The organism is Cupriavidus sp. LA-1 (assembly GCF_055385985.1).
The window spans coordinates 561,141-786,323 of the sequence record NZ_AP031388.1 but is presented as its reverse complement, the minus strand read 5'-3'; the positions used below and the strand labels follow the sequence as shown (position 1 = coordinate 786,323).

The 225,183-nt window shown below is 68.0% G+C and carries 193 protein-coding genes, 2 tRNA genes, 3 rRNA genes and 2 pseudogenes (2 of these 200 running past the window's edge); 118 read left to right on the top strand and 82 right to left on the bottom strand.

What is annotated here, in order from left to right; all coding sequences use genetic code 11:
- The 8 genes from ACZ5MJ_RS22675 to ACZ5MJ_RS22640 form a co-directional block, all read left to right on the top strand.
- Positions 1-1,118, top strand: partial view of an acyl-CoA dehydrogenase family protein gene (locus ACZ5MJ_RS22675; RefSeq protein WP_464225897.1) — the 3' portion only. The gene continues 40 nt to the left of window position 1, outside the view; only the last 1,118 of its 1,158 coding nucleotides appear in the window; the start codon falls outside the window, past its left edge; it ends in the stop codon at positions 1,116-1,118.
- 316 nt (positions 1,119-1,434) lie between these two features.
- Complete coding sequence (locus tag ACZ5MJ_RS22670) at positions 1,435-2,778, top strand: TolC family protein (protein ID WP_464225896.1); 1,344 nt, start codon at positions 1,435-1,437, stop codon at positions 2,776-2,778.
- On the top strand, positions 2,762-3,979 hold the full coding sequence (locus tag ACZ5MJ_RS22665; protein WP_464225895.1) for an efflux RND transporter periplasmic adaptor subunit: 1,218 nt from the start codon (positions 2,762-2,764) through the stop codon (positions 3,977-3,979). Before ACZ5MJ_RS22670 ends, ACZ5MJ_RS22665 begins: the two co-directional genes overlap by 17 nt.
- Positions 3,980-3,992: 13 nt before the next feature.
- Entirely contained in the window at positions 3,993-7,115 is a 3,123-nt protein-coding gene (locus ACZ5MJ_RS22660) for an efflux RND transporter permease subunit (RefSeq protein WP_464225894.1), read from the top strand.
- Between the two features lie 315 nt (positions 7,116-7,430).
- Positions 7,431-8,009, top strand: coding sequence for a hypothetical protein (locus ACZ5MJ_RS22655; RefSeq protein WP_464225892.1), 579 nt, complete (start codon positions 7,431-7,433; stop codon positions 8,007-8,009).
- 95 nt (positions 8,010-8,104) lie between these two features.
- The gene (locus ACZ5MJ_RS22650) at positions 8,105-8,308 is read left to right on the top strand and encodes a CsbD family protein (protein WP_464225891.1); all 204 of its coding nucleotides are present in this window, start codon (positions 8,105-8,107) and stop codon (positions 8,306-8,308) included.
- Between the two features lie 180 nt (positions 8,309-8,488).
- The gene (locus tag ACZ5MJ_RS22645) at positions 8,489-9,265 is read left to right on the top strand and encodes a GntR family transcriptional regulator (protein ID WP_464225890.1); all 777 of its coding nucleotides are present in this window, start codon (positions 8,489-8,491) and stop codon (positions 9,263-9,265) included.
- 64 nt (positions 9,266-9,329) lie between these two features.
- Positions 9,330-10,874: an acetolactate synthase large subunit gene (locus ACZ5MJ_RS22640; protein ID WP_464226574.1), complete on the top strand. Its 1,545-nt coding sequence runs from the start codon at positions 9,330-9,332 to the stop codon at positions 10,872-10,874.
- A 162-nt stretch (positions 10,875-11,036) separates the two neighbouring features.
- Here the strand turns inward: ACZ5MJ_RS22640 and ACZ5MJ_RS22635 are convergent, their stop codons facing one another.
- Positions 11,037-11,447, bottom strand: coding sequence for a hypothetical protein (locus tag ACZ5MJ_RS22635; protein ID WP_464225889.1), 411 nt, complete (start codon positions 11,445-11,447; stop codon positions 11,037-11,039).
- Between the two features lie 13 nt (positions 11,448-11,460).
- Positions 11,461-11,868: a cellulose biosynthesis protein BcsG gene (gene bcsG, locus ACZ5MJ_RS22630; protein ID WP_464225888.1), complete on the bottom strand. Its 408-nt coding sequence runs from the start codon at positions 11,866-11,868 to the stop codon at positions 11,461-11,463.
- 181 nt (positions 11,869-12,049) lie between these two features.
- Between bcsG and ACZ5MJ_RS22625 the strand changes: the two genes are divergently transcribed.
- On the top strand, positions 12,050-13,621 hold the full coding sequence (locus ACZ5MJ_RS22625; RefSeq protein ID WP_464225887.1) for a glycosyltransferase family 39 protein: 1,572 nt from the start codon (positions 12,050-12,052) through the stop codon (positions 13,619-13,621).
- Between the two features lie 80 nt (positions 13,622-13,701).
- Here ACZ5MJ_RS22625 and ACZ5MJ_RS22620 read toward each other — a convergent pair whose 3' ends face one another.
- From ACZ5MJ_RS22620 to ACZ5MJ_RS22590, 7 genes are all read right to left on the bottom strand, one after another.
- Positions 13,702-14,274: a hypothetical protein gene (locus ACZ5MJ_RS22620; RefSeq protein WP_464225886.1), complete on the bottom strand. Its 573-nt coding sequence runs from the start codon at positions 14,272-14,274 to the stop codon at positions 13,702-13,704.
- Between the two features lie 101 nt (positions 14,275-14,375).
- On the bottom strand, positions 14,376-15,368 hold the full coding sequence (gene surE / locus ACZ5MJ_RS22615) for a 5'/3'-nucleotidase SurE (RefSeq protein WP_464225885.1): 993 nt from the start codon (positions 15,366-15,368) through the stop codon (positions 14,376-14,378).
- A 103-nt stretch (positions 15,369-15,471) separates the two neighbouring features.
- A complete protein-coding gene (gene dmpG / locus ACZ5MJ_RS22610; protein WP_464225884.1) occupies positions 15,472-16,497 on the bottom strand; it encodes a 4-hydroxy-2-oxovalerate aldolase in 1,026 nt (341 codons plus the stop codon).
- Positions 16,498-16,507: 10 nt separating this feature from the next.
- Positions 16,508-17,422, bottom strand: a complete 915-nt coding sequence (locus ACZ5MJ_RS22605; protein ID WP_464225883.1) for an acetaldehyde dehydrogenase (acetylating) — start codon at positions 17,420-17,422, stop codon at positions 16,508-16,510.
- 44 nt (positions 17,423-17,466) lie between these two features.
- Entirely contained in the window at positions 17,467-18,249 is a 783-nt protein-coding gene (dmpE, locus tag ACZ5MJ_RS22600; RefSeq protein WP_464225882.1) for a 2-oxopent-4-enoate hydratase, read from the bottom strand.
- A 67-nt stretch (positions 18,250-18,316) separates the two neighbouring features.
- Positions 18,317-19,879, bottom strand: a complete 1,563-nt coding sequence (locus ACZ5MJ_RS22595; RefSeq protein WP_464225881.1) for a DUF1302 domain-containing protein — start codon at positions 19,877-19,879, stop codon at positions 18,317-18,319.
- Positions 19,880-20,029: 150 nt separating this feature from the next.
- Positions 20,030-20,818: an SDR family oxidoreductase gene (locus ACZ5MJ_RS22590; protein WP_464225880.1), complete on the bottom strand. Its 789-nt coding sequence runs from the start codon at positions 20,816-20,818 to the stop codon at positions 20,030-20,032.
- A gap of 127 nt (positions 20,819-20,945) precedes the next feature.
- Between ACZ5MJ_RS22590 and ACZ5MJ_RS22585 the strand changes: the two genes are divergently transcribed.
- The 5 genes from ACZ5MJ_RS22585 to ACZ5MJ_RS22565 all read left to right on the top strand — a co-directional run bounded on the left by ACZ5MJ_RS22585 (position 20,946) and on the right by ACZ5MJ_RS22565 (position 24,041).
- Positions 20,946-21,827 carry an alpha/beta fold hydrolase gene (locus tag ACZ5MJ_RS22585; protein ID WP_464225879.1) on the top strand — a complete coding sequence of 294 codons (882 nt, stop codon included), beginning with the start codon at positions 20,946-20,948 and terminating at the stop codon, positions 21,825-21,827.
- Between the two features lie 39 nt (positions 21,828-21,866).
- Positions 21,867-22,652, top strand: coding sequence for an SDR family NAD(P)-dependent oxidoreductase (locus ACZ5MJ_RS22580; RefSeq protein WP_464225878.1), 786 nt, complete (start codon positions 21,867-21,869; stop codon positions 22,650-22,652).
- Positions 22,653-22,674: 22 nt separating this feature from the next.
- Positions 22,675-23,061 carry a nuclear transport factor 2 family protein gene (locus ACZ5MJ_RS22575; RefSeq protein ID WP_464225877.1) on the top strand — a complete coding sequence of 129 codons (387 nt, stop codon included), beginning with the start codon at positions 22,675-22,677 and terminating at the stop codon, positions 23,059-23,061.
- 13 nt (positions 23,062-23,074) lie between these two features.
- Complete coding sequence (locus tag ACZ5MJ_RS22570) at positions 23,075-23,728, top strand: TetR/AcrR family transcriptional regulator (RefSeq protein ID WP_464225876.1); 654 nt, start codon at positions 23,075-23,077, stop codon at positions 23,726-23,728.
- Positions 23,729-23,816: 88 nt separating this feature from the next.
- Positions 23,817-24,041: a hypothetical protein gene (locus ACZ5MJ_RS22565; protein WP_464225875.1), complete on the top strand. Its 225-nt coding sequence runs from the start codon at positions 23,817-23,819 to the stop codon at positions 24,039-24,041.
- A gap of 51 nt (positions 24,042-24,092) precedes the next feature.
- On the opposite strand, the gene ACZ5MJ_RS22560 is transcribed toward ACZ5MJ_RS22565, so the two are convergent.
- From ACZ5MJ_RS22560 to cysD, 6 genes are all read right to left on the bottom strand, one after another.
- Complete coding sequence (locus tag ACZ5MJ_RS22560; RefSeq protein ID WP_464225874.1) at positions 24,093-24,572, bottom strand: SRPBCC domain-containing protein; 480 nt, start codon at positions 24,570-24,572, stop codon at positions 24,093-24,095.
- A gap of 145 nt (positions 24,573-24,717) precedes the next feature.
- Positions 24,718-25,164: a nuclear transport factor 2 family protein gene (locus ACZ5MJ_RS22555; protein ID WP_464225873.1), complete on the bottom strand. Its 447-nt coding sequence runs from the start codon at positions 25,162-25,164 to the stop codon at positions 24,718-24,720.
- A gap of 86 nt (positions 25,165-25,250) precedes the next feature.
- Positions 25,251-26,657, bottom strand: coding sequence for a DUF1329 domain-containing protein (locus tag ACZ5MJ_RS22550; RefSeq protein ID WP_464225872.1), 1,407 nt, complete (start codon positions 26,655-26,657; stop codon positions 25,251-25,253).
- A gap of 113 nt (positions 26,658-26,770) precedes the next feature.
- The gene (locus tag ACZ5MJ_RS22545; protein WP_464225871.1) at positions 26,771-27,910 is read right to left on the bottom strand and encodes a helix-turn-helix transcriptional regulator; all 1,140 of its coding nucleotides are present in this window, start codon (positions 27,908-27,910) and stop codon (positions 26,771-26,773) included.
- A gap of 94 nt (positions 27,911-28,004) precedes the next feature.
- A complete protein-coding gene (gene cysN, locus ACZ5MJ_RS22540; protein WP_464225870.1) occupies positions 28,005-29,927 on the bottom strand; it encodes a sulfate adenylyltransferase subunit CysN in 1,923 nt (640 codons plus the stop codon).
- Complete coding sequence (cysD, locus tag ACZ5MJ_RS22535) at positions 29,927-30,823, bottom strand: sulfate adenylyltransferase subunit CysD (protein WP_464225868.1); 897 nt, start codon at positions 30,821-30,823, stop codon at positions 29,927-29,929. The genes cysN and cysD overlap by 1 nt, the downstream gene beginning before the upstream one ends.
- A 214-nt stretch (positions 30,824-31,037) precedes the next feature.
- On the opposite strand from cysD, the gene ACZ5MJ_RS22530 reads away from it, so the two are divergent.
- The 4 genes from ACZ5MJ_RS22530 to ACZ5MJ_RS22515 are packed head-to-tail and all read left to right on the top strand — an operon-like array spanning position 31,038 to position 35,171.
- The gene (locus ACZ5MJ_RS22530) at positions 31,038-32,159 is read left to right on the top strand and encodes a DUF1214 domain-containing protein (protein ID WP_464225867.1); all 1,122 of its coding nucleotides are present in this window, start codon (positions 31,038-31,040) and stop codon (positions 32,157-32,159) included.
- Entirely contained in the window at positions 32,156-33,349 is a 1,194-nt protein-coding gene (locus tag ACZ5MJ_RS22525; RefSeq protein WP_464225866.1) for a sulfotransferase family protein, read from the top strand. The genes ACZ5MJ_RS22530 and ACZ5MJ_RS22525 overlap by 4 nt, the downstream gene beginning before the upstream one ends.
- Positions 33,350-33,381: 32 nt before the next feature.
- Positions 33,382-34,173, top strand: a complete 792-nt coding sequence (locus ACZ5MJ_RS22520; protein WP_464225865.1) for an SDR family oxidoreductase — start codon at positions 33,382-33,384, stop codon at positions 34,171-34,173.
- A 32-nt stretch (positions 34,174-34,205) separates the two neighbouring features.
- Entirely contained in the window at positions 34,206-35,171 is a 966-nt protein-coding gene (locus ACZ5MJ_RS22515) for an acetyltransferase (protein WP_464225864.1), read from the top strand.
- A gap of 4 nt (positions 35,172-35,175) precedes the next feature.
- Here the strand turns inward: ACZ5MJ_RS22515 and ACZ5MJ_RS22510 are convergent, their stop codons facing one another.
- The 3 genes from ACZ5MJ_RS22510 to ACZ5MJ_RS22500 are packed head-to-tail and all read right to left on the bottom strand — an operon-like array spanning position 35,176 to position 38,078.
- Positions 35,176-36,276 carry a 3,4-dihydroxy-2-butanone-4-phosphate synthase gene (locus ACZ5MJ_RS22510; RefSeq protein WP_464225862.1) on the bottom strand — a complete coding sequence of 367 codons (1,101 nt, stop codon included), beginning with the start codon at positions 36,274-36,276 and terminating at the stop codon, positions 35,176-35,178.
- Complete coding sequence (locus ACZ5MJ_RS22505) at positions 36,273-37,235, bottom strand: alpha/beta hydrolase (RefSeq protein ID WP_464225861.1); 963 nt, start codon at positions 37,233-37,235, stop codon at positions 36,273-36,275. The genes ACZ5MJ_RS22510 and ACZ5MJ_RS22505 overlap by 4 nt, the downstream gene beginning before the upstream one ends.
- A gap of 33 nt (positions 37,236-37,268) precedes the next feature.
- Entirely contained in the window at positions 37,269-38,078 is an 810-nt protein-coding gene (locus tag ACZ5MJ_RS22500) for an SDR family NAD(P)-dependent oxidoreductase (RefSeq protein WP_464225860.1), read from the bottom strand.
- A 400-nt stretch (positions 38,079-38,478) separates the two neighbouring features.
- On the opposite strand from ACZ5MJ_RS22500, the gene ACZ5MJ_RS22495 reads away from it, so the two are divergent.
- Complete coding sequence (locus tag ACZ5MJ_RS22495; protein ID WP_464225859.1) at positions 38,479-39,663, top strand: helix-turn-helix transcriptional regulator; 1,185 nt, start codon at positions 38,479-38,481, stop codon at positions 39,661-39,663.
- Positions 39,664-39,678: 15 nt separating this feature from the next.
- Here the strand turns inward: ACZ5MJ_RS22495 and ACZ5MJ_RS22490 are convergent, their stop codons facing one another.
- Positions 39,679-40,023, bottom strand: coding sequence for a VOC family protein (locus ACZ5MJ_RS22490; RefSeq protein ID WP_464225858.1), 345 nt, complete (start codon positions 40,021-40,023; stop codon positions 39,679-39,681).
- A 211-nt stretch (positions 40,024-40,234) separates the two neighbouring features.
- Here ACZ5MJ_RS22490 and ACZ5MJ_RS22485 point away from each other — a divergent pair, with 211 nt between their 5' ends.
- From ACZ5MJ_RS22485 to ACZ5MJ_RS22445, 9 genes are all read left to right on the top strand, one after another.
- Positions 40,235-41,386: an LLM class flavin-dependent oxidoreductase gene (locus ACZ5MJ_RS22485; RefSeq protein ID WP_464225856.1), complete on the top strand. Its 1,152-nt coding sequence runs from the start codon at positions 40,235-40,237 to the stop codon at positions 41,384-41,386.
- A gap of 293 nt (positions 41,387-41,679) precedes the next feature.
- Positions 41,680-42,873, top strand: coding sequence for an acyl-CoA dehydrogenase family protein (locus tag ACZ5MJ_RS22480; protein WP_464225855.1), 1,194 nt, complete (start codon positions 41,680-41,682; stop codon positions 42,871-42,873).
- A 24-nt stretch (positions 42,874-42,897) separates the two neighbouring features.
- Positions 42,898-44,652 carry an FAD-dependent oxidoreductase gene (locus tag ACZ5MJ_RS22475; protein WP_464225854.1) on the top strand — a complete coding sequence of 585 codons (1,755 nt, stop codon included), beginning with the start codon at positions 42,898-42,900 and terminating at the stop codon, positions 44,650-44,652.
- Positions 44,649-45,185, top strand: coding sequence for a flavin reductase family protein (locus ACZ5MJ_RS22470; protein WP_115215225.1), 537 nt, complete (start codon positions 44,649-44,651; stop codon positions 45,183-45,185). The genes ACZ5MJ_RS22475 and ACZ5MJ_RS22470 overlap by 4 nt, the downstream gene beginning before the upstream one ends.
- Before the next feature lie 19 nt (positions 45,186-45,204).
- Entirely contained in the window at positions 45,205-46,911 is a 1,707-nt protein-coding gene (locus ACZ5MJ_RS22465) for an FAD-binding protein (RefSeq protein WP_464225853.1), read from the top strand.
- Positions 46,895-47,659, top strand: coding sequence for an SDR family oxidoreductase (locus ACZ5MJ_RS22460; RefSeq protein ID WP_464225851.1), 765 nt, complete (start codon positions 46,895-46,897; stop codon positions 47,657-47,659). Before ACZ5MJ_RS22465 ends, ACZ5MJ_RS22460 begins: the two co-directional genes overlap by 17 nt.
- A gap of 27 nt (positions 47,660-47,686) precedes the next feature.
- Positions 47,687-48,754 carry a 2Fe-2S iron-sulfur cluster-binding protein gene (locus ACZ5MJ_RS22455; protein WP_464225850.1) on the top strand — a complete coding sequence of 356 codons (1,068 nt, stop codon included), beginning with the start codon at positions 47,687-47,689 and terminating at the stop codon, positions 48,752-48,754.
- A 1-nt stretch (position 48,755) separates the two neighbouring features.
- Complete coding sequence (locus ACZ5MJ_RS22450; protein WP_464225849.1) at positions 48,756-50,387, top strand: FadD3 family acyl-CoA ligase; 1,632 nt, start codon at positions 48,756-48,758, stop codon at positions 50,385-50,387.
- Positions 50,388-50,404: 17 nt separating this feature from the next.
- A complete protein-coding gene (locus ACZ5MJ_RS22445) occupies positions 50,405-50,851 on the top strand; it encodes a nuclear transport factor 2 family protein (RefSeq protein ID WP_464225847.1) in 447 nt (148 codons plus the stop codon).
- Between the two features lie 77 nt (positions 50,852-50,928).
- Here the strand turns inward: ACZ5MJ_RS22445 and ACZ5MJ_RS22440 are convergent, their stop codons facing one another.
- Positions 50,929-51,795, bottom strand: coding sequence for an SDR family NAD(P)-dependent oxidoreductase (locus ACZ5MJ_RS22440; protein WP_464225846.1), 867 nt, complete (start codon positions 51,793-51,795; stop codon positions 50,929-50,931).
- Between the two features lie 235 nt (positions 51,796-52,030).
- Between ACZ5MJ_RS22440 and ACZ5MJ_RS22435 the strand changes: the two genes are divergently transcribed.
- From ACZ5MJ_RS22435 to ACZ5MJ_RS22425, 3 genes are read left to right on the top strand one after another with little or no spacing between them, the layout of a single operon-like run.
- A complete protein-coding gene (locus ACZ5MJ_RS22435; protein ID WP_464225845.1) occupies positions 52,031-52,450 on the top strand; it encodes a nuclear transport factor 2 family protein in 420 nt (139 codons plus the stop codon).
- The gene (locus tag ACZ5MJ_RS22430; RefSeq protein WP_464225844.1) at positions 52,447-53,304 is read left to right on the top strand and encodes an SDR family NAD(P)-dependent oxidoreductase; all 858 of its coding nucleotides are present in this window, start codon (positions 52,447-52,449) and stop codon (positions 53,302-53,304) included. Before ACZ5MJ_RS22435 ends, ACZ5MJ_RS22430 begins: the two co-directional genes overlap by 4 nt.
- Before the next feature lie 26 nt (positions 53,305-53,330).
- Complete coding sequence (locus tag ACZ5MJ_RS22425; RefSeq protein ID WP_464225843.1) at positions 53,331-54,089, top strand: SDR family oxidoreductase; 759 nt, start codon at positions 53,331-53,333, stop codon at positions 54,087-54,089.
- Between the two features lie 45 nt (positions 54,090-54,134).
- Here the strand turns inward: ACZ5MJ_RS22425 and ACZ5MJ_RS22420 are convergent, their stop codons facing one another.
- Together ACZ5MJ_RS22420 and ACZ5MJ_RS22415 are read right to left on the bottom strand one after the other, a co-directional pair.
- On the bottom strand, positions 54,135-55,034 hold the full coding sequence (locus ACZ5MJ_RS22420) for an NAD-dependent epimerase/dehydratase family protein (RefSeq protein WP_464225842.1): 900 nt from the start codon (positions 55,032-55,034) through the stop codon (positions 54,135-54,137).
- Between the two features lie 43 nt (positions 55,035-55,077).
- A complete protein-coding gene (locus ACZ5MJ_RS22415; protein WP_464225841.1) occupies positions 55,078-55,908 on the bottom strand; it encodes an SDR family NAD(P)-dependent oxidoreductase in 831 nt (276 codons plus the stop codon).
- 200 nt (positions 55,909-56,108) lie between these two features.
- Between ACZ5MJ_RS22415 and ACZ5MJ_RS22410 the strand changes: the two genes are divergently transcribed.
- The 22 genes and pseudogenes from ACZ5MJ_RS22410 (at position 56,109) to ACZ5MJ_RS22305 (ending at position 79,097) form a co-directional block, all read left to right on the top strand.
- The gene (locus ACZ5MJ_RS22410; protein WP_464225840.1) at positions 56,109-57,296 is read left to right on the top strand and encodes a helix-turn-helix transcriptional regulator; all 1,188 of its coding nucleotides are present in this window, start codon (positions 56,109-56,111) and stop codon (positions 57,294-57,296) included.
- Positions 57,297-57,410: 114 nt separating this feature from the next.
- Positions 57,411-57,590, top strand: a pseudogene (locus ACZ5MJ_RS22405) (EthD domain-containing protein); the annotation flags it as partial.
- A 106-nt stretch (positions 57,591-57,696) separates the two neighbouring features.
- Entirely contained in the window at positions 57,697-58,593 is an 897-nt protein-coding gene (locus ACZ5MJ_RS22400; protein ID WP_464225839.1) for a VOC family protein, read from the top strand.
- 7 nt (positions 58,594-58,600) lie between these two features.
- Complete coding sequence (locus ACZ5MJ_RS22395; protein WP_464225838.1) at positions 58,601-59,491, top strand: CoA transferase subunit A; 891 nt, start codon at positions 58,601-58,603, stop codon at positions 59,489-59,491.
- Positions 59,492-59,526: 35 nt separating this feature from the next.
- The gene (locus ACZ5MJ_RS22390) at positions 59,527-60,327 is read left to right on the top strand and encodes a CoA-transferase subunit beta (protein WP_464225836.1); all 801 of its coding nucleotides are present in this window, start codon (positions 59,527-59,529) and stop codon (positions 60,325-60,327) included.
- 7 nt (positions 60,328-60,334) lie between these two features.
- Positions 60,335-61,225 (top strand): enoyl-CoA hydratase, encoded by an 891-nt coding sequence (locus ACZ5MJ_RS22385; RefSeq protein WP_432262072.1) that lies wholly within the window; start codon positions 60,335-60,337, stop codon positions 61,223-61,225.
- The gene (locus ACZ5MJ_RS22380; RefSeq protein ID WP_432262073.1) at positions 61,222-62,304 is read left to right on the top strand and encodes an NAD(P)H-dependent flavin oxidoreductase; all 1,083 of its coding nucleotides are present in this window, start codon (positions 61,222-61,224) and stop codon (positions 62,302-62,304) included. The genes ACZ5MJ_RS22385 and ACZ5MJ_RS22380 overlap by 4 nt, the downstream gene beginning before the upstream one ends.
- A gap of 19 nt (positions 62,305-62,323) precedes the next feature.
- Positions 62,324-63,115 carry an enoyl-CoA hydratase family protein gene (locus ACZ5MJ_RS22375; protein WP_464225834.1) on the top strand — a complete coding sequence of 264 codons (792 nt, stop codon included), beginning with the start codon at positions 62,324-62,326 and terminating at the stop codon, positions 63,113-63,115.
- Entirely contained in the window at positions 63,105-64,271 is a 1,167-nt protein-coding gene (locus ACZ5MJ_RS22370; protein WP_432262075.1) for an acyl-CoA dehydrogenase family protein, read from the top strand. The genes ACZ5MJ_RS22375 and ACZ5MJ_RS22370 overlap by 11 nt, the downstream gene beginning before the upstream one ends.
- A 20-nt stretch (positions 64,272-64,291) precedes the next feature.
- Positions 64,292-65,359 (top strand): acyl-CoA dehydrogenase family protein, encoded by a 1,068-nt coding sequence (locus tag ACZ5MJ_RS22365; RefSeq protein ID WP_432262076.1) that lies wholly within the window; start codon positions 64,292-64,294, stop codon positions 65,357-65,359.
- A 20-nt stretch (positions 65,360-65,379) separates the two neighbouring features.
- Positions 65,380-66,531, top strand: a complete 1,152-nt coding sequence (locus ACZ5MJ_RS22360) for an acetyl-CoA C-acetyltransferase (protein ID WP_432262077.1) — start codon at positions 65,380-65,382, stop codon at positions 66,529-66,531.
- Positions 66,532-66,541: 10 nt separating this feature from the next.
- Entirely contained in the window at positions 66,542-67,417 is an 876-nt protein-coding gene (locus tag ACZ5MJ_RS22355; protein ID WP_432262078.1) for an SDR family oxidoreductase, read from the top strand.
- 11 nt (positions 67,418-67,428) lie between these two features.
- Entirely contained in the window at positions 67,429-68,592 is a 1,164-nt protein-coding gene (locus ACZ5MJ_RS22350; RefSeq protein ID WP_464225833.1) for an acyl-CoA dehydrogenase family protein, read from the top strand.
- On the top strand, positions 68,589-69,800 hold the full coding sequence (locus tag ACZ5MJ_RS22345) for an acyl-CoA dehydrogenase family protein (RefSeq protein ID WP_432262080.1): 1,212 nt from the start codon (positions 68,589-68,591) through the stop codon (positions 69,798-69,800). Before ACZ5MJ_RS22350 ends, ACZ5MJ_RS22345 begins: the two co-directional genes overlap by 4 nt.
- Positions 69,797-70,600, top strand: coding sequence for an SDR family oxidoreductase (locus ACZ5MJ_RS22340; protein WP_432262081.1), 804 nt, complete (start codon positions 69,797-69,799; stop codon positions 70,598-70,600). Before ACZ5MJ_RS22345 ends, ACZ5MJ_RS22340 begins: the two co-directional genes overlap by 4 nt.
- A gap of 40 nt (positions 70,601-70,640) precedes the next feature.
- Positions 70,641-71,096 carry a MaoC family dehydratase gene (locus tag ACZ5MJ_RS22335; RefSeq protein WP_115212628.1) on the top strand — a complete coding sequence of 152 codons (456 nt, stop codon included), beginning with the start codon at positions 70,641-70,643 and terminating at the stop codon, positions 71,094-71,096.
- A 13-nt stretch (positions 71,097-71,109) separates the two neighbouring features.
- A complete protein-coding gene (locus ACZ5MJ_RS22330; RefSeq protein ID WP_432262082.1) occupies positions 71,110-72,312 on the top strand; it encodes an acetyl-CoA C-acyltransferase in 1,203 nt (400 codons plus the stop codon).
- Between the two features lie 71 nt (positions 72,313-72,383).
- Positions 72,384-73,349, top strand: a complete 966-nt coding sequence (locus tag ACZ5MJ_RS22325) for a WD40/YVTN/BNR-like repeat-containing protein (protein WP_464225832.1) — start codon at positions 72,384-72,386, stop codon at positions 73,347-73,349.
- Between the two features lie 38 nt (positions 73,350-73,387).
- The gene (locus tag ACZ5MJ_RS22320; RefSeq protein ID WP_464225831.1) at positions 73,388-75,838 is read left to right on the top strand and encodes an efflux RND transporter permease subunit; all 2,451 of its coding nucleotides are present in this window, start codon (positions 73,388-73,390) and stop codon (positions 75,836-75,838) included.
- Between the two features lie 71 nt (positions 75,839-75,909).
- Positions 75,910-77,103, top strand: coding sequence for an NADH:flavin oxidoreductase (locus ACZ5MJ_RS22315; protein WP_464226573.1), 1,194 nt, complete (start codon positions 75,910-75,912; stop codon positions 77,101-77,103).
- A 75-nt stretch (positions 77,104-77,178) separates the two neighbouring features.
- Complete coding sequence (locus tag ACZ5MJ_RS22310; RefSeq protein WP_464225830.1) at positions 77,179-78,279, top strand: Rieske 2Fe-2S domain-containing protein; 1,101 nt, start codon at positions 77,179-77,181, stop codon at positions 78,277-78,279.
- Between the two features lie 26 nt (positions 78,280-78,305).
- A complete protein-coding gene (locus ACZ5MJ_RS22305; RefSeq protein ID WP_464225829.1) occupies positions 78,306-79,097 on the top strand; it encodes an SDR family oxidoreductase in 792 nt (263 codons plus the stop codon).
- Between the two features lie 127 nt (positions 79,098-79,224).
- Here the strand turns inward: ACZ5MJ_RS22305 and ACZ5MJ_RS22300 are convergent, their stop codons facing one another.
- Both ACZ5MJ_RS22300 and ACZ5MJ_RS22295 read right to left on the bottom strand, forming a co-directional pair.
- Positions 79,225-80,352 carry an acyl-CoA dehydrogenase family protein gene (locus ACZ5MJ_RS22300; RefSeq protein WP_464225828.1) on the bottom strand — a complete coding sequence of 376 codons (1,128 nt, stop codon included), beginning with the start codon at positions 80,350-80,352 and terminating at the stop codon, positions 79,225-79,227.
- Positions 80,353-80,365: 13 nt separating this feature from the next.
- Positions 80,366-81,559 carry an acyl-CoA dehydrogenase family protein gene (locus ACZ5MJ_RS22295; RefSeq protein ID WP_464225827.1) on the bottom strand — a complete coding sequence of 398 codons (1,194 nt, stop codon included), beginning with the start codon at positions 81,557-81,559 and terminating at the stop codon, positions 80,366-80,368.
- Positions 81,560-81,903: 344 nt separating this feature from the next.
- Between ACZ5MJ_RS22295 and ACZ5MJ_RS22290 the strand changes: the two genes are divergently transcribed.
- The 3 genes and pseudogenes from ACZ5MJ_RS22290 to ACZ5MJ_RS22280 form a co-directional block, all read left to right on the top strand.
- On the top strand, positions 81,904-83,424 hold the full coding sequence (locus ACZ5MJ_RS22290; protein WP_464225826.1) for a class I adenylate-forming enzyme family protein: 1,521 nt from the start codon (positions 81,904-81,906) through the stop codon (positions 83,422-83,424).
- A gap of 57 nt (positions 83,425-83,481) precedes the next feature.
- On the top strand, positions 83,482-84,453 hold the full coding sequence (locus tag ACZ5MJ_RS22285; protein ID WP_464225825.1) for a Bug family tripartite tricarboxylate transporter substrate binding protein: 972 nt from the start codon (positions 83,482-83,484) through the stop codon (positions 84,451-84,453).
- An 865-nt stretch (positions 84,454-85,318) separates the two neighbouring features.
- Positions 85,319-85,507: pseudogene (locus ACZ5MJ_RS22280) on the top strand (helix-turn-helix domain-containing protein); the annotation flags it as partial.
- Positions 85,508-85,569: 62 nt separating this feature from the next.
- Here ACZ5MJ_RS22280 and ACZ5MJ_RS22275 read toward each other — a convergent pair.
- From ACZ5MJ_RS22275 to ACZ5MJ_RS22255, 5 genes are all read right to left on the bottom strand, one after another.
- A complete protein-coding gene (locus tag ACZ5MJ_RS22275; protein WP_464225824.1) occupies positions 85,570-86,436 on the bottom strand; it encodes an HTD2 family dehydratase in 867 nt (288 codons plus the stop codon).
- Positions 86,437-86,478: 42 nt separating this feature from the next.
- Positions 86,479-87,303 (bottom strand): HpcH/HpaI aldolase/citrate lyase family protein, encoded by an 825-nt coding sequence (locus tag ACZ5MJ_RS22270; RefSeq protein ID WP_464225823.1) that lies wholly within the window; start codon positions 87,301-87,303, stop codon positions 86,479-86,481.
- A gap of 10 nt (positions 87,304-87,313) precedes the next feature.
- On the bottom strand, positions 87,314-88,696 hold the full coding sequence (locus tag ACZ5MJ_RS22265; RefSeq protein ID WP_464225822.1) for an MmgE/PrpD family protein: 1,383 nt from the start codon (positions 88,694-88,696) through the stop codon (positions 87,314-87,316).
- Positions 88,697-88,769: 73 nt separating this feature from the next.
- Positions 88,770-89,969, bottom strand: a complete 1,200-nt coding sequence (locus ACZ5MJ_RS22260) for a CaiB/BaiF CoA transferase family protein (RefSeq protein WP_464225821.1) — start codon at positions 89,967-89,969, stop codon at positions 88,770-88,772.
- A 9-nt stretch (positions 89,970-89,978) separates the two neighbouring features.
- Complete coding sequence (locus ACZ5MJ_RS22255) at positions 89,979-91,148, bottom strand: acyl-CoA dehydrogenase family protein (protein WP_464225820.1); 1,170 nt, start codon at positions 91,146-91,148, stop codon at positions 89,979-89,981.
- A 271-nt stretch (positions 91,149-91,419) separates the two neighbouring features.
- Between ACZ5MJ_RS22255 and ACZ5MJ_RS22250 the strand changes: the two genes are divergently transcribed.
- Entirely contained in the window at positions 91,420-91,926 is a 507-nt protein-coding gene (locus ACZ5MJ_RS22250) for a DUF2628 domain-containing protein (RefSeq protein WP_464225819.1), read from the top strand.
- A 34-nt stretch (positions 91,927-91,960) separates the two neighbouring features.
- On the opposite strand, the gene ACZ5MJ_RS22245 is transcribed toward ACZ5MJ_RS22250, so the two are convergent.
- The gene (locus ACZ5MJ_RS22245; protein WP_432262098.1) at positions 91,961-92,863 is read right to left on the bottom strand and encodes a LysR substrate-binding domain-containing protein; all 903 of its coding nucleotides are present in this window, start codon (positions 92,861-92,863) and stop codon (positions 91,961-91,963) included.
- Positions 92,864-93,053: 190 nt separating this feature from the next.
- On the opposite strand from ACZ5MJ_RS22245, the gene ACZ5MJ_RS22240 reads away from it, so the two are divergent.
- The 3 genes from ACZ5MJ_RS22240 to ACZ5MJ_RS22230 all read left to right on the top strand — a co-directional run bounded on the left by ACZ5MJ_RS22240 (position 93,054) and on the right by ACZ5MJ_RS22230 (position 95,555).
- Positions 93,054-93,968: an SDR family NAD(P)-dependent oxidoreductase gene (locus ACZ5MJ_RS22240; protein ID WP_464225818.1), complete on the top strand. Its 915-nt coding sequence runs from the start codon at positions 93,054-93,056 to the stop codon at positions 93,966-93,968.
- On the top strand, positions 93,968-95,212 hold the full coding sequence (locus tag ACZ5MJ_RS22235) for a CaiB/BaiF CoA transferase family protein (protein ID WP_464225817.1): 1,245 nt from the start codon (positions 93,968-93,970) through the stop codon (positions 95,210-95,212). Before ACZ5MJ_RS22240 ends, ACZ5MJ_RS22235 begins: the two co-directional genes overlap by 1 nt.
- A gap of 136 nt (positions 95,213-95,348) precedes the next feature.
- Positions 95,349-95,555, top strand: coding sequence for a DUF6494 family protein (locus tag ACZ5MJ_RS22230; RefSeq protein WP_464225816.1), 207 nt, complete (start codon positions 95,349-95,351; stop codon positions 95,553-95,555).
- Between the two features lie 8 nt (positions 95,556-95,563).
- On the opposite strand, the gene ACZ5MJ_RS22225 is transcribed toward ACZ5MJ_RS22230, so the two are convergent.
- On the bottom strand, positions 95,564-96,727 hold the full coding sequence (locus ACZ5MJ_RS22225; protein ID WP_464225815.1) for an AraC family transcriptional regulator: 1,164 nt from the start codon (positions 96,725-96,727) through the stop codon (positions 95,564-95,566).
- Between the two features lie 321 nt (positions 96,728-97,048).
- Between ACZ5MJ_RS22225 and ACZ5MJ_RS22220 the strand changes: the two genes are divergently transcribed.
- The 8 genes from ACZ5MJ_RS22220 (at position 97,049) to ACZ5MJ_RS22185 (ending at position 108,284) form a co-directional block, all read left to right on the top strand.
- On the top strand, positions 97,049-98,041 hold the full coding sequence (locus tag ACZ5MJ_RS22220; RefSeq protein ID WP_464225813.1) for a Bug family tripartite tricarboxylate transporter substrate binding protein: 993 nt from the start codon (positions 97,049-97,051) through the stop codon (positions 98,039-98,041).
- A 35-nt stretch (positions 98,042-98,076) separates the two neighbouring features.
- On the top strand, positions 98,077-99,789 hold the full coding sequence (locus tag ACZ5MJ_RS22215; protein WP_464225812.1) for a long-chain fatty acid--CoA ligase: 1,713 nt from the start codon (positions 98,077-98,079) through the stop codon (positions 99,787-99,789).
- Positions 99,790-99,823: 34 nt separating this feature from the next.
- A complete protein-coding gene (locus ACZ5MJ_RS22210; protein ID WP_464225811.1) occupies positions 99,824-100,807 on the top strand; it encodes a Bug family tripartite tricarboxylate transporter substrate binding protein in 984 nt (327 codons plus the stop codon).
- Between the two features lie 22 nt (positions 100,808-100,829).
- Complete coding sequence (locus tag ACZ5MJ_RS22205; RefSeq protein WP_464225810.1) at positions 100,830-101,609, top strand: enoyl-CoA hydratase/isomerase family protein; 780 nt, start codon at positions 100,830-100,832, stop codon at positions 101,607-101,609.
- A 134-nt stretch (positions 101,610-101,743) separates the two neighbouring features.
- Positions 101,744-102,931, top strand: a complete 1,188-nt coding sequence (locus tag ACZ5MJ_RS22200) for an acyl-CoA dehydrogenase family protein (RefSeq protein ID WP_464225809.1) — start codon at positions 101,744-101,746, stop codon at positions 102,929-102,931.
- Positions 102,932-103,375: 444 nt separating this feature from the next.
- Entirely contained in the window at positions 103,376-105,298 is a 1,923-nt protein-coding gene (locus tag ACZ5MJ_RS22195) for a PrkA family serine protein kinase (protein ID WP_464225808.1), read from the top strand.
- Between the two features lie 37 nt (positions 105,299-105,335).
- Positions 105,336-106,598: a YeaH/YhbH family protein gene (locus ACZ5MJ_RS22190; protein ID WP_464225807.1), complete on the top strand. Its 1,263-nt coding sequence runs from the start codon at positions 105,336-105,338 to the stop codon at positions 106,596-106,598.
- Between the two features lie 132 nt (positions 106,599-106,730).
- Positions 106,731-108,284, top strand: coding sequence for a SpoVR family protein (locus ACZ5MJ_RS22185; RefSeq protein ID WP_464225805.1), 1,554 nt, complete (start codon positions 106,731-106,733; stop codon positions 108,282-108,284).
- A 30-nt stretch (positions 108,285-108,314) separates the two neighbouring features.
- On the opposite strand, the gene ACZ5MJ_RS22180 is transcribed toward ACZ5MJ_RS22185, so the two are convergent.
- Together ACZ5MJ_RS22180 and ACZ5MJ_RS22175 are read right to left on the bottom strand one after the other, a co-directional pair.
- On the bottom strand, positions 108,315-109,313 hold the full coding sequence (locus ACZ5MJ_RS22180; RefSeq protein WP_464225804.1) for an acyl-CoA dehydrogenase family protein: 999 nt from the start codon (positions 109,311-109,313) through the stop codon (positions 108,315-108,317).
- A gap of 35 nt (positions 109,314-109,348) precedes the next feature.
- The gene (locus ACZ5MJ_RS22175) at positions 109,349-110,509 is read right to left on the bottom strand and encodes an acyl-CoA dehydrogenase family protein (protein ID WP_464225803.1); all 1,161 of its coding nucleotides are present in this window, start codon (positions 110,507-110,509) and stop codon (positions 109,349-109,351) included.
- Between the two features lie 207 nt (positions 110,510-110,716).
- On the opposite strand from ACZ5MJ_RS22175, the gene ACZ5MJ_RS22170 reads away from it, so the two are divergent.
- A complete protein-coding gene (locus ACZ5MJ_RS22170) occupies positions 110,717-111,607 on the top strand; it encodes a LysR family transcriptional regulator (RefSeq protein WP_464225802.1) in 891 nt (296 codons plus the stop codon).
- Between the two features lie 21 nt (positions 111,608-111,628).
- Here ACZ5MJ_RS22170 and ACZ5MJ_RS22165 read toward each other — a convergent pair whose 3' ends face one another.
- Entirely contained in the window at positions 111,629-112,828 is a 1,200-nt protein-coding gene (locus tag ACZ5MJ_RS22165) for a helix-turn-helix transcriptional regulator (RefSeq protein WP_464225801.1), read from the bottom strand.
- Between the two features lie 369 nt (positions 112,829-113,197).
- Positions 113,198-115,519, bottom strand: a complete 2,322-nt coding sequence (locus ACZ5MJ_RS22160; protein ID WP_464225800.1) for a mechanosensitive ion channel domain-containing protein — start codon at positions 115,517-115,519, stop codon at positions 113,198-113,200.
- A gap of 275 nt (positions 115,520-115,794) precedes the next feature.
- On the opposite strand from ACZ5MJ_RS22160, the gene ACZ5MJ_RS22155 reads away from it, so the two are divergent.
- Positions 115,795-116,577, top strand: a complete 783-nt coding sequence (locus ACZ5MJ_RS22155; RefSeq protein WP_018311842.1) for an SDR family NAD(P)-dependent oxidoreductase — start codon at positions 115,795-115,797, stop codon at positions 116,575-116,577.
- A gap of 75 nt (positions 116,578-116,652) precedes the next feature.
- Entirely contained in the window at positions 116,653-118,236 is a 1,584-nt protein-coding gene (locus ACZ5MJ_RS22150; RefSeq protein WP_464225799.1) for a fatty acid--CoA ligase, read from the top strand.
- Between the two features lie 77 nt (positions 118,237-118,313).
- Here the strand turns inward: ACZ5MJ_RS22150 and ACZ5MJ_RS22145 are convergent, their stop codons facing one another.
- Both ACZ5MJ_RS22145 and ACZ5MJ_RS22140 read right to left on the bottom strand, forming a co-directional pair.
- Positions 118,314-119,306, bottom strand: a complete 993-nt coding sequence (locus tag ACZ5MJ_RS22145; protein ID WP_464225798.1) for a Bug family tripartite tricarboxylate transporter substrate binding protein — start codon at positions 119,304-119,306, stop codon at positions 118,314-118,316.
- 113 nt (positions 119,307-119,419) lie between these two features.
- Positions 119,420-120,514, bottom strand: coding sequence for a porin (locus ACZ5MJ_RS22140; RefSeq protein ID WP_464225797.1), 1,095 nt, complete (start codon positions 120,512-120,514; stop codon positions 119,420-119,422).
- A gap of 314 nt (positions 120,515-120,828) precedes the next feature.
- Here ACZ5MJ_RS22140 and ACZ5MJ_RS22135 point away from each other — a divergent pair, with 314 nt between their 5' ends.
- The 13 genes from ACZ5MJ_RS22135 to ACZ5MJ_RS22075 all read left to right on the top strand — a co-directional run bounded on the left by ACZ5MJ_RS22135 (position 120,829) and on the right by ACZ5MJ_RS22075 (position 134,114).
- Positions 120,829-121,713 (top strand): alpha/beta fold hydrolase, encoded by an 885-nt coding sequence (locus ACZ5MJ_RS22135; protein WP_464225796.1) that lies wholly within the window; start codon positions 120,829-120,831, stop codon positions 121,711-121,713.
- Positions 121,714-121,962: 249 nt separating this feature from the next.
- Positions 121,963-122,268 (top strand): recombinase-like helix-turn-helix domain-containing protein, encoded by a 306-nt coding sequence (locus ACZ5MJ_RS22130; RefSeq protein ID WP_422696054.1) that lies wholly within the window; start codon positions 121,963-121,965, stop codon positions 122,266-122,268.
- Positions 122,269-122,308: 40 nt separating this feature from the next.
- Entirely contained in the window at positions 122,309-123,370 is a 1,062-nt protein-coding gene (locus ACZ5MJ_RS22125; protein WP_464225795.1) for an aromatic ring-hydroxylating dioxygenase subunit alpha, read from the top strand.
- Positions 123,363-124,136: an SDR family oxidoreductase gene (locus ACZ5MJ_RS22120; RefSeq protein WP_464225793.1), complete on the top strand. Its 774-nt coding sequence runs from the start codon at positions 123,363-123,365 to the stop codon at positions 124,134-124,136. Before ACZ5MJ_RS22125 ends, ACZ5MJ_RS22120 begins: the two co-directional genes overlap by 8 nt.
- Before the next feature lie 33 nt (positions 124,137-124,169).
- On the top strand, positions 124,170-124,706 hold the full coding sequence (locus ACZ5MJ_RS22115) for a cupin domain-containing protein (protein WP_464225792.1): 537 nt from the start codon (positions 124,170-124,172) through the stop codon (positions 124,704-124,706).
- A gap of 37 nt (positions 124,707-124,743) precedes the next feature.
- The gene (locus tag ACZ5MJ_RS22110; RefSeq protein ID WP_464225791.1) at positions 124,744-125,598 is read left to right on the top strand and encodes an IclR family transcriptional regulator; all 855 of its coding nucleotides are present in this window, start codon (positions 124,744-124,746) and stop codon (positions 125,596-125,598) included.
- 5 nt (positions 125,599-125,603) lie between these two features.
- Positions 125,604-126,407 carry an SDR family oxidoreductase gene (locus ACZ5MJ_RS22105; protein ID WP_464225789.1) on the top strand — a complete coding sequence of 268 codons (804 nt, stop codon included), beginning with the start codon at positions 125,604-125,606 and terminating at the stop codon, positions 126,405-126,407.
- Positions 126,400-128,115, top strand: a complete 1,716-nt coding sequence (locus ACZ5MJ_RS22100; RefSeq protein WP_464225788.1) for a thiamine pyrophosphate-binding protein — start codon at positions 126,400-126,402, stop codon at positions 128,113-128,115. Before ACZ5MJ_RS22105 ends, ACZ5MJ_RS22100 begins: the two co-directional genes overlap by 8 nt.
- Positions 128,116-128,127: 12 nt before the next feature.
- Positions 128,128-128,928: an aspartate dehydrogenase gene (locus ACZ5MJ_RS22095; protein ID WP_464225787.1), complete on the top strand. Its 801-nt coding sequence runs from the start codon at positions 128,128-128,130 to the stop codon at positions 128,926-128,928.
- Positions 128,929-128,968: 40 nt separating this feature from the next.
- Positions 128,969-130,447, top strand: a complete 1,479-nt coding sequence (locus ACZ5MJ_RS22090; protein WP_464225786.1) for an aldehyde dehydrogenase — start codon at positions 128,969-128,971, stop codon at positions 130,445-130,447.
- Between the two features lie 23 nt (positions 130,448-130,470).
- Positions 130,471-131,445, top strand: coding sequence for a VOC family protein (locus ACZ5MJ_RS22085; RefSeq protein ID WP_464225785.1), 975 nt, complete (start codon positions 130,471-130,473; stop codon positions 131,443-131,445).
- Positions 131,446-131,478: 33 nt separating this feature from the next.
- Positions 131,479-132,435, top strand: a complete 957-nt coding sequence (locus tag ACZ5MJ_RS22080) for a PDR/VanB family oxidoreductase (protein WP_464225783.1) — start codon at positions 131,479-131,481, stop codon at positions 132,433-132,435.
- 263 nt (positions 132,436-132,698) lie between these two features.
- Positions 132,699-134,114, top strand: a complete 1,416-nt coding sequence (locus ACZ5MJ_RS22075) for an MFS transporter (protein ID WP_464226572.1) — start codon at positions 132,699-132,701, stop codon at positions 134,112-134,114.
- Positions 134,115-135,054: 940 nt separating this feature from the next.
- On the opposite strand, the gene ACZ5MJ_RS22070 is transcribed toward ACZ5MJ_RS22075, so the two are convergent.
- The gene (locus tag ACZ5MJ_RS22070; RefSeq protein WP_464220378.1) at positions 135,055-136,080 is read right to left on the bottom strand and encodes an IS110 family RNA-guided transposase; all 1,026 of its coding nucleotides are present in this window, start codon (positions 136,078-136,080) and stop codon (positions 135,055-135,057) included.
- A 358-nt stretch (positions 136,081-136,438) separates the two neighbouring features.
- Positions 136,439-136,948, bottom strand: a complete 510-nt coding sequence (locus ACZ5MJ_RS22065; protein ID WP_464225781.1) for a MarR family winged helix-turn-helix transcriptional regulator — start codon at positions 136,946-136,948, stop codon at positions 136,439-136,441.
- A 320-nt stretch (positions 136,949-137,268) separates the two neighbouring features.
- On the opposite strand from ACZ5MJ_RS22065, the gene ACZ5MJ_RS22060 reads away from it, so the two are divergent.
- The 7 genes from ACZ5MJ_RS22060 (at position 137,269) to ACZ5MJ_RS22030 (ending at position 144,670) form a co-directional block, all read left to right on the top strand.
- Positions 137,269-138,261: a Bug family tripartite tricarboxylate transporter substrate binding protein gene (locus tag ACZ5MJ_RS22060; RefSeq protein WP_464225779.1), complete on the top strand. Its 993-nt coding sequence runs from the start codon at positions 137,269-137,271 to the stop codon at positions 138,259-138,261.
- Between the two features lie 49 nt (positions 138,262-138,310).
- On the top strand, positions 138,311-140,602 hold the full coding sequence (locus ACZ5MJ_RS22055) for a xanthine dehydrogenase family protein molybdopterin-binding subunit (protein ID WP_464225778.1): 2,292 nt from the start codon (positions 138,311-138,313) through the stop codon (positions 140,600-140,602).
- Positions 140,595-141,461: an FAD binding domain-containing protein gene (locus ACZ5MJ_RS22050; protein ID WP_464225777.1), complete on the top strand. Its 867-nt coding sequence runs from the start codon at positions 140,595-140,597 to the stop codon at positions 141,459-141,461. The genes ACZ5MJ_RS22055 and ACZ5MJ_RS22050 overlap by 8 nt, the downstream gene beginning before the upstream one ends.
- 9 nt (positions 141,462-141,470) lie before the next feature.
- Entirely contained in the window at positions 141,471-141,947 is a 477-nt protein-coding gene (locus ACZ5MJ_RS22045) for a (2Fe-2S)-binding protein (RefSeq protein WP_464225776.1), read from the top strand.
- Positions 141,937-142,683 (top strand): CoxG family protein, encoded by a 747-nt coding sequence (locus ACZ5MJ_RS22040; protein ID WP_464225775.1) that lies wholly within the window; start codon positions 141,937-141,939, stop codon positions 142,681-142,683. Before ACZ5MJ_RS22045 ends, ACZ5MJ_RS22040 begins: the two co-directional genes overlap by 11 nt.
- Before the next feature lie 104 nt (positions 142,684-142,787).
- The gene (locus tag ACZ5MJ_RS22035) at positions 142,788-143,615 is read left to right on the top strand and encodes an IclR family transcriptional regulator (protein WP_464225774.1); all 828 of its coding nucleotides are present in this window, start codon (positions 142,788-142,790) and stop codon (positions 143,613-143,615) included.
- Between the two features lie 38 nt (positions 143,616-143,653).
- Positions 143,654-144,670, top strand: coding sequence for a tripartite tricarboxylate transporter substrate binding protein (locus tag ACZ5MJ_RS22030; RefSeq protein ID WP_464225773.1), 1,017 nt, complete (start codon positions 143,654-143,656; stop codon positions 144,668-144,670).
- Here the strand turns inward: ACZ5MJ_RS22030 and ACZ5MJ_RS22025 are convergent.
- From ACZ5MJ_RS22025 to ACZ5MJ_RS22000, 6 genes are all read right to left on the bottom strand, one after another.
- On the bottom strand, positions 144,657-145,502 hold the full coding sequence (locus ACZ5MJ_RS22025) for an IclR family transcriptional regulator (RefSeq protein WP_464225772.1): 846 nt from the start codon (positions 145,500-145,502) through the stop codon (positions 144,657-144,659). The two genes, ACZ5MJ_RS22030 and ACZ5MJ_RS22025, sit on opposite strands and share 14 nt — an antisense overlap.
- Before the next feature lie 69 nt (positions 145,503-145,571).
- Positions 145,572-146,708 carry an FAD-dependent monooxygenase gene (locus tag ACZ5MJ_RS22020; RefSeq protein WP_464225771.1) on the bottom strand — a complete coding sequence of 379 codons (1,137 nt, stop codon included), beginning with the start codon at positions 146,706-146,708 and terminating at the stop codon, positions 145,572-145,574.
- A gap of 215 nt (positions 146,709-146,923) precedes the next feature.
- On the bottom strand, positions 146,924-148,279 hold the full coding sequence (locus tag ACZ5MJ_RS22015; protein ID WP_464219218.1) for an IS1182 family transposase: 1,356 nt from the start codon (positions 148,277-148,279) through the stop codon (positions 146,924-146,926).
- Positions 148,280-148,651: 372 nt separating this feature from the next.
- Complete coding sequence (locus tag ACZ5MJ_RS22010; protein WP_464225770.1) at positions 148,652-149,746, bottom strand: Leu/Phe/Val dehydrogenase; 1,095 nt, start codon at positions 149,744-149,746, stop codon at positions 148,652-148,654.
- 383 nt (positions 149,747-150,129) lie between these two features.
- Positions 150,130-151,365, bottom strand: coding sequence for an acyl-CoA dehydrogenase family protein (locus tag ACZ5MJ_RS22005; protein WP_464225768.1), 1,236 nt, complete (start codon positions 151,363-151,365; stop codon positions 150,130-150,132).
- A 43-nt stretch (positions 151,366-151,408) separates the two neighbouring features.
- On the bottom strand, positions 151,409-152,554 hold the full coding sequence (locus ACZ5MJ_RS22000; protein WP_464225767.1) for an acyl-CoA dehydrogenase family protein: 1,146 nt from the start codon (positions 152,552-152,554) through the stop codon (positions 151,409-151,411).
- A gap of 253 nt (positions 152,555-152,807) precedes the next feature.
- Here ACZ5MJ_RS22000 and ACZ5MJ_RS21995 point away from each other — a divergent pair, with 253 nt between their 5' ends.
- The gene (locus tag ACZ5MJ_RS21995) at positions 152,808-154,355 is read left to right on the top strand and encodes an AMP-binding protein (protein WP_464225766.1); all 1,548 of its coding nucleotides are present in this window, start codon (positions 152,808-152,810) and stop codon (positions 154,353-154,355) included.
- Between the two features lie 157 nt (positions 154,356-154,512).
- Complete coding sequence (locus ACZ5MJ_RS21990; RefSeq protein ID WP_464225765.1) at positions 154,513-157,272, top strand: LuxR C-terminal-related transcriptional regulator; 2,760 nt, start codon at positions 154,513-154,515, stop codon at positions 157,270-157,272.
- 40 nt (positions 157,273-157,312) lie between these two features.
- On the opposite strand, the gene ACZ5MJ_RS21985 is transcribed toward ACZ5MJ_RS21990, so the two are convergent.
- Both ACZ5MJ_RS21985 and ACZ5MJ_RS21980 read right to left on the bottom strand, forming a co-directional pair.
- Positions 157,313-157,984, bottom strand: coding sequence for a nitroreductase (locus ACZ5MJ_RS21985; RefSeq protein ID WP_464225764.1), 672 nt, complete (start codon positions 157,982-157,984; stop codon positions 157,313-157,315).
- A gap of 34 nt (positions 157,985-158,018) precedes the next feature.
- Positions 158,019-158,894, bottom strand: a complete 876-nt coding sequence (locus tag ACZ5MJ_RS21980; RefSeq protein ID WP_464225762.1) for a crotonase/enoyl-CoA hydratase family protein — start codon at positions 158,892-158,894, stop codon at positions 158,019-158,021.
- A gap of 219 nt (positions 158,895-159,113) precedes the next feature.
- On the opposite strand from ACZ5MJ_RS21980, the gene ACZ5MJ_RS21975 reads away from it, so the two are divergent.
- From ACZ5MJ_RS21975 to ACZ5MJ_RS21965, 3 genes are all read left to right on the top strand, one after another.
- Positions 159,114-160,085, top strand: coding sequence for an NAD(P)H-dependent flavin oxidoreductase (locus tag ACZ5MJ_RS21975; protein ID WP_464225761.1), 972 nt, complete (start codon positions 159,114-159,116; stop codon positions 160,083-160,085).
- A gap of 4 nt (positions 160,086-160,089) precedes the next feature.
- Positions 160,090-160,560, top strand: a complete 471-nt coding sequence (locus ACZ5MJ_RS21970) for a PaaI family thioesterase (RefSeq protein WP_464225760.1) — start codon at positions 160,090-160,092, stop codon at positions 160,558-160,560.
- A gap of 144 nt (positions 160,561-160,704) precedes the next feature.
- Positions 160,705-161,880 (top strand): acetyl-CoA C-acetyltransferase, encoded by a 1,176-nt coding sequence (locus ACZ5MJ_RS21965; protein ID WP_464225759.1) that lies wholly within the window; start codon positions 160,705-160,707, stop codon positions 161,878-161,880.
- A 170-nt stretch (positions 161,881-162,050) separates the two neighbouring features.
- On the opposite strand, the gene ACZ5MJ_RS21960 is transcribed toward ACZ5MJ_RS21965, so the two are convergent.
- From ACZ5MJ_RS21960 to ACZ5MJ_RS21950, 3 genes are all read right to left on the bottom strand, one after another.
- Positions 162,051-162,725: a histidine phosphatase family protein gene (locus ACZ5MJ_RS21960; protein ID WP_464225758.1), complete on the bottom strand. Its 675-nt coding sequence runs from the start codon at positions 162,723-162,725 to the stop codon at positions 162,051-162,053.
- A gap of 165 nt (positions 162,726-162,890) precedes the next feature.
- Positions 162,891-163,577 (bottom strand): TetR/AcrR family transcriptional regulator, encoded by a 687-nt coding sequence (locus ACZ5MJ_RS21955; protein ID WP_464225756.1) that lies wholly within the window; start codon positions 163,575-163,577, stop codon positions 162,891-162,893.
- 169 nt (positions 163,578-163,746) lie between these two features.
- Positions 163,747-164,649 carry a LysR family transcriptional regulator gene (locus ACZ5MJ_RS21950; RefSeq protein WP_464225754.1) on the bottom strand — a complete coding sequence of 301 codons (903 nt, stop codon included), beginning with the start codon at positions 164,647-164,649 and terminating at the stop codon, positions 163,747-163,749.
- 98 nt (positions 164,650-164,747) lie between these two features.
- On the opposite strand from ACZ5MJ_RS21950, the gene ACZ5MJ_RS21945 reads away from it, so the two are divergent.
- Positions 164,748-165,398 (top strand): glutathione S-transferase family protein, encoded by a 651-nt coding sequence (locus ACZ5MJ_RS21945; protein ID WP_464225753.1) that lies wholly within the window; start codon positions 164,748-164,750, stop codon positions 165,396-165,398.
- 56 nt (positions 165,399-165,454) lie between these two features.
- Entirely contained in the window at positions 165,455-166,429 is a 975-nt protein-coding gene (locus tag ACZ5MJ_RS21940) for a pyridoxamine 5'-phosphate oxidase family protein (RefSeq protein ID WP_464225752.1), read from the top strand.
- Positions 166,430-166,476: 47 nt separating this feature from the next.
- Here ACZ5MJ_RS21940 and ACZ5MJ_RS21935 read toward each other — a convergent pair whose 3' ends face one another.
- Entirely contained in the window at positions 166,477-166,905 is a 429-nt protein-coding gene (locus ACZ5MJ_RS21935; RefSeq protein WP_464225751.1) for a hypothetical protein, read from the bottom strand.
- A gap of 115 nt (positions 166,906-167,020) precedes the next feature.
- Positions 167,021-168,616: an exonuclease domain-containing protein gene (locus tag ACZ5MJ_RS21930; RefSeq protein ID WP_464225750.1), complete on the bottom strand. Its 1,596-nt coding sequence runs from the start codon at positions 168,614-168,616 to the stop codon at positions 167,021-167,023.
- A gap of 490 nt (positions 168,617-169,106) precedes the next feature.
- On the opposite strand from ACZ5MJ_RS21930, the gene ACZ5MJ_RS21925 reads away from it, so the two are divergent.
- The 5 genes from ACZ5MJ_RS21925 (at position 169,107) to rrf (ending at position 174,285) form a co-directional block, all read left to right on the top strand.
- Positions 169,107-170,638, top strand: a 16S ribosomal RNA gene (locus ACZ5MJ_RS21925).
- Between the two features lie 62 nt (positions 170,639-170,700).
- Positions 170,701-170,777, top strand: a tRNA-Ile gene (locus tag ACZ5MJ_RS21920).
- 11 nt (positions 170,778-170,788) lie between these two features.
- Positions 170,789-170,864: transfer RNA gene (locus tag ACZ5MJ_RS21915), tRNA-Ala, on the top strand.
- A 298-nt stretch (positions 170,865-171,162) separates the two neighbouring features.
- Positions 171,163-174,043, top strand: a 23S ribosomal RNA gene (locus ACZ5MJ_RS21910).
- 128 nt (positions 174,044-174,171) lie between these two features.
- A 5S ribosomal RNA gene (rrf, locus tag ACZ5MJ_RS21905) occupies positions 174,172-174,285 on the top strand.
- The 16S, 23S and 5S rRNA genes sit together here with 2 tRNA genes alongside, the layout of an rRNA operon.
- A gap of 63 nt (positions 174,286-174,348) precedes the next feature.
- On the opposite strand, the gene ACZ5MJ_RS21900 is transcribed toward rrf, so the two are convergent.
- From ACZ5MJ_RS21900 to ACZ5MJ_RS21870, 7 genes are all read right to left on the bottom strand, one after another.
- The gene (locus ACZ5MJ_RS21900) at positions 174,349-175,356 is read right to left on the bottom strand and encodes a tripartite tricarboxylate transporter substrate-binding protein (RefSeq protein WP_464225749.1); all 1,008 of its coding nucleotides are present in this window, start codon (positions 175,354-175,356) and stop codon (positions 174,349-174,351) included.
- Between the two features lie 129 nt (positions 175,357-175,485).
- A complete protein-coding gene (locus tag ACZ5MJ_RS21895; RefSeq protein WP_464225748.1) occupies positions 175,486-178,209 on the bottom strand; it encodes a molybdopterin-dependent oxidoreductase in 2,724 nt (907 codons plus the stop codon).
- 40 nt (positions 178,210-178,249) lie between these two features.
- On the bottom strand, positions 178,250-179,491 hold the full coding sequence (locus ACZ5MJ_RS21890) for an NAD(P)/FAD-dependent oxidoreductase (protein ID WP_464225747.1): 1,242 nt from the start codon (positions 179,489-179,491) through the stop codon (positions 178,250-178,252).
- Positions 179,492-179,549: 58 nt separating this feature from the next.
- Positions 179,550-179,933 (bottom strand): nitrite reductase small subunit NirD, encoded by a 384-nt coding sequence (gene nirD, locus ACZ5MJ_RS21885; RefSeq protein ID WP_464225746.1) that lies wholly within the window; start codon positions 179,931-179,933, stop codon positions 179,550-179,552.
- 16 nt (positions 179,934-179,949) lie between these two features.
- The gene (nirB, locus tag ACZ5MJ_RS21880; RefSeq protein WP_464225744.1) at positions 179,950-182,511 is read right to left on the bottom strand and encodes a nitrite reductase large subunit NirB; all 2,562 of its coding nucleotides are present in this window, start codon (positions 182,509-182,511) and stop codon (positions 179,950-179,952) included.
- Between the two features lie 64 nt (positions 182,512-182,575).
- Positions 182,576-183,907, bottom strand: a complete 1,332-nt coding sequence (locus ACZ5MJ_RS21875; RefSeq protein ID WP_464225743.1) for an MFS transporter — start codon at positions 183,905-183,907, stop codon at positions 182,576-182,578.
- A gap of 318 nt (positions 183,908-184,225) precedes the next feature.
- Positions 184,226-184,711 carry a winged helix-turn-helix transcriptional regulator gene (locus ACZ5MJ_RS21870; RefSeq protein ID WP_464225742.1) on the bottom strand — a complete coding sequence of 162 codons (486 nt, stop codon included), beginning with the start codon at positions 184,709-184,711 and terminating at the stop codon, positions 184,226-184,228.
- A gap of 78 nt (positions 184,712-184,789) precedes the next feature.
- On the opposite strand from ACZ5MJ_RS21870, the gene ACZ5MJ_RS21865 reads away from it, so the two are divergent.
- Positions 184,790-185,371 (top strand): N-acetyltransferase family protein, encoded by a 582-nt coding sequence (locus ACZ5MJ_RS21865; RefSeq protein WP_464225741.1) that lies wholly within the window; start codon positions 184,790-184,792, stop codon positions 185,369-185,371.
- Positions 185,372-185,384: 13 nt separating this feature from the next.
- Here ACZ5MJ_RS21865 and ACZ5MJ_RS21860 read toward each other — a convergent pair whose 3' ends face one another.
- From ACZ5MJ_RS21860 to ACZ5MJ_RS21815, 10 genes are all read right to left on the bottom strand, one after another.
- Positions 185,385-186,260, bottom strand: a complete 876-nt coding sequence (locus tag ACZ5MJ_RS21860) for an EamA family transporter (RefSeq protein WP_464225740.1) — start codon at positions 186,258-186,260, stop codon at positions 185,385-185,387.
- A 158-nt stretch (positions 186,261-186,418) separates the two neighbouring features.
- The gene (locus ACZ5MJ_RS21855; RefSeq protein WP_464225739.1) at positions 186,419-188,155 is read right to left on the bottom strand and encodes an efflux transporter outer membrane subunit; all 1,737 of its coding nucleotides are present in this window, start codon (positions 188,153-188,155) and stop codon (positions 186,419-186,421) included.
- Positions 188,156-188,193: 38 nt separating this feature from the next.
- Positions 188,194-190,155, bottom strand: coding sequence for a glycosyltransferase (locus tag ACZ5MJ_RS21850; protein WP_464225738.1), 1,962 nt, complete (start codon positions 190,153-190,155; stop codon positions 188,194-188,196).
- 2 nt (positions 190,156-190,157) lie between these two features.
- Positions 190,158-191,507, bottom strand: a complete 1,350-nt coding sequence (locus tag ACZ5MJ_RS21845; protein WP_464225737.1) for a hypothetical protein — start codon at positions 191,505-191,507, stop codon at positions 190,158-190,160.
- Between the two features lie 27 nt (positions 191,508-191,534).
- Positions 191,535-192,917 carry an HlyD family secretion protein gene (locus ACZ5MJ_RS21840; protein WP_464225736.1) on the bottom strand — a complete coding sequence of 461 codons (1,383 nt, stop codon included), beginning with the start codon at positions 192,915-192,917 and terminating at the stop codon, positions 191,535-191,537.
- 532 nt (positions 192,918-193,449) lie between these two features.
- Entirely contained in the window at positions 193,450-194,916 is a 1,467-nt protein-coding gene (locus ACZ5MJ_RS21835; protein WP_464225735.1) for an MFS transporter, read from the bottom strand.
- Positions 194,917-194,986: 70 nt separating this feature from the next.
- Positions 194,987-195,688 carry an intradiol ring-cleavage dioxygenase gene (locus ACZ5MJ_RS21830; RefSeq protein WP_464225733.1) on the bottom strand — a complete coding sequence of 234 codons (702 nt, stop codon included), beginning with the start codon at positions 195,686-195,688 and terminating at the stop codon, positions 194,987-194,989.
- Between the two features lie 62 nt (positions 195,689-195,750).
- Positions 195,751-195,960: a hypothetical protein gene (locus tag ACZ5MJ_RS21825; RefSeq protein WP_464225732.1), complete on the bottom strand. Its 210-nt coding sequence runs from the start codon at positions 195,958-195,960 to the stop codon at positions 195,751-195,753.
- A gap of 342 nt (positions 195,961-196,302) precedes the next feature.
- Positions 196,303-196,770, bottom strand: a complete 468-nt coding sequence (locus tag ACZ5MJ_RS21820) for a nucleoside deaminase (protein ID WP_464225731.1) — start codon at positions 196,768-196,770, stop codon at positions 196,303-196,305.
- A 165-nt stretch (positions 196,771-196,935) separates the two neighbouring features.
- A complete protein-coding gene (locus ACZ5MJ_RS21815) occupies positions 196,936-197,532 on the bottom strand; it encodes a helix-turn-helix domain-containing protein (protein WP_464225730.1) in 597 nt (198 codons plus the stop codon).
- A 104-nt stretch (positions 197,533-197,636) separates the two neighbouring features.
- On the opposite strand from ACZ5MJ_RS21815, the gene kbl reads away from it, so the two are divergent.
- Together kbl and ACZ5MJ_RS21805 are read left to right on the top strand one after the other, a co-directional pair.
- Complete coding sequence (gene kbl, locus ACZ5MJ_RS21810; RefSeq protein ID WP_464225729.1) at positions 197,637-198,836, top strand: glycine C-acetyltransferase; 1,200 nt, start codon at positions 197,637-197,639, stop codon at positions 198,834-198,836.
- The gene (locus tag ACZ5MJ_RS21805; RefSeq protein ID WP_464225728.1) at positions 198,836-199,792 is read left to right on the top strand and encodes an L-threonine 3-dehydrogenase; all 957 of its coding nucleotides are present in this window, start codon (positions 198,836-198,838) and stop codon (positions 199,790-199,792) included. The genes kbl and ACZ5MJ_RS21805 overlap by 1 nt, the downstream gene beginning before the upstream one ends.
- 43 nt (positions 199,793-199,835) lie before the next feature.
- Here ACZ5MJ_RS21805 and ACZ5MJ_RS21800 read toward each other — a convergent pair whose 3' ends face one another.
- From ACZ5MJ_RS21800 to ACZ5MJ_RS21770, 7 genes are all read right to left on the bottom strand, one after another.
- A complete protein-coding gene (locus tag ACZ5MJ_RS21800) occupies positions 199,836-200,174 on the bottom strand; it encodes a hypothetical protein (RefSeq protein WP_464225727.1) in 339 nt (112 codons plus the stop codon).
- A gap of 183 nt (positions 200,175-200,357) precedes the next feature.
- Positions 200,358-201,584 carry a phosphoglycerate dehydrogenase gene (gene serA / locus ACZ5MJ_RS21795; protein WP_464226571.1) on the bottom strand — a complete coding sequence of 409 codons (1,227 nt, stop codon included), beginning with the start codon at positions 201,582-201,584 and terminating at the stop codon, positions 200,358-200,360.
- Between the two features lie 112 nt (positions 201,585-201,696).
- Positions 201,697-202,218 (bottom strand): hypothetical protein, encoded by a 522-nt coding sequence (locus ACZ5MJ_RS21790; protein WP_464226569.1) that lies wholly within the window; start codon positions 202,216-202,218, stop codon positions 201,697-201,699.
- Between the two features lie 106 nt (positions 202,219-202,324).
- The gene (locus tag ACZ5MJ_RS21785) at positions 202,325-202,522 is read right to left on the bottom strand and encodes a hypothetical protein (RefSeq protein ID WP_464225726.1); all 198 of its coding nucleotides are present in this window, start codon (positions 202,520-202,522) and stop codon (positions 202,325-202,327) included.
- Between the two features lie 131 nt (positions 202,523-202,653).
- Positions 202,654-203,301 carry a Vgb family protein gene (locus ACZ5MJ_RS21780; protein ID WP_464225725.1) on the bottom strand — a complete coding sequence of 216 codons (648 nt, stop codon included), beginning with the start codon at positions 203,299-203,301 and terminating at the stop codon, positions 202,654-202,656.
- A gap of 37 nt (positions 203,302-203,338) precedes the next feature.
- The gene (locus tag ACZ5MJ_RS21775; protein WP_464225724.1) at positions 203,339-204,559 is read right to left on the bottom strand and encodes a helix-turn-helix domain-containing protein; all 1,221 of its coding nucleotides are present in this window, start codon (positions 204,557-204,559) and stop codon (positions 203,339-203,341) included.
- A 149-nt stretch (positions 204,560-204,708) separates the two neighbouring features.
- Positions 204,709-207,150 (bottom strand): TonB-dependent receptor, encoded by a 2,442-nt coding sequence (locus ACZ5MJ_RS21770; protein ID WP_464225723.1) that lies wholly within the window; start codon positions 207,148-207,150, stop codon positions 204,709-204,711.
- Between the two features lie 382 nt (positions 207,151-207,532).
- On the opposite strand from ACZ5MJ_RS21770, the gene ACZ5MJ_RS21765 reads away from it, so the two are divergent.
- From ACZ5MJ_RS21765 to ACZ5MJ_RS21725, 9 genes are all read left to right on the top strand, one after another.
- On the top strand, positions 207,533-208,528 hold the full coding sequence (locus tag ACZ5MJ_RS21765) for a tripartite tricarboxylate transporter substrate binding protein (RefSeq protein ID WP_464225722.1): 996 nt from the start codon (positions 207,533-207,535) through the stop codon (positions 208,526-208,528).
- Positions 208,525-209,310, top strand: a complete 786-nt coding sequence (locus ACZ5MJ_RS21760) for an ABC transporter ATP-binding protein (protein WP_464225720.1) — start codon at positions 208,525-208,527, stop codon at positions 209,308-209,310. The genes ACZ5MJ_RS21765 and ACZ5MJ_RS21760 overlap by 4 nt, the downstream gene beginning before the upstream one ends.
- On the top strand, positions 209,307-210,335 hold the full coding sequence (locus tag ACZ5MJ_RS21755) for a PQQ-dependent catabolism-associated beta-propeller protein (protein WP_464225719.1): 1,029 nt from the start codon (positions 209,307-209,309) through the stop codon (positions 210,333-210,335). Before ACZ5MJ_RS21760 ends, ACZ5MJ_RS21755 begins: the two co-directional genes overlap by 4 nt.
- Positions 210,328-211,530 (top strand): type 1 periplasmic-binding domain-containing protein, encoded by a 1,203-nt coding sequence (locus tag ACZ5MJ_RS21750; protein WP_464225718.1) that lies wholly within the window; start codon positions 210,328-210,330, stop codon positions 211,528-211,530. Before ACZ5MJ_RS21755 ends, ACZ5MJ_RS21750 begins: the two co-directional genes overlap by 8 nt.
- A 10-nt stretch (positions 211,531-211,540) precedes the next feature.
- Complete coding sequence (locus ACZ5MJ_RS21745) at positions 211,541-212,353, top strand: ABC transporter permease (protein WP_464225717.1); 813 nt, start codon at positions 211,541-211,543, stop codon at positions 212,351-212,353.
- Positions 212,354-212,370: 17 nt separating this feature from the next.
- Positions 212,371-213,150, top strand: coding sequence for a quinoprotein dehydrogenase-associated SoxYZ-like carrier (locus tag ACZ5MJ_RS21740; protein WP_464225716.1), 780 nt, complete (start codon positions 212,371-212,373; stop codon positions 213,148-213,150).
- The gene (locus ACZ5MJ_RS21735; RefSeq protein ID WP_464225715.1) at positions 213,147-214,106 is read left to right on the top strand and encodes a quinoprotein relay system zinc metallohydrolase 1; all 960 of its coding nucleotides are present in this window, start codon (positions 213,147-213,149) and stop codon (positions 214,104-214,106) included. The genes ACZ5MJ_RS21740 and ACZ5MJ_RS21735 overlap by 4 nt, the downstream gene beginning before the upstream one ends.
- Before the next feature lie 189 nt (positions 214,107-214,295).
- A complete protein-coding gene (locus ACZ5MJ_RS21730; protein WP_464225714.1) occupies positions 214,296-216,038 on the top strand; it encodes a PQQ-dependent methanol/ethanol family dehydrogenase in 1,743 nt (580 codons plus the stop codon).
- 100 nt (positions 216,039-216,138) lie between these two features.
- Positions 216,139-216,462 (top strand): c-type cytochrome, encoded by a 324-nt coding sequence (locus tag ACZ5MJ_RS21725; RefSeq protein ID WP_464225713.1) that lies wholly within the window; start codon positions 216,139-216,141, stop codon positions 216,460-216,462.
- A gap of 873 nt (positions 216,463-217,335) precedes the next feature.
- Here the strand turns inward: ACZ5MJ_RS21725 and pqqE are convergent.
- From pqqE to pqqA, 5 genes are all read right to left on the bottom strand, one after another.
- Positions 217,336-218,496: a pyrroloquinoline quinone biosynthesis protein PqqE gene (gene pqqE, locus ACZ5MJ_RS21720; protein WP_464226568.1), complete on the bottom strand. Its 1,161-nt coding sequence runs from the start codon at positions 218,494-218,496 to the stop codon at positions 217,336-217,338.
- Positions 218,468-218,740: a pyrroloquinoline quinone biosynthesis peptide chaperone PqqD gene (gene pqqD / locus ACZ5MJ_RS21715; protein ID WP_464225712.1), complete on the bottom strand. Its 273-nt coding sequence runs from the start codon at positions 218,738-218,740 to the stop codon at positions 218,468-218,470. The genes pqqE and pqqD overlap by 29 nt, the downstream gene beginning before the upstream one ends.
- Complete coding sequence (gene pqqC / locus ACZ5MJ_RS21710) at positions 218,737-219,429, bottom strand: pyrroloquinoline-quinone synthase PqqC (RefSeq protein ID WP_464225711.1); 693 nt, start codon at positions 219,427-219,429, stop codon at positions 218,737-218,739. Before pqqC ends, pqqD begins: the two co-directional genes overlap by 4 nt.
- Entirely contained in the window at positions 219,426-220,343 is a 918-nt protein-coding gene (gene pqqB / locus ACZ5MJ_RS21705) for a pyrroloquinoline quinone biosynthesis protein PqqB (protein WP_464225710.1), read from the bottom strand. The genes pqqC and pqqB overlap by 4 nt, the downstream gene beginning before the upstream one ends.
- A 93-nt stretch (positions 220,344-220,436) precedes the next feature.
- Positions 220,437-220,511, bottom strand: a complete 75-nt coding sequence (pqqA, locus tag ACZ5MJ_RS21700; RefSeq protein WP_012355514.1) for a pyrroloquinoline quinone precursor peptide PqqA — start codon at positions 220,509-220,511, stop codon at positions 220,437-220,439.
- A gap of 84 nt (positions 220,512-220,595) precedes the next feature.
- Between pqqA and ACZ5MJ_RS21695 the strand changes: the two genes are divergently transcribed.
- Together ACZ5MJ_RS21695 and ACZ5MJ_RS21690 are read left to right on the top strand one after the other, a co-directional pair.
- Positions 220,596-221,534: an alpha/beta fold hydrolase gene (locus ACZ5MJ_RS21695; RefSeq protein WP_464225709.1), complete on the top strand. Its 939-nt coding sequence runs from the start codon at positions 220,596-220,598 to the stop codon at positions 221,532-221,534.
- On the top strand, positions 221,534-222,496 hold the full coding sequence (locus tag ACZ5MJ_RS21690) for an MBL fold metallo-hydrolase (RefSeq protein WP_464225707.1): 963 nt from the start codon (positions 221,534-221,536) through the stop codon (positions 222,494-222,496). Before ACZ5MJ_RS21695 ends, ACZ5MJ_RS21690 begins: the two co-directional genes overlap by 1 nt.
- A 27-nt stretch (positions 222,497-222,523) precedes the next feature.
- Here ACZ5MJ_RS21690 and ACZ5MJ_RS21685 read toward each other — a convergent pair whose 3' ends face one another.
- Positions 222,524-224,515, bottom strand: coding sequence for a sigma-54-dependent Fis family transcriptional regulator (locus ACZ5MJ_RS21685; protein ID WP_464225706.1), 1,992 nt, complete (start codon positions 224,513-224,515; stop codon positions 222,524-222,526).
- A gap of 267 nt (positions 224,516-224,782) precedes the next feature.
- Between ACZ5MJ_RS21685 and pedF the strand changes: the two genes are divergently transcribed.
- Positions 224,783-225,183, top strand: partial view of a cytochrome c-550 PedF gene (gene pedF, locus ACZ5MJ_RS21680; RefSeq protein ID WP_464225705.1) — the 5' portion only. Its footprint extends 79 nt past the window's final position; the window shows 401 of its 480 coding nt (coding positions 1-401); the start codon lies at positions 224,783-224,785; its stop codon lies beyond the right edge, outside the window.

Genomic DNA, 225,183 nt, shown 5'->3' with positions numbered 1-225,183 from the left:
GCGAATCCGCCAGCCGCTTCTACCAGCGCGAGGTCGGGCCGCACGGCGAGCGCTGGCGCGAACAGGGCTGCGTGGACCGCGAGGTGTTCCGCAAGGCCGGTGAGCAGGGCTACCTGCTGATGTGGGCCGACGAGAAATACGGCGGCGCCGGCGTGGAGGACTTCCGCTATGAGCAGATCCTGATCGAAGAAAACGCGCGTCACGGCGACTCGGGCTTCTTCGGCACGCTGCACTCGCGGCTGGTGGCGCCGTATATCGGCCGCATCGGCAACGAGGAGCAATGCCAGCGCCTGTTGCCGGCTGCGGCCCGTGGCGAGTCGATCTTCGCCATCGCCATGACCGAGCCGCAGGCGGGCTCGGACCTGGCCGGCATGCGCACGCGCGCCGAGGACCATGGCGATCATTGGGTGCTGAACGGCGCCAAGACCTATATCTCGAACGGCCAGCTGGCCGACTGCGTGGTGGTGGTCGCGCGCACCGATCCCGACCGCAGCCACGGCCTGGGCCTGTTTATCGTCGAGCGCGGCATGCCCGGCTTCGAGCGCGGGCGCAAGCTGCGCAAGATGGGCCTGCACTCGCAGGACACGTCCGAACTGTTCTTCGACAACGTCAGGGTGCCCAAGGCCAACGTGCTGGGCGAGCCCGGCCAGGGCTTCCGCTACCTGACGCGCCACCTGGCCGAAGAGCGGCTGATCGGCGCCTGCGGCTACATGGCGTCGGCGCAGGTGGCGTTCGACCTCACGCTGGACTACGTCAAGGAGCGCAAGGCCTTTGGCCGTGCCATCGGCACGTTCCAGAACTCGCGCTTCAAGCTGGCCGAGCTGCGCGCGCAGCTGGATGCGCTGCAGACCTTTGTCGACCAGTGTGTGCTGCAGCACAATGCCGGCACGCTGACGGTGGAGACTGCGGCCTCGGCCAAGCTGCTGACCTCTGAGCTGCAGGGGCGGATGGTCGACGAGGGCGTGCAGTTGCACGGCGGCGCCGGCTATATGGAGGAATACCGCATCTGCCGCATGTACGCCGACGCGCGTATTTCGCGGATCTATGCCGGCAGCAGCGAGATCATGAAAGAAATCATTGGCCGCGGGCTGGGGCTGGACGATCGCGCCAAGTCCTGACAGTGGTGCAAGCGTTGCGTGGACGCGACGCTTGAGGCACTTTCCAATATCGGGTTTTCCCGCGCTTTTTGGCAATTCGCCGCTTTTCCTTCATTTTGTTGGCAGGATGAAAGCAATTTGTAATGGAATTCGGTTTGAATGCGGGCGGGAGATCGTGCGGAGGTGCCGAATAGACGTAGTACAGATACTATCCGGGCCGGATCTGGCGTGAAAATTCGCCAATCTGGTGCACCATTCGGCAGGCACGGTCGTTTACCTCAGACCGTTTTCGAATCGAGCCTGACTGACCGTGCATTGTTCCTTTACCCGAGCCGCCATGGCGACCCTGCTCGCCGTTGTGGCGACCGCGGGGCGAGCCGCCTCCGCGCCGCTCCCGGCCGATGGCCCGTGCATCCCGCCGCCTGCGAAAGCCAGCCTGACGCTGGCCCAGGCGCGCCTTGACGCCATCCGCTGCAACCGCGACATCATCGCAGCCCGGCGCGGCGAGGAAGCCAGCCAGGCCGATATCCAGATTGCCTCGCAGCGCCCGAACCCGGTGCTGAGCCTGGGCGTGGCCAATATCAACCCGCATGCCGGCATCGGCTCGGGCAACCTGCGCAGCAAGACCGTGGACTCGACCGTGCGGGTCGACCAGCTGATCGAAACCGCCAACAAGGGCGGCCTGCGCCTGGATGCGGCGCGCAAGGCCAGCGTGGCCGCCGGCGAGGTGGTGCAGGCGGTGGTGACACAGCAGACCAGCGCCGTCGAGCAGTCCTTTTTCGATGCCGTGGTCAGCCAGGAGCGGGTCGAGGTGCTGACCGAGACGCTCGCGCTCTACCACCGCACGCAACAGGCCAATGAAGCCCGGCTCAAGGCGGGTGATGTTTCGCGTGCGGACGTGACCAAGCTCCAGCTTGACGGGCTGCGCGCGCAGAACGACCTGCGCCAGGCCATGGCCGACCATGCCCGCGACAAGGCGCAGCTTGCCCAGTCCATGGGCGTGCCGGGCACGCTGGCGGACAATCGGCTGGTCGCGGACTGGCCCGCACTGGAGGCACCTGCGCCGCAGGTCGACCCGGATACGCTGCAGCGCCGTCCCGATGTGACGGCTGCCGAAGCCCGTCTTGCCGCGGCCGCGTCCGCGCGCGACCTGGCCCGCGCCGGGCGCGTGCCCGATGTCACGGTGGGCGCGCAGGCCGAGCACTATCCAGTCTCGCCGACCAATACCAACGGCAGTGGCAACAGCTACGGCGTCTTTGTCTCGATTCCGCTGTTCGTGCGTCACAGCAACGGCGGCGAGGCGCGCCGCGCCGAAGTGGACTACTACGCCGCCCTGGACGACCGCAACCGGGTACTGCTGGAGGCCCAGAACGAGGTCGAGCGCCTGCGCAGCCAGCTCGAGGCCTCGCGCCTGTCCCTCAAGCAGATGCGCGAATCCGTCGTGCCTGCCGCCGAAAGCGTCGCCGGCAGCGCCGAGTTTGCCTACTCCAAGGGCGCCACCGGCGTGCTCGACCTGCTCGACGCGCGCCGCGCCCTGCGCCAGACCCGCCTCGATGCCGTCAATGCGCAGGGCGAGTACGCCAAGGCCGTGTCTGCCTATCGCGCCGCATTGCAGGCTTCCACCACTCCCGCCAGTTCCCTTCCGAATTCCCAGGTCCGTACCGATGCGCCGCGCCCCTAATCTGCTGTCCGAAGTGTTCCGTGTTTCCCGCGCCGGCGTGCCTGCGCGCGTTGCCGCGCTGTCCCTGTGCGCGCTGGCGCTGGCCGCCTGCGGCAAGTCCGAAGCCCCGAAGGCCGATGACGATCCCAAGGTCAGCGGCAATACCATCCAGTTCCCGGCCAGCGTGAAGGCGCTGCCGGGTATCGCCGGCGAGGCCGCCAGGACCGGCGGCGAACGCATGCTGACCCTGCCCGGCCGGCTGGTGTGGAACGAGGACAAGACCGTGCGCGTGTCGACGCCGTTTGCCGGGCGCGTCACCGAGGTCCTGGTGCAGCCCGGCACCACGGTCAAGGCCGGGCAGCCGCTGGCAAGCCTGACCTCGCCCGAGTTCGGCGTAGCCCAGGCCGATGCGCGCAAGGCCACCGCCGATAGCGCGGTCGCGGCCAAGGCGCTGGCGCGGCAGCGCGAGCTGTACGGTGCCGGCATCGTCGCGCAAAAGGAACTGGAGCAGGCGCAGGCCGATGCCGCGCGCGCCGCGGCCGACCTGCAGCGCACCCAGGCGGCGCTCAGCCAGTACGGCGCAGCCGCGGGCGGCGCCGGCGCCGTCAATCAGCGCTTTCCCCTGCGCAGCCCGATCGACGGCCTGGTGGTCGAGCGCAACATCAACCTCGGCATGGAGCTGCGCCCCGACCAGCCGCCCGCCGCACCGCTGTTCCTGGTGACCGATCCCACCACGCTGTGGGCGCAGGTCGACGCGGGCGAGGCTGACATGGGCCTGTTCAAGCCCGGCGTGACCGTGAAGCTGGTGAGTGCCGCCTATCCTGGTGAAACCTTTGATGGCACCGTCGTCAAGGTCGCCGATTACGTCGACCCGACCGCGCGCAGCATCAAGGTGCGCCTGAGCGTGCCCAATCCCGAGCGCCGCCTGAAGGCCGAGATGTTTGTCACCGCCAGGCTCAAGGCGGCCTCGTTCCCGGGCATCGCCGTGCCGTCCAAGGCTGTGTTCCTGGCCGAGAACCGCAACTACGTCTTTGTACGCACCGCTCCGAACACCTTCGTGCGCCGTGAAGTGAAGCTGGGCGTCACGCTGCCGGGCACCTCGGAAGTGCTCGATGGCCTCAAGGAAGGCGAGACGGTCATTACCGACGGCAACCTCTACCTGCAGGATATCCTGCGCGATGCCACCGCCGTCAATGCGGCGCGCGCGGGCGCCAAGCACTGAGGACGGCCGCCACATGATTTCGCGTATCGTCAGTTTTGCCCTGCATCAGAAGCTCTTTGTCTGGCTGGGCCTGCTCATCTTCGTCGGAGGCGGCCTGGCTGCCTTCAAGAACCTGCCGATCGAGGCCTTCCCCGATGTCTCGGACATCCAGGTCAACATCATCACGCTGTACCCGGGCCGCGCCGCGGAGGAAGTCGAGCGGCAGGTGACCATTCCGATCGAAACCGCCATGGCGGGGACGCCTAACTCGGTGCGGGTGTTCTCGCACACGCAGTTCGGCCTGTCCTTCATGATGGTGACCTTCAATGACCGCGCCACCGACGTGACGGCGCGCCAGCAGATCCTTGAGCGCCTGCGCAGTGTCGACCTGCCTGACGGTGTCCATCCGGACCTGGCGCCGCTGTCCACCGCCATCGGCGAGATCTTCCGCTTCCGCCTGACCGGCAAGGGCTACACGGCGCAGGAACTGCGCACCCTGCAGGACTGGGTGGTGGAGAAGAACATGCGCCAGGTGCCCGGCGTGGCCGACGTGGTCACCATCGGCGGCACCATCAAGCAGTACGAGGTGAACCCGAACCTCGGGCGCATGCGCGACGCCAAGATTTCGCTGTCGCAACTGTTCACCGCGCTGCAGCGCGCCAACTCCAACGCCGGCGGCGGCGCCGTGGCGCAGGGGCGCCAGCAGTTCCTGCTGCGCTCGCTGGGCAGCTTCCGTACCTCGGCCGACATTGCCAACGTGGTCGTGGCCGAGAACAACGGCACGCCGATCCTGGTCAAGGACATCGCGGAGGTGAGGATCGGCAGCGCGCCGCCGCAGGGTCTGATGGGCCAGGACCACGAGGACGACATCGTCTCGGGCATCGTGGTGATGCGCAAGGGCGAGAACCCGTCGCTGGTGCTGGAGGCGCTCAAGAAGAAGATCGACCTGCTGGACGACCAGATCCTGCCCAAGGGCGTGAAGATCGTGCCGTACTACGACCGATCCACGCTGATCGACAAGACCCTGCACACGGTGTTCGGCAACCTGGTCGAAGGCGCGCTGCTGGTGATGGCCGTGCTGTACCTGTTCCTGGCCAATGTGCGCGCCGCCGCCATCGTGGCGCTGATCATTCCGCTGGCACTGCTGTCGACCTTCATCGGACTGACGTGGGTGGGCATTCCGGCCAACCTGCTGTCTCTTGGCGCGATGGACTTCGGCATCATCGTCGACGGCGCGGTGATTGTGGTCGAGAACATCTTCAAGCGGCTGGGCGAGCTCAAGGAACAGCAGATCAAGGACAGCAAGGCGCGCCTGCATGCCATCCTGCAGGCCACCACGGAGGTGGGCCGCCCGACCGTGTTCTCGATGGTCATCATCATTGCGGCGCACATCCCGATCTTCACGCTGCAGCGGCACGAGGGCAAGATCTTCGCGCCGATGGCCTACACGGTGACCGGCGCGCTGATCGGTTCCCTGATCCTCTCGCTGACGCTGGTGCCGCTGCTGTGCCACCTGCTGCTCACGAAGAACATCGCGCACGACGACAACTTCCTTGTGCGCCACTGCAAGCGGCTCTATGAGCCGATGCTGGCCTGGGCGCTGGACCACAAGAAGATGGTGGTCGGCATCGCCCTGGGCATGCTGGTGGCGACGGTGGGCGTAGGCAAGTTCCTCGGCAGCGAGTTCCTGCCCGAACTGGACGAAGGCTCGATGTGGGTCAGCTTCGACCTGCCCGCGTCGGTGTCGACCGATGAAGCGCGCGACCAGGCGCGGCTGCTGCGCAGCGTGATCCGCAAGACCCCGGAGGTCAACACCACCATCTCCAAGGTGGGGCGCCCCGACGACGGCACCGACCCCAAGCTGATCAACACCGTCGAGATCCTGGTCGACCTGAAGCCCGAGAAGCAGTGGCGCGACGGCTTCAACAAGCGCAGCATCATCAACGAAATCAACGCCAACCTGCGCAAGCTGCCCGGCATCGAGCCCAATTTCTCGCAGCCGGTGCGCGACAACATCCTGGAGAGCATCTCGCAGATCAAGGGCCAGATCGTGATCAAGGTCCAGAGCGACAGCCTTGAGCACAACAAGCGGGTGGCCGACCAGATCCTGGCCAACGTGCAGTCGGTGCAGGGCGTGATGCGCGCCTTCATCGACCGCGACGGCGAGCTGCCGCAGTATGTGCTGGAGTTCGATCGCGCCCAGGCCGCGCGCTACGGCATCAATGTGGCCGATGTGCAGGACCTGATGGAAACCGCGCTGGCCGGCAAGGCCGCGACCGAGCTGTGGGAGGGCGAGAAGCACTTCAGCGTGGCCGTGCGCCTGAAGCCGCTGGAGCGCGAACTGCCGAGCCTGCCGAACATCTTCATGCAGACGGCTGACGGCGCGCAGGTGCCGCTGTCGCAGCTGGTGACCTTCCGTGCCGCTTCTGGTGCGATGAACATCAGCCGCGAGAACGGCCAGCGCACCACCTCGATCGGCATCTTCATCCACGACCGCGACATGGGCAGCGTGGTGAAGGACATGCAGGCGCTGGTGGCCAAGAACGTCAAGGCCGAGGACGTCAAGATCAGCTGGTCGGGCGAGTTCGAGAACCAGGAGCGCGCCATGGCGCGGCTGTCCATCGTGGTGCCGCTGTCGGTGCTGGTGATCTTCCTGCTGCTGTTCAATGCGTTCAAGTCGTTCAAGAGCGCCACGCTGATCATCTCGAACATCCCGTTCGCGCTGATCGGCGGCGTGTTCGCGCTGTTCCTGACCGGCATCCCGCTGTCGGTGTCGGCGGCGATCGGCTTTATCGCGCTGTTCGGCCAGGCGGTGCTTAACGGCGTGGTGATGGTGACCTACTTCAACCAGTTGCGCGATGAAGGCATGCCGGTGCGCCAGGCCGTGCTGACGGGCTCGATGGACCGGCTGCGCACGGTGCTGATGACCGCGCTGCTGGCCATGCTGGGCCTGTTCCCGATGGCCATCTCGCGCGCCATCGGCTCGGAAACGCAGCGTCCGCTGGCCATTGTCATCATCGGCGGGCTGATCACCGCCACCATGCTGACGCTGATCGTGCTGCCCACGCTGTACGAATGGATGGTGGGGCGCAACTGGCCGGACGAGGAGGGCGATGCGCCCGGCGAGAACCGCTTGACGCCGTCGATTGCAGAATGATCACGGGCGGCGGGGGCGTACCCCTCGCCGCCTGTCCGACATCGATCGCAGGCTTATCGCCTGATATGACGCCGCCCTTGCCGGGCGGCGTTTTCTTTCCTGCGGCGCATTTCACAAGCACCTGCGCGACCCGATGCATGCGCGTCGTGTGGCTCGCCCGAATCGTCATGTCGGAATCGTCCGACGCACCTTTCGGCGCCCCACGCCTGCTTCCCCAATCCTCCCGAGCCTACGCTGTACTTACGGCGTAGCCAGCAGCGCAGCCGCCGGCCTCGCATGCATACCCATACGCAATTCTTCGGAAAGGAGCTCGACATGATGAAGAAATGGCTGACCGCAGCAGCGTGTTCGATGATGATTGCCGCCCCGGCGGGTTTTGCCCTGGCACAGACGACTGCCGGATCCAAAGCGGACTATGAGGCCGCGCAGAAGCAGGCTGACGCGGACTACAAGGCTGCCTCCGCCAAGTGCGATGGCATGAAGGCCAATGCCAAGGATGTCTGCAAGGCCGAAGCCAAGCGCGACCGCGACGTCGCCAAGGCCCAGGCCGAAGCCCGCCGCGACGGCACGCAGAAGGCGATGGCCAAGGCCGAGAAGACCAAGGCCGACCGCGACTATGACGTCGCCAGGGAAATGTGCGAGGACAAGAAGGGCAACGACAAGGACGTCTGCAAGAAGGACGCCAAGGCCGCCCATGAAAAGGCCCTGACCGCTGCCAAGGTCGACAAGGCCGCGGCGACCGGTTCGCGTGCCGAGGTGGCGGAAGCCCGCGCCGATGCGAAGAAGGACACCATGGACGCCGCCTACAAGGCCGACAAGGAACGTTGCGACGCGATGTCCGGCGAGTCCAAAGAGAAGTGCCAGGCCGACGTGCGGGCCAAGTATGGCAAGTAAGCACCATCCCGCCGGCTGATGGCGGGTCATTCACCTTACCACCCGCAGGGGGTGCCGCTGATGGCCCCCCCTGCCACCGGATGAAGGAGCACGACATGAACTGGGATCAGATCGAAGGCAAGTGGGAACAAGCCAAGGGCAAGGTCAAGGAGAAGTGGGGCAAGCTGACCGACGACGACATCACGCGGATCAACGGCAAGCGTGACCAGCTCGCCGGCCGTATCCAGGAGCGCTATGGCTATACCAAGGAGCGCGCCGAGGAAGAAATGAAGGCGTGGGAACGGGATGCGCGGTGGTAGCAGAACAGCCGCTTTGAGGTCGCAGCGGGACACCTTCGGGTGTCCCGTTTTTCTTGCTGCACGCCTATGCCCTGAGGTTAACCCTAATAGTCTAGTTATGTAGACTTTTTATACTGTCCGCTACTGGACGCCGCCATGCCGGAGGCGCCTCGACGCGCCTCGGGACCGGGCGCCTTCCTCATGTCGGATCCTCTTTCCAGCGAACTCCTCGCGCGCAGCCGCCAGCCTGTCTACCTGCAACTGGCCACCATCTTCCGCCGCCAGATCGAAAGCGGCGCCTGGCGCCAGGGTGAGCGCATCCCGTCCCTGGACGAACTGTGCCGCCAGTACGGCGTGGCGCGCATGACCATGCACCATGCCTTGTCGATGCTCGATGAAGAAGGGCTGGTGGAGCGCTCGCGCGGGCGCGGCACCTTCGTCAAGGCGCCGTGCCAGGCGCGGCGGCAGGTGTCGCTGTCGACCAGCTGGGACGAGGCCGTGGCCGTGGGCGCGCAACTGGACACCGAAGCCATGGTCGAGTCGGCCGGCAACGTGCCGCTGCCCGACGACCTGGGCATGCCCTGCGCCGGCGAGCGCGCGGCCGATTACCACTTCCTGCGCCGGCTGCACGGAGTCGACGGACGGCCGTTCGCAGTGGGCGAGGTCTATATCGAGGCCAGCGTCTTTGCGCGCGACCCGGATGCCTTCCGCCAGGGCGCGTCGGTGCCGGTGCTGGACCGCTTTCCCGGCATGGCGGTCAGCACCGCGCGGCAGCGCCTGTCGATCGTCGCGGCCGGGGCCGAATCCGCCGCCGCGCTGGCGCTCGCCGTGGGCGCGCCGGTGGCTGAGTTGCGCCGCTTCGCCTGCGTCCCGGCCGGGAGCGGCGAGATGATCGTCTACTACGCCCGCATTGAATTCCCGACCGAGTTTGTCTGCCTCGATTTCGACCTGCTGGCGGCGCGCCCGCATCCGGCATGATGCTCCCGGCAACCCATCCCAACCCTGCAACCTCCGAACCGGACACATGGACAACTCCCAACCGATGAACGGCGCCGAGAGCCTGGTCAAGACCCTGCTCGCCAATGGCGTGGACACCTGCTTTGCCAACCCCGGGACCAGCGAGATGCACTTCGTCGCGGCGCTGGACCGCATCCCGGGCATGCACTGCGTGCTGGGCCTGTTCGAAGGCGTGGTCACCGGCGCGGCCGACGGCTATGCGCGCATGGCCGGCAAGCCCGCCGCCACGCTGCTGCATTGCGGCCCCGGCCTGGCCAACGGGCTGGCCAACCTGCACAATGCGCGCCGCGCGCAGACGCCGGTGGTCAACATCGTCGGCGACCAGGCCACTTACCACCGGCCGCTGGATGCGCCGCTCACCGCGGATACCGAAGGCTGGGCCCGGCCGGTCTCGGTATGGACGCGCACGGCCACGCAGGCCGCTTCCGTCGGTGCCGATGCCTCGGCCGCGGTGCAGGCCGCCTGCGCCGCGCCGGGCGGTGTCGCCAGCCTGATCCTGCCGTCCGACGTGTGCTGGGATGCGGGTGGCGTGGTGGCTGCGCCGCTGCCGCCGCTGGCGGTGCCCAAGGTCTCTCCCGATGCCGTGCAGCAGGCCGCGCGCGTGCTGCGCTCGGGCCAGCCGACACTGGTCGTACTGGGAGGCAGCGCGCTGCGCGAGGCGCCGCTGGCCGATGCGCACCGCATCGCCGCGGCGACCGGCGCCCGGCTGATCTCGCCCATGTCCAATGCGCGCGTGGCGCGCGGGCGCGGCCGCCTGGCGGTGGACCGCGTGCCATATTCGGGCGATGTCGCGCGCGACAAGCTGGCCGGCATCCGCAACGTAATCCTGGTCGGCGCGCCGCCGCCGGTGACGTTCTTCGCCTACCCGGGCAAGTCGCCGCGCCCGTATCCGGAAGATGCCGTGATCCATGTGCTGGCACGTCCGGAGGAAGACCTGGCCGAAGCGCTGGCGCGATTGGCCGACGAGCTGGGCGCACGCCAGGCGGCCCTGCCCGCGGCCGATGCCCATGCACCGGTGGAACCCGCGCGTGGCGCGGTCACCTCCGAAGCCGTGGCACGCACGCTGACCGCGCTGCTGCCCGAGCAGGCCATCGTGGTGGAAGAGAGCATCAGCTTCGGCCGCGCGTTCTATCCGGGCACGGTGCACGCGGCCCCGCACGACTGGCTGCAGCTGACCGGCGGCGCCATCGGCGAAGGGTTGCCACTGGCGGTTGGCGCGGCCGTCGCAGCGCCGGACCGGCGCGTGGTGGCGCTGCAGGCCGACGGCTCGGCCATGTACACGCTGCAGTCGCTATGGACCATGGCGCGCGAGCAGCTCGACGTCACCGTGGTGCTGCTGGCCAACCGCAAGTACGCCATCCTGCTGGGCGAACTGGCTGGCGTGGGCGCCAACCCGGGCAAGACCGCGCTGGACATGCTCGACATCGGCAACCCCGACCTGGATTGGGTCAAGCTGGCCAATGGCATGGGGGTGGAAGGGGCGCAGGCCCGCGACATGGAGCGTTTTGCCGACCTGTTCCGCTTGGCCAACGGGCGGAAGGGGCCGTTTTTGATTGAATTGGTGATTTGAGGGGAGGGGGGTGTTGGGGGATTTGGGGGCTGGTTCGATGTTGTCGTAGGTTTAACCGGCTGACCCGACCTACAAAACCAACCCAACAAGCAGGACCCCCCGCCAGCTAAACCAGCAAAACATCCAAGCCAGCCAACACCCCCAGCGACAACCCAATCCCCCTCAATCCATCAACCCCGGCCACCCCTGCTCCCCATCCTCCCCAGGCACCCGCTGCACCATATATTCATGCAGCCGCGACAGTTCCAGCGCAATGCCGTCCGGAAACCCCTGCCGCCCGCCGCGCTTGTCGATCAGCAGTTCGACCAGGAAAGCATGCAGCGCCCCGGGGTGGACGGAGAGCGCGGCCAGCTGGTTGCCGATGCGGGCATAGCGGCGGCACAGTTCCACGGGGCGCGCCTCGACCGGCAGCGACGCCAGCCACCGTATGGCGATGTCTGTAAGCACCATATCTTCCGGCGAGGGCGGGCGCCGCACGTCGCTCCAGTCAGGCTCGGCTTGCACCGGCGGCGCGCCGTCCAGTACCTTTTTTGCTTCCTCAACGGTGACGAATTCAAATGAGAGGGGTTCCATGCCGGCTCCGGGATCAGACCAACGCGCTGCGCTGCGCACTAACGCACATTCTAGCGATTACGGCGCCGCGCAGGCCAGCTTGATAGCCATGCCGTGATTGAGCCGGAAGTCCTGGCCTCTGGAAGGTTTCAGGACAGGTCGACGAGGGCAAGCCATGAAGCCGGCCAATACACGCGGGCTGCCGCTGGCGCGCAGCGAAATCGATCCAGATCCCGTCCGGTGTGCGCACGATATAGCCGTTGCCTTTGCGCATGGGGACGGCGGCTTTGTTCTCGTTGACCATCTCGGTCTGCGGCAGGTCGTTGGCGTATTGCGCTAACGGCGGCGCCTGCGCGGCGAACGGGTTGTCGGCCACCAGGTTCGGCAAAAGCTGCGACAAGCCCAGGCAGGCTCGTGCTTTTCCGGGCAACCCTTGCAGCACCTTATCTCTGCCCACTACTCATGTCGCTATGTGCTACCGGGCACATACCCCTAGCCGATTCTGCTTGTAATGTTTTGTAATATTTTGAGATTATTGTGGAAGAAAGTGCTTGTCGTTTCATCTCAGCGCGAGCGGCGGGTCCGGTACGCCCCGCGTTCGCGTCGCAAGATCCAGGAAAAGAGTGGAAAAAGTTTCGGGCCCTACCGCAGTTCGCCAGCCAGCCTGGCAGAAGTCAGTCATTCTCTGGACGCAATCCACAGCTTTTCAGACACCTTCTGCCGGCCGGGTCTTCGCCTTGGCCGTGCTTTGTCATGTGCTTCTATGGACGATCCTGCCAAGCGTGCTGCTGAAAAACGCGTCGCTCGACATTGTCGAGGCGCTGGCGTGGGGCCATGAGTGGCAGCTCGGCTACGAGAAGGATCCCCCGCTATGGCCCTGGATCACGGAGGCCGTCACGGCATGGTCCGGCAAGAGCCTGTGGACTTGCTATCTGGCCTCCCAGCTTTGCATCGGGATCGTATTCCTGGCGGTATGGCGGCTTGGGTGCCGCATTGCAAGCCGGCGCGAGGCACTGATCGGTGTCCTCCTGCTGGAGGGCATCTACTACTTCAACTATCCCACCCCCGAGTTCAACGATATCGTCCTGCAGATGCCGTTTGCCGCCGTATTTGGCTGGTTGCTGCATCGTGCGCTCACGGGGAATCGGCTTGTCGACTGGGGGTTGAGCGGATTGATTGCCGGACTGGGGCTATGGGCGCGTTACTCGATGGGCGCGTATATCGCTGCCATGGCCATCTTTGTGCTGTTGCACCCGCAGGCGCGCCGGCGGCTTGCCGGGCCGGGCCCCTGGCTGCTGGTGCTTGTCGCCTTTCTCGTCTTCCTGCCGCACCTGCACTGGATTGTCGAGAGCGGCTTTATTTCCATCGACTACGTGGGCAGGCGCGCGCCGGCAGCAGAGAGTGCGAGCTACTTTGCCAGGCTGCTTTCGTTCATCGGCGCGCAGATCGCAGCCTGGATTCCAATGCTGGCCCTGGCTGCCATGATCTGGCGCTGGCGCAGCGCCGAAGCCCCGGCGCCGTCGGATACTGGCAGATTTGATCAGGCCTACGTGGCTGCCCTGGCGTTCGGGCCCATTGCCTTTTCCGTGGCGTTGTCGGTCGTCACCCACCGGCCGCCGCGGGTCATGTGGGCGGCCCCGCTGATGTGTTTCGCGGGCCTCTTCATTGCCACCAGGATCCGGCCGGTCTGGACCGCCGCAAGGATGCGCGCGTTCGGCCGCGCCTGGCTGGCGGTCCTGCTGTTGCCCGCACTGATTTTTGTGCTGGAACAAGTCTGCAAGCCGATGATTACCGGCAACGAAGGCCGGGCGCATTTCCCCGGCGAGCAACTTGCCGCCGAGGTGACCAGCAGATGGCAGGCCGAGACCGGGCAGGCCCTGAAGTATGTGATCGGCGATACCTGGCATGCCGGCAATGCTGCGTTCTACTCTGATGACCGCCCGTCAGCCCTTTTCTCGCACGGCGGCTATCGCTTCAGCCCCTGGATCACTCACGAAAAGCTGAACGCGTCGGGCGCCGTGCTGATCTGGGATGCGCGGAAAGAGGGAGCCGGCATTCCGCAGAGCCTTGCCGCGCAATATCCGGATGCGGTACTACAGCCGGCGTTTGCACTAAGGCGGAACGTCTCGGTGTATCAGATCGGCGTAGCGTTCCTGTTCCCGGCCGGCGCGAGCGCGGCCGGGGCAGGCATTTAGAACCCATTTCATGATGAAACCGGTTCTTGGGCGCCTGGCCAGGAGAATTCCCCTGGTCAGGCGCCCCAGCCGCTGAACGTCTAGCCGCAGCTTGCGTCCGCCACGCATACGCCGCGCACTACCATCTCTCCCATGAAGTCCATCGCGGCCTGGTCCGCGATCGCTTCGCGCAGCGCTTCCAGTGCGGCGTCGTGGGGGTCGTTGGCGTTGCCGGCCTCCAGCGGCGTGTCATGCCAGCGCCGCGGCACGGCGGCGGGGTCGATGTCGACCCCGGCACCGGTTGCCAGCGCGTCCAGCACGGCGGACTCCGCCGCGGCCATGGCGTCGACGGTCAGGTCACTGGCACGCGACTGTCCGAAACTGTCGAACGCCTGGCTCGGCGGTCCGCCCAGGACTTTCCACAACGCCAGTTCGGTCAGCGGCGAGCAGTTCACGATGCGCCCGCCCAGTACCAGGCCGTGCAGCCGCTGGCGGTTCGGTTCGCCCTGCGCGAGCCCGCCCTCGCAGCGCACCATCAGCGCCCCGCCCGGCACGTCGGCCAGGCGGAATGCGCCTCTTGCATCGGTCGTTGCATTGCGCACTTGTCCTTGCGCATCGCGTAACTGCACGGTGGCGCCTGCCAGCGCGGCGCCAACGGCGGCCGTGCCGGTCACTTCCGGCGCATGGTCATTCCCGCATGCTGCAACCGCTGCGACCCCGCATGCGAGCACGAGGTGGCGCCAGGTTTGAGGGTGCTTGCCCATGGTGTCGGCGCTCAAGGGGCCAGCGTGGCCAGCTCGCGGTGCGAGCGGTTGAACAGGCCGCGCGCCAGCGGCGTCGGGCGGAAATCGACGTCAAGCGGCGAGATCGTGATGAACTTGGCCAGGAAGGCAGGTGTCTCTGCTATCCGCGCCAGCGCCGCCAGCTCGGTCTCTGGCGCACCCACGTCGATCGATACCGTGCTGTCGGCATTGCGCTTGTAGGCTGTCGTAAAGGAATCCACGGTGCCGGGCGTGGTCAGCCGCACTCCGGCAGGCGCTCCTCCCGCAACGATCGGGTAGTTGATGCTCAGCGGGTGGGCCACCGGCAGCAATGGCTGGCCGGCGGGGCGCGTGGCTTCCAGGCTGGCGATGACGCGGGCCAGGAAGGCACCGGCCTTGGGGAACGCTGCCAGGGTGCTGGCAAAGCCGGTGCGTGCTTCGGCAAAATCCACGCCCACGCTCAGCGCAATGCCCGGTACACCGCGGCGCGCGGCGAACAGCACGTTCATCACCGTGCCCGAGTGCGGGATCGAATCCGACAGGTTCTCGCCGAAATTGGCGCCGGAGACGACCAGGTCCGGCGTGAAGCTGCTCTCCGGTCCGACGATCTTCAGGCCCATGGCGGTGGCGTCCACCGGCGAGCCGCTGCCCAGGTAGTCCGCGTTGGTGGCGTTGAGCGCGCTGCCCGCGACAAAGGTGGTCTTGATCCGGTGCACGCAATAGGTGTCGTTGCTGCCGGCCAGCGGCTCCACGAACAGGCGGGTGCGGCCGTCGGGCACGGCATAGGCAGCGCCCGAGCCGCTCTGGTTGCTGGCCGGGCCTACCGTGATGACGCGGTGGCCGGCGTCCTGCAGGGCCTTGCGGACCGCGCTGATGCCGGGCGCGGCGCAGCCGTCGTCATTGGTCAGCAGGATATTGAGCGCGTGAGCGGGGCTGGCCACGGCGGCGAGTGCCGCGGCAGCGATAGCGAGGCTGGCGACCCGCGGGCGGGCACGAAGCTTAAGCATGGGACCTGTCTCCTTTCTTCTTTTTTGCGTGATAAAACCCGTGGCAAGCAGTGCCGGCCGCGCCGCGGCGCCGCCGGGCTGGATCGGACGCGGGGCGGCGCCCTCAAGGCACCAGCAGTCCCCGCTCGCGCGCCAGCGTGATCGCGGTATCCTCGATCATGTCCTCCTGGCCGCCCACCAGCCGCTGCCGGCCGAGTTCAACCAGGATCTCGCGCGCGGGGATGCGGTACTTGGCCTCGGCGCGCTTGGCGAACAGCAGGAAGGACGAATACACGCCGGCATAGCCCAGCGTGAGCGCGTCGCGGTCGATGCGGATGGGGTGGTCCATGATCGGCACCACCAGGTCCTCGGCCACGTCGGCAATGCGGAACACGTCGACGCCGGTCTCGATGCCCATGCGCTCGCACACGGCCACCAGCACTTCCATCGGCGTATTGCCGGCACCGGCGCCCAGTCCCGCGGCGGCGGCGTCGATGCGGCAGGCGCCGCAGGCGATCGCGGCGAGCGAGTTGGCCACGCCCATGGCGAGGTTGTGGTGGCCGTGGAAGCCCAGTTCGGTCTCGGGGCGCAGCGCCTGCCGCACCGCGGTCAGCTTCTCGGTGACATCGTGCGGCAGCATGTGGCCGGCGGAGTCGGTGATGTACAGGCAGTTGGCGCCGTAGCTTTCCATCAGCAGCGCCTGTTGCACCAGCGTCTGCACCGGTGCCATGTGCGCCATCATGAGAAAGCCCACGGTATCCATGCCGAGCTTGCGTGCCATGCCGATATGCTGTTCCGAGACATCGGCCTCGGTGCAGTGGGTGGCCACGCGGATGGTATGCACGCCGATCTCGTGCGCCATGCGCAGGTGATCGACGGTGCCGATGCCGGGCAGCAGCAGGGCGGAGACGCGCGCCTGCTTCAGTTCGCCCAGCACCGCGCGCAGGTATTCCTCGTCGCTGTGCGCGGGAAACCCGTAGTTGACCGAGGCGCCGCCCAGGCCATCGCCGTGGGTGACTTCGATCAGCGGCACGCCGGCGGCGTCAAGCCCCCGGGCGATGCCCTTCATCTGTTCCAGCGAGATCTGGTGGCGCTTCGGGTGCATGCCGTCGCGCAGGGTCATGTCGTGCAGGGTGATGCGTTGGACCATGGCTGGCTCCTCAGGCGGTGGCGTTGGCGATGGCCTGCGCGCTGTCGGCGCGCATGGCGGCGGCGATGCACTCGGCGGTGCGGGCCGCCGAGGCGGTCATGATGTCCAGGTTGCCGGCATATTTCGGCAGGTAGTCGCCCAGGCCCTCCACCTCCAGGAAGATCGAGACGCGCTTGCCGTCGAACACCGGGCCGTTCTTCAGCGTGTAGCCCGGCACGTACTTGCGCACCTCGGCAATCATGTCGTGCACCGACGCGGTAATCGCGGCCACATCGGGCGCATCGTCGGTCAGGCAGTGGATGGTGTCGCGCATGATCAGCGGCGGCTCGGCCGGGTTGATCACGATGATGGCCTTGCCCTGGCGCGCCCCGCCCACGGCCTCGATCGCGCCCGCCGTGGTGCGCGTGAACTCGTCGATATTGCGGCGCGTGCCGGGCCCGACCGAGCGCGACGACACCGTCGCCACGATCTCGCCATAGGCCACCGGCTGCACGCGCGACACGGCATACACCATGGGGATGGTGGCCTGCCCGCCGCACGTGACCATGTTGACGTTCATCTCGTTGCTGCCGATATGGGCTTCGAGGTTGACCGGCGGCACGCAGAACGGCCCGATCGCCGCCGGCGTGAGGTCGATCACGCGCACGCCGCGCGCGGTCAGCTTGGCCGAGTGTTCAGCGTGGACATAGGCCGATGTGGCATCGAAGGCGATGCGGATATCGTCGGCCTCCAGGTGAGGCAGCAGGCCGTCGATGCCGTCGCTGGTGGTTTTCAGCCCAAGCTCGCGCGCGCGCGCCAGGCCTTCGGAGGACGGCTCCACGCCGACCATCCAGACCGGTTCCAGGAGGTCGCTGCGGCGCAGCTTGTAGAGCAGGTCGGTGCCGATATTGCCGGGCCCGATCAGGGCACATCGGATCTTGTTCATGGTGTCTCGCGTCGCAAGGTCAGGAAGTCAGGAAAGTCGTGAAGTCAGCAGAACACGGCGGTGCACCCGCCGATGCCGGTGATGTGCATGGACAGCCGGTCGCCGGCCTGCACGGGAATCAGCGCCGCCAGCGAGCCCGACAGGATGGTCTCGCCGGCCAGCAGCGGAATGCCGAAGCTGCCGAGGGTGTTGGCCAGCCAGGCCACCGCGTCGGCGGGATGCCCCAGCGCGGCGCTGCCCAGGCCCGTGGCCACGCATTCACCGTTCTTCTCAAGCGTCATCGCGCACGCGCCGAGGTCCAGCGCGTGCGGGCTGACGCGTTCGTCGCCGAGCACATAGACGCCGCACGAGGCGTTGTCGGCAACGGTGTCCTCGATGCGGATGCGCCAGTCGCGGATGCGCGAATCCACGATCTCGAAGCAGGCCGCCACCGCTTCGGTGGCGTCGAGGACATCGTCGCGCGTGACGCCGGGGCCGCGCAGGTCGCGCCGCAGGAAGAAGGCAATCTCGCCCTCGGCGCGCGGCTGGATCAGCGACGCCGCGGGAATGGGCTGCCCGGCGGCGTAGTGCATGCTCTGCAGCAGGATGCCGAAGTCCGGCTGGTGCACGTCCAGCATCTGCTGCACGGCTTCGCTGGTCACGCCGATCTTCTTGCCGGTGACGCGGTCGCCGGCGGCAAGCCGGTGGGCAATGAAGCCCTGCTGGATGCGGTAGGCATCGCGCACATCCAGCTCCAGTCCGCGGCCGCTGAGCGGCGGCACCGGCGTGCGCGTGACGAGCGCGTGGTGGAGTTCGTTGCTGAGCGTGGTGATCAGGTCGGCATTCATGGCAGGGGGGCTTGTGCGGCACTGCCGCGGCGCCATCGCGCCGCGGCAGTCCGGGTCGGAACGAAGGTCAGAACGAGTACTTGGCGTTAAAGGCCACGTAGCTGCGGTCAGCCAGCGGACGGTTGGCGACGCTCGCCCCGCCGAGAAACGCGGCGTAGGTCAGGTTGAGCTCCAGGTTGTTCAGGTACTTGAAGGTCAGCCCCACGCTGGCGCGCTTGTCGCCATAGCCCATCAGCGTGCCGAAGGCGCCGGCCACCGCCGCCTGGCCGCTGAACTGCTGCGCATAGGTGAGCGGCACCGTCATGTCCCAGCCATCGAACACATTGTTGTAGGTCAGCGACCAGCCCACCTGGAACGCCGCCGAGTTGCGGGTGTTCGACAAGTTGCTGAAGCCCATTACCGGATCCACGCTCAGCACGTGCAGGTAGGCGACTTCGCCCAGCAGCGTCTGCGAGTTGGCCAGGAAGGTCGGGCCTACCGAGTAGATGGCGGAGAGCTGGCCCTGCAGCGCCTTGCCGCGCGTCGCGGTGGGCGAACCGGCCACGTCCACCAGCATCGGCACGCCGTCCTTGTAGCTGACTTCACCGGCGACGTTGGCACCCAGCACCTGCGTCGAGAAGCTGGCGCCGGTCAGGTTGATGCCGCCGAAGTACTTCTGCTGGTATTGCAGCGTGGGGAAGAGCGAGGTGACCACGCTCGGGTTCTTGTCGTGATAGCGCAGCTGGTAGAGCCCGACCTCGGTGCCGTCGAACACGCGGAAGCGGGTGCCAATGCCCCATTGCCCCCAGTCGGACGGGCGGATATCGGGGCCGCGCGGGATGCTGAAGCCGGGTCCGATGATGAACTGCGCGCCCGGCCCCACCACGTCGGTGGTGCTGAAATAGCTGCCAGGGGCGAAGATCTGGTTCGGCTTGTAGGTGAACTGGTAATAGCCCATCACGCTGAATGCCGGCGTGACCTGCAGCTGCAGCGACGCCTGCGGCACCGGCAGCAGGATGTCCTTGACCTCGGCACCCGGCACGAAGGCCTTGGTCGCATCGGCAGGCCCTTGCGCGCCGGCGATATTGGCGAAGAACAGGCTCTCGCCCCAGGCGACCACCTGGTTGCCCAGCTTGAAGCTCAGTTGCGAGTCGCCGATCGGCGTCGCGCCATAGACATAGGCATCGAGCAGCTGCGCGCGGTGCTCGTGATAGTCCCGCGCGGAACCGGTGAACTCGTTGAACTGGCCGCTGTGGTTGACCGTGAACGGCGCATTGTTCGAGTTGGTGCCGCTGTAGGCCCAGTCCTGGAACACGCTGCCGCGCACCAGTGCGCCAAATACATCGTGCTTGACATGGGCTTCGCCCAGCAGCGAGACGCGGTTGGCGATCATGTCGCCGCGCTTGAAGTTGCGGTTGCCGTCATCGCCGTTGATATTCACCGGGCTCAGCAGCGTGTTGCTCGGTTTGCCGGTGCGGACCGCCGCGCCGTAGCTGGCGGTAACGCTGTAGTCGAGCGTGGTGTCGTGGCCGAGGTCGATGGTGTCGCCGGCCCGGGCGGGCGGCGCGAGCAGCGCGGCCAGCGCTGCCGCGGCAGCGATTGGCCGCAGCCGGTTGCTGCGTTTCAGTGAGCCTGGTGTTGGTGTTTGCATGGTGGTCTCCCCGTGGTGTCGGTCTTGGTTCATTGCCTGGCACTTCGATTGGCGCTCGCCTGGCCGCAAGCGTAGAGAGGGGACGCCATGCACAAATCGGCAGAACGGACTAGGCGGTTTCCCTACTGCGGCCGTTCAGCCGGCGGCCGCTCAGCCGCGATTGACCGAGGCCGCGTCCAGGAAGGCCGGGCGCTCGCCGCCGCCATCGATCACGAGATTGGCGCCCGACACGTAAGACGCCTGCGGCGATGCCAGGAACAGGCACGCGCCGGCGATGTCGTCCGGGTGCGCGAGCCGGCCCAGCGGCACCGTTGCGGCCATGCTGCGCAATGCCTCCGGGTCGCCATAGTGCTGCTGCTGCGAGGAATCGGTCAGCACCATGCCCGGGCTGACCGCGGCGACGCGCACCTTGGGTGCCCACTCCACCGCGAGCGTGCGCACCGCGTTGAGGATGCCGGCCTTCGCGGCGCCGTAGGCCGCCGTGCCGGGCGAAGGACGCAGCGCGCTGACGCTGCCCACGAACAGCTGCGTGCCGCCGCCGGCCTGTTGCTGCATGCGGGCATTGGCGCGCTGCGCGAGCTGCAGTGGCGCGACCAGGTTGAGCCGGATCACCGATTCCAGCAGCCGCGGCGAGGCCTCGGCGACCAGCGCGAACGGCGAGCCGCCGGCGTTGTGCACCACCAGGTCAAGCGTGGGGCTGGCCTGCGCAATCCGGGCAAGCATGGCATCGACCTGCTCGATGTCGCGGATGTCCGCCGGGATGAAGCAGGCGCTGCGGCCTGCCGCGGCCGGCAGTTCGCTGTCGTCGGCGGGCGCGGTGCGTCCGCACACGAAGACCTGTGCGCCGGCGCGCAGGAAGGCCTTGCTGATGGCGCGGCCGATGCCGCGCATGCCGCCAGTCACCAGCACGGTCTGGCCGGTGTAGTCAAATCCTGTCATGGGCTCCCCCTGGATGCTTGGAGCGCCCATCGTAGGAGAAGTGGCCGTCCGGCTCGTAGTCCGAATGAACGATGCCCGGGGTGCCGGCGCTGCGCAATATGCTGGGCAAACCACGGGAGACGCCCTCATGTCCGCTACGTCACAGCACACGCCCTCCACGCCTTCATCACTGCACCCGAACCTGCCGGTGGGGCGCTTCACCACCACCTCCACGGGCCTGCGCCTGCACTGCCTGGACTCAGGCAGCGGCGAGCCGGTGGTCTTCATCCACGGCAGCGGTCCGGGCGCGAGCGGGCACAGCAACTTCCGCCATAACGTGCCGGCCTTCGCCGCGGCGGGCTTCCGTACCGTGGTGGTGGACCTGCCCGGCTATGGCCTGTCGTCCAAGCCGGACGATGTCGAATACACCCTGGACTTCTTTGTCGCCGCGCTGCGCGAGCAGCTGCTGGCACTGGAGCTGCCGCGCTGCGTGCTGGTGGGCAACTCGCTTGGCGGCGCCATCGCGCTGCAGTACGCGCTGGACTTCCCGGAGCATGTCAGCCGCCTGGTGATGATGGCGCCTGGCGGCGTGGAAGAGCGCGAGACCTACTTCCAGATGGCGGGCATCCAGCGCATGGTGTCGCTGTTTACCGGCGGCCATATGAACCCGGACACCATGCGGCAGCTGCTGCAACTGCTGGTGCACGACGCCAGCCTGGTGACCGACGCGCTGGTCGACGAGCGCATGGCGGTGTGCCGCGAGCAGCCGCGCGAGGTGCTGGCCACGATGAAGGTGCCGAACCTGACACCACGGCTGGGCGAGATCCGCTGCCCGGTGCTGGGCTTCTGGGGCACCGAGGACCAGTTCAATCCCGCGTCCGGCGCCGCGAAGTTCCTGAGCGGCTGCGCCGACGCGCGCTTTGTCATGATCAACCGCTGCGGCCACTGGGTGATGGTTGAGCACGCGGCCTACTTCAACCGCGAATGTCTCGGCTTCCTGGCGGATACCGCACAGGGCGGCGCGGCATAATTGGTGCCCACGCCTGCACAACAATATTTGGGAGACATCATGGAATACCCGTATAACCTGTTCGACCTGCGCGGCAAGGTGGCCGCCATCACCGGCGCGGCGCGCGGCATTGGCGCGGAAACCGCGCGCGTGCTGGCAGCCGCCGGCGCCAAGGTCGCCGTGCTCGACGTGCTGGAAGCCGACGGCAAGGCCACTGCCGAAGCCATCTGCGCCGAAGGCGGCGAGGCCGCGTTCTGGAAGCTCGACGTCACCAGCGAAAGCGAGGTGGCGCGCGTATTCGCGGAGATTGCCGCGCGCTTCGGCAGCCTCGGCATCGTGGTCAACAATGCCGGTATCGAAGGGCCCAACGCGCCGACCCACGAGCTGGCGCTGGAGCAATGGCAGCAGGTGATGGCGGTGAATGTGACCGGCACCTTCCTTTGCACCAAGCATGCGATCGCGCACATGGAGCGCGCCGGCGGCGGTGCCATCGTCAATGTGTCGTCGATGTACGGCATCGCGGGCGGGCCGGACGTGCCCCCGTATCACGCGTCCAAGGCCGCGGTGCGCATGATGGCCAAGACCGATGCGCTGCTCTACGCGGGCAAGGGCATCCGCGCCAATTCGATCCATCCCGGCTATATCCGCACGCCGATGCTCGAACACGTGGCCCAGGCCTCGGGGCAGGGCGAGGCACTGTTTGACTATCTGGGCGGACAGACGCCCGCGGGCAAGGTAGGCCAGCCGCGCGACATCGCGGCGGGCATCCTGTACCTCGTGTCCGACGCGGGGCGCTACGTCACGGGCGCCGAGCTGGTGATCGACGGCGGCTACACCGCACGCTGAATCGCAGGACAAGGAGACCCCCATGACCCAAGGTACCGATAGCGCCGCGATGAAGGCCACGCTGCTCGCCTATGTCGAGCGCTTCAATGCCGGCGACGCGCACGGCGTTGCCGCGCTCTATGCCGACGACGCCACTGTCGAGGACCCGGTCGGCGCGCAGCCGATCGCCGGCAAGCCCGCCATCCTGGCCTTCTACCAGCACACCACCGCGCTGGGCGCGCGCCTGGAAGTGGTGGCGCCGCCGCGCGGCTCGCACGGCGACGCCGCCGCGCTGACCTTCGCGGTGCACGCCCGCCTGGAAGGGCGGCCGGCCCGCATCGACGTGACCGACATCATGACGTTCGGCGCAGACGGCCGCATCCGCAGCATGCGCGCCCACTGGGGGCCGGACGACGTGCATTTCCTCTAAGCCCTTTGCGCCGATGGCCCGCCACACCCGCGAGGATGCCGCCGTCACGCGGGCGCGCATCCTGGCAAGCGCGCAGCAGCTGATCCGGCACCGCGGCCTGCATTGCGTCACGGTGGACGACGTGGCCCGCGCCATCGGCATGACGCGCGGGGCTGTCTACGGGCATTTCCGTTCCCGAACCGAACTGCTGGGCGCGCTGCTGTCATGCGCCGAGACCGACTTCGCCACGCGGCTCGCGCCGCTGGCACAGGGCCGCGCCGGCACCGGCCCGGGCGCGCTGGAGCATGCGCTCGCGGCCTTGCTCCACGGCGATGACCTCGCGCGCCATGTCAGCCTGCTGGCGGCGCTGCTGCAGCACAAGTGCGGCGACGCCTGCGAGCTCTGCCCTCTGCGCGCGCGCGTGCTGGTGGGCGTCGAGGCACTGCGCGGAACCCTGGCGGACCTGCTGCCGGCGCCCGGCCGGGCCAGCCTGCTGATGGCGCACCTGTGGGGCTTGCTGAGCGCGCATGCCATGCACCTGGCGCCATCTGGCCTGTCCGGCTGCGCCGCCGCGCTGGCCCGGCTGTATCAGGATCCTGATCTGCTGCCGCATCCGGTGCTGCCCGCTTCTCTCTCCTGTCGCCCTGACGCCACTTTCGATCCACCGCTGCTGCGGGATACCCCCTAGTCTGCTCGGACGAAGAGTTTCGTGCCGCTGTTGACTACGATGCTTTCAAAGGCATCAAAGCCCGGCACAGGGCACGGAGGAGACAGCGATGAAGCGGCTCGGATTTCGTTGGGCGGCAGGCCTGGTCGGGGCTGGCGCCGCAATGGGCGTGGCCTGGGCACTGGTTGTGGATGGCGGCCCTGCCGCGCTACGTGGCGAGGGCGCCGCTGACGGCATGGTCCCGGCCGCGGCGCAGGAGCACTGCGACGATGCCTGCGTGCGCAGCCGCGGCGTTGCCGCGCTGGTGGTGCTGAGCCAGCGTCCCCCGCAATGACCCGGCGATCGGCCGGTATGTCCGAGCCGATCGCTGGTCCACTATCTCGCGTCAGGGCCGGCCAGCCTGCCGCTGCGCATGCAGTGCTTCCGCGCGCGCCTTGACGTCGCGTGCCACCTGGTCGAATCCCTGCTTCACCCAGGCGCCGTGCTCGCGCATGATGGTCTCCGCATTCAGCCCCAGGAACAGGTCAGTGGTGAAGTAGCGGCTGCGCCCGGCACCGATGGCTTCCAAGTACTGGTCGCGCCGGGCGGCGTCCTTGTTCTCGTCAGTCGGGCGCTGCTCCCACGAGAGCAGGCGTTCCGGCTCCCACGCCACCAGGTACTCGTTGACCGGGATGACCTGGTCGGTGCCCGGGATGCGCACCTGCATGTACACCATGTCGCCGAGGCGACCGGTGGTCTCCAGACCCGGGCAGAACGTATTCCATTCCGCGTAGCGGGCAAAGTCGGTCAGCACTTCCCACACTAGCGATACGGGCGCGTCGATGTCCACGTGGATCGACGTCACGAGATTCTCGGCTTTGGCCATTGGTCCCTCCTTTATGAAAGTCATTGGGAAAGGACACACTAGGGCCGCGGACCGGGGGACGCATACCCCGATCGGACGAGTCCGGGTGGACGAAGGCGGTGCTGTCGAGGTGAGGAAAATTGATGCTCGCCCCGAGGGCGCGCTGTCAGGCTTGCTGGAACCCCAGGACTTCGCGAGTGCCCAGCTCCAGGCTCACGCGCAGGTCCCAGCGCTCTGCGCGCCAGCCAACCGTGGTACGGCGCCACTGGGCCCGGTACTCGCCGAGTGCTTCGTAGGTCAGGTCCGATCTCGCGCCGACGCCGCGGTGCGCAGCCCTCACGTAGATGCGGCTGCTTGCCTGGTTGCCCCGCACTTCGACGTCGGGGGTGCCAAGCAGGTGCTGGGTCGGGCCGCAGCCATCCAGGTGGGACCGGATCATCGCCACCAGGGCGGCGCGGCCGTCCGTGCGGAACTCGCCGCCACCGTAGTCGGCCTGCACACCCGCTGCGAAGATGGTGTCGAGCTGGTCCCAGTTGCGCTCGTCGAGCGCGCGCGCATAGCGGCTGTGCGCCGACTGGATCTCGCGGACCGCCAGAAGGATTTCAAGGTTCATGCAATGGCCCCGGGGTAGGTACTCCAATGGAAATGGGCCATGGCGGTGATTTGCCATGGCCCATGCCTTGCAGCGATCGCGGCGCCTTAGTTCCCCGCGCCGCGCAGCGCGTCAGGCGCGAAGTACGCTTCCACGAACTTGGGATCGCTGTTCAGCCGCGGCGGCTGGCCCTCGTTGGTCAGCCGGTCGGCCAGGTAGGCGCCGGAGTTCAGGTCATGGAAGAACACCACCGTCGGGTAGAAGCGGCGCGCATCGTAGGCATAGACATTGGCCTGGATGTTGGTGCGCCACAGCTGGCCGCGGCTGTCGTAGTTGTCGGCCAGCACGCCGTACCAGGAATCCTCGTCGATAAAGATCACGCGCTTGGCGTACTGGTGGCGGAACCCTTGCTTGAGCGTGGCTTCCAGCACCCAGACGCGATGCAGCTCGTAGCGCATCTGGGACGGATCGGCATGGCCCTTGGTCAGCATGTCCTTGTACTTGATCGACGGCGAACTGATGTGATAGTCGTTGTAGGGCACGTACAGTTCGCGCTTGCCGGCGATCTTCCAGTCGTAGCGCTCGGGCGAACCGTTGAAGAAGTGATCATCGTCCACGGTGCGGAAGCCGCCCGGGCCGAACGGCTGGTCGTAGCCGTACTCCGGCGCCTGGCGCACGCGGCGCGTGCCGGGGTTGTAGGACCAGGTCCGGTTGGTATCGGGCTCGCCGCTGTCGTACAGCGAGAACCCGGTGATGATCGAGCCGCGGTCGCGCAGCGGCAGCTCCGTGTACATCCGGAAGAACGTGCGGGAATTGAGCGCTGCCTTGACATCGAAATTCTGGTTGTCCTTGGGCGACCAGATCTCGTACTTGACCTTGCCCCACGCGATCTTGCCGTCGGCATAGACCACGGCCTGGTCATAGACTGCGCGCTCGCTCTCGATCGCCGACGAGAAACGCAGGTTCCACAGCAGCTCCAGGCCGGTCTTGGGAACCGGGTAAGGCAGCGTGGGCGGGCTGTTCTTGAGACCGTTGCCTTCGCCCAGCATCTCGATCTGCGGGGCGTAGGTGCGGATGGCCTTGTAGGTGGCGTCGTCGTAGCGGAAGTCGCGATGGGTCGGGTAGACCGGCATCTTGAAGGTGTCCGGGTACTTGCGGAACAGTGCCTTCAGGCCTTCGGTCAGGTGCTTCTCATACTGCGCCATGTTCTGCGCGGTGATGACAAAGAGCGGCTTCTCGTCGGCGTACGGGTCGGGGTAGCGCTCGCCCGCCTTGTAGGAGACGCCCGCCGGCGCGCCGAGCCACTTGCCGCTCCATGCCGGAATGGTACCGTCCTTGTTCGCCGCGCGCTCGGCGCCCAGCGGCGTGAGCGTACTGTCGAGTTGCTTGATGTCTTCCGGGCCGATCTTGGCCGTGGCCATGGTCACGGCCAGCATGCCGGCTGCCAGCACGCCGGCATGCTGCAGGATTTTAAGTGGTCGGGCTTGCACGTCTGTCTCCTGAATGGTTGTCATGCACGCTGCTGTTGCTCACCACGCCCGCAGCGTGGCTTCAATTTGCACTAACACGGCAGCGGGGGCCTCGTCTGGCCGGACTCGTCCGTTTGGAGTAGGTGACGGGCCGGGGCTCAGCCCATCCCCACCACGCTGGACAGCAGCATCTTCACCAGCACCGCCTGCCGCGTCGCGCCGGTCTTGGCAAAGATCCCGCGCAGGTGGGCGCGTGCCGTATTCTTCTTGACGCCAAGGCGCGCCGCGGCTTCATCCAGCGTCAGCCCGTCGACCATCAGCAGGGCCAGTTCGATCTCGGTCGGCGTCAGCTGGAACAGCTTGCGCAAGTTGGCGTGCGTGTTGCGCGGCGAGCCCGCCGGATCGCGGATAAAGACCGCCACGGCGGGCCGGCGCGCCTTGTCTTCGGTGCGGTAGCTGAGCGGGATGGGCCGCACCAGCACGCTCAGCGGCGTGGGCGCGGCGGGCCGGCTCAGCGTGGTGACTTCGCTGTGCGGCGCGGCCAGGGCGTGGGCCTGCGCGGCGCTTTCCAGGATCTTGCGGAACCTGCGGTTCTCCATCGGACAGTGCGCGTGCAGCGCGCCGTCTGCCAGGTAGAGGCCGTCGCGCGACTGCAGCAGGCGGCCGGCCACGTCGTTGGTCCTGATGGTCTTGCCGTGCTCGTCCAGGATCACGGTGCCGACTTGCAGCCGGTCCACGGCATCCGCGTAAAGGGACCGTTCAGAGGCAAGCACGTCGAGCGCGGCATGCAGGTCGACCGCGCGCTTCAGGTGTGGCAGCAGGCCATGCAGCAGTGCCTTGTCGGCGTCGCCGAAGTCCTGTCCCGCGTGGGCGCGGCTGATGAACAGTGCACATTCCACGCCGTCTGGCGTGACCAGGTTGGCCGCCAGGATATAGCGCAGGCCCAGCGGCGCCAGGTATTGCGTGTAGAAGGGGTGTGCCAGCCAGCCGGCTTCGCCGAACAGTTCGTCGGCGCTGAAGAGCCGGTCCGGATGCAGGTCCAGGAAGGGGCACAGCGCGTAGTACTGCTCGCTGTACGACGGCTCGCCGGGCAGGTGCGGGCCGTAGTCGGAGGCATTGACGATCAGGCCTGGCCGGTCGGTGGCCGGGTGGCGCAGCACCAGGGTGGCGAAGGCGGCGCGCAGGCGCTGGCGCACGCTTTCGAGGAAGCTGGCCCAGGGCACGGGTTCGGTCGGGCCCTGGTACAGCTGGGCGAGCAGGGCGCTCAGCTCGGCGGCCGGCAGGGGGTCTGGCAGCATGATGGCGGTCCGTCGATGCAGGGAAACAGGAAAGGCGGGCATCCCGCCTTTCCCATCGTACTGACCGGCGCTGCCGCCTCATCGTCCGTTTGGCCTAGGGTCTGTCCCGTAGCCACGCCACGATCCGCTCTGCCGCCTGCTCCGCGGCGTCGGCGGTGGTGTCGATGCGGATCTCAGGCCGCTCGGGTGGCTCGTACGGCGAATCGATGCCGGTGAAGTTCTTCAGCTCGCCGCGGCGCGCCTTGCGGTACAGGCCCTTGGGGTCACGTTGCTCGGCCACGGCCAGCGGCGTGTCGATGAAGACTTCGACGAAATCGCCGTCGCCGGTCAGCGCGCGGGCCATCTCGCGTTCCGAGCGGAAGGGCGAGATAAACGACACCAGCACGATCAGCCCCGCATCGAGCATCAGCCTTGCCACTTCGGCCACGCGCCGGATGTTCTCGACGCGGTCGGCCTCGGCGAAGCCCAGGTCCTTGTTCAGGCCGTGGCGCACGTTGTCGCCGTCGAGCAGGTAGGTGTGATGGCCCAGCGCGTGCAGGCGCTTTTCCACCAGGTTGGCGATGGTGGACTTGCCCGCGCCGGAGAGCCCGGTAAACCAGACGATGCGCGGCGACTGGTGCTTGAGCGCGGCATGGGCGTGGCGGTCCACGTCGATGGCCTGCCAGTGCACGTTTTGCGCCCGGCGCAGCGCAAAGTGCAGCATGCCGGCGCCGACGGTGTTGTTGCTGAGGCGGTCGATGATGACGAAGCCGCCCAGCTCGCGGTTGCGCGCGTAGGGATCGAAGGCCACCGGCTGGTCCAGGTGCAGGTTGCACACGCCGATCTCGTTCAGCTCCAGCGTGCGCGCCGCCAGGTGTTCGAGGGTGTTGACGTTGACCTTGTACTTGGGCTGCGCCATGGTCACGCCCACGGTGCGCGTGCCGAGCTTGAGCAGGTAGGGGCGCCCGGGCAGCATGGCGTCCTCGTTCATCCATACCAGCGTGGCCTCGAACTGGTCGGCTACCGCCGGCGGGTCTTCCGGGCACGCCAGCACGTCGCCGCGGCTGATATCGATCTCGTCCTCCAGCGTCAGTGTCACCGCCTGGCCGCGGATGGCGTGCGCGCATTCGCCGTTGGCGCCGACGATGCCGGCGACGCGGCTCTCGCGGCCCGAAGGCAGCGCGCGCACGCGGTCGCCGCGGCGGATTTCACCGGCACTGACGGTGCCGGCAAAGCCGCGGAAGTCCAGGTTGGGCCGGTTGACCCACTGCACCGGCAGCCGGAACGGTTCGCCTTGCACGGGCGTGTTGTCGATTGGCACGTTCTCCAGGTGGGCCATCAGCGTCGGGCCGTGGTACCACGGCGTATTCGCGCTGGGCTCGGTGATGTTGTCGCCGCGCAGCGCCGACATCGGGATGCAGGTGATATCGGTCAGGCCGATCTGCCGCGCAAACTCGCGGTACTCGGTCTCGATGCGCGTATGGACCTCGCGCGAGTAGCCGACCATGTCCAGCTTGTTGACGGCCAGCACCACGCGGCGGATGCCAAGCGTCGCCACCAGGTAGCTGTGGCGGCGCGTCTGGGTCTGCACGCCGCGGCGCGCATCCACCAGCAGGATGGCCAGGTCGGCGGTGGAGGCGCCGGTGACCATGTTGCGCGTGTATTGTTCATGGCCCGGCGTGTCGGCCACGATGAACTTGCGCTTGTCGGTGGCGAAGAAGCGGTACGCCACGTCGATGGTGATGCCCTGTTCGCGCTCGGCGGCCAGGCCATCAACGAGCAGGGCAAAGTCGAGGCCCTCGCCCTGCGTGCCCATCTTCTTCGAGTCGGCCTCGAGCTGGGCGAGCTGGTCTTCGAACAGCATCTTGGATTCGTAAAGCAGCCGCCCGATCAGCGTGCTCTTGCCGTCGTCGACGCTGCCGCAGGTGATGAAGCGCAGCAGGCTCTTGCTTTGCTGGGCGCGCAGATAGTGGGCGATCTCGCCTGGCGCGCCAGCGGATTGCGCCATGGCAGGCGCGTTTTCGATCAGGGTTTCCATCAGAAGTATCCCTCCTGCTTTTTCTTTTCCATCGAACCGGCCGAGTCGCTGTCGATCAGCCGTCCCTGGCGCTCAGACGTGGTCGCCAGCAGCATTTCCTGGATGATGCCGCCGAGGGTGTCGGCCTCGCTCTCGATCGCGCCGGTGAGCGGATAGCATCCCAGGGTACGGAAACGCACCTTGCGTAGTTGCGGCGTTTCTCCGGGGCGCAGCGGCAGGCGCTCGTCGTCGACCATGATCAGCGTGCCGTCGCGCTCGACCACCGGGCGCTCCCTGGCGTAGTAGAGCGGCACGATGGGGATGTTGTTGAGGTAGATGTATTGCCAGATGTCCAGCTCGGTCCAGTTGGACAGCGGGAACACGCGCAGGCTTTCGCCCTTGCGCTTGCGGGTGTTGTACTGGCGCCAGAGTTCGGGGCGCTGCATTTTCGGGTCCCAGCGGTGCTGCGCGGTGCGTACCGAGAACACACGCTCCTTGGCGCGCGACTTTTCCTCGTCGCGGCGCGCGCCGCCAAAGGCGGCGTCAAAGCCATAGTGGTCCAGCGCCTGCTTCAGGCCCTGGGTCTTCCACACGTCGGTATGGACGGCGGAGCCGTGCTCGTGCGGGCTGATGTTGCGCGCCAGCCCTTCGGGGTTGATATGCACGCGCAGGTCCAGCCCGAGCCGCGCGACGGTCTGGTCGCGGAACGCGATCATCTCGCGGAACTTCCAGGTGGTATCGACGTGCAGCAGCGGAAACGGCGGCCGCGCGGGATGGAAGGCCTTCATGGCAAGGTGCAGCATCACGGCGCTGTCCTTGCCGATGGAATAGAGCATGACGGGGTTTTCGCATTCCGCCACCACCTCCCGCATGATGTGGATGCTCTCCGCCTCCAGTTGCTCCAGGTGGGTCAACATCGGGATCTCCTCTCTTGGTTTGCCGGCGCCGTGCAGGGATGTCGCGGCGGTCTGGCATGGCTACAAGGTAGCGAGCCGGGGCCCTGCACCACTTCGTCCGGGCGGACTAAGAAATCGCGGGCCGCGGCGCGCATTTCCTAGTCCGCCTGGACGAGGAGGCGGTTGCCCCGCGCTGGGTATCGTTGCTTCGCCGACGAACCACGGGAGCAGGCAGATGGCGAACTCCGCCGAAGAACAATTGCTGGGCGGCCAGACCTGGGCCGAGTTTTGCGAGGTGCTCAAGCGCAGCGGACAGCAAATCCTGCGCCCGGAGGCCCCGTCGGACGCGCTCACGCGCGCCGAGGGCTTCCGCTACCTGAGCCGCTTGCTGCGCATTGCGCTGGAGATGCATGTGGAATTTGCCGATCCGGCGTTTCCCGGCTTTTTCTCGCCGTCGCACGAAACCGCGAAGATCGGCGCGGACAATCCGGACAACCTGTATCGCTATGCACGTCTCGACGGCAGTGCCGAGTACCGCATCCGCGGCCGGCGCGGCACCGTGGCCTACCTGAGCTTCGGCACGCAGAAGGGCGGCTATGAAACCGACGGGCGCATGGTCCAGACCGGCTTTCTCGACAGCAACGGGCTGGCAGTGCAAGCGGATGGCAGTTTCGAAATCGTCCTCAGCGCGCGCCGGCATGAAGGCAACTGGGTGCGCATGGAGCCGGGCACCAACGCGCTGGTGGTGCGGCAGACCTTTATGGACCGCAAGGCGGAGACCCCGGCCGAACTGCACATCGAGCGCCTCAACGGCGGCGACAAGCCGCCCGCGCTGGACGCCGAACGCCTGCATGGCGGGCTGCTGCGTGCCGCGGGCTTCGTCGAGAGCACCGCGCGCATCTTTGCCGACTGGGCCCGGGGCTATGGCGGCCATGTCAATGCATTGCCGCCCGCCGACCAGGCCGTCTGCCAGGCGGCCGGCGGCGACCCCAATATCTACTACTACCACTCGTGCTGGGCGCTGGCGGACGACGAAGCGCTGGTCGTTGAGGTGGATCAGGTGCCGCAGTGCGAGTTCTGGAACTTCCAGATCAACAACTACTGGATGGAATCGCTCGACTACCGCTACCACGACATCTGCCTGAACAAGCACGGCGCCCGGCTGGATGCCAACGGCGGCGTCACCGTCATCCTCAGCGCGCGCGATCCGGGCCTGCCCAACTGGCTGGAGACCGCCGGCCACCGCATCGGCACCATGTGCTGGCGTTGGGTAGGGGCGGCGCAGCCGGTGCATCCGCGCACGCGCGTGGTCAAGCTTGAATCGCTCAGGAAAGAGATCAGGGAGAACAACGCATGAACACCGTCGCATCCGACAACACCGCAGTGCTTGACGTGGAACGACTGCTGGCTCAGGCCAGCGAACAGGCCGGCGGACTGGCCGATTTCGGCCCGGGCGACTACCGCGAGGCACTGGAAGTGCTGTCCGACTCGCTCGCACGCGAAGCCGGGCTGTCGCCGCAGGGCGCACAGATGCTGCATGGCAAGCTGCAGGCGCAACTGGTGAACCGGCTGGTGATCCAGGACTACTGCCGGCGCCATCCCGAGATCCTGCAAGAGCGCGTCGACGACCCGCTGGTGATCGTCGGCCTGCCGCGCACCGGCACCACGCTGCTGCAGCGCATGCTGGCCACGGACGCGAGGTTTCACTCGGCGGCGTGGTGGGAAACGCGCTACCCGGCGCCGCTGCCCGGCGAGGACGTGCGCGACCCCGGCCGGCGCATCGCACTGGCGCGCGAGGAAGTCGCACAGATGATCCGCTTTATCCCGGACATCCTCGCCATCCATCCGCTCGACGCCATGGCGGCGGACGAGGAATTCATGCTGATGGAGCACTCGTTCCTGTGCGCGATGGATTCCTATGCCAATGTGCCGTCCTATACCGACTGGCTGGCGCGTCAGGACCGCACGCAGGTCTATGCCTACCTGAAGACCATGCTGCAGTTCCTGCAGTGGCAGAAGCGGCAGCGCGGCGAGGCACCGGCGCAGCGGTGGGTGCTGAAGACGCCGCAGCACCTGCATACGCTGGAAATCCTGTTCCGGGTCTTCCCCGGTGCGCAGGTCGTGCTGACCCATCGCGACCCCGCCCAGACCATTCCGTCCATGGCCAGCATGGCGCATACGCTGTGGAAGCTGTACGCCGATGCGCCTGATGCCGCGACGGTGGGGCGGCAATGGAGCGGCCAGATGCAGCGCGCCACCGCACATGCCATGGCGGTGCGCGACGGCCTGCCTGCCGATCGTTTCCTCGATGTGCGCTTCGAAGATACGGTGAGGGATCCCTTCGGCGTGGCGCAGGCGGTCTACCGCTTTGCCGGCATGCCGCTGACCGAATCCGCCCGTGCCGGCATGTGGGCATGGATGGAGGGCAACCCGCGCAACCAGCGCGCGGCGCACGCCTATACCCTGGAGCGGTTCGGCCTGAGCCAGGCACAGCTGGAACGCGATTTCGCCGGCTACCGCGCGCGGCACATCCTGCATCGCAACTAAGACAGCGCACCGCGCAACGAGGAGACCACACCATGCTGTTGAAGGACAAGATCGTCATCGTATCCGGTATCGGGCCCGGGCTGGGCGTCAAGCTCGCCGTGGAGGCCGCGCGCGAAGGCGCACGTGCCGTCGCCATTGCCGCGCGCACTGGGGCCAAGCTGGACGACGCCCAGGCCCGCATCGACGCACTGGGTGCCGACTGCGAGGTGCTCAAGGTGGTGACCGACATCACCGACCGGGCCCAGTCCCGGCACCTGGCCAGCGAGACCATGCGCCGCTTCGGCCGCATCGACGCGCTGGTCAACAGCGCCTTCCAGCACGGCAATTTCCCCGAACCGGTGGAAGCGGCCGACCTGGAGGTCTGGCGCCAGGTGTTCGACACCAATGTCTTCGGCACCATGACGCTGACGCAGGAAGTGGCGGCGCTGATGAAGCCGCAGGGCGGCGGCGCCATCGTCATGATCAACACCCAGGCCACGCGCAAGCCGATGCCCGGCGAATCGGGCTACGCGGCGTCCAAGGGCGCGCTGGCGGTGGCGGTCAAGTACCTGGCGCGCGAACTGGGCCCGCATGGCATCCGCGCCAACAGCATCTTCATGGGCTGGATGTGGGGCGAGCCGGTGCAGGGCTATGTGCGCCACGCCGCGGCCGAACATGGGGTGAGCGAGGACGCGGTGATCGCGCCGGTGGCCGCCCAGATTGCGCTGGGCCGCATGCCGACCGACGACGACTGCGCGCGCGCAGCGCTGTTTCTCGTGTCAGACTATGCCAGGGCCATCACCGGCGCCTCGCTCGACGCCAACGGCGGCGATTTCATGCCCTGAGTCAAGACCACCGTAAGCACCGCAAGCCTGCCATGACACGCTACTTTGCCTTCAACGGCGACGCCGACGGCCTGTGCGCCCTGCAGCAACTGCGCCTGGCGCATCCCGGCGACGCCACGCTGGTCACCGGCGTCAAGCGCGATATCCGCCTGCTCGAGCGCATCGACGCCGGGCCCGGCGACACCGTGACCGCGCTGGACATCTCGCTCGAGCAGAACCGCGACGGCCTGTTGCGGCTGCTCGGCGCCGGTGCGCGGGTGGACTACTTCGACCACCACCATGCCGGCGAACTCCCCGGGCATGCCGGCCTGCGTGCGCATATCGACGAAGGGCCCGAGGTCTGCACCAGCATCCTGGTCGACCGTTACCTGGACGGCTGCCACCGGCGCTGGGCAATCACCGCCGCGTTCGGCGACAACCTGGGTGGCGTGGCGCGTGCGCTTTGCGCGCAGGCGGGGCTGGGCGAGCGCGATACCGCGGTGCTGGAACAGCTGGGCACGTGCCTGAACTACAACGCCTATGGCGAGTGCGTGGCGGACCTGCATTTCGATCCCGCCGAGCTGGCGCGGCACATGCTGCCGTTTGCCGACCCGCTGGCCTTCGCGGCGCAATGCGGGGCCTATGCGGTGCTGTGCGACGGCTATGCGGACGACATGGCGCGCGCGCGCTGCCTGGCGCCCGCGCACGAAGTGCCCGGCGCCGCGCTGCTGGTGCTGCCTGACGCCCCGTGGGCGCGGCGCGCGATCGGCGTGCTGGCCAATGAACTGGTGCGCGGGCGGCCCGGCGACGCCATCGGCCTGCTGTCGCCGAAGTCGGGCGGCGGTTTTGCCGTCAGCGTACGCGTGCCCGCCGACAGCGCCACCGGTGCGGCCGACTTTTGCCGCGGCTTCGAGACCGGCGGCGGCCGGCGCCTGGCAGGCGGTATCAACCACCTGTCAGACGCCGATGTGGAGCGCTTTACGCGCAGCTTCGCCGACTGCTTCGGTCCCCGTTCCTGACCGGTCAGCAAGGCGGCACGAACTCGGTGACCTCCAGGTCGAAGCCGGTGACGGCGCGATACGGCACCGGGTGGCTGAGCAGGCGCAGCTTGTGCGCCCCCACATCGCGCAGGATCTGCGCCCCCACCCCCAGCGCGCGTTGCGCGAAGGCCGGCGCCGGCGTGGCGGCGGCCGGCGCTGCCAGCCGGTCCAGCCGCTGCTGCGGCGACTCGCGCTCATCCAGCAGCACCAGCACCCCGCAGCCTTCGGCGCCGATGCGCGCGAGCGAGCGCTCCAGGTTCCAGGCGGGCAGGGCCGGCGTGCCGAAGCCCAGCACGTCGCGCTGCATTTCCACCGCCTGCACCCGTGTCAGCACCGGCCGCTGCGGGTCGGGCTGGCCCAGCACCAGCGCCAGGTGGAGGGCGTCGACCGGCGCGTCGTGGTAGGCGTGCACGGTGAAGCAGCCGAAGGGCGTGGCCAGTTCGGTCGAGTGCGTGCGGCGTAGCGTGCCTTCGGTCAGCAGGCGGTGATGGATCAGCGCGCTGATCGAAACCGCCGGCAGGCCGTGGTGCCGCGCGAAGGCGAGCAGCGCGGGGCCGCGCAGCAGGTCGCCGTCGTCATCGAGCAGCATCGCATGGGCGCCGGCCGCGACGCGCCCGGCCAGCGCCGGCAGGTCGGAGCAGGCCTCGGCAAAGCCCGCGCGGCGCAGCACGCCATCGGGCTGTGCCACCACCGGGAAGATGTGGCCGGGCTGGACCAGGTCTTGCGGCTGCGCGCGTGCCGCTGCCGCCACGCGCAGCGTGAGCGCGCGGTCGGCGGCGGAGATGCCGGTGCTGACGCCGGTGGCCGCCTCGATCGACACCGTGTAGCGCTCGCGCTGGCGGTGGTTCGCGGCCATTGGCGGCAGCTGCAGCAGCGCGCGGCGCGCCTCGGTGATCGCCATGCAGACCAGGCCGCGCGCCTCGGCCGCCATGAAGTTGACATCGGCCTCGCTGGCGCGCTCGGCGGCAACCAGCACGCAGCCCGTGGCCTCGTCGGTCTCGTCCTCGATCACTACGACGCGCTGGCCCGCGGCCAGCGCCGCAAGCACGTCGGCCATCGGCGGCAGGGTGGTGGCGGGGCTCATGCTGCCTCCTGCCGGCTGGTACCACCGAAGGCCTGGCGCAGCGATGCGGCGGCCGCATCCAGCGCCTGGCTGGCGGCATCGATCATCCCTTGCATGCTGATAAAGCCGTGGAACTGGCCTGGCCAGCGGCGCACGGTGGCGCTGCCGCCCGCGCGCTGCAGGGCCTCGCCATAGGCCTCGCCCTGGTCGCGCAGCGGATCGAATTCGGCGGTGATGATGGTGGCCGGCGGCAGGCCATGCAGGTCGCGCTGGTGCAGCGGGCTGGCGCGCACATCGGTGGCGTCGGCGGGGCTGGGCAGGTACTGGGCGCGATACCAGTCGAGTTCCGCGGCGCCCAGGAAATAGCCCTGCGCGCATGCGCGGTAGCTGGCGCTGGCGGCCGCGGCGTCGCTGCAGTCCAGGTATGGGTAGAGCAGCAACTGGTGCCGCAGGGCGATGCCGCTGCCGCGCAGTTGCTGGCAGGCCACGGCGGCCAGGTTGCCGCCGGCACTGTCGCCGGCCACGGCCAGCCGGGCCGGGTCGGCGCCCAGTTGCGCCGCATGCGCGGCCGCCCAGCGCACCGCGGCGACGGCGTCGTCGGCGGCGGCCGGGAAGCGCGCCTCGGGCGCCAGCCGGTAATCGACGGACAGCACCAGCGCACCGCTGCGGCGCGCCAGGCTGCGGCAGATATTGTCGTGCGAATCGAGGCCGCAGAGCACAAAGCCGCCGCCGTGGAAATAGACCACGAGCGGCAATGCCGTGCTGTCGTCGGGGGCGGGCCGATAAAGGCGGGCCTTCAGCGGGCCTGCAGCGCCATCGATGGTGAGGTCTTGCTGCGCGGCGATGGTGTCGCCGGGCGCGAACGCGGGCATGGCCGCCAGCGCGGCACGGTAGTCGGCGGCGCGCAGGGTGGAAAAATCGGGGCTGGGCATCGCGGCCATGGCTTCAAGCACGGCGCGGGCCTGGGGATCGAGCGGCATGGGGTCTCCTGGATTGCGGTAGGGAAATCAGTGTCAGAGCGCGAACGCCGGCGGCGTGCCGGCGGCAATGCCTTGCGCGCGCGCCAGTGCCGCGTGCGCGGCCTGCTCGTGCGGCAGGATCCAGAACTGGCCGGCCGAGACGCCGTCCAGGATCACGCGCGCGGCTTCGTCCGGAGTCAGGCCGGAGGCAATGCCGGTGCGCAGCGCGCCGTTCATCTGGTTCACCTCGTGCGGCGCGGCGCCGTCCAGGCCCGCCGCGATGCCGGTGGCAACCGGGCCGGGGCAGACCACTGACACCTTGATCGGCATGCCCGCCGCCTGCAGTTCCAGCGCAAGTCCTTCGCTCAGCGCTACCACGCCCTGCTTGGACAGCGTGTAGGGCGCCAGCCACGGCCCGACGGCCAGGCCCGCCATCGACGCCACATTGACGATATGGCCTGAGCCTTGCGCCGCCATGCGCGGCACGAAGCAGCGCAGCGCGTGCAGCACGCTCCACAGGTTGACGCGCATGACGTGGTCGAACACCTCCGGCGGCAACTCCCAGCAGCGGCCGGTGGCCAGCACGCCGGCGTTGTTGACCAGCAGGTCGACGCGGCCAAGGTGCAGGAAGCTTTGCTCGCACAGGTGCGCGATCTGCCGCGCGTCGCTTACGTCGGTGGGTACGGCGACGACCGGCACTCCATCGGCGGCGAGCTCGGCGCGTGCCGCCTCGAGCGCATCCGCGTCGATATCGGCCAGCGCCAGGGCATAGCCTTGCGCTGCCAGTGCCTGCGCGAGCGCGCGGCCGATGCCGCCGGCCGCTCCGGTGATCACTGCGGCCTGCTGCCGCGGGTTTGCCGCCATGGTCTTGGTTCTCCGTGAAAGGAAGGCGGCGGGGATCGCCGCGCATGGCTGACTTGTAGCGGCAGCGCGGCGGCACGGCATCGTCTGTTTGGGTAGGACAGGGGCATCACATGGCGTCTAGGGGTTTGCCCTTGAACGGCCGGGAGGGGTCTGTCCTTAGTCTGTTTGGAGTATGTGTTCGGGCCGTCGGCGCGTGAGGATTCGCCTGTCCCGCAGGAGACTAGTCCGGCCAGTTTGAGCAGCCGGTCTTGCCTAGGGCAAACCATGAAGGCGGGGGCCAGCCGCGACCCCTTTGCCGTCCCTATAATCGGGGCACAAAAAAGGGCCATAGAGCCCGTAGCAGGCCCAGCCGCTTTGGCATGTCCGAAGCGCTGCGCACGCCACAATGGAGACAGAGGAAATGCTGATGGAGGTTAGCCAGAACCAGGCGGCCGCACACCTGTTCGCGCAGACGACGGTGTCGCTGTCGGAGTTCAGCACGTTGCTGGGCAACATCTACCAGGGCGCGATGGAGCAGGTACCCTGGGGCAAGGCGCTGGAACAGATCCGCCGGCAGCTGAACGCCAACTATGTCACGCTGATCCTGCGCTCGCCGGCCACGGACCGGCCCGGGCTGATGATCAATGCGTCGGAGCATGGCTCGACCCTGCCGGGCGAGACTTCCTACAACAACTACTACTACGCGCTCGACCCGTTCATCGGCCTGCCGTCGGACCGGGTGGTGACCATCGATGAGCACCTGGGGCCCGGTGTCTGGTGTCAGAGCGAGCTCTACCAGCAGTTCCTGAAGGACATCGGCATCCGCTATATCCTTGGCGCGGACCTGCGTACCGATGATGGCGTGGAATGCCGCTTCCGTGTTTGCCGCGAGCATGACGGACGCGATTTCTCGGCCGCGGACAAGGCGCTGTGCACGGCCTTGCTGCCGCACCTGAAGCGCGCGGTGGACCTGCATTCGCGCATCGACGTGGTCGAGTCGGAGCGCACCGTGTATGCCAGCGCCATCGACCGCATGCTGGTCGGCATGGTGATCCTGGATGAGTCCGGCACCATCATCAAGACCAATGCCGCCGCCGATGAAATCCTTGGCGCCAAGGATGGCATCCGTATCGCCAAGGGCGGGCTGGACGTGGAATACGGCCAGGAAAACCGCAAGTTCCAGCGCCTGCTGCGCCAGGCCATGATGGGCCACCTCGGCACCACGCCGGCGCTGATGGAAGCGATGTCGATCACGCGCCCGTCCGGCAGCGCCAGGCTGGGCGTGCTGATCCGCACCATCCCGCTCAGCGAGTGGTCCGAGGACAACCGCAAGCGCCCGGCCTGCGTGGTGTTCATCCGCGACCCGGAGCGGCGCTCGCAGGCCTCGCACGAGGTGGTGCGCCAGCTGTTCGACCTGACCCCGGCGGAGACGCAGCTGGCGCTGCAGCTGGCCAACGGCCTCACGCTCGATGAAGCCGCCGATGAACTCGGCATCAGCAAGAACACGGCGCGCGCGCACCTGCGCGCCATCTTCTCCAAGACCGGCGTGACCCGGCAGGCCACGCTGGTCCGCATGCTGCTGAGCAGCGTGATCTCGCTGGGCTGATTCAAGTCACGCAAGTCATGGCTTTGCGCTGAGCACCAGCGCAAAGCCTTCTGGCGTTTCCAGCACCGCGCGTGTCTCATGCGGCCCCTGCGCCGCGGGCACCGTCACGGCGGCACCGGCATCCACCAGCCGCGCAATCGCCGCGGCGATATCGCCACCCTCATCCACCCTGAAGGCCAGCGCGGGCTGGTCCACCAGGCGTTCCTCGCCGGCCACCAGCGCCAGCGTCAGCGCGCCCGCGTCGAGCGCGCAATAGCGGTCACCGTCGCGAAACCTGACGGGTAGTCCGAGTCCTTCCGTGAAAAACGGCAGCGCGGTGTCGATGTCCGCGACGGGGTAAAGCAGCAGCTTGGCTTGCATGGTGTCCTGGTCCTCTGTGTGAAAGCGGGCGTGATGCCCGTGGCCAATGATAGGGACGCTCCATGTCCTGCTCATAATCCAATCAGACGATGTTGCAACGCCTTGCGCCGACCACACTGCAATCACACAGGCCGCTTTGGGCCGGAGGCGCAGCAACGGGCGGCGCCCCGGCGGCGGTCCTGAACCATCAATGCTAGGGAAGGGGACTGCAATGCGTTTTTCACTGATCTATGAAGCCCAGACCGTCGATGCCTCGCGCGCCGGTGACCACAAGGTGTTCGATGAAATCATGGAACAGGTGGTGCTGGCCGAGGACATGGGCTTTGACGTGGTCTGGGCGGTCGAGCACACCGCGCTGACCAACTACGCCCACATGAGCGCACCGGAGACCTTCCTGGCCTTCGTCGCCGGGCGCACGCAGCGTATCGGCATCGGCCACGGCGTGGTCTGCCTGCCGCCGGCGATGAACCATCCGGTCAAGGTGGCCGAGCGCATCGCCACGCTGGACATCCTGTCCGGCGGCCGCGTGCACTTTGGCGTGGGCAAGGGCGGCACCCAGCAAGAGGCCGGCACCTTCGGCTACGACCTGAACAGCCTGCACCCGATGATCGACGAGTCGATGTACCTGATCCCGAAGATCCTCACGCAGGACGAGATCGAGCACGACGGCGAGTTCATCAAGATCCCGCGCCGTCCGATCCACCCCAAGCCGCGCCAGGACCCGCACCCGCTGATGTACCTGGCCTGCACCAATGCCGATACGCTGCAGCGCGCCGGCGCGCGCGGCATGGGGGCGCTGGTGCTGGGCTTCGGTGGCCCCGAGGATGTGGCCAAGAAGAACGAGATCTACCGCGCCGCGTGGGAAACGCGCAAGCCCGAGGACCAGGTGGGCTTCCGCCCGCACCAGCACCTGGCCGCGCTGTGCCCGACCATCGTGCTGGACGACGGCATGGCCGCGCGCAAGATCGGCATCAAGGGCCAGCGCTATTTCATGGAGTCGCTGTCGTACTGGTATGCCGGCGGCGAGCGCCCCGACCCGTCCACCTGGGACGACGAGCATGTCACCGCCACGGACGCGCAGGGCAAGGCCGTCATCAACACCAAGTTTGCCTCCGAGAAGGTCTCGGTGGACTTCAGCGACCCGTCGATGATGATGCTCAACCCCAACCATGCCTATGGCACGGTGCAGGACTGCATCGGCTATGTGCAGCGCCTGATCGATGCCGGCGCCGACGAGATCCTGTTCATCTGCCAGATGGGCACGGTGCCGCAGTGGGCGCAGCTGGAAACCATCCGCAATATCGGTGAGCACGTGATCCCGCATTTCCGCAAGCAGGGACGCAAGCTGCGCGCGCTGGCCTGACCAAGGCTACGCAAGCCCGCTGGTTTGCTCCCCTCTCCCGCCTGCGGGAGAGGGGCAGGGGGTGAGGGCAGGCGGTGGCATACCGCAGGCCTGACTTCGTAGGACACGCTGGCCCTCACCCCAACCCTCTCCCGCAAGCGGGAGAGGGAGCACACCGTCGGGAGTCGGGAGACGCGTCGCCAAAGTGTGGCGCGCCAGTTTCGGCAGGGCTAGTCCCAACAGACGATGGCACCCCGCACCACCGGTGCAAACATCGATGCCAGCCACAAAAACGAGGCAACAAGGAGACCGCGGTGCATCACGACAACAATCCCAAGGAACTGGCGGCACGGCTGATCGCGCGCGCCGAGCAGATGATCCCGGTACTGGCCGAGCGCGCAGAGCAGGCCGAGGCTGCAGGGCGCATTCCCGCCGAGACCATCGCCGAGATGCAGGCCGCGGGCTTCTTCAAGGTGCTGCAGCCCCGCCGCCACGGCGGCTACGAGCTGGATCCGCAGACCTTCTTCCGCATCCAGATGGCGCTGGCCAAAGGCTGCATGTCCACGGCCTGGGTCTACGGCGTGGTCGGCGTGCACAACTGGCAGCTGGCCCTGTTCGACGAGCGCGCGCAGCAGGAAGTGTGGGGCAGCAACCCCGCCACGCTGATCGCGTCGACCTATATGCCGGTGGGCAAGGTCACGCCGGTGGACGGCGGCTATCGCTTCTCCGGCCACTGGAAGTTCTCGAGCGGCAGCGAGCTGTGCGACTGGATCTTCCTGGGCGGGCTGGTGCCGCCGGCCGAGCCGGGCGGCGCCTACGACTACCGCACCTTCCTGCTGCCGCGCTCCGACTACAGGATCGTGCGCAACTGGGATGTGCTGGGCCTGCGCGCGACCGGCAGCCACGATATCGTGGTCGACGACGTGTTCGTGCCCGACTACCGCACCCACCGTGCCGTCGATGGCGCGATGGGCACCAGCCCGGGGCTGGCCGTCAATGACGCGCCGCTGTACCAGCTGCCGTTCGCGCAGATCTTCGTGCGCGCGGTGTGCACCGCCTGCATCGGCGCGCTCGAAGGCACGCTCGACGACTTTGTCGCGTACGCCGACGGCCGCGTCAGCAGCAATGGCGGCAGCAAGACCGCAGAAGACGGCGGCGCGCAGATGGCTTGCGCCAATGCACAGGTGGCCATCGACGAGATGCGGACCATCCTGGAGCGCAATTTCGACGAGCTGCTGGCCGTTGCGCGCGAGGGCGGCCAGGTGCCGACGCCGCGCCGCCTGCATTTCCGCTACCAGTCCGCGCAGGTGGCCGAGCGCTGCGCGCAGCTGGCCAACGGCCTGCTGCGCTATGCCGGCGGCAACGGCATCTACCGCAGCAACCCGATGGTGCGCCGCTTCCTCGACCTGCATGCGGCCCGCGCCCACTACGCCAACAACCTGGACCGCTTCGGCCAGAACCTGGGCGGCGTGATGATGGGGCGCGCCAACACTGACTTCTTCATCTGAGCCGCACCGGCACGGGGACCCAACATGAGCCAGAGCAGAGCGCGCATGCAGCCCAGCGAGTTTGACGTGGTGGTGGTTGGCTCGGGCGCCGGCGGCATGCTGGCCGCCTGCCGCGCCGCCGACCGCGGCCTGTCGGTGGTGGTGCTGGAGAAAAGCAGCCAGTACGGCGGCACCTCGGCGGTGTCCGGCGGCGGCATCTGGATTCCGCTGAACCACCATATCGCGCCGGCAGGCGGGCAGGACGACTACGCCACGGCCCTGGAATACGTGCTGGCCTGCACCGGCGAGCACGGCGATCCGCAGCGCGTGCGCGCCTACCTGGAGCAGGCGCCGCGCATGCTCCAGTACCTGGAGCAGCAGGCCGGCGTGCGGTACTACACGCTGCCGCGCTACGCGGACTACTTCCAGAAGCTTCCGGGGGCGATGCCCGGCTACCGCGCGCTCGACCCGATGCCGTTCGACGGCGCGCGCCTGCGCGAGGAATTCGCGCGGCTGCGGCCGCCCTCGCCGGGCACGCTGGTGGGCGGGCGCGTGGCCGTGACCTCGGCCGAGGCGCATGTGCTGCTGTGCCGCGGGCCCGGCTGGCTGGGCCTGGCGGTGCGCCAGTTCGCCCGCTACTGGCTCGATCTGGGCTGGCGCCGCAAGACCCGGCGCGACCGCCGGCTCACGCTCGGCAACAGCCTGGCCGGCGGGCTGCGGCGCGCCATGATGGACCGCGCGATTCCGCTGTGGCTCGATACCGCGCTGCAGGACCTGATTGTCGAAGACGGCACCGTCCGCGGCGTGCGCGCCGTGCAGGACGGGCGCGTGGTCGAGATCCGCGCGCTGCGCGGCGTGATCCTGGCCGCCGGCGGCTTCGAGCGCAACCAGGCGATGCGCGAACAATACCTGCCGCAACCGACCCGGGCCGCCTGGAGCGCGACGCCGCCCAACAACACCGGCGACGCCATCCGCGCCGCCCAGGCCGCAGGAGCCGGCGTGGCGCTGATGTCCCATGTCTGGGGCGCGCCCACCGTGCATGTGCAGGGTGAGGAAAAGCAGCGCGCGCTCTTTATCGAGCGCGCCATGCCGGGCTGCCTGGTGGTGAACGGGCAGGGCCGGCGCTTCGTCAACGAGGCCGCGCCGTATTCCGAGTTCGTGCCCGCCATGTACCGCGACCACGAAAAGACCGGCAACAGCGTGCCGGCGTGGATGGTGTTCGACGCCACCTTCCGCCACAAGTATCCGTGCGGGCCGATCCTGCCCGGTTCGGTCATGCCGGACCGCAGCATTCCCGCAAGCCTCGCCGGCATTCTGGTGCGCGCCGACACGCTGGCACAGCTGGCGCAGCAGATCGGTGTCGATGCCGCTGGCCTGGCCGAGAGCGTGGCGCGCATGAACGGCTACGCGGCCACCGGCGTGGACGAGGAGTTCGGCAAGGGCGACAACCTGTTCGATACCTACTACAGCGACCCTGCGGTGCGGCCCAATCCCTGCCTTGCGCCGATCGGCAAGGCGCCGTTCTACGCGGTGCGCATCGATGCCGGCGACATCGGTACCAAGGGCGGCCTCGCGACCGACGCCAGCGCGCGCGTGCTGCGCGACGACGGCTCAGCCATCGCCGGCCTCTTCGCCATCGGCAATACCAGTGCCTCGATGATGGGCACCAGCTATCCCGGCGCGGGCTCCACCCTGGGCCCGGCCATGACCTTCGGCTTTATCGCTGCCGACGTGCTCTCGCAGCACCCGCGCCAGCCTGCCGCCGCGCCCCACGCTCAAACTGTACAGGAGGCCCTATGAGCGCCAGTCCCGACACCAGCGCAGAAACCAGCACCGCGCTGCGCGAAGACATGCTGATGGCGATGCGCCGCATGGCGCGCTCGGTGGCGGTGATCAGCTGCCGCCATGGCGAGCGCCGCTATTCGATGTCCGTGACCGCGGTCGATTCGCTGTCCGCGGACCCGCCCTCGCTGCTGATCTGCATCAACCGGAATTCGTCGATCTACCCGCCGCTGGATGCCGGCGCGGACTTCTGCATCAACCTGCTCGCCGCGGACCACCGCGATATCGCGGTCGATTGCAGCGGCCGGCTCAAGGGAGAAGAGCGCTTCACCAGCGGCGAGTGGGAGGACGACCTGCTCGGCGTGCCGAGCCTGCGCAACGCCCAGGCCAACCTGTTCTGCCAGCAGGATGGCCGCTTCGACTATGGCACGCACGCGGTCTTCATCGGGCGGCTGCGCGAAGTGCGGCTGGCCGGCGAGGTGTCGCCGCTGGTCTATGTCGACGGTGCCTATACCACGTCCGCGCCGCTGGGTGCGCTGTGTTCGGCATAAACCCTGGAGCGCCGGCAGCATGCATCCCTTGCCCGATTCCGTCACGCCAGTCCACGCACCGCTGCGCCTGGACGATCCGGACGCGCACCCGTGGCAGACCACCTGCGACGCCGTGGTGGTGGGCTTCGGCGCCGCCGGGGCCTGTGCCGCGCTGGAAGCCGCGCACGGCGGCGCGCGCGTGATCATTGCGGAACGCTTCGAAGGCGGTGGTGCCAGTGCGAAGAGCGGCGGGGTGGTCTATGCCGGCGGCGGCACGGCCTACCAGTCCGCCGCTGGCTATGCCGATACGCCGCAGGCGATGGCCGGCTACCTGCGCCAGGAAACGGGCGGGGTCGTCAGCGAGGCCACGCTGCAGGACTTCTGCCAGCGCAGCCGCGAGATGATCGGATGGCTGGAAGGCCTGGGCGTGCAGTTTGCTGCCACCGTGCCGCCGCGCAAGACCTCGTATCCGGCGCAGCCCTACTACCTGTACTACTCCGGCAACGAAGCGGTGGCTGCGTATGCGCAGCATGCCGCGCCCGCGCCCCGTGGTCACCGCGTGAAAGGCCCCGGCATGTCCGGCCGCACGCTGTATGGCGTGATGCGCGCCGCCGTGCAGGCCCGGCCGGAAGTGACGGTGATGCGCCAGACCGCGGCGCGGCGGCTGATCCTTGACAAGAATGGGGCGGTCGTCGGTATCGAGCTGTGGCAAGTGCCACCGGGACGCCTCCAGAAGCGCCACGCCCGCCTCGCGCGCCTGGCCGAGCGCCTGCACAATGCCATGCCGGCGCTGGCCGACCTGCTGCGCGAGCGCGTGCTGCAGCTTGAACTGCGCCATGCGCGCCCGGTCGCGGTGCGCACCGGCGCGGTGGTGCTGGCCACCGGGGGCTTTATCTTCAACCGCGCCATGGTGGCGCGCCACGCGGGCAAGTACCTGCAGACCTGGCGCCTTGGCGCAACCGGCTGCGACGGCAGCGGCATCCGCCTCGGCGAGTCGGCCGGCGCGGCCACGCGGCACCTCGAGCGCGTGTCGGCCTGGCGCTTCATCAATCCGCCGTTCGACTGGGCACGCGGCTGCGTGGTCGATGCGCAGGGCGCGCGCATCGGCAACGAGGAAACCTATGGTGCCACCCTTGGCCACGCCATCTGCGAACGACACGGCGGGCGGGCCTGGCTGATCCTGAACCGCGAACTGGCGCGCACCGCCTTGCGCGAATGCCTGAGTGGCCGGCTGTGGGCCTTCCAGGCCTTGCCGGCGGCACTGCTGATGCTCGCGGGGGCGCGGCGCGCCGCCAGCCTCGAAGCGCTTGCCGGCAAGCTGGGCATGCCCGGCGCCGTGCTGCGGGCCACCGTCGATGCCTGTAACGCCGCGGCCCGCGGCGAGATTCCCGATCCGGCCGGCAAGTCGGCGGCCATGTGCGCGTCGCTTGAAACCGGACCCTGGCTTGCCATCGACATCTCGGCCAACAGCCGCGTTTTTCCGTGTCCGGCGATCACGCTGGGCGGCCTGTCGGTCGAAGAGTGCAGTGGCCGCGTGCTGGCCGCGGCCGGCGGGGCACCCATTCCAGGGCTCTATGCCGTAGGCCGCAATGCTGTCGGCATCGCATCCAATCATTACGTAAGCGGCCTGTCGCTTGCCGACTGCATCTGGTCGGGACGTAACGCAGGCCGCCATCTGACACGACAGCCCGCCGCTGACCGGGGGGCACACACCAACGAGGAGACAACGCATGAACCGACGTACTGAAGGAAAGATCGCCATTGTCACCGGGGCCGCCAGCGGCGTCGGCAAGGAAGACGCACTGCTGCTGGCGCGCGAAGGCGCGCGCGTGGTGCTGACCGACCTCAACGAGGAAGCCGGCCATGCGCTGGCGCGCGAGATCGGCGAGACCGCGCTGTTCGTGCCGCACGACATCGCCAGCGAAGCCGGCTGGCAGCAGGTGATGGCGCGCACTGAAAAGCAATTTGGCGCGCCCAGCGTGCTGGTCAACAATGCCGCCATCCTGATGCTGGGTTCGGTCGAGGACGCCACGCTGGAGCAATGGCAGCGTGTGATGCGCATCAACGCCGACGGCTACTTCCTCGGCTGCAAGTACGGCGTGGCCGCGATGAAGGCGGGCGGCGGCAGCATCGTCAATATGTCGTCGGTGGCGGCGCTGGGCGGCATGGGCGCGTTCTGCGCCTATAGCGCAAGCAAGGGCGCGGTGACCGCGCTGACGCGCGCGGTGGCGGGGCATTGCAAGCAGAGCGGCTACCGCATCCGCTGCAACTCCATCCACCCGGACGGCATCCTCACGCCGATGACCGCGGCCTTCCTGCCGGGCGGCGCCACGGCCCTGCCGGAAGAGGTGGGCGGCGCCGAGCCGATGCAGCGCATGTGCCACCCGCGCGACGTGGCCAATCTGGTGCTGTTCCTGGCCTCCGACGAATCGCGCTTTATCAACGGCGCGGAACTGCGCATCGACAACGCGCAGACCATCATGGGCGTGGCCTGAGCGCGCCCCAAGCAGAAGAAGGACATCATGGCGCCAGTGCAATTCCACCGGCTGCAGATCGCCGAAGTCGTCACGGAAACTGACCAGGCGCATTCGCTGGTATTCGCGCTGCCGGACGGCCTGCGCGACACGTTTTCCTACCGTCCGGGCCAGTTCCTGACCTTGCGCGTGCCTGTCGACGGCGTGCCGCTGCAGCGCTGCTATTCGCTGTCGAGCACGCCGGGTGTCGACGGCGCCTTGCGCGTGACGGTCAAGCGCGTGCAGAGCGGGCGCGTGTCCAACTGGATCTGCGACCACCTGGGCGCGGGCGATACGGTCGAGGTGATGCCGCCCGCCGGTGTCTTCACCCCGCCCGCGCTGCATGGCGATTTCCTGCTGCTGGCCGGCGGCAGCGGCATCACGCCGGTGCTGTCGATCGCCAAGGCGGCGCTGCGCCACGGGCGCGGCGCGGTCACGCTGGTCTATGCCAACCGCGACGAGCACTCCATCATCTTTCGCGAGGCGCTCGCGGAACTGGCGCGCAGCCATCCCGGACGGCTGCGCGTGATCCACTGGCTGGACAGCGTGCAGGGACCGCCCACGCAGCGCCAGATCGAGGAACTGGTGCGGCCGTGGAGCGTGGCGCAATGCTTTGTCTGCGGCCCCGGCCCGTTCATGGACGGCGCCCAGGCCGCGCTGCAGGCCCTGGGGGTACCGCGCGGGCAGCTGCATGTGGAGCGCTTCGTGTCCTTGCCCGATGCGCCGGCGATGAAGATGCCGGCAAGCGAGGCCGCCAGCGCGGGGGATCCCGCCCCGGCGTCTGCGGCGCCAGCGATGCGCGGTGCCGCGCTGACCGTGCAGCTGGACGGCGAGACCCACCACGTCGGCGTGGCGCCGGACGAAACCGTGCTCGATGCCCTTCAACGCGCCGGCGTGGCCGCGCCCAATTCCTGCCGTGCCGGGCTGTGCGGCGCCTGCATGTGCCAGGTGACGCAGGGCGACGTGACGCTCGGCGAGAACCATGTGCTCGACCGCGCCGACCTGGAGGCGGGCTGGACCCTGGCTTGCCAGGCCCGCCCGGCCAGCGGTGAAATCCACCTGAAGTTCCCGGATTGACATGACCCCATCTGACACCATCGACGCCCTTGTGGCACCGGCCGGCAACGAAGCCGCGGCAAACGACGACATTGCGGGGACCATTCCCGAACTGGTGCGGCGCGCCGCCAGGCGCCACGGCGAGCGTATCGCCATCCAGGAAGACGGGCTGCGCCTGACCTACGCCGCGCTCGATGCCAGCCGGATACAGGCGGCCCGGGCGCTGATGGCGCTGGGCGTGCAGCCGGGCGACCGCGTTGCCGTGTGGGCGCCGAACTACTCCGAATGGATCATCGCGGCGCTGGCCACGCACAGCGTGGGCGCTGCGCTGGTGCCGCTCAACACGCGCATGAAGGGGGCCGAAGCCGGTGCCGTGCTGGCCGACAGCGGCGCGCGCCTGCTGTTCTGCGTCGACGCCTTCCTCGGCGAAAGCTATCCGCTGATGCTGGCCCCGCACCGTCCCGCCACACTGGAGCGGCTGGTGATCCTGCGCCCCGGGCAGGGCAGGGTGCCCGGCCCCGACGAGCTGGCATGGGAAGCCTTCCTCGCGCTGGCGCCGCAGGCGGACATGGCGACGTTCGCAAAGCGCGAGGCCGGCGTGCGCGGCGACACGCTGATGGACATCATGTTCACCTCGGGCACGACCGGGCGGCCCAAGGGCGTGATGACCGCCCACGCGCAGAACCTGCGCGCCATCGACGGCTGGGCCGCCATCACGGGGGTGCGGCCGGGCGACCGCTACCTGATCGTCAATCCGTTCTTCCATACCTTCGGCTACAAGGCCGGATGGCTCGCCGCGCTGTCGCGCGGGGCCACGGTGCTGCCCCACCTGGTGTTCGACGCCGAGGCCGTGATGACGCGCGTGGAGAACGAAGGCATCACGGTGCTGCCCGGGCCGCCGACGCTGTACCAGACCCTGCTCAACGCGCCGCGCCTGCGCGAATTCGACCTGTCTTCGCTGCGCGTCGCGGTGACCGGCGCCTCGGCGATCGCGCCCGTTCTGATCCAGCGCATGCGCGACGAACTGGGCTTCGACACCATCATCACCGGTTACGGCCTGACCGAATCGTGCGGCTTTGCCACGCTGACCCGCGCCGGCGATGACGCCGAAACCGTCGCCGCCACGTCGGGCCGCGCCATGCCGGGCATCGAGATAGCTTGCGTCGACGCGCAGGGGCAGCCGGTCGCCACCGGCGAGCCGGGCGAGGTGCTGGTGCGCGGCTACAACGTGATGCGGGGCTACTTCGGCTTGCCCGAAGCCACGGCCGAGACCATCGACGGCGACGGCTGGCTGCATACCGGCGATGTCGGCACGCTCGATGCGCGCGGCTACCTGCGCATCACCGACCGCATCAAGGACATGTTTATCGTGGGCGGCTTCAACTGCTACCCGGCCGAGGTCGAAAAGCTGCTGGTGGCTCACCCGGCCGTGGCCCAGGTGGCCGTGGTGGGCATGCCGCACGAGCGGCTGGGCGAAGTGGGGCGCGCCTACGTGGTGCTGCGCCACGGCGCGCGCGTGGACGCCGACACCCTGATCGCCTGGGCGCGCCGGCACATGGCCAACTACAAGGTGCCGCGCGAGGTACTGTTCGTGACGTCGCTGCCGGTCAGCGCGGCAGGCAAGGTGCTGAAGTACCAGTTGCGCGAAGCCTGATGAGCGAGGCATCCACCATGACCGACATCGCCTCCATCGCCGGGCGCCTGGCGCGGCTGGAAGCCGCGGAGGCGATCCGCGCGCTCAAGCTGCGCTACCTGCGCGCGTGCGATGACAAGGATCCCGATGCCATGCGCGCCTGCTTCGTGCCGGACAGCGCGCATATCCACTATGACCGGATCGGCAGCTTCGCCGGGCGCGACGCGCTGGTGCAGTGCTTTGCCGAGCTGGCGTGCCGGCCCACGCTGCGGGAGATGCATTTCGCGGGGCAGGCGGATATCCGCGTGCTGGATGACAACACGGCGCGGGGTAGCTGGGACCTGGCGTACCTGGCGCTGGATGATGCCAGTGGTTCGCGTACGTTCCTGACGGGGCGCTATGCGGATGAGTATGCGCGGCTCGATGGGACGTGGCTGATCCGGTCGACGGTGTTTACGACGGGGTTGTTGTCGGAAGGCACGTAGGCAGACTCGCGGTTTGCTCCCCTCTCCCGCTTGCGGGAGAGGGGAGCGTATGCCAGAGGTGGCAGCCGGTTCGATCGCTATTCCACAATCGCCGGATGCACCGGCGGCGGCCCGCCCAGTGCCTGCCGGTACGACGGCGGCTGCACCCCTTCGGCATCGGCGATGCCATAGGCCAGCGCCGCCTCGGCGCCGATCAGCACCTGGCCGGATTTTTCCATCAACGCGGGATCGCGGTACAGCGCATCGATAATGCGGCCCGTGAATTCCGGCGTCTCCGCCACCGGCGCGAAGGCCGCGTACTTGTCCGGATGCTTCTCCCACACCCGCAGGGTGCGGGCCGTGCGCAGCGGGCCCATCCACAGCGATACCGCCGCCACGCCGTAGGGCCGCAGGTCCACCGCCATGTCGTGCGCGAACTTGTCGATGCCCGCCTTCTGGGCGCCGTAGGCCGGGCCGTGCATATAGCAGTTGGCGCCGAATGACGAAGTGAACACGATCAGCCCGCGGCCTTGCCCGGCCATGATGGGCGCGGCATGCCAGCTGGCCACATAGCCCGAGCGCAGGCCCACGTCGAGGATGCCGGCCATCTCCAGCGGCTTCTGCCAGAAGGGCCCCGGCATGATGAGCTCGTCGTGCAGGAAGGCCGCATTGTTCACCAGGATGTCGATCCGTCCGGATTCCTCGCGCACACGCCCGAACAGACGCGCCACCTGCGCATCGTCGCGATGGTCGCACGCGACCGCGATGCCGCGCCCGCCCAGGGCATCGATTTCGCGCGCCGTGGCGTGAATGGTGCCGGGCAGCGGCGCGCTGCCTTCCTGCTCCGTGCGTCCGGTCACGTACACCGTGGCGCCTGCCGCGCCGAGCGCCAGCGCGATGCCCTTGCCGGCACCGCGCGAGCCGCCCGTGACGACGGCGACGACGGCCTGTTCCGCCTGCTTCATGTCTGTCTCCTGTGTCAGTGATGCGCAGGCTCCGCCCGGGCCGCCCGCGTCCATCGAAGCTTGGGGCGGGCGCGGCGTCGCATCATCCTTCGTTCGGACTAAGCGGTACCCGCGGCGGCTACCCCACTCGGACGATGGCCCCCGGCGCAGCAAGGCCGACGATAGTCGCCATCCCAACGACCGCCCGCGCGGCGTAGCGCGGCACCGGCGGTCACAACAAGGAGTGAGACTGGCCATGTCCGAACTGGAGCACAAGCAAGCCATCCATGCCCTGACCTGCCGCTATGCGCAGGCGGTGGACCGGCGCGATTTTCCGAGCCTGGCGGAACTGTTTACACCGGATGCGCGGCTGACCGGGCCGGGCTTCCGCATGGACGGAGCGCAAGCCATCGCTGACGGCATGACAGCGCTCGGCCAGTACCGCGCCACGCAGCATCACGTGCACCAGCAGGTGGTCGAAGTCGACGGCGACACCGCGACCGGCGAGACCTATTGCGTGGCCAACCACCTGTACGAACAGGACGGCGTGCCGCGCAAGCTCGACTGGGGCATCCGCTACCAGGACCGCTTCGAGCGACGCGGCGGCCAGTGGCGCATTGCCGCGCGCGAGCTGCTGGTGGACTGGACGCAGGACCTGCCGCTGCGGGGGGCATGATGACGACCATTCGTGTACTCGGAGGCAAGACCGCGCTCGTTACCGGCGGCGCCGGCGGCATCGGTGCCGCCAGCGCGCTGGCGCTGCTGCGCGATGGCGCCGCCATCGTACTCATGGGACGGCGGCGCGAAGCGCTGGAAGCGGCACGGCGCAGGCTGTGCGCGGAGGTGGCTGGCGCCACCGTGGCAATCAGCGTCGGCGACGCGTGCCGCGAGGATGACGTCCAGGCTGCGCTGCAGCAGGCCTGGGAGCTGGAGCGACGCCTCGATATCGTCGTGGCGACGGTCGGCGGCGGCGGCTTCCGTCCCATGCTGATGCACGACACCGCATCGCTGATGGCGGAGCTGGAGTTGAACATCGCCAGCGCATTCCTGGCTGTGCGTCACGCGTCACCGCTGATGGCGCCGCATGGCGGCGCCATCGTCTGCATTTCGTCGAACGCGGCGCGCATGACCTGCCGCTGGCTGTCGGCGTACTGCGCCGCCAAGGCAGGCCTAGAGGCCTTCGTGCGCGCGGCGGCGGAGGAACTGGCCGGATGCGGCATCCGCGTCAATGCGGTGCGCCCGGGCCTCACCCGCTCCGGCGCGACCGGCCCGATGTTCGACAACCCGGCCATCCTCGACAAGTTCGTGGCGCAGATGCCGCTGGGCCGCGCCGGCGAGCCGAACGACATCGCCAGTGCGGTGCGTTACCTGGCCGGGCCGGAATCGGGCTGGGTGACGGGCCAGAGCATCGCCGTCGATGGCGGCAGCGAGCTGCGCGGTAATCCCATCCTCGATGAAACCGTGGCGGCGGTCTACGGCGAAGCCGCGTTGCGCGCGGTGCTGGCCGGCAGGATTCCCGACGCCGGCTGAAGCGGACCAACCAAGGAGAGAGAACAATGAATCAAGTCAAGGACAAGGTCGCGCTCATCACCGGCGCGGCCAGCGGGGTAGGCCGCGCCGACGCGCTGCTGCTGGCGGCCGAGGGCGCGCGCGTGGTGCTCAGCGATGTCAACGAGGAGGCCGGGCAGGCGCTGGCGCGCGAGATCGGCGATGCGGCGCTGTTCGTGCGCCACGACATTGCCAGCGAGGAGGACTGGCGCAAGGCCATGGCCGCCACGCAGGACCGCTTCGGCCGGCTCGACGTGCTGGTCAACAATGCGGCCATCTGTCCGCTGGGATCGATCGAGGAGACCTCGCTCGACACCTGGCGCCAGGTCATGCGGGTCAATGCCGACGGCTACTTCCTCGGCTGCAGGTTCGGCGTCGAGGCGATGAAGGGCAACCCGGCCGGCGGCTCCATCATCGTGATGTCGTCCGTGGCGGCCCTCGGCGGCCTGCCGATGATGTGCGCCTACAGCGGCGCCAAGGGTGCCGTGACCGCGCTGACCCGCAGCGTGGCCGTGCACTGCAAGCGCAACGGCTATCGCATCCGCTGCAATTCGATCCACCCCGATGGCATCTGGACGCCGATGACGCAGGCCTTGGTGCCGGACCTGGATGCGGCGGCGCTGGGCATCGGCACGGACCCGATGGCACGCATGTGCCAGCCGGAGGATGTGGCCAACCTGGTGCTGTTCCTGGCTTCGGACGCGTCGCGCTTCATCAACGGTGCGGAACTGCGCATCGACAACGCGCAACTGATCTCGGGGCTGTAGCACCTGCCGCGGCGGCCGGCTTGCGCGAGCCGCCGCGGTGGTGCCTTAGCTGTACTGCGCCACGATCTCGCTGACCGTGCGCAGGATGTCGCGGCGGCGATAGCCGAGCAGGGCGGTCTCGGCCGCATCGGGCTCATAGTAGAGCGTGTTGCCGCGGCCGAAGCAGATGGCCGAGTCCGGCAGCAACGGATGTTCCTGGTCAATCACAGGCGGCACCGGGCGGCCCGCATCGCGGAAGAACGCGCCAAAGTAGTCCTGGAAGGTCAGGTTCTCGTCGCCCACGAGGTAGGCCTTGCCGTTCTCGCCGCGCAGCAGTGCGCCTTCGATCGCTTCCGACAGCGACGTGGCCGAGATGAAATTGACGCCGCCGGGCGGCGCGAAATCCGGCATCGGGGCAAAGCCGCCGCGGGCGTAGTCGGTATAGGCCCTGAACATCGGCACCGTCAGGCCCGGCACCGTGCCCACGACGAACGGGGCATTGACGCTGCCGACGCGGAAGGCGTGCGTCGCCAGCGCGCGCACGCCTTCATCGGCCAGCTTGCGCGAGCGGATATACGCGTTGCCCTCGACCAGCGACGGCGCTGCCTGCGGATAGAAGCTGCCGACGTGGACGGCGACCCGGATGCCGGCATCGCGCGCCGCGCGGAAGAAGCGCGGCACGCCCTCGACGTTGGCGCGCTCCCAGTGTGCCGCCTCGTCGCCGCCAGGCGGCACGTGGCGCACATCGTTGCCGGCGGCGAAAACCAGCGCATCGAAGGCGCCGAGTTGCGCCGCGGGCAGGTCGTTGGCGATGTAGTCGCAGCGCAGGAAGTCCAGCCCGCCCAGCGGCGTGCCGGCGGCGGGGCGGTTGCGGCCCGCGATGGTGACATCGTGCCCGCGGCTGCGCAGGTGCAGGGCCGCGTGGCCCCCGATCATGCCAGTGCCACCGACGATCAGTATCTTCATGCTTGTCTCCTTGGTTGGGTGGTGTGGCCGCGTGGCGCGGCCATCAGAGGTTCATGCCGTTGCCGGCGACGACCGGCATGTTGGTCCACGCCCCGTTGGGGTCGCGGTACCAGCCGGCGGCGGCCAGGGCGCCGCCGTTGACATGCAGCGCGGTGCCGGTGATCCAGGCGGCGCGCGCGCTGGCCAGGAACAGGATGCCGTCGGCAATGTCCTGTGGCGTGCCGAAGCGGCCCAGCGGGATCCAGCGCGGGATATGGTGCTGGTGCTCCGGGGCAACCATCTGCGACACCGGCACCTGCGGCGTTTCGGTGGTCTCGGGAGCAATCAGGTTGACGCGGATGCCCGCCGGCGCCAGCTCCAGCGCCAGGCTCTGCGTGAAGCCTGTGAGGGCGGCCTTGAAGGCTCCGTAGACGCTGCAGTACGGAATGCCGCGGAAGCCTTCGATCGACGACACGCTGACGATGCTGCCGGCGGCGCTGTGCCGCAGCAGCGGCAGCATGGCGCGCGTGACGGTGAAGACGTGGCCGAGGTTGGCGGCGTAGAGGCCGGCGATCTCGTCGTCGGTGTAGTGCTCGAAGGGCTTGGCGATACGCAGGAAGTCGCCGACGTTGTTGACCAGCACGTCGAGCCGCCCGAACCGCTGTTCGGTCCGCGCGGCGAGTTCGCGTACGGTTCCGGCATCGGTAGCGTCACCCTGTACCACCAGCACATCGGCGCCGGACTTTGCCAGCAGCGTGTGGGCATGGTCGGCGCGCTGCGCGTCGATCTCGATGATCGCGACGCGCGCACCCTGTTGCAGGAAGGCTTGCGCGGTGGCGAGCCCGATGCCGGCGCCGCCGCCGGTGACCAGCACGGTCTTGTCGGTGAAATCCATCTGAGTTGCTCTCCTTGGGTTGCACTGCGGGGATGCCTGCATTGGATCGGCGCCAGACCGGACGGACATCGTCCGATTGCAGGTCAGGGAAAACACCGAGGGCCGCACGGCGGCGGGCGGTATCCCTATAATCGGCCCTGCCCCAGGGTGCCGCAGAGCGCCGGTGAGCACACATGTGGTGTGGAATCAGGAGACAGAGAATGTTGAAGGCGACCCTTGAGGCGCGGGAAATGGCGTCGCCTTTGCTCGCGCAGTCCGGCATGAGCGTGACGCAGTTCAGCGCGCTGCTGTCCGCGATCTATGAAGGGCCGATGGAACCCGTGCCCTGGGGGCACGCGCTGGAAATGCTGCGCCAGCAACTTGACGCCAGCTACGTGAGCCTGATCCTGCGCTCGCCCGCCAGCGACCGCAGCGGCCTGGCGGTGCATGCGTCGGAGCACGGCACCTCGCTGGAGGCGGAGGCGTCATACAACAGCTACTACTACGCCATCGATCCCTTCATCAACCTGCCCACCGACCGGGCCGTGACGGTAGACGAAGCGATGGGCGCCGGCAGCTGGTGCCGCAGCGAGATCTACCGGCAGTTCCTGCAGCCGCTCGGCGTCCGCTACCTGCTGGGCGCGGACATTCGCACGGACGACGGGGTCGAGTGCCGGCTGCGCGTTTGCCGCCAGCACGACGCGCAGGACTTCTCCGAGGTGGAGAAGGCGGCATGCGCCACCATCCTGCCGCACCTGAGGCGTGCGGTGCGGCTGCATTCCAGGCTGGATGTGGTCGAATCAGAGCGCAGCCTCTACGCGGGCGCGATCAACCGCATGCTGGTAGGCATGGTCATCCTTGACGCAGCCGGCACGATCCTGAAGAAGAATCCGGAAGCCGACGAGATCCTTGCGGAGAACGACGGCATCCGCCTCAACGGCGGCAACTTCGAGATCGCCTACGCACAGGAAAGCCGCAAGTTCCAGTACCTGCTGCGCCGCGCCCAGATGGGGCACCATGGCAGCGCGCCGGCGCTGGCCGAAGCCATGTCGATCACCCGCCCCTCGGGGCGCGGCAAGCTCGGCGTGCTGATCCGCACCATTCCGCTCAGCGAATGGTCGGAAGATCACCGGCATCGCCCGGCCTGCGCGGTCTTTATCCGCGATCCCGAGCGCAAGTCGCGCGCCTCGCACGAGGTGGTGCGCAAGCTGTTCGACCTTACGCCCGCCGAAACCGCGCTGGCGCTGGTGCTTGCCGACGGCATGACGCTTGACGAAGCCGCGGAGGCGCTGGGCACCAGCAAGAACACGGCGCGCGCCCACCTGCGCGCGATTTTCTCCAAGACCGGGGTCACGCGGCAGGCCACGCTGGTGCGCATGCTGCTGAGCAGTGTCGTGGCGCTCGGCTGAGCGCCAGGGCGTTATCCACGCGCGCGTGTTCCAAGGCACGCGTGGCTCCCTTCCCCATCGGTCCTCCTAGTCCGAATGGAGGATGAGACGCGCCATCCACTTCCCTATCCGACAGAGTGCTTCCCCGCCGCGGCTATGACCGACCCGCAGGCGTGCTTCGATGCCGCCGGCGACGAAGTCAAGTTCCGGCGCAGCCTGCAGGCCATGATCGGGAGCTGCCAGCGCTTCATTGACTTCGACAGGATCGACCTGGTCCCCGCCAGCCAGTACATCGTACGCCCGGCAGCGGCCTGACTATTGCGCCGGACCGGCTAGTCCCACTGGACGATGTGCCGGGCTGCAGCGCACGGAAGAATGGGCTCCATCAGCCAGCAGTGGCAACGAACCTGAGGAGACCGGCATGTTGGATATCCGTGCGCTTGGCTACATCGTGGTCGAGTCCACCGACGTGGGGCAATGGCGGCACTATGCCGAACAGGTGCTGGGCATGGCCTGTTCGGGCGCCCCCGGCGGTGCGCTGTACCTGAAGATGGATGAGCGCGACTACCGCTACCTGGTGGTGCCGGGTGCGCGCGACCGCTACCTGGCGTCGGGCTGGGAGCTGGCCGACGAGCCGGCCTACCGCCACGCGCTCGACACGCTGCGCCGGGCCAACGTGGAGGTCGTGCACGCCAGTGCCGCGGAGCTGACACAGCGCCGCGTGCAGGCCATGGCCTGGTTCGCCGATCCCTCGGGCAACCGCCATGAGATTTCCTGGGGCATGCGCTCGGACTTCCTGCGCTTTGTCTCGGCGGCCGGCGTGCCGCGCTTTATCACCGACCCGATGGGGGCGGGCCATGCCGTGCTGCCCGCGCCGGCCTTCGACCAGACCTATGCCTTCCTGTGCGAGGTGATGGGATTCGGCCTGTCCGACATCTTCCGCGTGCGCTTCACCAACGACCCGGCCGAGCCGGAGAAGCGCATCCACTTCCTGCATTGCGGCAACGGGCGTCACCACAGCCTGGCGATCTTCGAGATGCCGTCGGAAGCCGGCTGCATCCATGTGATGGCCGAGGTTCCCGACATGGCCGAGGTGGGCCGCGCGCTGGACCGCGTGCAGCAGCACGGCGTGAAGCTCTCCGCCACGCTGGGCCAGCACTGCAACGACCGCATGACTTCCTTCTACATGAAGACCCCCGGCGGCTTCGACCTGGAGTTCGGCCACGGCGGCCTGGTGGTGGACTGGAGCCACCACGCGGCCTACGAGGCCACGCGCGTCAGCCTGTGGGGACATGACTTCAGCATCGGATACCGCTAAACACACCATGACCAAGACAATCGACAAGACCATGAGCGCGGCCGACGTGGTCGGCCAGCTCGCCGATGGCATGACCATCGGCATCGGCGGCTGGGGCCCGCGCCGCAAGCCGATGGCGCTGGTGCGCGAGATCCTGCGCTCGCCATTGAAGGACCTGACCGTGGTGGCTTACGGCGGGCCCGAGGTAGGCATGCTGTGCGCCGCCGGCAAGGTGCGCCGGCTGGTGTTCGGCTTCGTCTCGCTCGATGTGATTCCGCTCGAGCCCTATTTCCGCCAGGCGCGCGAGCGCGGCTTGCTGGAGGTGACGGAGCTGGACGAGGGCATGCTGCAGCTGGGCCTGCGTGCGGCGGCTGCGCGGCTGCCGTTCCTGCCGACGCGCGCCGCGCTGGGCACCGACGTGCTGGATCGGAACCCCCAGCTCAAGACGGTGCGATCACCGTATGCCGACGGCGAAGTGCTGGTGGCGATGCCGGCCATCGAACTGGATGCCGCGCTGCTGCACGTGAATGAAAGCGATGTGCTCGGCAACACCCGCATCGACGGGCCCGATCCGTTCTTCGACGAATGGTTCGCGCGCGCCGCGCACCGCTGCTATGTGAGCTGCGAAACGCTGCACCCGCGCCTTGAAGACGAAGACCTGGCGCGCGCGCGCAACAACGCCTTCGAGCGCTCGCTGGTGAGCGGCGTGGTGCACGTGCCCGGCGGTGCCCATCCCACTTCCTGTGCGCCGGCCTACGGCTGGGACCTGCCCGCGCTGAAGGCCTACTGCGCCAGCGCCGAGGCCGACGACGGCTTCCGCGCCTACCGCGACGAGGTGGTGGGCGCGAGCGAAGCGGCCTACCTGGAGCGCGTCGGCGGCCTTGGCCACGTGCATGACCTGCCGCTGCCCGTCCTTTGAACAGCCGTTTGAACCCGCCAACCCAAGGAGCGACCGTGAGCGCCACTTATGAATTCACCCGCGCCGAGCTGATGATTGCCGCCGCCGCCCGCGCATGGCGCGACGATGGCGAGGTGCTGGCCACCGGCATCGGCACCGGCCCGCGCATCGCCGCCGGCCTGGCGCGGCTTGCGCACAACCCAGGCCTGCTGCTGACCGATGGCGAGGCCTACCTGGTGGAAACGCCGGTGCCGCTGGGCCCGCGCGAGCCTGGCTACAAGGTACGCGCCAGCGGCTGGATGGGCTATTCGCGCGTGTTCGACTGCCTCTGGGGCGGCCGGCGCCACGCGCTGGTGATGCCGACGCAGATCGACCGCTTCGGCCAGGCCAATATCTCCTGCCTGGGCGGCACCCATGCGCAGCCCAAGACCCAGCTGCTGGGCGCGCGCGGCTTTCCCGGCAACAGCATCCATCACGCCAATTCCTTCTTCGTGCCGGGGCACAGCACGCGCGCCTTCGTCGCCGGCGAAGTCGACATGGTCTGCAGCGCGGGCTACAACCCGGCCCGCCAGCTCGAAGGCATGCGCAGCTTCGTTGACCTGCGCGTGATCGTCACCGACCTGTGCGTGATGGACTTCGGCGGCGCCGGCCATGCCATCCGCGTGCGCTCCCTGCACCCTGGCGTGAGCCTGGAGCAGGTGCAGGCGGCCACGGGCTTTGCGCTGGCGAACACGCCCGGCGAGGCCTTGCCCGAGACGGCGCCGCCGACGCCGGAAGAACTGCGGCTGATCGCCCAGCTTGATCCGCACAACCTGCGCGCGGCCATCGTGCGCGGCAATCCTTCCGGACGCGTGTGAGGCCGACATGACAACGCCAGCTATCGAAGCCATCAGCCTTGGCCCCAATGCCGAGGTGCTCTACCAGGTCGCGGACGGCATTGCCACCGTGACCATGAACCGGCCGCAGTTCCACAACGCGCAGAACTCAAAGATGACCTACGCGCTGGACGAGGCCTACCGGCGCGCCGCCGCGGACGACGCGGTCAAGGTGATCGTGCTGCGCGGGGCCGGCAAGCATTTCTCGGCCGGGCACGACATCGGCACGCCGGGGCGCGATATCAACGAATCGTTCGAGCGCGCCTCGCTCTGGTATGACCACGTCAACAAGCCCGGCGGCGAGTTCCTCTATGCCCGCGAGCAGGAGGTCTACCTGGGCATGTGCCGCCGCTGGCGCGAGCTGCCCAAGCCGATCATCGCCATGGTGCACGGCGCCTGCATTGCCGGCGGGCTGATGCTGGCCTGGGTGTGCGACCTGATCGTGGCGTCGGACGATGCGTTCTTCGCCGATCCGGTGGTGCGCATGGGCATCCCGGGCGTGGAGTACTTCGCGCATGCCTACGAGCTGAATCCGCGCATCGCCAAGGAATTCCTGTTCCTGGGCGAGCGCATGAGTGCCGAACGCGCCGAGCGCATGGGCATGGTCAACCGCGTGGTGCCGCGCGACGCGCTGGAAGACACCGTCTACGGCATGGCCGCCAAGGTGGCGCAGATGCCGCGGCTGGGCCTGACGCTGACCAAGCAGGCGGTCAACCATGTGGAGGACCTGCAGGGCAAGCGCTCCGCGATGGATGCCGTTTTTGCCTGGCACCACTTCGCCCACGCGCACAACGAGTTGGTCAGCGGTGACAAGCTTGGCGGCTATGACGCGCGCGCCATGGCCGCGTCGCAACGCACCGGCGGCGAGGACCAGGCATGAGCGCCGCGAGCCTGCACACCGTGCTGTGCGACCTGCTGGGCTGCCGCTACCCCATCGTGCAGACGGCGATGGGCTGGGTGGCGGACGCGAAGCTGGTCGCGGCCAGCGGCAATGCCGGGGCCTTCGGCTTCCTCGCCGGCGCGACCATCCCGCCCGGCGAGGTCGAGCGCGAGATCCTGCGCGTAAAGGCCCTCAGCGACCGGCCCTTCGGCATCAACTTCCACATGTTCCAGCCCAACGCGGACGAAGTGATCGAGATGGCGATCCGCCACCGCTTGCGGGCCGTCAGCTACGGGCGCGGTCCCGACGCCAGGATGATCGGCAAGCTCAAGGCGGCCGGCGTGGTCTGCATGCCGACGGTCGGCGCGGCCAAGCACGCGGCCAAGGCCGTGGAACTGGGCGCAGACGTGGTCACGGTGCAGGGCGGCGAGGGCGGCGGCCATACCGGCGGCACGCCGACCACGCTGCTGCTGCCGCAGGTGCTGGACAGCGTCAGCGTGCCGGTGGTGGCGGCGGGCGGCTTCTACGACGGCCGCGGGCTGGCCGCGGCACTGGCCTACGGCGCGGCCGGCGTGGCCATGGGCACGCGCTTCCTGATGTCGGCCGAATCGCCGGTGCCGGCGCCAACGCTGGAGCGCTACGTCAAGGTGCGCGACCCGGCGCAGATCCGCGTGTCGCTGGCCATTGACGGCCTGCCGCAGCGAATGATCGATAACGACCTGCTGCTGGCGCTGGAGAAGGCCGGTCCGCTGCGGCGCACCTGGCTGGCGCTGGCGGCCGCGCGCAAATGGCAGGCACGTACCGGCATGCGCAGCGCGCAAATGCTGGCCACCGCCTGGCGCGCGATGCGCGAGCAGGACTACAGCGCCGCCCAGACCCTGATGGCCGCCAACGCGCCGGTGCTGATCCAGCGCGCGATGGTGGAGGGGTGCCCCGATGACGGCGTGCTGCCCAGTGGGCAGGCGGCCGCCGCGATCGGCGCCATCGAATCGTGCGAGCAGATCGTGGCCGGCATGGCCGCCCAGGCGCAGGCGCGGCTTGTGGCGCTGGCTGGCGCCGGACTGGCTGCCGCGGCCTGACCCACAGACAGAGGAAACCATGCAAATGAACCACAAGACCGCGCCGTTCCGCATCGACATCGCCGACGGCATCGCCGAGCTGGTGATCGACCATCCGCCCGTCAACGCGCTCGACAACGCCGGCTGGCATGCGCTGGCCGCGGCCATCGACCAATTGGGCACCGACGCCGCGGTGCGCGTGATCGTGCTGCGCGGCGAAGGCCGCGGCTTCTGCGCCGGCGTCGATATCAAGGAGCTGGCCGCGCACCCGCAGCGCATCGTCGATGTCAACGCCGGCAACTACGCCACCTTCCGCGCCGTGCACCGCAATCCCAAGCCGGTCATCGTGGCCGTGCACGGCTTCGTGCTGGGCGGCGGCATCGGCATCTGCGGCGCCGCCGACATCATCGTGGCGGCCGATTGCGCGCGCTTTGGCGTGCCCGAGATCGACCGCGGCGCCATGGGCGGCGGCGCGCACCTGCAGCGCATGTTCGGCGTGCAGAAGGTCAGGGCGATGTACTTCACCGGCGAGATGATCGATGCCGCCGAGGCATACCGCCTGGGCGCGGTCGAGCGCGTGGTGCCGCGCGCCGGCTTGCGCGACGCCGCCATGGCGCTGGCCCGCCAGATCGCCGCCAAGAGCCCGGCCATGCTGCAGCTGGCCAAGGAGGCGCTCAACGGCGTGGAAGACGGCAACCTCGAGGACAAGTACCGCTGGGAGCAGGGCTTCACGCTGCAGGCCTATATGAGCGCCGATTCCGGCGAGGCGCGCGCGGCCTTTGTCGAAGGCCGCGAAGCCCGCTTTGCACCAGGGGCGCGCGATGCAGCTTGAATACACCAGCGCCCAGCGCGCCTTCCGCGCCGAAGTGCGCGACTGGATGGCCGCACACGTGCCGCGCACGCCGCTGGCGAGCTTTGACACCGAGGAAGGCTTTGCCCAGCACCGCGCCTGGGAAGCCACGCTCAACCAGGGCCGCTGGAGCATGGTCACGTGGCCGGCCGAACTGGGCGGGCGCGGCTGCGACCTGATCGAGTGGCTGATCTTCGAGGAAGAGTACTGGCGTGCCGGCGCGCCCATGCGCGTCAACCAGAACGGCATCTTCCTGCTCGGGCCCACGCTGATGGAGTTCGGCACCGAGGCGCAGAAGGCGCGCTTCCTGCCGCGCATGGCCTCGGGCGAGCATATCTGGGCGCAGGGCTGGTCCGAGCCGAATGCAGGCTCCGACATGGCCGCGATCCGCTGCAGCGCGATCCGCCAGGGCGACGACTATGTCATCAACGGCCAGAAGATATGGTCGACGCGGGCGGTGTGGGCGGACTGGCTGTTTGGCCTGTTCCGCACCGACCCGGCCTCGACGCGCCACCATGGGCTGACCTTTGTCCTGGTGCCGCTGGACACGCCCGGCATCACCGTGCGCCCGATCCGCCAGCTCAACGGCCAGACCGGCTTTGCCGAGATCTTCTTCGACGACGTGTGCGTGCCGGTGGAAAACCGCCTGGCCGCCGAGGGCGCAGGCTGGCAGGTGGCCATGGCCACCGCCGGTTTCGAGCGCGGCCTGATGCTGCGCTCGCCGGCACGCTTCCAGGAAACCGCCCGCGCCCTGGTCAGGCTGTACCAGGCCAACCGCGAGGCGGCGGACCGCGACCCCTCGCTGCGCGAGGCGGTGCTGCGTGCCTGGATGGACGCCGAGGCCTACACGCTGTCCACCTACGCCACCGCGAGCCGCCTGGTGCGCGGCGGCCATATCGGCGCGGAGTCGAGCACGAACAAGGTGTTCTGGTCCGAGCTGGACATCCATATGCACGATACCGCGCTGGCCATCCTCGGCCAGGCCGCTGAAGTCGCGCCCGCCGGCCAGCCGCCGGGTTCGCTCGGCCACTGGCTCGACGGCTTCCTGTTCTCGCAGGCCGGGCCGATCTATGCCGGCACCAACGAGATCCAGCGCAACATCGTCGCCGAGCGCCTGCTCGGCATGCCGCGCGCATGACGGCCCCCGGGGAAAACACCATGGATTTCACATTGACCGAAGAGCAGGAGCAGTTCGCCGAGGCGATCCGGCGCTTCCTGATGACCGAGATGACGCCCGAGCTGACGCGCGAGCTGTGGGCCACCGAGTCCGGCCGCTCCGACGCGCTCTGGCGCCAGCTTGCCGACCAGGGGCTGACTGCCGTCACGGTGCCGCAAGAGCAGGGCGGACTGGGGCTGGGCGAGGTCGAATGGGCGCCGCTGGCGCAGGCCTGCGGCTACTTTGCGCTGCCCGAGCCCCTGCTCGACACCGCATTGGTCGCGGCGGGGCTGCTGCGCGACGCGCTTGCGGCGGCGCCGAACGTCTCGGTGCGCGAGCGCTGCGCAGCGCTGCTGGAGCGCATCGCCGCCGGCGATGCCCGCGTGGCGGTGGCGCATCCGCAGGAGCGGCTGGTGGCCGACGCCCATGTCGCCGATGCCATCCTGTGCGCGCATGAAGGCGCCGTGCACCTGCTGCGGCCGGACCAGGCCGCGCTGACGGCGCGCACCGGGCTCGATCCCTCGCGCCGCCTGTTCGAACTGGCATGGACGCCGGCTGCGGATACCGAGCTGATCGCTGCAGGCAGCGGCCTGTGGGACAGCGCGCTGAACCGTGGCGCACTCGGCGTGGCCGCGCAGCAGCTGGGCCTGACCCAGCGCATGCTGGACCTGGCGATCGACTACAGCGCGCAGCGCAAGCAGTTCGGCAAGGCCATCGGTGCCTACCAGGCGGTCAAGCACCTGCTGGCGGACGTGGCGATCCAGCTTGAATTCGCCCGGCCGGTGCTGCTGCGCGCGGCCGCCGCGCTGGCGCATGGCCTGCCCGATGCTGGCCTGCATGTGTCGCACGCCCGCGTGGCCGCCGCGCGCTGCGCGTGGAGCGCGGCGCGCCAGGCCATCCAGGTGCATGGCGCCATGGGCTACACCTGGGAGCTGGACCTGCAGATCTTCACCAAGCGCGCCTGGGCCCTGGCCGGAAGCTGGGGCGACCGGGCCTTCCACAAGGCGCGCCTAGGCACGCACATCCTGGACGGCGCGCATGACATCGGCGCCGGCGCCACTTTCGCCTGAATCCAAAGAGACCAATTTCCATGAAAGACGCCTATATCGTTGATGCCCTGCGCACGCCCACCGGGCGCCGCAAGGGTGGACTGTCGCACATCCATGGCGCCGACCTGGGCGGCTTCGTGCTGGCCGAGCTGGTGCGCCGCAACGGCATTCCCGCCGAGGACTATGACGACGTGGTGTTCGGCTGCGTCGACACCATCGGCCCGCTGGCCGGCAATATCGCGCGCAGCGCATGGCTGGCGGCTGGCCTGCCGCTGACGGTGCCGGGCGTGACCGTGGACCGCCAGTGCGGCTCCTCGCAGCAGGCCGTGCACTTCGCCGCGCAGGCGGTGATGAGCGGCACGCAGGATGTGGTGATCGCCGGCGGCGTGCAGACCATGACGCAGATCCCGATCTCGTCGGCCATGCTGGCGGGGCAGGCGCTGGGGTTTGCCGACCCGTTCTCGGGCAGCAAGGGCTGGCAGGCGCGCTTTGGCGATGCGCCGGTGTCGCAGTTCCATGCCGCGCAGCGCATCGCGGATCACTGGAAGCTGTCACGCGAGGCCATGGAGGCCTATGCGCTGGCCAGCCACCAGCGCGCCGCGGCGGCAAGGGAAGACGGCCGCTTCGCGCGGGAAATCGTGCCCTGCGAAGGCGTTGTCCATGACGAGACGCCGCGCCCCGACACCACGCTGGCCAGGATGGCCGCGCTGGAGCCGCTGATGCCCGGCAGTGCGCTGACTGCCGCGGTGTCCAGCCAGACCGCCGATGCCGCCGCCGCGCTGCTGATTGTTTCCGAGGATGCGCTCAAGCGCTATCAGCTCACGCCGCGTGCGCGCATCGCACACATGAGCGTGCTGGGCGATGACCCGCTGTGGATGCTGACCGCGCCGATCCCGGCCACCAGGCGCGCGCTGGAGCGCAGCGGCCTGCGCCTGGCCGATATCGACGTGGTCGAGATCAATGAAGCGTTCGCCTCGGTGGCGATGGCATGGCTGGCCGAGACCGGATACGCGCCGGAGCGCACCAACCCCAACGGCGGCGCCATCGCCCTGGGCCACCCGCTGGGTGCCACCGGCGCGCGCCTGATGACCACGCTGCTGCACGAACTGGAACGCACCGGCGGCCGCTACGGCCTGCAGACCATGTGCGAAGGCGGTGGCCTGGCCAACGTCACCATCATTGAACGCCTGTAAGGAGAGCGCCATGGGAATCTGCGACGCACGCACCGTCATCATCACCGGCGCCGGCGGCGGGCTGGGCCGCGCCTATGCGCTGGCCTTCGCCGCCGAGGGCGCCAACGTGGTCGTCAACGACATCCGGCGCGAGGCGGCCGAAGCCGTCTGCGCGGAGATCCGCGCGGCCGGCGGCAGTGCGCTGGCCAGCGACGACGACATCACGCAACTGGCTACCGCGCAGCGCATCGTCGATGCCGCGGTCGCGGCCTTCGGCGAGGTGCACGTGCTGGTCAACAATGCCGGCATCTGCCGCGACCGCATGTTCGTCAGCCTGACCGAAGCGGACTGGGACGACGTCATGCGCGTGCACCTGCGTGGCCACTTCTGCCTGGCCAACCTGCTGGCGCGGCGCTGGCGCGACGCCGCCAAGGCCGGCCGCGCCGTCGACGCACGCATCATCAACACCAGCTCCGGCGCGGGCCTGCAGGGTTCGGTCGGGCAGTCCAACTACGCCGCCGCCAAGGCCGGCATTGCCGCGCTCACGCTGGTGCAGGCCGCGGAACTGGGCCGCTACGGCATTACCGCCAATGCGCTGGCGCCGGCGGCGCGCACCGGCATGACCGAAGACGTGTTCGCCGACATGATGCGGGCGCCGGCCGGCGGCTTCGACTACTACGACCCGGCCAACGTCGCGCCGCTGGTGGTGTGGCTGGGCAGCGCCGCCTCCGCGCAGGTCAACGGGCGCATGTTTGAAGCGGCCGGCGGCATGGTGTCGCTGGCCGACGGCTGGCGCACCGGGCCGAAGGCCGACAAGGGCGCGCGCTGGCAGCCGGCCGAAGTGGGCGCCGCGGTGGCCGGACTGCTGGCACAGGCCCAGCCGCCCCAGCCGGTCTACGGCAGCTGAGCGCGACTGCCATGGACTTCTCCCTTAGCGTCGAACAGCAGATGATCCGCGACAGCGCGCGCGACTACCTCGCCACGCACAGCGATTCGGCGGCGGTGCGGCGCGTGACCGAGGCGGGTCCCGCGCACGATGAAGCGCTGTGGCGCGCGGTCGCGGGCGAACTCGGCTGGTGCGGCATCGCGCTGCCTGAAGCCGTCGGCGGTGCCGGACTGGGCGCGCCCGGGTTGGTGCTGCTGCAGGAGCAACTGGGCCAGCGCCTGGCCTGCGTGCCGTTCTGGTCCGCCATGTGCGTGGCCGCGCCGTGGCTGCAGGCCAGCCTGGGCCCGCGCGGCAGCACGCAGTGGCTGGAACGGCTGGCCTGTGGCGAGGCCCGCGCCGCCGCGGTGCTGCCGGACGACGGTGGCTGGCAGTACGACGGCGTCGCGATCGGCGCGCAGGCAGGCGCGGATGGCTTCGTGCTGCACGGCTGCGCCGCCCAGGTGGCCGATGCCGTCGGCGCCGACTGGCTGCTGCTGCCGGCCCGGCTCGATGACGGCGTGCCGGCGCTGTTCCTGCTGGAACCGGCGGCACTGGCGCAGGACGCCCGCTTCCGGCTCGAGCCGCTCGATACGCTCGACCGCACGCGGCCGCTGGCCGCGCTGCGGCTGGACCGGCTGCCCGTGCCCGCCAGTGCCTGCCTGGCGCGCGCGGACGCCGCGGCGCTGGGCCTGGCCCAGGCCTGGTGGCACGGCAAGCTGATGCTGGCGGCCGAGCAGCTTGGCGCGGCCCAGCAATGCCTGGACCTGACCGTTGCCTATGCGTCGGAACGGATCCAGTTCGGGCGCGCCATCGCCTCGTTCCAGGCGGTCAAGCACCGCTGCGCGCAGATGATGGTGCTGGTCGAGGCGGCGCGCTCGGCAGTGTATGGCGCGGCGCAGGCGTGGGAATCGGGCGAGGTCACGGAAGTGACCGGCATCCGCGTCGACATCGCCGCCGCGGCCGTGGCCGCGGACGACGCGCTGCGCTTCTGCGCGCAGGAGGCCATCCAGCTGCACGGCGGTGTCGGCTTCACCTGGGAGTATGACCCCCAGCTCTATTTCAAGCGCGCGCAGGCCGCCAGCCACTGGCTGGGCGGTGCCGGCGCGGCGCTGGCGTATCTCGCGGCAAACGGCCCCCACGCCTGGAGGACAGCATGACAGCGAATCAAGAGGCGGCATTCCGCGCCGAAGTCGCACAGTGGATGGACGCCAACCTGGCCGGCGAATTCGCCTGCCTGAAGCACCGCGGCGGTCCCGGCGACGAAGAGGCCTATCCCGAACTGCGCAAGGCGTGGGAGCGCCGGCTGGCCGAAGGCGGCTGGACCGGCCTGGGCTGGCCGCGCGCGCATGGCGGGCGCGAGCTGCCGGTCATGCAGCAGGTGATCTTCCATGAGGAATATGCGCGGGCCGGCGGCCCGGGCCGCATGGGCCATATCGGCGAAGGGCTGATCGGCCCGACCCTGATCGCCTTCGGCACCGAGGACCAGAAGGCACGCCTGCTGCCCGGCATTCTCCATGGCACCACGTTCTGGTGCCAGGGGTACTCGGAGCCCGGCGCGGGCTCGGACCTGGCCAATGTGCGCACGCGGGCGCAGCGCGATGCGGCCAGCGGCGACTGGCTGGTGAGCGGCCAGAAGGTGTGGACCTCGCTTGCGCACGATTCGGACTGGATCTTCGTGCTGGCGCGCTGCGAGCCCGGCTCGCGCGGCAGCAAGGGCCTGATCTTCCTGATGCTGCCGCTGGACCAGCCCGGCGTCGAGATCCGCCCGATCCGGCAGATGGGCGGCGGCGCCGAATTCAACGAGGTGTTCTTCGACGGCGCGCGTGCCGCCGCTGCCGACGTGCTGGGCGCGCCCGGCGATGGCTGGCGCATCGCCATGGCGCTGCTGGGCTTCGAGCGCGGCATCTCCACGCTGGGCCAGCAGATGCAGTTCACGCATGAGCTGGAATGGGTGGCGCAGGCCGCGCGCGACAACGGCAGCAGCCGCGACGCGCTGGTGCGCCAGCGCATTGCGCGGGCCTGGGCCGGCCTGCGCGTGATGCGCGCCAACGCGCTGCGCATGCTGGCGGGGGCCGCACAGGCGGGCCAGGACGGCGGTACCGCGCTGCAGCGCGAGGCCCTGATCTACAAGTACTACTGGTCCAACTGGCACCGCGACCTGGGGCAACTGGCGCTGGACGTGCTGGGCCCGCTGGCCAATGTGCTGGATGCCGGCGAGACGGGCGATGTGCGCCGCACGCGGCTACAGCAGATGGCATTGTTCTCGCGCGCCGACACCATCTACGCAGGCACCAACGAAATCCAGCTCAACATCATCGCCGAGCGCGGCCTCGGCATGCCGCGCCAAGCTCGAGGAACGTCATGACCCTGAATACCGAAATCCCCAGCGCCCCGGCCTATGTGCCGGGCCATCAACTGCTCGCCGGCAAGAGCGTGCTCATCACCGCCGCGGCCGGCGTCGGCATTGGCTTTGCGGCGGCGCGCCGCTGTGCGGAGGAGGGCTGCCGCGCGCTGATGATCTCCGACATCCACCAGAAGCGGCTGGACGAAGCCGTCGAGCGCCTGCGTGCGGAAACCGGCCTGCAGGCGGTCTACGGCCAGCTTTGCGATGTGTCGGATGAAGCGCAGGTGCGCGCACTTGTCGCCGCCGCCGAAGAAGCACTTGGCGGCACCGACGTGCTGATCAACAACGCCGGCCTGGGCGGCTCGCGCCGCCTAGTTGATATGGACGATGCCGAGTGGTCGCGCGTGATCGATATTTCCCTCACCGGGACCTTCCGCATGACGCGCGCGATGTTGCCGCACATGCAGGCGCGCCGGCGCGGCGCCATCGTCAACAACGCCTCGGTGCTGGGCTGGCGTGCGCAGAAGGAGCAGTCGCACTACGCCGCGGCCAAGGCCGGCGTGATGGCGCTGACGCGCTGCAGCGCGATGGAGGCCGCCGAGTTTGGCGTGCGCATCAATGCGGTGGCTCCCAGCATCGCGCTGCACGACTTCCTGAAGAAGTCGGCGCCGGCCGACCTGCTGCGCCAGCTCAGCGAGCGCGAAGCCTTCGGGCGCGCGGCCGAGGTGTGGGAGGTGGCCAATGTGATGGTGTTCCTGGCCAGCGACTATGCCTCGTACATGACGGGCGAAGTGCTGCCGGTGAGCAGCCAGCGGGCTTGAAGAGAAACAGTTGGAACCGGGAACAACGCAGGAACCAGACATGCCAAGAATCTTCCGTTCCGCCGAAGACATCCACGCCGCCGTCGGCCAGCGCCTTGGCGAAAGCGCCTGGACCCGCATCACCCAGGAGCAGGTCAACCAGTTCGCCAACGCCACCGGCGACCACCAGTGGCTGCACGTGGACCCGGAGCGCGCCGCGCAGGGCCCGTATGGCGCCTGCATCGCGCATGGCTACCTGACGCTGGCGCTGGTCAACCAGTTCCTGCCGGAGCTGGTCACGGTCGAGGGCATGAAATGGGGCGTCAACTACGGCTGCGACAAGGTGCGCTTCCCGGCGCCGGTGCGCGTAGGGGCGCGCGTGCGCGGCGTGGGTGAGCTGGTGCGGGCCGAGACCTTGCAGGGCGGCGTGCAGTCGGTGGTGCGCATGACCGTGGAAATCGAAGGCGGGGACAAGCCCGCCTGCGTGGCCGAGACCATCAGCCGCTATTACTTCTGAACAGGAATCCAGCATGAAAGAAGCAGTCATTGTCGCCGTCGCGCGCACTCCGATCGGCAAGGCCTTCCGCGGGGCCTTCAACGACACCGAGTCCCCCGTGCTGGGCGGCCATGTGGTGCGCAGCGTGGTCGAGCGCGCCGGCGTGGATCCGGCCGAGGTGGACGATGTGCTGATCGGCGCGGCTGCGCAGCAGGGCACCCAGGGCTACAACCTGGGCCGCCTGTGCGCGGTCGCTGCCGGCCTGCCGGACAGCGTGCCCGGCATGACCATGGACCGCATGTGCGGCTCGGGCCTGATGACGATCGCGGCGGGCGCCCGCGCCATCCAGTGCGGTGAGGCCGACATCATCGTGGCCGGCGGCGTGGAGTCGATCTCGCTGACGCAGAACAAGCACAAGAACAGCTACCGCGCCCAGTCAGAGGCGGTGCTGGCGCACCAGCCGGCGGCCTACATGGCGATGATCGAGACCGCCGAGGTGGTGGCGCGCCGCTACGGCATCAGCCGCGCCGAGCAGGACGCCTACGCCTGGCGCAGCCAGCAGCGCACCGCCGAGGCGCAGCGCCGCGGCGCCTTCGATGACGAGATCGTGCCGCTGGAAACGCGCCGCGCGCTGTTCGACAAGGCGGGTGCGCTGACCGGGCATGAGACCGTGCGGCTTGCGCACGACGAGTGCAACCGCCCCGACACCACCGCCAGCAGCCTGGAGGCCCTCAAGCCGGTCTGGAGCGGCGGGCAGGCGGTGGCCGCCGGCGAGCACATCACCGCGGGCAATGCCTCGCAGCTGTCGGACGGCGCCGCCGCGGTGCTGCTGATGAGCGCCGATGAGGCCCGCCGCCGCGGCCTGCGCCCGCTGGGCCGCTACCGCGGCATGGCGGTGGCGGGCTGCGCGCCGGACGAGATGGGGATCGGCCCGGTGTTCGCGGTGCCGAAGCTGCTGGCGCGCCATGGCATGACCGTGGCCGATGTAGGCCTGTGGGAGCTGAACGAGGCCTTCGCCTGCCAGGTGCTGTACTGCCAGCAGAAGCTGGGGATTCCGGATACGCGGCTGAACGTCAACGGCGGCGCGATCTCGATCGGCCATCCGTTCGGCATGTCGGGTGCGCGCATGACCGCGCATGCGCTGATCGAAGGCCGGCGCCGCGGCGTGCAGCAGGCCGTGGTGACCATGTGCATCGGCGGCGGCATGGGTGCCGCCGCGCTGTTCGACGTTCTGTAATCACAAGCAGCCCCTGCAGGAACCGGCCCGTAACGAGGCTGCCTGCCATCACTCCAACCGGAGGAGACATCATGAAACGACTGATCGGCGTCGCCATGTCGCTGGCCGTGCTGGCCACCGCGGTATGGGCTTTCGCGCCGCGCCCGCTGCCGCCGTTCGCGGCCACGACGCTGCACCCGGATGGCCTGCAGGTCAACGGCATTGCGCGCGCCGGCGAGCGCCTGGTGGCAGTCGGCGAGCGCGGCCAGATCCTGCTCAGCGATGACCAGGGCCGCAGCTGGCGCACGGCTGCCGTGGACCAGCCGCAAGGTGTCACGCTGACCCAGGTGGCCTTTGCCGACGGCCACCACGGCATGGCGGTCGGCCACGGCGGCTGGATCCTGCGCACTGAAGACGGCGGCACGCACTGGCAGCAGGCGGCCTTCGACGCGAGCTCGTCCGATCCGCTGCTGGGCGCCTGGGCACAGGCCGGCGGGCCGTGGTTCGCGGTTGGCAGCTTTGGCCGCTTCCTGGTCTCGCGCGATCAGGGCAGGCACTGGGAAGACGCGGCTGACAAGTCCATGCAGGACCGCCACCTCAACGGCATTGCCGGCGATGCGCAGGGACGCCTGATGCTGGTGGGCGAAGCCGGCCTGGTGCTGCGCTCGCCCGATGGCGGCGGCCGCTGGGAGGCGATGAAGTCTCCGTACGAGGGATCTCTCTATGGCGTGCTGCCGCTGCGCGACGGCGCCTGGCTGGCCTTCGGCATGCGCGGCAACGCCTTGCGCAGCGAGGACTTCGGCGCCACCTGGCAGGCCGCCGACACTGGCCGCAAGACCTCGTTCTTCGGCGGCGCCGAGCTGCCCGATGGCCGCATCGTGCTGGCCGGGCAGGGCGGCACGCTGGTGATGTCCGCCGATGGCGGGCGCCACTTCGCGGCATTGCCCGCCGGCAGCCCGCAGACGCTGGCCGCGCTGGCCCCTGCCGGCAAGGACACGCTGGCGCTGGGCGGCAATGGCGGCCTCGCGGCCGCCACGCTCGCTGCCAACACCCGCTGAACCTGCCTGACCCTGGCTTACCGAATGCGAGAACGATCATGAACCGCCCCCATTCTTCCGGCCGCCTGGGCCGCTTTGTCGATGCCTGCGCCAGCGTGCTGATGCAGCGGCGCCGGCTGCTGCTGGTGCTGTGCCTGGCCGTGACCGTGGCGCTGGGCGTCTCGGCCACGCGGCTGCGGCTCGATCCCGGCTTCAACAAGATGATCCCGCTGCAGCACCCGTACATGCAGGTGTTCACCAAGTACGCAAGCACCTTCTCCGGGGCCAATACCGTGCTGGTGAGCCTGCGCTGGAAGGGCGACGGCGACATCTACAACGCGCCGTTCATGGACAAGCTGCGCCGCGCCACCGATGAAGTCTTCTTCATCCCCGGCGTGGACCGTTCGCGCGTCTTCTCGCTGTTCACGCCCAATGTGCGCTACACCGAGGTGACCGAGGCGGGCTTTCGCGGCGACGTGGTAGTGCCGGGACGCTTCTCCGCGACGCCGGCCGAGCTCGACAAGGTGCGGCGCAACGTGGCGCGCTCCGGCCAGATCGGCCGCCTGGTCAGCAATGACCTCAGGTCCGCGCTGATCCGCGCGGAGCTGCGCGAGACCGACCCGGCCACCGGCAAGACCATCGACTACGGCTCGGTCGCGCGCCAGCTGGAGAAGATTCGCGGCGAGTTCAGCGGCACCGATGTTGAAGTCAATATCGTCGGCTTTGCCAAGCTGGTCGGCGATGTCGAAGCGGGCATCTCTGGCGTGATGGGCTTCTTCGCGCTGGCCTTCGCCGTGACCGCGCTGCTGCTGTGGCTGTACACGCGCTCGCTGCGCATCACGCTGCTGTCGCTGGTGGTGGCGCTGCTGCCCGTGGCCTGGCTGCTGGGCCTGCTGCCGCTGCTGGGCTACGGCATCGACCCGATGTCGATCCTGGTGCCGTTCCTGATCTTCTCGATCGGGGTCTCGCACGCGGTGCAGATGACCAATGCCTGGAAGCAGGAGGTGGTGCAGGGGCACAGCGCGCTGGACAGCGCCAGCGCGGCCTTCCGCAAGCTGTTCATTCCCGGCACGGTCGCGCTGCTGACCAACGCGCTGGGGTTCATGGTCATCATGCGGATCCAGATCGACATCGTGCGCGAGCTTGGCATCACGGCCTGCCTGGGCGTGCTGCTGATGATCGTGACCAACAAGGTGTTCCTGCCGATCCTGCTGTCGTACACGCGGCTGGAGCCCTCGGCGCTGGCGTCGGCGCAGGCCCGGCGCGCGCAAGGAACCGGCGGGCTGTGGCAGAAGTTCGGCGCACTGGCGCGCCCGGGTCCGGCGCTCGGGGTGTTCATGGCAGCGCTGGCGCTGCTGGCGGCCGGCGCCATCGAATCGCGCGGCCTGAAGATCGGCGATGTCGGCAGCGGCGCGCCTGAGCTGCGCGCGGATTCGCGCTATAACCGCGACAGCGCCAGCGTGGTGAGCCAGTACAACATCGGCTCGGATGCGCTTACCGTCGTGGTGGAACCCACGGGCTTCGATGACGGCTGCCTGCACTACCCGGTGATGAGTGCGGTGGAACGCTTCGAGATGCATATGCGCGGCGTGTCCGGCGTGCAGTCGGTGGTGAGCGTGTCGTCGCTGGCCAAGGTGGTGATCGGCGCCTACAACGAGGGCAACCCGCGCTGGGAGGCGCTGCCGCGCAGCAGCGAGGGCCTGAGCCAGGGCGCCAAGGCGTTCGACCCGGACAACGGCATGAATACCTCGAACTGCCAGGCCATCCAGGTGCTGATCTACACGGCCAACCACGAGGGCGCGACCATTGCCCACATCATCCGCGAGATCCGCCGCTTCACCGCCGCCGACAAGACGCCCAACGTGGCGTTCCGCCTGGCGGGGGGCAATATCGGCGTGATGGCGGCGACCAATGAGGCGGTGGAGGAGGCCGAGGTGACGATGCTGCTGTCGATCTTCGGCGCGATCACGCTGCTGTGCCTGCTGACGTTCCGCTCCTGGCGCGCGGTGCTGTGCATCATCGTGCCGCTGACGCTGGTGTCTGTGCTGTGCAATGCGCTGATGGCGCGCCTTGGCATCGGGCTGAAGGTGTCGACACTGCCGGTCATCACGCTTGGCGTGGGCGTTGGCGTGGACTACGGCATCTACCTGTACGAGCGCATCCAGCACCAGATCCGCGAGGAAGGGCAGGCCTTGCCGCAGGCCTTTGCCGAGGCCATGCGCCAGCGCGGCTCGGCGGCACTGTTCACGGCGCTGACGATGTGCATCGGCGTGGGCACCTGGGCCTTTGCCGCGCTCAAGTTCCAGGCCGACATGGGGATCCTGCTGGCCTTCATGTTCCTGGTGAACCTGTTCGGCGCGGTATCGCTGCTGCCGGCGCTGGCGGCGTGGCTGGGGGTGGAGGAAGAAGAGCGCGGGCGCGTGGCCGCCGGTGGTGCGGGTGGCGCAGGCAGCGCCGCGCGCGGCGAGACGGTGCCGCCGGCGCGCGCGTTGAAATCCGAAGTGGTGTAAGGCTGATGGCCCGGAGAGACAGCATGCACAATAGCCAGGCCTCCGCGGCGGCGGCATTCACACCGGTCCGCATCGGCCCGCTCACGCTGCGCAACCGCGTGATCAAGGCCGGCGCGAACGAGGGCATGACGCCGCAGGGCCTGCCGACGCAAGCGCTGGTCAGGCACCACCGCGAGCTTGCCGCGGGCGGGGTGGGCATGACCACGGTGGCTTATGCGGCGGTGGCTGACGACGGCCTGACCTTCTCGCACCAGCTCAGCATGCGCCCGGAACAGGTGGCGCCCCTGCGCGTGCTGACCGATGCCGTGCATCGCGAAGGCGCGGCGGCCTGCCTGCAGATCACCCATGCGGGCTCGTTCACCACCATGCGCCACGGCGGCAGCCGCGCGCCGGGCAGTGCTTCGTCGGGGCTCAATGCCTTCGGCATGCTGCATGGCATCTATTTCCAGCGCGCCATGCGCGAGGCGGACATGGCGCGCGTGGCCGGCCAGTTTGCCGCGGCGGCGCGGCTGGCGCGCGAAGCCGGCTTCGATGCGGTGGAAATCCACATGGGGCACGGCTACCTGCTCAACCAGTTCCTGTCGCCGCTGAGCAACCGGCGGCGCGATGCGTTCGGCGGCAGCGTGGAGAACCGCACCCGCTTTCCGGCCGCGGTGCTGCGCCAGGTGAAGGACGCGGTCGGTGCCGACCTGGCGGTCTGCTGCAAGCTGAGCGTCAGCGATGGCGTCCCGGGCGGCAACGAACCTGCGGATTCCGCCATGACCGCACGCATCCTGGAAGCGGAAGGGGCCGACCTGCTGACCCTCAGCGGCGGGCGCAATGTGGAAAGCCCGTGGGCGCTGTTCGGCAGCCCCATGCCCACGGCGCAGATGAAGGCCGCCGCGCCGACCGCGGTGGCCCGCTTCGGCATCACCATGCTGGAAAAACGCACGCCGCGCGAGCTGGCCTTTCGCGAGCTGTACTTCCTGGAGGCGTCGCGCGTGGTGCGGCGGGCGGTGCGCATGCCGCTGGCCTATATCGGCGGTGTCAAATCGATCGGCAACGTCGCCCAGCTGATGGAAGAGGGCTTCGACTGCGTCGCGCTGGCACGCGCGCTGATCCACGATCCCGCGCTGGTTGCCAACTGGCGCAGCGGCGCGGTGGCGCGTTCGGCCTGCGACAGCTGCAATGGCTGCGTGGCCAGGATCTACGACCCGGCCGGTGTCAGTTGCGTGCATGGCCCGGGCAATGATCCGGCGCTGACGCAAATTGCCGCGCTGCAGTAGTCCGATGAGACGATGAGCGGCCGGCCAGACGCTCTTATCTTGAAGGTCCCACGGGAATTCAAGGAGACAGACGCCATGACCGCTGACGGCAACCAGACTGGCTACAAGGCCGGCTACAAGATCGAATCACGCCCGCCCGAGGCCCGCTACGCGCGCGGCTGGCATTGCCTTGGCCTGGCCGATGCGTACCGCGACGGCAAGCCGCATACCCTGAATATCTTCGGACAGCGGCTGGCGGCCTTTGCCGACTCGACCGGCGCCATTCGCGTGATCGACGGCTATTGCCCGCACATGGGCGCCGACCTCAGTACCGGCACCGTGCAGGGCGACACCCTGGTGTGCCCGTTCCACGGCTGGCAGTGGGGCGGCGACGGCGGCTGCAAGTCCATCCCCTACTGCAAGCGCGTTCCCCCCAAGGCGCGTATCGGCGCCTGGCAGACCAGCGAGCAGAACCGGCTGCTCTTCATCTGGCACGATCCCGAAGGCCGTCCGGCACCCGCCGAGGTGGCGATTCCGCGCATCGAAGCCTGCTTCTCGCCGGAGTGGTCGGACTGGGCCATCGACGAGATGGTGATCAACACCAACTGCCGCGAGCTGGTCGACAACATCTCCGACATGGCGCATTTCGGCACGGTCCATGGCGCTCCGGTGGATTACTTTGCCAACCTGTTCGAAGACCACAAGGCCACGCAGCTGATGATCGGGCGCAGTGCCCGGCTCTCGGGCGATGCGCGCCTGACGGCGCTGTCGACGTATTTCGGGCCCGCGTACCACATCACCGACATGAGCGGCCAGATGGGTGACCAGCGCATCGAGTCGATCCTGCTCAACTGCCATGTGCCGATCGACCAGAACAGCTTCGTGCTGCGTTACGGCGTGCTGGTGAAGAAGATCCCGGGGCTGTCCGAGGAACAGAACCGTGCCATGGCGCAAGCCTACGTGGACCAGGCCCGCGGCGCCTTCTATGAGGACGTGGTGATCTGGGACAGCAAGATCCGCATCGACAACCCGCTGCTGTGCGAAGGCGACGGGCCCATGTACCAGATGCGTGACTGGTACCAGCAGTTTTATACGGACGTGGAGCAGGTGCGGCCGTCCAGCGTGGCGCGGCGCGTGGTCGAGCTGAACCCGGGCGGCATCGAGCCGCCGGCGCTGCGGCATGTGTTCGAGGCCTGACGGAAACCTTCACGGAACCCAAGCACATGAAAACCGTAGTCATTACCGGTGCCGCGTCGGGCATGGGCGCGGCCGTGCGCCAGCGCATGCTTGCCGACGGCTGCCGGGTCATCGGCATCGACCTGCGCGATGCCGACATCCTTGCCGACCTGTCCAGCCAGCCGGGCCGCGCTGCCGCGATCGACGCCGTGCTGTCGCGCTCGGGCGGCCGCATCGACCAGCTGGTCTGCTGCGCTGGCCTGGGTCCGCATGTCGAACCCGCCACGCTGGTGGCATCGGTCAACTACTTCGGCGTGGTGGCGCTGCTGGATGGTTTGTTCGAGGCACTGCGCCAGGGCTCGGAGCCGTGCGCCGTGGTGGTGTCGTCCAATTCAGCCACGCTTCAGTCCTGGGAGGGCAGCCCGCTGCGCGATGCCTACCTTGCCGGCGACGAGTCGGGCGTGCGCGCGATGGTGGACGCCGCCGCGGCGGCGGAAGCCACCCGCGACCAGGCTGGCTATATCGCCTATGCCAGCTCCAAGCATGCGGTGGCGGCGGCCGCGCGGCAACGCGCGGCGGCGTGGGGCCAGGCCGGTGTGCGCCTCAACGTGGTCGCGCCGGGCGCGGTGGAAACGCCGTTGCTGCAGGCCGGCCTGAAGGATCCGCGCTATGGCGACGCCATCCGTGATTTCCTGCCGCCGCTGGGGCGCCGTGCCCAGCCTGAAGAGGTGGCCGCGCTGATCGCCTTCCTGTGCGGGCCGCAGGCGGCCTACATCCATGGCAACGTGGTGTTCATCGACGGCGGCCTGGATGCCGCGCAGCGTCCGCTGGCCTTCTGAGCCACGCATCCGCAAGGGGACACGGCGGCTCAGGTTGCCGGCAATGCCTGCATGCTGCCGTGTTTCTCCCCCTAACCCGCTTTGAACCGCCTCCCGGAAGCCGGAGACAACTTCCGGGGGCCGTTCACTAGGCTTCCATCACTTCGCCGAAGCGCTGCAGGTGGTAGTCGCTGTCGCCCAGCAACTGGTCCAGCATGGTCAGGCGCTTGAAGTAGTCGCCCACCGACAGCTCATCGGTCATGCCCATGCCACCGTGCAGCTGCACGGCCTGCTGCCCGACAAAGCGCCCGGCGCGGGCCACCGTGACCTTGGCCGCGGACAGCATGCGGCGGCGGGCGGCGGGATCGGTCTCGTCCAGCGCCTGGGCGGCCACATAGGCCATCGACAGCGCCAGCTCCTTCTGCACCAGCATGTCGGCCATGCGGTGCTGCAGCGCCTGGAAGCTGGCCAGCGGCTTGCCGAACTGCTGGCGCGTGCCGAGATACTCGCCAGTGATCTGGATCAGCTTTTCCATCGCACCGGCGCCCTCGGCGCACAGCGCGGCGATGCCGTGTTCCAGGCCCACGCCCAGCGCAGCCAGGCCGTCGGCGGGCTGGCCCACCAGTGCGCTGGCCGGCACGGTGACGTTCTGCAGCGACAGGTCGGCGGCGCGCAGGCCGTCGATGGTGGGATAGGCGGTAACGCCCAGGCCCTTGCTGTCGCGCGGTACCAGGAACAGCGCGATCTCGTTGCTGCCCGCCACGCGCGCAGTGAGCAGATAGGCATCGGCGGCGGCGCCGTGCCAGACCACGCTCTTGGTGCCATTCAGCACATAGCCGTCGCCGCTGCGCTCGGCGCTGGCGCGGGCCGATTCCGGACGGTAGCGGGTGGTGGGCTCCAGGTAGGCCAGCGTGACGATGCGCTCGCCCGAGGCGATCGCGGGCAGCCATTCTTCCTTCTGCGCGGCGCTGCCATGGGCGGCGAGGATGGCGGCGGACATCACGCCGCTGGGCGTGACGGGCTCCAGCACCAGGCCGCGGCCCAGTTCACGCTGCACCACCAGCTGGCTGGCGGCGCCTTCGCCGAAGCCGCCGAAGTCGGCCGGCACGGTCAGGCCCAGCACGCCCATTTCGGCCAGCTTGTTCCACACGCCGCGATCCAGGCTTGCGCCCGCGCGCGCGCTCTTGCGGCGGGCCTCGAAGGTGTATTCGGTATCGATGAAGCGACGCAGGCTGTCTGCCAGCATCTGTTGCTCTTCGCTGTAGGTGAAGTCCATGTCAGCTATCCCTTCAGAAACCCAGGATCATCTTGGAGATGATGTTCTTCTGCACTTCGGTCGCGCCGCCGTAGATCGAGGTCTTGCGCATGTCGTAGTACGTGGAGGCGGCGGGCGCGGCCCAGTCGGGGCCTGCCACCGGCTGCGCCGCGCCGGGCTCCAGCCAGTCCGGCGAGTACGGCCAGGCGTTGGGGCCGGCCACTTCCATCATCAGCATGGCCAGGTCCTGCTGCACCTCGGAGCCACGGATCTTGACGATCGAGGCCTCGGGGCCAGGGGTGCCGGCGGCCTGCGTGGCGACGCGCAGCAACAGCATTTCCAGCGCCATGATGTCCATCTCGACGCGGGCAATCTTGTCGCGCATGCGCACGTCTTCAATCAGCGGGCGGCCGGCGCCGTCGGTGGCCTGGCTGGCGTAGTGCTTGAGCAGGCGCAGCTCGCGGTTGCAGTGGCCGATACCGGCAATGCCGGTGCGCTCATGGCCGAGCAGGTACTTGGCATAGGTCCAGGCGCGGTTTTCTTCGCCGACCAGGTTCCCGACCGGCACCTCCACGTCCTCGAACCAGGTCTCGTTGACGTCGTGGCCGCCGTCGAGCGTCTTGATCGGGCGTACCGTCACGCCCGGCGACTTCATGTCGATCAGCAGCATCGAGATGCCTTCCTGGGCCTTGGCCTCGGGATCGGTGCGCACCAGGCAGAAGATCCAGTCGGCAAAGTGGGCCATCGTGGTCCAGGTCTTCTGGCCGTTGACGATGTACTTGTCGCCCTTGCGCACCGCGCGGGTCTTCAGCGAGGCCAGGTCGGAGCCCGAGCCCGGCTCGGAATAGCCCTGGCACCAGAAGTCGTCGACATTGGGGATACGCGGCAGGAAGCGCTGCTGCATCTCGGGGCTGGCGTACTTCATCAGCACCGGGCCGATCATGGTCAGGCCGAACGGCAGCATGCGCGGCGCACCGGCGCGGAAGGTCTCGATCTCGAAGATCAGGCGCTGCAGCGCGGTCCAGCCGGTGCCGCCCCATTGCCTGGGCCAGGTCGGCGCGCCCCAGCCGTGCGCGTTCAGGATGCGGTGCCAGCGGACGTAGTCGTCCTTTTCCACGCGCTGGTGGCTGAACACCTTGTTGCGGATGTCTTCCGGCAGGTTGGCCTGCGCAAACGCGCGGACCTCCTCGCGGAAGGCCTGTTCCTCGGCGGTGAAACGCAAATCCATCTCAATGTCCCCTGTGGTACGCGGGCCGCGCGGCGCTTGCATGCAGCTGGATTGTGCAATGCGGCATTGCCGCGGCCCTCACTGTGCCGGCCGATTGTAGGGGCCGGGCGCGATTCCTTGCTTTATCAATGGTAAAGCCGTCCTTCGTGGAGGCGGAACCACCTGTGCCGGGTGGTGGCGCGGCGAACGGCAGTGGGGCCAGTGGCGTTGACGAATACGGCCTTAGTGAATTCCAAATGGCTCCGGCGCGGGGCTTGCCGCAAACTGATGCAGCCAGTTTCATGCGGATGGGTGCATTCCACCGCATATCCGACTCAGCCTGCATCGAGAGATCCACCAGCACCATGTCTTCTTTTCGCCCGCAATATATCCACGAGATCCCCCGCCACTGGGCCACGCAGACGCCGCAGGCCCCGTGCCTGTACGAGAACGGCGCCGTCATCAGCTACGGCGACCTGTGGCGGCGCATCGAAGCCGCCCGTGACTGGCTGGCGGCACAGGGCGTGGGCGAGGGCGACCGCGTCATGGTGGTTGGCGAGAACTGCAACGAGATGGTGGTCACGCTGTTCGCCAGCAGCCTGCTGCATGCCTGGCCGATCCAGGTCAATGCGCGCCTGTCCGCGCGCGAGATCGACAATATCCGCGATCATTCGCAGCCGGTGCTGGTGCTCTTCACCGGCCATGTCTCCGACGTGGCCGCGGCGCACGGCGAGCGGCTGGGCGCGCAGGCCACCGGCTGCACGGTGTTCGATGCCGGCATGCGCGTGGCGCGCGCGGCTACCGCGCCGCGGCGCGAGCCGGCCGAGCTGGCCCGCCGCGTCGCCACGCTGATCTATACCTCCGGCACCACCGGCGCGCCCAAGGGGGTGATGGTGCCGCATGCGGGCCTGACCCAGTTTGCGCGCATCTCTGCCACCTCGCGCGCCATGGGTCCGGCCGACGTGGCCTACGGCGCGCTGCCGATGTCGCATATCTTTGGCATCGCCACGGTGCTGATGGCCACGCTGTATGGCGGCGCCAGCCTGTTCCTGCGCCCGCGCTTTGACGCCAATGAAGTGTTCGAGGCGCTGGTGTCGCCCGGCGTCACCATCCTGCAGGGCGTGCCGACCATGTTCACGCGCATCATGGCCGTGGCGCCCGCGGTCGGGGTGAAGGCCGGCGCCTATCCGCGCCTGCGCTATCTCTACACCGGCGGCGCCCCGCTCGACCCCACGCTCAAGCGCGACGTGGAGACCCTGTTCGGCCAGCCGCTGCACCACGGCTACGGCATCACCGAGTACGCCGGCTCGCTCTTCATCACGCGCATGGACGCGCCGCGCGCCGACTGCTCGGCCGGCCATATCGTCGAAGGCGTGGAGATCGGGATCACCGATGCCGAAGGCAAGCCGCTGCCCGCCGGCGAGCGCGGCCAGATCCGCGTGCGCGGCCCGGGCGTGATGCTGGGCTACTACCGCAACCCGGAGCAGACCGCCGAGGCGCTGCTGCCCGGCGGCTGGCTCAATACCGGCGACCTCGGCTACCTGGATGCCGACGGCGCGTTGTTCATCTCCGGCCGCTCCAAGGACCTGATCATCCGCTCCGGCTTCAATGTCTACCCGATCGAAGTCGAATCGGTGATCAACGCTTTCCCCGGCGTGCGCCAGTCGGCCGTGGTCGGACGCACCACCGGCGACGGCAACGAGGAAGTGGTGGCCTTCATTGAAATGCAGGACGGCGCCGCACTCGACCGCAAGGCGCTGGACAGCTACCTGCGCGACAGCCTGGCCCCGTACAAGCGCCCGGCCGAGGTCCGCACCGTCGACGTGATTCCGACCACGGCGAGCGGCAAGCTGCTCAAGCAGCCGCTGCGCGCCATGCTCGACTAAACGCCCGGCGGGCCTGCCGGCCCCGGGGCACTACAGCCATACCTGGAGGAGACAACGATGAAGACATGGACGACACTGGCAGCGCTGACCACCACGCTGCTGCTGCAGGGCGCGGCATGGGCCGCGGACGCTTATCCGTCGCGGCCGGTCAAGCTGCTGGTGGGCTACGCGCCCGGCGGCCCGGTCGATACCGCGGCGCGCATCTATGCCGAGCAACTGGGCCGCGTGCTCAAGCAGCCGGTGGTGGTGGACAACCGCGCCGGCGCCAGCGGCGCGATCGCCGCCGACATGACGGCCAAGGCGACGCCGGACGGCTACACGCTGTACTTCGTCGCCAGCCCGACCATGACCATGACCCCGCTGATCCAGCACTCGGTCAACTTCAACCCGGTCAAGGACTTCACCTATATCGGCCTGATTACCGACTACACCAACGTGCTGCTGGTGAACAAGGATTTCCCGGCGAAGAACGTGGGCGAGCTGGTCGATTACGCGCGCAAGCATCCGGAAGGGGTCTCGTTCGGCTCCGCCGGCGTGGGGGCGTCCAATCACCTGTCCGCGGAACTGCTGGCGCAGATGAACAGCGTGAAGATGCTGCACGTGCCGTACAAGGGCAATGCGCCGGCCATGGCCGATGTGATGAGCGGCAAAGTCACGTTCATGTTCGATATCACCGGCACGGCCATCGGCCATATCAACGGCGGCAAGGTGCGCGCGTTGGCGGTCACGTCGAAGACCCGCAACCAGGCGCTGCCGAACGTGCCGACCATGATCGAGTCGGGGCAGAAGGACTATGACCTGACCGGCTGGTATGCGCTGGTGGGGCCGCAGAAGCTGCCGGCGGATGTGGTGGACAAGCTGGTCAAGGCGCAGAAGGCGGCGGGGGAGGATGCTGGTTTCCGGCAACGGATGGCGGCTGGGGGGTATGACGTCAATATCAGCACGCCCAAGGCGCTGGGGGATCGGATTCAGCGGGAACTGGCGTTGTGGGGTGGGGTGGTGAAGACGGCGAAGATTCAGGCGGATTGAGGGGGGAGGGGGCTGGGCTTCCTGCCCGTTAGCTTGGTTATGTCGGTCGGGTTCGATGTTGTCGTAGGTTTTACCGCCTGGTTCCGCCCTGCTGGGCGGGTCACTTTTTGTCCGAGCGACAAAAAGTAACCAAAAAACGCGTCGCCTCAGGCGGCTGGCCACCAATTCCTCGGCGTTGGTAGTTCCAGCGGCGGTGATTTCCGGTCGATGGGGTTGGTGGTTCGACCCTGCTACGCACCCTGTCTGTGCCCACATCAACGGACTATTGGACGAACCCGACTTTAGGCTATTGGCAGCCTGCTAAGCACGGCGTCGGTCGGACGCCTTCGGCTGCGCTACGCGCACGCCCTAACGTGGCAGAACCAGCGGCCACGTCCTGATTTTTTTCTTTGGCCCGGCATCATTGTCGACAACGACGTGCGAGCGCAGCGACGCACTCCGTGCCCGAGCCCCCGACCTGCGATACTGAGTGCGCGCAGCGCAGCCGTAGGCGTCCTACCGATAACCTCGTTAGAAGGCTGCCAACAGCCTAAAGTCGGGTTCGTCCAATAGTCCCTGGACGCAAGGCACATCCCGGGAGCGTAGCAGGCCTGAACCACCAACCCCACCGAACGGAAATCACCACCGCTCGAACCACCATCGCCGAGGAATTGGTGGCCAGCCGCCAGAGGCGACGCGTTTTTTGGTTACTTTTTGTCGCTCGGACAAAAAGTGACCCGCCCAGCAGGGCGGAACCAGGCGGTAAAACCTACGACAACATCGAACCCGACCGACATACCCAAGCAAGCCAACGAGCAGGAGCCCCGCCGCCTTCGCCAAGTCGTGGCCCGAGCCCGCAATAGTCCGCTACGTGGAGTTTGGCAGCATGGCCGAACTGGCGGCATGGATTGAGCAACACCACCTGAAACAGGCAGAGGCCGCCGAGATCCTGATGGTGTCTCGTCCGCGCGTGTCGGACGTAGTGAACCGAAAGACGGCCAAATTCACCATCGACACATTGGTTGAGATGTTGAGCCGCATTGGCAAGCCCGTGCGCCTGGCAATCGGCCGGTAAGCCAGGGGCACGCAGTAGCGGCGCGGCGCAACCCTGGCAAACGTATCCGCGGCCCTTACCTCTTACCCCTCCACCTCCGCCCACCCCTGCATCGCCTGCCCGCCCGCATCATCCCCCGTCCACAGCACCAGCCGCCCAGCCTGCGCCGGATCAGCCGCACCCCCGACGATGATAGTGTCCTGGTCAAACAGCGGCGCCAGCCCGCGGAAGCCGAAGCGGCGCACGCACGCCTGCGGTTGCTCGCGCGCCACCAGGTCCAGCATCAGCATGGCCTGCATCGGCCCGTGCACCACCAGGCCGGGGTAGCCCTCTACGTCGCGCGTGTACTGGCGGTCGTAGTGGATGCGATGCCCGTTGAAGGTCAGCGCCGAATAGCGAAACAGCATCACCGGGTCCGCCTGCAGCGTGCGCTGCCATTGCGCGGTCTGCTCCAGTCGGGGGCGCGGCGGCTGCGGTTTGGTCGGGTCGGGCATGGCGCGGTAGACGATATCGTGGCGCTCGTTGACCGCGGTCTTGCCGTTGACGGTCAGTTCGTGGTCGACGGCGACAAACCACAGTTCACCGGTGCGGCCGGTCTTGTACTGCACGTCCTTGATGGTGGAGGTGCGCGTGACGGTATCGCCGATATGCAGCGGATGGCTGAAGGTCAGCTCGCTGCCGGCCCACATGCGGCGCGGCAGCGGCACCGGCGGCATGAAGCCGCCGAGGGTGGGATGGCCGTCGCGGCCGATGTCGCGCTGGGGTGCGCGCGGCAGGAAGTAGAGCCAGTGCCACAGCGGCGGCAGCGGGCCGGCGGCAACTGCCTCGGGGTCGAGGTCGAAGGTGGCGGCGAGCCCGATGACCGGTTCCGGCGACAGCGTTTCGGTGCGCGATTCGCTGCGGCCGATCCAGCCGCGCAGGCGTTCGAGTTCAGCAGTGGCGTCAGTCATGACAGTAAGCCTTGTAGTGCGTGAAGGTTGTCGGACGGCGGGCTATTGCGCCAGCGCCAGCAGCCGGCGGGCCTGCTCGATCACGGGCCGGTCGACCATCTTGCCATCGACCTGCACCGCGTGGCTGCCGCCGGCGGTGGCGTCCAGCACGCGCCGGGCCCAGTCGAGCTGCTCGGGGCTGGGCAGGAAGCCTGCGCGGACCGCGCCCAGCTGCGCCGGGTGGATGCAGAGCTTGCCGGCAAAGCCGAGTTCGCGGGCATAGGCGACGTCGCTGGCCAGCACGGCTTCGTCTTTCAGTGCGGTGGTCACGCCGTCGACCGGCGGCGGCAGCCCGGCCACGCGCGAGGCCAGCACGATGCGCGCGCGCGCAAAGGCGAGCGCGTCGCGCGTGTGGCTGCAGCCCAGGTCGACCGCATAGTCGAGCGAGCCGAAGGCAAGGCGCGCGACGCCGGTGGCCGTGGCGACGCCGTCGATCTGGTGCAGGCCGAGCGCGGTCTCGATGATGGCGACCATTTCGCCCTGCGGGTTGATCGCGTGCAGGGCCTGCGCGATGGTGGCCAGTGCCACGGCATCCTCGGCCTTGGGCACCAGCAGGCCGGCCAGCGCGGTGCCGGGCGGCAGCGCGCGCAGCCAGGCCAGGTCGGCGGCAAAGGCGGGCGAGGCGCTGTCGTTGATACGGACAAAGGCGTTGGCGGCGGGCCGGCCGCCCAGCCACGCGGCGATGGCTTCGCGCGCGGCAGGCTTGGCCTCCGGATGGACCGCATCCTCCAGGTCCAGGATCAGCACATCCGGGCCCGCGGCCGCGGCTTTGTCAAAGCGTTCCGGCCGGTCGCCCGGCACGAACAGGTAGGTGACTGCAGTAGGCATGGCGGGATTCTCAGCGTGCTGCGGGCAGCCAGTCGTTGACATTCGGGGCCTGCTCCAGCGCCCAGACGCGCTGGATGATGGCGCGCATCTCGGCCTCGCTCGCGCCGTGGCGGAACGCGCCCAGCTGCAGCGCCTTGGCTTCCAGCTCCGGCCGAGACAGCGTGTTGTCGGGATCGCCCTTGGGCACGTCGACGCGCGCAGCCAGGGTGCGGCCGTCGTTGGTCTTCACGGTCACGCGGCCGATCCACTGGCGCGGGTAGGCGGCATTGATCTCGGCATCCAGTTCCATGTCGACCTTGCCGCGGAAGGCGGCCACCTTCGGGTCCTGCAGCGCATGCTGCTCGAACTCGCCCAGGCCCGCATGGCCGTGCACGGCCACCAGCCCCAGCACCGTGCCCATCGAGAACTTGGCCTGGTGGATGGTTGTGGGGTTGACCACGGGGCCAAGCACGTCGATGGCGCCCTGGTGCACGTGCGTGGTGACGCTGGCGACCTGGTCGGCGCTGATGCCTTCGCGCTGCATCAGCGCCTTGAGCGCGTCGGCGGCCGGGTGCGTATGGCGGCACGAGGCGAAGAACTTGAACGAGGTCTCGGCGGTGGCCCAGCGTGTGCCCAGGCCGTCGGTCAGGCAGGCGGGGTTGGCATCGCTCGACATGCCTGCGGCCATGCCCTGTGCGCCTTCCAGGATCTGCCTGGCGCCGGTGAAGCCGGCGCGCGCGAGCCAGGCCGACTGCAGGCCATCGGCCGCGGCCTTGGCGGTGTGCAGCTGCTTGGAGTCGGCGGCGTCGCGCAGGAATTCCCACAGGCCCGCGGCCTGCGTGCCGGCCGAGCCGAGCGCCTGGTTGATGCCTTCGGCATCCAGCCCGTAGAGTTTGGCCACGGCCGCGGCGGCGGCCAGCGTGCCGACCGTGCCGGTGGTGTGGAACACGCGGTAGTGCGAACGGCCCATGAACTCGCCGATGCGGATGCCGGCCTCATAGCCGGCGATCGAGGCCAGCAGCACTTCGGCGCCGGTCTTGCCTTCGGCTTGCGCGGCGGCCACCACGGCGGGGAACACCACCGCGGCCGGGTGCAGCACCGAGCCGTTGTGCACGTCGTCCTGCTCGACCACGTGCGAGGACGCACCGTTGATCAGCGCGGCAAAGTAGGGCGAGGTGCGGCGGCGGTCGACCAGGACTTCGGCATCGCCTTGCGCCGGGCCCATGGCCGCGGCGAATTCCTGCAGGCGGCGCACGGCCGGGGCGTCCTTGCCGGCGATGGCCGAGGCGATCCAGTCCAGGAACAGGTCCTTGGTGCGCTCGACCACGGGCGCGGGCACGTCGGCCAGCTTGAGGTTGGCCAGGAAATCGCAAAGCTGGCGGGTCGGGTAGGTGGTGTCTGCGGGTTGGCTCATGCCGGCTCCGGAGATTGAATAGGGACTTGCGGAAAGGAAAAGGCGCCCGGTCTTCATGGGCGCCGGCATTGGCTCAGATGGTCTGCTTGTCCGCCAGCGCGGCGATGTCGCTGTCGGCGTAGCCGAGCTCGGCCAGGATCTGGCGGCTGTGCGCGCCCAGCGCGGGCACGTCGCCCATCACCGGTTCCACGCCCGACAGGTTGGCCGGCGGCAGCAGCGCGCCGATGGTGCCGCCGGGCACCGCAACCTCGCGCCAGCGGTTGCGGGCGGCCAGTTGCGGGTGGTTCCAGACGGCCTCGATATCGTTCATCGGCGCGTTGGCGATCTGGGCGGCGTCCAGCAGCGCCTCGGCTTGCGATACGGTCATCGAGGCAAAGCGTTGCTCGATGATTTGGGTCATCGCAGGGCGGTTCCTGACCCGGCCGGAGTTGGTGGCGAAGCGCTCATCCTGGAGCAGTTCGGGCTGCTCCAGCACCTTCTCGCAGAAGGCACGCCATTCGCGCTCGTTCTGCAGCCCGAAGATCACGCTGCCGCCGTCGCCGGTGCGGTGCACGCCATACGGCGCGATGGCCGGGTGCGAGGCGCCGAAGCGCGCCGGCGGCGTGCCGCCGTAGTGGCCGAAGTAGAGCGCGTAGCCCATCCATTCGGACAGGGATTCGAGCATGGTGACCTCCACGCGCACGCCTTCGCCGGTGCGTCCGCGCTGCAGCAGCGCCGACAGGATGCCGGTATAGGCGTACATGCCGGCGGCGATGTCGGCAATCGAGATGCCCGCGCGCGAGGGCTCGTCCGGGCCGCCGGTGATGCCGATCAGGCCGGCCGCGGCCTGGATCAGCAGGTCGTAGGCCTTCTTGTCGCGATAGGGGCCGGCATCGCCATAGCCCGAGATATCGCACACGATCAGCTTGCCGTAGCGCGCGTGCAGGGTGTCGAAGTCCAGGCCCATGCGCGCGGCGGCGCCCGGGGCCAGGTTCTGCACCAGCACGTCGGCGTCGGCCAGCAGCTGGTGCAGCACCGTCTGCGCGGCTTCCTGCTTCAGGTCCAGCGTCAGGCTTTCCTTGCCGCGGTTGAGCCAGACGAAGTGCGAGGCCTGGCCGTGCACGGTCTCGTCATAGCCGCGGGCAAAGTCGCCCGCGCCGGGGCGCTCGACCTTGATCACGCGCGCGCCCAGGTCGGCCAGCTGGCGCGTGGCGAAGGGCGCGGCCACGGCGTGCTCGAGCGAGACCACGCGGATGCCGTCGAGCGGACGGATGCCTTTGGGGGAGAGGGACATGTAGGGTTCTCAGAACGAACGCGGCAGCTCAAGCACATGCTCGGCCACGTAGGACAGGATCAGGTTGGTCGAGATCGGCGCCACCTGGTACAGGCGCGTCTCGCGGAACTTGCGCTCGATGTCGTACTCGGCGGCAAAGCCGAAGCCGCCGTGCGTCTGCAGGCAGACGTTGGCCGCTTCCCAAGAGGCGTCGGCGGCCAGCAGCTTCGAGATATTGGCTTCCTTGCCGCACGGCTTGCCGGCGTCGAACAGCTGCGCGGCCTTGTAGCGCATCAGGCTGGCGGCCTCGACGTTGATATAGGAGCGTGCGATCGGGAACTGCACCGCCTGGTTCTGGCCGATGGGGCGGTCGAACACGATGCGGTCGCGCGCGTAGTTGCTGGCGCGCTCGACAAACCAGTAGCCGTCGCCGATGCATTCGGCGGCGATCAGGATGCGCTCGGCGTTGAGGCCGTCGAGGATGTACTTCAGGCCCTGGCCTTCCTCGCCGATCAGGTTTTCGGCGGGGACTTCAAGGTTGTCGAAGAACAGCTCGTTGGTCTCGTGATTGACCATGTTGCGGATCGGCTTGACCGTCAGGCCCTTGCCGATGGCATCGCGCAGGTCCACCACGAACACCGACAGGCCTTCCGACTTGCGCTTGACCTGGTCCAGCGGCGTGGTGCGCGCCAGCAGCAGCATCAGGTCCGAGTGCTGCACGCGCGAAATCCACACCTTCTGGCCATTGACGATGTACTTGTCGCCCTGGCGCACCGCGGTGGTCTTCAGCTTGGTGGTATCGGTGCCGGTGGTGGGCTCGGTCACGGCCATCGACTGCATGCGCAGGTCGCCCGAGGCGATGCCCGGCAGCCAGCGCTGCTTCTGCGCTTCGGAGCCGTGGCGCAGCAGGCAGCCCATCACGTACATCTGGCCGTGGCAGGCGCCGGAATTGCCGCCGCTGCGGTTGATTTCTTCCATGATGACCGAGGCCGCGGTCAGCGACAGGCCCGAGCCGCCATAGGCCTCCGGGATCAGCGCCGACAGCCAGCCCGCCTGGGTCAGCGCCTGGACAAAGGTTTCAGGGAATGCGTTCTGCTCTTCCACCCGTTGCCAGTATGCCGAATCGAAGCCGGCGCAGAGATCGCGCACCGCCTCGCGGATTTCGGGGTAGAGCTGGTCTGGATCCTGGTGTGCGTGCATGGGCTAGCCCCGGGTCAATTTGAACTGGGACCATTATTCCCGAGCCCCCGGCATGCTGAAATTCGGATTTGCAAAAGAGCGGCTTAGCTGGGCCGGAAGCGGGGAGACGAGGCCGCATGCGCCGGTCTGTGCGCTTGCCTACCAATATCTGCCATTTCCGACGGCAATGCGCGCCAGCGCACGCCGCCCGCGCGCGACGCGCCCTTATGCTGTGGCACGGGCTGCGCGGTGATCTAAAGGCGCAGCCGCGGCAGAGCAGGAGGAGGTTGGCATGACAGCATCGATCCGTGACGACGCGGCAATGGCCGCATTCGTGGGCCCGCGTTACGCGTACTACAGCGGCCGCTGGTCCCTGGCCGAGACCCGCGGCGGCATGTCTTGGAACTGGGCGGCCTGCCTGCTGGGCCCGTTCTGGATGGCCTACCGGCGCATGTACTGGCAGGTGGGAGTCTATGCGCTCATCGTCGGCGCCGAGCCGGTGCTGCATGCGCTGTTCGGGCTGAAGCTGCCGATGGCGGGCCGGCCGCTGCTGTATGCCATGGCGCTGCTGCTGGGCATGTATGGCAACGAGCTCTACCGGTGGCATGCCGAAGCCACCATCCGGCGCCTGCGCCAGTACCACTATTCGCCCGAACTGGTGAACGATTCGCTGGCCCGCTGCGGCCGCACCAGCTGGCCCGGCGTGTTCGCCATGGGCCTGCTGCTGCTGGCGCTGGTGGTGTCGCTGCACCCGCTGGCGGGGCTGTTGGCGCACGCCGGCGGGCTGGCTGGCGGCTGAGCCTCGCCGATCTCACTGATCTCGCTGAGCGCGCTTACACCGGCTCGCGCGCCGCGTCGACCAGGTACTGGATCAAGGTTTCCGCAAACTGGGGCAGTTCGCGCCCGGGCCGGCGGACCAGGCGCAGTTCGCGCTTGGCCCATTCGTCCTCCAGCTGGATAAAGCGCAGCACCTTGCGGCTGGCGTAGCGGCGCGCGCAGCTGTTGGGCACGATGGCGATGCCAGCGCCGGCTTCGACCATGCGGCATACCGCGTCGAAGCTGCCGACCTGGATGCGCAGGCTGATGCGCTTGCCCATGCCGCCAGCAATGCGGTCCAGGAACGACTGGATCGCGCTGAACTGGTTCAGGCCGACAAAGCGGCAGGTATCGAGCAGGTCGGCGAAATGCAGCCGCTTGAACGCCGGCAGCGGATGGTTGACGGGCGCGATCACGATCAGCTCGTCGCTGCACAGGTGCATCGCGTCCAGGTCCTGGGTGGCGACCTCGCCGGCGACGATGCCAAGGTCCGCGGCGCCGGCGCTGATGGCCGACACGATTTCCTGCGACAGGTGCTCTTCCAGCTCGATGTCCACGTCCGGGTTCTCGCTCAGGAAGCGCGATACCCCGGTGGCCAGGAAGGAGTTGGTGGCGGTGGTATTGGCCAGCAGCCGTACCCGGCCCTTGACCCCCTTGGCATAGGGCCGCAGGTCTGAGTGCAGGCATTCGAGCTCGCGGAAGACCTCGCGCGCGTGGCGCAGCAGCGCGTCGCCCGCCGGCGTGAGACGCACGCCCTTGACCTGCCGGATCAGCAATTGTGTCTGGAACGCCTCTTCCAGTTGCTTGATCCGCGTGCTGGCAGCGGGCAGCGACAGGAAGCTGCGCTCGGCCGCACGGGTCAGGTTCTCCGTCTCGCCGACATTCAGGAAAAGGCGGAGGTCGGTCAGGTCGTAATGCATGGGCTTCCGTCAGGCCAAAGGCCAGTTTTGTGATTCGTGAATTCCAAAGTCTTGGTCGTCAATTTATCGTATCCACTGCGGCGTGGACATCCGGATTGACCGCAGCGGCGGGCCATGGGCCCGCGGCGCAGGGGTGTTCACCGGGTTTGCGGTCGGTGACCGCACAAAAAGTATTCAGAGGAGCATCGCAATGAGCGGTTTGATGGCAGGCAAGGTCGCGCTGGTGACGGGCGCGGGTGGCGGGATCGGGCGCGGCATTGCGCTGGCAATGGCCGCCGCGGGCGCCAGGGTGGTGGTCAACGACCTGGGCGTGTCGATGACCGGCGAGGGCGGCGACGCCGGCCCCGCGCAGCGCGTGGTCGAGGAAATCCGTGCCGCCGGCGGCGAAGCCGTGGCCAATACCGACAGCGTGTCGACCTGGAACGGTGCCAATGCCATCGTGCAATGCGCGCTGGACAACTTCGGCCGCATCGACGCCGTGGTCAACAACGCCGGCAACCTGCGCGACCGCATGTTCTTCAAGATGAATGAAGAAGAGTGGCGCTCCGTGATCGACGTGCACCTGCACGGCACCTTCTTCGTCAGCCGCGCCGCGGCCAACTACTTCAAGGACCAGGAGAGCGGCGCCTTCGTGCACATGACCTCCACCTCGGGCCTGATCGGCAACCTGGGCCAGGCCAATTACTCGGCGGCCAAGCTGGGCATCGCCGCGTTGTCCAAGTCGATCGCGCTGGATATGCAGCGCTTCAACGTGCGCTCGAACTGCATCGCGCCGTTCGCCTGGAGCCGCATGACCAGCTCGATCCCGGCCGAAACCCCGGAAGAGAAGGCGCGCGTGGCCAAGCTGCAGAAGATGGAGGCCGGCAAGATCGGGCCGGTGGCGGTCTACCTGGCCAGCCCGGCTGCCAGCGAAGTCAACGGCCAGATCTTCGCGGTGCGCGCCAACGAGATCATCCTGATGAGCCAGCCGCGCCCGGTGCGCTCGGTCCATATGAGCGAGGGCTGGACGCCCGAGTCGGTGGCCGAGATCGCCATGCCGGCCATGCGCAACAGCTTCTTCAAGCTGGAGCGCTCGCCCGACGTGATCAGCTGGGACCCGATCTGATGGCGGGCGGCCAAGCCCCGGCGCGCGGCGCGCTGGCCGGCGTGCGGGTGCTGGACCTGTCGCGCATCCTGGCCGGTCCCTGGTGCGCGCAGAACCTGGCGGACCTGGGCGCCGAAGTCATCAAGGTGGAGCGGCCCGGCGCGGGCGACGACACCCGTTCGTGGGGGCCGCCCTGGCTGCCCGGCGCGGACGGGCAGCCGTCGCGCGACGCGACCTACTTTGCCGGCGCCAACCGCGGCAAGCAGTCGGTCACGCTGGATATCGCCAGCCCCGAGGGGCAGGAGCTCGTGCGCGAGCTGGCCGCGAAGTCGCAGATCGTGCTGGAGAACTACAAGGTCGGCGACCTGAAGCGCTACGGGCTGGACTATGACAGCCTCAAGGCGATCAACCCGTCCATCGTCTATTGCTCGATCACGGGCTATGGCCAGACCGGCCCGAACTCGCACAAGCCCGGCTATGACTTCATCTTCCAGGGCCTGGGCGGCCTGATGAGCGTCACCGGCGAGCGCGACGACCTGCCCGGCGGCGGGCCGCAGAAGGTGGGCGTGGCGGTGGTGGACATCTTCACCGGCATGTATGCCACCGTGGCGGTGCTGGCCGCGCTGCGCCATGCCGAACGCACCGGCGAGGGCCAGCATATCGACATGGCCCTGCTCGACGCGGTGGTGGCGGTCGGCGCCACGCCGATCATCGCCCAGCGCGTAACCGGCCAGGCCATGCCGCGCTTTGGCAACGCGCACGCCAACATGGTGCCCTACCATGTGTTCGCCACTGCAGACGGCCACATGATCGTGGCGGCAGGCAACGACGGGCAGTGGCAGGCCTACTGCCGCGGCGTCGAGCGTCCCGACCTGGCCGCCGACGAGCGCTTCGCCACCGGCCCCGGCCGCATCATCCACCGCGACACGCTGGTGCCGCTGCTCGAGGCGCATATGCGTACCCGGCCGACGGCGCACTGGGTGCAGGCGCTGGAAGCGCAGGGCATCCCGTGCGGGCCGATCAACGACTACGGCCAGGTGCTGGAAGACCCGCAGGTGCGGTATCGCGAGCTGCAGGTCGACCTGGTGCGCAAGGACGGCAGCCTGTGCCCGACGGTCAAGAGCCCGTTGCGGCTGTCGGCAACCCCGGTGCAGTACGACGCACCGCCGCCGCGGCTGGGCGAGCACACCCGGCAGGTGCTGGAATCGGTGCTGGGGCTGTCGGCCGGGCGCATCGCCAGGCTGCGCGAGCAAGGCGTGGTCTGACAGGTGGCGGGTGCCTGGCAGGCAACTGCCGGGCACCTGCTCGATCCGGCTGCACCGCGGGGCGTCTGCACAAAGTCCCCCCATCGCCTAGGCTGTCTGGGTAGCGGCCGCAAGCCGCTGTCCCCCGGAGACAGCCATGAACGAAGAGACCTTCAACCTCAGTATCCGCAAGTTCCTGAAGGTGGTCGGCGTCAGCTCCCAGCGCGAGATCGAGCAGGCGATTGCCAAGGCCCTGGCCGACGGCACGATCGCCGGCAACGAGCGATTTCCGGTGTCGGTGACGCTTGAACTGGCGGCGGTCAGGCTCCAGACGCGCTTCGATGGCGAAATCCAGCTGGAATAAGCGCTGCCCTAGGCAGCCGGCGCGGCCTCCGCGCGCATCCCCCGCATCCGGTATTCCCCTGGCGCCACGCCCGTCCATTTCTTGAATGCCCGGTGAAACGTGCTTGGCTCGGAGAAGCCGAGCCGCAGCGCCACGTCCTGCAGCGTCATGCCGGGGCGCTCCATCATGCCGATGGCCACATCGCGCCGCAGGCTGTCCTTGATGGCCTGGTAGCCGCGCCCCTCGTCGCGCAGGCGGCGGCGCAGGGTCTGGGGCGTGAGCCGCAGCAACTGTGCCATCTGCTCCAGCGAGGGCAGTTCGCCGTCCAGGTGCGAGCGCAGGTGCTGCCGGATGCGTTCGGCCAGGCAGCTGTTGTCGCGGTAGCGGACCAGCAGGTTGCGCGGGGTCTCGCGCAGGAATTCGCGCAGGCTGGCGGTGTCCTGCATCACCGGCAGGCGCAGGCTGGCGGCGTCGAAATGCAGCGCGGACAAGGGCTGGCCGTAATGCACGGCAGTCTTGAACACGCGCTCGGTCTCCGGGCCGCCCTGGGACAGGGCGGCGCTCAGGTCCACCCGCGCCAGCGGGATATGGCCGGCGACCAGCCAGCTGAGCAGCGCGTAGGCATGGAACACGAACGTCGATTCGGCAAAGCTGCGGCAGGCCGAGGCCGGCGCGCGCGGATGCAGGACCACGGTGGCGGCCTTGCCGTCGGCGCTGACATGCAGGCGCGGCGAGAAGGCGTCGATATGCAGGCGGTACAGGCGCAGCCCTGCGCGGATGGCGTCCTCCAGGGTCGCGCAGCGGACCAGGTCTCGGCATGCCTGGGCAAACACACCGGGGGGCACCGGCCGCTCCAGCAGCCCCCACAGTTCGTCGCGCATGACGCGGCGCAGCGTGCGGATCAGCGCGGCGTACTGGCCTTGCGTGACCCGGGCGCTGGGCGAGGCCAGCAGCGCCTGCGAAATCCCGGCGCGGCGCAGCAGTGCGGCCACGTCGTGGCCCAGCCGGCGCGGGCCCAGCAGGATGTGATCCACATGCTGGATCGCAATGGTATGGCGCGCCGAAGCCTGGGACGCGGCCTGGGCACGGCCGGAGGCAGGCGGGAGCCCGAGCGCGGGCGGCAGTGCGCCGCCGGCGAGGTGCGGCTTGCCCGGCACGGGCGGGCGCGGCGATGACAGGACAGCGGTGTGCATGGGTCTCCTCGTCACGGGTGACACGCCGGCGCCGGCACCGCGGAAAGGCTGGTTCCGCGGGCTTTCCCGGACGTTTCGCCACATCGTTTCGCCACCTTAGCAAGCTGCCACCGCGCCGCACAATCGGGATTTGCCAAAGCCTGCCTTCCGCCTGAGCGATTCGGCCAATCATTTTGGTTCGTCTGGTCATTGTCCACGCGCCGCAGCATCGCGCACTCTCCGGCTGAGACCTATACAAGGCCGGTACCCCGGCCCGGACGGGACCAGAAATCGGGGAAACACCCCCATCCCGCCTGACAAGAACACCAATGGAGACAACACATGCAGGCAAATCGTCGTAGTGCGTTGTGGCGCCTCGGGGCCGGGTTGCTGTCCGTGGCCGGGGGGCTGGGTGCGAGTGCCGCCTTCGCCCAGGGGCAATTCCCGTCGAAGACAGTCCGCCTGGTCGTGCCGTACCCGGCCGGCGGCGCCACCGACGTGCTGGCGCGTGCCATTGCCGACGGGCTCGGCAAGGCCTGGTCGCGCCCGGTGGTGGTGGAAAACCGTCCCGGCGCCAGCAGCATGATCGGCTCCGAGGCCGTGGCCCGCGCCGAGCCGGACGGCCATACCGCACTGCTGACGATCACCACGCTCGTGCAGGCGCCCAGCCTGTACGCGAAGCCGCCGGTGGACCCGGTCAGGGACTTGGCCCCCGTGTCCGAGCTGGGCACCACCAACCTGGTCTTTGCCGTGCACAACTCCGTGCCGGCCACCAGCCTGAAGGAATTCATCGAGCTGGTCCGCGCCAGGCCCAGGCAGTTCTCCTACGGCTCGTATGGCACCGGCTCCAGCGGCCACCTGTATGGCGAGATCTTCAAGGAGTCCGCCAGGCTGGACATGGTCCATGTCTCATACAAGGGTGAGGCACCGGAGCTGAACGACCTGCTGGGCGGGCAGGTGCCGTCCGCCATCATCTCGGTGATGGGTGCCAAGCCGCACAACGCCTCGGGCCGCCTGCGCGCGCTGGCGGTGACCGGCGGCAGCCGCTCGCCACAGTTGCCGGATGTGCCGACCTTTCGCGAGGCGGGCGTTGCCGGCATGGACGGGCTGGGATGGTTCGGCCTGTTCCTGCCCGCCGCCACGCCGCGGGCGATCGTCGACAAGTACTCGGCCGACGTCAATCGCATCCTGACCCAGCCAGAGATTCGCAAGCGCATGAACGAGATGGGCATCGTCCTGACCGGCAGCACGCCCGATGCGTTCGCGCAGACCGTCCAGGCCGACTACGTCCGCTGGGGCAAGGTCATCCGCACCAACAACATTCGCCTGGACTGAGTTTTTTCCCGACTGACCTGTATCGATTGCTGCAAATGAAGCCTGCTACCAGTACCAACCAGCCGTTCCGTTCCCCCGCGTGGCCGCCCGGCCTGCCGGCCACGCTGCATGCGCCGCGCACCAGCCTGTTCTACAACGTCGAGGCGGCGGCGCACCGCTATCCCGACAAGACCGCGATCCAGTATTTCGGCACCGCGATCACCTACCGGCAGCTGCAGGATGAAATCGAACGGATGGCGGGCTACCTGCAGCAGGCCTGCGGCATCCAGCCGGGCGACCGCGTGGTGCTGTTCAGCCAGAACTGCCCGCAGTTCATCATTGCCTACTACGCCATCCTGCGTGCCGAGGGCGTGGTGGTGCCGGCCAACCCGATGTGGCTGGAGGCCGAACTGGCCCATGTGGTGCAGGACAGCGGCGCGGTTGCCGCCTTTGCCGGCAGCGAGCTGTACCAGCGCGTGGCGCCGCTGCACGGCCCGGCGCTGCGCCACGTGATCCTGCATGACTATGGCGGCATGCTGCGCGACGACGGCGGCCTGCCTGTGCCGGCCTGGCTGCGCGAACCGGCGCCCGCGCCGCAGGCCGCGCCGTCCGGCGCCATGCCGGTGGCCTGGGACGCCGCCCGCGCGGCCGGGCACCGGCCGCTGCCACACCAGGCGGGCTACGACACGCTGTGCATGCTGGCCTATACCTCCGGCACCACCGGCAATCCCAAGGGCTGCATGCACACCCACGGCACGCTGATGACCGCGGCCGCGGGCTCGGTCATCTGGCGCGGCGCCACCCCTGAGTCGGTGGTGCTGGCGGTGGCGCCGATGTTCCACCTGCTGGGCATGCAGAACTGCATGAATTCGCCGCTCTACCTGGGCGCCACCGTGGTGCTGATGCCGCGCTGGGACCGCGCCCTGGCCGCGGACCTGATCGAGCGCTACCGCGTCTCGGTCTGGGGCGCGCCGCCGGCGATGATGGTCGACTTCTTCTCGCAGCCGGGCATCGACGCGCGCGACCTGTCGAGCCTGGCCTACGTGGGCGGCGGCGGCGCGGCCATGCCGGAGGCAGTGGCCAACATGCTGCAGGAGCGCTTTGGCCTGCCCTATGTCGAGGCCTACGGCATGACCGAGACCGCGGCCTTCATCCTGTCGAACCCGCGCAACCAGCCCAAGCGCGAATGCCTGGGCATCGCCACCTTCGGCGTGGATGCGCGCGTGGTCGATCCCGAGAACCTGCAGGAACTGCCCTGCGGCGAGACCGGCGAGATCGTGGTCCACGGCGGCCAGGTGATGCAGGGCTACTGGCACAACCCGGACGCCAACGCGGCCACTTTCATCGAGCTTGGCGGCAAGCGCTTCCTGCGCACCGGCGATCTCGGCTTCATGGACGAGGAAGGCTACTTCTTCATGCGCGACCGCCTCAAGCGCATGATCAACGCCTCCGGCTACAAGGTCTGGCCGGCCGAGGTGGAGAACCTGCTGTACGGCCATCCCGCCATCCATGAAGCCTGCGTGATCGCGGCGCGCGACCAGCGCCGCGGCGAGACCGTCAAGGCCGTGGTGGCGCTGCGCCCGAGTGCGCGCGGCACGGCCGAAGCCGACCCCGAGCGCATCATGGCCTGGTGCCGCGAGCATATGGCCGCGTACAAGGTGCCGCGCATCGTCGACGTGGTCGACGCGCTGCCCAAGTCGGCCACCGGCAAGATCCTGTGGCGCGCCCTGCAGGAGCGCGAAATGCAAGTGGACAACCCGCGCGCCTGACGCCAGCCGGGCCATCAAGAAAGAGAGAGACAGCATGCAGCAAAGCAGACGCAACTGGCTGGCACAGGCCAGCACCCTGGCCGGCGCGGCCATCCTCGGCGGCGCGGGCCAGGCTTTCGCCCAGCAGCCGTACCCCGGCAAGCCGATCCGCATGATCGTGCCGTACCCGGCCGGCGGCGGCACCGACACCGTGGGCCGCCTGATCGGCCAGCGCCTGGCCGAAAGCCTGGGCCAGGCCGTGGTGGTGGAAAACAAGCCCGGCGCCAGCGGCATGCTCGGCAACGACACCGTCGCCAAGGCGCCGGCCGACGGCTACACCCTCCTGCTGGCGATCACCGCGCTGATCCAGTCGCCGGCCCTGTACAAGCGCACACCGTACGACGTGGCCAAAGATTTCACGCCGGTCTCGCTGATCGCCAAGTCGTCCGACCTGTTTGTCGTGCCCAACCGGGTGCCGGCCAACAATATGCGCGAGTTCCTGGCGCTGGCCAAGGCCGGCAAGCTCAGCTATGGCTCCTACGGCAACGGCACCTCGTCGCACCTGCACGGCGAACTGCTCCGGCAGCAGGCCGGCATCGAGATCGCGCATATCCCTTACAAGGGCGCGGCGCCGCTGATGAGCGACCTGCTCGGCGGCCAGGTGGACAGCGCTTTTGTCGACGTGACCTCGGCCAATCCGTACCTGGGCAGCCAAAAGTTCAAGATCCTTGGCATCACCGGCACCCAGCGCTACAAGGCGCTGCCCAATGTGCCGACCTTTACCGAACTCGGCCTGCCGGGGTTCGAGCCCAACGGCTGGTTCGCGCTGTTCCTGCCGGCCAATGCGCCCAGGGATGTGACGGCAAAGCTGGCGGCCGAGACCGCGCGCATCGTGCGGCTGCCTGAAGTGACGCAGAAGCTGGCCGGCATGGGCCTGCAGCCGGTCGGGTCCGCGCCGCAGGAACTGGCGGCCGTGGTTGCCGGCGACACGCCCAAGTGGGCCAGGATCGTGCGCGACGCCAATATCCAGCTCGACTGAAACCGCCTGCTGGAGCCAACTGATGGAAACCATCCGCTTTGCCGTCGAGGACGGCGTCGCCACGCTGACGCTGGACTCGCCGGCGCGCAAGAACGCGCTGTCCCTGGCCATGCGCGACGAGATCGGCGAAGTGATTCGCCGGGTACGCGCCGACGACAGCGTGCGCGCCCTGATCCTGACCGCCGCCGGCACCGATTTCTCGTCGGGCGGCGACATCAGCTCGATGCAGGTCGAGATCCATGCCGAGCAGGGCCGCAAACGCCTGCAGAAGGTGCACGGCTGGCTGGAAGACCTGATCCAGCTCGACGTGCCGGTCATCGCCGCGGTGGACGGCGCGGCCTATGGCGCGGGCTTCAGCCTGGCGCTGACGGCCGACATCATCCTGGCCACGCCGCGCGCGCGCTTCGGGTTGCCGTTCCTGCGCATGGGGCTGGTCCCCGACTGCGGCGTGTTCTACACGCTGCCGCGCATGATCGGCCTGCAGCGGGCCAAGGCGCTGATGTTCTCGATGCGCGAGCTGAACGCCCAGGCCGCACAAGACCTTGGCATCGCCATGGAAATCGTGCCGGCGGACAGCCTGCAGGAACGCGCGCGGGCGCTGGCGCATGCCTTCACCGAGGCCTCGCCGGTGGCGGTGGGCCTGACCAAGCAGGCGCTGAACGCATCCCTGAACCAGGACCTGCACACCATGCTGGCGATGGAAGCGGACGGGCAGGGCATTGCCTTTTCCACCGCCTACCGCCGGGAGGCCGCCGACCGCTTCATGGCCAAGGAGCCGCTGCGCTACCGCTGGCCGGACTGAGCGGCCGGGCCGGCCATGCTGCTCCGCAGCATCGGTCGCAGCGGCCGATTCATTGTTTACCTATATAGGCAGGCGCCGGCAGCAGGTCGCCGCTTGCCTGCTTATTTTCACGTTTACCCTGATATCAACACCCTATGGGATCCCACGACCAGAACGCGGCGCCTGCCGCACGCCAGACCCCCTGGATGACCGAAGACCTGGAGATGTTCCAGGAAACCGTGCGCCGCTTCGTCGAGCGCGAACTAGCCCCCAACGAGGCCCGCTGGGCCGGGCAGGGCTATATCGACCGCGACATGTGGCGCCGCGCCGGCCAGATCGGCCTGCTGTGCGCCAGCATCCCCGAGGAATATGGCGGCGGCGGCGGCACCTTTGCCCACGAGGCCATCATCACCCAGGAAATGTCGCGGGCGGTCTGTACCAGCCTGGGCAACAACGTGCACAGCGGCATCGTGGCACATTACCTGCTCAACTACGGCACCGAGGCGCAGAAGCAGCAATGGCTGCCGCGGATGGCCAGCGGCGAACTGGTGGGCGCCATCGCCATGTCGGAACCTGGCGCCGGTTCCGACCTCAAAGCGATACGCACCCGCGCGGTGCGGGAAAAGACCGAGAACGGGGATTGCTATCGCATAAACGGTGCAAAGACCTTCATTACCAACGGATATCACGCCGACCTGATCTGCGTGGTGGTCAAGACCGATCCTGAAGCCGGTTCGCGCGGCGTGTCACTGGTCATGCTGGAGACGCGCGACCTGCCGGGCTTCCGTCGCGGCCGCATTCTGGAAAAGATCGGGCAGAAGGGCCAGGACACCGCCGAACTCTTCTTCGACGACGTGCTGGTGCCGTGCTCGAACCTGCTCGGCACGCAGGAAGGCCAGGGCTTCTACCAACTCATGCAGCAACTGCCGCAGGAGCGCATGATTATTGCGCTCGGGGTGGTGGCGACCATGCAGCGCGCCATCGAGCTGACCACCGAATACGTGCGCGAGCGCAAGGTGTTCGGCCAGCCGCTGGCCGACTTGCAGAACACACGCTTCAAGCTGGCGGAGTGCAAGACCGTGGCCACCATTGCCGCGACCTTCGTCGACGACTGCATGCTGCGTCTGATGGACGGCAAGCTCGACGCGGCCACCGCGGCCATGGCCAAATGGTGGTGCACCCAACAGAACTGCCAGGTCATCGACGAGTGCCTGCAGTTGCACGGCGGCTACGGCTACATGCTGGAATACCCGATCGCGCGCATGTACGCGAACGCACGCGTGAGCAAGATCTTCGGCGGCTCCAACGAGATCATGAAGGAACTGGTCGCGCGCACGCTCTGAGGGCTGCGAATCAGGGCTCCGCTATCAGCACTGTCCGCGTGCTAGTGCGAGCCAACGCGTAAGAAAATGCGGAAAACCGAAAGCCGGCACCAGTGCCGGCTTTCGTGCCGATGGTTACAAAACCGGTTGTGCACGGATGGCAGGAAAGGTGTAAGGTGTGTCACAAGCATGGTCAATGGCCCGTCGCGCGCGGGGGCGAAGCCGAGCCAAATCAGCCAAAAGCTGACAACGAAATCCGGCAGGAAATGCAGCGGGAAACAAGCGTTGCATCGATGCAAGATTCGTCAACTCGGACTCCACCATCGCCGTTATTTGACTATGATGAAGTAAAGACTTCGCAACATGACAGGTCGCCAGGCCGGGGTGGTGCACCGCGAACGTTGCGCGAAGCCTTTGGGGTAGCACTACCTACGCCTCGGACGTGAACTCTGACGGGAGTGAGGTATGGACATTTTTGGCCATTACGCTACGCGGTTCGAAGCTCGCAAGGAAGAGGAATTCAGCATCCAGGAATACCTGGAGATCTGCAAGAAGGATCCGACTGCCTACGCGACCGCTGCCGAACGCATGCTCGCCGCAATCGGCCAGCCTGAGCTGGTGGACACCCACCACGACCCCAGGCTGTCCCGCCTGTTTTTCAACAAGGTCATCCGCATCTATCCGGCCTTCCGCGATTTCTACGGCATGGAGGACACGATCGAGCAGATCGTCTCGTTCTTCAAGCACGCGGCGCAGGGACTGGAAGAGCGCAAGCAGATCCTGTATCTGCTCGGGCCTCCCGGCGGCGGCAAGTCCTCGCTCGCGGAGAAGCTCAAGGCGTTGATGGAGCAGATCCCCATCTACGCGCTCAAGGGTTCGCCAATCCACGAATCGCCCCTCGGCCTGTTCTCGCCGGAAGAAGACGGCAAGATCCTGGAAGAGGACTACGGTATTCCCCTGCGCTACGTGAATACCATCGCCTCGCCCTGGGCGGTCAAGCGCCTGCATGAGTTCAACGGCGACATCACCAAGTTCCGCGTGGTGAAGCTGCGCCCGTCGGTGCTGTCGCAGATTGCGATCTCCAAGACCGAACCGGGCGACGAGAACAACCAGGACATCTCGTCGCTGGTGGGCAAGGTCGACATCCGCAAGCTCGAGGACTTCCCGCAGGACGATCCTGACGCCTACTCGTATTCCGGCGGCCTGTGCCTGGCCAACCGCGGCCTGCTCGAGTTCGTCGAAATGTTCAAGGCGCCGATCAAGGTGCTGCACCCGCTGCTGACCGCGACGCAGGAAGGCAACTACAAGGGCACCGAAGGCTTTGGCGCGATCCCGTTCGATGGCGTGATCCTCGCGCACTCGAACGAGGCCGAGTGGGTGACCTTCAAGGCCGACAAGAACAACGAGGCTTTCCTCGACCGGATCTACATCGTCAAGGTGCCGTACTGCCTGCGCGTGTCGGACGAGGTGAAGATCTACGACAAGCTCCTGCGCAGCAGTTCGCTGTCGGCCGCGCCATGCGCGCCCAACACGCTGAAGATGATGGCGCAGTTCGCGGTGCTCACGCGCATCAAGGAGCCCGAGAACTCCAACGTCTTCTCGAAGATGCGCGTCTATGACGGTGAAAGCCTGAAGGACGTGGACCCGAAAGCGAAGTCGTACCAGGAATACCGCGACTACGCCGGCATTGACGAAGGCATGAACGGGCTGTCGACGCGCTTTGCGTTCAAGGTGCTGTCCAAGGTCTTCAACTTCGACAATACCGAGGTCGCGGCCAACCCGGTGCACCTGCTCTACGTGCTTGAGCAGCAGATCGAGCGTGAACAGTTTCCGCCGGAGCAGGAAGCGAAGCTGCTGTCCCATATCAAGGAGTACCTGACCACGCCGTTTGTGGAGTTCATCGGCAAGGAAATCCAGACCGCCTACCTGGAGTCTTACTCCGAGTACGGCCAGAACATCTTCGACCGCTATGTGGTGTTTGCCGACCTGTGGATCCAGGACCAGGAGTACCGCGATCCCAACACCGGCGAGATCCTCGACCGCAATGCGCTGAACGACGAGCTCGAGAAAGTGGAAAAACCCGCGGGTATCTCCAACCCGAAGGACTTCCGCAATGAGATCGTCAACTTCGTGCTGCGGGCGCGGGCCAACAACAACGGCAAGAATCCGGTCTGGACCAGCTATGAAAAGCTGCGGATGGTGATCGAGAAGCGCATGTTCTCCACCACGGAGGACCTGCTGCCGGTGATCTCGTTCAATGCCAAGTCTTCACGCGAAGACCAGGACAAGCACGAGAACTTCGTCAACCGCATGGTCGAGAAGGGGTACACGCCCAAGCAAGTGAGACTGTTGGTGGAGTGGTATCTGCGCGTAAGAAAGTCATCGTAACGGCGCCGCGGAACAGGTCTCTCAACGAGGGCAACATATGGCTACGGTCATCGATCGGCGCGAAAACGGCGGCAACAAGAGTGCCGTCAACCAGCAACGTTTCATCAAGCGCTACCGCGAGCAGATACGGCAAGCGGTGGCAAAGGCGGTGTCCGGCCGGAAGATCATGGACATCGAGCAGAGCGGCCAGGTGTCCATTCCGGTCAAGGACATCTCCGAACCGATCTTCCACCACGGCCCGGGCGGGCGGCGCGAGTGGATTCACCCTGGCAACAAGAAGTTCGTCAAGGGCGATTCCTTCGACCGCCAGCAGCAGGGCGGTGGCGGGAGCGGTTCGCGGGCCAGCGACAGCGGCGAAGGCGAGGACGATTTCGTCTTCACGCTGTCGCGCGAGGATTTCCTGAATTTCTTCTTCGAGGACATGGCGCTGCCGGACCTGGCCAAGCGCCACCTCGCCAAGATTGCCGAGGTGCGCAAGGTGCGCGCGGGCTATTCCATCGACGGCACGCCGGCCAACCTGTCGATCCTGCGCACCATGCGCAGCTCGCTGGGGCGGCGCATCGCCTTGTCCAGCCCTTACCAGAAGCGCCTGCGCGAGCTGGAGCTGGACTACAGCGAGGCGCTGGAGAAGGATGGCCCCTATGCCGAAAACACGCTGGAACTGATGGAGAAGATGCGGCACCTGCGTGCCTGCATCGACCGCGTGCCCTTTATCGAGAAGCTAGACCTGCGCTACAACAACCGCATCCTGAAAAAGCGCCCGCAGGCCCAGGCGGTGATGTTCTGCCTGATGGACGTGTCCGGCTCGATGGACGAAAGCCGCAAGGACCTGGCCAAGCGCTTCTTCATGCTGCTGTACCTGTTCCTGAAGCGCAACTACGAGCGCATCGACGTGGTGTTCATTCGCCATCACACGGTGGCCAAGGAGGTCGAAGAGGAAGACTTCTTCCACTCGCGCGAGTCCGGTGGTACCGTGGTGTCCAGTGCGCTGAAGCTGATGGTGGAAGTGATTCAGGACCGCTATCCGCCGAGCCAGTGGAACATCTATTGCGCGCAGGCCTCGGACGGCGATAACTGGGCCGGTGATTCCGAGTTGTGCGGACGCCTGCTGCGCGAGTCGATCCTGCCGCTGGTGCAGTACTTCGCCTATGTGGAAGTGGCGTCCGAGGAACCGCAGAACCTCTGGGAAGAGTACCTGACGGTCAAGGGCCAGTTCGATCATTTTGCGATGCAGCGCATCATTGGCGCGGACGAGATTTACCCGGTGCTGCACGACCTGTTCCAGAAGCGCGCAGCATAGGGCGGCACCGTCCGGGCCTTCCTTGCGGAAGGCTGCAGTGAAGGCAAATGGCGAGGCAATGCGGACCACGCGCGCGGCGATGCCGTGCGCGCCAGTAGGGTCTGGCGCCTTGACCGGGCAAAAGGGGCGAAGATGGCTTATCTCTCCACGGGTTCGGAATGGACCTTCGAGCTGATCAAACGGTATGACCGCGAGATCGCCCGCATCGCCGGCGAATTCGGGCTGGATACCTATCCCAACCAGATCGAGATCATCACCGCGGAGCAGATGCTCGACGCCTATGCGTCGGCGGGGTTGCCGGTCGGCTACAACCACTGGTCCTATGGCAAGCACTTCCTGGCGTCCGAGCGCAGCTACCAGCGCGGACACATGGGGCTGGCCTACGAGATCGTCATCAACTCCAACCCCTGCATCGCCTACCTGATGGAGGAGAACACCATGCCGATGCAGGCGCTGACGATCGCGCACGCCTGCTACGGCCACAACTCCTTCTTCAAGGGCAACTACCTGTTCCGCACCTGGACCAATGCGGACGCCATCGTCGACTACCTGCTGTTTGCGAAGAATTACGTGGCCGAGTGCGAGCAGCGCTACGGCGAACGGGAGGTGGAGCTGCTGCTGGACTCCTGCCACGCCTTGCAGAACTATGGCGTGGACCGCTACAAGCGGCCCAAGAAGCTGTCCATTACCGAAGAGAAGGCGCGCCAGGCCGATCGCGAGAACTATCTGCAGATGCAGGTCAACGACCTGTGGCGCACGCTGCCCAAGCACCGGCCGCACGCGCTGACGTCGGAAGACGAAACGTCGGAGCCGGATATCGTTTTCCCGCCGGAGCCGCAGGAGAACCTGCTGTACTTCATCGAGAAGAACGCGCCCAAGCTGGCGTCTTGGCAGCGCGAGATCGTGCGCATCGTGCGCAAGATCGCGCAGTACTTCTATCCGCAGCGCCAGACCAAGGTCATGAATGAAGGCTGGGCCACGTTCTGGCACTACACCATCATCAACCGGCTGTACGAGGAAAAGCTGGTCAACGACGCCTTCATGATGGAGCTGCTGCAGGCCCACACCAACGTGATCTACCAGCCGCCGTACCACAGTCCCTACTACAGCGGCATGAATCCCTACACGGTGGGCTTCCTGATGTTCCAGGACCTGCGCCGCATGTGCGAAAACCCGACCGATGAGGACTACCGCTGGGCACCGGAATTCGCCGGCACCGACTGGCACAAGACGCTGGACTTTGCCATGCGCAACTTCAAGGACGAGAGCTTCCTGCTGCAGTTCCTGTCGCCGCGCGTGATCCGCGAGCTGAAGCTGTTCTCGGTGCTCGACGACGACCGCGAAGGCAAGCTGCGCGTCACCGCGATCCATGACGACGAGGGCTACCGCGGCATTCGCCAGCTGATGGCGGCGCAGTACGACCTGTCCAGCATGGAGCCCAATATCCAGGTCACCAATGTCGACGTGGGTGGCGACCGCTCGCTGACGCTGCGCCACCTGCAGAATGACCGCCGGCCGCTGGCGCACAACTTCGACGAGGTGATCCGGCACGTGACCCGGCTGTGGGGCTTCACCGTGCGGCTCGAGGTGGCCTACGAAGACGGCCGCACCGAGCTCAAGTACGAATGCAAGCCTGAACGGCGCCACCGCCGCCCGCTCGGCGGCGGCCTCAGCCTGGCCGCCTGAGCCGGCAAGCGCGGGGTCAGGCCCCGCCGCTCAGGCGGCGGGCGCGGGCTCGCACCAGGCGCGCACCAGTTCCACCGCGTTGCGGCCGGGGCTGGTGCACACCGCCTCGCCCAGCAGGCGGCTCCACCAGCGCTCCGACCCGTCCGCCACGCGCCATGCATGCAGCCGGCGCGTATAGAGCTGCAGGTCGTACTCCTCCGTAATCCCGATGGCGCCGTGCACGGCGTGGGCGATGGCGGCCACCGGCGTGACCGCGTCGCTGGCGCGCAGCTTGCCGATGGCCGCGCGCAGCCGGTCGGGTGTACCGGTGCCGCTGTCGCAGGCCAGCTGTGCCGCCACGCGTGCCGCGGCGACATGCTCGGCCATCTCGCTGACCTGGTGCTGGATCGCCTGGAACTTGCCGATGGCGCGGCCGAACTGCTGGCGGTCGTTGGCGTACTGCAGCGTCATGTCGAGCACGTGCGACAGCGCGCCGGCCAGTTGCGCCGCGTGCAGGCAGGCGCCCTGCGTGCGCAGGGTGCCCACGGGCAATGCAAACGTCGCCGCGGCCGAAGCGTCGGGGCGCCCCACGCGCAGGGTCAGGTCGCTGTGCGCACCAGTGGCTTCGGCGCGGGCCTCGGCGGCAGGCAGCAGCAGGCAGCGTTCGCCGTCCTGCAGCAGGAACCACTGCGCATGGCGCGCATCGGCAACCAGCGCCGCGCTGGCGCCGTCTTCAAAGCCGGCAAGCGCAATCGGGCCGTCAGGCAGGGCGATGCCGTTGGTCTGCAGCAGTGCGCGCGCAAAAATGGTCTGCGCCAGCGGCAGTGGCAGGGCATGCCGGCCAGTGACAAACAGCACCGGCGCCAGGTCGCGCAGCGGCAGCGCGGCGCCGCCGGCGGATTCTGGCAGCAGGCAATCGGCAAAGCCGCTTTCCAGCAGTGCTTGCCACAGTGGCTGCGGATCGGCCTGCTGTTCCAGCGCACGCACGGTGGCGGGCGGGCAGCAGTCGCACAGCAGGGCGTCGAGGGCGTCGGAGTAGGCGTTATGCATGGGGAATCTCGTTCAGGATGGCTGTCGGCGCAGGTTCAACGCAGGCCAAGCCCGCGCGCGATCATGCCGCGCAGGATTTCACGGGTGCCGCCGCGCAGCGAGTACGACGGCGCGATCTGCGTGACGTAGGCCAGGGTGCGGTACAGGGCCCCATCGGCCGCCAGCGCGGGTTCGTCGCCGAGCGCGGCTTCCACCAGTGCCGGAATCGACTGCTCGAAGGTGGTGCCCAGGTCCTTCACCAGCGCGGCCTCCACCACCGGGCTTGCGCCGGCGGCCAGCCGCGACGTGACCGCCAGCGACATGGCGCGCAGCACCGCCAGGTGGCCGGCGAGCCGGCCCGCGGTCACCGTGTCGCGCCGCGCGGGCGGCAGCCGGCGCATGGCGTCGAGCCAGGTGTCGAGCAGCACCACGCTGGAATACAGGCGCTCCGGGCCGCTGCGCTCGAAGGCCAGCTCGGCGTTGACCTGCTCCCAGCCGCTGCCTTCCTGGCCGACCAGCGCATCCGGGGCCAGCGCCACGTCGTCGAAAGTGACTTCCGAGAAGTGCGCGTCGCCCGCCAGGTCATGGATCGGCCGCACCGTGACGCCGGGCGCTTGCAGGTCGACGATGAACTGCGACAGCCCGGCCTGCCGGTCCTGCGGCGTGCCCGAGGTGCGCACCAGCGCGATCATGTAGTGGCAGCGGTCGGCATTGGTGGTCCAGATCTTGCGGCCGTTCAGGCGCCAGCCGCCGTCGGGCTGGCGCACCGCGCGCGTGGCCACGCTGGCCAGGTCCGAGCCGGAGTTGGGCTCGCTCATGCCGATGCAGAAGAACGCCTCGCCGCGGCTGATCGCGGGCAGGTAGCGCGCCTTCTGCGCGTCGTTGCCGTAGCGCAGGATCAGCGGGCCGCTCTGGCGGTCGGCAATCCAGTGCGCCGACACCGGTGCGCCGCAGGCCAGCAGCTCTTCGACCAGCACGAAACGCGAAAACGGATCCAGCCCCGCGCCGCCGAACTGCGCCGGCAGCGTGATGCCGACCCAGCCGCGCGCGGCCAGCGCCCGGCTGAAGCCGGCATCGAATCCCATCCAAGAGCGGGCGCGCGTTTCGGGTGGCAGCACCGGCAGGTGTTCATCGAGAAAGGCCCGTACCTCGCCGCGGAATGCAACGGCGTGCGGCGGCAAGGAGGTCAGGCCAAAGGTGGAAAGCAATGCAGTCAAGGTGAAATCCTGTAGCGAGAAATTGCGATGCGTGAGTCCCGGCATGGCCAGCCCGGTGCCCTGGACATCGTCTGCAGGATGAAGCCGTCAATCAGCGGGCAGGTCAGCGCCGCCGGCGCCGTACTGTGGGCACAGGGTAGATCAGCGGGCGCTGCTGGTCTAATATTAGTTTTTTAGAAATCGATATCCACTGGATATTAGCGACACATGGACTTCCGCCAGCTGCAGCAGTTCGTCGCCCTGGCCGAGACGGGCAACTTCCACCGCGCCGCCGAACGCCTGCACATGGCGCAGCCGCCGCTCTCCATTTCCATCCGCAAGCTGGAGGACCAGCTCGGCACGGCGCTGTTCGTGCGCACCTCGCGCGGGGTGCGGCTGACGCAGGCGGGCGAGGCGGCGCTGCACGATGCGCGCCGCGCGCTGTTCCATGCGCAGCAGGCACGGGCCGCGGCGATTGCGGCCGGGCAGGGCGAGCGCGGTGCGCTGCGCATCGGATTTATCGGTTCGGCCACCTATGCGCTGCTGCCCAAGCTGATCCCGGCGTTTCGCGCGGCGCATCCCGGCATCGAGCTGATCCTGCATGAATCCACCACCGCCGCGATCCTGGACCGCCTGGAAAAGCACCAGATCGATGCAGGCCTGGTGCGCTTCCCGGTCCTGAGCAGCGGCGGCTATGCGCTGACGCCGCTGGAGAACGATGTCTTTGTGGCGGCGGTGCCGGCCGACAGCCCGCTGGCGCGCGAGGACGCCATCCCGCTGCGCGCGCTGGCGGACGAGCCCTTCATCCTGTATCCGGCGGCGCAGGTGCCCAACCTGCATGCGGTGGCGATGATGCTGTGCCAGCAGGCGGGCTTCGTGCCGCGCGTCACGCAGGAGGCGGTGCAGGTGCAGACCCAGGTCAGCCTGGTGGAAAGCGGCCTTGGCGTGGCGCTGGTGCCGAGCGTGGCGGCGCGCTACGCCAACCGGCGCGTGCGCTTCCTGCCGCTGTCGAGCCCGCGGCCGGCGGGGCGCATCGGGATTGCGCTGGCGGCGCGGCCCGATGACGGTGATCGGCAGGTGCAGCGCTTCCTGGCGGCTGCGCAGGCAGCGGTGAAGTGACCGGAGGCGGGAGCCGCCGCTTCAGGCGACGCGCGGGCGCCGTGCGCGCGGCTGGATCGCGGAGGTCACGCTGGCGCGCTCCAGGTTCACGCCCGGCAGCAGGTGCAGCAGCCGCACCAGCTCGGACTGGCGATGGGTGCCGGTCTTGCGCAGCGTGTCGCGGATATGCACGCGCACGGTGTGGGGCGACAGGAACTCGCGCGCGGCAATTTCGTTGAGGGTTTCGCCGGCGGCCAGGCGGATGGCGATGATGCTCTCCTTGCGCGACAGCCCGAACAGCGAGGTCAGCACGCTCGCATCCAGCACCGAGCGCGATTCCGAATTGCCCAGCAGCAGCATCGCCGCCGGCAGCTGCCACGGGCCTTCCACTGGCTGACGAGACACCAGCGGCGTGACGATGATCGGCACCGGCTGCCCGCCGGAGGTGATATGCATCCACGAGCCGGACGCGGCCTCGGCGCCGCGGCCCCGCATGGCGCCGTCGAGCAGCGTGCGCAGCACCGTCTGCAGCGTGTCGCTGTGGGCGCGCAGCACGCCATCCTGCAGCGACAGGTGGCTGTCGGCCTGCACCAGCGCCTCGGCCCAGCTGTTGGCATAGCGCACGCGCAGGTCGGCCTGCAGCACCATCACGCCGAAGTCCAGGGTATCGAGCCCGGCCAGGCCCAGGCTGGCCAGCCCGCTCAGTTCAAAGTTGCGCTGCTGCATGCGTGCGGCGCGCACCCAGTGCGGCATGACGTGGGCAAGGCGCCGCTCGCGCTGGCCCACGCTGAGATGGCCCGCGTTGGTGCCGCTCATCAGCACGCAGACTTCGGCGTTTTCGATCAGGCGGATGCCTTGTTCCAGATCGCTGCAGGCCAGCGCGGCCGTGGCCGCATCCGCGCTGCGGCCATCGTGTGCGGCCGCAAGCTCGGCCGCCACGCCGTCGCAGGACAGCACGGGCGCACTGCGGGGGGCACCGCAAGTGCCTGGGTGTGGGAGGTCGAGCGGTGCGGGAAGACAGTCGGGCAGGCTGGCGCCGCTGGTGAAGCAGCCGTGCGGGGTCACGCCAAGGCGGGCATGGCCGGCCAGCTTGTCCCAGATCAGGTAGCGCGGGCTGCCGGTGAAGGTGTACCGGGAAAAGAGGTCAAGGGCGGCGGGCATTGCCGCGACGTCCATGGCGGACTCATAGATAGAGTCGACCAGACGATGGAAGTCCTCGTCTGTGGTCGGGTGTTCGCCCATGTTCAGATCCCCCCGGTGGCAAACGCCTTTTGCTCTGTGCCACGGCAAGTGGCTACATCCCTTTGTGTTATCGGTTCCGTTCTGGCGTTCTGTAGATGCGCCGATACGGATTTTGTCAGCAGCGCGATTGTTCCATCACGTTTGCCGTCCCCAATCATGCCAAACAATGTTGTCTGATTTATCCCCCGCGTCGTGGGGGGAAATACCGATTGTGCGGCGTAACTCCCCGCCAGGCCTGGCCGGGCGGGCTTATGCCGCGGTGCGATGGCAATACGCTGGAGGAAAGCTTCAAGATTTTCAGCGCTGAAAATTGTGCGCGACGTTTCACATGTGCCATAGACAGTCGTGGCATGGAGAGGGGTAGTGCGATCACTGCTGTGCCTGGGTTGGTGTTACCTGTTCCACCCCCTCCAGTTTTGCCACCCCGCCATCCACCTGGATCGTCAGGCTCGGCGATGCCATGCGAATACCATTGGCGTCGAAATTGCGCTTGAGCCGGACGTTGAACGCGCGCGTGATTTCGGCCTGCGTGAGCGGGCGGGTCTTGAACTGCGCCATCACCACGGGCCCGTTCGGGTCGAAGCGGTCCAGGCCCAGAATGTCCAGCCCCGACATCAGGTTGCGCGCGTAGCGGTGCTCGCGCGACAGTTCGGCCCCGGTGGTGCGGATCAGTTCCAGCGCCCGGTCCAGGTCGCTCTGGTAGGTGATGCCGATATTGAACACCGCGTAGCCGTAGCCGCGCGACAGGTTCTTGACCGCCTTGATCTGGCTGTACGGCAGCGTGTGCAGCGCGCCGCGGCCGTCGCGCAGCTTGACGGTGCGGATGGTCATGGCTTCGACCACACCGGCGTGGTCGGGCAGTTCGATCGAATCGCCGATGGCGATGGAATCCTCGATCACGATGAACAGCCCGGTAATCAGGTCCTGCACCAGGCTTTGCGCGCCGAAGCCGATGGCCAGCCCGACCACGCCCGCGCCCGCCAGCAGCGGCGTCACGTTGACGCCCAGATTGGCCAGCACCGCGATCACGGTGATGACCAGCAGGCCGATGAACGAAGCGTTGCGCACCAGCGGCAGGATGGTCTTGGCCCGCAGGCTCGGCTGCGCGCCGCGCCCGTGCGCCGGCGACAGTGACTGCGTGATGGCCGTGTCGATCAGCAGCCAGACCAGCCAGGCGAGCAGCACGGTGCTGATGACGCTGAAGATGGTTTCGGTCAGGTGGCGGCCGGCGGCCGACGACTCGGCCAGCCGCACCAGCGAGGAGCCCCAGACGCGCATGACCATTTCCAGGAAGACCGCCCAGATCAGCACGCGCACCAGCGCCAGCGCAAAGCGCCCGAAGCGCTGCAGGTAGGCCGAGCGGCGGCGGTCGCGGATGCGCGGCGCGCGCGCGTTGGCCTTGGGTGAGTGCCGCGCCACCATCGTCAGCAGCAGCGCGGCGACGAACAGCGCCACCGATGCCACCGTGCGGCGCAGGAAGATATCGGCATGGCCGGTGGCCAGGACGGTGCCGATCACCGATGCCACCACCACCGCCAGCACCGGCAGGTGCCAGGCCTGGCCGGCCAGCCGCAGCAGGTCGGTCAGGGCGGGGTGCGCCTGGCGGAAGGCCAGCGGCCGCTGGCCGATCAGCTGGCCGATCTGGCGCCGGAAGCACAGCGCGAACGCGCCGATCCCCAGGGCCGCGGCAATGTTGGCCAGGGTGGCGATCAATGCGGACAGGTTGTTGCCGAGTACGGCAATCACGCGGCCGTCGGTGGCGCCGTCTCCCAGCGCCGCCAGTGCGCCGGTGCAGAACAGCAGCCATGGTGAGTGGGCCAGCAGTTGCCGCACCGCCAGTTGCCGGTGCGCGGTGCGGAACAGCGTGAAGATGACCTGGCAGACCGCGGCCGCGATCGCGCCTGCCACGATCGCGTAGGCCACCAGCACCGCGGCGACGCTGGCCGGCGATTGGGCGAAGTCCTGGCGGGCCATCAGCAAGGTCAGCCCGAACGCGACCACCCAGGGCCCGATATGGCGCAGCATGAAGACGCCGACGTCGACCCACGACGGCAGTTCGGGCAGCTTGCCGCGTTCGGCACGCGTGGGCTTGATGCCACGGCGGCGCCGGATGCGATGGCCGATCTCCCACAACGCGCCGCCGCTGGCTGCCCAGACCGCCAGCACCAGCGCGAATTCACGCAGCGAGGTCAGTTCCGTGCGCGTGCCGTTGCGGGTGAGCGCGGCGCGCCATTCCTCGCCCGCGAAGCGCATGCGCCAGCCCCAGTACCGCCACGGACCGCTGTCCTTGCGCAGTTGCGTATCGACCTGGTCCAGCACTTCAGCAACGGCACCGATCAGGCCGGGCGCGGAGGCGCCGCCGGGGGCCGCAGCGGCGGAGGCGGGCGCCGCCCCGGAAGCGCCCAGCCCCTGGCGCATGGCCTGCAGCTGGCCCACCAGGGCGCGCCGCGCGCGATCGTCCTGCAGCGTGGCGATAACCTGGTCCAGCGACTGCGCCAGCGGCACGCTGGCGGCTGGTGCGCTGGCCGGCGCGGCGGGCTTTTCCGCCTGGGTCAACAGCGCGGCGAGGGAGCCGGCCGGGGCGGCGCGCGCCGGGATGGCGCACAGCAGCGTCAGCAGGCCGGCCAGCAAGGCCAGTGCCGCTGCCAGGGCCGCATGCCGGCGGGGGGCGTCATATTCGGGTTTGCGCATGGCTGGTAATCGTCTGCCGGCGCCGGGTGGCGCCGGAATGGCCATTGATCGCGTCACTGTAGCGCATCGGTCGCGCGGGGTGCCGGAGTGCGCCGCTGGCCGCCTGCTGAGCGCCCCTGAGCGCATTCGTCGCTTCGGACGATGCGTTGCCAGCGCCGATCCCCGAATCTCGAACCCACTCCGGTACAGGCGTTTTTTGCGCCTGCCGGCTTCATCAAACCGCGGGGCCGCGCTGCACCGGCCCGGCCAGGAACAAGAGACAAAGGAAAGACGGCATGGAACTCAATGCATCGGTATCGGCAGTGGTGACGGGTGGCGCTTCGGGCCTGGGCGCGGCAACGGCGCGTGCGCTGGCGGCGCAGGGCGTGCGCGTGGCGCTGTTCGACCTGAACGTGGAAAAGGGCGAGGCGCTCGCGCGTGAACTGGGCGGCGTGTTCTGCCAGGTCAACGTCACCTCCGAGGCCGAGGTCGAGGCCGGCTTTGCCAAGGCGCGCGCCGCCATCGGCCAGGAACGCATCCTGGTCAACTGCGCCGGCACGGGCAACGCCATCAAGACCGCCTCGCGTTCCAAGGAGGCGCCGGACCAGATCAAGCATTTCCCGTCCGATGCCTTCGAGCGCATCATCCAGATCAACCTGATCGGCACCTTCCGCTGCATCGCGCGCTCGGCCGCGGGCATGCTGACGCTGGACACCGCCGGCGGCGAGCGCGGCGTGATCATCAACACCGCGTCGGTGGCGGCGCAGGACGGCCAGATGGGCCAGGCCGCGTACTCGGCATCGAAGGCCGGCGTGGTCGGCATGACGCTGCCGATCGCGCGCGACCTGGCGGGCGAAGGCATCCGCGTCAACACCATCCTGCCGGGCATCTTCAATACGCCGCTGCTGCAGGGCGCGGCCGAGAACGTCAAGGCCGCGCTGGCCGCCTCGGTGCCGTTCCCCAAGCGCCTGGGGCAGCCGGAAGAATTTGCCTCGCTGGCCGTCGAGATGTGCCGCAACGGCTATTTCAACGGCGAGTCGGTGCGCCTGGACGGCGCCATCCGCATGGCACCGCGCTGAACATCGCGAAGTCGTTCGCCGTGGCCGGACCCGCGCAATGCCGGTCCGGCCATCGTCAAATTTTCGGAGACTCGGATGGATTCCAGCTATCTGACGACGCTGCCTCACGCGGTGCGCCACTTCGCGCGGCTGCGGCCCGAGGCGGTGGCGTATTCGTTCGAAGGGCGGCAGACCACCTATGCCGGGTTCGAATACAACACCAATCGCGTGGCGCAGGCGCTGCTGGCCGAAGGCGCCGGCGCGGACGAGCGCATCGGCTACATCGGCAAGAACAGCGACCACTACTTTGAACTGCTGCTGGGCGCGGCCAAAACCGGCGCGGTGATCGCGCCGGCCAGCTGGCGCCTGGCACCGCCCGAGGTGGAGTTCATCCTCGGCCATTGCGACGCGGTGGTGCTCTTTGTCGGCGCGGAATCGGCGGCGATGGTCAGGAACCTGCTGCCGGCGCTGCCGCTGGTGCGCAAGGTGGTGGTGATGGAGCCGTGCGCGGACCAGGGCGACTGGCCGTGCTACACCGACTGGCGCGACGCGCATCCGGCCACGCCGCCCGCGCACGAACCGGCTGCGCATGACGTGGTGCTGCAGCTGTACACGTCCGGCACCACCGGCCGGCCCAAGGGGGCGATGCTGACGCACCGCAACCTGACCATCGGCACGGAAGTCAGCGAACGCGAGAACGTGCCGTGGTCGCACTGGGTGGCCGACGACGTCTCGCTGGTAGCCATGCCGGTGGCGCATATCGGCGGCTCCGGCTGGGGCTTGCGCAACCTGCTGTCCGGCGCCAGGGGCGTGGTCGCGCGCGAGTTCGATCCGCGCGCGGTGCTGGACTTCATCGAGCAGGAGCGCATCAGCAAGCTGTTCATGGTGCCAGCCGCGATGCAGATCGTGCTGCGCGATCCGCGCGCGCGCCAGGTGGATTATTCGCGCCTGAAGTACCTGCTGTACGGTGCCGCGCCGATTCCCGCGGCGCTGCTGCGCGAAGGCATCGAGGTGTTCGGCTGCGGCTTCGTGCAGCAGTACGGCATGACCGAGACCACCGGCACCATCGTGGCGCTGCCGCCCGAGGACCACACCACCGAAGACGTGCCGCGCATGCGCGCCGCGGGCAAGCCGCTGCCGGGCGTGGAGCTCAAGGTGGTGGACTACGAGGGACGCCAGCTCGCGCCCGGCGAGGTCGGCGAAATAGTGATCCGCTCGCAGCACAATATGGCCGGCTACTGGAAGCAGCCCGAGGAGACCGCGCGCACCATCGACGCCGACGGCTGGCTGCGCACCGGCGACGCGGGCTATATGGATGCCGAGGGCTACCTGTACATCCACGACCGCGTCAAGGACATGATCATCAGCGGCGGCGAGAACGTCTATCCGGCCGAGGTCGAAAGCGCGATCTACGGCCACCCGCAGGTGGCAGACGTGGCGGTGATCGGCGTGCCGGACGAGAAGTGGGGCGAGGCGGTCAAGGCCATCGTCGTGCTCAAGCCGGGGCAGGCGCCGGACCAGGCTGGCATCCTCGCCTGGACGCGCCAGCGGCTGGCGGGCTTCAAGGTGCCCAAGAGCATCGAGTTTGTCGACGCGCTGCCGCGCAACCCGTCGGGCAAGCTGCTGCGCCGCAAGCTGCGCGAGCCCTACTGGGAAGGGATGAACCGGCGCGTGAACTGACGCCGGTCGAGGGCGACCGCACCAAAGAAAAACCCGCCGTGGCGGGTTTTTCTTTTCTGGCTGGCGTTGCCGAGGCCTCAGTCAGCCTGGATGCCGAACTCCTTGACGACCTTGGTGTAGCGGGCCGTGTCGGCTGCAAGCAGCCGGGACAGCACCGCCGGCTCGCCGCCTGAAGGCGTGACCGCGATGGCGGCCATGCGCGCCACCACGTCGGGCATCTTCAGGATTTCATTGACGTGCGCGTTGAGCGTGCGCACCAGGTCGGCTGGCATGCCCTTGGGCCCGAGCAGGGCCTGCCAGGCACCGATTTCCACATCCTTGTAGCCCAGCTCGGCCAGCGTCGGCACATTGGGTGCGAACGGCGAGCGCTTCTGGTCCGCCACGGCCAGCGGCACCAGGCTGCCGTTGCTGACGTACTGCGAGATCGCGCCGTACGTGACGTAGGTCACCGGCACCTGCCCGCCGATCACGTCGACGATGGCGGGCGCCAGCCCGCGGTAGGGCACCTGGCTGATCTTGACGCCGGCGGACTTGTTGAACAGCTCGCCCATGATGTGCATCGGCGAGCCATTGCCCGGCGTGGCATAGGTTTCCACCTTGCCGGCCTTGGCGCGCGCCACCAGGTCGCTGACCCTGGTGATGCCGGTGCCCTTGTTGACGACCACGAACAGCGACTGCGTGCCGATCTGGCTGACGGGCGTGAAGTCGTGCTGCACGTCATAGCTGGCGCCGGTGCCGGCCTTGAGCACCAGCGGCGCAATGGCGACGGTGTTCGGCGCAAGCAGCAGGGTGTAGCCGTCCGGGTTGGCGCGCGCCACGTAGGCACTGCCGATGGTGCCGGCTGCGCCGGTGCGGTTTTCCACCACCACCGACTGCTTCAGGCGCGGCGCGAGCTTTTCCGCGAACAGGCGCGCCAGCACGTCGACGTCGCCGCCGGCCGGGTAGGCGACGACAATGGTGACGGGCTTGTTCGGGTATGCCCCCTGGGCCAGGGCGGTGCCGCCGGTGGTGGCGGCCAGCGCGGTCGCGGCGGCCAGCGTGGCGAGTACTTTGCGGCGTACTGACTTCATGATGTTCAGACCTCTGTAAGACATGGCGCCCGGACGGGCCGGGGGCCAGTGGCTGTGTCGGCGTCCGGCGCGTTGCAGGCGCCGGACGGTACCGCCGGGGGACGCGGAGAGATTCAGAAAATGTGCTTGATGCCGATCATCGAGCCCCACTGGTTCGCTCCCGGACGCGGGTTCGAGCCAGGCGAGCCGCCGCTGACCGACATGGCCAGCTGGCCGCCGTTGTTGATGAAGCCGGCGGTGGCGTACACCGAAGTGCGCTTGCTGAAGCTGTACGTCGCACGCAGCGCATAAAGCGTGGCCTGGTTGCTGCTGCCGTGGTAGTTCAGGTAGTAGACCTGGCCCGCCAGGTTCACCGCCGGGGTGATGTCGTAGGACGCGCCGGCGTAGTACAGGTCGCTGATCCGCGTGGCGCTGCCTTCGTTGTCGCGGCGGATCCAGCCGGCGCCGATCTTGGCGCGACTGAACAGCATGTAGCCGCCCAGCGACAGGCGGTCGTCGGTCAGGCCGCTGTTGGTCAGGCCGCCGAAGGCGCCCGGGCCGCCGCGCTGCGAGTCGTACGCGGCGGTGACGCCCCAGGTCTTGCTGTCATAGCCAAGCATGGCCGACCACTCGCGGCACGCCTTCTTGTCGGCGGCGTTCTCGCCGGCGCAGTTGGTGCCCGAGGGGCTGGGGCCGGCGTTGACCGCGTCGCGCCCGAAGCTGTACGTGGTTCCCACCACGAAGCCATTGAAGTTGGCCTTGTACGACACCGCGTTGTCGGCGCGCGTATTGGGCAGGTAGCTGTCGAGCGAGCCCGAGCCGTACACGTTGGGTCCCAGGATGTCGCTGTCGAGAATGGCCCAGAACAGCATCGTGTACTGGCGGCCAAACGACAGCTGCCCGTACTGGTTGGTCAGCCCTACCAGCGCCTGGCGCCCGAACAGGCGGCCGCCCTGGTTGGAGGTGCCAGAATCCGGCGAGAAGCCCGACTCCAGCACGAAGATGCTCTTCAGGCCGCCGCCCAGGTCTTCGGTGCCGCGGATGCCCCAGCGCGAGGGCACGGTGGCGGTCAGGTTGGGCATGCGCACCAGGCCACTGCCGTTGGCGCCGACATTGCTCACATACTCGACGCCCGTGTCGATGACCCCGTAGAGGGTGACCGAGGATTGTGCCGAGGCCAGCAGGGGGAAAGCCGCGGCCAGGCCTGCGGCATATCGTGCAAGTTTCATCTACCAGTTTCCTTCCGTTTTCCGTTTTGTCGTCTTGTCGTCCGCTGCCACTGCGGATGGCGGCTGCGAATGTTGTTTCGGTCTCTTTTGTGTTTTATATATGAAACATCAAACAACATAAGAAACGTCAGGCAAAATATAGCTGCGAGTTTCCACAAGATGTGAGGAGGGTTATCCCTAGTGAGGCGGCGCCACGACGGCTAACGCCCGCTCCGCGCGCAGGTTTTCAATCTTTCTATCGTTAACCCTCATCCCAACTGCGCCCCGACACGCCTATGCTTCAAAAGTTTTATTCTCAAACTTAGGTTTCATATATGGAACAAAATCAGCCTCGCAAGCCAGCCGAGCCAGACCGGCAGTTGCTGGAAGCCCTGGACAGCGGGTTTGCCCAGCGTGTGGTGCAAGTGGGCGCCGGCGGCGAACGCGTGGCCTACCGCTGCGGCGGCGGCACGGGCCCGGTGGTCGTGCTGCTGCACGGCATCAGTTCCGGGGCGGCGTCGTGGCTGCCCTGCGCGAGCCTGCTGGCCGCGCACGCGCGGGTGATCGCCTGGGATGCGCCGGGCTATGGCGACTCGTCGCCGCTGGCGCAGGCTCGCCCGCTGGCGTCGGACTATGCGCAGCGGCTGGACGGGCTGCTGCAGGCGCTGGGCGTGCAGCCGGCGCTGATCGTCGGGCATTCGCTGGGCGCGCTGATGGCGGCGGCCTATGTCGCCAATGCGCGTCAACTGCCGGCGCGCCTGCTGCTGTTAAGCGTGGCGCAGGGCTACGGCGGGCCCGGCAAGGAGGCGCAGGCGCAGGCAGTGGCGCGCCAGCGGCTGGAGGCGCTGGAATCCCTGGGCGTGGAAGGCCTGGCGCAACGCGGGCCAGCCCGGCTGCTGAGCGAAGAGGCCGATCCCGGCGCCCAGGCGTGGGTGCGCTGGAACATGCAGCGGCTGAACCCGGACGGCTACCGGCAGGCGGTGGCGATGCTGTGCGGCGACGACATTCACGCCTACCTGGCGCGGCGCCCCGACGCCTTGCCTGCGCAGATTGCCTGCGGCAGCCGCGATGTCGTCACCACGCCGCCCGCCTGCGGCACGCTGGCCGAACGCTTCGGCCTGCCGTTCTCAGTGATCCCCGATGCCGGCCATGCCTGCTATATCGACCAGGCCGCCGCCACCGCGCGGCTGATCCGCTCGGTGCTGCCAGCCGGCACCTGAACCCGCGGCGGCGGCGTCTGCTGCCGCATTCCGCGCGGTGGCGCGCACCGTGCGCCACCCCTCCAGATTTCACAGCTTGATCGCGGGTTAACCCCAGTCAATTTTTGCGGCCGCGTTGTCTATAGTCGTACCTGTGTTCAATATCTAAACCAGTGTTTCATTAGTAAAACGTAGCCAGGCGATCGGAAGACCGGTCGGCAAGGCGCGCGGAACACGGTCCCCCCGCTGCAAGACATGGAGCAAAGCGCAATGGAAAGCCTCTCGTACAACCCGAACCTGGTGCCCTGGGAGCGTCCGGCGCCGAACAACGTCGCAGGCAAGGGCCATATCGAGCAACCCGGCAAGGTCGCCAACATCGTCTGGCAGACCCGCGCCGCCGCAGCGACCGCCTACGAGAACGCCCTGGGCGATGCCCTTGAAGCCGCGTTCGAAGGCGGCGCGCAAAACCCGCAGGACATCGTGCGCGCCTTCAATGACGCCGGTTTCCTGGGCGTGGACGGCCAGCCCTGGACCGAAGAGCGCTTCCTGTCCGAAATGCGCCGGCTGGGCGCCTGAGCCCGCCCCAGTCCAAGTCCAGCCTCGAAGCGAGAAAACCATGGAATCGAACAAGCAAGCCCGCACCGAAGCCCGCCTGAATACCGGCCTGCGTAACTACTGGTACCCGGTCGCCGCCTCGTGGGCGGTGTCCCATGCCCCGATCGGCATCACCCGCCTGAGCCAGAACATCGTGCTGTGGCGCGACGGCGCCGGCCTGGTCCACGCCCTGGAAGACCGCTGCCCGCACCGCGGCGCGCGCCTGTCGATGGGCTGGAACCTGGGCGACCGCGTCGCCTGCTGGTACCACGGCGTCGAAGTCGGCGGCGACGGCCAGGTCAAGAGCGTGCCGGCAGTGGAAAGCTGCCCGCTGGAAGGCCGCACCTGCGTGCGCAGCTACCCGGTGCAGGAAAAGGCCGGCGCCATCTTCCTGTGGTTCGGCGACCAGGCCCCGCAAGGCGAGGGCAGCCCCGACGAGCTGCGCCTGCCGGAAGAACTGGTCAGCGAAGAGCACAGCCACTTCCTGTGCGTGGCGCACTGGGACTGCAACTACCGTTACGCCATCGACAACGTGATGGACCCGATGCACGGCGCCTACCTGCATGCGGTATCGCACTCGATGGCCAGCGGCGAGAAGTCCGCGGTGATGCAGGTGCGCGAGACCGAGCACGGCCTGGTGTTCGAGAAGACCGGCCAGCGCGGCGTCAACTTCGACTGGGTCGAATTCGGCGAGACCGGCACGCTGTGGCTGCGCCTGGCGATTCCGTATCGCGCCAAGGTCGGCCCGGGCGGCCCGTTCGGCATCGTCGGCATGGCCACGCCGGTGGATGAAGACCACTGCATGGTGTTCTTCTGGCGTACCCGCCACGTGCAAGGCTGGGAGCGCGACGTGTGGCGCTTCCTGTACCGCAACCGCCTGGAGCAGCTGCACTGGGACGTGCTGGAGCAGGACCGCGTGGTGCTGGAAATGATGGCCCCGAACGCGCGCGACCACGAGATGCTGTACCAGCACGATGCCGGCATCACCCGCGTGCGCCGCCTGCTCAAGCGCCGCGCCGAGCAGGAAGTGGCTGACGAGCCCGTGGCCATGCTGCAACCCGCCGGAGCCGCCAGCCATGCCTGAGGCCATCACCAACAACACGCTGCTGGCCGGGCGCAAGGTGCTGGTCACCGGCGCCGCGCGCGGCCTGGGCCTCGCCTTCGTCCAGTCGCTGGCTGAAGCCGGCGCCACGGTGGCGATGGCCGACATCCTGGCCGAGCGCCTGCAGCAGGAAGCCGACGCCCTGCGCGCCCGCGGCCTGAAGGTGGTGCCGGTCACGCTGGACCTGTCGGACCCGGCCTCGGTGCAGGCTTGCGCCGAGGCCGCGGTCAAGGCGCTGGGCGGACTCGACGGCCTGGTCAACAACGCTGCCGTGACCGATTCGGGTGGCCGTGACGCCGCCGCGATCGACATCGCCACCTGGGACCGCGTGATGAACGTCAACGTGCGCGGCACCTGGCTGATGACCACCGCCTGCCTGCCGGCGCTGCGCGCCAGCGGCCGCGGCGCCGTCGTCAACCTGGCGTCGGACACGCCGCTGTGGGGCGCGCCCAACCTGCTGGCCTATGTGGCGAGCAAGAGCGCCATCATCGGCATGACCCGCTCGCTGGCGCGTGAACTCGGCCGCGACCAGATCACGGTGAACGCGGTGGCCCCGGGCCTGACGCTGGTGGAAGCGACCGAATACGTGCCGCAGCACCGGCACGACCTGTACCGCGAGCAGCGCGCGATCTCGCGCGAGCAGCTGCCCGACGATGTTTGCGGCGCGGTGCTGTTTGCACTGTCCGACCTCGCCCGTTTCGTGACCGGCCAGACGCTGGCGGTCAACGGCGGCTTTGTCATGCACTGATGCACTGATCCACAGAAACCAAGAGGAATCCAAATGAGCGATCTTTCCCAACCAGCAGACATCAAGCGTTCGTGGGAGCAACCGGACGATGCCTCGTTCGACCAGTGGATGGAAAGCCGCGTGGCGCGCTTCTCCACGCGCAAGTACGACTGGGACGCGCTGAAGTTCCAGGCCGACTACGACCCCAAGTACCGCCGCGCGCAGATGCGCTACCTGGGTACCGGCGGCACCGGTGTGGCCGCCGACACCAATACCGTGCCGTCAGAGAACTTCACGTTCTCCACGATGATCATCCCGGCCGGCCATGAAGGCCCGTCGCATATCCACACCGACGTGGAAGAGGTGTTCTTCATCCTGCGCGGCAAGGTCAAGCTGATCCTGGAAAAGGACGGCGAGCGCTACGAGACCATCCTGACCGACCGCGACCTGGTCTCGGTGCCGCCGGGCGTCTACCGCGAGGAAATCAATATCGGCGAGGAAGACGCGCTGATGTGCGTGATGCTGGGCGCCAAGAAGCCGATCACGCCGACTTACCCGCCCGAGCATCCGCTGACCAAGATCAAGCGCTGATGCCGGCGAACACCGTCAGCGCACCGCTACCGAAGCCATGAGCATCAATCCCATCCGGGCCACGCCCGCCGCCAACGAGACCCCGGACAAGTACATCGTCCCGGGCCTGGAGCGCGGCCTGCGCCTGCTGAGCGAGTTCAGCAGCAAGGACCGCACCATGTCGGCCGCGGAACTGGCGCGCCGCCTGAAGGTGCCGCGCTCGACCGTGTTCCGCCTGCTGGCCACGCTGGAAATGCTGGGCTTTGTCGAGCGTGCCGATGGCGGCCGGGATTTCCGGCTGGGCATGGCCGTGCTGCGGCTGGGGTTTGAGTACCTGGCGTCGCTGGAGCTGACCGAACTCGGCCGCCCGCTGCTGGAGCGGCTGCGCGACGAGATCGGCTACCCCAGCAACCTGGTGGTGCGCGACGGGCGTTCGATCGTCTATGTGGCCAAGGCGGTGTCGCCGCGACCGTTTGCGAGTTCGGTCAACGTCGGCACGCGCCTGCCCGCGCATGCCACGGTGCTGGGGCGCGTGCTGCTGGAAGACCTGTCGCTGGACGAACTGCGCAGCCTGTATCCGGAGGCGCATCTGGAAGTGTTCTCCGAGAACACGCCGCGCACCGTCGACGCGTTGCACGAGATCGTCCAGCGCGACCGCGAGCGCGGCTACGTACTGCAGGAAGGCTTCTTCGAAGCCAGCATTTCGACCATTGCCGCACCGGTGCGCGACCGCACCGGCAAGGTGGTGGCGGCGCTGGGCGCCACCATCCCCGCCGCGCATATCGATCCGGCGCAGCTGGACGCGATGGTGGAGCGGGTCAGGGAAGCCGCGGGCGCGCTGTCGCGCCTGCTTGACTACCGCCCGTCGCTGAAGAGCAGCGGCGCCAAGGTGGTGAATCTGTACCGGGAGTGAGGACAATGTCCATGATTGAACTCGACGGCAAGGTTGCCGTCGTTACCGGCGGGTCCTCCGGCATCGGGCTGGCGACCGTCGAACTGTTGCTCGAAGCGGGCGCCGCCGTTGCCATGTGCGGCCGCGACGAGGCCCGCCTGCGCAGCGCCGAAGCGCAGCTGCGCGAGAAGTTCCCCGGGTGCCGGCTGCATGCCGCCACCTGCGACGTGCTCAGGCCGGAACAGGTCGCTGCCTTTGCCGCCAGCGTGCAGGCCACGCTGGGCAACGCCGACATGCTGGTCAACAACGCCGGCCAGGGGCGCGTCTCCACCTTCGCCAATACCGAAGACGCGGCCTGGATGGAAGAGCTGCAGCTCAAATTCTTCTCCGTGATTCACCCCACGCGCGCTTTCCTGCCGCAGCTTGAGCAATCGGGCCAGGGCGCCGTCGTCTGCGTCAATTCGCTGCTGGCGCAGCAGCCGGAGCCGCACATGGTGGCGACTTCCGCCGCGCGCGCCGGCGTGCTCAACCTGGTGCGCTCGATGGCGACCGAGTTCGCGCCCAGGGGTGTCCGCGTCAACGGTATCCTGATCGGGCTGGTCGAATCGGGCCAGTGGCGCCGCCGCTTCGAGGCGCGCCCCGAAGAAGACCGCCACCTGGACTGGGCCGCATGGACCGCGCGCCTGGCCCAGCAGAAACATATTCCCCTTGGCCGCCTGGGCCTGCCCGTCGAGGCAGCCCGCGCCATCCTGTTCCTTGCCTCGCCGTTGTCTTCGTACACCACGGGCAGCCATATCGATATCTCCGGAGGACACTCCCGTCATGCCTAATCAACCCCAGTACGAACAACAGCAGGTCACCGTCGGCTGCGCCATCGCGGCGTTCCTCGAGCAGTGCGGCGTCAAGGCCGCCTTCGGCGTGATCTCGATCCACAATATGCCGATCCTCGATGCCATGGGCGAGCGCGGCAAGATCCGCTTCGTGCCGGCGCGCGGCGAAGCAGGCGGCACCAATATGGCCGACGCCTATGCCCGCACCACCGGCGGCCTGGGCGTGTGCCTGACCAGCACCGGCACCGCCGCGGGCAACGCCGCCGGCGCCATGGTCGAAGCCCTGACCGCCGGCACGCCGATGCTGCACATCACCGGCCAGATCGAGACGCCGTACCTGGACCAGAGCCTGGCGTACATCCACGAGGCCCCGGACCAGCTGACCATGCTCAAGGCCGTGTCCAAGGCGGCCTTCCGCATCCGCAGCGCCGACACTGCCATCAGCACCATCAAGCTGGCCGTGCAGACCGCGCTGACGGCGCCGACCGGCCCGGTCAGCGTGGAGATCCCCATCGACATCCAGGCCGCGCTGATCGACATGCCGGCCGACCTGCAGCCGCTGCCGGTGCCGCAGCACGTGCCGTCGGCCCATGCGCTGGACGCGCTGGCCGAGCGCCTGGTCAAGGCCAGGCGCCCGATGTTGTGGCTGGGCGGCGGTGCGCGCCACGCCAGCAAGCAGGTGCAGCGCCTGCTGGACCTGGGCTTCGGCGTGGTCACCAGCACGCAGGGCCGCGGCATCGTGCCGGAAGACGATCCCCGAACGCTTGGCGCCTACAACCTGCACAAGCCGGTCGAGAACTTCTACCAGACCTGCGACGCGATGCTGGTGGTGGGCTCGCGCCTGCGCGGCAATGAAACCCTGAAGTACGAACTCAAGCTGCCGCGTCCGCTGCTGCGCATCGACGCCGACCCGGCCGCCGAAGGCCGCTGCTACCTGAGCGACTACTTTGTCAGCGGCGACGCCGCGCTGGCGCTGGACGCGCTGGCGGACCGGCTCGAAAAGCGCATGCAGATCGACCCGGCTTTCGCCGCCGACCTGCGCCGCGCCCACGACACCGCCGTCAACGGCCTGGTCGACGGCCTCGGCCCGTACTCGGCGCTGGTGCAGGCGCTGCAGGGCGCGGTCGGCCGCAGCTTCAACTGGGTCCGCGACGTGACCGTGTCGAACAGCACCTGGGGCAACCGCCATCTGCAGATTTTCGATTCGCGTGCCGGCGTGCATGCACTGGGCGGCGGCATCGGCCAGGGCCTGGCCATGGGTATCGGCGCTGCGATCGGTGCCGCGGCGACGGCGTCGGGCAAGAAGACCTTCACGCTGGCCGGCGACGGCGGCTTCATCCTGAACCTGGGTGAGCTGGCCACCGCGGTGCAGGAACGCGCCGACATGGTGATCGTGCTGATGAACGACAAGGGCTACGGCGTGATCAAGAACATCCAGGACGCGCAGTACGGCGGCCGCCGCCACTACGTGGACCTGCATACGCCGGACTACGCCACGCTGGCCAGGTCGCTGTCGCTGCGCCATGCCCGCGTGAGCAACCTGGCCGAGGTCGGCGCCGCGCTGCAAGCGGCCACGGCCGAGTCCGGCCCGTTCCTGCTGGAGATCGACATGCTGTCGATCGGCTCCTTCAAGACCGCGTTTGCCGGCCCCCCGGTGAACAAGGACAACGAAGAGCCGGCGCGCGAACAAACCACTGTCACCGCCTGAAGGAGACCGGAGATGCTGCATGTGTCCATGGTTGGCTGCGGCGCGATCGGCCGCGGCGTGATGGAATTGCTCAAGAGCGATCCTGACGTGGTGTTCGACGTGGTGATCGTGCCGGAGCACACGATGGACGAGGCCCGCGACGCGGTCTCCGCGCTGGCGCCGAGCGCCCGCGTGGCGACGCACCTGGACGAGCGCCGCCCCGACCTGCTGGTCGAGTGCGCCGGCCACCATGCGCTGGAAGAGCACATCGTGCCGGCGCTGGAACGCGGCATCCCGTGCATGGTGGTGTCGGTGGGCGCGCTGTCCGAGCCCGGCATGGCCGAGCGGCTGGAAGCGGCCGCACGCCGCGGCGGCACGCAGGTGCAGCTGCTCTCCGGCGCGATCGGCGCCATCGACGCGCTGGCCGCGGCCCGCGTCGGCGGCCTGGACGAAGTCATCTACACCGGCCGCAAGCCGGCGCGCGCCTGGACCGGCACACCGGCCGAGCAGCTGTTCGACCTGGATGCGCTGACCGAGCCGACCGTGATTTTCGAAGGCACTGCCCGCGACGCGGCACGCCTGTATCCCAAGAACGCCAACGTGGCCGCCACGGTCTCGCTGGCCGGTCTCGGCCTGGATCGCACCTCGGTGAAGCTGCTGGCCGATCCGCACGCCGTGGAAAACGTGCACCACGTGGAAGCGCGCGGCGCCTTCGGCGGTTTCGAGCTGACCATGCGCGGCAAGCCGCTCGCGGCCAACCCCAAGACTTCCGCGCTGACGGTGTTCAGCGTGGTGCGCGCGCTGGGCAACCGGGCGCACGCGGTATCGATCTAGCCCTGGCAGCCACGCCCCACAGACTTAGCAGGCAACGACTATGAAGACGCAAGAAGTACTCCCCATCTGCATCGCGGGCGAATGGCGCCTGGGGACCGGCGACCGCTACGGCACGCGCTACCCGGCCACCGGCGAAGTGGTGGCCGAACTCAACGCCGCCAGCCTGGCGGATGTGGAAGAAGCCGTGCAGGGCGCCCACCAGGCCTTTCTCACCAGCGGCTGGGCCCAGCGCAAGCCGCATGAGCGCGCCGTCGTGCTGTACCGCGTGGCCGAGCTGATCCGCGCCAAGGGCGAGCAGCTGGCGCAGCGCCAGCGCCTGGACAACGGCAAGCCGATCAGCGAGACGCGCGCCCTGGTGGCCAGCGCCGCCGGCACCTTCCAGTTCTTTGCGGCGGCCTGCGAGACACTGGAAGAGACCATCACGCCGCAGCGCGGCGACTGCCTGACCATGAGCGTGTACGAGCCCATGGGGGTGGTCGCGGCGATCACGCCGTGGAATTCGCCGATTGCCAGCGAGGCGCAGAAGATGGCGCCGGCGCTCGCCGCCGGCAACGCCGTGGTGGTCAAGCCCGCCGAGGTCACGCCGCTGATGGCGCTGGAACTGGCGCGCATCTGCGACGAGGCTGGCGTGCCCAAGGGCCTGATCAGCGTGTTGCCGGGCAAGGGCTCGGTGATCGGCGATGCCATCACCAAGCATCCGCTGGTGCGCCGCGTGTCGTTCACCGGCGGCACCACCACCGGCAAGCACATCGCCCATATCGCCGCCGACAAGATGATGCCGGTGTCGCTGGAGCTGGGCGGCAAGTCGCCGACCATGGTGTTCGACGATGCCGACCTGGACCATGCGGTCAACGGCGTGCTGTACGGCATCTTCAGTTCGTCGGGCGAGTCGTGCATCGCCGGTTCGCGGCTGTTCGTGGCGCGCTCGCAGTACGAGCCCTTCATCGAGCGCCTGGCCGCGGGCGCCGCGCACCTGCGCGTGGGCGATCCGTCGGACGAGCGCACCCAGATGGGCCCGCTGATCACCGACCGTCATCGCGACAGCATCGAGTCCTACGTCGCGGCGGGCGTGGAAGAGGGCGGCCAGCTGCGCACCGGCGGCCTGCGCCCCGACGTGGCCGGCCTGCCCAATGGCTACTTCTACACGCCGACCATCATCGAAGGGCTGGATAACAACGCCCGCATCTGCCAGGAAGAGATCTTCGGGCCGGTGCTGGTGGCGATCCCGTTCGACGACGAGGACGACCTGATCGCGCAGGCCAACGACAGCGTCTATGCGCTCGCCGCCGGCGTCTGGACGCGCGACTACAAGCGCGCCTGGCGCGTGGCGCGGGCCGTGCAGGCGGGCAATGTATGGATCAATACCTACAAGCAGTTCTCGATCTCGACGCCGTTCGGCGGCTGGCGCGACAGCGGCCTGGGGCGCGAGAAGGGACGGCTTGGCATCCTGCAGTACATGGAGCAGAAGAGCGTGTACTGGGGACTGAACGAACAACCGCTGCCGTGGGCCAACCACTGAACCCGGCAGGCTGGAGAGAGACAATGATCAAGGTATTGGGGATCGACGAGATCGTCTACGGCGCGGATGACTTTGACGCCTGCCGTGGCTTTTTCTCGGACTGGGGCCTGGCCATCAGGCGCGACGACGCGCACGGCCTGGATTTCGAAACGCTGAACGGCTGCCGCGTGCTGGTGCGCCGCATCGACGACGCGACGCTGCCGCCCGCCATCGAGGCCGGCCCGACGCTGCGCGAAGTGGTGTGGGGCGTGGCATCGCAGGCGTCGCTGGACCACATCGCCAGGGCGATCGCCGACGCGCCGGGCTTCGTGCGCCAGGGCGAGGGCGACACCCTGCGCATCGGCTGCACCGACCCGAACGGCCTGGCCGTGCGCTTCCAGGTCACGCGCAAGCATGACGTGCAGGTCGACTGCGCGTTGATGAATACGTGGAACGACAAACCGCGCCTGAACCAGCGCAGCCCGATCTACGACCACGCCACCCCGATCGAGGTGGGCCACGTGGTGTTCTTCGTCAAGGACGTCAAGGTCACGGAGCGCTTCTATGTCGAGAAGTTCGGCTTCGTGCCGTCGGACCGCTACCCGGACCGCGGCGCCTTCCTGCGCTGCACGCCCGAGGGCGGCCACCACGACCTGTTCCTGCTGCAGCTGCCGGAACCGAAGAGCGGCCTGAACCACGTCGCTTTCACGGTGCGTGACATCCATGAAGTGTTCGGCGGCGGCATGCATGTCTCGCGCAAGGGCTGGGACACCCAGCTCGGCCCGGGCCGGCACCCGATCTCGTCGGCCTACTTCTGGTACTTCAAGAACCCGGCCGGCGGCCTGATCGAGTACTACGCAGACGAAGACCAGCTCGACGAGCACTGGGAACCACGTGCCTTCGAGCCCGGCCCGACCATGTTCGCCGAGTGGGCGATCGAGGGCGGCATCGACGGCAATACCCGCCGCCAGAAGAATGCGGGCGGACCGGCAGGCAAGTTCCTGACCGAGAAGCGGTAAGTCAGCAGAGCAGCGCAATCGAAGGAAGCAGCAATGAGTGCCCACCAGTCCCTGACCCTGCGCGTCCAGGCCATGCGTTTTGAAGCGCGCGGCGTGGTCAGCATCGAACTGCAAGATCCCGAAGGGGAGACCCTGCCCGAGTTCAGCCCGGGCGCCCATATCGACCTGCACCTGGGCAACGGCCTGGTGCGCAGCTACTCGCTGTGCGGCGCGCCCGAAGCGCGCCAGCGCTATACGGTGGGCGTGCTGCTGGACCGCGGCAGCCGCGGCGGTTCGCGCTACGTACATGAGCAGCTGCGCGTGGGCACCACGCTGACCGTGGGCGCGCCGCGCAACAACTTTGCGCTGGACGAGAGCGCCGCGCACACCGTGCTGGTCGCCGGCGGCATCGGCGTCACGCCGATCGTCTGCATGGCGCGCCGGCTGGCCGAGCTGGGCAAGTCGTTCACGCTGATCTACTGTGCCCGCTCGCGCGCCGAGGCCGCGTTCGTCGAACAGCTGTCGGCCCATGGTGATGCCGTGCGCTTTCACTTCGACGACGAGGCCGGCGTGCCGCCGGACCTGAACGCGATGCTGGCCGGCCAGGATGCGCAGACGCACCTCTACTGCTGCGGCCCCGGCCCGATGCTGAAGGCGTTCGAGGCGGCCTGCGAAGCGCACGGCTACCCGAACGTGCACATCGAGCGCTTTGCCGCCGACCCCTCGACCGAGGCGGTGCAGGAGGGCGAGTACACCGTGTCGCTGTCGCGCACCGGCACCACCGTCAAGGTGCCGTCCGGCAAGTCGCTGCTGGACGCGCTGCTCGATGCCGGCGTGCAGATGGACTACAGCTGCCGCGAAGGCGTGTGCGGCTCGTGCGAGACGGCGGTGCTGGAAGGATGCCCCGACCACCGCGACAGCGTGCTCAGCAGCAGCGAGCGCGCCAGCAACAAGACCATGATGGTTTGCGTATCGGGGTGCAAGGGCAGCAAGCTGGTGCTGGACTTGTAATTTCGCGATTGTGTTCTCCCCTCTCCCGCGCGCGGGAGAGGGGCGGGGGAGAGGGGCAGCGCCGGCCGTAGCCAGCGCGCTGTCGAATCCCGATCTCCTCTTCCCAGGCCGCCGGGCAAGTCGCGGCATATGCCGTTAGCAAGCGCCTGCCCTCTCCCCCGGCCCCTCTCCCGCAAGCGGGAGAGGGGAGCAACCCCCGAAAAATTAAACCGAGAAGCCCCGTGTTGACTCAGAGACAAGACGCAGCGCCCCCCCGCGCACCGGTGGCCGCCACCGCAGGTATCGTGACCTCGGCCGACAGCGCCGGCCAGGGTGCAGCCGCCCGCAGCGGCACGCTCACGCGCGGCAATATCGTCGCCCGCATCGAGCGCATGCCGGGCAACGCCATGCACATCCGCGCCCGGCTGCTGATCGGCCTGGCCACTTTCTTCGACGGTTTCGACGTCATCGCCATTGCCGCCACGCTGCCGCTGCTGATCGCGCAGTGGTCGCTCACGCCGGGCCAGATCGGCTTCCTGATCGCGGCGCCGTCGGTCGGCCAGCTGGTCGGGGCGCTGCTGTTCCCGGGGCTGGCCGAGCGCTTTGGCCGGCTGCGCTCGATCGGATGGAGCGCGGGCATCATCGGCCTGATGAGCCTGGCCTGCGGCTTTGCTCCGTCGTTCGAGGTCTTCGCGCTGCTGCGCATCGTGCAGGGCCTGGGCCTGGGCGGCGAGCTGCCGGTGGCGGCCACCTATATCAACGAGGTCACGCGCGCGCATGGGCGCGGGCGCTTCGTGCTGCTGTACGAGGTGGTGTTCCCGATCGGGCTGATGGTGTCCAACGGCATCGGCGCCTGGCTGGTGCCGCACTACGGCTGGCAGGTGATGTACTTCCTCGGCGGCGTGCCGCTGGTGCTGTTCTTCATCCTGCGCCGCGTGATTCCCGAATCGCCGCGCTGGCTGGCCGAGAAGGGCCGCCTGGAAGACGCCGACGCCGCGCTGCAGGCATTCGAGGCGCGCGCCAGAATGCCGCTGCCGCCCCTGGGCGACACCAGCGCCTACGAACGCATGGCCCAGCATCCGCGCCGCCGCGTGCGCGACCTGGTCAGCAAGCCTTATATCGGCCGCACACTGGCGGTGTGGATGCTGTGGGCGACCTGCGGCTTTATCCAGTACGGGCTGTCGACGTGGCTGCCCACGGTCTACAAGACCGTCTACCACGCGCCGCTGCAGCTGGCGCTGAACCTCGCCGCCGGTGCGTCGGTGCTGGGCGTGGTCGGTTCGCTGGTGTGCGCGATGATCGTCGACAAGGTCGGGCGCAAGCCGGTGATCAATGTGTCGTTCCTGCTGTGCGCGCTGTCGCTGGTGCTGGCGGGAGTGTTCCACGCGTCGAACGTGTACGTGGTCGCGACGTTGTGCGCGCTGGCGATGGGGTTCCTGGCCAGTGGCTTCATTACCTCCTATGTCTATACGCCGGAGCTGTACCCGACCAGCGTGCGGGCAATGGGGTGCGGGCTGGGTGGCGCGTGGCTCAAGCTGGCGGCGATCTTTGCGCCGGGCCTGATCGCCAGCACCATCGGCAGCGGCGACCTCAGCATTGCCTTCTTTGCGCTGTCCGTGGTGCCGGCGCTGGCGGCTGTCACCGTGCATTTCCTTGGGATTGAGACCAAGGGGCGGGTGTTGGAGGAGTTGGAGGTTTGAGGGGGGGCTCTTTGGCTTGGTTATGTTGGTCGGGTTTGATGTTGTCGTAGGTTTTACGGCCTGGTTCCGCCCTGCTGGGCGGGTTACTTTTTGTCCGGAGCGACAAAAAGTAACCAAAAAACGCGTCGCCTCTGGCGGCTGGCCACCAATTCCTCGGTGTGGGTGGTGCGGGCGGCGGTGATTTCCGGTCGATGGGGTTGGTGGTTCGACCCTGCTACGCACCCTGTCTGTGCCCACATCAACGGACTATTGGACGAACCCGACTTTAGGCTGTTGGCAGCCTGCTAAGCACCGCGTCGGTGGGACGCCTTCGGCTGCGCTTCGCGCGCGTCCTAACGTGGCAGAACCAGTGGCCACGTCCTGATTTTTTCCTTTGGCCCGGCATCATCCGCGACAACGCCGTGCGAGCGCAGCGACGCACTCCGTGCCAGGGCCCATGACCTACGATACTGAGTGCGCGCAGCGCAGCCGTAGGCGTCCTACCGATGACCTGGTTAGAAGGCTGCCAACAGCCTAAAGTCGGGTTCGTCCAATAGTCCGTGGACGCAAGGCACATCCCGGGAGCGTAGCAGGCGTGAACCACCAACCACATCGAACGGAAATCACCACCGCTCGAACTACCATCGCCGAGGAATTGGTGGCCAGCCGCCAGAGGCGACGCGTTTTTTGGTTACTTATATGAACGCGCCCCGGTTTGCAAGGTAAAGCCAACATCAGGCTTGGACAGGATTGGCTGCAGACTTATATCCGGCCTTGCGGTGCAGGCCTGGCCTGCAGGCCCTGATGGATTTCGCCGGGAGTGTCCCTATCTTTTCGCCGTGCTTTGAGCACCAGTAACCAATTGGGCTTGCACTCCCGCGGTCCAACCTGTTTTGCCATCACGCTGACATTACCGCCGCAACCTGTGGACGGGTTCCTTCCTTGCTAGCTCTGCCTGCCGTTAGGCAGGCCTGACCGAGACGTAGTCTCGGTCATAGGTTCGGTCGTGGGCCAACAGGGCCCAGATGGTACGCACCGTCTTGTTAGCCAGGGCAACAGCCGCGACGTTTTTCGGCCGTCGCTGGGCGAGGGTTAAGCTCCAGCCGGGCTGATTCTTGCGTCGCAGATGAGTGAGGACCACCCGCGCGCCGTGAATCAGCAAGGTGCGCAGGTAGGGGTCGCCGCGTTTGCTGATGCCGCTCAGCCAGACCTTGCCGCCGGTGCCGGTCTGTTTGGGCACCAGGCCAAGATAAGCCGCCAGTTGGCGCCCGGACTTGAAGGTGTGCGCGTCGCCAATGGTGGCGACCATGGCCGTGGCGGTAAGCATGCCGATGCCGGGAATGGCCAAAATCGTTTTACAGGCCCGATTCTGCCGACCCCAGGCATCAATGCGTTGATCCAGGCGAGCTATCTCTTGATCGAGCCGTTCGATGCTTTGCAATTGTTCGCGCACGAACTCAAACAGCAAGGGCGGCACGTCCTGTTCGAGTTCGTCCATTCGTTGCACGATTTCCTGCAGGCCAGCCCGCAGCCCCGGACGGATCCGGATTCCGAACTCAAACAACGTGCCGCGCAATTGGTTGACCAGCATGGTGCGCATCTTCACGCGCAGCTGGCGCATGGCATGCAGGCTGAGCACGCACTGCTGCGGCTCGGTCTTCGGTGCCACGAATGGCATCCCGGGCTGCTGCGCCGCGGTCCAGATAGCCTTGGCATCGGCCGCATCGGTCTTGTTCGTCTGCACGAACGGTCGCACGTACCTGGCGTGCAACAGCACCGGCTCATGACCCAAGGCTTGCAGTTGGCGGGCCCACCAGTGCGCGCTGCCACATGCTTCGAGCGCGATACGCCCGGGCTCGCGATTCGAGAGGAACTCCAGCAGCTTGGGCCGGCTGAAGCGGCGGTTGGAACACTTGCCCGAAGGCTCGACCCAATAGAGCTGGAAGACAGTCTTTGCAATGTCCAGGCCGTAAGTCGTAGTATTCATCTCGGGTCCCTCCATCCTCGCGTGGTTGGTCACACTCCCACTCTGGCACATCGATGCCGTTTCGTGATGGGGGACCCGCCTACCCTGTCACGTTTCCCCGGATGCACAGCTGAACTACCGGCGCCTTTGATCGGAGGGCCGGGGTGCGTTCATTCCATCTTTTTGGCGCTCGGCCAAAAAGTGACCCGCCCAGCAGGGCGGAACCAGGCGGTCCAACCTACGACAACATCGAACCCGACCGACATACCCAAGCCAACGAGCAGAAGGCCAGCCGAGCCACACCGGCGAAACCAGCCCCCGCCCGCCAAGGGCGATAACCAACCGCGCGGAGTCAGACCGTAGCCCGCCCAGGCCAAGATTACTCCTGCCCCCTCAACAATTTCCTCAACCCCAGATAAACCGCTTCCCGCTCCTCCGGCGACAATTGCCGGATCACCTGCGCCTGCCCGCGCCGCGCCAGCGGCATCACCTGGTCGTGCAGCGCGGCGCCGGCTTCGCTGATCGCGCAGATCAGCTTCTTGCGCGGCGTGTTGCCGGCTGAGGTCAGCCGCACCAACCCCCGATCTTCCAGCAGCCGCAGGGTGCGGCTCACCAGCGCCTTGTCCGAGGTCGACTGCGTCACCAGCTCCGCAAACGGCAGCTCGCGCGCGTGCGCGAGCAGCGCCAGGATGCGCCACTCCGGCACGGTCAGGCCGAACTGTTCCGCATAGGGCTTGGTCACCGTGCTGCGCAGGGCAGTGACCAGCTGGCTCAGCATCGTGGTCAGGAAATTGTCGACGGTCAGTCCGCTGCCGGCCTCGTCGAGGTCGGTCCAGGGGCTGGCGTCTGTCGCGGGCTTGCCGTTGGCGGGCGCGGCGTCACGGGGCATGCGTTCCTCTTGATCGGGTCTGCCGGCCGCCATGCGGGGCCGGTTGGCGGGCCAGATTGTCTCACAGCCGCTCGCCAATTCCGCCATCGTGTGTCGCTTTCATGGCAGCGAAAATGTTAACGAGAAAATTTACATGTCAATTGGGGTTTAACGTAAGTTGAGTTGTCAATATTGGAGACATACGATGGTTGGTGTTCCTGAGATGAACATACGTTTCACTAATAAAACAACCGAAAGTGTTGTAACCCGAGCCAACCCTGTTTTCGCGGTGCGCACAACAGCCCACTCCAACCGCGAATGCGCCCCCACAGGAGCTGTTGATGAGACACGAACGCCCCCGCCGCCTTTTCCTTGCCGCCACTGCCTTGGCCGCGCTCGCGCTTGCCGCGGGCAGCGCACAGGCCACCGCCGCGTATCCGGCCAAGACCGTGACCATGGTCGTGGCCTATCCGCCTGGCGGCGACACCGACGCCATGGCCCGGCTCTATGCCGACAAGCTGTCGGCGCGCCTGAAGCAGCCGGTCATCGTCGAGAACCGCCCCGGCGCCGGCGGCGTGGTCGGCGCCAGCTTTGTCAGCCGCGCACCGGCCGACGGCTACACGCTGCTGTACACGCCCAACCCGTTCACACTGGCCCCGATGGTGCTCAAGCTGGCGCCGTCGGCCAGCTATGACCCGCTGCACGGATTCACGCCGGTGATCCAGACCGCCGTGCAGGCGGTGCTGCTGGTGGCCAATCCGCAGGCGGGCATCAGGACCGTCGGCGAGATGATTGCCGCGGCCAGGGGCGGCAAGACGCTGACGTATGGCAGCCCGGGCGCGGGCTCGCCGATGCATATCGCCGGCGAGATGCTGAACCGCGCCGCGGGCGTGCAGATCCAGCACGTGCCGTACAAGGGCGTGGCGCCGGCGGTCAATGACGTGGTGGCGGGGCATGTCAACTTTGCCTACGTCACGCTGGGCCCGGTGGCACAGTACATCAACACCGGCCGGCTGATCCCGCTGGCGATCACCGACGCGAAGCGCTCGCCGCTGCTGCCCAACGTGCCGACGCTGGCCGAGCTTGGCTACAAGGACGTGGTGGTTGGCGCATGGCACGGCGTGATGGCGCCCAAGGGCACGCCGCCCGAGGTGGTCAAGGTGCTGAACCAGCAGCTCAACGACGTGCTGCGCCTGCCCGACGTGACCGAGAAGATGGCAACCTTCGGCGCCAGCCCCGTGGGCGGCGCGCCGGCCGCGCTGGAAAAGGTCAATGCGGCCGATTACGAGCGGCTGGGCAAGGTGATCCGCGACCTGGCGATCACGGCGGAATGACCCGGGTCATCGCATCGCATTCATGCATCAAGACAAGCAGGAGGCCGGCATGAGCAAGGCCATCGTGGGAAGCGCCACGGCGCAGGTGACCGCGCGGGAAAAGGTCATGGGGCGCGCGCAGTATGCCGGCGACATCAAGTTGCCCGGCATGCTGCACGCCAAGGTGCTGCGCAGCCCGCACCCGCACGCGCGCATCGTGCGCATCGACACGACCGCGGCGCGCGCGCTGCCCGGCGTGAAGCTGGTGGCGACCGGGCAGGATGTGCCCACCCGCAACTGGGGCCCGCACCGCAAGGAGCAGCGCATCCTGGCCTGCGGCGTGGTGCGCCATGTCGGCGAGGAAGTGGCCGCGGTGGTGGCGGTGAGCGAGGAGATCGCGCGCGACGCGCTGGACCTGATCCGCATCGAGTACGAGGTGCTGCCCGCGCTGCTGACGCCGGCGGCGGCACTGGCCGAGGGCGCGCCGGAACTCCACGCCGGCACGCACAATATCGGCCACGAGATGCACATCGTGCGCGGCGACGTGGATGCCGCGTTTGAAGCCTGCGCGGCGGTGTACGAGGCCACCTACGACATGCACTCGCAGTACCCGGGCTACCTGGAGCCGATGGCCTCGGTCGCGGCGCAGGACGGCAACGGGCGGCTCACGCTGTGGGCCTCGACCCAGTCGGTGTTCCTGGCGCGCGCGCGGCTGGCCGAGGCGCTGGACCGGCCGGTCTCGACCATCCGCGTGGTGCAGGCCACCACCGGCGGCGGCTTCGGCGCCAAGATCGTCGAGGAGAACAACAGCCTGATCTGCGCCTACCTGGCCAGCCGGCTGGAGCGCCCGGTGCGGCTGGTCAACAACCGGCTGGAAGACTTCCAGGGCGCGCGCGCCAGCGTGCCGATGCAGGTCTGGCTGCGCATGGGGCTGTCGGCCGACGGCGTGATCCTGGCCAAGGACGTGCGCATCACGGCCGAATGCGGCGCCTACTCAGGGCTTGCCGGCGACGTGATGCACGTCACCGCCATGCGCAGCGACAACATGCACCGCGTGCAGAACGTGCGCTCGCATGCGGTGATGGCCTATACCAACAACCCGCCGCGCGGCGCCTTCCGCGGTTTTGGCGGACAGCAGATGCAGTTCCCGCTGAACTGCCACCTGACCGTGCTGGCCGGCATGCTCGGCATCGACCCGATCGAAGTGCACAAGCGCAATGCGATCGGCGCGGGCGAAACCAGCGTGCATGGCTGGAAGATCAGCAGCACCGGCATGGCCGAATGCCTGGACATGACGCGCCAGGCCATCGGCTGGGACGCGAAGCGCGCGGCGCCGCGCGGCACCGGCACGCGCCGCCGCGGCGTGGGCATCGCCGCGGCCATGCATGTCAGCGGCAACCGCACGCTGGGCAACTGGGATGGCTCGACCATCCTGCTCAAGGTCAACGAGGACGGCCGCGTGATGCTGCAGACCAGCGAGTGCGACATGGGGCAGGGCGCCAACACCATGCTCAGCCAGATCTGCGCGCAGGAGCTGGGCATCCCGCTGTCGCACGTCACCGTGATGGCGCCGGATACCGATACCGCACCGTTCTGCCTGGGCTCGCTGGCGTCGCGCGTGACCATCATCGCCGGCAACGCGGTGCTGCGCGCGGCGCGCGAGGCGCGCCAGAAGCTGCTGGCGCTTGCGGCGGAAAAGCTCGGCGCGGATGCGGCACAACTGGTGATTGCCGATGGCCGCATCGCCGCGCCAGGCCAGCCCGACAAGTCCGCCACGCTGGCCGAGATCGCGCGCCTGCATATCTTCCGCCACGGCGGCGAGGGCATCCACGTGCGTGCCACCTATGACGCCCCCACGGTGATGCACGACGCCAACTACTACGGCAACGTCGCGCCCGCGCATTCGTTCGCGGTGCAGGCCGTGGAGGTGGAGGTCGACACCAGCACCGGCCAGGTCACCGTGGTCGACAGCTTTGTCGCCGACGACTGCGGCAAGGCCATCAACCCGCTCGCGGTGCACGGCCAGACCCACGGCGCGACCGTGCAGGCGATCGGCTGGACCCTCTACGAGAACCTGCAATACGAGGATGGCCGCCTGATGAACGGCAACTTTGCCGACTACACCATGCCCACCGCCGACGCGGTGCCGATGCTGCGCACCGACGTGGTGGAATCGAACGACCCCAACGGCCCCTACGGCGCCAAGGGCGCCAGCGAAACCGCGATCCTGCCGGGCGCGGCGGCGATCGCCAATGCCGTGTTCGACGCCGTGGGCGTGCGCATCCAGTCGCTGCCGATCACGCCGGAAAAGGTGCTGGCCGGCCTGCGCGAACTGAAGGAGAAGGAGGACGCCCATGCGTGACTTTGCCTTCCTTGAGCCGGGCACCGTGGCCGAGGCCAGCCAGATGCTGGCCGACCTGGGCGACCGTTGCCGCATTTTTGCCGGCGGCACCGCGCTGATGCTCGGCATGCGCCAGCGCATGCTGACGCCAAGCCATCTGGTCTCGCTGGGCCGGCTCGATGCGCTGCGCGGCATCACCTTCGATGCGCGCGAGGGCCTGCGCATCGGCGCGCTGACCTTGCACGCCGAGGTGGCGCGCTCGCCGCTGGTACAGGCGCACTACCCGATGCTGGCCGGCATGGCCGCGCGCGTGGCCAATCCGCAGGTGCGCAACCAGGGCACCATCGGCGGCAACCTCTGCTATGCCGACCCCGCCACCGATCCGCCGGGCTGCCTGATGGCGCTGGGTGCGCGGATCGTGGTCAGCGGCCGCGGCGGCGAGCGCGTGATCGATATCGAAGACTTCCTGGTCGACTACTACGTCACGGCGCTGGCGCCGGATGAAATCGTCACGCAGATCCGCCTGCCCGCGCCGGGGGGCGGTGCCGACGGCCGCTATTCGCGCTTCCTGCGCACCGCCGCCGAACACCGGCCGCTGGCCAGCGTGGCGCTGGCGGTGCGGCGCGAGGGCGCGTTCTGCGTCGAGGCGCGGCTGGCGGTGGGCGCTTCCACGCCGATTCCGGCCCGGCTGCGCCGCGCCGAGGCCTTGCTGGCTGGCAAGACCGTGACGACGGAACTGGCTGCGGAAGCCGCCGCCATCGTCGCCGCGGACATCAACGCGGTCTCGGACATGCGCGGGTCCGAGGCGTACCGGCGCGAGATGGTGCGCGTGGTCGCACGCCGCACCATTGCCGAGCTGTTCGGCGTGGCCTCGGAGTAAGGAGTTCCCATGGACAAAATCAGCATCGAACTCACCGTCAACGGTGAAGAACACCAGGTCGAGGTGCCGGCGCGGCGCCTGCTGTCCGACCTGCTGCGCGACGACCTGAACCTGACCGGCACCAAGCGCGGCTGCGAGACCGGCATCTGCGGCGCCTGCTCCGTGCTGGTCGACGGCGAGGTGGTCAAGTCCTGCCTGATGCTCGCCGTGCAGGCGCGCGGGCGCCATGTGATGACCGTGGAAGGGCTGGCCGCCGACGGCCAGCTCCATCCGCTGCAGCAGTGCTTCATGGACAACGGCGGGCTGCAGTGCGGCTATTGCACGCCCGGCTTCCTGATGGCCTCGTGCGCGCTGCTCGCCAACAACCCCAACCCGACCGAAGACGAAGTCCGTCACGGCCTGAACGGCAACCTGTGCCGCTGCACCGGCTATGTCGGCATCGTTGAATCGGTCCTGTCCGCCGCGGAGAAAGTGCGTGGAAATTGAAAAGACCCTGGTCACCGCGGCGCCGCCGGCGCGCGTGTGGGAGCTGCTGCTCGACCCCAACGTGATGGGCGCTTGCGTGCCTGGCATGGAATCGATCGAAGTGCTGAGCGAGGTCGAGTACATCGCGCACATGGCAGTCAAGATCGCCTTTATCAACGCGCGCTTCCGGTTGCATACGAAGATCGTCGAGACGCGCGCGCCGCATTACCTGCGCACCGAGGGCACCGGCGAGGATGCTTCGGTGGCAAGCTCGCTGCGGCAGTCGAGCGAGCTGTTCCTGACCGCGCTGGACGATGGCGGCACGCAGCTGCGCATCAGGGTGCAGGTGGACGTGCTGGGCCGGCTGGGCACCTTCGGCCTGAGCGTGATGAAGACCAAGGCCGACCGCATGTGGGACGAGTTCGGTGCCAACCTGCTGGCGCGGCTGTCGCCGGGCGAGGCGCAGGCGCTGCCTGAACCGGCGACGACGGCTGCACCTGCAGTACCGGCGGCAGTCGTATCCGCTGCGGCGGTCAATGGCCATGCGGTGCCGCCGGCACAGTCCGCGCCGCCGGCACCCGCCGCGGGCGGGCTGTTCTCCCGGCTGTTCGGGCGTGGCGATGCCGCGCGCGGCCCGTTGTCGGACATCTGCGTCGAGCTGCGCCGCCGCAACGAGACCATCGTGGTGCGCTGGCCCGCGGCCCAGGGCGAGCAGTGCGCGGCCTGGCTGCGGGATTACCTGCGCCCGGGAGCCTAGGCGGCGCCCGGGGCGAGGGTCTGGCGGCAATACGGGTACCCTACGGGGTGCAGGCGTGATATATGAGAGCGTTACGCCAAGACCGAATATTGCAGAGACAGACCATGACGACCGATTCGCCGCAGGAAGACACGCAGGAAAGCGGCCAGGACAAATACATCGTGCCGGGGCTGGAACGCGGCCTGCGGCTGCTGGCCGAGTTCAGCAGCCGCGAGCGCACCTTGTCGGCGGCCGAGCTGGCGCGCCGGCTCAAGGTGCCCCGTTCGACCGTGTTCCGGCTGCTGGCCACGCTGGAGATGATGGGCTTCGTCGAGCGCACCGACGGCGGGCGCGAGTTCCGCCTGGGCATGGCGGTGCTGCGCCTGGGCTTTGACTACCTGGCCTCGCTGGAGCTGACCGAGCTGGGCCGCCCGCTGCTGGACCGGCTGCGCGACGAGATCCACTATCCGTGCAACCTGGTGGTGCGCGACGGGCGCTCCATCGTCTATGTGGCCAAGTCGGTGGCCTTGCGCCCGTTTGCCAGCACGGTCAATGTCGGCACCCGGCTGCCGGCGCACGCCACCGTGCTGGGCCGCGTGCTGCTGGAGGACCTGTCGCTGGCGGAGCTGCGCGCGCTGTATCCGGAAGCGCGCCTGGAAGTGTATTCCGAAAGCACGCCGCGCACCGTCGAAGAGCTGTATGAGATGGTCCAGCGCGACCGCGAGCGTGGCTATGTGCTGCACGAAGGCTTCTTCGAGGCCAGCATCTCCACCATCGCGGCGCCGGTGCGCGACCGCAGCGGCAAGGTGGTGGCGGCGCTGGGCGCGACCATCCCGGCCTCGCGCATCGACCCGGACCAGCTTGACAACGTGGTGGAACAGGTCAGGCGGGCGGCGGCCGAGCTGTCGCGCCTGCTCGACTACCGGCCGGAGGTGCCGCAGCCGTTCGCCTGATGGCGATGCGCGCCGCCTGCCATCCGAGGGGAAGCAATATGCAGGAACGCAAGATATACAAGCAGCCGCTACGCCGTCGCCAATGGCTGGCCGGCGCGGCGCTGTCCGCCGCGCTGGCGGCAAGCCTGCCATGGCAGGCCGCGCAGGCCGCGGGTTGCGCCAACGTGCGCATCGTGGTGCCGTTCCCCGCCGGCGGGCCGGCCGACCAGCTTGCGCGCACCCTGGCGCACGGGCTGCAGCAGCGGCGCGGCACGGCCTTCGTGGTCGACAACAAGCCTGGCGCCAATGGCAATATCGGCATCGACACGGTGCGGCGCGCACCGGGCGACGGCTGCACGCTGCTGGTGGCGCCCGCCGGCAACCTGACCATCAACCCGACGCTGATGCCCGCGCTGACCTACAACGTCGAGCGCGATTTCCGGCCGGTGTCGCTGCTGGCGGGCTCGCCCAACGTGCTGGCGGTGCATCCTTCCGTCAAGGCGAATTCCGTGCAAGACCTGGTCAGGCTGGCAAAGGAGGCCGAGCAGTCAGGCAAACCGCTGGGCTACGCCAGCCCGGGCGTCGGCAGCGGCCTGCACCTGGCCGGCGAACTGTTCCGCAACAAGGCCGGCATCATGCTGCTGCACGTGCCTTACAAGGGCACCACGCAGGCGCTCAACGATGTGGTGGGCGGGCAGGTGCCGGTGCTGTTCGGCACGTGGCCGACGCTGGCGCCATTCGTCCAGTCCGGCGCGCTGCGCGCGCTGGCGGTGACGCAGCAGAAGCGCTCGCCGGCCGCCCCGAACGTGCCGTCGCTGGCCGAGCAGGGCGTGCCCGGCATCGACGTCAGTTCCTGGTATGCGCTGCTGGTGCCGAAGGCCACGCCGCAGCCGGCGGCCGATGCGCTCGGCGCCGACGTGCGCGCGCTGCTGGCCACGCCCGCGGTGCGGGCCGACCTGCAGCGCCAGGGCATGGAGCCGGTGGGCAGCACGCCGCAGGCGCTCGACGCCCGCATCCGCGAGGAAACCGCGGCGTGGGCGAAACTGATCAAGGCATACGGGATTACCGCGGAGTAGCAGCGCAGCGGTATCCCATCAGCCCCGACAGGTCGCGCGCCGCCTGCCTGACCTCCTTTTCTACACGCTCACGCAGCGCGCCATCCGCTTCAAAGCGCTGCTGCGGCCCCACCACGCTGATGGCGGCGATCACGTCGCCGTCAGCGCCGCGCACCGGTGCCGCGCAGGAATCGATGCCCGGCTCATAGGCAGAAAAACTCCACGCACTGCCGCGTTCGCGGTCGGCGGCCAGGATATCGGCCAGCCGTGCGTGCGTGGCCGGGCTCTGGCCGGTGACCGTCGGCAGGGGCTCGGGCCCCAGCAGCTCGCGCAACGTCTCCGTCGGCAGCTCGGCAATCAGCATCCGGCCGGGCGTGGTCAGGTGCGCGGCGACGCGGCTGCCCACCTGGATATTGCTGACCAGCGAGGCCGCGGGCATCTGCCGCAGCAGGTAGAGCGCGTGGCCGCCATCGCGCACAGCCAGGTAGGCCGACAACTGCAGCGACGCGCTCAGCCGGGCCAGCACGCGCCCGGCGAAGCTGGTCAGGTCATTCGTGGCCAGCACGCGCGAGGCCAGCTTCAGGAAGTTGAAGCCAACCTGGTGCCCGCCTTGCGGCAGGCGTTCCACCATGCCCTCATGTTCCAGCGTGTCCAGCAGCCGCATCACGGTGACGCGGTTCACGTCGATGCGCCGGCCCACTTCGCTCAGGTTGGCGGTGGCGCCGCCCTCGGCGATGAAGCGCAGCAGTCGCAGGCCGCGGATCACGGGAGAGACCAGCTGGGCTTCGCGGGCGTCTTCGGGGTCTGCGCTGTCGTCGAGGTCAGGTTCGGTCGGCGGGCGGGACTTGGGCATCTTGGCGTAGGCAGTCAATCGAAAACGGCCGCGCAGGCGGCCGTGCTGGTGTGGACGTTGCCTGCGGTGTCAGCCGAGGGCGACGTTCCAGGCGTCGTAATCGTACACCCAGTCGGCATTGCCGCCTTCCTTCAGCCAGGCATTGCTGCGCGAGCCGATCTGGATGCGGCTGGTGCGCGCGTGCCGCGCAGCCTGGTAGCGGGCCAGCGCGGCGGGCACGCCTGCGGCGCCGTCGGGCGCGGCATTGGCAAGGCAGCGGGCCAGCACCACGCCGTCTTCAATCGCCATGCCGGCGCCCTGCGCCATGAACGGCATCATCGGATGGCAGGCGTCGCCCATCAGCGTGACCGGGCCGACCGACCACGCCGGCAGCGGATCGCGCACGTACAGCGCGGAGATCAGCACGTCGTCGCACGCATCCAGCAGCGCGCGCGCGTCGGGGTGGAAGCCTGCATAGGCGCTGCGCAGGTCTTCCACGCGGCCGGGCGTGGTCCAGGATTCATTGCGCCAGGCTTCCTGCGCGACGGTGGCGAAGACAAAGATGTCGCGGCCGCGGTTGAGGGGGAAGGTGACGATCTGCGTGGCTGGGTCCGAGCCCCACCACTTGGTGAAGGCGCCCAGGTTGGGCACCCCGGCGAGGCGCTCGGCCGGCACCACCGCGCGGTAGGCCACCACGCCGGTGAAGATCGGGCTTTCCTGCCCGAACAGCGCGGTGCGCACGGTGGAGTGGATGCCATCGGCACCGACCAGCACGTCGACACGCTCCTCCGCGCCATTGGCAAAGCGCAGCGTGGCGCCATCGGCATCCGGCGCGATCGCCACGGCCTTGTGGCCCAGGCGCACGCATTCGGCCGGCACCGCGGCTTCCAGCGCGGTCATCAGGTCGGCGCGGTGCATGGTCAACTGCGGCGCGCCGTAGCGGCGCTCGGCTTCCTCCTGCATCGGCAGGCACGAGGTTTCTTCGCCGGTGTCCCACATGCGGCTGATGCGATGGCTGGGGCGGGCGGCGGTTTCACGCAGGGCCTCGCCCACACCCAGCCCGTCCAGGGCGTGGACGGCGTTGGGGGTCAGGTTGATGTCGGCGCCCACGCGGGCGAAGCGGGGGGCTTGTTCATAGACCACAGCGTCCATGCCGAGCTTGCGCAGGGCGATGGCTGCGGCCAGGCCGCCGATGCCGGCGCCATTGATTCCGATTTTCAGGGGCATTTTTGTCTACCTGCTGGGAGTTGGGCTGGCAGATGTTTGGCTGCTAGGAGTTCGTCGGAGTTGAGGTGAAGCGTGATTCAAAACATCAGGTCGTGACGGGGTTCGCTTCGGTTGGCGGGCTCATCGCAGTCGTGATACGCGATGAAGGTATTTGAGAGTGGATGAGGAAGGCAATCGGGTGCTTTTTGACCGCACAAGAAGCCCGCTGATCGGCCCTATGCACCCCGTAATACGTTCATCCGCTTGATGTTCCACGCGAGCGCCACCAGCGACCATTCCGCCGCGACGTTGGACAGTCCGCGCAGCGAGAACTGCCGGAATCCCATCACTCGCTTGATGATGCCGAACACCGGCTCGACCGTGCTCTTGCGCAGCCCGTACAGTGCTCGCCCCGCCTTCGTTTTGTGTCGGTGTGTCATCCTGACGATTGGATCGGTGCTCTCAGGCGGCGCCGGATCGTCGGCGAAGCGTTCCATCAGCGGCAGATGATGGGCGTCGCGCTGGATCGCAATCAGCGGGGTGATGTCCGCCGCCTCGCAGGTGACGACGTTGGCCGCACTGAAGTAGCCCGCATCCGCCAGCAAAATCTCAGGCTGGCCCAATGGCTCGGGCAGCGCCCCCAGCACGTCGATCATCGGTGCGACCTGGCGCTTGTCGTTGCTTTGCTGGGTCACTGAGGTGCCCACGATCAACATCGTCTCGACATCCACCGCTGCCTGCGCGTTGTAGCCTTGCTCGAAGCCGCCGCTGGACACCGGCATGATGCGCGACTCTTCGTCCGTCAGGTTGATCTGGTCGCGTTCCTTGGCACCGCCTTGCGGCGGCTCCGGGTCCTTGCCCCGCGGCTTCTTGCCGTCTTTGCGCTGCGCCTCGCGACGCGCCACCTTGGCTTCATACTCCTGCTGCTCTTGCTCGAACCGTTCCTGCGCCCGTGCCTCGATCTTCGCCTTCGCTTCGGCCAACGCCTTCAGTCGCGCTTCGCGCCGTGCGATCTCCGCCGGTACATCCATCCCATCTGGCAGACTCTCTCGATCGGCGGTCTCGGCCATCGCCATCAACTGCTGCACTTCTTCATGCAACTGCGCTTCGATCCGGCCGATATACCCGTGCGACAGCGCGCGGTGCCTGCTCGCATTCGCCTTCACCTTGGTGCCATCCAGCGCAATCCGGCCCAGCTTGACCAGCTTCATCTCCTTCGCGATCAGCAGCACCTGCACGAACAGCTTCTCTAACTGGCTCGCAAACCGCTTGCGAAAGGTGGCCAGCGTGTCATGGTCCGGATGCGTGTTCGCCGCAATGTAGCGGAACGCCACCGAGTCATAGGTCGCTCTCTCAATCTTGCGGCTCGAAGACACTCCGGTCGCATACCCGTACACCAGCAAGCCAAGCAGCACCTCGGGGTGATGCGCCGCCATGCCGCGACCCGCGTACGCCCCACTCAGCTCCGACAGGTCCATCTGCTCGATGACTTCCACTACGAACCGCGCCAGATGACCTTCCGGCAACCAGTCCTCCACTGACGGTGGCAACAGATAGTCGGTCTGACGATCAACGGGCACGAAACGACTCATCTATGGGCTCACTCAGCGAACTGTGAATTTATCAACGCCCAACCCGTCCCGCCGGACGACTGGAGATCCCGAAAATCCGACAAACTCCTAGCGCTATGAGTGTTCAAAAATGAATGATATGTTCATAAAAGTCTATGGGCGCGAGGGGAGTGCGTCAACCAAGGGTGAACCCTAGGGGCGGTGGCACTTGTGAGCGGGGGGATGGGTCGTGGCAACGGCCTCGGGGCCGTTCGTGAAGTTGCAGGGGGCGCATCGCCGGCACTGCCACTGCCCCCCAGCTACCAGCCGGCGAACGAGTCAATGGCGAGAGAGCCAAAGATAGTTCGGGCCGGGTGTTGCCATCAGCAGCACCCGGCCCGGACGCCTTTCTCGTCAATCCTTCCGGATCTGGATGGCTGGTTGCAGAATCTTCTCCTGCGCCCAGCTCACCGCGGCGCGTGCCGGTGCTTCACCGCTCTTCTCGACGCGCTGCGCCAATTCGAACACGCGCTCGCGGATGCGTGCCACTTCGGCCAGCACCGCAGCCTCGTCGGCGCCGCCGAGGTATTCGCGCGCGCAGCTGATGATGCCGCCGGCGTTGATCAGGAAGTCGGGGGCATAGAAGATGCCGCGCCGCTGCAGGGTGTCGCCTTCCTCGAGGGAGGCCAGCTGGTTGTTGGCGCCACCGGCGACGACCCTGAACTGGCACTGTTGCGCCACGGCCGGCGAGATTACCGCACCCAGCGCGCAAGGGGCGAACACGTCGGCCGTCACGCCGGTGATGTCAGCGGATGGCACGGCTTGCGCGCCGAATTGCGCGCGTGCCTGTTCGACCCTGGCGCCGTTGATGTCGGCCACGATCAGTTGCGCGCCGGCCTCGTGCAGCCGGCGGCAAAGGTCCCAGCCCACCGAGCCCAGGCCTTGCACGGCAACTGAGATGCCTTTCAGACTGTTGCGGTCCAGCGCGTAGCGCACCGCGGCTTCGATGCCGACGAATACGCCATACGCGGTCTTGGGCGAGGGGTTGCCGCCAAAGCCGTCGGTGCGGGGCATGCCGCTGATGTAGCGGGTCTCGGCCTGCGCGGCACGCATGTCTTCGACCGTGGTGCCGACATCCTCGGCGGTGATATAACGGCCGCCGAGCGATTCGACCAGGCGGCCGAAGGCGCGGAACAGCCGGGTGCGGTCGGTCTGTGCCGGTGTGCGCAGGATCACTGCCTTGCCGCCGCCGAAGGGCAGGTCGGCCAGGGCGTTCTTGTACGCCATGCCTTGTGAAAGCCGCAGCGCATCGGTCAACGCATCGTTTTCGGCCGGGTAGGTCCAGTAGCGACAGCCGCCGAAGGCCGGGCCGAGGCTGGTGTTGTAGATGGCGATGATGGCCTGCAGGCCGGACTCGGGATCGGTGGCGAGCGTGATGCGCTCGTGGGACGGGCCTTCACCAGTGCCAAACAGGCGGCCGGCGGCCTCAAGGGAAATGCGGTCGGTCAAAACGTCTTCTCCATGACGAGGCGGAATGCAAAGGGGTAACCTTGCCTTCCTGGTACACCGCTTTGGGTTGCAAGGCGGTGCAGTGGCGATGGCGGCCGGGGCGGCTGCCATCGTGTTTCGGCCGGGCGGCAATTGTGTTGCAGCCGGGCCTCGTCTGCCCGGTTGCCCGGACAAACAACAGGTCCGCGCCATGGCGCGGACCCGGTGCCGAATCTTACCGGCAAATTGCCGCGGTCCCGACTAGGGTTTCTGTGGAGGGAGTCCGGCGCAGAGGCCGATGCGGTACGTCCGGCGGAATGAAAACAGCCGCACATGGCGGCTGCACTTGAGATATGACTGGTGCCGGCAGACCGGGACGCGTACGAAGGCGCTCCCCGAACTGCCTAAAGTCCCAACACAAGCTTGGCAATAATATTGCGCTGGATCTCGTTGGACCCCGCGTAGATCGACGCCTTGCGATAGTTGAAATAGCGCGGCGCCAGCACGGCCGCATCGTCCGGCCCGACGCGTGGCGCGGCCTCGCGTCCCTGCAGTTCCGCCCAGGTATCCTGCACGAACGGCAACGCCGCCGGCCCTGCGGCTTCCACGGCAAGCTCGCTGGCTGCCTGCAGCGCCTCGGTGCCCGTAAGCTTGAGCATGCTCGACGCGGCGCCGATCGAGGTGCCCGATTCCACGCTGGAAAACACCCGCAGCTCCACTGCCTCGAGCGCCGCGGTGCGCAGATGCAGCGCGGCCAGCTTGCGGCGGAACAGGGGATCGTCCAGCAGGCGGCCGCCGTCGTCGGCCGATTGTTCAGCGGCAATGTCCGCGATCTTCGACAACTGCTTGCGCAGCATCGGGCTGTAGACGCCGCCGCGCTCGAACTCCAGCAGGTACTTGGCGTAGGTCCAGCCCTTGCCTTCCTCGCCGATGCGGTTCGCCACCGGCACGCGCACGTTCTCGAAGAAGACCTGGTTGACTTCCTGCTGGCCGGGCACGGGGCCGTCCAGCGTCGGCAGCGCCGACACCGTGATGCCTGGCGTGCGCATGTCCAGCAGCAGGAACGAAATCCCTTCCTGACGCTTCGATTCGCGGCTGGTCCGTACCAGGCAGAACATCCAGTCGGCCCACTGCGCATGCGTGGTCCAGATCTTGGAGCCATTCAGGATGTAGTGCTCGCCGTCGCTGTCGGCGCCGTGGTCCGCGCGCATCTGCAGCGAGGCCAGGTCGGAGCCCGAGTTGGGCTCGGAGTAGCCCTGGCACCACCATTCGTCGGAGCTCAGGATCGGCGGCAGGAAGCGCTGCTTTTGCTCTGGCGTGCCGTATTTCATGATCACCGGCGCCACCATCTTCAGGCCCATCGGCGACACCGGCGGGCAGCCTGCGGCGCCCAGTTCCGACTGGAAGATAAAGCGCTGGGTCGGGGTCCAGCCCGGACCTCCGTATTCCCTGGCCCAGTTCGGCGCGGCCCAGCCGCGCGCGTGCAGTGCCTTCTGCCAGCGCACCTGGCCGGCCTTGTCGAGATAGCCGTTCTTGGACTGCGCCATCATCGCGCGCAATCCGGCGTCAAAGGCCTGGGCGATCCAGGCGCGCACTTCTTCTCGGAACTGCTGGTCTTGCGGGGAGAAATCGAGATGCATCGACGGGCCTCGCTGGGTAATCGTCTGTGTTCTGTGGGCGGTTTCAGGCCGCGGCGGGGTAGAGCAGGTCGGCGTAGCGGCGCAGGTGGTGCTCGGCCGATCCCATCTGCAGGTCGATCGCGGTGACGCGCTTGAAGTAGTGGCCCACCGCCAGTTCTTCGGTGACGCCCATGCCGCCGTGGATCTGCACCGCGGCCTGGCCGACGAAGGCGCCGGCCTGGCCGGCCTGGATCTTGGCCGCGCATGCCGCCTGCGCCCGCACTGGCGCGGCGCTGGCGGCCTGCATCGCCGCCATCTGGGTCAGCGCCACGGACTGCTCCAGCTGGATGTACATGTCCGCCATGCGGTGCTGCAGCACCTGGAAGGTGCCGATCGGCACCCCGAACTGCTTGCGCTGGCGTGCGTAGTCGATGGTGTCGGCCAGCATGCGGGCCATGGCGCCGTTGGCTTCGGCGCAGAGCGCGACCATGGCTTCGTCGCACAGTTGTTCGATCAGGGCCAACGCCTCGCCTTCCGTGCCGATGCGCTGGCTGGCCGGCACCTGCACGTTGTCGAGCAGCACCTCGGCGGCGCGCTGGCCGTCGAAGGTCGGATACTCGCGCAGCGTCACCCCTGGCGTGTCGCGTGCAATCCAGAACAGGCTGATGCCGTCCCGGTCGCGGTGCTCGCCGGATGTGCGCGCGCTGACGACCAGGTGGGTGGCGAACGGCGCGCCGACCACGGCCTGCTTGTGCCCCCTCAGCTTGTAGCCATCGCCCTGGCGCGTGGCACTGGCCCGCACGTCGTGGCGGCAATAGCGGCTGGCCGGTTCGGCATGGGCCCATGCGGCGGTGGCCTCCCCGCCGATGATGGCCGGCACCCACTGCGCGGCCAGCTCGGGGCTGCCGTGCACCAGCGCGCCGCCGCCCAGCACCACGGTGCCCAGGTAGGGCTCCAGTACCAGGTGGCGGCCCAGTTGCTCCATCACGATCATGTGCTCGGCCGCGCCGCCGCCCAGGCCGCCAAGCGGCTCGGGGAATGCTGCGCCCAGGATGCCGAGATCGCGCGCGAACGCGCGCCAGCAGTCCGGGCGCCAGCCCGCGGCGGACTGCACGGCAGTGCGGCGGGCCTCAAAATCATAGTGATCGGCCAGGTAACGCGCGAGCGTGTCGCGCAGCATCGACTGTTCTTCACTGAACTGGAAATCCACCTTGGCTCCTTCGGAATGGGGGATGCGGCGTGATTGCGGACGTCTGCCGGGCATCATCCGGCCCGGCGGGCCACTGGCGCATCGTCGCATCGGACGAAGCTGCGCCGGCTTCCGCGCACCGCAGCGGTTTTGCTGCGCTGCAGCAGGCGACGGCGATGCCGCTTCGTCGCTTCCGACGATTGTTGAACCGGCCGGGGTCCAGAGAATGCGGGATCAGCATCCGCCAACACACCCCGTTGAGGAGTTCCACGCCATGCATCCCCACATCCACGCACAGCGCACGCCCGACAAGCCGGCTGTCATCATGGCCAGCAACGGCGCAGCCGTTAGCTACCGCGAGCTTGACGAGCGCTCGAACCAGGTTGCGCACCTGTTCCGCAGCCAGGGACTGCGGCCCGGCGACCGCGTGGCACTGATGGTGGAGAATCATCCGCGCCTGTTCGAGCTGTGCTGGGGCGCGCAGCGCAGCGGCATTGTCTACATCTGCCTGAGCACGCGCCTGAACGTGGCCGACGCGGCCTACATCATCAACGACAGCGGTGCGACCATGCTGGTCACCACGCACGCGCAGGCAGAGATCGCCGCCGCGCTGGCCGGGCAGACGCCGGCGCTGCGCCGGCGTCTGATGCTGGACGGCACGGTGCCGGGCTATGACGCGTACGAGGCCGAACTGGCGCGCTGCCCGGCCACGCGCATCAGCGACGAAGAGACTGGCGGCGACATGCTGTACTCGTCCGGCACCACCGGCCGGCCCAAGGGCGTGTACGCGCCGCCCGCCAGCCCGGACATCGAGGCGCCGACCTCGCTGACCAGCCTGTGCCAGCGGCTCTATGGCATGGATACCGAGACCCGCTACCTGTCGCCCGCGCCGCTGTACCACGCCGCGCCGCTGCGCTACTGCATGAGCGTGCAGGCGCTGGGCGGCACCGCGGTGGTGATGGAGCACTTCGACGCCGAGGATTACCTGCGGCAGGTGCAGCGGCACCGCATCACGCACACGCAGCTGGTGCCGACCATGTTCTCGCGCATGCTCAAGCTGCCGGAGGCGCAGCGCATGGCCTATGACGTATCGTCGCTGCGGGTGGCGATCCACGCCGCCGCGCCGTGCCCGGTGCCGGTCAAGGAGACCATGATCGCGTGGTGGGGCCCCGTGATCTGGGAGTACTACGCCGGCACCGAGGGCAACGGCGTGACCGTGGTCAGCACGCCGGAGTGGCTGGAGCGCAAGGGCACGGTGGGGCGGGCCATGATCGGCAAGCTGCGCATCTGCGCACCGGACGGCGCGCAGATGCCGACGGGCGAGCCGGGCACGATCTACTTTGCCGAAGGCCGCGCGTTCTCGTACCACAACGACGACGCCAAGACCGCCGAGTCGCGCCATCCGCAGCACCCGGACTGGAGCACCATCGGCGACATCGGCTACGTGGACGCGGATGGCTACCTGTACCTGACCGGCCGCAAGGCCAACATGATTATCTCGGGCGGCGTCAATATCTACCCGCAGGAGGCCGAGAATCTGCTGATGACGCACCCCAGGGTGATGGACGTGGCGGTGATCGGCGTGCCCAACGAGGACTTCGGCGAAGAGGTCAAGGCGGTGGTGCAGCTGGCCGACATGGGCCTGGCCGGGCCCGAACTGGCGGCCGAGCTGATCGCGTTCTGCCGCGCCAACCTGTCCGCCATCAAGTGCCCGCGCTCGGTCGACTTCGAGGCCGAATTGCCGCGCCTGCCCACCGGCAAGCTAATCAAGCGGCTGCTGCGCGACCGCTATTGGGCCGGCCACGCCAACAAGCTGGTGTAAGCGCGCCGGCCGCCGCGCGCCGTTTCCGGCGGCGCGGCGGTTTACGTCATAATTCCCGGTTACATCACAGCCACGGCCGCCCGGCTGCACCAGCTGCGCGGGCGGGCGCATTGCGCTGCCTGGCAAGGCGGCGATGCGCGGGAGACGACAACAGCCAATGGCAAGTATCGAGGAGACCGGACGGCGCGCGCCGTCCTCCGCAGCGTCGCTGGCGGCCAAACTGCGTCCGCCGCTGCTGACCCCGTTCCAGGTCGAGCGCGCGGCGATCTGCGAGGCCGTGTGCGCGGCCGGCTTCGTCAAGCTTGTGCTGGTGCGCGCACCGGCAGGCTTCGGCAAGACCACGGCCATGCTCCAGTGCCGCGCGCGCCTGGTGGCCGCGGGCGGGCGCACCGCCTGGCTGACGCTGGACCGCTCGGACAACGACGCCTCGCGCTTTCTCGGCTCGGTCGAGGCCGCCATCGCGCAAGGCCTGAGCGGCGGCGCGCCGGACCGGCCGGCGCACGCCACGCTGGCGCAGGATCCCGGCGAGCAGGCGCTGGCCCTGATCGACCGCCTGGCCAGCCACCACGGTGCCTTCACGCTGTTCCTCGATGATTTCGAAGCCATCCAGAACGATGCCGTGGCCGGACTGGTCTGGCAGCTGGTGGACAGCCTGCCGCCCGGCTGCCGCGTGGTGATCGGCACGCGCTGGGTGCCCGAAACCGGCCTGGGCCGCCTGCGCGCGCGCGGCGAGCTGCTCGAGATCGAACCCGCGCAGCTGCGCTTTTCCGCCGGCGAAACCGCATCCTTCCTGCGCCAGGCGCGCGGCCTGAGGCTGGAGCCCGCGGCCATCAGCGCGCTGCACCGGCGCACCGAAGGCTGGGCCACCGCGCTGTGGCTGGCCTCGGTGGCGCTGGAGCGGCGCAGCCAGCCAGAGGGCTTTATCGCCGGGTTCTCCGGGTCCAACGCGGCGATTGCCGACTACCTGGTCGAGGACGTCTTCCTGCACCTGCCCGAGGCGGTGCGCGGCTTCCTGCTGCGCACCTCGATCCTCGACCAGCTGTGCGGGCCGCTGTGCGACGCCGTGTGCCAGCCCGCGGAGGCCGGCAGCAGCGACGAGATCCTCGCCTGGCTGGAGCGCGCCAACCTGTTCCTGCTGCCGCTGGAGAGCGAGCGCTACGGCGAGCGCGGCTCCGGCGCGGCGCCGGAGCAGTGGTACCGCTATCACAGCCTTTTTTCCGGCTTCCTGCGCGGGCAGCTGGCGCAGGCCATGCCCGAGGCCGTGCCGCGGCTGCACCTGTCGGCGTCGCGCTGGTATGAGTCGCAAGGGCGCCCGGTGCCCGCCATCGAACACGCGCTTGCTGCCGGTGCGCTCGCGCACGCCCTGGAGCTGCTGGACGGGGCCGCGGACGACCTGCTCGCGCAGGGCCGGATGCGGTTGCTGACGCGCTGGCTGGAGGCCGTGCCGGCCGGGGAGCTGGCACGCTGGCCGAAGCTGCAGATCGCGCGCGTCTGGTCCGTGTCGTTCACGCGCGGGCCGGCTGAGGCCATTGCGCTCTTGCAGGCGATCCCCACCGAGGGTGCAGCCGGCGACCTGCTGGCGCATATCCGTGCCCTGCGCCACATGCTGCTGAACATGATGGACCGCTTCGACGATGCGCGTGCCTTCGCCCGCAACGAGCTGCCGCCGTTGCCAATGGGCTATGCCTTCCCCGATGCCATCCTGGCCACCTCGATGGCGCGCCTGGCCGCGGTTGCCGGCGACTACCCCGAGGCGCGCCGGCTGCTGCAGGTGGCGCGGCACGCGGTGCGCGGCTCGGACAGCAACTTCAACAAGATTTTCTCGGAGTCGGTCGAAGGCCTGATCGACCTGCGCCAGGGTCGGCTGCAGCAGGCCATGGGGCGTTTTCGCATTGCCGCCAGCACGATGCTGCCCAACCGCTTCGGGCCCACCAACGGCAATGCCATGGCCGGCATCCTGCTGGCCGAGGGCCTGTACGAGAGCGGCGACAGCGAGCGCGCCGGCCGACTGCTCAACGTCTACCTGCCGCTGTCGCGCGACCTCGGGCTGCCCGACCAGATCATCACCGCGCATACGGTGCTGGCCCGCATTGCCTTCGAGCGCGGCGAAACCGACCAGGCGCATGAAAGGCTGGCACAGCTCGAAGCGCTGGGGCATCACCGCGGGCTGACGCGGATGGTGCTGGCGGCGATGCTGGAGCGCGCCCGCCTGGCGTTGCGCCAGGGCAATGCGCATGCCGCGCAGGAGGCCATCGAACGCGCCGCCGATCCGGCGCTGTGGCGCACGCGCCCCGGGGTCAGCTCCTTTGCCAGCGATGTCGAGGACATTACCCTCGGCCGGCTGCGGCTGGACGTGCATGCGCGGCCCGGCACGCCGGTGCGCGAGGCCATCGAGCGCGAACTGGCGGCCGCTTCCGGCAACCAGCTGATGCGCCGGGCCCTCAAGCTGCGCATCCTGCTGGCGCAGGCGTGCCAGCGCACCGGCGACGGCGCGCACGCGCTGGTGGTGATGGGCGAGGCGCTGCGTTTCGGCGCCGCCGAAGGCTTTGTCCGCATCTTTGCCGATGAGGGCGACGATGTGCGCCGGCTGGTGGCCGATGCTTACTCGCGCCAGTCGGCGAGCCTGCCGGCTCCGTATGTGGAAAAGCTGCTGCAGGCCTGCGGCCAGGGCAGCGGCGGGCAGGCGGACGCCGGCGCTGGCCGGCCCGCGCCTGCGGCGCTGGTGGAGCCGCTGACGCCCAAGGAGCAGAAGGTGCTGCACCTGCTGGCCGAGGGCTACTCCAACGTGGCCATGGCCGAGCGCCTGTTCGTGTCCGAGACCACGGTGCGCACGCACCTGCGCAATATCAGCGCCAAGCTGCACGCCAGCAACCGCACCCAGGCAGTGGCCATCGCGCGCCAGCTCGGGCTGCTCTGAGCCGGTGCGGGCGGCGTGGCGCGGATGCCGCGCCGCAGGCTCAAATGCCAATGAACTCCGTGAATTCCGCCAGCGGCGCGCGCGCTGCGCGCAACTGGTTGGCGGGCGCTTCGGCGTCCTCGTAGCCGATCGCCATGCCCGTGAACAGCATCCGCTCGGCCGGCAGCGACAGGAACTTGCCGATGGTCTCGGGGTACATCGCCCAGCATTCCTGCGCGCAGCTGTCCAGCCCTTCTTCACGCAGCAGCAGCATCACCGTCTGCAGGTACATGCCCAGGTCCGACCATTGCGGCGGGCCCATGCGGCGGTCCACCGTGCAGAACAGCGCCAGCGGCGCGCCGAAGAAGGTGAAGTTGCTGGCAAACTGCGCCAGCCGCCGCGCCTTGTCCTCGCGCGGGATGCCGAGGTAGTGGTAGAGCGCCTCGCCCACCTGGAAGCGGCGGTCGCGGTAGGGCGAGACCAGTTCGCGCGGGTAGATGTCGTACTCGCGCGTTTCGCCGGTGGGCGCCTGCGCGATGCGCTCGCGCATGATGCCGCGCAGGCGCTCCAGGGCCTCGCCGCCGATGACATGGATATGCCAGGGCTGCAGGTTGCCCCCGGAAGGGGCGCGCGCGGCGGCGTCGAGCACGCGCCGGATGGTGTCGGGCGCAACGGCCCGGGGCAGGAAGCCGCGGACGGACTTGCGGCTGGCGACAGCTTGGCTGACTTTCATGCGGACTCCGGAAAGATGGGTCGGCGGGCGCGCTTCAGATGAAGGGCGGCTCGCTGGTCCAGTCGAAGAAGTCCGGCATGTCGTGCGACACGGTCTCGGGGAATGCGGCGGGGCGCTTCTCCAGGAAGGCGCTGACGCCTTCCTTCACGTCGGCGGAGCGTCCGCGCGACTGGATCGCGCGGCTGTCCAGCTTGTGCGCTTCCATCGGGTGGCTGGCGCCGGCCATGCGCCAGATCAGCTGGCGCGAGATCGCCACCGAGACCGGCGCGGCATTGGCGGCGATCTCGCGGGCAATGGCCCGGGCGGCCGGCAGCAGGTCTTCAGGCGCGTGCAGCGAACGCACCAGGCCGCGCTCATGCGCTTCCTGGGCGGAGAACACGCGGCCGGTATAGCACCATTCCAGCGCCGTCGAGATCCCGACCACGCGCGACAGGAACCAGGACGACGCGGCCTCGGGCGTGATGCCACGGCGCGCAAAGACAAAGCCGAACTTGGCGTCAGTGGACGCCAGCCGGATATCCATCGGCAGCTGCATGGTCACGCCCACGCCGACCGCGGCGCCGTTGACCGCGGCGATCACCGGCTTGAGGCTGCGGAAGATGCGCAGCGACACGCGCCCGCCGCCGTCGCGGTGCGCGGTGTCGGGGCTGGCGCCGTAGCGCTTCTCGAAGTCGAAGGTGGAACCGCCGCCGGACAGGTCGGCGCCGGCGCAGAAGGCGCGCCCCGAACCGGTGACGATCACCGCGCGCACATTGTCATCCGCATCGGTGGCGTCGAAGGCGGCGATCAGCTCGTGCATCATCTGCGCGGTGAAGGCGTTGAGCTGGTCCGGGCGGTGCAGGGTGATGGTGGCGACACCGTCTTCAACGGCGTAGCGCAGGGTTTCGAACGAAGGCGTGGCTTGCATCATGGAGGGCTCCTGCTGGGAAAAGGGTAGGGATGCCGGGGCAGGGCGACGGCATGGGGGTCCGGCCAACACTAGTGCAGAATGCGCCGCCCGCAATCGTCGCTTCCGACGAGGCCGGGCATCGGCGCCTGGCCGTAGACTGACGTCGATCAAGCGGCAGGACCGGCACATCCCCACCGTATCACCGCGTGCCCTGCCGGCACGGACAGCAAAAGGATAACCATGAAGACACGAATCACCGAACTGCTTGGCATCCGCTACCCGATCATCCAGGGTGGCATGCAATGGGTTGGCTACGCCGAAATGGCCTCCGCCGTTTCCAACGCCGGCGGCCTGGGCGTCCTCACGGCGCTGACGCAGCCCACCCCCGAGGCGCTGGCCGACGAGATCCGCCGCTGCCGCGAGATGACCGACAAGCCGTTCGGCGTGAACCTGACCCTGCTGCCGTCGATCAACCCGCCGCCGTACGCGCGCTATCTCGACGTCATCATCGAAAGCGGGGTCAAGGTGCTGGAAACCGCCGGCAACAACCCCAGGGAACACATCGCGCGCGCCAAGGCCGCCGGCATCAAGGTGATCCACAAGTGCGTGGCGGTGCGTCATGCGCTGTCGGCCGAGCGCCTGGGCGTGGATGCGGTGTCGATCGACGGTTTCGAGTGCGCCGGCCACCCCGGCGAGGACGATGTGCCCGGCATGGTGCTGATCCCGCAGGCGGTGCGCAAGCTGTCGATCCCGGTGATCGCCTCGGGCGGCATCGCCGACGGGCGCGGCATGGCGGCGGCGCTGGTGCTGGGCGCCGAGGGCGTCAACATGGGCACCCGCTTCTGTGCCACGCGCGAGGCGCCGATCCACGACAACGTCAAGCAGGCACTGGTGCAGGCCAGCGAGCGCGACACCAACCTGATCTTCCGCACGCTGCACAACACCGCGCGCGTGCTCAAGAACGCGGTGTCGGACGAGGTGGTGAGCATTGAGCGCCGCCCGGGCGGCGCGCAGTTCGAGGACGTCAAGCACCTGGTCGCCGGCGTGCGCGGCAAGGCGGCGCTCAAGGCGGGCGAGACCGACGGCGGCATCATCAGCGCCGGCCAGTGCGTGGGCCTGATCGACGACGTGCCCAGCTGCGAAGAACTGATCACGCGCATGGTCGCCGATTGCCGCGAGCATCTCAGCGTGGCCTCGCGCTACTTCGCCTGACGCCATGGCCGAGGCCGAGATCGAGGCGGCAATGACCCGCGCCATGGCCGACCCGTCCGGGCCGGCGGGCGCGGAAGTGCCGGAAGGCTTCGTCGCGCTGCGCCGGATGAGCGGCTACATGGCGGGCTTCGGACAGCTCTACCTGCATGCCGAACGCCGCACGCTCGCGGTGCGCATCGACGAGGGTCACCTGAACAACCTGGGCATCCCGCACGGCGGCATGCTGGCGACACTGGCCGATACTGCCATCGGCATGATGATGTCGCTGGAAACCGGCCGTTCCAAAAGCGCAGTGACCGTGAACCTCAGCCTGGACTACCTCGATTCCGCGCGCCTGGGCGACTGGGTTGAGGCCCGCGTGGAGTTCGACAAGCTCGGCTCGCGCCTGCGCTACGGCACCTGCCGGCTGGTCAGCGGCGAGCGCTGCCTGCTGCGCGCGACCGCGATCTTCGCGGTGCTGGCGCCGCGCGCCTGAGGCGTGCGGCAACTTCGTCGCTTCCGACGACGCCCGAGTGCACCCGCGACGCAACAATAGTCCCTGACGCTGCCGGCACCAACGGCGGCTCCCCACACACCACAATGGCTGCCCCGGCGGCCTGCACCGAACCAAGGAGATCACATGGCAGAGGCATATATCGTCGCGGCGGTCCGTACCGCCGGCGGCCGCAAGGGCGGCAAGCTGTCGGGCTGGCATCCGGCCGACCTGGCCGCGCAGGTGCTCGACGCGCTGGTGGAGCGCACCGGCGCCGACCCGGCGCTGGTCGAAGACGTCATCATGGGTTGCGTGAGCCAGGTCGGCGAGCAGGCCGGCAACGTGGCGCGCAATGCCATCCTGGCCGCGCGCCTGCCTGAAAGCGTGCCGGGCACCTCGGTGGACCGCCAGTGCGGTTCGTCGCAGCAGGCGCTGCACTTTGCCGCGCAGGCGGTGATGTCGGGCGCGATGGATATCGTCATCGCCGCCGGCGTGGAAAGCATGACGCGCGTGCCGATGGGCCTGTCGTCGCAGCTGCCGGCCAAGAACGGCTTCGGCGTGCCCAAGAGCCCGGGTGTCGAGGCGCGCTACCCCGGCGTGCAGTTCAGCCAGTTCACCGGCGCCGAGATGATCGCGCGCAAGTACGACCTGTCGCGCGAACAGCTGGATGCCTATGCGCTGCAGAGCCACCACCGCGCCATCGCAGCCACCAGGGCGGGCCGTTTCACCGCCGAGATCCTGCCGGTCGAAGTGCGCACGGCCGACGGCGCCAACGGTGAAATGCATACCACCGACGAAGGCATCCGCTACGACGCCACGCTGGAAAGCATCGGCAGCGTCAAGCTGATCGCCGAAGGCGGCCGCGTGACCGCCGCTTCCGCCAGCCAGATCTGCGATGGTGCCGCGGGCCTGATGGTGGTCAACGAAGCCGGCCTGAAGAAACTGGGCGTCAAGCCGCTGGCGCGCGTGCACAGCATGACCGTGATCGGCCATGACCCGGTCGTGATGCTGGAAGCGCCGCTGCCGGCCACGGAAGTCGCGCTCAAGCGGGCCGGCCTGCGCATCGGCGACATCGACCTGTTCGAGGTCAATGAAGCCTTTGCCCCGGTGCCGCTGGCCTGGCTGAAGGCCACCGGCGCCGATCCGGAACGCCTGAACGTGCATGGCGGCGCGATCGCGCTGGGCCATCCGCTGGGCGGCTCGGGCGCCAAGCTGATGACCACGCTGGTGCATGCGCTGCACACGCATGGCAAGCGCTACGGCCTGCAGACGATGTGCGAAGGCGGCGGGCTGGCCAACGTGACCATCGTCGAGCGTCTGTAAAGCTGTCAGAGCCGCGGCGTGCCACGCAGGCGCGCTGCGCTGGAATTGCCGCAGCAACGAGTCATAAAGGGAGAAGGACCGGCGGCGCGGGCATGTCAAAGTGCCCGCGCCAGCAGCCGGACCATAGCGGGCCGCGATATCGCGGCCCTTCTTGTCTTCAGCGTGGCGCGTCAGGCGAAGGTCACCGCGCTGCGCCGGTCGGCGCGTTCCAGGTGCGGCACGTTGTTGAAGCTCAGCAGGCGCTGCACGCCGCGGCCCACGATGATCTCGCAGAACGCCGTATTGCGGAACTGCAGGTTCATCTCGATGGCGGCCTGGGCCGGCGCGCCCAGCAGGTCTGCGGTGGCGCGGCCGATGGCGCCGCCGGAACTCACCACCAGGATGGCATCCTCGCGCGTGGTGCCTTCGCTCGCGTGCGCCAGGGCGGCGGCAATGCGGGCGCCGAAGTCCGCCCAGCTTTCAGGCATGTCGGCCAGGCCGCCCTGGGTCCACGCGGCATAGGCCGCGCGGAAGGTGCGCCAGTAATCGTTGTAATCGCCGTTCTGGTGCGCGCGGTGGTCAGCACCACCGGTATGGCAGCGATACAGCGCCTCGCCGTCGTATTCGTTCAGGCCGGGGTGCGAAATGATCGCGGCCTGCGGCTGCCCCATGCCGGCCAGGATTTCCGTGGCGGTGTCCTGCTGGCGCACCAGCGTGCCCGCGACCACCCGGCTGAAGCTGACGCCGCGCTCGCGGAAGTACTCGCCCAGCCAGCGCGCCTGCTGGCGGCCGGTCGGCGACAGGCAATCGTAGTTGGCGGCGCCAAACGAGGCTTGTCCGTGCCGGACGAGGAAAAGCGTGGCCATGAGCGGTCCCGGTGAACGTTGAGGCGGATAGGGCTGCGCCGGGCACACGGCACGGCGTGCGCACATTCTAGGGAGTGCAGGCCCGCCAGCCAAGCAAGCGCTGCGCAATTCATAGCAGCCATGGCCTGGCTGCATTACCGCGGGTGGCGCTTGCCAGTGATGTGCTCAGGCCGGCTCTGCGCAGGTGACGCCGAGATAGCCGGCCAGCAGGCGGTTGAGTTCCGTGATCAGCCGCTCGTCGTCAAGGTGCAGCGGGCCGGATTCATTGAGCAAGGCATTGACCAGCACGCTGAACACCGCCTGCATGGCAAAGCGCACGCGCAGCTCGGCGGTGTCGGCCGGCAGGTCCAGGCGCGGCACCAGCAGCTGCACCATGCGCTCCACGATGGCTTCACCACTCTGGCGGTGAGGCAGCCATTCCTCCGGCCGCGTGGACGCATGCCGCAGCGAAGCCCGCATCACGCCACGGTTGGCCAGCGTGCCGAGCACCATGAAGCGCGCGGCCTTCTCCAGCAGCACCGGCGTCGGCACGTCCTCCCAGCGCTCCTGCGCCAGATAGCGGTCGATCGACGCAGAGGTTTCTTCCATCACCAGCGCGCGCAGCGCCTCGAAATAAGCCATCTTGTCGCGAAAGCGGCCATAGAAGGCGCCCACCGACACCTGGCATGCCGCGGCGATCTGCGCCACCGACACCGCGGCAAAGTCACGCGAGGCAAGCAGTTCGCGGCCCGCGCCAAGCAATGCCTGCTCGGTCTCGCGCGCGCGGCGCTGGCGCGGCGGCTGCAGGATCGAGGGGGTATCGATACGGGGAAAGGAGGCGTTGGCGGGGAAGCCGGATTGGGTCGCTGACATTGGCATTTTCCGTAATCGAATTCGGATTCTATTTTTGAAAATACCGGTACGCGCCGCAGCGCGTCAAGGGCTTTGTCGGGTGGTGGCCGGGCGCGGCGGGTGGGTGGGCCGCCGCGCGGGAGGTGGCGATGCGGCGCGCAAGCCGCGCCGCTGGCCGCCGCGCACCTTGCTAGCTGAAACGCGGGCCCAGGTCATCCCGCATCCATTCGATAAAGGCGCGCGTGCGTGCCGGCAACAGCCGCGCATGGGGATAGATCAGCGACAGCGGCCAGGCTGGTTGCTCGAATGCTTCCAGCACGATGCGCAGCTTGCGCTCCTGTACCAGTTGCGCGACCTGGTACGACAGGAAGTGGCCAAAGCCCGCGCCTTCAGCACAGGCGGCCACGGCGGGGGCGGTCTGGTTGAACTCCAGGTTGCCCGACACCGGCACATGGAACTCCCGTTCGCCTTCGTGGAAGGTCCACCAGTGCGCCTGGCTGCCGGTGAAGCGCACGCAGTTGGCATGGGCCAGTTCCTCGGGATGGCGCGGCACGCCGTGCTTGCGCAGGTAGGCGGGCGTGGCCACCACCACGCGTCGAATGCGGCCGATGGTCTGTGCCACCAGCGTGGAGTCGGCCAGCGGGCCGATGCGTACGCCCACATCCAGGTCTTCCTCAAGCAGGTTCACCACGCGGTCGGTGAATTCCAGGCGGCAGCGCACGCGCGGATAGCGCTGCACGAAACGCGTGACCGCAGGCGCCACGTACATCTGCCCGAACAGCACCGAGGCGGTCAGCGTGAGCTGGCCGCTGGGCTCGACATGGCTGGCGGTCAGGCCCGCCTCGACCTCGTCGATGGTGGCCAGGATGCGCCGGCAGCTGTCCAGGTAGCTGCGCCCCTCGGCAGTCAGCGACAGCCGCCGCGTGGTGCGGTTGAGCAGCCGCACCTGCAGCTCGGTTTCCAGCGCCGCGAGCGTGCGCACCACCGCCGGCAACGAGGTATGCAGCGTCGTGGCGGCCGCCGTCAGGCTGCCCTCGTCGACGATCCGCACAAAGGTCTGCATCGCGCGTAGCTTGTCCATGGCGACAGACATTACTCCATTTTCTGGAGTAGTCAAATATCAATAGGCCTATTTATTGCAGCGGCGTCGGCGTCCAGAATCCGCCTATCGCAACCGTTGAGGAGAGTGCCATGCAAGAGACGAACCGCCCCGCCAAGCCGGCCAAGCCGCTGGTGCTGTACCGCTCGCCGGTGTCCGGCCATGCGCACCGCGCCGAACTGTTCCTGGGCCTGCTGGGCCTGCCGCACCGCCTGGTCGACGTCGACCTGCGCGGCGGCGAGCAGCGCAGCGAGGCCTTCCTGCGCCTGAACCCGTTCGGCCAGGTGCCGGTGCTGGACGATGACGGCGTGGTCATCGGCGATTCCAATGCGATCCTGGTCTACCTGGCCACGCGCCATGACGACGGCCGCTGGCTGCCACGCGACCCGGTGGGCGCGGCGCGCGTGCAGCGCTGGCTGTCGGTGGCCGCCGGCGAGATCGCCTTCGGACCGGCGGCGGCGCGACTGGGCGTGCTGTTCGGGCGGCCGGTGCCGATGGAGGATGCCGTCGCCCGCGCGCAGCGGCTGTTCACGCTGATGGAGTCGCTGCTGGCCGGGCAGCCGTTCCTGGCCGCCGACCACGCCACCATTGCCGACGTGGCCGCCTACAGCTATATCGCCCGCGCCGAGGAAGGCAAGGTGCCGCTGGCGCCGTACCCGGCGCTGAATGCCTGGCTGCGCCGCATTGAAGCCTTGCCCGGCTTCGTGCCGATGCTGGTATCGGATGTCGGGGTGGCGGCGTAACGCCTGCAGGTTTCGCGCAGCGTTTCTATCCGTCCGACAAGCAGAGGGAGCCCATCATGGACCTGACTACATGGCCGCATGCCGGCTTGCCATTCCACGCCGGCGAACTGGCCGCGCAGGAGCGCGCCGGCAAGCGCGAACGCATGGCAGCGTCCGGCCCGCGGGTGATCCGTGGCGAAATGCCGGAGCAGCACCGCACCTTCTTTGCGCAACTGCCGTTCCTGCTGGTGGGCGCGGTCGACGCCGACGGGTTGCCCTGGGCCACGGTGCTGGCCGGGACGCCGGGGTTTGCGCATACGCCTGACGCCACGCACCTGCGCATCGACACCGTGCCGCTGCCGGCCGACCCGGCGGCACCGGCCCTGGCGCAGGGCGCGCGCATCGGCCTGCTTGGGATCGAACTGCCGACGCGCCGGCGCAACCGCATGAACGGGGTCATCGTGGCGCGCGACGAGGTCGGGTTGACGGTCGAGGTCAAGCAGAGCTTCGGCAACTGCCCGCGCTATATCCAGTTGCGCGACGTGACCGTTGCCGAGCCGGCGGCGACGCCCCCGGCCTGGCACGGCGACGCGCTCGACGAGCCGGCCATCGCCTGGCTGCGCGATGCCGATACGCTGTTCATTGCCACCAGCCACACCGCGTCGCCGCAGGACGAAGGCGAGCACACCGGCGGCGCCGATGTCTCGCACCGCGGCGGCAAGCCGGGCTTTATCCGCGTGGACGATGCCCATACGCTGACGTTCCCGGACTTCAACGGCAACAACTTCTTCAACACCGTCGGCAACCTGCTGGCCAATCCCCGTGCCGGGATCGTGGTCCCGGATTTTGCCAGGGGCTCGCTGCTGCATGTGGGCGGGCGCGCCGAGGTGATCTGGGAGGGCGAGGAACTCGCCTCATTCGCCGGCGCCGAGCGGCTGGTGCGGTTGCACGTCGAGCGCGTGGTGCGGCGTGCGGCGGTGCTGCCGCTGCGCTTCGGGTTTCGGGAATATTCGCCTGTACTGGCTGACACGGGTGCGTGGCCGGCGCACTGAGCCGAGGGTTTGAGCCCGGGGCCGTCACAATAGCCAGGTCCGCGCGCTCAGCCGCGCGCCCGGTACCTGAGCCCGGCGCAGCGGCCGACCAGCGTGGTGATGCAGCAGGCGTTGCCGCGCCACTCGCCACCGGTCACGATGCCGTCCGGGCCGGCCACCAGCTTGCGCTGGCATTGGCCCGGCACCGGCGTGCGCTCCATGCCGGCATCGCGCGGGCCGCTGCCCGGCGCCCGCGCGGCCGGCACCGTGTCGGTCCAGACGTAGGCCGTGCCATTGGGCAGGGCCTGCACCCCCACCGGCGGACCCCACTGGCGCTTCGCTTCGTCGACGGGGACATTCTTCCAGGAATCGACGATGTCCTGCATGGCGCTGGTCTCGATCCCGGCACAAGCGCCGGTCAGGGCTGCCACCCACAGGATGGCCAGGCGCGCGCGCTTGCTGGCGGCATGGGCAAGTCGGGCTGGATTGGCAGGCATGGTGACTCCGCGTCGGCGCAGCCGGTGGCAAGGGCCGGTGTGTGGAGACTAGCGGAGCCGTAACACCCGTTGCAAGCGCGTTCTGGGCGATGACGCACAGATTGTGAGTGGGTTCTTAGTCGGCGAACAAGCCCAGGGTTTGCAGGTCGGCTGCGGCGCCAGCCTTGCGCGCAGTCTGCTCCCTCGTATTGCGTGCCGGACGTGGGGCGTCGGTGGGCGCTTCGGTTGCGGTCAGCGTGAAGGCTCGCTGCACGGACAACGGTACCGCCTCCGGGGTCCATTGCGCCATGCGCGGCGCCAGGATCTGGTACGTGTCCAGGTCGAAATGCGCGGGCGCGGCAGCCAGCGCGTGCGCTTCCTCCAGCGTGGTGGCGCAGCCCAGGTAGCACCATTCGTCGGCAACATGCCACCAGGCGCGCGCGCCGTGTTGCTCGCGCCAGGCGACCGGACCGTCGAAGGGCCATGGCATCAGTGCGATCGGTGCCAGCGCGGCGGCAAGCCGGGCGCGGTGCTCGCGCGGCGATTCCGCGCCGACGCAGGCCCCGGCGCAGCGGTGGACCTGCCGTGCAAAGCAGGGGCTGCCACGGCGCGTGGTCTTCTCCAGCGACAGCGTTGCCATGCACAGGTCGTGCTCCTGCGCCAGCGCGCGCAAGCGTGCCTCGGCCGCGCCGCGGCTGCCGAATACGCCGAACAGGTCGCGATGCCGGCAGAAGTCGGTGTCGCGGTCGGTGCGCAGGCGCGGCACCGGGAGCTGCTGCGGCAACTCCCAGGCATAGAGCCGGGTATTCCGGCGCAGCAGCTGGTTGTGCACCGGCTGCATGGTTTTCACCAGTTGCGCCTCCAGCAGCAGCGCCCCGGTCTCGCCGCCGGTTTCCCGCCATTCGACACGACGCACCAGCCGGGCCAGCCGCATGTCCTTGCCATAGCGGTAGTCGCCGGAGAAATGGGCGCCGATCCGCTGGCGCAGGTGCACGCTCTTGCCGATATAGAGCGGCACGTCCTGGTCGCCATAGAAGATATAGACACCCGGCGTGGCCGGTACGTCTTCCAGCGCGGTTTCCTCCAGGCCGGCGGGCAGGCTCGCGCGCCGCACCAGCGTGCGCACGGCCGATTCCACCAGGTCGACGGAATAGGTGGCGTGGATCTTCTGCCAGAACTGCCACAGGAGTTCGGCATCGGCCAGCGCGCGGTGCCTGCCCTTGGGTGTCAGGCCAAAGCGCGCGATCAGCGCATCCAGGCCATGACGCTCGACCGAAGGGAAGAGCGAGCGCGACAGCCTTACCGTACACAGCACATCGGCACGGAAGGTCACGCCGGCGCGCCGGAACGCGTTCTTCAGGAAGCCGTAGTCGAAGCGCGCGTTGTGGGCGACGAACAGGCGACCCTGCAGGCGCTCGGCGAGCGACTCGGCCAGGGATTCGAAAGTCGGCTGCCCGCGCACCATGTCGTCGCTGATGCCGGTCATGCGCTGGATAAACGGCGGGATCGACATGCCGGGGTCGAGCAGGGTATCCCACTCAACGATACCGTCCGGGCCAACCTCGACCACGCCGATCTCGGTGATGCGGTCGCGCTGGGCATCCGCACCGGTGGTCTCCAGGTCGACAAAGACAATCGGGCGCGACAGCGCCGCGGCGAGAGACTGGGCGTCGAGCCAGCGGATTCCGTCCGCTGGCAGGCGCGACGGCATATAGGTAGGCAGGTCAGGCATTTGCCGATTTTAAAGGCGCGCTGATGGTGGCACGAAGAAGTTTTCAAAAACCCCTTGCCAACCCCGCTGCGCTCGCATATTATTCGCCCCCTCGCAACACAACGCAGCGCTGCAAAGCAGACGGGGCAAGGGTTGCGGGGTCAGCCGGAAGGCTGGCGCAGCGAAGTTTGCAGCGCCGGCCGCAGCAAAAAAAGATTGCTGAAACGGTTGACGAAACGAAGAAAGCTCTGCATAATTTCGTTTCTCTGCTGCAGACAACGCAGCGACGCAAACGGCAAAGCCGGTAGCGTAGTTCTTTAACAAACAAACAACCGATAAGTGTGGGCGCTGGGTAGCGGACGCCGCTGTCTTCGGACAGTGTTGCTTCACAAGTTATACAGTGCTCGCACAGCAAAACGTGACTGGGTCTTCGGATCTGGTCAGTCAGTTTTCTGAGAGTGAGCGACCGCTCGAAAGAGCGAGGGAGCCGCGAGGCTTCCACACAGAGATTGAACTGAAGAGTTTGATCCTGGCTCAGATTGAACGCTGGCGGCATGCCTTACACATGCAAGTCGAACGGCAGCACGGGCTTCGGCCTGGTGGCGAGTGGCGAACGGGTGAGTAATACATCGGAACGTGCCCTGTAGTGGGGGATAACTAGTCGAAAGATTAGCTAATACCGCATACGACCTGAGGGTGAAAGCGGGGGACCGCAAGGCCTCGCGCTACAGGAGCGGCCGATGTCTGATTAGCTAGTTGGTGGGGTAAAAGCCTACCAAGGCGACGATCAGTAGCTGGTCTGAGAGGACGATCAGCCACACTGGGACTGAGACACGGCCCAGACTCCTACGGGAGGCAGCAGTGGGGAATTTTGGACAATGGGGGCAACCCTGATCCAGCAATGCCGCGTGTGTGAAGAAGGCCTTCGGGTTGTAAAGCACTTTTGTCCGGAAAGAAATGGCTCTGGTTAATACCTGGGGTCGATGACGGTACCGGAAGAATAAGCACCGGCTAACTACGTGCCAGCAGCCGCGGTAATACGTAGGGTGCGAGCGTTAATCGGAATTACTGGGCGTAAAGCGTGCGCAGGCGGTTTTGTAAGACAGGCGTGAAATCCCCGAGCTCAACTTGGGAATGGCGCTTGTGACTGCAAGGCTAGAGTATGTCAGAGGGGGGTAGAATTCCACGTGTAGCAGTGAAATGCGTAGAGATGTGGAGGAATACCGATGGCGAAGGCAGCCCCCTGGGACGTCACTGACGCTCATGCACGAAAGCGTGGGGAGCAAACAGGATTAGATACCCTGGTAGTCCACGCCCTAAACGATGTCAACTAGTTGTTGGGGATTCATTTCTTCAGTAACGTAGCTAACGCGTGAAGTTGACCGCCTGGGGAGTACGGTCGCAAGATTAAAACTCAAAGGAATTGACGGGGACCCGCACAAGCGGTGGATGATGTGGATTAATTCGATGCAACGCGAAAAACCTTACCTACCCTTGACATGCCACTAACGAAGCAGAGATGCATTAGGTGCCCGAAAGGGAAAGTGGACACAGGTGCTGCATGGCTGTCGTCAGCTCGTGTCGTGAGATGTTGGGTTAAGTCCCGCAACGAGCGCAACCCTTGTCTCTAGTTGCTACGAAAGGGCACTCTAGAGAGACTGCCGGTGACAAACCGGAGGAAGGTGGGGATGACGTCAAGTCCTCATGGCCCTTATGGGTAGGGCTTCACACGTCATACAATGGTGCGTACAGAGGGTTGCCAACCCGCGAGGGGGAGCTAATCCCAGAAAACGCATCGTAGTCCGGATCGTAGTCTGCAACTCGACTACGTGAAGCTGGAATCGCTAGTAATCGCGGATCAGCATGCCGCGGTGAATACGTTCCCGGGTCTTGTACACACCGCCCGTCACACCATGGGAGTGGGTTTTGCCAGAAGTAGTTAGCCTAACCGCAAGGAGGGCGATTACCACGGCAGGGTTCATGACTGGGGTGAAGTCGTAACAAGGTAGCCGTATCGGAAGGTGCGGCTGGATCACCTCCTTTCTAGAGGCTTGTGTCTCAAGCCTAGCGTTCACACTTATCGGTTTGTTTGCTGTTACAGCCAAGGGTCTGTAGCTCAGGTGGTTAGAGCACCGTCTTGATAAGGCGGGGGTCGTAGGTTCAAGTCCTACCAGACCCACCAAGTTATCCGAAGGGGGATTAGCTCAGCTGGGAGAGCACCTGCTTTGCAAGCAGGGGGTCGTCGGTTCGATCCCGTCATCCTCCACCATCACTTACGAGTGAGCCTGGTACCTTGGATTGGTAGTCAAATGCAAGCGCTTAGCATTGAGCGTTTGCATTTGGCATTGCCAAGCGATCGCAAGATCGGCTGTTCTTTAAAAATATGGGATGTAGTAAAGGTGTCGCGGTGCTTTGATGAGAAGCACAGTAGTTAAACGCGATACCGGGTTGTGATTGTATCAACCAAAATGTATTTAAGTGATCGAAAGATGACTTGGAATACGGCACAAATGCGAGAACTCATCCTGTAGCGACTGTTTCGAGCGATCGAGACACACTCGTTATAGGGTCAAGCGAACAAGTGCATGTGGTGGATGCCTTGGCGATCACAGGCGATGAAGGACGCGGTAGCCTGCGAAAAGCTTCGGGGAGCTGGCAAACAAGCTTTGATCCGGAGATGTCCGAATGGGGAAACCCGGCCCGTATGGGTCATCCCTGACTGAATCCATAGGTCAGGGAAGCGAACGCGGCGAACTGAAACATCTAAGTAGCTGCAGGAACAGAAATCAACCGAGATTCCCAAAGTAGTGGCGAACGAAATGGGAAGAGCCTTGTACTCTTTAGCAGTGGTGTTAGCAGAACGGGATGGAAAGCCCGGCCATAGCAGGTGATAGCCCTGTATGCGAAAGCACGATTGTGGAACTAGGTGTACGACAAGTAGGGCGGGACACGTGAAATCCTGTCTGAAGATGGGGGGACCATCCTCCAAGGCTAAATACTCGTGATCGACCGATAGTGAACCAGTACCGTGAGGGAAAGGCGAAAAGAACCCCGGGAGGGGAGTGAAATAGATCCTGAAACCGCATGCATACAAACAGTCGGAGCCTGGAAACGGGTGACGGCGTACCTTTTGTATAATGGGTCAGCGACTTACATTCAGTGGCAAGCTTAACCGATTAGGGAAGGCGTAGCGAAAGCGAGTCCGAACAGGGCGTTGAGTCGCTGGGTGTAGACCCGAAACCAGATGATCTATCCATGGCCAGGTTGAAGGTGCGGTAACACGTACTGGAGGACCGAACCCACTAACGTTGAAAAGTTAGGGGATGAGCTGTGGATAGGGGTGAAAGGCTAAACAAATCTGGAAATAGCTGGTTCTCTCCGAAAACTATTTAGGTAGTGCCTCGTGTGTCACCTTCGGGGGTAGAGCACTGTCATGGTTGGGGGGTCTATTGCTGATTACCCCGCCATAGCAAACTCCGAATACCGAAGAGTGCAATCACGGGAGACAGACATCGGGTGCTAACGTCCGGTGTCAAGAGGGAAACAACCCAGACCGCCAGCTAAGGTCCCCAAGATTGGCTAAGTGGGAAACGAAGTGGGAAGGCTAAAACAGTCAGGAGGTTGGCTTAGAAGCAGCCACCCTTTAAAGAAAGCGTAATAGCTCACTGATCGAGTCGTCCTGCGCGGAAGATGTAACGGGGCTAAGCCAGTCACCGAAGCTGCGGACGCACAGTAATGTGCGTGGTAGGAGAGCGTTCTGTAAGCCTGTGAAGGTGTCTTGTAAAGGATGCTGGAGGTATCAGAAGTGCGAATGCTGACATGAGTAGCGATAAAGGGGGTGAAAGGCCCCCTCGCCGTAAGCCCAAGGTTTCCTACGCAACGTTCATCGGCGTAGGGTGAGTCGGCCCCTAAGGCGAGGCAGAGATGCGTAGCTGATGGGAAGCAGGTTAATATTCCTGCACCGTCGTATGATGCGATGGGGGGACGGATCGCGGAAGGTTGTCCGGGTGTTGGAAGTCCCGGTCCCTGCATTGGAGAAGGCGCTTTGGCAAATCCGGGCGCGGGATTCAAGGATGTGGGGCGAGCGGCCTAGTGCTGCGAAGCAATTGGAAGTGGTTCCAAGAAAAGCCTCTAAGCTTCAGTCATACGAGACCGTACCGCAAACCGACACAGGTGGGCGAGATGAGTATTCTAAGGCGCTTGAGAGAACTCGGGAGAAGGAACTCGGCAAATTGGTACCGTAACTTCGGGATAAGGTACGCCCTGGTAGCTTGACTGGCCTGCGCCAGAAGGGTGAAGGGGTTGCAATAAAATGGTGGCTGCGACTGTTTAATAAAAACACAGCACTCTGCAAACACGAAAGTGGACGTATAGGGTGTGACGCCTGCCCGGTGCCGGAAGATTAAATGATGGGGTGCAAGCTCTTGATTGAAGTCCCGGTAAACGGCGGCCGTAACTATAACGGTCCTAAGGTAGCGAAATTCCTTGTCGGGTAAGTTCCGACCTGCACGAATGGCGTAACGATGGCCACACTGTCTCCTCCCGAGACTCAGCGAAGTTGAAGTGTTTGTGATGATGCAATCTCCCCGCGGCTAGACGGAAAGACCCCATGAACCTTTACTGTAGCTTTGCATTGGACTTTGAACCGATCTGTGTAGGATAGGTGGGAGGCTTTGAAGCGTGGACGCTAGTTCACGTGGAGCCGTCCTTGAAATACCACCCTGGTTTGTTTGAGGTTCTAACCTTGACCCGTGAATCCGGGTCGGGGACAGTGCATGGTAGGCAGTTTGACTGGGGCGGTCTCCTCCCAAAGTGTAACGGAGGAGTTCGAAGGTACGCTTGGTACGGTCGGACATCGTACCTAAAGTGCAATGGCAAAAGCGTGCTTAACTGCGAGACCGACAAGTCGAGCAGGTGCGAAAGCAGGACATAGTGATCCGGTGGTTCTGAATGGAAGGGCCATCGCTCAACGGATAAAAGGTACTCTGGGGATAACAGGCTGATACCGCCCAAGAGTTCATATCGACGGCGGTGTTTGGCACCTCGATGTCGGCTCATCTCATCCTGGGGCTGTAGCCGGTCCCAAGGGTATGGCTGTTCGCCATTTAAAGAGGTACGTGAGCTGGGTTTAAAACGTCGTGAGACAGTTTGGTCCCTATCTGCCGTGGGCGTTGGAATCTTGACGGGGGCTGCTCCTAGTACGAGAGGACCGGAGTGGACGTACCGCTGGTGTACCTGTTGTCTCGCCAGAGGCATCGCAGGGTAGCTATGTACGGAAGAGATAACCGCTGAAAGCATCTAAGCGGGAAACTCGCCTGAAGATGAGGATTCCCTGGCGGCTTGACCGCCTTGAAGGGTCGTTCGAGACCAGGACGTTGATAGGCTGGGTGTGGAAGCGCAGTAATGCGTTAAGCTAACCAGTACTAATTGCCCGTAAGGCTTGATCCTATAACCAGTGTGTTTTGCCTGGTGTGTGTGATCGTGACTGTGCCGAAACAGTTGACACAAGACGCACAACCCCAACTACATCCCTATTCGCAGCGTTGACCTCAACCTCAGCGCTGCAACCCCTTATGCCTGGTGACCATAGCGAGTTGGAACCACCCCTTCCCATCCCGAACAGGTCCGTGAAACGACTCCGCGCCGATGATAGTGCGGATTACCCGTGTGAAAGTAGGTCATCGCCAGGCTCTTATCCCGCAGAACCCCCAGCCCAAAAGGCTGGGGGTTTTTGCTTTGGCGCGGCCAAATAATCAATCGGCCTCAATCTTCATCGACTTCAACAGCGGCTGCCACTTGTCGCTTTCAGCCTTCAGCATCGTATGCAGGCCTTCCGGCGTCTGCTTGTCGACCGGCACGATTTCCGCGCCCAGGCCATCCAGCTTCTTGACGACCATCGGGTCTTGCAGCCCCTTCTGCAGCGCCTTGGTCAGCCGCGCCACCGCAGCGGGCGGCGTGCCCTTGGGCGCGTAGATGCCGTGCCACACCCTGACGTCGAAGCCCTTGAGACCGCCTTCCTGCAGCGTTGGCGCACTGGGCAGCGCCTTGATCCGCGCGGGCGTGGTCACGCCGAACAGGCGCACACGGTCGGCCTGGATATGCGGCAGCGTGGCCGTGGTCTGGTCGCACAGCAGGTCGACCTGGCCGCCAAGCAGCGCGGTCAGCGCGGGGCCCGCGCCCTGGTAAGGGATCGAATTCAGCTTCACGTGGACCGATTGCTCGAACAGCACGCCGCATAGTTGCGATACGGCGCCGAGGCCGGCATTGGCCAGCGACACCTTGTCCTTGTTCTGCGTCACGTACTGAATCAGTTCCGGCACCGTCCTGGCCGGCAGGTCCTTGCGGCCCATCAGCGTCATCGGCACGTCCGCGACCTGACCGACGTACTCGAAGTCCTTCAGCGGCGCATAGGAGAGCTTCTTGTACAGCGCCGGCGCGGTCGCCATGCCGTTGTGGTGGATCAGCAGCGTGTAGCCGTCCGCCTGGGCGCGGGCGACAAAGGCCGCAGCAACGGTGCCGCCGGCGCCAGTGCGGTTTTCCACCACCACGCTCTGGCCGAGATCCTGGGACATGGCATGCGCCAGCGTGCGCGCGACGACATCGGTCGGGCCGCCGGCAGAGTAGGGGACGACCAGGGTGATCGGCTTGCCCGGATAGTTGTCGGCCGCTGCCGCGCCGTTGGCGCCTGCAAGTGCCGAAGCCGTCACCAGTACACCCGCCAGCCATCGCGGTCCGGCATGCAGATACTTCACATCCTTCATTGCTGTCTCCAGATTGGTGCCGCACCGTGAGTCCGGGGCGGCTTGTCGGGGTTGCGCGGCTAGCATGGGGGCATGCCGCGGCGACCGCAATCTGGTTCTCGTGAAGGGTGGCTAATGCATGGTGAAAGATCAGGCCGTTTCGGCCACGCGCACCTCCACCAGCAGCTTCTTCAGCTCCGGCACGCACGAGCCGCAGTTGCCGCCGGCCTTGACGCAGGCGGTGATCTCCGCGGGTGTCTTCAGGTCGTGCTTACGCACGGCATCGCAGATGGTGTTGCGGCCCACGCCGAAGCACGAGCACACCGTCGGGCCGGTGTCGGCGCCTTTCTCCATCGGCTGGCCGAGCAGCAGGCCGATGCGGTCGGCGTCTTCCAGGCGCTCACGGCCGAACAGGCCGGCGAGCCAGGCGCGCGATGGCAGCTCCGGCCGCGTCGACACGTAGACGCAGGCCTCGAGCCGGTCGTTGACGACATAGCCTGCATGGTAGATGCCGGCGGTGCGGTCCTCGTATTCGAGCCAGTCGGCGTCCGGATCGGTCACGCCGAGCAGCGCGCGCGCCCAGGCGGTGCGGTCAGCCACGGCGTCGCGGCCGGCGAATTCGTAGCGCTGGAACTGGCGGCCCTGCACGCGCGTCCAGTAGGTCAGCGCTTGCGCGGGCAGCGCGCCGCGGCTCAGCACAAAGCCGTGCCAGTTCACGCCGAACGGCTCCACGCGTACCGGCGTGTGCTTGAACTCGGGCTCGCCGGAAACGGGGTCCACCACCGGGTTGACCAGCGCGCCGACGCGCGCGTCGGAGCTGAACTGGCCGTTCCAGTGGATCGGCACGAACACGCTGCCGCGCGGGATGCCGCCGCCGTGCCGCACGCGAGCCACCATCGCGCCCCAGCGGGTGCTGACGCGCGCGAGCTTGCCTTCACCGACGCCGCACAGCAGCGCGTCCTGCGGGTGCATGTCGACGAAGGGCTCGGGCAGGTGGTCGGCCAGCTTGGCCGACTTGCCGGTGCGCGTCATGGTGTGCCACTGGTCGCGCACGCGGCCGGTGTTGAGGATCAGCGGGAAGTCGTCATCGGGGGCATGAGCCGGCGCGCGCGGCGGCGTGGCGACAAAGCGGGCGAGGCCATCGGCGTGGGCATAGCGGCCGTCGAGGAACAGGCGCCGGGAGTCAGTCGTCGCATGCGCGGGTACAGGCCATTGCACTGGTTCCAGGCCGTCATAGCGTTCCTTGTCCAGCCCGGCCAGTCCGCCGATATCGAACACGCGCGGCGCGTCGTCGTTGCGCCATGCGCTCAGGCGCGCATGCTCGTCGAAGATCTCGTGCGGCCCGGCGTAGTCGAAGCCGCTGAAGCCCATGCGGCGCGCGACGTCGCACAGGATGTCCCAGTCGGCACGCGCCTCGCCCGGCACGGCCAGGAAGGCACGCTGGCGCGAGATGCGCCGTTCCGAGTTGGTGACGGTGCCGTCCTTCTCGCCCCAGCCCAGTGCGGGCAGCAGCACGTGCGCAGCGGCGTTGGTGTCGGTGCGCTCGATGATATCGCTCGCGACCACCAGCTCGCATTTGGCCAGCGCGCGGCGCACCTGGTCGGCGTCGGGCAGGCTCACCACCGGGTTGGTGGCGATCACCCAGACCGCCTTGACACGGCCGGCTTCAATGGCCTCGAAGAGTTCAACTGCCTTGAGGCCCGGGCGGTCGGCGACCACCGGCGACTGCCAGAAGCTTTGCACGACGTCGCGATGCAGCGGGTTGGCCAGCTCCATGTGCGCGGCCAGCATATTGGCCAGGCCGCCGACCTCGCGTCCACCCATCGCATTGGGCTGGCCGGTCAGCGAGAACGGGCCCATGCCCGCTTGGCCAATGCGGCCAGTCAGCAGGTGGCAGTTGATGATGCTGTTGACCTTGTCGGTGCCGGCCGACGACTGGTTGACGCCTTGCGAGAAGGCCGTCACGGTCTTTTCAGTCTGCGCGAAGAGCTGGTAGAAGGCCAGCACGTCCTGCACGTTCAGCTTGCAGGCGCGTGCCACGGCAGCCGGATCGGCGCAGTCCGCGTCCGCGGCCTGCAGGGCCTCATTCAGCCCGGCGGTGCTGGCGGCGATGAAGGCGGCGTTAGAGCGGCCCTCGCGCGCCAGGTAGCTCAGCAGGCCATTGAACAGCCACACGTCGGTGCCCGGGCGGATCGCCAGGTGCAGGTCGGCCAGCTCGCAGGTGGCCGTGCGGCGCGGGTCGATCGCCACGATCTTCATGTCGGGGCGCGCTTCCTTGGCCTGGGACAGGCGCTGGAACAGGATCGGGTGGCACCACGCGGTGTTGGAGCCCACCAGCACCACCAGGTCGGCCAGTTCCAGGTCTTCGTAGTTGCCCGGCACCAGGTCTTCGCCGAAGGCGCGCTTGTGGCCGGCCACGGCCGACGACATGCACAGGCGCGAGTTGGTGTCGATATTGGCGCTGCCGATGAAGCCCTTCATCAGCTTGTTGGCGATGTAGTAGTCCTCGGTCAGCAGCTGGCCCGAGACATAGAGCGCGACCGAATCCGGGCCGTGGCGGCCCACGATGTCCGAAAAGCCCTGTGCCACGGTGTCCAGCGCACGGTCCCATGAGACTTGCTGCAGGGAGCCATCGGTGCCGCGCAGCTTGGGATGGAGCAGGCGGCCTTCGAGGTCCACGGTTTCACCCAGCGCCGAGCCCTTCACGCACAGCCGGCCAAAATTGGACGGATGCTGCGCGTCGCCCGCAATCTCGACCTGGCCGTCGGCACGCACGGTGGCGCGCACGCCGCAGCCGACGCCGCAATACGGGCACGTGGTGGCGGTGGTGGTGGTCAGGGTTGCCGAAACAACCGGGATGTCAGACAGGTTCACGCGTTCTCCGGGCGGGGCGTTCTAAGGCTTTACGGAATACCTACGCAGCAAGCGCTTCGCACTGCGCCTTGCCGAACAGCAGGCGCTGGCGCAGCGCGGCCACCGGCGTGCGTTGCTGGATCATGTCGAAGTACCACGCGCCGTCCTGCACGTCGCCGTACAGCACCGCGCCGACCAGGCAGCCGTCCTGCAGCACCAGCCGCTTGTAGACGCCGCGGCGCGCATCGCGCAGCACCAGGTCTTCGCTGTCTTCGCTGCCGATGAAGTCGCCGGCGGAGTACAGGTCGACGCCGGTCACTTTCAGTTTAGTCGCGGTGGCTTGCTGCACGTAGCGGCGATGGCCGGCGCCGGCGAGGTGCGCGGCGCACACGCGCGCCTGGTCCCAGATCGGCGCCACCAGGCCGAAAGTGGCCTGGCGATGCTGCACGCATTCGCCCACGGCGTAGATGCGCGGATCGTAGGTCTGCAGCGTGTCGTCGACGACGATGGCGCGCTCGCAGTGCAGGCCGGCGCCGGCGGCCAGTTCGATATTGGGGCGCACCCCCGCGGTCATCACCACCAGGTCGGCGGGGATCTCGCTGCCGTCCTTGAAGCGCACGCCGGTGGCGCGGTCGGTGCCGAGAATTTCCGCGGTCTGCGCGCCCAGCAGGAAGCGCAGGCCCTTGCGTTCGAGCGCGCACTGGAGCAGCGCCGCAGCTGGCTTGTCGAGCTGGCGCTCCATCAGGCTGTCAGGCAGGTGCACCACGGTTACGTCCATGCCCTGGCGCAGCAGCCCGTTGGCGGCTTCCAGGCCAAGCAGGCCGCCGCCAATCACCACCGCGTGGCGGTGGTTGCGCGCTGCATGCTGCATGGTCTCCACGTCCTGGATGTCGCGGAAGGCGATCACACCGTCGAGCTGGTGGCCGGGCACTGGCAGGATGAAAGGCTTGGAGCCGGTGGCCAGCAGCAGGCGGTCATAGCGCACCTCGCGCCCCGAGGCCGAGCGGACGATGCGGCGCGGGCGGTCGATTGCCACTACCGGGTCGCCGGCCAGCAACTCAATGCCGTTCTCGTCATACCACTCGCGCGTATTCAGCATGATGTCCGCCACCGTCTTTTCGCCGGCCAGCACTGGCGACAGCAGGATGCGGTTGTAGTTGCCGTGCGGCTCGGCCCCGAACACCGTAATGTCGTACAGGTCCGGGGCGAGCCTGAGCAGCTCCTCCACGGTGCGCATGCCGGCCATGCCGTTGCCGACGACGACCAGGCGCGATCGGGCTTGGGGGTTGGCGGAAGGCATCATGCCGGCATCTCCGTTGGCGTGGCTGGTGGACAGGGGGAGCATCGAATGTGCGCCGGTATCAGGCGGCGAGTTCTTCCTCGGCCTCTCGCATGAGCAAGTCGGCGGCGATCCAGACCTTGCCGTCATAGACGCGCGCGGCGTAGGCGTTGACCGAATGCTCGGGGGCTTCCAGGCATTCGCCGGTACGCAGGTCGAAGTGATGCTTGTAGATCGGCGAAGCCACCACCAGGCGCTCGCCCAGGTTGCCGACCAGCCCGCGCGACAGCACCGCCGCCTGCGAGTTGGGATCGAAGTTGTCGATGGCGAAGACCTCTTCGCCGCGGCCGATGCGGAACACGGCGACCTGCTTGTCATCGACCAGTGCGCACACACCAGTGTTGGGCACGATATCGCGCACGGTGCAGATGGCGGTCCAGGTTTCGGGATAGTGGGGATGGCTCATCACGTTCTCCTTGGGATCAGGCTGCTTTTGCGGGCACGGCAACCACGGGGATGTGGCTCAGGCGGGAGTGACGCAATTTCCGTTCCTCCGGCGTGGCCGGGCGGATCTGTCCGCGCTCTTCGATAAAGGCGACGTTGTCGTCGCGGCGGTCGCTGTTGACGAAGTGGCGGAAGCGCTTGCGCGTCTCGGGGTCGGTCACGGCCTTCTTCCACTCGTCTTCGTAGGTGTCGACCACGTGCTGCATCTCGGCTTCCAGGTCAGCGGCAAGGCCCAGCTTGTCGTCCAGCACCACGGCCTTGAGGTAGTCCAGGCCGCCTTCCAGGTTGTCGCGCCAGACGCTGGTGCGCTGCAGACGGTCCGCGGTGCGCACGTAGAACATCAGGAAGCGGTCGATGTAGCGCACCAGGGTGTCGTGGTCCAGGTCGCTCGCCAGCAGCTCGGCGTGACGCGGCTTCATGCCGCCGTTGCCGCACACGTACAGGTTCCAGCCGCGGTCGGTGGCGATCACGCCCACGTCCTTGCCTTGCGCCTCGGCGCATTCGCGGGTGCAGCCGGACACGCCGAACTTGATCTTGTGCGGCGCGCGCAGGCCTTTGTAGCGGTTCTCCAGTTCGATCGCCAGGCCCACCGAATCGCCCACGCCGTAGCGGCACCAGGTGGAGCCCACGCACGACTTCACCGTGCGCAGCGCCTTGCCGTAGGCATGGCCCGACTCAAAGCCGGCGGCGATCAGCTCTTCCCAGATGAAGGGCAGTTCCTCGGCGCGTGCACCAAAAAGGTCCACGCGCTGGCCGCCGGTGATCTTGGTGTACAGGCCGTACTTCTTGGCGACCTGGCCGACCGCGATCAGGCCCTCGGGCGTGACTTCGCCGCCCGGCATGCGCGGCACCACCGAATAGGTGCCGTCCTTCTGGATATTGGCCAGGTAGTAGTCGTTCGAGTCCTGCAGGCTGGCGTGCTCTTCCTTGAGCACGAACTCGTTCCAGCAGGAAGCCAGGATGCTGCCCACGGTGGGTTTGCAGATATCGCAGCCAAGCCCGTTGCCGTGCGCATGCAGCAGGTCTTCAAAGGTCTTGTGCTGGCCCACGCGCACCAGGTGATACAGCTCCTGGCGCGAGTACGGAAAGTGTTCGCAGAGGTGGTTGTTGACGGCCATGCCCTGCTTCTTCATCTCGGCCTTCATGATCTGCGTGACCAGCGGCACGCAGCCGCCGCAGGCAGTGCCGGCCTTGGTGCAGGTCTTGAGCGCGCCGATGCTGGTGGCGCCGTCGCACACGGCCGCGCAGATCTCGCCCTTGGACACGTTGTTGCACGAGCAGATCTGGGCGGTGTCGGGCAGGGCGTCGGCGCCCAGTGCCGGCTTGGCCTTGCCGCTGCTGTCGGGCAGGATCAGGAACTCGGGCGACTCGGGCAATTCAATCTTGTTCAGCATCATCTGCAGCAGCGTGCCGTACTCGCTGGCGTCGCCGATCAGGACGCCGCCCAGCAGGTACTTGCCGCAGTCAGACACCACCAGCTTCTTGTAGACCTCCTTGCGGTCGTCGCAGAACTGGTAGAAGCGCGCGCCCGGCACGGTGCCGTGCGGGTCGCCGATGCTGGCCACGTCCACGCCCATCAGCTTGAGCTTGGTGCTCATGTCGGCGCCGGCAAACTCGGCGGCTTCGCCCTGCAGGTGGCGCGCGGCGACGCGGGCCATGTCATAGCCCGGGGCCACCAGGCCGTAGATCTTGCCTTGCCACAGCGCGCATTCGCCGATGGCGTAGATGTCCGGGTCCGAGGTCAGGCATTGGTTGTCGACGACGATGCCGCCGCGCTCGCCCACCGCCAGGCCGCCGGCGCGGGCCAGTTCGTCGCGCGGGCGGATGCCGGCGGAGAACACGATCATGTCGGTGTCGAGGTGGGAGCCGTCGGCAAACACCATGCGGTGGGTGCCGTTTTCCCCATCGACGATTTCAACGGTGTTCTTGCCGGTGTGCGCGGTCACGCCCAGGCCCTGGATCTTCTGGCGCAGCATGCGGCCGCCGCCTTCGTCGACCTGCACCGCCATCAGGCGCGGCGCGAACTCCACCACGTGCGTCTCCAGGTCCATGTCGCGCAGCGCCTTGGCGCACTCCAGGCCGAGCAGGCCGCCGCCGACCACCACGCCGGTCTTCGAGCGGGCGCCGCATTCGCGCATGGCTTCCAGGTCTTCGATGGTGCGGTAGACGAAGCAGTCCTTGCGGTCCTTGCCCGGCACCGGCGGCACGAAGGGGTAGGAGCCGGTGGCCAGGATCAGCTTGTCATAGGACAGGGTTTCGCCGGTCGAGACCGTCACCGTGCGCGCGGCGCGGTTGATCTCGACCGCACGCGCGTTCAGGCGCAGCAGCATGTTGTTGTGCTGCTCGAAGAAGCCGGCGGGCACCAGCGACAGGTCCTCGGCCGACTTGCCGGCGAAGAACTCGGACAGGTGCACGCGATCGTAGGCGGGACGCGGTTCCTCGCACAGCACGGTTACTTCCACGTTCTGCGCGCCGGCTTCCGCCAGGCATTCGAGGAACTTGTGACCCACCATGCCGTGGCCGACGATGATCAGTTTCATGATGCTTTCCTTGTCCGTAGTCAGTCTGTGCTGCTTGTTGTGCTGTGGGGGCGATGCTTCAGGATCAGTTGGCCAGTGCGCTGTCGTACAGGGCCTGCTCGCGGGCCTTGTGCTCGGCGCTGAAGCGGATGGCGATGGCGCACAGCGCGGCGATGGTGGCCAGCACGCCCAGCACCGTCAGCGTCTGCTGCACGCTGCCCAGGCCCTTGAGCAGGAAGCCCGCGGCGACGGCACCGACGTTGCCGCCCGCGCCGATGATGCCGGCCACGCCGCCCAGCGCCTTGCGGTCGATAAAGGGCACCAGGGCATAGGTCGCGCCGCAGGCCATGTGGGTGAACAGGCCGAACAGCAGCATCGCGATCACGGCCAGGGTTACGCTGCCGGCCTGCGCGAACCACAGCAGGCCCAGGCCTTCGCCCATGATCAGCACGAACAGCAGCGTGGCGCGCGCATCCAGGCCACGGCGGCGCGCAGCCTTGTCCGACAGCCAGCCACCCAGGGCACGGGCAAACAGCGCCAGCAGGCCGAAGCTGGCGGCGGCCAGGCCGGCGGCCTTCAGGCTCAGGCCGAAGCGGTCCACGTAGTACGAGGCGGCGATGTTGTGGATGAAGATTTCCACGCCGAAGCAGGCGCCGTAGGTGATGAACAGCAGCCACACGCGATAGTTGGCGCTGGCGGCACGGAAGCTGGCCCAGCCGCCGCCCGCTTTTCCGCCCTTCGCACCGTCTTTACCGGTGATGGCGACGCCGCGGGCGCGCAGGTCCGAGTAGTTGCCTTCCGGGCAGTCCTGGGTGAAGCGCCAGTAGACGACGGCCATGATCAGCATCAGCACGCCCGGCACCAGCAGCGCCAGGCGCCAGCCCAGGGCGTGGTCGGCGCCCAGCATCAGCACGGCGGCCAGCAGCAGCGGCATGATGGCCTGCGCGGCGCCGCCGCCGGAATTGCCCCAGCCGGCCGAGGCGGCGTTGGCGGTGCCGACCACGTTGGGCGCGAACATCACCGAGGTGTGGTACTGCGTGATCACAAAGCTGGCGCCGACCGCGCCGATCAGCAGTCGGAAGATCAGGAAGGTCTCGTAGTTCTGCGCCAGCGCCACGCCAAGTACCGGCAGCGCGCCCAGCGCCAGCAGGCCGGTGTAGGTCTTGCGCGGGCCGAAGCGGTCGCACATCGGGCCGATTACCAGGCGCACCAGGATGGTCACTGCCACCGCCGCGATATTGATGTTGGCGATCTGGCCCGGGGTCAGGCCGAACTCGCCCTTGAGCACCGGCATCAGCGGCGCACAGGCAAACCACGCGAAGAAACAGACGAAGAACGCCATCCAGGTCAGGTGGAAGGCGCGCATCTGTGGGGTGCTCAAGCTGAACAGCTCGATGCGGGTGGCTTTGCCGGTCATCGTCCTTGGCTCCAAAAACAAATGGCGTCCCGCAAACCAGGCCGTTCAGGCCAGTTCAGGGGACGCCGTTGTCCTGACAGCCACTACATGGGATAGGGGCTGTGTATGTGGGGTGGGCCGGTCGCCGTTGACGGGCCCGCACCCTGTTACGCAAGGGGTGTGCCAGGCCGGTAAGTGACGGTGGATGGGGGTTTTTTGCGCGCAGGTGCGGCGGAGTGATGCCGGGATGCGCTGTGGTGGGGCGGCCGCCGGCCTGGCGGCACACTCATGGTGCAGTGCGGTGGGCTGCGCTGGTGCGATGCAGCACCGTGGGCGGTGTTATGGGTCCGAAGCCGGGGATTGGGCGTTGACGGGGATGATCCGCATATCGCGTGGCGATACTTCCGCGCCGTCCTCGTCGACCAGCGCTGCGCGCACCAGCTTGCCGCTGGCGCGCGAGCGGATCTGTACCGGCCCTTCGCCAGTGGGCGCCATGTGGCCGTCGCCCCACTGCATCAGGCCGACCAGCACCGGCAGCAGTTCCACCGCGGCGCGGGTGGGGCGGTATTCGAAGCGCTCGCGCTCGCCGGGCTCGCGGTAGCCGACCTTGCGCAGCAGGCCGGCGTCGGTCAGCGTCTTGAGCCGTGCGGACAGCACTGCTGGCGAGCATTCCAGCCGGCGCAGGAAGTCATCGAAGCGCGTCACGCCGTGGAAGACATCGCGCAGGATCAGGATCGTCCACTTCTCGCCGATCAGCGACAGCGTGGCGGCAATCGAGCAGTGGCGAAGGTCGGACGCAGTGAGGTTCATGATGCTGGCAAGCATAGCATGCTGACTTCATTTGCAAAAGTCAGGTTATCTCCTATACTCTGGCTACAAATAATGAATCTAGATGGTGCCAGGATGGATCTCCAAAGCGAAGCCCGCACAGGTGTGGCGGAAAGCTGGACGGTGGGGCGGGGCGTGCAGGTCACGCTGCGCAGCGCGCGGCCGCAGGATGGCGGGGCGCTGCGCGTACTGGTGGACGGGCTGTCGCGCGAGAGCCGCTACTTCCGCTTCCTGACGGGCGGGCGGGTGGTGGATGGCATTGTTGACGGGCTGGCGGCGCCCGGGCCGGGTGGCGTGGCGCTGGTGGTGGAGGCGCCCGACGAACATGGTGTATCAGCCATTGTCGCCAGTGCGGAATACGTGGTGTCCGGGCTGGTCGGGGAGTTCGCCGTGGTCGTTGCCGACGGCTGGCAAGGCCGGGGACTGGGGCGGCGCCTGATCGCCAGGCTGTGCGAACTGGCCCGCGCCGCCGGCCTGCGCGGGCTGCGCGGCGACGTGCTCAGCGAGAACCGCCGCATGCTGGCGATCCTGCGGGGCCTGGGCTTTGCCAGCCGCCGCAATCCCGAGGACAGCTACCTGCATGAAGTCACGCTGGCGCTTGCCCAGCCGGCGCGCAGCGCGCAGCGGCTGCCGGTGGACGGGTTCAGCGCGCTCTGATCAACCGGAACGTTCAGCTGACCTCGCGCTTGCCGCGCGCGGTCATGGTGCAGCCGATCGAGGCCGTGATGATGCTGCCGATCGCCAGCCACTGCACCGCGCTCAGTTGTTCATGCAGGAACACCAGCCCGGCCAGCGCGCCCATGGCCGGCTCCATGCTCAGCAGGATGCCGAAGGTGCGCCGGTGCAGGCGCTTGAGCGCCACCATCTCCAGCGAGTAGGGGATCGCGCTAGACAGGATGCCCACCGCCAGCCCGAACAGCAGCAGCGTCGGGCTGAACATCGCGGTGCCGGCATGCGCCAGCCCGAATGGCAGTACCACCAGCGCCGCCATGGTCAGTCCCAGCGAGGTGGCCTGTCCGCCGTGGGCGTTGCCCGCCATCTGCCCGAACACGATATACAGCGCCCAGCCCACCCCCGCAGCCAGTGCATAGCCGATGCCGACCGGATCGAGCGTGCCGGCGGCACCCCCTACCGGCAGCAACAGCAGCAGGCCGGTCACCGCAAAGGCAATCCACAGGAAATCGATCGCACGCCGCGATGACAGCACCGCGACCGCCAGCGGCCCGGTGAACTCGATGGCAATCGCCAGCCCGAGCGGGATGGTGCGCAGCGACATGTAGAACAGCAGGTTGGTCGCACCCAGCGCCGCGCCGTACAGCGCGATCGCGCGCGCATTGGCCCGGGTCAGCGGCATGCGCCACGGGCGCCAGACGCACAGCAGGATCAGCGCCGAGAAGCTCACCCGCAGCGCCGTGGTGCCCTGCGCCCCAAGTGCCGAGAACAGGCTCTTGGCGAACGAGGTGCCGATGCACAGCGACACCATCGAGCCGGTCAGGGCCAGTACGGCGATCAGGGTCGAGCGGCGGTGGACGGCGGCTTGCGGCAATTTGGGGATCCTGTTTGATGGCGTGGCCTGTGCAATGCTGCCGCATCATGCGGCAAGCAAGGCGCGGGCGCCATATACAGGTGCGGGCCAGTGGCTCAGTACAGTTGGCCGTGCCCGGAGCACGCCGCCGCTCAGCGGTCCCGGGCCGCCGCCCCGGCTCAGCGCGGCGTGGCCGCGACGGGTGCGGGCTGTCCCACCGCTGGAGATTGCGCTGGCGCCTGAGGTTGCGCTGCAGCCTGGGGCTGGGCAGCGGCCTGGGTCGGTGCCACGGCCTGCGTCTGCGCCACGGCCCGAGGCTGCGCGGCGGCCTGGGGTTGTACCGCCGCTTGCGGCCCTGCGGCGGGTGCCTGGCGTGCGCCGCCGTTGGCCGCGGGGGCGGCTTCGGTCAGCTCGCGCCACCCGCCGCCCAGCGCTTTGTACAGCGACACGCGGCTGGTCAGGCCGGCCAGCTTGTAGGTGATCAGCGCCTGCTGCGCGGTGTAGAGCTGGCGCTGCGCATCGAACACGCCGAAGTAGTCGTCGACGCCATTCTTGAAGCGCATCTCCGACAGCCGCCGGGTCTCGCTGCCTTCGCGCACGAGGGCCTCCTGGGCCTGCACCTGGCGCTCGTAGGTGGCGCGCGCCGCCATGCTGTCGGCCACTTCGCGGAACGCGGTCTGGATCGTCTTCTCGTAGTTGGCCACGTTGATGTCCTTGCGCACGTTGGCCACATCCAGCCCGGCGCGATTGCGGCCGGCGTCGAAGATCGGCACGGTCAGCTGCGGCGCGAACACCCACGCCATGCCGCCGGAGAACAGTCCCGCCAGGCTGCTGCTGGCCACGCCCAGCGCGCTGGTCAGCGAGATGCGCGGGAAGAAGGCCGCGCGCGCCGCGCCGATATTGGCGTTGGCCGCCTTGAGCCGGTGCTCGGCGTCGAGGATGTCTGGCCGGCGCACCAGCACGCTGGACGGCAAGCCTTCCGGGAACTCGCTCATCAGCATGCGCGCATCGAGCGGATCCTGCGCGGGGGCATTGGGGTTGGTGGCAGCGGTGCCGGCATCGGTCACGGACTTGGGCAACGGGCCGCCGATCAGCAGCGCCAGCGCATTCTCGTCCTGCGCCACCTGCCGCGTGTACTGCTCCACGCCCACCTGTGCGGTCTCCACCTGGGTTTGCGCGCGATGCTGGTCCAGTTGCGCCATCGCGCCTGCCTGTTTCCCGCGCCGTATCATCTCGGCCGCGTCTTGCTGGATTTTCAGCGTGTCCTGCGACAGCTTCAGCAGTTCGCGGTCGGCCCGCAGCGTCAGGTAGGCGTTGGCCACCTCCGCCACCAGGCTGATCTGCGCGCTGCGGCGCGCCTCTTCCGTGGCCATGTATTCCTCCAGCGCGGCATGCTTGAGGCTACGCACCCGGCCGAAGAAATCGAGCTCGAACGCCGTCAGGCCGATGCCCGCGTTGTAGGTGGTGATCTGCGCCGGCTGTCCCGCCGCACGCAGCCGTGGCGGCAGCCGCTGCGACACCATGCCGCCACTGCCCTCCACCGTGGGGAACTGCGCCGCGCGCTGGATCTGGTACAGCGCGCGCGATTCGTCGATGGCCAGCGTGGCCATGCGCAGGTCGCGGTTGTTGGCCAGCGCCAGCTCGATCAGCTGGCGCAGTTGCGGATCGATGAAGACATCGCGCCAGCCGAGGTCGGCGGCGGACGGACCGGCGGGCTGGGCAGGCTGGCCGGGCTGCGCGGCACCGCTTGCGGTCTTGGCCTGCGGGGTGCGGTAGGCCGCGCCCTCCGGCCAGGCTGACGGGACCGGTGCATCGGGCCGCTGGTATTTCGGCTCCATTGTGCAGGCGGCAAGGGCCAGCACAAGCGCGCAGGGCAGCAGCAGGCGTGGCGGGGGCAGGGTACGGGTGCTTCGCATGTATTGTTCCGGAGAGAGTGATTGGGAGCCGGCAGTGGTCAGCCCATCAGCGCGCGCCGCATGAAACGCGAGATCGCCAGCTTGGGCTGCCCCTGACGGGCGATGTTGTGTGCGGGATCGGTGAACAGCAGGCGGATCAGGGCGTGGCGCGCGGCCATGCTGGTATGCAGTGCGATGCCCAGCAACTGGCCGTCGCGGCGCGCCACGCGGCACGGTATCCAGCCGGTCTGCGCCAGCCACAGCGCGCCCTCGGCGCCGGGACGGAAGGCGGGCGCCAGCGGCGTGGTCACGGCCACGCCGTTGCAGGAAAGATCCCGGGTGGTGACGCGGTACTCGCGGCCATCCACGCGCAGCAGTGCCGCCGCGTGGTGCGGGAAGCGTTCTTCCTTGCGCGGGCGCGGCAGCTCCACGCACACCAGCAATGACGCGAGATACAGCATCAGCGCCACACCGGTCCAGATCGTGTTGAAGGCCAGCCCCTGCGCGTCCGGGTCCATGACCAGCGCGCGGCCCAGGCCCAGTGCGGAGAACCCCAGCAAGCCAGCGTAAAGCGCGGCAAACTTGCCGTGGATCACCAGCTTGGACCGGTCCAGCCCCTTGTTGGTGACCTTGAACGGCCTTCCGAACGGCTTGAACATGGCACTGACCAGCGACGCGCTGACCGCCAGCGCCGCGACGATCTGCGTGACTTCGGTAAAGATCGGCAGCGCGCGCTGCCCCGTCACCCAGATGCTGTACGCCCAGTACGCCACCAGCGCGGGCAGGCCGTAGGCCAGGAACTGCAGCGGCTCGCCGTAGAGCGTGGAGACGCCGAAATACCAGTACAGCAGCGGCCCGGCCAGCAGCATCAGCGTGAACGGCCGCGACAACCAGTGCAGCAGGCCGTGCACATAGTGCAGCCGCTGCATCCCGGTGTAGCCGCGCCCGCGCAGTGGCCCGTCGGCGGTCAGCGCCACCTGGATCGTGCCCAGCCCCCAGCGGCTGCGCTGGCTGATGTATTCGGGCAGGCCTTCGGCGGACAGGCCCACGCTCAGGCGCTCGTTGAGCCAGCGCGTGACAAAGCCGTGCGGCAGCAGCCGGTAGGTCAGGTGGATGTCCTCGGTCACCGTGCCGGTGGGGAAGCCCCCGATCAGGTCGATCAGGTCCCGCCGCACCACGAACGAGGTGCCGATGCAGAACGCCGCGCCCCACGCATCCTTGGCCGGCTGCATCACGTCGAAGAACGCGCGCTGCTCGTCGACCCAGCATTCGGTGGCGCGCAGGTTGTACTGGATGGGGTCGGCGTTGTAGTAGAACTGGGGCGTCTGCACCACGCCCACGCGCGGGTCGTTGAACAGGCCCACGGTGCGCAGCAGGATATTGCGATGGGGCGCGAAGTCGGCATCGAGCACCAGGATGTAGGGGGCCCCGCCGGCCGCCGCGCTGTGGCGCAGGCCGTTGTTGAGGTTGCCGGCCTTGGCGTGGGCATTGTCCGGGCGCGTCACGTAGTTGGCGCCCACGCGCTCGCAGAACTCGCGCAGCCAGTCGCGGCGGGTGTCGTCCAGCACCCAGACGCGGAAGTCGGGGTAGTCGATCGCCAGCGCGGAGACGATGGTCTTCTCCAGGATTTCCAGGCCTTCGTTGTAGGTGGCGATGAAGATGTCCACCGGCGGCACCTGCTTGGCGCGGCGCAGCGCGGCCTCGCCCGCGTCGGCATCGGGCGTGTGGTTGCTGGTGCGCGCCAGCACCACGATCGACAGCAGCGTATAGGCCAGCGTCATGCATTCGAACGCAAAGAACACATGGGCCCATACGCTGGTGAAGGTCATCTGCCACTCTGGCAGCGTTGCGCGGACGCGCCACGTCAGGTACACCCCCAGCAGCAGGGCGGTGACGCCGCCGAACAGGATACGGTCCGCCGGCCGCTCGTGCCGGCACAGCATCGAGAGCAACACCGTTGCCAGCAGCACGCCGCCGTTGATGACCAGCAGCGTCTGGTTTTCCAGGAAGAGGGCGAACATCGTCAGTCCTTGGTGGTGGTTGCATTGGCCGGCGCGGCGGCAATGGCCGGCGGCGGGCAGGACGGTTCCATGCACCCGCCCGGACGGAAAGGGTTCCAGCGCGCCGCGGCCAGCACGGCCCACGCGGTGGCGCCCAGGTGGGGCAGGTGGAAGTAGTTGAAGTCCTCCGTGGTCGAGGTGGGCCCGATCGACAGCCCGGTGCTGATGCGCGCGTCAGGCGTGGCGTAGAGCATTCCGGACGGCGCGCGCTGCGACAGCAGCAGTTGCCACAGCGGCTGCGCCTGCTGCGACTGCCCGGCGGCCTGCAGCACCAGCGCGGCCTGTCCGGTGCCCTCGGTCCAGATACCGTCGGGACCGCCCTTGAAGCCGTAGCCCGCGCCGGCGCGGTGCTTTGCCTCTACCCACGCCAGGCTGCGGCGCCAGTCCTGCGGCGGATCGGGGATCGCGATCAGCGGCCACAGCACCGCATCCAGCGCGGACGGGCCGGCATTGGGCGCGCGGCCATCGTCGCGCGTGCCGATGATGAAACGGCCCTCGCGCGGCTGCCACATGGCGCTGACAAAGCCGCGCGAGCGCGCCGCGCCGTCGCGCCAGCGCGGATCGTTGCGCTGGCTGGCGAGCCAGCTGAAAGCGGCATAGGTATCGACGTTGTGCTCGGTGGATTTCCAGCCCTGGTGCGTCTGCCTGGGCTCATGGCCGAAGAAGCCGCCGACGTAGCCGGCGGGCGCGCCCGCGTCGGGCACGGTGGCATGCACCCAGCCCATCAGCGCGGCGGCACCATCGAGGTAGCGCGCATCGCGCGTGGCCTCATGCACGGCCAGCAGCAGCAGCGCGGCCCAGGCCACGTTCCCGGTGGCGGTGCCGGCCTGGTAGGCATCTTCAAACCAGCGCTTGCTCGGTTCGTCCCACCAGCCCGGCAGCGGCACCGGTCCCGCCGGCACCGGCCCCGCGCGGTAGGCGTTGCGCAGGCGACCATCGCGGAAGTGGCGGTCCTGGCGGATCGCCTGCAGCATGGCGTCGGCAATGCGGCGCGCTTCGGCTGGGCGCTTGCACGCCACCAGCGCGATGCCGGCCAGCGCGTTGTCATAGACGAAGGCGGCATTGCGCAGCGCCGGCGCCAGCGGCTCTCCGCCTGGCGCGGGTTCATAGCTGGCGAGGAAGAGCGGGCCGTTGCCGCCTTCACGGCTGACGCGCTCGGCCAGGGTCTTGCAGCCATCGGCCAGCAGCGCCTGCTGGGCCGGTTCGGCAGGCTCGGCAGCGCGCGCCGCACATGGCGACAGCGCGAACACGGCGGGAAGCAGCGCGCCGGCAACCAGGCGGGGCAGGCGTGCAGTCGGGGTCGGCAATTGCATCCGGTTCTCCTTTGCCTGCGCAGGCGTTTACAGCGATGCCCGCAGCTGACCCAGCCAGCTCTGGTTCAGCGTCACGCGCGCCCAGCGGCCCATGCCGCAGTGGCCGGACTGGGTCGGCGCTGCCGCCGCGGCCGTACCGGCCGTTCCCGGCGTCGTCCCTGTTCCCTTGCCGGGCAGGTTGCCGAGCGGACGGTCGAGCTTGGCGATCACATAGATCTCGTTCTTCTCGATCGGCGGGAACGGCACGAAGTAGCGGGCCTGGTCGCCGTCCGGTGCGCGCGGCAGGACTTCGGCCACCGATGCCGGCAGCGCCGTGGGCATGCCGTCGACCTGCACGTTCAGGCGGGCACCGGGCAACAGGTTGTCACTCAGGCTGCGCGGGAACACCGCCACCACGCGCGTCTGCGCGCAGTTGCTGGCGCGCGCCAGCGTGGCCCCGGCGGCGACGCGCATGCCGGGCTGCGCAATCATGTCCTCGATGGTGCCGGGCTCGGGCGAGCGGATATCCAGGGTGGACAGGCGGTCGATGCGTTCCTGCTCGGTGGCGAGCATCTCGTCGACCGACTTGCCATAGGCTTCCAGTTGCTCCAGCTCGGCCGTCAGCTGCGCCGATTCCGCGCTCAGCACCTGGCGCCGCTGCGCCAGCGTGGCGCTGGGGCCGTCGGTGGACGACGTATAGACCTTGTTGCGCGAGGCCTGGCTCTCGCCGACGGCGTTATCCAGTTCGGCCTTGGCCGCAGCCTTGGAGTTGGACAGCATCGACAACTGGTAGCGCGAGGCATTGGTGTAGGCCTCGCTGACGGCCCCGGCCCACTGCATGTTCTGGTTGCGGTTGACCACTTCCGTTTGCTGGTCCTCCTGTGCCTTGGCCGATGCCAGGCGTGCCTCCAGGGCGCGCACGCGCGTGGCGTGTTCGCGCTGCGCGGCGCTGTTGTAGCGCTGCAGGTCCTGCTCGGTGGCGGCCATCAGCCTGCGGTTGCTTTCCAGCTTGGCCTTGGCCGAGTCGTAGCGCTGCTGGTTGTCGAGCTTCTTGCCGGTCAGGTCGACCAGCAGCGAACGGTCGACGTTCGGGTTCTGCACGATCATCAGCGCCTGGTTGGCCGTGAACGGCTGGCCCGCGGCCACCATCTGTTTCATCACCACGCCTTCGACCGGCGAAGTCACCAGGCTGACAGGGCTGTTTACGACGGCCCGTTCCGACGAGCGCGTAAACACATTTGGAAACATGATTGTCAGCACGGCCCAGATGATGAACAGCACGACGCCGTAACCGGCCATGCGCGGCACGATATGCCATAGCGGTACGGCCACGGGTTGCGGGCGGTGCACCAGCCCGTCGCCATGCGGCTGGCGCAGCGGTGCCGGTGTCAGCGGGTGTTGTAGGGGCGGATTGTGGCGCTGGTCGGCCATGGTGTTGTTCTCCGGCAAGCAAAATCAAAAAGCATCCCCGCCGGCTGCGCAAGGCGCCATCCGGACGAGCGTTCTTCCAGGCGAGCGAGTGGCGTTGCGCAAGTGCTGTCGCGCGATGCCGGGCTTGCCTAGTCCCCAATTCAGCTTGTTGTCTGCAGCACGCGCGATGTGGCTGAGCCGTATCGGCGCACTTTGCAATCGGGCCGACACACTGCATGCGGCGGCATGCGGCCCGTGGATTTGCCCGGCTTCATCCAGGCAGAGTTGAACAATGGCCAGTCAATGGCCAAGAAATGGCAGCCCGTTGAAGCAAAGATTCACGCACTCAGGCCGCCGCAGGTGAGTTAAGGCTAGTCAGTTACCCCCTCGCTTGCTGTAAAAATGTGTAAGGGGAGGCTATAGCACCGCTTAACACGGCATTAAGATGGCATGCGGTGCACGGCGAGTGCGACAGGCTTTGAGGGTAGCGCTGAGGATATGGAGAAGACGTGGATTGCCGGCTGATCGCGGAGGATTGCCCGATGTGATCGCGCTAGTCGTCGACCCCGAGCGGCGGTGCGATGTGTTCCAGCGGGCGGCGTTCGGCATCGATGCCGTAGCGCAGGGCCAGCAGTCCGGCGACGATCACCAGTGCCGCGCCGAAAGCATAGCCAGCTGCCACGGCTTCGCGGCTGCCGCTTTCGATCAGCGCGCCCAGCAGCAGCGGTGCGACGAAGCCGCCGGTGCCGGTGCCCACGGCGTAGAACACGGAGATCGCCAGCGCGCGCATTTCCAGCGGAAACACCTCGCTTGCGGTCAGGTAAGCCGAGCTGGCCGCGGCCGAGGCGAGAAAGAACACCGCTGACCAGCACAAGGCCTGCGTGCGCGCATCGAGCCAGCCTTCAACGAAGGCCCAGCCGGTCAGTGCCAGGCCGATGCCAGACAGCACGTAGGTGGCGGCAATCATGCGCCGGCGCCCGATGTGGTCGAACAGCGGGCCGAGCAGCAGCGGCCCGAGGGCGTTGCCCAGCGCGAACGGAAAGATATACAGCGCCACGCGCGCTTCCGGCACGGCATAGAAGCGTGACAGCACCAGCGCATACGTGAAGAAGATCGCGTTGTAGAAGAAGGCCTGCGCCACCATCAGCGCCAGCGTGATGACGCTGCGCTGGCGATAGCGCCGCAGCAGCAGGCGCATGACTTCGCCCACGCCCGGTGCGGTGCGCCGGCGCATGGCCACCGCGACACAATCGGGTGCCACCGGCGGCAGCGGGCCGTGGCGGGCGCGTACCTCGGCCTCGATCGCGGCGATGACGCGCTCGGCCTCTGCCAGGCGGCCGTGGGTGGCCAGCCAGCGCGGGCTCTCTGGCACGTGCCTGCGCACCAGCACGATTGCCACCGCCAGCACCGCGCCCAGCGCGAAGCAGGCACGCCAGCCCCATACCGGGCCGAGCACGCGCGCATCGAGCAGCACCAGGCTCAGTCCCGCGCCGAGCGCCGCGCCGAGCCAGAAGCTGCCGTTGATGGCCAGGTTGACGCGCCCGCGCACGCGCGCGGGGATCAGTTCGTCGATGGCGGAATTGATGGCCGCGTACTCGCCGCCGATGCCCAGGCCGGTGAAGAAGCGGCACGCGGCAAAGAAGGCGAAGCCGGGCGCGAATGCAGTCGCCAGCGTCGCCGCCATGTAGACCGCAAGGGTGGCCAGGAACAGCCGCTTGCGCCCGAGCCGGTCGGCCATGCGCCCGAACACCAACGCCCCGAGCACCGCGCCGGCGATATAGAGCGACCCCGACCAGCCCACCTGCGTCGCGCTCAGCCCCAGCGTATCGGGCCGCTCCAGCACGGCGCCGACGGAGCCGACCAGCGTGACTTCCAGGCCATCGAGCACCCAGGCGATGCCCAGCGCAATCGCCACGCGCCAGTGCCAGCGCGACCACGGCAGGCGGTCCAGCCGCCCGGGGATGTCGGTGCGGAATGCAGTGTCGACAGCAACGCTGGCGAGGGCGGTATCGGTTGGCATTGCCAACCAGTATAGGAAACAGCGGCATGCGGCTGACGCCGCGCCCGGCGGTCGTGGCAGGAACTTCGGCTCAGGCGCGGGCGATGCCGACGGTGAACTCGGCCTCCAGCAGCCCCGCTGCATCGGCGGCCTGGTGTACGCGCATCAGGTTCGGGCGAGAGCCCGCGATGGGATCCTGCGCCGTGGCGCGCGACGGCACGCCGTGCGCGCGATAAGCCGGATGCGTGCCCAGCACCTCGCGGTTCAGCGCATCGCTGAAGTACAGCTGGCTGGTCAGGGCCTCCGTGTGTCCGAGCAGCACCTTGAAGTGGATATGGATGGCGCGTGGCGCGTACCAGCCTGGATAGATCGACATGAACGTCGCCACGCCATCCTGGCCAGTGGGCTGGACGCCGCGCAGGAAGCGCGCCTGGCGGTTGCCGGTGCCCTCGCCGCTGTAGCTGCCGTCGGCATCGCAATGCCAGATGCTGACCAGCGCACCCGGCACCGGCGCGCAGCCGTGCTCTGCGTCCACCACCCGGACGCGCAGCCGCAAGGGCTGGCCGGGGCGGTCGTCGCGGATGTCGGCGCGTACCAGGGCGTCGTCCAGGTAGAAGGGGCCTTCGGTGGCGGAGGGCGTCAGCAGACACGCGGCGGGCGTGGCCGCTGCCGCTGCCGTGTCGGGCGCGATGCCGGCAGCGGCAAGCAGGCCGCCCAGGTCATGCAGGAAGCGGCGGCGCGCCGCATCGACATCTGCCGTGCAGTCGGCGCCAATGGGCGGACGCGCCGTCATCGTGGGCTCCGTGGTGTTGCGAGGGTGCCTTGCGGCGGGTGCTGCAGCGTTGGGCTGGGACCTCAGCGCCCCATTGCCTTGAGCATCGAGTAGCCGTGGCTGGTGATGCGCGGCTCCTGGCGGGAGCCGTGCAGGATTTCAAGTTTTACGAGTTGCTTTTCGACCAGTGCCTTCAGGTCGATGGGATCGATCTGGCGGGAATCGCTGAAATCGAGGGAATCCGGACCATCGCTCAGTAATAGCAGCGTGGCAAGTTCATGCGGGCTCAGCACGTTCGTCTCCTTGGCAAGAGGGGGGCGTTTGCTGGGAGTCTGCGCGGCGCAACTGCGCCAGGCGCTGGAAGACGTAAGCGATCGGGGCGACGATGCCGCACATGCCGGCTGCGCGTGCTGCGCTGCGGCGAAATGCTGCAGTGCGGCGCCTGTCTCCGGCGATCAGTTGGTTTGACGAGGCAGGCAGCGCGCGGTTCCGTGCAACGGCTGGCCGTTACATGTGATCGGGCGTCGCAGCGCCGTCATCGCCAATATTAACCACCTCCAGGTGACAAGGTGATGGCCATGCCGGCGCTGTGGAATTGGGGCGGCAGCCTACCGCCCCATACTGGCTTGCCCGGCCTACTGGCCCTGCCGCTCGCGCCAGGCCTCGTACAGGTCGATGCCCTCGGCGCGCGCTGGCACGTAGGCCAGCTTCAGCTCGCGCTGTTCCAGCGGACGGGCCAGCTCGATGTACCCGCGCTCCGCGGACAGGTCGTACGGCGCGCCGTCTTCGTTGGAGTAGGCGTAGTAGACCGCTTCGACGCCGGCCAGGTACATCGCCGACAGGCACATCGGACAGGGGTAGCCGCTGGCATAGACGGTGCAGCCGCTCAGGTCGGGTTTGCCCAGCGCGCGGCTGGCGGCGCGCACGGCCTGCATTTCGGCATGCGCGCTCGGGTCGCAGTTGGCATCCACCTCGTTCACGGCGCGCGCCAGCACCTTGTCTTCCCTGACGACCACGGCGCCGAAGGGCCAGGTATTGCGTTCGCGCACGTTCTCCATGGCGAGGCGGATGGAATCAAGCAGATAGGCTTCGGTCGTCGACACGCGTTGTCTCCATTGAGGCCTGGCCCGTGCAGGCGGATGTGGTGCGGGCCTGGGGACTATAGGTCAGCGTCCGTGCGCATGGTGGCGTCCGTTGTTATAGGGCGTATTTGGGCCGTGCGCGCGCTGCGCGGCAACAGGCGGCGCGCAGCCGCCTCCCTTTTCGCGTCAGCCCGGATGCACTACAACCAGTAGGGCGGTGGCAGTGGTTTTGCCGCCATTGGAGATCGCATGTACGACATCTGCCGCATAGCGCGCGGTCTCGCCGTGCCGCAGCTTCTTTTCATCGGCGCCCGCGCGCACCGTCATCGATCCGCTCAGCACCGACAGGTGTTCCTGCGTGCCGGCCTCGTGCGGCTCGGACGCCAGCACGCCGCCGGCCTGGATGGTCAGTTCATACCATTCGAAGCGCCCGGCCAGGTCGATCGGGCCCAGGATGCGCAGGTCGCAGCGGGTATCGGGACTTTTCAGCGACGGGATCGCGTGTGGCTGGACCACGGCGATGCCGCCGCCGGGGCGCTCGGCCGCGCCGCCCGCGAGGAAATCCGCCAGGTTCACGCCGAGCGCATTGGCCAGGCGCCACAGCACCGCCACGGTGGGGTTGGCCAGGTTGCGTTCGATCTGCGACAGCATCGACTTGGAAACCCCGGCACGGCGCGACAGTTCGTCGAGCGACAGGCGCTGCTGCTGGCGCAGTGCCTGCAGCGCCATGCCGACGGCGGGCGGCCCGTCGGTCTGCGGGGTCTGGGCGAGGGCTTGCGTCATGGAATAATGTTCGTTATATTGCGCAAAACGTTCGATATACAGAACGTGTTCGATTTATCGATCGAATCCTAGCATACCCCTCGCACACCAACGGGAGTCAAGCCATGCCGAATGCCGAGGCCTTCCATGCGTCCATCCGCGACGAACTGCAAGCCATCCGCGACGCCGGGCTGTACAAGAACGAGCGCGTGATCGCCACGCCGCAGGGCGCGCGCGTGCGCACCACCGATGGCCGCGAGGTCATCAACCTGTGCGCCAACAACTACCTGGGCCTGTCGTCGCACCCGCGGGTGATCGAGGCCGCGCACGAGGCGCTGCGCACGCATGGCTTCGGGCTGAGCTCGGTGCGCTTTATCTGCGGCACGCAGGACCTGCACAAGACGCTGGAGGCGCGGCTGTCGAACTACCTCGGCACCGAGGACACCATCCTCTACGGCTCGGCCTTCGATGCCAATGGCGGCTTGTTTGAAACGCTGCTGGGGGCGGAGGACGCGGTCATCAGCGATGCGCTCAACCATGCCTCGATCATCGACGGCATCCGCCTGTCCAAGGCGCGCCGCTATCGCTATGAGCACAACGACATGGACGACCTGCGCGCGCAGCTGGAGCAGGCGCGGGCCGATGGTGCGCGCTACGCGCTGGTGTTTTCCGACGGCGTGTTCTCGATGGACGGCACCGTGGCGCGGCTGGACCAGATGCGCGCGATCTGCGACGAGTACGGCGCGCTGCTGGGCATCGACGAGTGCCATGCCACCGGTTTCATGGGCCAGCGCGGGCGCGGCACGCATGAGGCGCGCGGCGTGTTCGGCAAGATCGACATCATCACCGGCACGCTGGGCAAGGCGCTGGGCGGCGCCTCGGGCGGCTTCACCAGCGCGCGCAAGGAGGTCGTGGCGCTGCTGCGCCAGCGCTCGCGGCCCTACCTGTTCTCCAACACGGTGGCGCCGGCCATCGTGGGCGCGTCGATCGCGGTGCTCGATATCCTGGAAGGCAGCACCGAGCTGCGCGATCGTCTGGAGCGCAACACCAGATTCTTCCGCGCCGGGCTGGACAAGCTGGGCTTCGACGTCAAGGCAGGCGACCACCCCATCATCCCGATCATGGTCTACGACGCCGACAAGGCGCAGCAGCTTGCGCAGCGGCTGCTGGAGCTGGGCGTGTACGTGGTGGGCTTCTTCTACCCGGTGGTGCCCAAGGGCCAGGCGCGTATCCGTGTGCAGATGAGCGCGCTGCATGACGAGGCCGCGTTGCAGGCGGCGCTCGATGCCTTCGGCCAGGCTGGCCGCGAACTGGGGCTGATCTGATGGAAGATGGCAAACCGAAGATCCTGATCGTCGGGGCCAACGGCCAGATCGGGTCCGAGCTGGCGCTGGCGCTGGCCGAGCGCTACGGGCGCACCAATGTGATCACCTCCGACGTGGTGCCCACGGGCCGCCACGTGCACCTGACGCACGAGATGCTCAACGCCACCGACCGGGGCGAGCTGGCCACCGTGGTCGAGCGCCATGGCATCACCCAGATCTACCTGCTGGCCGCGGCGCTGTCGGCTACCGGCGAGAAGGCGCCGCAGTGGGCCTGGAACCTCAATATGACCAGCCTGCTCAACGTGCTGGAGCTGGCGCGGCAGAGCGGGCTGGAGCGCGTGTTCTGGCCGAGCTCGATCGCGGCTTTCGGGCCCACGACGCCGTCGGACCAGACGCCGCAGAAGACCGTGATGGAGCCGACCACGGTCTACGGCATCTCCAAGCAGGCGGGCGAGGGCTGGTGCCGCTGGTATCACGCCAACCACGGCGTGGACGTGCGCAGCGTGCGCTATCCCGGCCTGATCTCGCACAAGACCCCGCCCGGCGGCGGCACCACCGACTATGCGGTCGATATCTTCCATGCGGCGGTGAAGGGCGAGCCTTATACCTGCTTCCTGAAGGAAGACGAGGCCCTGCCGATGATGTACATGCCCGATGCCATCCGCGCCACCATCGAACTGATGGAAGCGCCGGCGGACAAGCTCGGCGAGCGCGGCAGCTACAACATCGCTGGCATGAGCTTCACGCCCGCGCAGATCGCAGCGGCCATCCGCGAGCAGGTGCCGGGCTTCCAGATCCGCTATGAACCTGACTATCGCCAGGCGATTGCGCAGGGCTGGCCGGATTCGATCGACGATTCGGTGGCGCGCGCGGACTGGGGGTGGCGGGCGGAGTACGGCTTGAAGGAGATGGTGGCGGACATGCTGGCCAACCTGCAGGCGACGCTGGCTGCCTGAGGCAGTACGGCGCGATCGCGCGGGCGCCTGCCAGCAGTGTCATCTACTGATAGGTCACCACCACGAGGTACGCGTCCGGCGCACCGGGCCGGCCGGCATGGGCCGGTTCGATCTCAAGCCTGGCCGCGCCGATACGCGTCTGCCGGAGCAGCCGGGCCGGCGGCACGGCGACCGGGACCGAGACGATCTTTCCCGAAGGCTGCTGGCAGTTCGCCTGCACCAGTCCGGCTGACGGACTGAAGCCGCATGACGGGTACGAGATCCCCCCAATAAAGGTAATGGTGCCGGTATGCGCAGCCGCGGTGCCGGCCGCGGCCAGCAGATTTGCTGCGATCAGCCGGCCGGCAACGCCGGCGGCCTTCCTGCTCCGTTCAAGCGACATGTTTAACCCTCATTATTGTTAGCGTGGCGCCGATGCGGGCCGCCACGCAGATCGCGCTCAGTGCCGGCCCGCGGATCCCGCGTGGGCCTCTTTGATCATAGCGGCGCGATCAGAACTTTCTTAAGGGTTGAGACACTGCTGTGACAATTGCCTTGGAGCCGTTTTGGCGATGGCCGCTCGTGGCTACGCGGCTCCGCGCAGGATCAGCCGTGAGCGCGCAAAGCCAGCATGGTCCTGCAGCGCCTGCATCAGCTGGCCTGACGGTACGCGGTCGATGTCGGTGACCACATAGCCGGTGTGGCCGCGCGTCTGCAGGTGCTGGCCGGTGATATTCACGCCTTCCTGCGCCAGCAGCGTGTTCAGTGCCGCCAGCGCGCCCGGCGCGTTGCCGTGCACGTTGAGCAGGCGTGCCGGCGCGTGCAGCGGGCCCGGGTCGACCTCGGGGAAGTTGACGGCGCCGATGGTGCCGCCGGTGGCCAGGAAGTGCGCCAGCTTGGCGGCAACTTCGGTGCCGATGTTCTCCTGCGCTTCTTCCGTGCTGCCGCCGACGTGCGGGGTCAGCAGGACGTTGGGCAGGTTCTGCAGTTCGCTGGCGAAGGGGTCGTTGTTGGTCTTCGGCTCTTCCGGAAACACGTCGATGGCCGCGCCGGCCAGGCGCTTTTCACGCAGCGCCACGGCCAGCGCCGCGATATCCACCACGCTGCCGCGCGAGGCATTGATCAGGATCGCGCCCGGCTTGCAGGCGGCCAGGATGCGCGCATCGATCATATTGCGCGTGCGCGGCGTGGCTGGCACGTGCAGGGTCACCACTTCGGCCTGGGACACCGCTTCTTCCAGCGAGCCGGCGGCGCGCGCGGAACCGTGCGAGAGCCGCGCGAGCACATCGTAGTAGACCACGTGCATGCCCATCGATTCAGCCAGCACGCCTACCTGCGAGCCGATATTGCCGTAGCCGACGATGGCGATGGTCTTGCCGCGCGCCTCGAACGCGCCAGCGGCGCCCTTGGCCCATTTGCCGGCGTGCGCCAGCGCGTTCTTCTCCGGGATCCGGCGCAGCAGCATCACCGCCTCGGACACCACCAGTTCGGCCACCGAGCGGGTATTGGAGAAGGGCGCATTGAAAACGGGGATGCCGGCGGCGGTGGCGGCGTCCAGGTCGACCTGCGAGGTGCCGATGCAGAAACAGCCGATCGAGAGCAGCCCCGGGGCGCTGCGGATATCGTCCGCGCGCAGGTGGGTGGCAGAGCGGATGCCGACCACGTCATGGCTGGCCAGCACCTGGCGCAGTTCGGCACCGGCCAGCGCGCCGGTGCGGCGCTCGACCTGCAGGCCGGCTTCAGTCAGCCGGGCGTTGGCGCTCTGGTGGATGTTCTCGAGCAGGATCGCAGTGGTCACGTTCGTTTTCCGCATGGAGGGGTTGGCGGACATTGCCGCATCCCCACCATTCTGCGCGCAAAACCGTGCCCAGGCCGGGGAGTCCCTGCTGCCGGCATTGGCACCGGCCGCTGCGCCGGGTGCCGCGTCAGCGCGCGCGGCGCCTGTCGCCGCCGAGCGGATCGACGATGATCATGGTCTGGCGCAGCACGCCGGCGTCATCGAAGTAGCAGCTGAAATGCGCGGTCTGCAGGCCGTCCTTGTACATCCGCCATGACCAGGCCTCGCGCTTCATCAGCGGGTAGTACTGGACCGGCTCGCGCGGCAGGCCGAAGCGTTCCTGCACGTCCTGCTTGGTCCAGACCCCGACCTGGGCGCGATAGATCTCCGGCTCGGTCAGCATCTGGCGATAGCTGGTGAGCTTGCCGCCGGCATCGAAATCGGCCGCGTAGACCTCGTGGCCGAAGGGCTGGCGCGACCAGAGCCAGCGCGTGGTGCCGTCGGCCAGGCGGAAGGTCTCGGTGGGCTGGCCGAATGTATTGCGTACAGCACTTTCCGGGCTGCCGATCATTTGTCTGCCGGTCTGCTCGGGCTGCAGCGCTGCGCAGGCCCCGAGCGAGCCGAGCACGACAGCGGCAACGCACATCTTGCCGATAGATCTGATTGGCATGAGCCGGGATGACATGGTGCTCTCCTGCGGACGGGATGTCCGCATCCGCTATTGTCCCGCCACCGGGCTGGCCCACGCAACACTGGCTGACGCGGCCTGCCAGCGCTTAGCAGCGGCCCTTCTTGGCCTGGCCCGGCGGGCAGAAGGACTCGTTGCCGTAGGCGTCGACGCGGCAGTTACCCTTCTTGGCCTGCCCGGGAGGGCAGCCCTGGGGGCCGCCGCCGTAGTCGTCATAGGGTGGGGCTACCACGCAGCCGCCGAGCAGCGCGCTGCAGGCAATCAGAAAGGCCAGGGCGGATTTCATCGCTTTCTCCTTGTTGTGTCGGGGGAACCCGTTTGCGACAGGAGAATAGAGCGTGCCGGCGCGGTTGTCTGTAAGGAATCGTGAAGACGGCCGCGCCGGGTATGCCCGCCCAGCCCCGGGGCGGCTTTGCTTCAGTCGTTGTCGTCGTGCCGGGGCCGGCGCACGGCGCGCAGCTTGCCGCTGTTGCCGCCACCGCAGAAGAAGCGGTCGGCGCCGTCGGACTCCAGCCCGGACACCCCCGCGCCCGGCGGCATGGCGATGGCTTCCAGCACTGCGCCCGATTGCGGATCGATGCGCCGCAGTTCGCTCTGGTCGCCCTCCCAGGTGCCGTGCCAGAGTTCGGCATCGACCCAGGTAACGCCGGTGACGAAACGGTCGGAGTTGATGGTGCGCAGGACCGCGCCGGTCTGCGGATCGACCTGGTGGATCTTGCGCTCCCGGTACTGCCCGACCCACAACGTGCCCTCGGCCCAGGCCAGCCCTGAGTCGCCGCCACCGCCCGGCGCGGGGATCGTGGCCAGCACGCGCCCGCTCTGCGGATCGATCTTCTGGATGCGGTCCTCGGCGATCTGGAACAGGTGCTGGCCGTCGAAGGCCGTGCCCGCATGGGCCGGAACCTCCAGCGCGCGCAGCGTCCTGCCGCTGGCCGGGTCCAGCGCATTGAGCTTGTCGCCGCTGGCAAACCAGACCTGCCGGCCGTCAAAGGTGACGCCATGCACATGGTCGATGCCAGGAAAGGGGCCATATTCGCGAAGCACTTCGGCGCTTGATCGTTTCATGATTCATCCTCGTCGGTTAGTTGTTGCATGACCCATGCTAGTCAATCGGCAATGGCGAGGGGAGTAACAAGGCCGTCGTGAATCCGGGCAGCGGCGGCGTCATCCAGCGGCGCGCGCGCCCGTGGCCAAGCGACTGGATCTTGCCCGCGGCGGAGAGCGCCTCCAGTGCCCGTTGCACGGAGCGCTGGCTGGCGCCCAGGGCCAGCGCCAGGGCCGAGCTGGACCACGACTCGCCATCGGCAAGCAGGGCCAGCACCGCTGCGTGCTTTTCTTCGACTGGCCGCGCCAGCACCACCACCTCGCGGGCGCGGTGTGGCTCCAGGGCGAAGCCGCGCCCGGTTGCGCTGATGCCGGCCAGCGCGCGCAGCAGCGTGCGCAGCCGACCGATCTCGACCCGCAGCCGCGCGCGGTGCGAAGCATCGGCGTGCCGGGTGCGGAAGGCGTGCGCGATCAGCGTGTCCCTGGGCACGTCCTCCGGCCAGGCTTGTGCCAGTGCGCGTGCCAGCGAGAACAATACCGGTCGCGTAGCCAGCGAGACCACCGCGCCGGCGTTGCGCACCACATGGCGGCAAGCATCCACGACCAGCGCCTTCGAGGCCAGCAACGCTTCCACTTCGTCCAGCCGCAGCGGCCGCTCGTCGCCCCGCGCAATGCGCCGTGCCGCGGGGCTGCGCAGTGCCTGTGCCGCGTTTTCGACTTCGGCGCTCAGCGACGGAATCCCTGCGCGCCGCGCTGCGCGCCGGGCCTGGGCGATGGCGGCGGCGGCCGGCTTCGACTGCAGGCGGCGCATGGCGATGCCCGCGGCAACCAGCGCATGGGTGGCCTGGAGCACGGGCGGGAGGGTGGCGGGGTCGAGTCCGTCCAGCGCTTCTCCGGCGTCATCGATGCGGCCGGTCAGCAGCAGGTGCCGGGCCGTGAGATAGCTGGCATAGGCGGCGTTGACCCGGTCGCCGTGCGCGGCGAGGGTGGCGTGCGCGGTGTCCAGCGCCCCGGCCGGCCAGCCCAGGTCGCGCGAGACCAGCGCAATCTCGGCTTCGGCCACGACACACCTTGCGCGCGCAACCGCCTCGCGCGGGCCGAAGGCGCGCGCCGCGCTGCGCAGCAGGGTGCGGGCGCGAGCGAAGTCGCCGAGTTGCGCCATCGCGATGCCGCGCAGCGCCAGCGCGGGCGGGTCGTCGCGCAAGGCGACCCGGTTCAGCGCGCCGAGCGGGTCACCCGCAGCGAGCGCGAGCGCCGCGGCCGCTATGCGTGAGTCCATCCGAATCCCGCCAGAAATCCCGCCACACTTGTCGCTCCCACCGTTTGGTAGCCCGGGCTTAATCTAGCACACGGCCACTGGCCAACGGAGGGGTGGACGGGGACCACACGACTGCGCTTCGCACGCCCCCGATGACGGCGACATCCGGGCTACATCCTGAACACCACGCCCAGCCAGAAGCTGCGCGGCGCGCCCGGGGCCACGAAGAGCGCGCTGGCCGCATCGCCGGGGGCCACGTGCGGCCGCACCAGGCTGCCGCCGGGGAACACATCGTTCGCAATCTGGCCGTAGGTCTCATAGCGGCGGTCAAACAGGTTGGCCACGCGCGCATAGATCTCAACCTGCTTGCTTACCTTGTATGCCGCGCGCAGGTTGACGGTGGCGTAGCCAGGCGTATGCCAGTCCGCGGTCTTCGGCGCGGCGCCCGCCTGCGGGTCGCTGCGCAGGCCGTCTTCATTGCCGCTGGAAACGGTGCTGGACACTGCCACCAGGTCGGCGCCGAGCGTCAGGCCGGCCAGGGCCTGCCAGTCCACGCCCAGCTTGAGCGTATGGCGGGGCAGGCCGGCCATGCGCATGCCCGGGTGGATGTCGATGGTGCGTTCGCCGACGGCAAGCTGGCCGGCGGACTCGTAGGTGGCCTGCAGGTAGCTGTAGGCCAGCCGCAGCGTGACATCGCCCAGGCGCTGGCGGGCGCTGAGGTCGAGGCCCTGGTTGCGGGTGCGGTCGAAGTTGGCGAAGTAGCCGAGCTGGGTGTTCGGCGCGCGCAGGAAGAGGATGTCGTCGTGGTTGTCGATGCGGTAGAGCGAGGCGGTGACCTCGGTGTCCTTTTGCGGGAGCCAGCGCACGCCGGCCTCGTACGAGTGTGAGACCACCTGCTTGAGGTAGGGGTCGGCCTGCAGGCCGGCCGGCAGGCGGCATGGCTGCGCCGGGTCGGCGCAGCCGAGTTCGAGCACGGTAGGCACGCGGTTGTTCTGGGCGTAGCCGCCGAACACCGTGACGCCGCCGCCGAGCTTCTGCGCGAGCCCCAGTGCCGGGTTGAGGCGGCGGTAGGTGAAGCTCTCGCGCGGCTGTTCGCTGCCGTCGCTGTTGCGCAGCGTATTGCTGACCGTGACGTGGTTCCACCTGGCCGAGGCCGTCAGGAATGTGGTGGGCGTCAGCGACCAGGTGTCGGACAGGTACAGGCCGAGCATGCGCGCGGTGCCGCTGACGCCGGAGAACAGGGCGTTGGGTTCAGCGGGGTCGGCCACCACGCCGCGGTCGTCGGTAAAGGTGCCGGGCTGCGTGTATTGCGAATAGGTCAGGCGGCTGCGGTCGAGGGTCAGGCCGGCGTTGAGCAGGTGGCGATCGGTCTCCTTGGCCGCGCTGAGCGCCATGCCGACGGTCTGCTGCCACATATGGGTGGTGTTGAGCACGGCCGGATGCAGCGATGCGCCTTGCGCCCGGGTCATGCCGCAGCCTTCGCCGCGCGGGCTGCCGTCGGCGTTGAAGCCGTCCTCGCAGGCTTCGGCATAGGCCGCATAGTCCGGGTTCACGTCGCCGTTGGTGGTGTCGCGGCGGCTGGTGCGCACATAGGCCAGCGCGGCGGCGCTGGTCTTGTCGTCGAACCAGTGGCGGCCGTTGACCGTGGCCTGGGTTACCTGGTTGCGGGTCTGGTCGGGGTAGGTGTAGACGGCGCTCCGGTTGGCCTGGTAGAGATCGGGTAGCATGCCGCCGCCGCTGGCGCGGAAGCTGGGCACCAGGCCGTTGCCAGTCAGCGTGCTGCGTCCGTGCAGCACGGAGACGTCCCAGCTGTTGGTATCGCCCGTATAGCCGGCCTTGGCGAAGACATTGCCGAGCCGGCCGTCGGACTGGTCGCGCCAGCCGTTCTCCTGGAACAGGGTGCCGGCCGCGAACGCATGCCAGCCGCTGTCGCTGCGCACGCCGGCGGACAGGTCGGCGCGCTTGCGGGCATTGCTGCCGTAGGACAGGTCGGCGGTGAAGCCGGGCGAGTCCAGCCCGGAACGGGTGGTCATGGCGAGGGCCCCGCCCAGGGTGTTGAGGCCGTAGGCCGGGTTGGCGCTGGACACCAGCGACACGCTCGCCAGCGCCGCCTCCGGAATCATGTCCCAGCTGATGACGTCCCCGAAGGGCTCGTTGACGCGGATGCCGTCCAGGTACACCGACAGGCCCTGCGGCACGCCGGGGATCGACGATGCCCGGAAGCCGCGGTAGGTGATGTCGGTCTGGAACGGACTGCCCTGGATGTCGTTGACGTTGACGCCGGCCAGGTTGCGGTTCAGGTATTCGGCCAGGTTGCCTGCGCGCGAGCCGTCGAGGTCGTCGCCACGCACGGTCTGCACGGTGTAGGGCACCAGGTCGCTGGCCACGCCGATGCCCGGCAGCGGCGCGGCGGCCACTACCAGGACCTCCGGCAGCAAGTTGCTGTCCTCCTTTGGGACAGCAGTGTCCTGTTGCGCAACAGCGGGACGCTGGGTCAGCAGCGCGATGGCCACCGCCACCACGGCGGGGCGCGCGCGGGCGAGGCTGCCGCGGCGGGCCACGGCGTTGTATGGCGGCTGACCTTGCGGTGCAGGGCGCGGGTTGGCTGGCATGTTCCGTCTCCTCCGGAAGGGCGGCGCATACCTGCATTGGGTAGCGCCTGACCGGAGGCCCTCAGCAGGTTTCGTACCGTGCCTTGGGAGATCGGGTTCCGGCCGCGCGTCGACATTGCGGCCAAGCCACGGCGTTGGCTCGCACCTGTCACAAAACGGGACAGCCCGGGTAGCGGTCAGCGGGCGAGTGCTCCACCACGGGACAGTTGTGCTCGGCGCACCGCACAACGCGCGCCGGGATATGGCGCCCCGGCGGGGCGCCCAGCGGGGCGGCCAGCCCGGCCATGCAACGCCGCGCAAGGTGCGGGATCTCGTGCTGCGCTGCACATGGTATCGGCCTTGCTCTGTTCATCCGCATCAACACTCTGTCTGGTGCCCAGCCATGTTCCGCCGCCCTGGCCGCTGCCTTGCCTGCCTCCTGTCGTTGTGCCTCGGCCTGGTCCTTGCGGGCGCGGCGCGGGCCGACAGCGCACAGGCCTATCCGTCGCGCCCGATCACGCTGATCGTGCCGTGGCCCGCGGGCGGCGCCACGGATATGTCCATGCGCATCCTGGCGGAACTGGCCGGGCGCGAACTGGGGCAGCCCATCGTGGTGGAGAACCGGCCCGGCGCCGGCGGCACCCTGGTGGGCGGCCTGCTCGCCGCCGCGCGGCCGGATGGCTACACCATCGCGCAGTTGCCGCTGACGGTGTATCGCTTTCCGCATCAGCAGAAGACGGCCTGGCAGCCGCTGCGCGACATCCAGCCCGTGCTGATGATCTCGGGCTATACCTTCGGCATCGTGGTGCCCGCCGACAGCCCGCTGCGCTCGCTGCGCGACCTGATCGCCTGGGGGCGCGCGCACCCCGGCGAGCTGACCGTGGGGTCCACGGGCATTGGCACCACGGCCCACCTGGCGATGGAAGACGTGCTTGGCCGCAGCGGCGTGCGCTACGTCCACGTGCCATACCACGGCACCGCCGACCAGATGCTGGCGGTGGCCAATGGCTCGCTGATGGCGGGTGTCAATTCCACCGGCTTCGCGCCGTTTGTCGAGACCGGCAAGCTGCGCCTGCTGGCCGTGTTCAGCGCGCAGCGTTCACCGCGCTGGCCCGACGTGCCGACCGTGGCCGAGCTGGGCTTCGCCGATGCCATCCACAACTCGCCGTACGGGATCGGCGTGCCGCGCGGCACCGATCCGGCTATCGTCGCCCGCCTGCACGATGCGTTCCGCGCCGCCATGCTGCAGCCGCGCCACCTCGCGGAGCTGGCGCGGTACGACCAGGAACTGAGTTACCTGAATACTGTGCAGTACGACGCCTTCCTGCGCCATGCGTGGGAGACGGAGCGGATCTTTGCCGAGCGCGTGGGCACGGCGAGGCCCAGGGGGCAGCTATGACCGCAGCGCAATCCCAGGCGCCGCTGGCGCTGTGCTGCGACGCCGTGCGCAAGGCGTTCGGCGGCCGCATGGCGCTGGACGGGGTCTCGCTGCACGTGCGGCGCGGCGAGTTCGTGGCGCTGCTGGGGTCCAACGGCGCGGGCAAGACCACGCTGTTCCAGATCCTCAGCGGCCTGTTCGTGCCCGATGCGGGGCAGGTCACGGTGATGGGCAGCGACATGCGGCGCAATCCGGTGCGCGCGCTGGCGCATCTCGGCATCGTGTTCCAGCAGCCGGCCATCGACCTGGACCTGCCGGTGCTGGCCAACCTGCGCTTCCACGCGGACCTGCACGGCCTGCCGCGGCGCGTGGCGACGCAGCGCATCGCCCGGCTGCTGGAAGACTTTGGCCTGGCGGCGCGTGCGCGCGCTCCGGTGCGCGAGCTGTCGGGCGGCAACCGGCGCAAGGTCGAACTGGCGCGCGCGCTGCTGCATGAACCGGCGATGCTGCTGCTGGACGAGCCGACGGTGGGGCTGGACCCGGCCTCGCGCGCGCAACTGGTGGCCGATGCCCGGCGGCTGACGGTGCGGGCACAGGCCGGCGTGCTGTGGGCTACCCACCTGGTGCAGGAGGTGGAGCGGGCGGACCGCGTGATCGTGCTGGACCGAGGTGCCGTGCGGTTCGACGGCACGCCGGCCGCATTGCTTGGCGCCGCCGCCACCGACACACTGGAGCGCGCTTTCCTGGCCATGACGCCGTCGGTCCCGTCCACTGCCCTGACTGATATGAGGGTGCCCGCATGAACAAGATGCCATCCCCTGTCTGGTTCGGCTTCGCCTGGCTGCTGGCCACGGCGCTGCTGGTTGCCGCCGGCCTGGCCGAAGGCGCGCAGGGCGGCGCCGTGCCCTCCGCCGGCCAGGCTACCCACCAGGTCTTTGTATCGAGCGAAAAGGACGACTCGCTGGCCGTCTTCGATGCCCGCACCCGGCAGCAGGTGGCGGCATGGCGCCAGTGCAGGCGGCCGCGCCACCTGCAGCTGTCGCCCGACCGCGCGCGCCTGTACGTGGCTTGCAGCGACGACCACCGTGTCGACGTGGTCGACGTGGCCAGCCGCAAGACCCTCGCATCAATGCCGGTGGGGGAAGATCCGGAACTGTTCGACCTCAGCCAGGACGGCCGCACGCTCTATGTCTCGAACGAGGAGGACGGGCTGCTGTCGGCCTACGACACCGGCTCGGGCAAGCGCGTGTTCGCGGTCAGGGTGGGCGAGGAGCCGGAAGGCGTCAGGGTCAGCGCGGACGGCAGGCAGGTGTACGTGACCTCCGAGGTCGCCAACCTGGTCCATGTGATCGATGTGGCCTCGCGCAAGGTGGTGCGCAATATCCAGGTCGGCAACCGGCCGCGCCGGCTGCTGCTGGTGCGCGGCGGCAAGGAGCTGTGGGTGTCCAACGAGCTGTCGGCCAGCGTCAGCGTGATTCGTACCGATACGCTGGAGGTGGCCCAGACCATCGCCTTCGCGCCGCGGGGCTTCCGCGCCGAGGACGTGACCCCGGTCGGGATGGCGGCCGGCAGCGACGGCACGCGGGCCTATGTCGGGCTGGGCCGCGCCAACCATGTGGCGGTGGTCGAGGTGGCGTCGCGCCGGGTGCTGGACTATGTGCTGGTGGGCCGGCGCGCATGGGGGCTGGCGCTGAGCCGCGACAATGCCCGGCTCTACGTCGCCAACGGCCTGTCTGACGATGTCAGCGTGGTCGATACCGCCAGCCGCAAGGCGGTGGCCACGCTCAGGGCGGGCCGCGTGCCGCATTCGGTGGCGATCGATGACTGAGCGTTCGCGTGCAGGGCGCCGATGGTGGCGCCGCGGGCTTGCCGCCACGCTTGCCGTGTTGCCGGCCCTGCTGCAGGCCGCCGAGGTGCGCGTGGCTGTCGTGTCGCTGGCCGACGACGCCCGCCATGCGCCCCGGCGTCTCGCGCAGCGCTATCCCGACCAGCCGCAGGGCCCTGCGCTCGACGGTGCCCAGGTGGCGGCCGCGGAAGCGCGCTTCGCGCTGGAGGCCGCGGGCCAGTCGCTGAGAGTCGAAGGGCAGCAGGCCCGCACCGAAGCCGAGGTGGCGCCGATGGTGGCGGCGCTGGTGCGGCAGGGCACGCGCTATATCCTGCTTGACCTGCCGCCGGCCTCGGTCAGGGCGGCCACGGGCGCCGTCAGGCCGGGTGAGGCCCTGTTGTTCAACGTATCGTCTGACGACGACGCGCTGCGCGGCGCCGGCTGCGCGCCGGGTTTGCTGCATACGCTGCCCAGCCTGCGCATGCGTGCCGATGCGCTGATGCAGTACCTGGCGTCGCGCAAGTGGCGCCGCGCCTTGCTGCTGAGCGGCCCGTCCCCGGCCGACGCCGCGCAGCGCGAGGCACTGGTGAACGCGGCGCGGCGCTTCGGCATTGCCTGGTCGGCGCAGCGCAGCTTCCGGCTGTCCAACGACCCGCGCGAGCGCGACCAGGCCAACCTCAACCTGCTGACCGGCGGCGTGGACTACGACGTGGTGGTCGTCGCCGACGCCGACGGCGAGTTTGCCCGCGGCGTGCCCTACGCCACGCAGCTGCCTCGGCCGGTGGTGGGTGCCAGCGGTCTGGGCGCGCAGGCCTGGCACTGGGCTTGGGAGCGCAATGGGGGCCCGCAGCTCAACCGGCGCTTTGCCAAGGCCACGGGCCGGCCGATGACCGGCTATGACTGGGCCGCCTGGGTGGCGGTCAAGGCGATCGCCGAAAGCGTGGCGCGTCAGCCCCGGGCGGGCTTTGCCGCGCAGGCGCAGGCCCTTGCCACCGGGCAAGTGGTGGTGGACGGCTTCAAGGGCCCGCCGCTGTCGTTCCGGCGCTGGGACCGCCAGTTGCGCCAGCCGCTGATGCTGGCCCACCCGGACGGCGTGGTCGGCACGGCGCCGGTAGAAGGGGTCTTGCACCCGAAGAACAACCTCGATTCCCTGGGCGCCGATGAAGCCGACACAGCGTGCCGGGCAACCCCGTCTTGACTCCTCGACCATGGCCTTCCTCCTGATCCATCGCTGGCGCGCGTTGCGCGCGGTTTGCGGGCGCGAGCTGCGCAAGTACTTCCGCCAGCCAGGGCGGCTGCTGTCGTCGCTGGTGCGCCCGCTGCTGTGGCTGCTGGTATTCGCCGCCGGCTTCCAGAACGCGCTGGGCGTTGCCATCGCGCCGCCGTACGACACCTATATCGAATACAAGGTCTATGTGGCACCAGGTCTGCTTGGCATGATCGCGCTGTTCAACGGCATGCAGTCGTCGCTGGCCATGGTGTACGACCGCGAGATGGGCGTGATGCGGCTGCTGCTGACCGCGCCGCTGCCGCGCGGCTGGCTGCTGGGTTGCAAGCTGGCGGCGGGCACGGTGCTGTCGCTGCTGCAGATGGCCGCGTTCCTGCTGGTGGCGGCGGCCTTCGGCATCCGCTTCGCGCCCCTGCACCTGCTGGCCGGGGTGGGCGCCATGGCGCTGGCCGCCCTGATGCTGGGCGCGCTGGGTTTGCTGCTGTCGGTTCATGTGCGCCAGCTGGAGAACTTTGCCGGCACCATGAACTTCGTGATCTTCCCGATGTTCTTCATCAGCTCGGCGTTGTATCCGCTGTGGAAGCTGCAGGAATCCGGCGCGGAGCTGGTGTACCAGCTCGCGCGCTTCAACCCGTTCACGCACGCGGTCGAGGCGATCCGCTTCGCCCTGTATGGGCAGCTGGCGCCGCAGAGCCTGGCAATCGTGGCGGGCAGCGCCGCGGTGTTCTTTGTGCTGGCGCTGCAGGGCTACGACCCGCAGCGCGGCATGGCGCGCCGGGGGCGGCCAGCATGACGGGGCGCAGGCGGAGCATGGTCCTGCTCGGGGCGGCGTGGCTGGGACTTGCCAGCAAGGCTGCGCCTGGCGCAGCGGCCGCAAGTGCCGTTATCGGGCACGGCGATCCGCTGCAATCGCCGCAATGGGCGTGGATCCACAAGGAGCTGCTGCAGATGGGGCCGGTGGTGTTCGACAGCCGCGTCAGGGTGACCGGACCGGCCTTTGCGGAAGACCCCATGCGCGTGCCGATTGCCTTCGACGCCTCGGCGCTGGGGGAGGTGGACCGCATTGTGGTGGCGGTGGACCGCAACCCGATCCGCGAGGTGCTGGCGTTCGAGCCGCTGCGGGTGCGGCCGTCGCTGTCGTTCCGCTTCAAGCTGGAGCAGGCCTCGCCGGTACGCGTGGCGGCACGCACGCGCGACGGCACCTGGCATGTCGGCAGCGTATGGGTCGACGCCGGCGGCGGCGGCTGCACGGTGCCCGGCGCCACCCGCCGCGACGGCAGCTGGAGCCGCACGCTCAACCGGGTCGACGCGCGCGTGTTCCCGGGTCTGGGCGATGCCGGGGCACGCGTGCGGCTGCGCGTGATGCATCCGATGGATACCGGCCTGGTGGCGGGTATCCCGGCATTCCATATCGAGACGCTGGTCCTGGCCGATGCGGCCAGGCAGCCGCTGCTGCGCCTGGCGCTGCATGAGCCGGTTGCCGAGAACCCGATCTTCTCGTTCGACCTGCGCGATGCCGTGGTGCCGGGCATGACCGTGGCGGGCCAGGACAACAACGGCAACCGCATCGCGGCGCGGGTGTCGCCATGAAGCGGGTATTGCCGTGGTTGTTGCTATGCCTGGCGGGCCAGCCCCTGCAGCCGGCGCTTGCGCAGCCGGCCGCGCTGCAGCTCCCTGACTACCGCCTGGCCCCGCGCGAGATCGCCGCCGGCGTGTGGCTGCTGGAAGGAGCCAATGCCGACTTCGCTCCCGCCAACGGCTGCAACATCATCAACACGGCCTTCATCGACACCGGCGACGGCGTGGTGGTGATCAACACGGGTCCGTCGCGGCTGTATGGCGAGCAGCAGCGCCAGGCCATCGCATCGGTCACCGGCGCGCCGGTGCGGCTGGTGCTGAACCTGAACCAGCATCCCGACTACTTCTTCGGCAACCAGGCCTATGCCGACGTCGGCGGCAGCGCGCTGCCGGGCACCCTCGACGGCGCGCGGCGCGAAGGCGCGGCCTATGCCGACAACCTCTACCGCATGTGCGGCAACTGGATGCGCGGCACCGAGTCCGTGCCGCCCACCCACGCGCTGGCGCCGGGCGCGCTGACGATCGGACGCCATACCCTGGAACTGATCAGCCTGGATGGCCACACCGATGCGGACCTGGTGGTGCTGGACCGCGGCGCCGGCATTGTCTTTGCCGGCGGGCTGGTGTTCCGGCAACGCATCCCGACCACGCCGCACGCGGATATCGGGCGTTGGCTGGCCAGCCTTGAACGGCTGCAGGCGCTGCTGGACGAAAGCGGGGCTCGCGTGCTGATCCCCAGCCACGGGCCGGCACTCGGCGGCACGGATGCCATCGCCCAGACGCGCGGCTACCTGCAATGGCTCGATGCGCGCCTGCGCGATGCCGCTGCGCAGGGACGCGACCTCGCCGAGGTCATGGCCATGCCCGTGCCGGAGCCCTATGCGCACTGGGGCGCGATGCCCGCGGAGTACCTGCGCAACGTGACGCATCTCTACCCGGCGCGCGAGGAAGGCGCGCTCGGCCACTGAGCCTGGCGGCTGTTCAGTTCTGGAGCAGCTGCAACGCAGTGTTGCGCGCTGGCGCGGCCGCGGCCGCGCAGCCGGCCTGCGGAGCGCCAGTTTGCGCGGGCAGCCTACTGGCATGGGAATTGCCATTTGCGTGCTGGTGTGTGGCGCAGTGGCGCACCAGGGAAATCCAAGACAATAGAGGAGATGGCAATGAGGACGTTACGAGTAGTGATGGCGGCAGCGGCTGCCGCGGCAAGCCTTGCCGCGCAGGCAGCGGTGACCGATGCCATGATCGAAAACGACGCGAAGACCCCCGGCGACGTGTTGTCGTGGGGCATTGGCCCGCAAGGCCAGCGCTATTCCACGCTGGCGCGCATCAACACGAAGAACGTGGGCCAGCTGGTGCCGGCGTGGTCGTTCTCGTTCGGCGGCGAGAAGCAGCGCGGGCAGGAATCGCAGCCGCTGATCCACGACGGCAAGATGTTCGTGACGGCCTCGTATTCACGCATCTACGCGCTCGACGTGAAGACCGGGCGCAAGCTCTGGAAGTATGAGCACCGCCTGCCGGAAGGCATCATGCCGTGCTGCGACGTGGTGAACCGCGGCGCGGCGCTGTACGACAACCTGGTGATCTTCGGCACGCTCGATGCGCAACTGGTGGCGCTGGACCAGAAGAGCGGCAAGGTGGTGTGGAAGGAGAAGCTGGAAGACTATGCGGCCGGCTATTCGTACACGGCGGCGCCGCTGATCGTGAAGGGCATGGTGCTGACCGGCATCTCGGGCGGCGAGTTCGGCGTGGTTGGCCGCGTCGAGGCGCGCGATGCCAAGACGGGGCAGCTGGTGTGGTCGCGGCCGGTGGTGGAAGGCCACATGGGCTACAAGTACGACAAGGACGGCAACAAGACCGAAAACGGCGTGACCGGGACCCAGAATGCCAGCTGGCCCGGCGAGACCTGGAAGACCGGCGGCGCCGCCACGTGGCTGGGCGGCACCTATGATCCGGCAACCGGCCTGGTCTACTTTGGCACCGGCAACCCCGGCCCGTGGAACAGCCATATCCGCAAGGGCGACAACCTCTACTCCGCCTCCACGGTGGCGCTCGATCCCGCTACCGGCAAGATCGTCTGGCACTACCAGAACACGCCGAACGACGGCTGGGACTTCGACGGCGTCAATGAGTTCGTGACGTTCGACCTGGACGGCAAGCGCGTGGGCGGCAAGGCCGACCGCAATGGCTTCTTCTACGTCAACGACGCAACCAGCGGCAAGCTGGTCAATGCCTTCCCCTTCGTCAAGAAGATCACCTGGGCCACCGGCATCGACCTGAAGACCGGCCGTCCCAACTACATCGCCGAAGGCCGCCCCGGCGACCCTGCCACCAACAGCGATGAGAAGAAGGGCAAGTCCGTGTTTGCCGCACCGGGCTTTCTTGGCGGCAAGAACCAGCAGCCGATGGCCTACAGCCCGCAGACGGGTCTGTTTTACGTGCCGGCCAATGAATGGGGCATGGATATCTGGAATGAGCCCGTCAGCTACAAGAAGGGCGCTGCCTTCCTGGGAGCGGGCTTCACCATCCATCCGCTGAACGAGGACTACATCGGCGCGCTGCGCGCCATCAACCCCAAGACCGGCAAGATTGTCTGGGAGGTCAAGAACAACGCCCCGCTGTGGGGCGGTGCGATGACCACGGCGGGCGGGCTGGTGTTCTGGGGCACGCCGGAAGGCTATCTGAAGGCCGCGGATGCCAAGACCGGCAAGGAGCTCTGGCAGTTCCAGACCGGCAGCGGCGTGGTGGCGCCTCCGGTCACGTGGGAGGAGAACGGGGAGCAATACGTTGCCGTGGTCTCCGGCTGGGGCGGGGCCGTGCCGCTGTGGGGCGGGGAGGTGGCCAAGCGCGTGAACTTCCTGGAGCAGGGCGGTTCGGTGTGGGTGTTCAAGCTGCACAAGAGCTGAGTGGGACAGCGGTGACGCTGCCCGGCGCACGCCTGCATCGCATCAGGGGTGCGCCGCGTGCGCCGGGCGCGGTGGCAACAGGATCAATTGGGACACAGGTATGAAGAAAGAATGGATGGCGTTGGCGGCGGCTGCTGCGCTGCTGCCGGGCGCGGCACTGGCCGGCACGGCTGCCGACATGCAGGCCCTGGCTGACAAGAGCGGCTGCTTTTCCTGTCATGGGATGCAGTCGAAGCTGGTGGGGCCGGGGTTTGCCGAGGTGGCTGGCAAGTACAAGGGCGACAGCCAGGCGGCTGAGCGGCTGGCTAAGAAGATCCGGGAAGGCGGTAAGGGGGTGTGGGGAAGGATTCCTATGCCGCCGCATGGCAACCTTGGTGAGGACGATGCCAGGAAATTGGCGGAATGGGTGCTAAGTGTTGGGTGAAGGAAGGGGGGCTTGGCGCCATGCGATTGGTTGTCGCGCTTGGGGGGTCTTTTGCTCGTTGGCTTGCTTGGGTATGTCGGTCGGGTTCCCTGTTGTCGTAGGTTTTACCGCCTGGTTCCGCCCTGCTGGGCGGGTCACTTTTTGTCCGAGCGACAAAAAGTAACCAAAAAACGCGTCGTCTCTGGCGGCTGGCCACCAATTCCACGGTGTGGGTGGTTCCAGCGGCGGTGATTTCCGGTCGATGGGGTTGGTGGTTCGACCCTGCTACGCACCCTGTCTGTGCCCACATCAACGGACTATTGGACGAACCCGACTTTAGGCGATTGGCAGCCTGCTAACCAAGTCGTCGGTGGGACGCCTTCGGCTGCGCTTCGCGCGCGTCCTAACGTGGCAGAACCAGCGGCCACGTCCTGATTTTTTCCTTTGGCCCGGCATCATCCGCGATAGCGCCGAGCGAGCGCAGCGACGCACTCCGTGCCCGAGCAACCGACCTAAGATACTGAGTGCGCGCAGCGCAGCCGTAGGCGTCCTACCGATAACCTCGTTAGCAGGCTGCCAACAGCCTAAAGTCGGGTTCGTCCAATAGTCCCTGGACGCAAGGCACATCCCGGGAGCGTAGCAGGCCTGAACTACCTACCCCATCGAACGGAAATCACCACCGCCCGAACCACCCACACCGAGGAATTGGTGGCCAGCCGCCAGAGGCGACGCGTTTTTTGGTTACTTTTTGTCGCTCGGACAAAAAGTGACCCGCCCAGCAGGGCGGAACCAGGCGGTCCAACCTACGACAACAATGAACCCGACCGACATAACCAAGCCAACAAGCACGCTCCCCCCCAAGCGCCACAACCAACCGCATCGACGAGGTTACCTTCACCCCCGCCCCCCACTCAACCGCAACGAATTCCCATCACTACGAAACACCATCGGATATTCCCGCGCCTGCGCCGCAGCCAGCCGCCCTTCCAGCACGATCTCATGGATCCGCCCATGCGCCGGAGAGCGCTCGCAGACCGGATCCGTCGCCGCAGCATCACCCGTGACCAGGAAAGCCTGGCAACGACAGCCGCCAAGATCTTCCTCACTATGCTCGCACGACCGGCACGGTTCCGGCATCCATTGCGTGCCGCGAAACCGGCGGAATGCATCGCTGTCCTGCCAGATGTCGCGCAGCGTCTGTGTGAGGACGTTCGGCAACACCAGATCCGGCAGCATGCGCGCAGCATGGCATGGCAGCGCGGTACCATCCGGCGCCACCCCCAGGAACGTCGTGCCCCAGCCGTTCATGCACTTCTTGGGCTGCGCCTCGAAGTAATCCGGCACCACGAACAGGATCTGGCATTGCTTGCCGATGCGCGCGCGGTATTGCCGGACCACGGCCTCGGCCTCGCGCAGTTGTTCCTGGCTTGGCATCAGCGCCAGCCGGTTTTCCCAGGCCCAGCCGTAGTACTGCGTATTGGCCAGCTCCAGGTATTCGGCGCCCAGCTGCAGGGCCAGTTCGATGATGGTGCCGACATGCGGAAGGTTGTGCCGGTGCAGCACGCAGTTCATCACCATCGGGTAGCCGTGCGCCTTGATCAGCCGGGCCACGCGCTGTTTCAGCTCGAACGTGCGGGTGCTGGACAGGAAGTCGTTGAGTTCGCGGGTGGAGTCCTGGAACGATAGTTGGATATGGTCGAGGCCGGCTTCGCGCAGCGCGGCGAGGCGCGCGTCGGTCAGGCCCACGCCGGAGGTGATGAGGTTGGTGTAGAAGCCGAGGCCATGCGCATGCCGGACCAGCGTCTCCAGGTCCTTGCGCAGCAGCGGCTCGCCGCCGGACAGGCCCAGCTGCACGGCGCCCAGTGCCCGCGCCTGGCTGAAGACGTCGCACCACTGCGCGGTGTCCAGTTCGGCGGTATGCCGCGCGTAGTCCACCGGGTTCGAGCAGAAGGCGCAGTGCAGCGGGCAGCGGTAGGTCAGTTCCGCCAGCAGCCACAGCGGCGGGCCCGGCGGTGCCGGCGCGCGCTCAGACGAGCCAGCCGCGTTCGATTGCATGTTTGACAAAGGCATGGACCTCCGGGGCAATGCCCTGCACGCCAAATGCCGCCTGCAGGTCGTCGATCAGCATGTCCAGCGTATGGCTGCCGTCGCACCGCTGCAGGATGGCGGCGGCGCTGTCATTGAGGGTGACCATGCCTTCCGGATAGAGCAGCACCCAGCTTTGCTGGGATTCCTCCCATTGCAGGCGGAAGGTCCGGTGCAGGGTCGGCGTGGCGAGGTCTTGCGTGCTGGTGGTCATGGGTTGCTTAGCAGGATGGCATCGAGCATCGACCAGAGCACGTCGAGCTTGAACTGCAGGATGTCGAGAGCGCGTTGCTGTTGTGCAGCGGTGCGGAAGTAGTCCAGCGTCACACGCAGGCCGTGGTCGACATCGCGCTGCGCAAGCGGAATGCGCGAGCGGAAGTAATCCAGGCCGCCGGCTTCGATCCACGGGTAATGCGTGGGCCAGCCAGCCAGGCGCTCCTTGTGGATCTGCGGCGCGAACATCTCAGTCAGCGAGGAGCACACCGCTTCCTGCCACGGCGCCCGCCGCGCGAAATTGACATAGGCGTCGACGGCGAAGCGCACCCCGGGCAGCACGTGCTGTTGATTCAGCAGCGCCTCGCGTTCCAGGCCGACTGCCTCGCCCAGGCGCAGCCATGCCTCGATGCCGCCGGGCTGGGTGTCGGTGCCGTCGTGGTCCAGGATGCGCACCACCCATTCGCGCCGCGTGTCGCGGTCGGGGCAGTTGGAAAGGATGGCGGCATCTTTCAGCGGGATGTTCGCCTGGTAGTAGAAGCGGTTGGCCACCCACGCGCGGATCTGGTCGGGCGAGCATTCGCCCGCCGCCATGCGCCGGTTGAAAGGATGGTGGATGTGGTAGCCGCTTTCCCGGGCGCGCAGGCGGGCCTCGAACTCCGCCGGGCTCCATGCGATGGTGGTTGTCATAGCGCGATTTCCATGCCGTCGTAGGCCAGTTCGATGCCGTGCCGCGCCAGCTCGGCACGTTCCGGCGAGTCTTCCGCCAGCACCGGATTGGTATTGTTGATGTGGATAAGGATCTTGCGGCTGACGGGCAGCCGGTCCAGCACCTCGATCATCCCGCCCGGTCCGGACAGGGCCAGGTGTCCCATGTCTGCTGCGGTGCTGGCGGAGAAGCCAAGCGCCTGCATTTCGTCGTCACGCCAGAAGGTGCCGTCGACCAGCACGATGTCAGCGCTGCGCAGTTGTGCGAAGACGTGGTCGTCGATGTCGCCCAGGCCGGGCGCGTAGAACGCGCTGCGGCCGCTGCGGCAGTCTTCGATGCGCAGGCCGATGTTGTCGCCGGGGCGCGGCGCATGGCGGTTGGGCGAGTAGGGCGGGGCCTTGCTCTGCAGCGGTATCGCGGTCAGCGTCACGCCGTCCAGCGGCGGGACCCGGAACCCCGTGCCGTCGCAGGGCAGGGTATGTGTCCGCAGCCCGCAGTAGTGCGACAAGATGCGGGTCAGTGGGAAGGCCGCGCCCAGGTCGTCGAGCACGCTGGCGGTGGCATAGACCGGCAGCGCCTGGCGGTGTTCGCGCAGCATCAGCAGGCCGGTGACGTGGTCGATCTGCGCATCCATCAGCACCACCGCGGCAATGGCGGTGTCGCGCTGCGCGCGGGCGGGCTGCAGGGCGGGCGTCTGGCGCAGCTGCTGCAGGATGTCGGGTGAAGCATTGACCAGGATTGCGTCCGGTCCGTCGCCGGTCAGTGCGATGGACGATTGCGTACGCGGCGTGGCACGCACGGTGCCGCGGCGCACGCCGTCGCAGTTGTGGCAATTGCAGTTCCACTGCGGGAAGCCGCCGCCGGCGGCCGACCCCAGAACGCGGATGGTTGTCATGGCGCGAGCGCTTGATGGTGGATGATGGCTTGACTGCGGGCTTCACGACACAGGCGCCGGCACCGGCGCCTGCGTGCACGCACTGCGGCCCGCTCAGCGGTTGGCGATGTACATCGTGATTTCAAAGCCAAGCCGAAGCTCGGTGTAGGCGGGCGTGGTCCAGGTCATGTCTCTCTCCTTGGGTGGCATGGTTAGTGAATATCGTCCAGGCACGGCAGCGTGGCTGCCGCAACGTTCTCAAAGGCAACATCCATGCCCGACGTTTCCACGACCAGCGCTGGCTTTTACCTGCGCACCCCGGATGCACAGCGCCTGCATGTGCGGCTGAGCGGCCCGCCGGATGCGGAGCCCTGGCTCGTCCTGCATGGCGGGCCCGGCAGCGGCTGCTCGGCTTCGATGGCGGCATGGTTCGACCCGCAACGGCACCGCGTGGTGATGCCGGACCAGCGCGGCGCCGGACGGTCCAGGCCGGCCGGCAGCCTGCGCCGCAATAACGTCGGCGCGTTGCTGGCGGACCTCGAGCAACTGCGCGCGGCCCTGGGCATCCAACGCTGGGGCGTGGTGGGCGGATCATGGGGCGCGGCGCTGGCGCTGGCGTACGCGGCGCGATGTCCGGACGCCGTCGCGGCGCTGGTCTTGCGAGGCGCCTTCCTGACCGGGCGCGATGACGTGTTCGCGCTGTTCTCGCCGCGCCACAAGAATGGCCATATGCTGCGCCGCGTCAAGCCACGGGGAGAACGGGTGCCCGATGCGCGTGCCGGCCTGCTCACGGTGTCACGCGTGTTCCAAAGTGGAACAGCTGCTCAAAAACGGAACACTGCCGCAGCCTGGCGACAGCGCGAACTGGCCATGCTCGGCCTGGCTGCATCATCGCGGTCACGCTGCCAGTCACGTCGTGAGTGCCTGGCCACGGTGAACAAGTACCACATCCAGGCGCACTACCTGCGCAACCGCGCCGGGCTGGGCAAGCCGGCCTTGCTGCGGGCGGCGCGCGAGATCGCCACGCAGGGTCTGCCGGTGACGCTGCTGCATGGCCGCGCCGATGCAGTCTGCCGTCCCGCCAATGCGCGGCGCCTGCAGCACGTCATGCCGGGCGCGAGGCTGGTCTGGGTGGACGGCGGACACCTGGCGGCCGGCGCCATGCGCGACGCGCTGGCGCAGGCCATTCGCGCCGCGGGCTGGCAGCGGTGATGTCCATCTCGCGGCGCGGCTTTCTGGGCGCCACGCTGGCCACGGCCATGGACGCCTGGCAGCCGGCGGCCGCTGCCGGCGCACGGGTGACGCTGGATCCGCTGCAGCCAGGCGTCTACGTGGCCCGCGCCCACAATGCCGAGGTCACGCACGCCAACGCCGGCGAAGTGGTGCCGACCCTGGTCCATGTGACCGGCGCGGGCGTGCTGGTGGTGGATCCCGGGCCGCAGGCGGCGTGGGGCGGGGCGCTGCTCGGCGCTATCCGGGGGCTGACGCCGCAGCCGGTGCGCTGGGTGGTCAACACGCACGCCCATCCGGAGAACGTGCTGGCCAACGCCGCCTTGGCGCGGTTGCGGCCCCGGCCGGTGTTCCTGGCCTCTCCAGCCACGGCCGCGTTGATGCGGCAACGGTGCGCCGACTGCCTGGCCCGCCTGCAGGCGCAGCTTGGGCACGCTGCCATGCGCGGCACCACCATCGTCTTGCCGGAGCCGGCGCTGCAGGCCGGAGGTTGGCTGCATACCGGGGCGACCGCGTGGCAGGTGCAGGTCCACGACAATGCGCACAGCGCGTCGGATACCGTGCTCTATGCGCCGCGGCTGCGGCTGCTTTGTGCGGGCGGCCTGGCCTACCGGGAGCGCGTGCCCGAGATGCAGGAGGCTTTGCTGCAGGGATGGCGTCATGCGCTGCGGCAGCTGGCGGCGCTGCCGGCAGACACCGTGATCGCGACCGCGCCAGGCACGCCGGCCCAGACGCTGGTGCCGACGCTGGCGTATCTCGATGCGCTGGCCAGCGGGATCGGCGCCGCGCTGGCTGCGGGCCGTGACGCTTCGCAAGCCATGGACGCCGTGGCGGCGGCGCCGTTCCGGCACTGGCGCCAGTTTCATGCACGCCACCCGCTGAACGTGCAGCGCGCATGGCGCCAGCTGGAAGACCTGTGGATGCAGGGCGAGCCGCTGGCCTGAGCGGTCCTGCCCGGTGCGGGGCCGGGCTCAGCCGGCCTGATGCGGCAGCCCGCGCGTCTCCTCCATCTTCCGGTAGACCGTATTGCGCGAAATCCCCAGCGCCTTGGCCGCGGCCGAGATATTGCCATTGTGGGCCTTGACGGTGGCGACGATCGCCATCGCCTCGACATCCGCCAGCCGCGTGGGCTGCGCGCCCGGCGGCAAATGACCGGCGGGCGCGGCCGCATGGGCCAGCGGCTCGCGCAGGTCGTCGAGGAAGTCGTCGGGCAGGTGGTCCTCGGTGATCTCGGCTTCGCCTTCGGCCATCAGGCGTGCGGTGCGCAGCAGGTTGCCCATCTGGCGGATGTTGCCCGGCCAGTGGTAGCGGCGGAACAGCGCCATCACCGAGTCCTTGATGCGCGGCGGCTCATCCGCGGTACCGCTCCCCTGGTCCTGGCGCAGCAGCTTGCCGGCCACCACGTCGAGATCGCTGCGTTCGCGCAGGGCCGGCAGGCGTACCACCAGCCCGTTGAGGCGGTAGTACAGGTCTTCGCGGAACTGGCCGTTGGCGACCAGCTCGCGCAGGTTGCGGTTGGTGGCGCACACCACCGAGACGTCGATATGGATGACCTTGCTGCTGCCCAGCGGCGAGACCGCGCGCTCCTGCAGGGCGCGCAGCAGGCGGCCCTGCAGGTGCAGCGGCATGTCGCCGATTTCATCGAGGAACAGCGTGCCGCCGTTGGCCAGCAGCATCTTGCCGATGCCGCCCTTCTTGCGGGCGCCGGTAAAGGCGCCTTCCTCATAGCCAAACAGTTCGGACTCGATCAGGTTTTCCGGGATCGAGGCACAGTTCACCGCGATGAAGGGGCCTGCGTGGCGCGCGCTGTCGGCGTGGATCGCGCGTGCCATCAGCTCCTTGCCGGTGCCGGTCTCGCCCAGCACCATTACCGGAATGTCCTTGCCGATGACCTTGCGCAGCTTGCCGATGACCGCCCGGATCTGTGCGTCCCCGGTGTCCAGGTCGTCCAGCCCGGGTGAGCGGGCCGGGCCGGCAGCCAGGCTGCGCGGCGCCGCGGCGGCGCCGTGCGCGCTACCCTGGCTGGCCTCGGTGCCGCTGCCGGGGAGCGCCGCGGCGGGGGACTTCCATTCGACGCGCGCGCTGACCTTGACGCCGCTGGGCAACTGCAGCTGGACGATGCCCGCATGCGCCCCGCGCACCGCGTCAAACAACTGCGACATCGACAGCCCGAACAGCGAGGAGAAGGTGTGCGCCTGCAGCGCGCCGTTGGACAGGCCTAGCTGGAACTGCCCGCTGCGGTTGGCCGACAGGAAGCGCCCGCCGGGCGTGAACGAGACGATGCCCTCCACCAGCGTGCCCAGGAACTCCGCGCGCGAATGGAAGCGGATGCACACCATGTCGCGGAAGGCATTGCCGAACAGCTGGTTCTCGATCATCTGTGCCGACATCCGCACCAGCGCCATGGTGTGCTTGTGGAAGCCGCGCTGGTCGCCGGTCACGTCCAGGGCCCCGACGGTCTTGCCGTAAGGGTCGAGGATGGTCATGCACGAGCAGGTCAGGAACTGGTTGGCCTCGAGATAGTGGTCGGCGCCGTGTACCAGCGTGGCCCGGTTCTCGGCCAGCGCCGTGCCGATGGCGTTGGTGCCGCGGCGCGCTTCCGACCATTCCGCGCCAGGGCGCAGCGCGACCTTGTCGGCGCGGGCCAGGAAGTCGTCGTCGCCCATGGAGTGCAGGATCAGGCCGTCCGCGTCGGTCAGGATGACCATGCTCTGGGTGTTGACGATCTGGTCGTAGAGCGTCTCCATCACCGGCAGGGCATAGGCGAACAGCGACTGGCTGCGCTCGATGCGGGTCTTCAGCTCGCTCTGCAGCACCGGGCAGAAGTCGGGCGATTCATAGGGGCGCAGGCCGTAGGACTCGGAACGCTGGTGGGCCTGGGCAATCAGTTCGGTGCGCTCGGGCAGTCCCGCGTCACCCGGGGCGTGCGCGGTGGCGCGGGCCGGTTCCGGCTGGAAGGTCATTTGTCTGTCTCCTGTGGAAAGTCCGCCCGCGATCTTTGCGCGGGTCACTGTCTGGGCGCCTTCGCCGGGCGCGGGGCCGATAGTGTTGCGTCATGAAGCAAGACACTTGCCAGGGTGTGGCATTCCGGGACACCGGTACCGCGATGCTGCGTTGCACAGGCGGCCCAGGCCCGGTAAATCCGGTGTTCACGCCGTCCCACCGCCTTGGTATGGGTCTTGCGGAAATGGGGCAAACAAAGCAAGACCCATCCACTGTAGGAGACATCCATGAAAACGCAGCGCCGCCTGCTCGCCTTGCTCTCGCTTTGCGCGTCCCTGACCGCCTTCCCGGCCGGCTCCGTGCTGGCCCACGGCGATGTCACGCCCCAAGCCGTCGATACCAAGGCATTACCACAACTTGGCGATGAATGGCGCCCGGACAATCCCTACCGCACGGGCGATGCGCACAATGAAGCGCTCCGCATCGGCTCGTCGGCCTACAACCAGAACTGCGCACGCTGCCACGGACTGGAGGCAGTGTCCGGCGGCATTGCCCCCGACCTGCGCAAGCTTGACGACGATTGCGTCGCCCTGGCGGATGCAAAGAAGAAGCAGGCGTGCATGGGCGAGATCTCGCAGTACTTCACTACCACCGTGCGCAAGGGCCGCACGCGCGATGGCCGCGTGTA

Coding starts and splice junctions, on each gene's coding strand:
- ACZ5MJ_RS22670 (WP_464225896.1), top strand. CDS start 1,435: ATGGCGACCCTGCTCGCCGTTGTGGCGACCGCGGGGCGAGCCGCCTCC.
- ACZ5MJ_RS22665 (WP_464225895.1), top strand. CDS start 2,762: ATGCGCCGCGCCCCTAATCTGCTGTCCGAAGTGTTCCGTGTTTCCCGC.
- ACZ5MJ_RS22660 (WP_464225894.1), top strand. CDS start 3,993: ATGATTTCGCGTATCGTCAGTTTTGCCCTGCATCAGAAGCTCTTTGTC.
- ACZ5MJ_RS22655 (WP_464225892.1), top strand. CDS start 7,431: ATGATGAAGAAATGGCTGACCGCAGCAGCGTGTTCGATGATGATTGCC.
- ACZ5MJ_RS22650 (WP_464225891.1), top strand. CDS start 8,105: ATGAACTGGGATCAGATCGAAGGCAAGTGGGAACAAGCCAAGGGCAAG.
- ACZ5MJ_RS22645 (WP_464225890.1), top strand. CDS start 8,489: ATGTCGGATCCTCTTTCCAGCGAACTCCTCGCGCGCAGCCGCCAGCCT.
- ACZ5MJ_RS22640 (WP_464226574.1), top strand. CDS start 9,330: ATGAACGGCGCCGAGAGCCTGGTCAAGACCCTGCTCGCCAATGGCGTG.
- ACZ5MJ_RS22635 (WP_464225889.1), bottom strand. CDS start 11,447: ATGGAACCCCTCTCATTTGAATTCGTCACCGTTGAGGAAGCAAAAAAG.
- surE (WP_464225885.1), bottom strand. CDS start 15,368: ATGCTTAAGCTTCGTGCCCGCCCGCGGGTCGCCAGCCTCGCTATCGCT.
- dmpG (WP_464225884.1), bottom strand. CDS start 16,497: ATGGTCCAACGCATCACCCTGCACGACATGACCCTGCGCGACGGCATG.
- ACZ5MJ_RS22605 (WP_464225883.1), bottom strand. CDS start 17,422: ATGAACAAGATCCGATGTGCCCTGATCGGGCCCGGCAATATCGGCACC.
- dmpE (WP_464225882.1), bottom strand. CDS start 18,249: ATGAATGCCGACCTGATCACCACGCTCAGCAACGAACTCCACCACGCG.
- ACZ5MJ_RS22595 (WP_464225881.1), bottom strand. CDS start 19,879: ATGCAAACACCAACACCAGGCTCACTGAAACGCAGCAACCGGCTGCGG.
- ACZ5MJ_RS22590 (WP_464225880.1), bottom strand. CDS start 20,818: ATGACAGGATTTGACTACACCGGCCAGACCGTGCTGGTGACTGGCGGC.
- ACZ5MJ_RS22585 (WP_464225879.1), top strand. CDS start 20,946: ATGTCCGCTACGTCACAGCACACGCCCTCCACGCCTTCATCACTGCAC.
- ACZ5MJ_RS22580 (WP_464225878.1), top strand. CDS start 21,867: ATGGAATACCCGTATAACCTGTTCGACCTGCGCGGCAAGGTGGCCGCC.
- ACZ5MJ_RS22575 (WP_464225877.1), top strand. CDS start 22,675: ATGACCCAAGGTACCGATAGCGCCGCGATGAAGGCCACGCTGCTCGCC.
- ACZ5MJ_RS22570 (WP_464225876.1), top strand. CDS start 23,075: ATGGCCCGCCACACCCGCGAGGATGCCGCCGTCACGCGGGCGCGCATC.
- ACZ5MJ_RS22565 (WP_464225875.1), top strand. CDS start 23,817: ATGAAGCGGCTCGGATTTCGTTGGGCGGCAGGCCTGGTCGGGGCTGGC.
- ACZ5MJ_RS22560 (WP_464225874.1), bottom strand. CDS start 24,572: ATGGCCAAAGCCGAGAATCTCGTGACGTCGATCCACGTGGACATCGAC.
- ACZ5MJ_RS22555 (WP_464225873.1), bottom strand. CDS start 25,164: ATGAACCTTGAAATCCTTCTGGCGGTCCGCGAGATCCAGTCGGCGCAC.
- ACZ5MJ_RS22550 (WP_464225872.1), bottom strand. CDS start 26,657: ATGACAACCATTCAGGAGACAGACGTGCAAGCCCGACCACTTAAAATC.
- ACZ5MJ_RS22545 (WP_464225871.1), bottom strand. CDS start 27,910: ATGCTGCCAGACCCCCTGCCGGCCGCCGAGCTGAGCGCCCTGCTCGCC.
- cysN (WP_464225870.1), bottom strand. CDS start 29,927: ATGGAAACCCTGATCGAAAACGCGCCTGCCATGGCGCAATCCGCTGGC.
- cysD (WP_464225868.1), bottom strand. CDS start 30,823: ATGTTGACCCACCTGGAGCAACTGGAGGCGGAGAGCATCCACATCATG.
- ACZ5MJ_RS22530 (WP_464225867.1), top strand. CDS start 31,038: ATGGCGAACTCCGCCGAAGAACAATTGCTGGGCGGCCAGACCTGGGCC.
- ACZ5MJ_RS22525 (WP_464225866.1), top strand. CDS start 32,156: ATGAACACCGTCGCATCCGACAACACCGCAGTGCTTGACGTGGAACGA.
- ACZ5MJ_RS22520 (WP_464225865.1), top strand. CDS start 33,382: ATGCTGTTGAAGGACAAGATCGTCATCGTATCCGGTATCGGGCCCGGG.
- ACZ5MJ_RS22515 (WP_464225864.1), top strand. CDS start 34,206: ATGACACGCTACTTTGCCTTCAACGGCGACGCCGACGGCCTGTGCGCC.
- ACZ5MJ_RS22510 (WP_464225862.1), bottom strand. CDS start 36,276: ATGAGCCCCGCCACCACCCTGCCGCCGATGGCCGACGTGCTTGCGGCG.
- ACZ5MJ_RS22505 (WP_464225861.1), bottom strand. CDS start 37,235: ATGCCGCTCGATCCCCAGGCCCGCGCCGTGCTTGAAGCCATGGCCGCG.
- ACZ5MJ_RS22500 (WP_464225860.1), bottom strand. CDS start 38,078: ATGGCGGCAAACCCGCGGCAGCAGGCCGCAGTGATCACCGGAGCGGCC.
- ACZ5MJ_RS22495 (WP_464225859.1), top strand. CDS start 38,479: ATGCTGATGGAGGTTAGCCAGAACCAGGCGGCCGCACACCTGTTCGCG.
- ACZ5MJ_RS22490 (WP_464225858.1), bottom strand. CDS start 40,023: ATGCAAGCCAAGCTGCTGCTTTACCCCGTCGCGGACATCGACACCGCG.
- ACZ5MJ_RS22485 (WP_464225856.1), top strand. CDS start 40,235: ATGCGTTTTTCACTGATCTATGAAGCCCAGACCGTCGATGCCTCGCGC.
- ACZ5MJ_RS22475 (WP_464225854.1), top strand. CDS start 42,898: ATGAGCCAGAGCAGAGCGCGCATGCAGCCCAGCGAGTTTGACGTGGTG.
- ACZ5MJ_RS22470 (WP_115215225.1), top strand. CDS start 44,649: ATGAGCGCCAGTCCCGACACCAGCGCAGAAACCAGCACCGCGCTGCGC.
- ACZ5MJ_RS22465 (WP_464225853.1), top strand. CDS start 45,205: ATGCATCCCTTGCCCGATTCCGTCACGCCAGTCCACGCACCGCTGCGC.
- ACZ5MJ_RS22460 (WP_464225851.1), top strand. CDS start 46,895: ATGAACCGACGTACTGAAGGAAAGATCGCCATTGTCACCGGGGCCGCC.
- ACZ5MJ_RS22455 (WP_464225850.1), top strand. CDS start 47,687: ATGGCGCCAGTGCAATTCCACCGGCTGCAGATCGCCGAAGTCGTCACG.
- ACZ5MJ_RS22450 (WP_464225849.1), top strand. CDS start 48,756: ATGACCCCATCTGACACCATCGACGCCCTTGTGGCACCGGCCGGCAAC.
- ACZ5MJ_RS22445 (WP_464225847.1), top strand. CDS start 50,405: ATGACCGACATCGCCTCCATCGCCGGGCGCCTGGCGCGGCTGGAAGCC.
- ACZ5MJ_RS22440 (WP_464225846.1), bottom strand. CDS start 51,795: ATGAAGCAGGCGGAACAGGCCGTCGTCGCCGTCGTCACGGGCGGCTCG.
- ACZ5MJ_RS22435 (WP_464225845.1), top strand. CDS start 52,031: ATGTCCGAACTGGAGCACAAGCAAGCCATCCATGCCCTGACCTGCCGC.
- ACZ5MJ_RS22430 (WP_464225844.1), top strand. CDS start 52,447: ATGATGACGACCATTCGTGTACTCGGAGGCAAGACCGCGCTCGTTACC.
- ACZ5MJ_RS22425 (WP_464225843.1), top strand. CDS start 53,331: ATGAATCAAGTCAAGGACAAGGTCGCGCTCATCACCGGCGCGGCCAGC.
- ACZ5MJ_RS22420 (WP_464225842.1), bottom strand. CDS start 55,034: ATGAAGATACTGATCGTCGGTGGCACTGGCATGATCGGGGGCCACGCG.
- ACZ5MJ_RS22415 (WP_464225841.1), bottom strand. CDS start 55,908: ATGGATTTCACCGACAAGACCGTGCTGGTCACCGGCGGCGGCGCCGGC.
- ACZ5MJ_RS22410 (WP_464225840.1), top strand. CDS start 56,109: ATGTTGAAGGCGACCCTTGAGGCGCGGGAAATGGCGTCGCCTTTGCTC.
- ACZ5MJ_RS22400 (WP_464225839.1), top strand. CDS start 57,697: ATGTTGGATATCCGTGCGCTTGGCTACATCGTGGTCGAGTCCACCGAC.
- ACZ5MJ_RS22395 (WP_464225838.1), top strand. CDS start 58,601: ATGACCAAGACAATCGACAAGACCATGAGCGCGGCCGACGTGGTCGGC.
- ACZ5MJ_RS22385 (WP_432262072.1), top strand. CDS start 60,335: ATGACAACGCCAGCTATCGAAGCCATCAGCCTTGGCCCCAATGCCGAG.
- ACZ5MJ_RS22380 (WP_432262073.1), top strand. CDS start 61,222: ATGAGCGCCGCGAGCCTGCACACCGTGCTGTGCGACCTGCTGGGCTGC.
- ACZ5MJ_RS22375 (WP_464225834.1), top strand. CDS start 62,324: ATGCAAATGAACCACAAGACCGCGCCGTTCCGCATCGACATCGCCGAC.
- ACZ5MJ_RS22370 (WP_432262075.1), top strand. CDS start 63,105: ATGCAGCTTGAATACACCAGCGCCCAGCGCGCCTTCCGCGCCGAAGTG.
- ACZ5MJ_RS22365 (WP_432262076.1), top strand. CDS start 64,292: ATGGATTTCACATTGACCGAAGAGCAGGAGCAGTTCGCCGAGGCGATC.
- ACZ5MJ_RS22360 (WP_432262077.1), top strand. CDS start 65,380: ATGAAAGACGCCTATATCGTTGATGCCCTGCGCACGCCCACCGGGCGC.
- ACZ5MJ_RS22355 (WP_432262078.1), top strand. CDS start 66,542: ATGGGAATCTGCGACGCACGCACCGTCATCATCACCGGCGCCGGCGGC.
- ACZ5MJ_RS22350 (WP_464225833.1), top strand. CDS start 67,429: ATGGACTTCTCCCTTAGCGTCGAACAGCAGATGATCCGCGACAGCGCG.
- ACZ5MJ_RS22345 (WP_432262080.1), top strand. CDS start 68,589: ATGACAGCGAATCAAGAGGCGGCATTCCGCGCCGAAGTCGCACAGTGG.
- ACZ5MJ_RS22340 (WP_432262081.1), top strand. CDS start 69,797: ATGACCCTGAATACCGAAATCCCCAGCGCCCCGGCCTATGTGCCGGGC.
- ACZ5MJ_RS22335 (WP_115212628.1), top strand. CDS start 70,641: ATGCCAAGAATCTTCCGTTCCGCCGAAGACATCCACGCCGCCGTCGGC.
- ACZ5MJ_RS22330 (WP_432262082.1), top strand. CDS start 71,110: ATGAAAGAAGCAGTCATTGTCGCCGTCGCGCGCACTCCGATCGGCAAG.
- ACZ5MJ_RS22325 (WP_464225832.1), top strand. CDS start 72,384: ATGAAACGACTGATCGGCGTCGCCATGTCGCTGGCCGTGCTGGCCACC.
- ACZ5MJ_RS22320 (WP_464225831.1), top strand. CDS start 73,388: ATGAACCGCCCCCATTCTTCCGGCCGCCTGGGCCGCTTTGTCGATGCC.
- ACZ5MJ_RS22310 (WP_464225830.1), top strand. CDS start 77,179: ATGACCGCTGACGGCAACCAGACTGGCTACAAGGCCGGCTACAAGATC.
- ACZ5MJ_RS22305 (WP_464225829.1), top strand. CDS start 78,306: ATGAAAACCGTAGTCATTACCGGTGCCGCGTCGGGCATGGGCGCGGCC.
- ACZ5MJ_RS22300 (WP_464225828.1), bottom strand. CDS start 80,352: ATGGACTTCACCTACAGCGAAGAGCAACAGATGCTGGCAGACAGCCTG.
- ACZ5MJ_RS22295 (WP_464225827.1), bottom strand. CDS start 81,559: ATGGATTTGCGTTTCACCGCCGAGGAACAGGCCTTCCGCGAGGAGGTC.
- ACZ5MJ_RS22290 (WP_464225826.1), top strand. CDS start 81,904: ATGTCTTCTTTTCGCCCGCAATATATCCACGAGATCCCCCGCCACTGG.
- ACZ5MJ_RS22285 (WP_464225825.1), top strand. CDS start 83,482: ATGAAGACATGGACGACACTGGCAGCGCTGACCACCACGCTGCTGCTG.
- ACZ5MJ_RS22275 (WP_464225824.1), bottom strand. CDS start 86,436: ATGACTGACGCCACTGCTGAACTCGAACGCCTGCGCGGCTGGATCGGC.
- ACZ5MJ_RS22270 (WP_464225823.1), bottom strand. CDS start 87,303: ATGCCTACTGCAGTCACCTACCTGTTCGTGCCGGGCGACCGGCCGGAA.
- ACZ5MJ_RS22265 (WP_464225822.1), bottom strand. CDS start 88,696: ATGAGCCAACCCGCAGACACCACCTACCCGACCCGCCAGCTTTGCGAT.
- ACZ5MJ_RS22260 (WP_464225821.1), bottom strand. CDS start 89,969: ATGTCCCTCTCCCCCAAAGGCATCCGTCCGCTCGACGGCATCCGCGTG.
- ACZ5MJ_RS22255 (WP_464225820.1), bottom strand. CDS start 91,148: ATGCACGCACACCAGGATCCAGACCAGCTCTACCCCGAAATCCGCGAG.
- ACZ5MJ_RS22250 (WP_464225819.1), top strand. CDS start 91,420: ATGACAGCATCGATCCGTGACGACGCGGCAATGGCCGCATTCGTGGGC.
- ACZ5MJ_RS22245 (WP_432262098.1), bottom strand. CDS start 92,863: ATGCATTACGACCTGACCGACCTCCGCCTTTTCCTGAATGTCGGCGAG.
- ACZ5MJ_RS22240 (WP_464225818.1), top strand. CDS start 93,054: ATGAGCGGTTTGATGGCAGGCAAGGTCGCGCTGGTGACGGGCGCGGGT.
- ACZ5MJ_RS22235 (WP_464225817.1), top strand. CDS start 93,968: ATGGCGGGCGGCCAAGCCCCGGCGCGCGGCGCGCTGGCCGGCGTGCGG.
- ACZ5MJ_RS22230 (WP_464225816.1), top strand. CDS start 95,349: ATGAACGAAGAGACCTTCAACCTCAGTATCCGCAAGTTCCTGAAGGTG.
- ACZ5MJ_RS22225 (WP_464225815.1), bottom strand. CDS start 96,727: ATGCACACCGCTGTCCTGTCATCGCCGCGCCCGCCCGTGCCGGGCAAG.
- ACZ5MJ_RS22220 (WP_464225813.1), top strand. CDS start 97,049: ATGCAGGCAAATCGTCGTAGTGCGTTGTGGCGCCTCGGGGCCGGGTTG.
- ACZ5MJ_RS22215 (WP_464225812.1), top strand. CDS start 98,077: ATGAAGCCTGCTACCAGTACCAACCAGCCGTTCCGTTCCCCCGCGTGG.
- ACZ5MJ_RS22210 (WP_464225811.1), top strand. CDS start 99,824: ATGCAGCAAAGCAGACGCAACTGGCTGGCACAGGCCAGCACCCTGGCC.
- ACZ5MJ_RS22205 (WP_464225810.1), top strand. CDS start 100,830: ATGGAAACCATCCGCTTTGCCGTCGAGGACGGCGTCGCCACGCTGACG.
- ACZ5MJ_RS22200 (WP_464225809.1), top strand. CDS start 101,744: ATGGGATCCCACGACCAGAACGCGGCGCCTGCCGCACGCCAGACCCCC.
- ACZ5MJ_RS22195 (WP_464225808.1), top strand. CDS start 103,376: ATGGACATTTTTGGCCATTACGCTACGCGGTTCGAAGCTCGCAAGGAA.
- ACZ5MJ_RS22190 (WP_464225807.1), top strand. CDS start 105,336: ATGGCTACGGTCATCGATCGGCGCGAAAACGGCGGCAACAAGAGTGCC.
- ACZ5MJ_RS22185 (WP_464225805.1), top strand. CDS start 106,731: ATGGCTTATCTCTCCACGGGTTCGGAATGGACCTTCGAGCTGATCAAA.
- ACZ5MJ_RS22180 (WP_464225804.1), bottom strand. CDS start 109,313: ATGCATAACGCCTACTCCGACGCCCTCGACGCCCTGCTGTGCGACTGC.
- ACZ5MJ_RS22170 (WP_464225802.1), top strand. CDS start 110,717: ATGGACTTCCGCCAGCTGCAGCAGTTCGTCGCCCTGGCCGAGACGGGC.
- ACZ5MJ_RS22165 (WP_464225801.1), bottom strand. CDS start 112,828: ATGGGCGAACACCCGACCACAGACGAGGACTTCCATCGTCTGGTCGAC.
- ACZ5MJ_RS22160 (WP_464225800.1), bottom strand. CDS start 115,519: ATGCGCAAACCCGAATATGACGCCCCCCGCCGGCATGCGGCCCTGGCA.
- ACZ5MJ_RS22155 (WP_018311842.1), top strand. CDS start 115,795: ATGGAACTCAATGCATCGGTATCGGCAGTGGTGACGGGTGGCGCTTCG.
- ACZ5MJ_RS22150 (WP_464225799.1), top strand. CDS start 116,653: ATGGATTCCAGCTATCTGACGACGCTGCCTCACGCGGTGCGCCACTTC.
- ACZ5MJ_RS22145 (WP_464225798.1), bottom strand. CDS start 119,306: ATGAAGTCAGTACGCCGCAAAGTACTCGCCACGCTGGCCGCCGCGACC.
- ACZ5MJ_RS22140 (WP_464225797.1), bottom strand. CDS start 120,514: ATGAAACTTGCACGATATGCCGCAGGCCTGGCCGCGGCTTTCCCCCTG.
- ACZ5MJ_RS22135 (WP_464225796.1), top strand. CDS start 120,829: ATGGAACAAAATCAGCCTCGCAAGCCAGCCGAGCCAGACCGGCAGTTG.
- ACZ5MJ_RS22130 (WP_422696054.1), top strand. CDS start 121,963: ATGGAAAGCCTCTCGTACAACCCGAACCTGGTGCCCTGGGAGCGTCCG.
- ACZ5MJ_RS22125 (WP_464225795.1), top strand. CDS start 122,309: ATGGAATCGAACAAGCAAGCCCGCACCGAAGCCCGCCTGAATACCGGC.
- ACZ5MJ_RS22120 (WP_464225793.1), top strand. CDS start 123,363: ATGCCTGAGGCCATCACCAACAACACGCTGCTGGCCGGGCGCAAGGTG.
- ACZ5MJ_RS22115 (WP_464225792.1), top strand. CDS start 124,170: ATGAGCGATCTTTCCCAACCAGCAGACATCAAGCGTTCGTGGGAGCAA.
- ACZ5MJ_RS22110 (WP_464225791.1), top strand. CDS start 124,744: ATGAGCATCAATCCCATCCGGGCCACGCCCGCCGCCAACGAGACCCCG.
- ACZ5MJ_RS22105 (WP_464225789.1), top strand. CDS start 125,604: ATGTCCATGATTGAACTCGACGGCAAGGTTGCCGTCGTTACCGGCGGG.
- ACZ5MJ_RS22100 (WP_464225788.1), top strand. CDS start 126,400: ATGCCTAATCAACCCCAGTACGAACAACAGCAGGTCACCGTCGGCTGC.
- ACZ5MJ_RS22095 (WP_464225787.1), top strand. CDS start 128,128: ATGCTGCATGTGTCCATGGTTGGCTGCGGCGCGATCGGCCGCGGCGTG.
- ACZ5MJ_RS22090 (WP_464225786.1), top strand. CDS start 128,969: ATGAAGACGCAAGAAGTACTCCCCATCTGCATCGCGGGCGAATGGCGC.
- ACZ5MJ_RS22085 (WP_464225785.1), top strand. CDS start 130,471: ATGATCAAGGTATTGGGGATCGACGAGATCGTCTACGGCGCGGATGAC.
- ACZ5MJ_RS22080 (WP_464225783.1), top strand. CDS start 131,479: ATGAGTGCCCACCAGTCCCTGACCCTGCGCGTCCAGGCCATGCGTTTT.
- ACZ5MJ_RS22070 (WP_464220378.1), bottom strand. CDS start 136,080: ATGAATACTACGACTTACGGCCTGGACATTGCAAAGACTGTCTTCCAG.
- ACZ5MJ_RS22065 (WP_464225781.1), bottom strand. CDS start 136,948: ATGCCCCGTGACGCCGCGCCCGCCAACGGCAAGCCCGCGACAGACGCC.
- ACZ5MJ_RS22060 (WP_464225779.1), top strand. CDS start 137,269: ATGAGACACGAACGCCCCCGCCGCCTTTTCCTTGCCGCCACTGCCTTG.
- ACZ5MJ_RS22055 (WP_464225778.1), top strand. CDS start 138,311: ATGAGCAAGGCCATCGTGGGAAGCGCCACGGCGCAGGTGACCGCGCGG.
- ACZ5MJ_RS22050 (WP_464225777.1), top strand. CDS start 140,595: ATGCGTGACTTTGCCTTCCTTGAGCCGGGCACCGTGGCCGAGGCCAGC.
- ACZ5MJ_RS22045 (WP_464225776.1), top strand. CDS start 141,471: ATGGACAAAATCAGCATCGAACTCACCGTCAACGGTGAAGAACACCAG.
- ACZ5MJ_RS22035 (WP_464225774.1), top strand. CDS start 142,788: ATGACGACCGATTCGCCGCAGGAAGACACGCAGGAAAGCGGCCAGGAC.
- ACZ5MJ_RS22030 (WP_464225773.1), top strand. CDS start 143,654: ATGCAGGAACGCAAGATATACAAGCAGCCGCTACGCCGTCGCCAATGG.
- ACZ5MJ_RS22025 (WP_464225772.1), bottom strand. CDS start 145,502: ATGCCCAAGTCCCGCCCGCCGACCGAACCTGACCTCGACGACAGCGCA.
- ACZ5MJ_RS22020 (WP_464225771.1), bottom strand. CDS start 146,708: ATGCCCCTGAAAATCGGAATCAATGGCGCCGGCATCGGCGGCCTGGCC.
- ACZ5MJ_RS22015 (WP_464219218.1), bottom strand. CDS start 148,279: ATGAGTCGTTTCGTGCCCGTTGATCGTCAGACCGACTATCTGTTGCCA.
- ACZ5MJ_RS22005 (WP_464225768.1), bottom strand. CDS start 151,365: ATGCATCTCGATTTCTCCCCGCAAGACCAGCAGTTCCGAGAAGAAGTG.
- ACZ5MJ_RS21995 (WP_464225766.1), top strand. CDS start 152,808: ATGCATCCCCACATCCACGCACAGCGCACGCCCGACAAGCCGGCTGTC.
- ACZ5MJ_RS21990 (WP_464225765.1), top strand. CDS start 154,513: ATGGCAAGTATCGAGGAGACCGGACGGCGCGCGCCGTCCTCCGCAGCG.
- ACZ5MJ_RS21985 (WP_464225764.1), bottom strand. CDS start 157,984: ATGAAAGTCAGCCAAGCTGTCGCCAGCCGCAAGTCCGTCCGCGGCTTC.
- ACZ5MJ_RS21980 (WP_464225762.1), bottom strand. CDS start 158,894: ATGATGCAAGCCACGCCTTCGTTCGAAACCCTGCGCTACGCCGTTGAA.
- ACZ5MJ_RS21975 (WP_464225761.1), top strand. CDS start 159,114: ATGAAGACACGAATCACCGAACTGCTTGGCATCCGCTACCCGATCATC.
- ACZ5MJ_RS21970 (WP_464225760.1), top strand. CDS start 160,090: ATGGCCGAGGCCGAGATCGAGGCGGCAATGACCCGCGCCATGGCCGAC.
- ACZ5MJ_RS21965 (WP_464225759.1), top strand. CDS start 160,705: ATGGCAGAGGCATATATCGTCGCGGCGGTCCGTACCGCCGGCGGCCGC.
- ACZ5MJ_RS21960 (WP_464225758.1), bottom strand. CDS start 162,725: ATGGCCACGCTTTTCCTCGTCCGGCACGGACAAGCCTCGTTTGGCGCC.
- ACZ5MJ_RS21955 (WP_464225756.1), bottom strand. CDS start 163,577: ATGTCAGCGACCCAATCCGGCTTCCCCGCCAACGCCTCCTTTCCCCGT.
- ACZ5MJ_RS21950 (WP_464225754.1), bottom strand. CDS start 164,649: ATGTCTGTCGCCATGGACAAGCTACGCGCGATGCAGACCTTTGTGCGG.
- ACZ5MJ_RS21945 (WP_464225753.1), top strand. CDS start 164,748: ATGCAAGAGACGAACCGCCCCGCCAAGCCGGCCAAGCCGCTGGTGCTG.
- ACZ5MJ_RS21940 (WP_464225752.1), top strand. CDS start 165,455: ATGGACCTGACTACATGGCCGCATGCCGGCTTGCCATTCCACGCCGGC.
- ACZ5MJ_RS21935 (WP_464225751.1), bottom strand. CDS start 166,905: ATGCCTGCCAATCCAGCCCGACTTGCCCATGCCGCCAGCAAGCGCGCG.
- ACZ5MJ_RS21930 (WP_464225750.1), bottom strand. CDS start 168,616: ATGCCTGACCTGCCTACCTATATGCCGTCGCGCCTGCCAGCGGACGGA.
- ACZ5MJ_RS21900 (WP_464225749.1), bottom strand. CDS start 175,356: ATGAAGGATGTGAAGTATCTGCATGCCGGACCGCGATGGCTGGCGGGT.
- ACZ5MJ_RS21890 (WP_464225747.1), bottom strand. CDS start 179,491: ATGATGCCTTCCGCCAACCCCCAAGCCCGATCGCGCCTGGTCGTCGTC.
- nirD (WP_464225746.1), bottom strand. CDS start 179,933: ATGAGCCATCCCCACTATCCCGAAACCTGGACCGCCATCTGCACCGTG.
- nirB (WP_464225744.1), bottom strand. CDS start 182,511: ATGAAACTGATCATCGTCGGCCACGGCATGGTGGGTCACAAGTTCCTC.
- ACZ5MJ_RS21875 (WP_464225743.1), bottom strand. CDS start 183,907: ATGACCGGCAAAGCCACCCGCATCGAGCTGTTCAGCTTGAGCACCCCA.
- ACZ5MJ_RS21870 (WP_464225742.1), bottom strand. CDS start 184,711: ATGCTTGCCAGCATCATGAACCTCACTGCGTCCGACCTTCGCCACTGC.
- ACZ5MJ_RS21865 (WP_464225741.1), top strand. CDS start 184,790: ATGGATCTCCAAAGCGAAGCCCGCACAGGTGTGGCGGAAAGCTGGACG.
- ACZ5MJ_RS21855 (WP_464225739.1), bottom strand. CDS start 188,155: ATGCGAAGCACCCGTACCCTGCCCCCGCCACGCCTGCTGCTGCCCTGC.
- ACZ5MJ_RS21850 (WP_464225738.1), bottom strand. CDS start 190,155: ATGTTCGCCCTCTTCCTGGAAAACCAGACGCTGCTGGTCATCAACGGC.
- ACZ5MJ_RS21845 (WP_464225737.1), bottom strand. CDS start 191,507: ATGCAATTGCCGACCCCGACTGCACGCCTGCCCCGCCTGGTTGCCGGC.
- ACZ5MJ_RS21840 (WP_464225736.1), bottom strand. CDS start 192,917: ATGGCCGACCAGCGCCACAATCCGCCCCTACAACACCCGCTGACACCG.
- ACZ5MJ_RS21835 (WP_464225735.1), bottom strand. CDS start 194,916: ATGCCAACCGATACCGCCCTCGCCAGCGTTGCTGTCGACACTGCATTC.
- ACZ5MJ_RS21830 (WP_464225733.1), bottom strand. CDS start 195,688: ATGACGGCGCGTCCGCCCATTGGCGCCGACTGCACGGCAGATGTCGAT.
- ACZ5MJ_RS21815 (WP_464225730.1), bottom strand. CDS start 197,532: ATGACGCAAGCCCTCGCCCAGACCCCGCAGACCGACGGGCCGCCCGCC.
- kbl (WP_464225729.1), top strand. CDS start 197,637: ATGCCGAATGCCGAGGCCTTCCATGCGTCCATCCGCGACGAACTGCAA.
- ACZ5MJ_RS21805 (WP_464225728.1), top strand. CDS start 198,836: ATGGAAGATGGCAAACCGAAGATCCTGATCGTCGGGGCCAACGGCCAG.
- ACZ5MJ_RS21800 (WP_464225727.1), bottom strand. CDS start 200,174: ATGTCGCTTGAACGGAGCAGGAAGGCCGCCGGCGTTGCCGGCCGGCTG.
- serA (WP_464226571.1), bottom strand. CDS start 201,584: ATGCGGAAAACGAACGTGACCACTGCGATCCTGCTCGAGAACATCCAC.
- ACZ5MJ_RS21790 (WP_464226569.1), bottom strand. CDS start 202,218: ATGCCAATCAGATCTATCGGCAAGATGTGCGTTGCCGCTGTCGTGCTC.
- ACZ5MJ_RS21785 (WP_464225726.1), bottom strand. CDS start 202,522: ATGAAATCCGCCCTGGCCTTTCTGATTGCCTGCAGCGCGCTGCTCGGC.
- ACZ5MJ_RS21780 (WP_464225725.1), bottom strand. CDS start 203,301: ATGAAACGATCAAGCGCCGAAGTGCTTCGCGAATATGGCCCCTTTCCT.
- ACZ5MJ_RS21775 (WP_464225724.1), bottom strand. CDS start 204,559: ATGGACTCACGCATAGCGGCCGCGGCGCTCGCGCTCGCTGCGGGTGAC.
- ACZ5MJ_RS21770 (WP_464225723.1), bottom strand. CDS start 207,150: ATGCCAGCCAACCCGCGCCCTGCACCGCAAGGTCAGCCGCCATACAAC.
- ACZ5MJ_RS21765 (WP_464225722.1), top strand. CDS start 207,533: ATGTTCCGCCGCCCTGGCCGCTGCCTTGCCTGCCTCCTGTCGTTGTGC.
- ACZ5MJ_RS21760 (WP_464225720.1), top strand. CDS start 208,525: ATGACCGCAGCGCAATCCCAGGCGCCGCTGGCGCTGTGCTGCGACGCC.
- ACZ5MJ_RS21755 (WP_464225719.1), top strand. CDS start 209,307: ATGAACAAGATGCCATCCCCTGTCTGGTTCGGCTTCGCCTGGCTGCTG.
- ACZ5MJ_RS21750 (WP_464225718.1), top strand. CDS start 210,328: ATGACTGAGCGTTCGCGTGCAGGGCGCCGATGGTGGCGCCGCGGGCTT.
- ACZ5MJ_RS21745 (WP_464225717.1), top strand. CDS start 211,541: ATGGCCTTCCTCCTGATCCATCGCTGGCGCGCGTTGCGCGCGGTTTGC.
- ACZ5MJ_RS21740 (WP_464225716.1), top strand. CDS start 212,371: ATGGTCCTGCTCGGGGCGGCGTGGCTGGGACTTGCCAGCAAGGCTGCG.
- ACZ5MJ_RS21735 (WP_464225715.1), top strand. CDS start 213,147: ATGAAGCGGGTATTGCCGTGGTTGTTGCTATGCCTGGCGGGCCAGCCC.
- ACZ5MJ_RS21730 (WP_464225714.1), top strand. CDS start 214,296: ATGAGGACGTTACGAGTAGTGATGGCGGCAGCGGCTGCCGCGGCAAGC.
- ACZ5MJ_RS21725 (WP_464225713.1), top strand. CDS start 216,139: ATGAAGAAAGAATGGATGGCGTTGGCGGCGGCTGCTGCGCTGCTGCCG.
- pqqE (WP_464226568.1), bottom strand. CDS start 218,496: ATGCAATCGAACGCGGCTGGCTCGTCTGAGCGCGCGCCGGCACCGCCG.
- pqqD (WP_464225712.1), bottom strand. CDS start 218,740: ATGACCACCAGCACGCAAGACCTCGCCACGCCGACCCTGCACCGGACC.
- pqqC (WP_464225711.1), bottom strand. CDS start 219,429: ATGACAACCACCATCGCATGGAGCCCGGCGGAGTTCGAGGCCCGCCTG.
- pqqB (WP_464225710.1), bottom strand. CDS start 220,343: ATGACAACCATCCGCGTTCTGGGGTCGGCCGCCGGCGGCGGCTTCCCG.
- ACZ5MJ_RS21695 (WP_464225709.1), top strand. CDS start 220,596: ATGCCCGACGTTTCCACGACCAGCGCTGGCTTTTACCTGCGCACCCCG.
- ACZ5MJ_RS21690 (WP_464225707.1), top strand. CDS start 221,534: ATGTCCATCTCGCGGCGCGGCTTTCTGGGCGCCACGCTGGCCACGGCC.
- ACZ5MJ_RS21685 (WP_464225706.1), bottom strand. CDS start 224,515: ATGACCTTCCAGCCGGAACCGGCCCGCGCCACCGCGCACGCCCCGGGT.